The 176180-nt window shown below is 41.7% G+C and carries 170 protein-coding genes, 1 tRNA gene, 1 other RNA gene, 1 pseudogene and 5 other annotated features; of the genes and pseudogenes, 159 read left to right on the forward strand and 14 right to left on the reverse strand.

What is annotated here, in order from left to right; all coding sequences use genetic code 11:
• The first annotated feature begins 119 nt into the window (after window positions 1-119).
• The 3 genes from ACYQY7_RS00005 to ACYQY7_RS00015 are packed head-to-tail and all read left to right on the forward strand — an operon-like array spanning window position 120 to window position 4173.
• The gene (locus ACYQY7_RS00005; protein WP_461200273.1) at window positions 120-2021 is read left to right on the forward strand and encodes a beta-galactosidase; all 1902 of its coding nucleotides are present in this window, start codon (window positions 120-122) and stop codon (window positions 2019-2021) included.
• Between the two features lie 20 nt (window positions 2022-2041).
• Entirely contained in the window at window positions 2042-3061 is a 1020-nt protein-coding gene (locus ACYQY7_RS00010; RefSeq protein WP_461200128.1) for a LacI family DNA-binding transcriptional regulator, read from the forward strand.
• A 59-nt stretch (window positions 3062-3120) separates the two neighbouring features.
• A complete protein-coding gene (locus ACYQY7_RS00015) occupies window positions 3121-4173 on the forward strand; it encodes an aldose epimerase family protein (protein ID WP_461200129.1) in 1053 nt (350 codons plus the stop codon).
• A 37-nt stretch (window positions 4174-4210) separates the two neighbouring features.
• On the opposite strand, the gene sspI is transcribed toward ACYQY7_RS00015, so the two are convergent.
• Complete coding sequence (sspI, locus tag ACYQY7_RS00020; protein WP_461200130.1) at window positions 4211-4420, reverse strand: small acid-soluble spore protein SspI; 210 nt, start codon at window positions 4418-4420, stop codon at window positions 4211-4213.
• A gap of 83 nt (window positions 4421-4503) precedes the next feature.
• On the opposite strand from sspI, the gene msrA reads away from it, so the two are divergent.
• The 14 genes and pseudogenes from msrA to ACYQY7_RS00090 all read left to right on the forward strand — a co-directional run bounded on the left by msrA (window position 4504) and on the right by ACYQY7_RS00090 (window position 19357).
• Entirely contained in the window at window positions 4504-5028 is a 525-nt protein-coding gene (gene msrA / locus ACYQY7_RS00025) for a peptide-methionine (S)-S-oxide reductase MsrA (RefSeq protein ID WP_461200131.1), read from the forward strand.
• A complete protein-coding gene (locus tag ACYQY7_RS00030; protein WP_461200132.1) occupies window positions 5025-5777 on the forward strand; it encodes a TrmH family RNA methyltransferase in 753 nt (250 codons plus the stop codon). Before msrA ends, ACYQY7_RS00030 begins: the two co-directional genes overlap by 4 nt.
• A gap of 70 nt (window positions 5778-5847) precedes the next feature.
• Window positions 5848-6083 (forward strand) — a binding site (T-box leader).
• A gap of 46 nt (window positions 6084-6129) precedes the next feature.
• Window positions 6130-7164: a phenylalanine--tRNA ligase subunit alpha gene (gene pheS / locus ACYQY7_RS00035; RefSeq protein WP_461200133.1), complete on the forward strand. Its 1035-nt coding sequence runs from the start codon at window positions 6130-6132 to the stop codon at window positions 7162-7164.
• 14 nt (window positions 7165-7178) lie between these two features.
• Window positions 7179-9593 carry a phenylalanine--tRNA ligase subunit beta gene (pheT, locus tag ACYQY7_RS00040; RefSeq protein WP_461200134.1) on the forward strand — a complete coding sequence of 805 codons (2415 nt, stop codon included), beginning with the start codon at window positions 7179-7181 and terminating at the stop codon, window positions 9591-9593.
• Window positions 9594-9803: 210 nt separating this feature from the next.
• Window positions 9804-10256: a hypothetical protein gene (locus ACYQY7_RS00045; protein WP_461200135.1), complete on the forward strand. Its 453-nt coding sequence runs from the start codon at window positions 9804-9806 to the stop codon at window positions 10254-10256.
• A gap of 124 nt (window positions 10257-10380) precedes the next feature.
• Entirely contained in the window at window positions 10381-11271 is an 891-nt protein-coding gene (locus ACYQY7_RS00050) for a polyprenyl synthetase family protein (protein ID WP_461200136.1), read from the forward strand.
• A 21-nt stretch (window positions 11272-11292) separates the two neighbouring features.
• Entirely contained in the window at window positions 11293-11448 is a 156-nt protein-coding gene (comX, locus tag ACYQY7_RS00055) for a competence pheromone ComX (RefSeq protein WP_461200274.1), read from the forward strand.
• Between the two features lie 6 nt (window positions 11449-11454).
• On the forward strand, window positions 11455-13713 hold the full coding sequence (locus ACYQY7_RS00060; protein ID WP_461200137.1) for a sensor histidine kinase: 2259 nt from the start codon (window positions 11455-11457) through the stop codon (window positions 13711-13713).
• A gap of 26 nt (window positions 13714-13739) precedes the next feature.
• Window positions 13740-14390, forward strand: coding sequence for a response regulator transcription factor (locus ACYQY7_RS00065; RefSeq protein WP_461200275.1), 651 nt, complete (start codon window positions 13740-13742; stop codon window positions 14388-14390).
• Between the two features lie 171 nt (window positions 14391-14561).
• Window positions 14562-14960 carry a hypothetical protein gene (locus ACYQY7_RS00070; protein ID WP_004889120.1) on the forward strand — a complete coding sequence of 133 codons (399 nt, stop codon included), beginning with the start codon at window positions 14562-14564 and terminating at the stop codon, window positions 14958-14960.
• A gap of 234 nt (window positions 14961-15194) precedes the next feature.
• Window positions 15195-16348 (forward strand): annotated as a pseudogene (locus ACYQY7_RS00075) (IS110 family transposase).
• A 437-nt stretch (window positions 16349-16785) separates the two neighbouring features.
• Window positions 16786-18123: an ABC transporter substrate-binding protein gene (locus ACYQY7_RS00080; RefSeq protein ID WP_041637968.1), complete on the forward strand. Its 1338-nt coding sequence runs from the start codon at window positions 16786-16788 to the stop codon at window positions 18121-18123.
• 168 nt (window positions 18124-18291) lie between these two features.
• Window positions 18292-18774, forward strand: coding sequence for a VanZ family protein (locus tag ACYQY7_RS00085; RefSeq protein WP_231106971.1), 483 nt, complete (start codon window positions 18292-18294; stop codon window positions 18772-18774).
• A 307-nt stretch (window positions 18775-19081) separates the two neighbouring features.
• Window positions 19082-19357 (forward strand): ABC transporter permease, encoded by a 276-nt coding sequence (locus tag ACYQY7_RS00090; RefSeq protein ID WP_461200138.1) that lies wholly within the window; start codon window positions 19082-19084, stop codon window positions 19355-19357.
• 58 nt (window positions 19358-19415) lie between these two features.
• On the opposite strand, the gene ACYQY7_RS00095 is transcribed toward ACYQY7_RS00090, so the two are convergent.
• Window positions 19416-19976, reverse strand: coding sequence for a Uma2 family endonuclease (locus ACYQY7_RS00095; protein ID WP_461200139.1), 561 nt, complete (start codon window positions 19974-19976; stop codon window positions 19416-19418).
• A gap of 124 nt (window positions 19977-20100) precedes the next feature.
• Between ACYQY7_RS00095 and ACYQY7_RS00100 the strand changes: the two genes are divergently transcribed.
• The 24 genes from ACYQY7_RS00100 to uvrC all read left to right on the forward strand — a co-directional run bounded on the left by ACYQY7_RS00100 (window position 20101) and on the right by uvrC (window position 45977).
• The gene (locus ACYQY7_RS00100; RefSeq protein ID WP_461200140.1) at window positions 20101-20547 is read left to right on the forward strand and encodes a MarR family winged helix-turn-helix transcriptional regulator; all 447 of its coding nucleotides are present in this window, start codon (window positions 20101-20103) and stop codon (window positions 20545-20547) included.
• Entirely contained in the window at window positions 20544-23666 is a 3123-nt protein-coding gene (locus ACYQY7_RS00105) for an efflux RND transporter permease subunit (RefSeq protein ID WP_461200141.1), read from the forward strand. The genes ACYQY7_RS00100 and ACYQY7_RS00105 overlap by 4 nt, the downstream gene beginning before the upstream one ends.
• Before the next feature lie 74 nt (window positions 23667-23740).
• Entirely contained in the window at window positions 23741-23962 is a 222-nt protein-coding gene (locus tag ACYQY7_RS00110) for a hypothetical protein (RefSeq protein ID WP_461200276.1), read from the forward strand.
• Window positions 23949-24503: a DUF6036 family nucleotidyltransferase gene (locus tag ACYQY7_RS00115; protein ID WP_461200142.1), complete on the forward strand. Its 555-nt coding sequence runs from the start codon at window positions 23949-23951 to the stop codon at window positions 24501-24503. The genes ACYQY7_RS00110 and ACYQY7_RS00115 overlap by 14 nt, the downstream gene beginning before the upstream one ends.
• Before the next feature lie 122 nt (window positions 24504-24625).
• A complete protein-coding gene (gene zapA / locus ACYQY7_RS00120; protein WP_041637971.1) occupies window positions 24626-24901 on the forward strand; it encodes a cell division protein ZapA in 276 nt (91 codons plus the stop codon).
• Complete coding sequence (locus ACYQY7_RS00125; protein WP_461200143.1) at window positions 24894-25433, forward strand: CvpA family protein; 540 nt, start codon at window positions 24894-24896, stop codon at window positions 25431-25433. The genes zapA and ACYQY7_RS00125 overlap by 8 nt, the downstream gene beginning before the upstream one ends.
• A gap of 49 nt (window positions 25434-25482) precedes the next feature.
• Window positions 25483-27192 carry a DNA polymerase/3'-5' exonuclease PolX gene (gene polX, locus ACYQY7_RS00130; RefSeq protein ID WP_461200144.1) on the forward strand — a complete coding sequence of 570 codons (1710 nt, stop codon included), beginning with the start codon at window positions 25483-25485 and terminating at the stop codon, window positions 27190-27192.
• A 19-nt stretch (window positions 27193-27211) separates the two neighbouring features.
• A complete protein-coding gene (locus ACYQY7_RS00135; protein WP_461200145.1) occupies window positions 27212-29557 on the forward strand; it encodes an endonuclease MutS2 in 2346 nt (781 codons plus the stop codon).
• An 11-nt stretch (window positions 29558-29568) separates the two neighbouring features.
• Window positions 29569-29976 carry a DUF350 domain-containing protein gene (locus ACYQY7_RS00140; protein WP_461200146.1) on the forward strand — a complete coding sequence of 136 codons (408 nt, stop codon included), beginning with the start codon at window positions 29569-29571 and terminating at the stop codon, window positions 29974-29976.
• 193 nt (window positions 29977-30169) lie between these two features.
• Window positions 30170-31846, forward strand: coding sequence for an AMP-binding protein (locus ACYQY7_RS00145; protein WP_461200147.1), 1677 nt, complete (start codon window positions 30170-30172; stop codon window positions 31844-31846).
• A gap of 97 nt (window positions 31847-31943) precedes the next feature.
• Window positions 31944-32525, forward strand: a complete 582-nt coding sequence (locus ACYQY7_RS00150) for a TetR/AcrR family transcriptional regulator (protein ID WP_461200148.1) — start codon at window positions 31944-31946, stop codon at window positions 32523-32525.
• A gap of 39 nt (window positions 32526-32564) precedes the next feature.
• Window positions 32565-33332, forward strand: a complete 768-nt coding sequence (locus tag ACYQY7_RS00155; RefSeq protein ID WP_461200149.1) for an enoyl-CoA hydratase — start codon at window positions 32565-32567, stop codon at window positions 33330-33332.
• 15 nt (window positions 33333-33347) lie between these two features.
• Window positions 33348-34121, forward strand: coding sequence for an electron transfer flavoprotein subunit beta/FixA family protein (locus tag ACYQY7_RS00160; RefSeq protein ID WP_461200150.1), 774 nt, complete (start codon window positions 33348-33350; stop codon window positions 34119-34121).
• A 16-nt stretch (window positions 34122-34137) separates the two neighbouring features.
• On the forward strand, window positions 34138-35115 hold the full coding sequence (locus ACYQY7_RS00165) for an electron transfer flavoprotein subunit alpha/FixB family protein (protein WP_461200151.1): 978 nt from the start codon (window positions 34138-34140) through the stop codon (window positions 35113-35115).
• 146 nt (window positions 35116-35261) lie between these two features.
• A complete protein-coding gene (gene trxA / locus ACYQY7_RS00170) occupies window positions 35262-35576 on the forward strand; it encodes a thioredoxin (RefSeq protein WP_461200152.1) in 315 nt (104 codons plus the stop codon).
• Between the two features lie 128 nt (window positions 35577-35704).
• Window positions 35705-36910, forward strand: coding sequence for a hypothetical protein (locus tag ACYQY7_RS00175; RefSeq protein WP_461200153.1), 1206 nt, complete (start codon window positions 35705-35707; stop codon window positions 36908-36910).
• 77 nt (window positions 36911-36987) lie between these two features.
• Window positions 36988-37935, forward strand: coding sequence for an NAD-dependent epimerase/dehydratase family protein (locus ACYQY7_RS00180; RefSeq protein WP_461200154.1), 948 nt, complete (start codon window positions 36988-36990; stop codon window positions 37933-37935).
• Window positions 37925-38842, forward strand: coding sequence for a lysylphosphatidylglycerol synthase transmembrane domain-containing protein (locus ACYQY7_RS00185; RefSeq protein ID WP_461200155.1), 918 nt, complete (start codon window positions 37925-37927; stop codon window positions 38840-38842). The genes ACYQY7_RS00180 and ACYQY7_RS00185 overlap by 11 nt, the downstream gene beginning before the upstream one ends.
• Window positions 38839-40281 (forward strand): alkaline phosphatase family protein, encoded by a 1443-nt coding sequence (locus tag ACYQY7_RS00190; RefSeq protein WP_461200156.1) that lies wholly within the window; start codon window positions 38839-38841, stop codon window positions 40279-40281. Before ACYQY7_RS00185 ends, ACYQY7_RS00190 begins: the two co-directional genes overlap by 4 nt.
• On the forward strand, window positions 40278-41000 hold the full coding sequence (locus ACYQY7_RS00195) for a glycosyltransferase family 2 protein (RefSeq protein ID WP_461200157.1): 723 nt from the start codon (window positions 40278-40280) through the stop codon (window positions 40998-41000). The genes ACYQY7_RS00190 and ACYQY7_RS00195 overlap by 4 nt, the downstream gene beginning before the upstream one ends.
• A gap of 74 nt (window positions 41001-41074) precedes the next feature.
• Window positions 41075-41821 (forward strand): hypothetical protein, encoded by a 747-nt coding sequence (locus ACYQY7_RS00200; protein WP_461200158.1) that lies wholly within the window; start codon window positions 41075-41077, stop codon window positions 41819-41821.
• Window positions 41822-41840: 19 nt separating this feature from the next.
• A complete protein-coding gene (locus ACYQY7_RS00205) occupies window positions 41841-42755 on the forward strand; it encodes an FTR1 family iron permease (protein WP_461200277.1) in 915 nt (304 codons plus the stop codon).
• 47 nt (window positions 42756-42802) lie between these two features.
• Window positions 42803-44203 carry a nucleoporin-interacting protein gene (locus tag ACYQY7_RS00210; protein ID WP_461200159.1) on the forward strand — a complete coding sequence of 467 codons (1401 nt, stop codon included), beginning with the start codon at window positions 42803-42805 and terminating at the stop codon, window positions 44201-44203.
• Window positions 44196-45977, forward strand: coding sequence for an excinuclease ABC subunit UvrC (gene uvrC / locus ACYQY7_RS00215; RefSeq protein ID WP_461200160.1), 1782 nt, complete (start codon window positions 44196-44198; stop codon window positions 45975-45977). Before ACYQY7_RS00210 ends, uvrC begins: the two co-directional genes overlap by 8 nt.
• A gap of 10 nt (window positions 45978-45987) precedes the next feature.
• On the opposite strand, the gene ACYQY7_RS00220 is transcribed toward uvrC, so the two are convergent.
• Complete coding sequence (locus ACYQY7_RS00220; protein WP_461200161.1) at window positions 45988-46419, reverse strand: YslB family protein; 432 nt, start codon at window positions 46417-46419, stop codon at window positions 45988-45990.
• A gap of 285 nt (window positions 46420-46704) precedes the next feature.
• Here ACYQY7_RS00220 and ACYQY7_RS00225 point away from each other — a divergent pair, with 285 nt between their 5' ends.
• From ACYQY7_RS00225 to yihA, 25 genes are all read left to right on the forward strand, one after another.
• A complete protein-coding gene (locus ACYQY7_RS00225) occupies window positions 46705-47313 on the forward strand; it encodes a succinate dehydrogenase cytochrome b558 subunit (protein WP_461200162.1) in 609 nt (202 codons plus the stop codon).
• Window positions 47314-47340: 27 nt separating this feature from the next.
• The gene (gene sdhA / locus ACYQY7_RS00230; RefSeq protein WP_461200163.1) at window positions 47341-49101 is read left to right on the forward strand and encodes a succinate dehydrogenase flavoprotein subunit; all 1761 of its coding nucleotides are present in this window, start codon (window positions 47341-47343) and stop codon (window positions 49099-49101) included.
• Window positions 49098-49859 (forward strand): succinate dehydrogenase iron-sulfur subunit, encoded by a 762-nt coding sequence (gene sdhB / locus ACYQY7_RS00235; protein WP_003396476.1) that lies wholly within the window; start codon window positions 49098-49100, stop codon window positions 49857-49859. Before sdhA ends, sdhB begins: the two co-directional genes overlap by 4 nt.
• Before the next feature lie 81 nt (window positions 49860-49940).
• Complete coding sequence (locus ACYQY7_RS00240) at window positions 49941-50390, forward strand: acyl-CoA thioesterase (RefSeq protein WP_461200164.1); 450 nt, start codon at window positions 49941-49943, stop codon at window positions 50388-50390.
• A gap of 80 nt (window positions 50391-50470) precedes the next feature.
• Window positions 50471-50686 carry a helix-turn-helix domain-containing protein gene (locus ACYQY7_RS00245; RefSeq protein ID WP_032100525.1) on the forward strand — a complete coding sequence of 72 codons (216 nt, stop codon included), beginning with the start codon at window positions 50471-50473 and terminating at the stop codon, window positions 50684-50686.
• A gap of 110 nt (window positions 50687-50796) precedes the next feature.
• Window positions 50797-51594: a glutamate racemase gene (gene racE / locus ACYQY7_RS00250; RefSeq protein ID WP_461200165.1), complete on the forward strand. Its 798-nt coding sequence runs from the start codon at window positions 50797-50799 to the stop codon at window positions 51592-51594.
• 92 nt (window positions 51595-51686) lie between these two features.
• Entirely contained in the window at window positions 51687-52733 is a 1047-nt protein-coding gene (locus ACYQY7_RS00255; protein WP_461200166.1) for a GerMN domain-containing protein, read from the forward strand.
• A 93-nt stretch (window positions 52734-52826) separates the two neighbouring features.
• A complete protein-coding gene (gene rph / locus ACYQY7_RS00260) occupies window positions 52827-53594 on the forward strand; it encodes a ribonuclease PH (protein WP_461200167.1) in 768 nt (255 codons plus the stop codon).
• Complete coding sequence (locus ACYQY7_RS00265) at window positions 53591-54202, forward strand: XTP/dITP diphosphatase (protein ID WP_461200168.1); 612 nt, start codon at window positions 53591-53593, stop codon at window positions 54200-54202. Before rph ends, ACYQY7_RS00265 begins: the two co-directional genes overlap by 4 nt.
• Window positions 54199-54711 carry a metallophosphoesterase family protein gene (locus ACYQY7_RS00270; protein ID WP_461200169.1) on the forward strand — a complete coding sequence of 171 codons (513 nt, stop codon included), beginning with the start codon at window positions 54199-54201 and terminating at the stop codon, window positions 54709-54711. Before ACYQY7_RS00265 ends, ACYQY7_RS00270 begins: the two co-directional genes overlap by 4 nt.
• 91 nt (window positions 54712-54802) lie before the next feature.
• Window positions 54803-54876: transfer RNA gene (locus ACYQY7_RS00275), tRNA-Arg, on the forward strand.
• Between the two features lie 346 nt (window positions 54877-55222).
• Window positions 55223-56125: a branched-chain-amino-acid transaminase gene (gene ilvE / locus ACYQY7_RS00280; RefSeq protein WP_461200170.1), complete on the forward strand. Its 903-nt coding sequence runs from the start codon at window positions 55223-55225 to the stop codon at window positions 56123-56125.
• Between the two features lie 12 nt (window positions 56126-56137).
• Window positions 56138-56395: a binding site (T-box leader), on the forward strand.
• A 65-nt stretch (window positions 56396-56460) separates the two neighbouring features.
• Entirely contained in the window at window positions 56461-58179 is a 1719-nt protein-coding gene (ilvB, locus tag ACYQY7_RS00285; RefSeq protein ID WP_461200171.1) for an acetolactate synthase large subunit, read from the forward strand.
• Window positions 58176-58694 (forward strand): acetolactate synthase small subunit, encoded by a 519-nt coding sequence (gene ilvN / locus ACYQY7_RS00290; protein WP_461200172.1) that lies wholly within the window; start codon window positions 58176-58178, stop codon window positions 58692-58694. The genes ilvB and ilvN overlap by 4 nt, the downstream gene beginning before the upstream one ends.
• A 20-nt stretch (window positions 58695-58714) precedes the next feature.
• A complete protein-coding gene (gene ilvC / locus ACYQY7_RS00295) occupies window positions 58715-59740 on the forward strand; it encodes a ketol-acid reductoisomerase (RefSeq protein ID WP_009361777.1) in 1026 nt (341 codons plus the stop codon).
• Entirely contained in the window at window positions 59727-61271 is a 1545-nt protein-coding gene (locus tag ACYQY7_RS00300; RefSeq protein ID WP_461200173.1) for a 2-isopropylmalate synthase, read from the forward strand. The genes ilvC and ACYQY7_RS00300 overlap by 14 nt, the downstream gene beginning before the upstream one ends.
• Window positions 61272-61289: 18 nt before the next feature.
• Entirely contained in the window at window positions 61290-62399 is a 1110-nt protein-coding gene (leuB, locus tag ACYQY7_RS00305) for a 3-isopropylmalate dehydrogenase (RefSeq protein ID WP_461200174.1), read from the forward strand.
• Between the two features lie 11 nt (window positions 62400-62410).
• Window positions 62411-63826 (forward strand): 3-isopropylmalate dehydratase large subunit, encoded by a 1416-nt coding sequence (gene leuC / locus ACYQY7_RS00310; protein WP_461200175.1) that lies wholly within the window; start codon window positions 62411-62413, stop codon window positions 63824-63826.
• A 12-nt stretch (window positions 63827-63838) separates the two neighbouring features.
• The gene (gene leuD, locus ACYQY7_RS00315; RefSeq protein ID WP_461200176.1) at window positions 63839-64423 is read left to right on the forward strand and encodes a 3-isopropylmalate dehydratase small subunit; all 585 of its coding nucleotides are present in this window, start codon (window positions 63839-63841) and stop codon (window positions 64421-64423) included.
• A gap of 83 nt (window positions 64424-64506) precedes the next feature.
• On the forward strand, window positions 64507-65424 hold the full coding sequence (locus ACYQY7_RS00320) for a DUF3196 family protein (protein WP_461200177.1): 918 nt from the start codon (window positions 64507-64509) through the stop codon (window positions 65422-65424).
• Window positions 65425-65525: 101 nt separating this feature from the next.
• Window positions 65526-66812: a trigger factor gene (gene tig, locus ACYQY7_RS00325; protein WP_461200178.1), complete on the forward strand. Its 1287-nt coding sequence runs from the start codon at window positions 65526-65528 to the stop codon at window positions 66810-66812.
• 196 nt (window positions 66813-67008) lie between these two features.
• Entirely contained in the window at window positions 67009-68271 is a 1263-nt protein-coding gene (gene clpX, locus ACYQY7_RS00330; RefSeq protein ID WP_461200179.1) for an ATP-dependent protease ATP-binding subunit ClpX, read from the forward strand.
• 106 nt (window positions 68272-68377) lie between these two features.
• Window positions 68378-70036: an ATP-dependent protease LonB gene (lonB, locus tag ACYQY7_RS00335; RefSeq protein WP_461200180.1), complete on the forward strand. Its 1659-nt coding sequence runs from the start codon at window positions 68378-68380 to the stop codon at window positions 70034-70036.
• A 113-nt stretch (window positions 70037-70149) separates the two neighbouring features.
• On the forward strand, window positions 70150-72474 hold the full coding sequence (gene lon, locus ACYQY7_RS00340; RefSeq protein ID WP_461200181.1) for an endopeptidase La: 2325 nt from the start codon (window positions 70150-70152) through the stop codon (window positions 72472-72474).
• Window positions 72471-73052 carry a ribosome biogenesis GTP-binding protein YihA/YsxC gene (gene yihA / locus ACYQY7_RS00345; RefSeq protein ID WP_461200182.1) on the forward strand — a complete coding sequence of 194 codons (582 nt, stop codon included), beginning with the start codon at window positions 72471-72473 and terminating at the stop codon, window positions 73050-73052. Before lon ends, yihA begins: the two co-directional genes overlap by 4 nt.
• Window positions 73053-73092: 40 nt before the next feature.
• On the opposite strand, the gene ACYQY7_RS00350 is transcribed toward yihA, so the two are convergent.
• Window positions 73093-73566 carry a LiaI-LiaF-like domain-containing protein gene (locus tag ACYQY7_RS00350; RefSeq protein WP_461200183.1) on the reverse strand — a complete coding sequence of 158 codons (474 nt, stop codon included), beginning with the start codon at window positions 73564-73566 and terminating at the stop codon, window positions 73093-73095.
• Between the two features lie 176 nt (window positions 73567-73742).
• On the opposite strand from ACYQY7_RS00350, the gene hemA reads away from it, so the two are divergent.
• The 10 genes from hemA to ACYQY7_RS00400 all read left to right on the forward strand — a co-directional run bounded on the left by hemA (window position 73743) and on the right by ACYQY7_RS00400 (window position 84155).
• Window positions 73743-75077: a glutamyl-tRNA reductase gene (gene hemA / locus ACYQY7_RS00355; protein WP_461200184.1), complete on the forward strand. Its 1335-nt coding sequence runs from the start codon at window positions 73743-73745 to the stop codon at window positions 75075-75077.
• Window positions 75078-75089: 12 nt separating this feature from the next.
• Window positions 75090-75905, forward strand: coding sequence for a cytochrome C assembly family protein (locus ACYQY7_RS00360; protein WP_461200185.1), 816 nt, complete (start codon window positions 75090-75092; stop codon window positions 75903-75905).
• A 21-nt stretch (window positions 75906-75926) separates the two neighbouring features.
• Window positions 75927-76853 (forward strand): hydroxymethylbilane synthase, encoded by a 927-nt coding sequence (gene hemC / locus ACYQY7_RS00365; RefSeq protein ID WP_461200186.1) that lies wholly within the window; start codon window positions 75927-75929, stop codon window positions 76851-76853.
• Window positions 76854-77603: a uroporphyrinogen-III synthase gene (locus ACYQY7_RS00370; RefSeq protein WP_461200187.1), complete on the forward strand. Its 750-nt coding sequence runs from the start codon at window positions 76854-76856 to the stop codon at window positions 77601-77603. It abuts the gene before it with no gap.
• A gap of 1 nt (window position 77604) precedes the next feature.
• Window positions 77605-78579 (forward strand): porphobilinogen synthase, encoded by a 975-nt coding sequence (gene hemB / locus ACYQY7_RS00375; protein WP_461200188.1) that lies wholly within the window; start codon window positions 77605-77607, stop codon window positions 78577-78579.
• Window positions 78579-79868, forward strand: coding sequence for a glutamate-1-semialdehyde 2,1-aminomutase (hemL, locus tag ACYQY7_RS00380; protein ID WP_461200189.1), 1290 nt, complete (start codon window positions 78579-78581; stop codon window positions 79866-79868). Before hemB ends, hemL begins: the two co-directional genes overlap by 1 nt.
• A gap of 226 nt (window positions 79869-80094) precedes the next feature.
• A complete protein-coding gene (locus tag ACYQY7_RS00385) occupies window positions 80095-81615 on the forward strand; it encodes a DNA/RNA non-specific endonuclease (protein WP_461200190.1) in 1521 nt (506 codons plus the stop codon).
• A 2-nt stretch (window positions 81616-81617) separates the two neighbouring features.
• On the forward strand, window positions 81618-82028 hold the full coding sequence (locus ACYQY7_RS00390; protein WP_461200191.1) for an immunity protein YezG family protein: 411 nt from the start codon (window positions 81618-81620) through the stop codon (window positions 82026-82028).
• Window positions 82029-82229: 201 nt separating this feature from the next.
• Window positions 82230-83228, forward strand: coding sequence for a stage VI sporulation protein D (gene spoVID / locus ACYQY7_RS00395; RefSeq protein WP_461200192.1), 999 nt, complete (start codon window positions 82230-82232; stop codon window positions 83226-83228).
• Between the two features lie 15 nt (window positions 83229-83243).
• Entirely contained in the window at window positions 83244-84155 is a 912-nt protein-coding gene (locus ACYQY7_RS00400; RefSeq protein ID WP_461200193.1) for an aminoglycoside phosphotransferase, read from the forward strand.
• Here the strand turns inward: ACYQY7_RS00400 and ACYQY7_RS00405 are convergent.
• Entirely contained in the window at window positions 84140-84331 is a 192-nt protein-coding gene (locus ACYQY7_RS00405) for a hypothetical protein (protein WP_183249657.1), read from the reverse strand. The two genes, ACYQY7_RS00400 and ACYQY7_RS00405, sit on opposite strands and share 16 nt — an antisense overlap.
• 134 nt (window positions 84332-84465) lie before the next feature.
• Window positions 84466-84688 (forward strand) — a binding site (T-box leader).
• A 42-nt stretch (window positions 84689-84730) separates the two neighbouring features.
• On the opposite strand from ACYQY7_RS00405, the gene ACYQY7_RS00410 reads away from it, so the two are divergent.
• The 4 genes from ACYQY7_RS00410 (at window position 84731) to ACYQY7_RS00425 (ending at window position 93070) form a co-directional block, all read left to right on the forward strand.
• On the forward strand, window positions 84731-87355 hold the full coding sequence (locus ACYQY7_RS00410; protein ID WP_461200194.1) for a valine--tRNA ligase: 2625 nt from the start codon (window positions 84731-84733) through the stop codon (window positions 87353-87355).
• Between the two features lie 62 nt (window positions 87356-87417).
• Window positions 87418-88722 (forward strand): bifunctional folylpolyglutamate synthase/dihydrofolate synthase, encoded by a 1305-nt coding sequence (locus ACYQY7_RS00415; protein WP_461200195.1) that lies wholly within the window; start codon window positions 87418-87420, stop codon window positions 88720-88722.
• Between the two features lie 58 nt (window positions 88723-88780).
• Window positions 88781-92203 carry a DUF5057 domain-containing protein gene (locus tag ACYQY7_RS00420; RefSeq protein ID WP_461200196.1) on the forward strand — a complete coding sequence of 1141 codons (3423 nt, stop codon included), beginning with the start codon at window positions 88781-88783 and terminating at the stop codon, window positions 92201-92203.
• 18 nt (window positions 92204-92221) lie between these two features.
• Window positions 92222-93070: an ankyrin repeat domain-containing protein gene (locus tag ACYQY7_RS00425; RefSeq protein ID WP_461200197.1), complete on the forward strand. Its 849-nt coding sequence runs from the start codon at window positions 92222-92224 to the stop codon at window positions 93068-93070.
• A gap of 10 nt (window positions 93071-93080) precedes the next feature.
• On the opposite strand, the gene ACYQY7_RS00430 is transcribed toward ACYQY7_RS00425, so the two are convergent.
• The 3 genes from ACYQY7_RS00430 to ACYQY7_RS00440 are packed head-to-tail and all read right to left on the reverse strand — an operon-like array spanning window position 93081 to window position 95874.
• Entirely contained in the window at window positions 93081-94718 is a 1638-nt protein-coding gene (locus ACYQY7_RS00430) for a hypothetical protein (RefSeq protein WP_461200198.1), read from the reverse strand.
• Window positions 94719-94730: 12 nt separating this feature from the next.
• Window positions 94731-95300: a PulJ/GspJ family protein gene (locus ACYQY7_RS00435; protein WP_461200199.1), complete on the reverse strand. Its 570-nt coding sequence runs from the start codon at window positions 95298-95300 to the stop codon at window positions 94731-94733.
• The gene (locus tag ACYQY7_RS00440) at window positions 95284-95874 is read right to left on the reverse strand and encodes a type IV pilus modification PilV family protein (RefSeq protein ID WP_461200200.1); all 591 of its coding nucleotides are present in this window, start codon (window positions 95872-95874) and stop codon (window positions 95284-95286) included. The genes ACYQY7_RS00435 and ACYQY7_RS00440 overlap by 17 nt, the downstream gene beginning before the upstream one ends.
• 88 nt (window positions 95875-95962) lie before the next feature.
• Between ACYQY7_RS00440 and ACYQY7_RS00445 the strand changes: the two genes are divergently transcribed.
• The 29 genes from ACYQY7_RS00445 to pheA all read left to right on the forward strand — a co-directional run bounded on the left by ACYQY7_RS00445 (window position 95963) and on the right by pheA (window position 119527).
• Entirely contained in the window at window positions 95963-97159 is a 1197-nt protein-coding gene (locus ACYQY7_RS00445) for a VIT1/CCC1 transporter family protein (RefSeq protein ID WP_461200201.1), read from the forward strand.
• On the forward strand, window positions 97156-97902 hold the full coding sequence (locus ACYQY7_RS00450) for a PRC-barrel domain-containing protein (RefSeq protein ID WP_461200202.1): 747 nt from the start codon (window positions 97156-97158) through the stop codon (window positions 97900-97902). The genes ACYQY7_RS00445 and ACYQY7_RS00450 overlap by 4 nt, the downstream gene beginning before the upstream one ends.
• A 13-nt stretch (window positions 97903-97915) precedes the next feature.
• Window positions 97916-99184, forward strand: coding sequence for a VanW family protein (locus tag ACYQY7_RS00455; RefSeq protein ID WP_461200203.1), 1269 nt, complete (start codon window positions 97916-97918; stop codon window positions 99182-99184).
• A complete protein-coding gene (locus ACYQY7_RS00460) occupies window positions 99181-100842 on the forward strand; it encodes a GspE/PulE family protein (protein WP_461200204.1) in 1662 nt (553 codons plus the stop codon). The genes ACYQY7_RS00455 and ACYQY7_RS00460 overlap by 4 nt, the downstream gene beginning before the upstream one ends.
• A 10-nt stretch (window positions 100843-100852) precedes the next feature.
• Window positions 100853-101887, forward strand: coding sequence for a type IV pilus twitching motility protein PilT (locus ACYQY7_RS00465; protein WP_461200205.1), 1035 nt, complete (start codon window positions 100853-100855; stop codon window positions 101885-101887).
• A 5-nt stretch (window positions 101888-101892) separates the two neighbouring features.
• Window positions 101893-103104, forward strand: a complete 1212-nt coding sequence (locus tag ACYQY7_RS00470; protein ID WP_461200206.1) for a type II secretion system F family protein — start codon at window positions 101893-101895, stop codon at window positions 103102-103104.
• Between the two features lie 76 nt (window positions 103105-103180).
• Window positions 103181-103720, forward strand: a complete 540-nt coding sequence (locus tag ACYQY7_RS00475) for a prepilin-type N-terminal cleavage/methylation domain-containing protein (RefSeq protein ID WP_461200207.1) — start codon at window positions 103181-103183, stop codon at window positions 103718-103720.
• 54 nt (window positions 103721-103774) lie between these two features.
• Window positions 103775-104524, forward strand: a complete 750-nt coding sequence (locus tag ACYQY7_RS00480) for a prepilin peptidase (protein ID WP_461200208.1) — start codon at window positions 103775-103777, stop codon at window positions 104522-104524.
• Window positions 104525-104536: 12 nt separating this feature from the next.
• Entirely contained in the window at window positions 104537-105505 is a 969-nt protein-coding gene (pilM, locus tag ACYQY7_RS00485; RefSeq protein ID WP_461200209.1) for a type IV pilus biogenesis protein PilM, read from the forward strand.
• Complete coding sequence (locus ACYQY7_RS00490; protein WP_461200210.1) at window positions 105489-106070, forward strand: PilN domain-containing protein; 582 nt, start codon at window positions 105489-105491, stop codon at window positions 106068-106070. Before pilM ends, ACYQY7_RS00490 begins: the two co-directional genes overlap by 17 nt.
• Entirely contained in the window at window positions 106067-106693 is a 627-nt protein-coding gene (locus ACYQY7_RS00495; protein ID WP_461200211.1) for a type 4a pilus biogenesis protein PilO, read from the forward strand. The genes ACYQY7_RS00490 and ACYQY7_RS00495 overlap by 4 nt, the downstream gene beginning before the upstream one ends.
• 13 nt (window positions 106694-106706) lie before the next feature.
• Window positions 106707-107147, forward strand: coding sequence for a type IV pilin protein (locus ACYQY7_RS00500; RefSeq protein ID WP_461200212.1), 441 nt, complete (start codon window positions 106707-106709; stop codon window positions 107145-107147).
• Between the two features lie 104 nt (window positions 107148-107251).
• On the forward strand, window positions 107252-108031 hold the full coding sequence (locus tag ACYQY7_RS00505) for an SPOR domain-containing protein (RefSeq protein WP_461200213.1): 780 nt from the start codon (window positions 107252-107254) through the stop codon (window positions 108029-108031).
• A 114-nt stretch (window positions 108032-108145) separates the two neighbouring features.
• Window positions 108146-108715, forward strand: a complete 570-nt coding sequence (locus ACYQY7_RS00510) for a Maf family protein (protein ID WP_461200214.1) — start codon at window positions 108146-108148, stop codon at window positions 108713-108715.
• A gap of 28 nt (window positions 108716-108743) precedes the next feature.
• Window positions 108744-109418 carry a RadC family protein gene (gene radC, locus ACYQY7_RS00515; protein ID WP_461200215.1) on the forward strand — a complete coding sequence of 225 codons (675 nt, stop codon included), beginning with the start codon at window positions 108744-108746 and terminating at the stop codon, window positions 109416-109418.
• A gap of 84 nt (window positions 109419-109502) precedes the next feature.
• Window positions 109503-110525, forward strand: a complete 1023-nt coding sequence (locus ACYQY7_RS00520) for a rod shape-determining protein (protein WP_461200216.1) — start codon at window positions 109503-109505, stop codon at window positions 110523-110525.
• Between the two features lie 19 nt (window positions 110526-110544).
• Window positions 110545-111405 carry a rod shape-determining protein MreC gene (gene mreC, locus ACYQY7_RS00525; RefSeq protein ID WP_461200217.1) on the forward strand — a complete coding sequence of 287 codons (861 nt, stop codon included), beginning with the start codon at window positions 110545-110547 and terminating at the stop codon, window positions 111403-111405.
• The gene (gene mreD, locus ACYQY7_RS00530) at window positions 111402-111926 is read left to right on the forward strand and encodes a rod shape-determining protein MreD (protein ID WP_461200218.1); all 525 of its coding nucleotides are present in this window, start codon (window positions 111402-111404) and stop codon (window positions 111924-111926) included. Before mreC ends, mreD begins: the two co-directional genes overlap by 4 nt.
• 37 nt (window positions 111927-111963) lie before the next feature.
• Window positions 111964-112656 carry a septum site-determining protein MinC gene (gene minC / locus ACYQY7_RS00535; RefSeq protein WP_461200219.1) on the forward strand — a complete coding sequence of 231 codons (693 nt, stop codon included), beginning with the start codon at window positions 111964-111966 and terminating at the stop codon, window positions 112654-112656.
• 2 nt (window positions 112657-112658) lie between these two features.
• Window positions 112659-113465, forward strand: a complete 807-nt coding sequence (minD, locus tag ACYQY7_RS00540) for a septum site-determining protein MinD (protein ID WP_099668867.1) — start codon at window positions 112659-112661, stop codon at window positions 113463-113465.
• Window positions 113466-113551: 86 nt separating this feature from the next.
• On the forward strand, window positions 113552-114280 hold the full coding sequence (locus tag ACYQY7_RS00545; RefSeq protein ID WP_461200220.1) for a peptidoglycan DD-metalloendopeptidase family protein: 729 nt from the start codon (window positions 113552-113554) through the stop codon (window positions 114278-114280).
• A complete protein-coding gene (locus ACYQY7_RS00550; RefSeq protein ID WP_461200221.1) occupies window positions 114273-115136 on the forward strand; it encodes a site-2 protease family protein in 864 nt (287 codons plus the stop codon). The genes ACYQY7_RS00545 and ACYQY7_RS00550 overlap by 8 nt, the downstream gene beginning before the upstream one ends.
• 44 nt (window positions 115137-115180) lie before the next feature.
• Window positions 115181-115259 (forward strand) — a sequence feature (ribosomal protein L21 leader region).
• A gap of 14 nt (window positions 115260-115273) precedes the next feature.
• Entirely contained in the window at window positions 115274-115582 is a 309-nt protein-coding gene (gene rplU, locus ACYQY7_RS00555) for a 50S ribosomal protein L21 (RefSeq protein ID WP_032100208.1), read from the forward strand.
• 10 nt (window positions 115583-115592) lie between these two features.
• Window positions 115593-115928: a ribosomal-processing cysteine protease Prp gene (locus ACYQY7_RS00560; protein ID WP_461200222.1), complete on the forward strand. Its 336-nt coding sequence runs from the start codon at window positions 115593-115595 to the stop codon at window positions 115926-115928.
• A 13-nt stretch (window positions 115929-115941) separates the two neighbouring features.
• Window positions 115942-116232: a 50S ribosomal protein L27 gene (rpmA, locus tag ACYQY7_RS00565; RefSeq protein ID WP_003396301.1), complete on the forward strand. Its 291-nt coding sequence runs from the start codon at window positions 115942-115944 to the stop codon at window positions 116230-116232.
• 92 nt (window positions 116233-116324) lie between these two features.
• The gene (locus ACYQY7_RS00570; protein WP_461200223.1) at window positions 116325-116867 is read left to right on the forward strand and encodes a Spo0B C-terminal domain-containing protein; all 543 of its coding nucleotides are present in this window, start codon (window positions 116325-116327) and stop codon (window positions 116865-116867) included.
• A 32-nt stretch (window positions 116868-116899) separates the two neighbouring features.
• Window positions 116900-118186 carry a GTPase ObgE gene (obgE, locus tag ACYQY7_RS00575; RefSeq protein WP_461200224.1) on the forward strand — a complete coding sequence of 429 codons (1287 nt, stop codon included), beginning with the start codon at window positions 116900-116902 and terminating at the stop codon, window positions 118184-118186.
• Between the two features lie 22 nt (window positions 118187-118208).
• The gene (locus tag ACYQY7_RS00580) at window positions 118209-118649 is read left to right on the forward strand and encodes an ACT domain-containing protein (protein WP_461200225.1); all 441 of its coding nucleotides are present in this window, start codon (window positions 118209-118211) and stop codon (window positions 118647-118649) included.
• 14 nt (window positions 118650-118663) lie between these two features.
• The gene (pheA, locus tag ACYQY7_RS00585) at window positions 118664-119527 is read left to right on the forward strand and encodes a prephenate dehydratase (RefSeq protein WP_461200226.1); all 864 of its coding nucleotides are present in this window, start codon (window positions 118664-118666) and stop codon (window positions 119525-119527) included.
• An 87-nt stretch (window positions 119528-119614) separates the two neighbouring features.
• Here pheA and ACYQY7_RS00590 read toward each other — a convergent pair whose 3' ends face one another.
• Both ACYQY7_RS00590 and ACYQY7_RS00595 read right to left on the reverse strand, forming a co-directional pair.
• Window positions 119615-120148 (reverse strand): transcription repressor NadR, encoded by a 534-nt coding sequence (locus tag ACYQY7_RS00590; RefSeq protein WP_021093886.1) that lies wholly within the window; start codon window positions 120146-120148, stop codon window positions 119615-119617.
• The gene (locus tag ACYQY7_RS00595) at window positions 120145-121281 is read right to left on the reverse strand and encodes an IscS subfamily cysteine desulfurase (protein WP_461200227.1); all 1137 of its coding nucleotides are present in this window, start codon (window positions 121279-121281) and stop codon (window positions 120145-120147) included. Before ACYQY7_RS00595 ends, ACYQY7_RS00590 begins: the two co-directional genes overlap by 4 nt.
• Window positions 121282-121373: 92 nt before the next feature.
• Here ACYQY7_RS00595 and nadB point away from each other — a divergent pair, with 92 nt between their 5' ends.
• From nadB to yajC, 14 genes are all read left to right on the forward strand, one after another.
• A complete protein-coding gene (gene nadB, locus ACYQY7_RS00600) occupies window positions 121374-122906 on the forward strand; it encodes an L-aspartate oxidase (protein ID WP_461200228.1) in 1533 nt (510 codons plus the stop codon).
• A complete protein-coding gene (nadC, locus tag ACYQY7_RS00605; RefSeq protein ID WP_461200229.1) occupies window positions 122903-123733 on the forward strand; it encodes a carboxylating nicotinate-nucleotide diphosphorylase in 831 nt (276 codons plus the stop codon). The genes nadB and nadC overlap by 4 nt, the downstream gene beginning before the upstream one ends.
• Window positions 123734-123745: 12 nt before the next feature.
• Window positions 123746-124846, forward strand: a complete 1101-nt coding sequence (nadA, locus tag ACYQY7_RS00610) for a quinolinate synthase NadA (protein WP_461200230.1) — start codon at window positions 123746-123748, stop codon at window positions 124844-124846.
• Window positions 124847-124981: 135 nt separating this feature from the next.
• The gene (locus ACYQY7_RS00615) at window positions 124982-125884 is read left to right on the forward strand and encodes a LysM peptidoglycan-binding domain-containing protein (protein ID WP_461200231.1); all 903 of its coding nucleotides are present in this window, start codon (window positions 124982-124984) and stop codon (window positions 125882-125884) included.
• 76 nt (window positions 125885-125960) lie between these two features.
• On the forward strand, window positions 125961-126701 hold the full coding sequence (gene nadE / locus ACYQY7_RS00620) for an NAD(+) synthase (RefSeq protein WP_461200232.1): 741 nt from the start codon (window positions 125961-125963) through the stop codon (window positions 126699-126701).
• Window positions 126702-126779: 78 nt separating this feature from the next.
• Window positions 126780-127472 (forward strand): YhcN/YlaJ family sporulation lipoprotein, encoded by a 693-nt coding sequence (locus ACYQY7_RS00625; protein ID WP_461200233.1) that lies wholly within the window; start codon window positions 126780-126782, stop codon window positions 127470-127472.
• Between the two features lie 85 nt (window positions 127473-127557).
• Window positions 127558-128295 carry a YebC/PmpR family DNA-binding transcriptional regulator gene (locus ACYQY7_RS00630; protein WP_461200234.1) on the forward strand — a complete coding sequence of 246 codons (738 nt, stop codon included), beginning with the start codon at window positions 127558-127560 and terminating at the stop codon, window positions 128293-128295.
• A 65-nt stretch (window positions 128296-128360) separates the two neighbouring features.
• Window positions 128361-128831, forward strand: coding sequence for a BofC C-terminal domain-containing protein (locus ACYQY7_RS00635; RefSeq protein WP_461200235.1), 471 nt, complete (start codon window positions 128361-128363; stop codon window positions 128829-128831).
• Between the two features lie 110 nt (window positions 128832-128941).
• Complete coding sequence (gene ruvA, locus ACYQY7_RS00640; RefSeq protein WP_461200236.1) at window positions 128942-129535, forward strand: Holliday junction branch migration protein RuvA; 594 nt, start codon at window positions 128942-128944, stop codon at window positions 129533-129535.
• Between the two features lie 12 nt (window positions 129536-129547).
• Window positions 129548-130546 (forward strand): Holliday junction branch migration DNA helicase RuvB, encoded by a 999-nt coding sequence (ruvB, locus tag ACYQY7_RS00645; RefSeq protein WP_461200237.1) that lies wholly within the window; start codon window positions 129548-129550, stop codon window positions 130544-130546.
• Entirely contained in the window at window positions 130543-130749 is a 207-nt protein-coding gene (locus ACYQY7_RS00650) for a DUF2905 domain-containing protein (protein WP_461200238.1), read from the forward strand. Before ruvB ends, ACYQY7_RS00650 begins: the two co-directional genes overlap by 4 nt.
• Before the next feature lie 25 nt (window positions 130750-130774).
• On the forward strand, window positions 130775-131806 hold the full coding sequence (gene queA, locus ACYQY7_RS00655) for a tRNA preQ1(34) S-adenosylmethionine ribosyltransferase-isomerase QueA (RefSeq protein WP_461200239.1): 1032 nt from the start codon (window positions 130775-130777) through the stop codon (window positions 131804-131806).
• Window positions 131807-131826: 20 nt separating this feature from the next.
• Window positions 131827-132966 (forward strand): tRNA guanosine(34) transglycosylase Tgt, encoded by a 1140-nt coding sequence (gene tgt, locus ACYQY7_RS00660; protein WP_461200240.1) that lies wholly within the window; start codon window positions 131827-131829, stop codon window positions 132964-132966.
• A gap of 14 nt (window positions 132967-132980) precedes the next feature.
• The gene (gene yajC, locus ACYQY7_RS00665) at window positions 132981-133244 is read left to right on the forward strand and encodes a preprotein translocase subunit YajC (protein ID WP_461200241.1); all 264 of its coding nucleotides are present in this window, start codon (window positions 132981-132983) and stop codon (window positions 133242-133244) included.
• 25 nt (window positions 133245-133269) lie between these two features.
• On the opposite strand, the gene ACYQY7_RS00670 is transcribed toward yajC, so the two are convergent.
• Window positions 133270-133644, reverse strand: coding sequence for a TIGR04086 family membrane protein (locus tag ACYQY7_RS00670; protein ID WP_461200242.1), 375 nt, complete (start codon window positions 133642-133644; stop codon window positions 133270-133272).
• Window positions 133645-133734: 90 nt separating this feature from the next.
• Between ACYQY7_RS00670 and ACYQY7_RS00675 the strand changes: the two genes are divergently transcribed.
• Window positions 133735-134382 carry a DUF421 domain-containing protein gene (locus ACYQY7_RS00675; protein WP_461200243.1) on the forward strand — a complete coding sequence of 216 codons (648 nt, stop codon included), beginning with the start codon at window positions 133735-133737 and terminating at the stop codon, window positions 134380-134382.
• Here the strand turns inward: ACYQY7_RS00675 and spoVB are convergent, their stop codons facing one another.
• Complete coding sequence (gene spoVB, locus ACYQY7_RS00680) at window positions 134383-135906, reverse strand: stage V sporulation protein B (RefSeq protein ID WP_461200244.1); 1524 nt, start codon at window positions 135904-135906, stop codon at window positions 134383-134385.
• 91 nt (window positions 135907-135997) lie between these two features.
• Between spoVB and ACYQY7_RS00685 the strand changes: the two genes are divergently transcribed.
• From ACYQY7_RS00685 to dtd, 7 genes are all read left to right on the forward strand, one after another.
• A complete protein-coding gene (locus ACYQY7_RS00685) occupies window positions 135998-136270 on the forward strand; it encodes a post-transcriptional regulator (RefSeq protein WP_461200245.1) in 273 nt (90 codons plus the stop codon).
• Window positions 136271-136365: 95 nt separating this feature from the next.
• Window positions 136366-138612 carry a protein translocase subunit SecDF gene (gene secDF / locus ACYQY7_RS00690; RefSeq protein ID WP_461200246.1) on the forward strand — a complete coding sequence of 749 codons (2247 nt, stop codon included), beginning with the start codon at window positions 136366-136368 and terminating at the stop codon, window positions 138610-138612.
• An 83-nt stretch (window positions 138613-138695) separates the two neighbouring features.
• Window positions 138696-139586, forward strand: coding sequence for a cation diffusion facilitator family transporter (locus ACYQY7_RS00695; RefSeq protein ID WP_461200247.1), 891 nt, complete (start codon window positions 138696-138698; stop codon window positions 139584-139586).
• Between the two features lie 53 nt (window positions 139587-139639).
• The gene (gene recJ, locus ACYQY7_RS00700) at window positions 139640-142000 is read left to right on the forward strand and encodes a single-stranded-DNA-specific exonuclease RecJ (protein ID WP_461200248.1); all 2361 of its coding nucleotides are present in this window, start codon (window positions 139640-139642) and stop codon (window positions 141998-142000) included.
• Window positions 141966-142478: an adenine phosphoribosyltransferase gene (locus ACYQY7_RS00705; RefSeq protein WP_003396235.1), complete on the forward strand. Its 513-nt coding sequence runs from the start codon at window positions 141966-141968 to the stop codon at window positions 142476-142478. The genes recJ and ACYQY7_RS00705 overlap by 35 nt, the downstream gene beginning before the upstream one ends.
• A 105-nt stretch (window positions 142479-142583) precedes the next feature.
• Window positions 142584-144782 (forward strand): RelA/SpoT family protein, encoded by a 2199-nt coding sequence (locus tag ACYQY7_RS00710; protein WP_461200249.1) that lies wholly within the window; start codon window positions 142584-142586, stop codon window positions 144780-144782.
• Between the two features lie 14 nt (window positions 144783-144796).
• The gene (dtd, locus tag ACYQY7_RS00715; protein ID WP_461200250.1) at window positions 144797-145237 is read left to right on the forward strand and encodes a D-aminoacyl-tRNA deacylase; all 441 of its coding nucleotides are present in this window, start codon (window positions 144797-144799) and stop codon (window positions 145235-145237) included.
• 35 nt (window positions 145238-145272) lie between these two features.
• Here dtd and ACYQY7_RS00720 read toward each other — a convergent pair whose 3' ends face one another.
• Window positions 145273-145446: a hypothetical protein gene (locus tag ACYQY7_RS00720; protein WP_009361696.1), complete on the reverse strand. Its 174-nt coding sequence runs from the start codon at window positions 145444-145446 to the stop codon at window positions 145273-145275.
• A gap of 130 nt (window positions 145447-145576) precedes the next feature.
• Between ACYQY7_RS00720 and ACYQY7_RS00725 the strand changes: the two genes are divergently transcribed.
• The 28 genes from ACYQY7_RS00725 to ACYQY7_RS00860 all read left to right on the forward strand — a co-directional run bounded on the left by ACYQY7_RS00725 (window position 145577) and on the right by ACYQY7_RS00860 (window position 175911).
• A complete protein-coding gene (locus tag ACYQY7_RS00725) occupies window positions 145577-146836 on the forward strand; it encodes an N-acetylmuramoyl-L-alanine amidase (RefSeq protein WP_461200251.1) in 1260 nt (419 codons plus the stop codon).
• A 52-nt stretch (window positions 146837-146888) separates the two neighbouring features.
• Window positions 146889-147118 (forward strand) — a binding site (T-box leader).
• Window positions 147119-147170: 52 nt separating this feature from the next.
• Window positions 147171-148442 carry a histidine--tRNA ligase gene (gene hisS, locus ACYQY7_RS00730; protein ID WP_461200252.1) on the forward strand — a complete coding sequence of 424 codons (1272 nt, stop codon included), beginning with the start codon at window positions 147171-147173 and terminating at the stop codon, window positions 148440-148442.
• 11 nt (window positions 148443-148453) lie between these two features.
• Window positions 148454-150232 carry an aspartate--tRNA ligase gene (aspS, locus tag ACYQY7_RS00735; protein WP_461200253.1) on the forward strand — a complete coding sequence of 593 codons (1779 nt, stop codon included), beginning with the start codon at window positions 148454-148456 and terminating at the stop codon, window positions 150230-150232.
• Window positions 150233-150282: 50 nt separating this feature from the next.
• Window positions 150283-150475, forward strand: a non-coding RNA gene (ssrS, locus tag ACYQY7_RS00740) — 6S RNA.
• 111 nt (window positions 150476-150586) lie between these two features.
• On the forward strand, window positions 150587-151351 hold the full coding sequence (locus tag ACYQY7_RS00745) for a tRNA threonylcarbamoyladenosine dehydratase (RefSeq protein WP_461200254.1): 765 nt from the start codon (window positions 150587-150589) through the stop codon (window positions 151349-151351).
• A gap of 144 nt (window positions 151352-151495) precedes the next feature.
• Window positions 151496-154555, forward strand: a complete 3060-nt coding sequence (locus ACYQY7_RS00750; protein ID WP_461200255.1) for an efflux RND transporter permease subunit — start codon at window positions 151496-151498, stop codon at window positions 154553-154555.
• Window positions 154556-154634: 79 nt separating this feature from the next.
• Window positions 154635-155444, forward strand: a complete 810-nt coding sequence (locus ACYQY7_RS00755) for a TetR/AcrR family transcriptional regulator (RefSeq protein ID WP_461200256.1) — start codon at window positions 154635-154637, stop codon at window positions 155442-155444.
• Between the two features lie 12 nt (window positions 155445-155456).
• Window positions 155457-156737 (forward strand): replication-associated recombination protein A, encoded by a 1281-nt coding sequence (locus ACYQY7_RS00760; protein WP_461200257.1) that lies wholly within the window; start codon window positions 155457-155459, stop codon window positions 156735-156737.
• Between the two features lie 73 nt (window positions 156738-156810).
• Window positions 156811-157227: a cysteine metabolism transcriptional regulator CymR gene (gene cymR, locus ACYQY7_RS00765; RefSeq protein ID WP_009361688.1), complete on the forward strand. Its 417-nt coding sequence runs from the start codon at window positions 156811-156813 to the stop codon at window positions 157225-157227.
• A 15-nt stretch (window positions 157228-157242) separates the two neighbouring features.
• Complete coding sequence (locus ACYQY7_RS00770) at window positions 157243-158388, forward strand: cysteine desulfurase family protein (protein WP_461200258.1); 1146 nt, start codon at window positions 157243-157245, stop codon at window positions 158386-158388.
• Window positions 158389-158402: 14 nt separating this feature from the next.
• A complete protein-coding gene (gene mnmA, locus ACYQY7_RS00775) occupies window positions 158403-159500 on the forward strand; it encodes a tRNA 2-thiouridine(34) synthase MnmA (protein WP_461200259.1) in 1098 nt (365 codons plus the stop codon).
• A 62-nt stretch (window positions 159501-159562) separates the two neighbouring features.
• A complete protein-coding gene (locus ACYQY7_RS00780) occupies window positions 159563-160219 on the forward strand; it encodes a tetratricopeptide repeat protein (protein WP_461200260.1) in 657 nt (218 codons plus the stop codon).
• Between the two features lie 12 nt (window positions 160220-160231).
• On the forward strand, window positions 160232-162586 hold the full coding sequence (gene recD2, locus ACYQY7_RS00785) for an SF1B family DNA helicase RecD2 (protein ID WP_461200261.1): 2355 nt from the start codon (window positions 160232-160234) through the stop codon (window positions 162584-162586).
• A gap of 99 nt (window positions 162587-162685) precedes the next feature.
• The gene (locus ACYQY7_RS00790) at window positions 162686-162877 is read left to right on the forward strand and encodes a hypothetical protein (RefSeq protein ID WP_032100167.1); all 192 of its coding nucleotides are present in this window, start codon (window positions 162686-162688) and stop codon (window positions 162875-162877) included.
• A 10-nt stretch (window positions 162878-162887) separates the two neighbouring features.
• A complete protein-coding gene (locus ACYQY7_RS00795; RefSeq protein WP_080730253.1) occupies window positions 162888-163028 on the forward strand; it encodes a YrzQ family protein in 141 nt (46 codons plus the stop codon).
• A gap of 91 nt (window positions 163029-163119) precedes the next feature.
• Window positions 163120-164178: an AI-2E family transporter gene (locus ACYQY7_RS00800; RefSeq protein WP_461200262.1), complete on the forward strand. Its 1059-nt coding sequence runs from the start codon at window positions 163120-163122 to the stop codon at window positions 164176-164178.
• Window positions 164179-164487: 309 nt separating this feature from the next.
• Complete coding sequence (gene alaS, locus ACYQY7_RS00805) at window positions 164488-167121, forward strand: alanine--tRNA ligase (protein ID WP_461200263.1); 2634 nt, start codon at window positions 164488-164490, stop codon at window positions 167119-167121.
• Between the two features lie 82 nt (window positions 167122-167203).
• Window positions 167204-167470: an IreB family regulatory phosphoprotein gene (locus ACYQY7_RS00810; protein ID WP_461200278.1), complete on the forward strand. Its 267-nt coding sequence runs from the start codon at window positions 167204-167206 to the stop codon at window positions 167468-167470.
• A gap of 4 nt (window positions 167471-167474) precedes the next feature.
• Window positions 167475-167897: a Holliday junction resolvase RuvX gene (gene ruvX, locus ACYQY7_RS00815; protein ID WP_461200264.1), complete on the forward strand. Its 423-nt coding sequence runs from the start codon at window positions 167475-167477 to the stop codon at window positions 167895-167897.
• Between the two features lie 5 nt (window positions 167898-167902).
• Window positions 167903-168196: a DUF1292 domain-containing protein gene (locus ACYQY7_RS00820; protein ID WP_461200265.1), complete on the forward strand. Its 294-nt coding sequence runs from the start codon at window positions 167903-167905 to the stop codon at window positions 168194-168196.
• Between the two features lie 86 nt (window positions 168197-168282).
• Window positions 168283-169365 (forward strand): endolytic transglycosylase MltG, encoded by a 1083-nt coding sequence (mltG, locus tag ACYQY7_RS00825; protein ID WP_461200266.1) that lies wholly within the window; start codon window positions 168283-168285, stop codon window positions 169363-169365.
• Between the two features lie 109 nt (window positions 169366-169474).
• Window positions 169475-170122, forward strand: coding sequence for an O-methyltransferase (locus ACYQY7_RS00830; RefSeq protein WP_461200267.1), 648 nt, complete (start codon window positions 169475-169477; stop codon window positions 170120-170122).
• Window position 170123: 1 nt separating this feature from the next.
• Window positions 170124-171053 (forward strand): peptidase U32 family protein, encoded by a 930-nt coding sequence (locus ACYQY7_RS00835; protein WP_461200268.1) that lies wholly within the window; start codon window positions 170124-170126, stop codon window positions 171051-171053.
• Between the two features lie 17 nt (window positions 171054-171070).
• Window positions 171071-172324 (forward strand): peptidase U32 family protein, encoded by a 1254-nt coding sequence (locus ACYQY7_RS00840; protein ID WP_461200269.1) that lies wholly within the window; start codon window positions 171071-171073, stop codon window positions 172322-172324.
• A 1-nt stretch (window position 172325) separates the two neighbouring features.
• Window positions 172326-172961 carry a uridine kinase gene (gene udk, locus ACYQY7_RS00845; RefSeq protein ID WP_183241097.1) on the forward strand — a complete coding sequence of 212 codons (636 nt, stop codon included), beginning with the start codon at window positions 172326-172328 and terminating at the stop codon, window positions 172959-172961.
• Between the two features lie 93 nt (window positions 172962-173054).
• Entirely contained in the window at window positions 173055-173531 is a 477-nt protein-coding gene (gene greA / locus ACYQY7_RS00850) for a transcription elongation factor GreA (RefSeq protein ID WP_009361671.1), read from the forward strand.
• Window positions 173532-173578: 47 nt separating this feature from the next.
• Complete coding sequence (locus ACYQY7_RS00855; protein WP_461200270.1) at window positions 173579-175324, forward strand: peptidoglycan D,D-transpeptidase FtsI family protein; 1746 nt, start codon at window positions 173579-173581, stop codon at window positions 175322-175324.
• Complete coding sequence (locus ACYQY7_RS00860) at window positions 175321-175911, forward strand: YrrS family protein (protein ID WP_461200271.1); 591 nt, start codon at window positions 175321-175323, stop codon at window positions 175909-175911. Before ACYQY7_RS00855 ends, ACYQY7_RS00860 begins: the two co-directional genes overlap by 4 nt.
• Before the next feature lie 4 nt (window positions 175912-175915).
• Here the strand turns inward: ACYQY7_RS00860 and ACYQY7_RS00865 are convergent, their stop codons facing one another.
• Window positions 175916-176119 (reverse strand): DUF2536 family protein, encoded by a 204-nt coding sequence (locus ACYQY7_RS00865; RefSeq protein WP_461200272.1) that lies wholly within the window; start codon window positions 176117-176119, stop codon window positions 175916-175918.
• Window positions 176120-176180: the final 61 nt, after the last annotated feature.

A 176180-nucleotide genomic window follows, 5' to 3' on the forward strand; every position in this document is an offset into this window, starting at 1 on the left:
TATATAAACTTTAATACCTTCCTTTGGAAATTATATTCCAAAGGCTAGGTGGGGGTTGTTTTTTGCCAAATTTTGTTTTCAGGATAGACAAGAAATACAAAAAATATTCAGCTCACTTTATGATGTGGCTGAATAGTTACCAAGGAATCAAAGAACTAGGGGCTAACATCGTTCGCATCGGGGAATTTTCTTGGCACTTAATGGAACGAACAGAAGGAGATATTGATTTTTCTTTTTTTGATGAAGTAGTGAAAAAGTTGAAAGAGAATGGGCTTTCAATTATGTTTGGTACGCCGACCGCGACATTTCCCGCTTGGTTAGCAAAAAAACATCCAGACATTTTATCTAAAGACGAGTTTGGGCGTATTCGTGTTTTTGGTGGAAGAAGACAATATTGTTTTAATTCAACAACATATCGCTTATATGCGGCAAATATAACGAAGCAGCTTGTGACACATTACAAAGGTGAAGAAGCGATTATTGCTTGGCAAATTGATAATGAATTTGGACATGAAGGAAGTGATATGTGTTATTGTGAACAGTGCCATCGAGAATTTCAACAATTTTTGAAAGAGAAATATAAGCAAATTGATGTGTTGAATGAAGCGTACGGAACAATTTTTTGGGGACAGACATACAACGATTTTTCAGAAATTCCAATGCCAACGAAAACAATTACAACGCATAATCCATCTTTGCAGTTAGATTGGGCTCGTTTTCGTTCATTTTCCGTCAACCGTTTTGCCCATGAAATGACAAACATTGTAAGAAAACATAAAGGTTCCCATCAGCAAGTGACAACAAACGTATCCGGTGGCTTCTTTAACAAATGGTTTGATCATGAGGAAAATGTTCGGCTCATGGACTTCGTGTCTTATGATAACTACCCTGTATGGGGAGGGCTAGACGAGCCGATTTCCCCGGCAGCGATTGCGATGAGCCATGATTTTAACCGCGGATTGCTTGGGAGAAACTATTGGATTGTTGAAGAACTTATGGGAGCGCAAGGGCATGAGATGATTGGATATTTACCGCGGCCGAATCAAGCAAAAATGTGGTCGTATCAGGCGTTCGCCCACGGATGTACGAATATGTTATATTTTAGTTGGCGTGGAATGGATCGAGGAACAGAGCAATTTTGTTATGGAATTGTAGATCATAGCAATATACGCGGAAGAAAGTATAAAGAAGTACAATCTGTTTTTTCGCATATTCCGACATTCGAACATGTGTTACAATCACCCATTCAAGCGGATATTGCTGTTTTATATGACTATGACAACATTTGGTCGTGGCGTTTTCAGCCACAAAGCAAAGCGTTCGATTTTACGACGGAACTTCTTCGGTTATATGAGCCGTTTTATCGTTTAAATGCAAACATCGACGTTATTCCTGTGTCGCGCGATTTCTCAACATATAAAGTACTCGTCATTCCTGTATTACAAATCATTGATGAAACATTAGCCGAAAAATTGAAAACGTTTGCCCGATGCGGTGGGACGATTATATTTTCTTTCCGCACGGGATTGAAAAATAAACAAAACAACATCCATTTTAAACATATATTACCTGCATATGTGAGCGACCTTGTCGGTGCGCATATTCACGAAGTGGAGTCGCTTGCTTATCGTCGTGTTCCAATTGTTGGAGAGGAACGATGGAAAGGTCGAAAAGCGATGTGTTCCGTTTGGCGCGACTTGCTTGAGCCGACAACAGCCAACGTGTTATATCGATATGACGATCCATTTTATCCACTTGCTGCGATAACAGAAAATCAATATGGTGATGGGAACGTGTATTATATTGGCGGTGGAATAGACGCTCATGTGCTCAATGACCTTGCAAAAGAAATTGTACAAAAACATCACATATGGCATGTAGAAAGTGACGAAGGTGTCGAAGTGTATCGACGTGTATGTGATGATGGGGAGTATATGTTCGTCCTAAATCATACAGATCAAGAAAAACAATTTCGTGATTTGATCCTTAAACCGTACGGTAGTAAAATTGTTAAAATTTAGAATAAGAAAGGGATGCATCGATGGCTACATTGAAGGAAATTGCCGAGAAAGCAGGGGTTTCGGTCGCCACTGTTTCGCGTGTGTTAAACTACGATACAACGTTATCCGTCTCGGACGAAACGAGAAAGCGCATTTTTGAAATTGCGCAAGAGCTTAACTATAAAACGCCGAGGGAACGCAACCAGCTACATGCCAAAGATCGACTTCGCTTTGGCGTTGTCAACTGGTACTCGGAATCGCAAGAGCTTGACGATCCATACTATATGGCAATCCGTCTCGGAGTAGAAAAAGAATGTTTTCACCGTCAAATTGAGCTTGTCAAGTTGTTTAAGAAAGATGGTTCGTATGAATCAGAATGGTTAACAAGTTTAGATGGAATTATTGCTGTTGGAAAGTTTGGAAAACGAAATATTGACTTATTCACTTCGGTCACAAAACATATTGTTTTTGTTGATTACTCTCCTAATGAAGATCGCTTTGATTCTGTCGTTGTTGATTTTCGGAAAGCAACTGCTCGTGTTCTTCAATATTTAATGGATCTCGGTCATAAGCATATTGGCTATATTGGAGGACGCGAATATGTCGACGATGGTCAACTGATTCAAGATGAGCGTGAACGTACATTTTATGAATATTTATATTTGCGCGGGATATTCATTCCAGAGTACGTATTCACCGGGCGTTTTATTGCTGAAGATGGATATATGTTAATGAAACAAGCGCTTCAGCTACCAAATCGTCCAACTGCGTTTTTTATCGCAAGCGATTCGATGGCGATTGGAGCGTTGCGAGCGCTACATGAAGCTGGAATTGATGTGCCAAATGAAGTGGCCATCGTAGGCTTTAACGACATTCCAACATCGAAGTTTGTCCAGCCACCGTTATCGACTGTGCAAGTTTATACGGAATTTATGGGCGAGACGGCCGTTGAATTGCTTGTTGAACAAATTCAAACGAAAAGAGAAATACCGAAAAAAATTGTTGTTCCAACGAAACTTGTTGTAAGAGAAAGTAGCTGTGCTCATACAGTAAAGAAATAGCTTCCACTTTGGTGAGAGCTATTTCTTTTATGACATTATCCAAAAAGGAGTACAAAAACATGAAGCTTGTACAAGAGCGACGAACAGAAATCGACGGTCAACCAATCATCGCATTTACGCTTGCAAATGACTATGGAATGGAAATCACTTGTTTAAATTACGGCTGTATAATTACAAGCATAATTGTTCCTGATAAAAATGGAAACTATGAAAATGTCGTTTTGTCATTTGATGACTTTTCTTCTTATTTGACAAACCGTCCATACTTAGGAGCTGTCATCGGGAGGGTAGCGGGAAGAATAAAAAATAGTTGTTTTGAGTTAAATGGGAAAACATATAAGCTATATGCAAATGAAAACAAAAACCATCTACATGGTGGGGAGAAAGGCTTTCATCATGTTATTTGGCAAGCAGCAGGATTCTCAAAAAAAGAAGAAGTCGGTGTACGTTTTTCATATCGAAGTATTGATGGAGAAGAAGGATATCCAGGAAATGTTGATGTACAAGTCACATATACGTTAAATAATCAAAATGAGCTCATCATTTCTTACCATGCCATTTCGGATCAAGACACTCCGCTTACATTAACGAACCATACGTATTTTAATTTAAGCGGCAACGCAAAAAGAGATATTTTGCAACACAGGTTAAAAATCAATAGCGATCGGTTTTTACAGTTGGATCACGAGTTTCTTCCAACTGGCGCATTGCTGGATGTGACAGGCACTCCATTTGATTTGCGCGAAGGAAAAACAATCAAAGAAGGCGTGGAAGCAACTCATCCGCAAATTGTCTTAGTCGGGCAAGGATATGATCATCCATTTGTGTTAAATGCTCATTATGAGGAAGAAATTGTCTTGTTCGACCCGAAAAGCGGACGAACATTAATAGTGGAAACAGACGAACCAGGGGTAGTAGTATACACAGGCAATCAACTTCCAGATGGGATGAAGGTAAACGGGGTGCCATCGCGAAAATATTTGGGCATTTGTTTAGAAACACAAGCGTTACCGGATGCGGTACATCATCCACATTTTCCGCCTTGCATTTTGCGGGCAGGAGAAGTGTATTCATCGACGACAAAATATGCATTTCGTGTGGCACATAAATAGGGGCGACAATGTAAAAAGATAGCCTTCGCATGGAAGGCTATTTTTTTACGGCTTCTTCTAATGTGGCAAGCATCGATTGTTTTTGTTCCTCTGTTGCATGATTCCATAACGCTTCAAATAAAACGCCAAGACCAGGCAAATATTTTTCTTCACCTTGTTGAATCGCATCAACGATCGTATGTTCAAGATGGTCTTTTGAACTGTTTGCGACGTTTGCCATGACGGCACCACGTAAATTAAAGTCCATTGTTTTCACTCCATTCTTTATGTATTGCGTACGTAGTTTTTGCTATAATGATAATTACTATTCATCAAAGAGGAGAGAGGAAAATGGAAAAAGCAACATTTGCTGGAGGTTGTTTTTGGTGCATGGTCACTCCGTTTGAAGAGCTTGATGGTATTTACGGCATCGTTTCTGGATACACAGGCGGTCATGTGGAACATCCGACGTATGAACAAGTGAAAACGGGAACGACAGGGCATTACGAAGCGGTGCAAATTACGTTTGATCCAGATGTGTTTCCGTACGAAAAATTGTTAGAGTTGTATTGGTGTCAAATTGATCCGACGGATGACGGCGGGCAATTTCATGACCGTGGTCCGCAATATCGAACAGCAATTTTTTATCATAATGAACGGCAAAAAGCATTAGCTGAACAATCAAAAAAACAATTAGAAGAAAGCGGACGTTTTTCAAAACCGATTGTGACAAAAATTTTACCTGCGACAACGTTTTATCCAGCAGAAGACTATCATCAAAATTACCATAAAAAAAATCCGAAACATTATAAAGAAGACCGCGCTGCCTCAGGCCGCGATGAATTTATTGCGAAACATTGGGGGAACAACGAGTGAAACGAATTGAATCACCAAAAAATGAGCGAGTGAAGCAATGGAAAAAGCTTTTAACGAAAAAAGAGCGCGACAAAACCGGGTTGTTTCTCATTGAAGGATTTCATTTAGTCGAAGAGGCAATAAAAAGCGGCGTTTATATTGAAGAACTCATCATCGCTGAACATGCGACCATTCCAGCAAGCTGGAACGTTGCGCATATTCCAATGACGATCGTGACAAATGACGTAATGAAAGTAATTAGCGACACGGAAACACCGCAAGGCATCGCAGCGGTATGTAAACAACTGCATTGGAACATTGATGATATACAAACGGCATTGTTCATTGACGCCGTACAAGATCCGGGGAATGTAGGGACGATCATTCGCACCGCAGATGCCGCAGGAGTAGACGTTGTTGTTGTTGGTGAAGGGAGCGCAGATATATACAATGCAAAAGTCATGCGTGCAACGCAAGGTTCGTTGTTTCATTTCCCTGTTATAAAAGGAGATATTGGTCAATGGATCGCTCGCTTCCAAAACAAGCATATCCCCATTTATGGCACATCGCTTCAAAATGGGGTAGACTACCGTTCTGTATCTCCTTCTTCATCGTTTGCATTAATTGTTGGAAATGAAGGAAGTGGAGTAAGCGATAAGTGGCTGCAACAGACGACAACAAACTTATATGTGCCGATTTATGGGAAGGCAGAATCGTTAAACGTAGCCGTTGCAACAGGAATTTTACTTTACCATTTGCAGAAAAAATAAACATATGTTTGTATCGTCACCTTGCACCTTATTGCCTATTTGCTTATAATAAATGAAGAATTTCATCATACAAAAAACGATGATCGAGAAGAGTAGCTTGCCGATCGCCATTCAGGGAGAAAACGCCATAGACTGCGAGCGTTTTTATGGTAGAAGCAAGTGAATTCACCTCGGGAGTTGGCGCTTGGACCATTTTGCACATGCAAAATGTAAAGGCGTTCCGGTGTAGACCGTTATCGCAATGAAGTGAGCTATGCGAACGACATAGCTAACAAGGGTGGTACCGCGAGTGCACTCGTCCCTTACTTAAGGGGCGAGTTTTTTTATTTATATCGATCAGAGGAGGGTTTTTATGAAGGAGCGGTTACAACAACTTCAACAAGAAGCACTTGAAAAAATTGAACAGGCAAACGATTTAAAAGCGCTCAATGACGTGCGCGTCGCATATCTCGGCAAAAAAAGCCCAATTACAGAAGTGCTGCGCGGCATGGGAGCGCTGTCTCCTGAAGAGCGTCCAATTATGGGAGCGCTTGTGAACGAAGTGCGCGAAGTGATTCAAACAGCGCTTGAAGCAAAGCAAGCAACGCTTGAACAAGCAGAAGTCGAGAAAAAACTAGCGGCGGAAGCGATTGACGTGACACTTCCAGGACGTCCGATTAGACGCGGCAATCATCATCCGTTAACGCGCGTCATTGAAGAAATTGAAGATTTATTTATCGGAATGGGCTATACGATTGCTGAAGGACCGGAAGTCGAAAAAGACTATTACAACTTTGAAGCGCTCAATTTGCCAAAAGGTCATCCAGCGCGCGATATGCAAGATTCATTTTATATTACAGAGGAAATTTTATTGCGCACGCATACGTCACCAGTGCAGGCGCGCACAATGGAAAAACATGAAGGGCGCGGTCCTGTAAAAATCATTTGCCCGGGAAAAGTATATCGCCGCGACAACGATGATGCAACACATTCCCATCAATTTACGCAAATTGAAGGACTTGTTGTGGACGAAAACATTCGCATGAGCGACTTAAAAGGAACGTTGCGCGAGTTTGCTCGCAAAATGTTTGGTGAAGATCGCGACATTCGCTTCCGCCCAAGCTTTTTCCCATTTACAGAACCGTCTGTTGAAGTCGATGTTTCATGTGCAAATTGCGGCGGAAACGGTTGCAGCGTATGTAAAGGAACAGGTTGGATTGAAATTTTAGGGGCAGGGATGGTTCATCCGAACGTACTTGAAATGGCAGGATTTGATTCGAAAAAATATACAGGCTTTGCGTTCGGTATGGGTCCGGAGCGTATTGCAATGTTAAAATACGGCATTGATGATATTCGTCATTTTTATCAAAACGACATTCGTTTCTTACAACAATTTAATCGGGTGTAAAAGGAGGTTGCATGATGTTTGTTTCATACAAATGGCTACAACAATATGTTGATTTAACAAGTATTACGGCAAAAGAGTTGGCTGATCGCATCACAAAAGCAGGCATTGAAGTGGAAAGCGTTGAGGTGCGCAATAAAGGGATACAAGGTGTCGTCATCGGACATGTCCTCGAGCGCGAACAACATCCGAACGCCGATAAATTAAGTAAATGTTTCGTCGATATTGGCGAAGGAGAGCCGGTGCAAATTATTTGCGGGGCGCCGAACGTCGCAAAAGGACAAAAGGTCGCTGTTGCTAAAGTTGGTGCCGTATTGCCTGGTAACTTTAAAATTAAACGCGCCAAACTGCGCGGTGAAGAATCGAACGGCATGATTTGTTCGTTGCAAGAACTTGGCGTGGAGTCAAAATTAGTGCCGAAAGAATACGCCGACGGCATTTTCGTTTTCCCAAGCGATGCGCCGGTCGGAGCTGATGCGCTACAACTACTTTACTTGGATGATGAAGTGTTAGAACTTAGTTTAACACCAAACCGTGCCGATTGTTTAAGCATGATTGGCGTTGCTTATGAAGTAGCAGCGATTTTAGGGCGGAGCGTGAAGCTTCCGACAATCGAACTTCACGAAAACAATGAAAACGTTCATGATTATATTTCAGTCCGCGTCGATGCGCCAGAAGACAATCCGCTATATGCGGGGCGCATTGTGAAAAACGTGAAAATTGGTCCATCCCCTCTTTGGATGCAAGCGCGTTTAATGGCGGCCGGCATCCGCCCACATAATAATGTCGTTGATATTACAAACTACATTTTACTTGAATACGGTCAGCCGCTTCATGCGTTTGACTACGACCGGCTCGGTTCAAAAGAAATCGTCGTTCGCCGCGCAAAAGCGGGTGAAACGATCGTGACGCTTGATGATGTAGAGCGCACGCTCACAGAAGATCATCTCGTCATTACAAACGGGAAAGAGCCTGTCGCTTTAGCTGGTGTGATGGGCGGTGCAAACTCGGAAGTATGTGATGAAACAATAAACGTATTTATTGAAGCGGCATATTTTAACGGGGCGACGATTCGCCAAGCGGTCAAAGATCACGGATTGCGCAGTGAGTCGAGCACACGCTTTGAAAAAGGAATTGATCCTGCGCGCACGAAAGAAGCGCTTGATCGTGCAGCGGCGTTGATGGCGGAATATGCTGGCGGGGAAATCGTTGGCGGCGTTGTCGAAGTCAACACGCTGACAAAAAAAGAAGTCGTCGTTACGATTACGTTAGATCGTATCAATCTTGTGCTTGGCACAACAATTACGAAAGAAGAAGTCGCAGGCATTTTAACGAACTTGCAATTTACATTTACAGAACATGACGGTACGTTTACGATTACTGTTCCGTCACGTCGTGCAGATATTACAATTGAAGAAGACATCATCGAAGAAGTGGCGCGTTTATATGGATACGATCATTTGCCAGCGACATTGCCGATCGGCGAGGCGAAGCCAGGGAAACTCACCCCATATCAAGCAAAGCGCCGCCACGTGCGCCGTTATTTAGAAGATGCGGGATTATTCCAAGCGATTACGTACTCGCTCACGAACGAGGCGAAAGCAACGATGTTTACGCTTGAAACGGCGGAACCGATCCGTCTCGCTCTTCCAATGAGTGAAGAACGCAGCGTCTTGCGGCAAAGTTTAGTGCCGCACTTGCTAGAAGCCGCAAGCTACAACCGCGCTCGCCAAGTCGAAAACGTAGCATTATACGAAATCGGCTCGGTATATTTAGCAACGAATGAACACGAGTTGCCAAACGAAAAAGAGCGGTTAGCCGGCGTCTTGACAGGCGTATGGCACGCCCATTTATGGCAAGGAGAGAAAAAAGCAGTTGATTTTTATGTCGCAAAAGGCATTGTAGATGGCTTGGTTGCGTTGCTAGGATTAGAGAGCCGCATCGAATACAAGCAAGCAAAACGCGAGCACCTTCATCCAGGACGTACAGCCGATATGTTGCTAGACGGCAAAACAATCGGCTTTATCGGTCAGCTACATCCGATCGTGCAAAAAGAATTTGATTTAAAAGAAACGTATGTATTTGAGCTAGACCTTGAAGCTTTATTAAAAGCGGAAGTAGATGATATTCGCTATACAGCGATTCCGCGCTTCCCATCCATTACGCGCGATATTGCGCTCGTCGTTGATGAGCATATTGTTGCGGGTGAGTTGCAAAAAGCGATTATCGAAACAGGCGGAGAGCTATTAAAAGAAGTAACGATTTTCGACGTTTACAAAGGCGACCGCCTTCCAGAAGGAAAAAAATCGATCGCCTTCTCGCTTCGCTACTACGACCCAGAGCGGACATTAACAGATGAAGAAGTAACAAACGTCCACGAACAAGTGATCCAAGCGGTCGAACAACAATTCGGCGCCACATTGCGCGCATAAAACGAATCCCCATCTGATGCACGAGCATTGGATGGGGGTTTTTATATGTTGGGAACATCCTCAGAATGGATGAGGGAATTTTTGTCTAGTCCGCCAAAATTGGCGGGCACACCGCCAAAAAAATGGCGGGGTTCGACATCAAGTTGGCGGTGAAGAATAGAAAACAGTGAAGTATAATCAAACTATTAAAACGAAGGAGGAATTTTTAAGATGATTCGTCAATTGATCCGTATAGCAGTAGCGGTAATGCTTGTTGGAGGAATTTTATTTGGCATAGGAAAAGATTCGTTGGCAACTTCGAATCAACAGGGGATTAATTCCTCAAAAGAATCAGGGACGATTACTCCTCAATCGATTGCCTCAAAGACAAAAACAACAACGATCCAAGTTGGACAAACCGTTCAGACTTTGTATGTGACAGGAACTTTTGAAACTCAGTATAGTGATGTTCATAAAAGACAACTGTTTTCGGGAGTTAAATCGATCTCCTCAAAAGCGTCTGGCAGCGGGACGTGGACACAGACAGGATATAATGCGGAATTAATTGATGGTGGTCGCACATACGTCATTACGGTCTCCGGGAAATATTCCTATCATGGTGCAACATATACGATTTCAACAAGTATAGAATTTTATTGTAATGCTAATCGTTCTATTGGGTAGTAAGTGATAACAAAGCAAAAGACTTGTCACAATCTTCGACAAGTCTTTTTATTTTTCAGGAAGGAATTTCATTGGAATTGTCGAATATTCCCTATATATAAATATTTATTCAAGGTGCGATAGGATGAGCGAAAAGGGAAAAATAGCGAAGCAAATGAAAGAAATCGTGAAACAATTGGTGTCGGAACCACAACTGAAAGCACACATGTTGGTCGCAATCGAGCAACATATGAAAGAGAGCGATTTGTTGTTTGGGCGGTTGGCTTATTTGCATTATGACTTGTTTTCGACACAAGGAGATCACTCAACATATATCGCAGCGGCTATTGAATTAATCGTGCTTGCTGGCGATTTACTTGATGACGTAGTCGATCAAGATCGGCTAAAAGATGATGCGATTGCCGTACATACTGCGATTGGGTTTTTGTTATTAGGGCAGCAAGTAATTGCTCATTCAAACATTGCTGATGGAAAGAAATTAAAGGCACTATCATATGTTACGTCTTGCTTGTTGCAAAGTGTACACGGACAACAGACTGATGTGGCGTGTGACGTACAAACAGAAGCAGAATATATAAAAATGGTAGAGAAAAAATCAGGCTCTCTTGTTGCGATGGCTTGTGTCATTGGGGCATTATTAGCAGGAAAAGAGGACATCGCAACGCTTGAAACATATGCTCGCTACATCGGTATTGCAGCACAAATCGACAATGATCTTGATGCATTGTATCGATGGGACGAAAAGAATGATATTCAAACAAAGAAAAAGTCGCTTCCGATTTTGTATATGCTAGAAAGCAAGAACGATAACTTGTGGAAGCAGTATTTCAACAACGATATAGACTACGATCGGATGTATGTCCAAAAAGAAAAAGCGCTTCAGCAAATGGAACAGGAAGGAGCGATTTATTACGCAAAAGTGATGAGCCAAATTTACAAGGAAAAAGCGATGCAAGAAGCCGAAAAACTAGATGCAGATGATGCGTATAAATCTGCGCTGAAAACATTTATTTAAGAATGTTGGAGGGGGATTGTGATGCAACAAATCATTCGCTTTTTAGTAGAACATTCGGAAGTGATCGAAAAATTAAAAAATGGTACGGTGAGCTTCATTGGTTTAAGTGAGTTAGAGTTAAAAGCAGTGATAAAGGTGTTTAGCGAATCGACCAGTCCGCTTAGATATTGGATGTAGATCACGATGAATCGACCAGTTATTGCTATGGTTATTGCTTCGATTGCAGCGCTATATTTAACCATTTTAAATGTTAAGCATCCATTGGTCGGTATGGATGTAGTAGAAAACAAGAATGGGAATATGATTGTTAACGATCTTTACGAGTTTGGCTGGGCAAAAACACATGGGATTCATATTCATGATCAAGTGCTGAAAGTGGATGGAAAGCCCCCGCTCTCCCATTTTACTGTCCGGAAATACAAAACCATCGAACAGGCGAAAACAATCACCATTCAAAGAGGAAATAAAATCCAAACATTTACAGTTGACTATCAATCGCATGGAACGGAACAGTGGTTGTATTATATTATTTTGCCGACGATTTTTTTTCTATTCGCTGTTGGTTTAAGCGTTTTTTTGCTTCGTTTGCGACCAGATAATAACTCGGCGACCGTGCTGATTTACTTGTTGTTATCGACAGGGCTTTGTTATATCAGTGCCAGCTTATCAGCGAAACATGCGCCTTTTGGAAGGCAAATATTCAGCGGTGCATTTTTCATGCTGCCTCCGCTATTTTTGCATTTTGTTTACAACTATTTTGAAAACGAAAAGAAAGTATGGTTTGCGAAAAAAATCGTCTTTTCCCTTTATTGGTTTAACGTTGTGATGTTTATTATTTCACTGATGTCTATACCGTTTCGTTCGATAAGTGAAATGGAAGTGTTATTGACGGCATTTTTTATCAATACGGTTACCATTCTCGCTTTGTTAGGAAAAGGGTTCGTTGATCTAAAAAAAGATGAACAGCAACATACGATAAAAGGATTGTTATTGGCAATTAGTTTATCGACGATCCCATTTCTTTTCTTTTATATTCTCCCTATGCTAGTGATGAAAAAATGGATACTGCCAGCGGAATTAACCGTTAGTTTTCTCTTCGCCTTACCGATCGTTTTCTTTTATTTAATGGCAACAGATCAACTGTTTCAACTGCCATTTTCCATCGAGCGGTTAAAGTATCTTAGTTTGTTCGCATTATTCCCATCTTTTTTTATGATGATTGTGTACAATCAATGGCTCCATCGCTCTAGAAAATGGGCTGAACTTTTTGTTTTATTTTCTATCGTTTACATCATCGTCTTTGCTACTTTGTACGTAAAAGAATGGTTAGACCGCAAATGGCGGACAAAATTACGTATGCAAAAACATTTTTATCAAGAGAGCTTGTATCGCATAAGTGAACAACTGAAAAAACAACGTACAGTAGAAGGAGCCATGTATTGTTTGGAAAAGGAATTGCAAGAAATTTTAAACGTGGAAAAAATAGAGGTGGTGCAGTCCATAAACGAACCGCTTTCTTTCGAGTACAATCAAGCACATTGGGCGAATATCGTCAAAAAAATAAATGGTGCTCCATTTTCTGTCGGACGAGTAATTGAACATCGTTCCTTATTTGTCGTGTTTATCGGTCTATTTCGTCAAACCCCTTTATGGTTAGTGGGACAAAAGAAACACCCTCTTTTATTTCGCGCCGAGCAAAAAGACTGGCTATCTACCGTTGTTTATTATACGAGCATGACGATGGAAAACATGTTAAAAGTGGAGGATCTATTGAAAGAGTTAGATCGCTTAAAAGAAAAAGAACATTCGATTTCATTTGCTCGATTCATGTTTCAATGGTCAGAAAGGGAAAGAAAAAAACTTGCGATCGATTTGCACGATACATTGCTTCAAGATTTAATTTTGTTAAGAAGAAAAGTGGAAAACTTGCTTGTTCAACCTCTGTACGTGGAAGATATACAAAAACAGCTAAACGATATCGACGAGGAGCTCCTCAATGTTATTGATGTAACAAGAGAAATATGCCATGAATTAAGACCGCCGTTTTTGAGTCAGATGGGACTAAAACAAGCCATCACACAGCTTATTGACCGATTTCATTTACGTACGAATATAAAAGTAAAGTGGAATGTTCACATACAAGCTAAATTAGGAGAAGAACAGGAACTGGCGATGTATCGGATCATACAAGAATTGTTAAACAACGCCGTAAAACATTCTCAAGCATCAACGATCCACCTCGTATTGGATGCACAAGATGAGGCTGTTCAACTTCGTTATGTGGACGATGGAGTAGGAATAGAGATGGAAAAATCAAATGATCATCATGGTAATTTAGGATTATTTGGAATAAAAGAGCGTGTGCAAGGATTAGGTGGAACATGCAAAATCGCGTCATCGCATGGATCTGGATTAGAGATAACGGTAACCATTCCATTATAAACGTACGGAAAGGAGAAATTGATGGAATGATTCACATTTTAATCGTCGACGATCATCTCCTTGTTTGCGAAGGTACGAGAAATGTGCTTGAACGTGAAGGAGATTTTCAAGTAGACATTACGACATCTGCGAGCGAAGCAGAACAAATGATCGAGCAACGTGCGTATGATATATGTTTACTTGACTGGTGTATGTCGGATATGAGCGGTATCGAATTGAGTAAACGAATTCTCGAAAAACAGCCAACTGCGAAAATTGTCATCTATACCGGATATGATATTGTTCCTTTTTTTAATTATTTCATTGAATCAGGCATTACAGGCTTTGTCAGTAAAACCGCATCAAGCGAGCAATTGGTGACAGCGATTCGCTGTGCGCTACGAGATGAGGCGGTCATTCCTGTGCATGTATTGCGTCAGCTGTGCCGTTGTGGAGCAAAAGAAAATATGGATGAAAACGGACAACTGGCTGTGCTGAGTTCTCTCGAGCAAGAACTATTAATGGAAGTTGCTAACGGCTTATGTAATAAAGATATTGCAGAAAAACATCACACGAGCCAACGAACGATAGAAAGACATTTATCGCGCATCTTCACAAAGCTGCACGTATCTTCACGAATAGAAGCAGTGGAAAAAGCAAAACAATTAGGGCTCATTCCAGAGCATCATATGTTGTGAATGCCTTCACCGGATCGGTGAGAGCATTTTCTTTTTGAAGTCCGCCATTTCGTGTCGGTATCCGACAAAAAATGGCGGGGTTCGACACCATGTTGGCGGTGAAAGGGGGGGAAAGTGGAGGTATAATCAGGTTGAATAGGAAAAATATTTGTAAGGGAGGAGAAATCCAAGATGAAAAAAGTCAAAAAGTTTTTAGCTGGAGGAGCATTAAGTTGCGCACTCTTAATGGGAAGTGTAAGTCTAGTAGATGCTGCTACTTACAATTATGCCTCTAACTACTTTGATTATGGGGTTTATCTTGGTGGTGGATACGGACAAACATTTGAACTTGATGGCAAAGCAAGATTTATTGGAACTCAAGCTCCGTATTATAGTAACAGTGCTTGCGGAGTCGGTTATCAAATTCGTTCAACAGACGGAACCGTTTTAAAAGTAAGTTGGAAGTATGGGGCTGGTTCTATTGATACAGGAAATGACTTGAATGGTTATAATGGGAAAAAGAAAGCGTATTTAAGAAATGCATATAACGAGAGTACTCCTCAAACAGCCTCTGGAAAGTTTTATTATTAAATATTTTTTGCTTTTGCGGAGCCTATGTTTTATATGAATAGTTTGGAAATAAAGGGGCATGATCTCTGACTAGAAAGATAGATTAAGTACTAGCTACTATGAATTGAGATCATGTCCCTTTCTTTTAGGAGCATTCCTGTTAGAAAGGTTTTCAGGGACTTGAAAGAAAAAAGCCCCTTAATATAAATGTAGGGGTACACCAAACACCAACATCAGACCAAGGAAGACTACGAGATGAATTGTACACAAAATCGCAAAATTGAACAAGTGACAGAACAAATTTTAGTAATTGGAATGGATATTGCCAAACACAAACACTACGCAGCGATGGTGGATGAACGAGGAAGAGAACTGAAAAAGCCGTTTCCTGTGTTCCAATCGCGAATCGGATTCGAACAATTCTACGTGTCGATTGAAGAAGCAAAAGAGAATTTGGCAAGACGGAGATCATCGTCGGTATGGAACCGACCGGGCATAACTGGTTGCACCTCGCCTATTTCCTCGAGGAAAGATCCCATTGGTGATGGTCAACCTGATGCACGTCAAACGGTCGAAAGAGCTCGACGACAACTTACCAAACGAAGCACGATGCCAAAGATGCCCTCGTTATCGCCAGACTAATCAAAGATGGATGCTTTAGCTATCTCCGCATTTTCCAAGAGGTGAAAGTGGAATTACGGACAGGAAGCACGTTTCGAGAGTCGCTGTTCAAGGAACGGAATATCATCTACAATCAAATGATTCATTGGCTCGATCGCTATTTTCCTGAGTTTGTACAGGTGTTCCCGTCGTTTGGCAAAATGGTATTAGCGATATTAGAGAACACGCCATTTCCGGTAGATATCGCTGATCAGACGGTCGAAGGGTTCATGGAGCGGTATCGTCAAAGAGAAGAACTCAAATGTCCGCAAAAACCGAAAATTCAAAAGCTGATAGAGGTTTCACACTATGCGATTGGGATCACGGAAGGAAAACCGATGGCTCGTATCGAAATCGCCACGCTCGTCCGCCGGTATCGCCAATTGGAACAAGAGATCACTGCTTTGACCGAAGAGTTGACGGCCCTTGTGCAAACGACCGTCGAATACGAATGGCTCTAAACGATTCCGGGACTAGGAGAGGCGACGATCATGGAGCTGTTATCGGAAATCGGAAGGACAGAAGCGAATCTCGAAACGAGGACGAAAATGGCTGCGCCCCCTTCTCTTTCGGATGATGATGCCATTGATTTGCTTATAACGAAGCGTTCCGGGCCTCACACCAGTACTATATGATACGCCCCATCAACCCGTTGCGTAAGAAGCAATCGATCGTGGTGTTATGCAGTAAAGCTATGGAAGGTTCTATACGCGGTTTGCGTGAAACAGCAAGTGTTTAATGGGGAATGAATGATGCAAGATATCTTTTCTCCACTCCAAGCCTAGGCAGCCTAGAGCCGCCTCCTTTCGTGAAAAGAACGGTCTGAACAACCGGGTGGATGACACGGAGAAGCTGGCACACGATTTCATATTCGACTTTGAGTCCCTATAGGATCTTAGTCGGCCTCTGCCTGGTGAAGAGACCGAACGAAGGAATGTTGGCGCGTGGATGCCCAGAGACATGGGAGGGTTTGTACTCATCAGAAACGCAGCGATCCAAGGTGTAACGTATACATATAAACCTACAAAATATCTATAAGCGAACACGAAGCGCACCATAGACGGTTAGATATCAACAAAAATGAAAATGTGTGTATGGGTTTTTGTCGGAAAAAATTTTTTTGACACCCCCTGAGACGCCAAGAAACCTTGATATATGAACATTGCTAGAGGGAGTGAGAAAATATATGAGAGTATATTATATTTTCTTAGCATTATTCACGACCTTCTTTCTCGTTTCTTGTTCAAGGCAAGAAGAGCATGTAAAAATGGCAATATTCTTAAAAAGTGATTGGGATAAGTATGAAGTGTTTGCTAAGGAGTTTGAAAAAGCAAAAGGCATCAAAATTCAACTTGATTATATTTGGGATGATACTATTAAACATGATTATAAGCACCTTTGGTCTAAAATACATAGCGCTATTGAAAAAAAACTTAAGGACCAAGAGATTGATTTAATTGCAGGGGTGCCAACCTCTTATTTTGAAAAATTGATTAAAAAAAATCTGTTAGCTGAATTGGATACATTTATGGTTGGACAGAGTGGAATAGATGTTAAAAATTTATACAGTCCGGTTTTAGATATTGCCAAAAAGGCTGGGAATGGACATTACTATTTTCTTTCCCCAACTTTTTCTACAAAGCTATTAGTTGTTAATCTTGACATTTTCAAGACTTTGAAGGTGCCTATTCCAGAAGAAACAGTATCTTGGGAAGAATTGGAATATATAGCTGAAAAAATTAATCGGAAGAACCTAAATCCACATAACAGAAAAATTTATGCTATCTCATTTGGTCCTGGAGGAGAAGAAGGATTATTTATGGACTTTCAACTTCTAACCACTCCACTTGAGCTTCCACTTCAGGAGAAGGAAGAGATCTATAACCATCCGTCTTGGGGGAAATGGTTTAAATGGTTTATAACAATGCATCAAAAATATGGAGTACGTAATATGGCTGAAGACAGAGCTTTTTTTACAGGTAAAGTGGCAATGAGAATCACTTATCCTCACGAACTTCAATGGTTGTATAAAAAAGCAAGGGCAGATCTAGGACTAGGATTTAATCCAGCTAAGTTCGAATTTAGAATTTATCCAGCTCCTTATTATAGTAATAAACCAGAAGTTGCTAGTATTGAAGTTCATAATATCGCATTATCTAATCAATCTGAGAAAAAGAATTTGGCTTGGGAAGTTATAAGATATGCTATGGGAAAGGACTATGCTTTATCAATAATCTATAATGGGGGAAATACATTTGGTGGAAATTTTCCTGCATACTATGATTCAGACACTATTCGTGCCTATGAAAACTTATATCCAGGAATAGATGTAAAAAATGTATTTTATTATGGAAAACAAGGACCTTATATTAAAGAATCAATGACTCTGGAACAACTCTCTATTTTCCACGAACTAGAAAGGGGATATTTTCCTATTATACTAAATAAAAATATTTCAGTCGAAGACGGTTACAAGGAACTAAAAAGGGAATACAAGCAAAGAATAAAGGAGCTGAAGCGGTAAATGATTCGAAAAACCATCACGATTATTCCTTTTGTCATGGTAGCTTGTCTCAAGACTTGGGATCATGTCTATGGAAATTTTCCTGGCATATCGGTTTGGATTGTGTTCATTCATATTTGTCTCAATCTATTGCCCATCTTTGTGTTTGTATGCTGGAGTGTGTCCAAAGTGCGGCAATGGATTGGGTTGAATATGGTGATTCACGCTTGCTTTTATGTTTACTTGTTTTTTGTTTTGTATTATACGGTTTTATATATTCCTTATTGGCGCTTTATGACCCAACCAGTGCTGCCGCCAGAGGAACAGGTGTTTCCCCATTATAATTTAATCCCGTTTAAAACGATTTTGGAAACAAGTATTACTCCTGTGAATATTTGGGGAAACATCTTTCTGTTGCTTCCGTTGGGCATCTTTGTTCCTTTGATTCATCCCTATTTTGCACGTATCAAACCGTTTCTTCTCCTTGCCTTGCTGGTTTCGAGCGGCATTGAATCCGTTCAATTTATGACAGCGTTGATGGATGGAAAATTTGCTGAATACCCTAGTGAAAGAAGCCTCGATGTTGATGATATCATTTTGAACATGAGTGGAGCCGTTATCGGTTTTGGTCTGTACAAATTACGAGGGCGAATGAAAAGCTTGATTTCTTGATCACACTGCTTGCCATCTGACCGTTGATTGCATACATGCAGTCATCAGAAATTCAACGTTGTTTGGGGGATGTCAATGATCACTTTCTTTATAAATGAAGTCAACTGTAGTTGAGTATTTTTTATAATAATAACTGTAGTTGAGCGATTTTTGTTACAATAATTACTATTTAAAAAAGAAACAAACAGGGTACTCCTTATGCCACGTGGAGCTGTTTTTTCACGGTATCAATAGGAATATTTTGTTTCGCTGCACGGTAAATGAACTCCACGAGGCAATGCCCTTTTCGCTTGCGACGTTCGCGTTTATGATTTCCACCGTTTTCTGCAACCAGTCGCTCGCGATTGGCTTGGCGACGTTCTCACTGTTCATCGGTCCACAAATCACCTACTTTTTGTCGCTGAAATTTGACTGGGCGAAATATATATTGTTTGCCAATACGAACTTAGCACAATATATTGACGGCACGCCGTTGGTGAAAGGGATGACGATGCCGTTTTCGCTTGCGGTGCTGCTTGTGTATTTTGTCGTGTTCAATGCGGTGACATGGTGGATGTTCCAAAAACGCGACGTCGCGGCTTAAACGATAAAAAGAAAAAGGCTGCCCAATTAGCTTGTGACTCGGCTATTGGCTGCCTTTTTTATTGAAAAAATAATCGCTTCGCCTCGAGAGAAAAGTTTGTAAATATAAAGGACGTGATTGTGTCGTTTTCTCCAAACGCCTCTCTTTTTTTAAAAAAACCATCTTCCAATCCAAATACTTCAACCGTTTTATATACGGGATCAACAATCCAATATTCTTGCACGTTAAACCGCTCGTATAGCTTAAATTTTTCATTTCGGTCTTTTAAAGCTGTAGATGGAGAAAGAACTTCGACAATGAGTGTTGGTGCTCCTAAACAGCCAGTTGCTGTTAAGTTGTTCCGGTTGCAAATGACGGAAATATCCGGTTGCACAACATGTTTTGCATGCGTGTAGTCATCGTTTTCAGAAAGTCGAACATCAAACGGAGCAATGGCGACATAGCAATTTTTATTTTGAAAGTGCGAACGGAACGCAAACGATAGTTCCATGACGGTAAATTGATGATCCCACGATGGAGAAGGGCTCATGTTGTAAGCTTTCCCGTTAATAAGTTCCCACTGCCCCTCCCATTGAATATAGTCAGCATACGTATACAGTTTAGATGACTCTGGATTCATCGTATCTCCCTCGCTTTTTTCAATATTATACCACACATCACTTCATCATTGACTATTCCGTGTTTCATAGTTATATTGTTAAATAGTTAAACAATTGAACTATTCGGATGGGAGGCATTGATCGGTGGAGAGAAGCATACAACAATTTATTGAGCGCTATTTGTCCGTTTCGTTTCTTGTGAATAAACGAGGGGCGGCGCTGATGAAATGTGAGTTAGATGATGTGACGCACGATCAATATTATGTATTGCGCTACATATATAAGCATAAGGTGTGCACATCAACGGAATTAGCCGACGTGTTTGCGGTGAATAAAAGCGCGATTACCGCGATGACGAATCGTCTTGTTGAAAAAGGAATGATTGCACGTGGCAAAGATGAAGACGATCGTCGCATTATTTCACTTTCACTTACAGAAAAAGGGGAACAATGGCTTGTTGAAACAGAACAAAAAGTATACGAACTTGTTGAGAAGATGATGACAAAGCTTTCGCATGAAGAAATTGAGCAGTTTATTCAAACGTATGAGAAATTAGCGATGATTTTACAAGAAATGGAGGATGGCAAATGAAAACGATTATTCGTGGAAAATGGGTCGTTTTACTCGCGTGGATTGTCGCAGCTGTTGTGCTTGTCATGACCGCTCCGAATATGGGTCAACTTGTGCGCGAAAAAGGGCAAATTACCGTCCCAGATGGTTATTCATCTTCGCTTGCGAGCGAGTTATTAAAAGAAGTACAAAAGCAAGAAAATAAGGAAGGGGAAATGAGTGCCGTCCTCGTCTTTCATCGAAAAGAGAGATTACAAGAAAAAGATTGGAAAGAAATCGAGAAAGCTGTAGAGCAGCTGCAAGGGAAAAAAGAATCGCTCGGTTTAATACAAATCGTTTCGCCGCTTGATGACGGACAGCTAAAAGAAAAACTTATGTCAAAAGACGGGACAACGGTGCTTGTCTCCCTTCAATTAGAACGAAACAAACGTACAGCAAAAGAAATAAGCACAGCCCTTTATGAGGCGATCGAGCATATTGATGTGCCGCACTATTACACAGGTAGTTGGATGATTGACGAAGATGTCGTACAAAGTTCACAAGAAGGATTGAAAAAAACAGAAGGCATTACGGTCGTGTTTATTTTAATTGTTTTATTTCTTGTATTTCGTTCGCTCGTTGCTCCGTTTGTGCCGTTGCTGACGGTTGGATTGACGTATATCGTATCGCAATCTGTTGTTGCTTTTCTTGTCGATCGAGTGGACTTTCCGCTTTCTACGTTTACGCAAACATTTTTAGTTGCCGTTTTGTTCGGCATTGGAACGGATTATTGTATTTTATTGTTAAGCCGCTTTAAAGAAGAATTAGCGAAACGAGAAGACCGAACAGAAGCGATTATCGCCACGTATAAGACGGCTGGAAAGACGGTTATTTTCAGCGGACTCGCGGTCATGATCGGCTTTGCATCAATTGGGCTGTCAACATTTAAACTGTATCAGTCCGCATCAGCTGTAGCAGTTGGTGTCGTCGTGTTGCTTGTTGCCCTTATTACGCTTGTACCATTTTTTATGGCTACACTTGGCGAAAAGCTGTTTTGGCCGATGAAAGGGGCGCTTGAACATAAGCCGAGCAAATTATGGGATATCGCAGGTCGTTTTTCTTTCGCTCGCCCACTATGGGCGCTTGCGATCGTGGCAGTTATGACATTGCCGATTTTATTGACGTATGACGGCAAGCTTTCTTTTAACTCGATGGCGGAAATCGGGGATCGTTACGCGTCTGTTAAAGCATTTAACATCATTTCAGCCCACTTTAGTGAAGGGGAAGCGATGCCGACGAAAATCGTCATGAAAAATGATGAAGCGATGGATGATGAACAATATTACTACTTAATTGAAAAAATTAGTCGCGAAGTGGCAAATATTGATGGCGTGGAAGCTGTTCGTTCAGTAACTCGCCCGCTTGGAGAGCCAATTGATCAATTGTTTGTGACAAAGCAAGCGGAACAGTTAAAAGATGGACTTGGAAAAGGAGCAGACGGCATCGGGCAAATTCGTTCCGGTTTAAGTGAAGCGAGTAACGAAATGGCGAAGTCCGCTCCAAGGCTAGAGCAGGCGACGGGCGGCATTCGTGAACTCGTCAACGGAACGACGAAGTTGAAAACGGGCATGACCGATTTACAGCAAGCGTTAAAGAAATTAGAAGACGGAGTACGAAGCGGAGCGATTGGTGCAGCTGATTTAGAAAAAGGATTGCAGACGATACAAACGAATATGAAAAAGCTGCATGATGGAGCGAATGAGTTGCGAAACGGATATGAGCAAGCAACGGTCGGATTGCGTCAACTAAGCGAACAATATAAACAAATAGAAGCGGGACTTACTGCGATTTCGAAACAACTGCCACTTCTTTCTCAGTCGCTGAACCGTATTGAAGAACGTCATACGGGCTTGCGTGAAGATGCGGAGTATGCATATGTGAAGCAAGCGATTGAACAAATCAGTGTGCAAATGAATACACTCTCTCATGCGTTTGTCCAAGTGAATGATGCGCTACAACGGATTCAGCTCGGTTTGCAGCAAGCAAATGAATCGTTTGCGACAGTAACAAACGGACAGCAAGCGCTTATTACGGGAATGGATCAAGTGATCGTTGGACTTGGAAAGCTTCGTTTCGGATTAGAGCAAGCAGCGGATGGTCAAGGCCAAATCGTGCAACGATTGCCAGAAGTGACAAATGGGCTAGCGAAAGTCAATGACGGTCAACAACAATTGTTGGCAGGTTTTTCACAACTAAATAGCCAAATGGATCAACTCGTCTTAGGATTAAATCAAAGCGTCAATGGACTGCAACAGGTGGAAGATGGGCTACAATCTGCCAAACAGTACGTTTCGGAACTAGCGAATGCGCCAGATGAAGAAATGGCAGGGTGGTATATGCCACCACAATTGTTGACGAGCGAGGAATTTGCGCAGGCGAAGGAAGCGTATATGTCGAAAGACGGAAAAGTAGTGACGTTCGATGTTGTTTTTTCGTCCAATCCGTATGAAACGACGACGATGGAAAAAATCGCACAAGTGAAGGAAGCGATCGCTCGGGCGGTGAATGGCACAAAACTTGAGCATGCGAAAGTAGGTGTTGGTGGCGTGACAAGCATATACTCAGATTTACGCGACATTTCCGCTGACGATTACGCGCGCACGTCATTATTTATGCTCATAGGTATTGCGATGATTTTAATTGTTCTTCTTCGTTCGTTCATTATGCCTGCGTACTTAATGTTATCGCTTATTTTAACATATTATACATCGATGGCGTTTACTGAACTTGTGTTTGTCAATGTGCTCGGATACGAAGGGGTAAACTGGGCTGTTCCGTTTTTCGCATTCGTCATTTTAATGGCGCTCGGTATTGACTACAGCATTTTCTTAATGGACCGCTTTAGCGAATACCGTGACAAAACGGTGCAGGAAGCGATGCTTGAAGCGATGCGCCATATGGGAACAGTAATCATTTCAGCTGCCATCATTTTAGGAGGAACGTTTGCGGCGATGTATCCATCGGGTGTGCTATCGCTCTTGCAAATTGCGACGATTATTTTAACAGGTCTTTTCTTATATGCGCTTATCGTTTTGCCGTTATTTATTCCGGTGATGGTGAAAACGTTTGGACGGGCGAATTGGTGGCCATTTATGAAGTAAGAGCGGGTATCGATGCCTGCTCTTTTGTGATATAATGTAAAAAATAGTTGTTGGAGTGAAACGAAGTGAGAAAAATGAATATGTCTGAACTAAACGATTGGATTTTTTCGCGCAAAGGAAATGTGGAACGAGATATATTAAAAGATGGAAGAGAGCCACATGTACGTTTACGTCCACGGGACAAAGAGGAAATGCGTATATTAGATGAATTATGCATAAAACGATGGAAAAAAGCAGAGCAAGAAGGAAAAATTCGATATTTGAACGAACGAGTGTGGTATTATGAATTCGATTAAAGAGGCGCAAGAAAAACTTCAGTCGCTTCAAACGAAAACATCGTTTGAAAAAATGGTTCAAGTCACAGCCATTTTAACGAAGCTATTGGAGCCGTATCGTATACGTCCAATTATTGTTGGCGGGCTTGCGGTTGAAATATATACGCGCGGTGATTATACGACAGTAGATATCGACTTAATTGTTAGTGATCGCGAAAAAGCAGGGCAATTGCTCACTCAACTTGGTTTCACTCCGTTAGGAAGACATTGGTATCATGATGAATTGTTTGTTAGTGTGGAAATTCCAAATGATATGTTAGAAGATGCTGATGAGAATAAAGTGATTGAGTTAAGGCTAGAAGAAGGGTTGTCTGTTTACGTCATCGGAATTGAAGACATTATATTAGATCGCCTTCGCGCATGTGTACATTGGAAATCGAATTCCGATTGTGAATGGGCAAAAAGAATGTTTCTCCTTCATAAAGAGCGGTTAAATCTCACATACATGAAACAAATGGCGAAAAGAGACGGAACAAACAAACAACTAGAGCAATGGTCATAAATAAGAGCGGGGTTTCATGCCCGCTCTTATTTTCGTATATCTTTTCATATATCTGCAAATCGTGGTAAGATAAAAGGTAGAATTTTGCCGAAACGGGAGATCGGATGAATGGGGGAAATAGTTTGGCCGAGCAGAAAAAAACGCGCATTACGGTAGATATATACGGACAGCAATATTCAATTGTCGGAACAGAAAGTTCAAGTCATATTCGGCTTGTTGCTTCCATTGTTGATGATAAAATGCGTGAAATTAGCGCGAAAAATCCGACGCTTGATACGAGTAAACTTGCTGTATTAACGGCAGTCAATATCGTTCATGAATATATTAAACTAAAAGATGAATACGAACGCCTTTTGCGAAAAATGAATAAAGAAAAGGATGATGACAGCGATGATTGATTTGCTTATTTGTTTCATCCTCCTTATGGGACTGATGATTGGATTGAAACGAGGATTTATTTTGCAATTCATCCATATGACAGGTTTTTTGATTGCATTTATCGTTGCATATAACTATTATGATCAACTAGCACCAAGACTAAAATTATGGGTGCCGTATCCGAGTTTCGGTGATGCCGAAACGATGAAATTGCTCATTGAAAGCACAAATTTAGATGAAGCATACTACCGTGCGATTGCATTTGCTGTTTTATTTTTTGCTGCAAAAATTGTGATGCAAATGATCGGTTCGATGCTAGATTTCGTTGCTCAGCTGCCGCTTTTAAAAAGCATCAACCGTTGGGCAGGTGGAGCGCTTGGATTTATGGAAGTGTATTTGCTTTTATTTGTGCTTTTATACGTGAGTGCACTTGTTCCTGTTGCTGCAATTCAACAACCGCTTCACAACTCATTCATCGCTAGTTTTATCGTCAAACACACACCGATTTTATCAAATTTTGTGAAACATATGCTTGTGCAATATATGGCGTAAAAACTTCTCCGTTTGAGAGAAGTTTTTTCGTCGAAAGGAAGGGAATGAAATGGAGAAAAGTAAAAAAGAAGCGATTCGTTTGCTTGAAACAATCGCTTTATATATGGAAATTAAAGGAGAAAATCCTTTTAAAGTATCCGCCTTTCGTAAAGCAGCTTCAGCGCTAGAACGTGATGAACGTGCCCTAACCGACATTGATGATTTGACGTCCATTGCTGGCATCGGCAAAGGCACAGCTGCGGTTTTACAACAATGGTTGCAGACGGGAACAAGCGATGTGCTTGAACAGCTAAAAAAAGAAATTCCAGCAGGGCTATTCCCGCTTTTAAAATTGCCGGGACTTGGCGGCAAAAAAATTGCTAAACTGTACCATGAGCTAGGCGTGACCGATATCGAAACATTAAAAGAAGCATGTTTAGCTCAACGTGTGCGACAATTAAGCGGCTTCGGTGCAAAAACAGAAGAAAATATTTTAGCCGCACTTGCCCGCATGAATGCACGTCCCGAACGTTTACCGATTGCGTTTATGTTGGAAGTTGCTTCCGACATCGAGCGTCAGCTAGAAAACTTCGCTGGCATTATTCAGTTTTCGCGCGCGGGCAGTTTGCGCCGTGTATGCGAGACGATCAAAGATTTGGATTTTATTATTGCAACAAACGATCATTCGCTTGTTCGTGAGCAATTGTTGCAACTTGAACATATTTATGACGTTGTCGCAAATGGTGAAACGAAAGTATCGTTGCAATTGCAATACGATTATGTTGTCAATGTCGATTTTCGCCTCGTTTCTCCTAAACATTTTGCGACAACGCTTCATCATTTTACCGGTTCAAAAGACCATAACGTCCGCATGCGCCAATTAGGAAAAGAGCGCGGTGAAAAAATTAGCGAGTACGGTGTTGAAAACATACAAACAGGCGAAGTGAAAACGTTTATGACAGAGGAGCAATTTTTTACCCACTTTCATTTGCCGTTCATCCCACCAGAAATGCGTGAAAGTGGAGAAGAAGTCGATGCATATGACGGGACGCCGCTCCTCACTTTATGTGATATACGCGGAGATTTACATATGCATACGACATGGAGCGATGGGGCGTTTTCGATTCAACAAATGGCGGAAGCATGTCGGAAAAAAGGATATCGCTACATCGCAATTACCGATCATTCACAGTTTTTAAAAGTAGCAAATGGATTAACCGTTGAACGACTAAAACGCCAACAAGAAGAAATTGCTCGCTTGAACGAACAATATGATGACTTTGTCATTTTATCTGGCATTGAAATGGATATTTTACCGGATGGAACGTTAGATTTTGCGGATGATGTATTACAAACGGTCGATTTTGTCATTGCGTCGATTCATTCTGCTTTTTCGCAACCGCAAGAAACGATTATGAAACGATTGAAAGAAGCGCTTACGAATCCATACGTTCATATGATTGCTCATCCGACAGGAAGACTAATCGGAGAACGAAGCGGATACGATGTAAATATAGACGAATTGTTGCAGCTTGCGAAAGAAACAAATACAGTGCTTGAGCTAAATGCAAATCCACATCGGCTCGATTTAACGTATACTTATTTACAAAAGGCGCAACAGCTTGGTGTCAAAATTGCGATTAATACGGATGCACACAATATCCATATGCTTGATGATATGGAACTTGGGGTTGCATTTGCACGAAAAGGTTGGATTCGGAAAGAAACGGTCATCAATACATGGGAGATCGAACAACTTATATCTTTTTTGCGAAAGTAAACGGCTGGAGGGTTACCTAGTGTATGGAAAAACATTAAATATTCTTGAATTTGATAAAGTGAAAGCACAACTTGCGGAATATGTATCTTCCTCGTTAGGAAAAGAAAAAGTCGCAGCGCTTACGCCGTCACCATATGTTGAAGAAGTTGTGCGTTGGCAAGAAGAAACGGATGAAGCAGCAACCGTTCTGCGCATGCGCGGTCACGTCCCTCTTGGTGGCATATTTGATGTTCGTCCCCAGACGAAACGCGCAAGCATTGGGGGAATGCTCAGTCCACATGAGCTACTCGATGTTGCAAGTACGATGCGGACGGCAAGGCAGTTGAGAAAATTTTTAGAAGGGACGGAGGCAGAGCTTCCGCATATGATGGCATATGCCGAGCAAATCATCCCTTTAATGGAGCTTGAGCAACATATATATCGTTGTATTGATGAAAGCGGGGAAGTGCTTGATGAAGCAAGCGATCGGCTTCGGTCGTTGCGCCACCAACTGCGTGCGATTGAAGGAAGAGTACGTGATAAATTAGAAAGCATTATTCGCTCATCATCTGCTCAAAAAACATTATCGGATGCGATTATTACGATTCGTAATGATCGGTACGTCATTCCAGTCAAACAAGAATACCGCCATACATACGGCGGCATTGTACATGATCAGTCTTTATCTGGTGCGACGTTATTTATCGAGCCACAATCCGTTGTAGAACTAAACAACGAACTGCAGCAATTGCGTGTGAAAGAAAAACAAGAAATTGAGCGCATTTTAAGTGAATTATCTTCCTCTGTCGGCGAGCAGGCGAAAATAATTACGAAGAACGTCGAATTGCTTGCACAGCTTGACTTTTTATTTGCCAAGGCAAAATACGCGAAAGCGATAAAAGCAACAAAACCGAAAATGAATGAGCGCGGATATATTCGTCTTATGCAAGCGCGGCATCCGCTCATCCCACCTGACCAGGTCGTTCCAAACAATATTGAACTAGGGAACGACTATACGACGATGGTGATTACCGGACCAAATACAGGCGGGAAAACAGTTACGTTAAAAACGATCGGCTTGTTTACGATTATGGCACAAGCAGGATTGCAGGTGCCAGCTTTAGATGGATCGCAACTAGCGGTATTTCGTGCTGTATACGCTGACATTGGCGATGAACAGTCGATTGAACAAAGTTTAAGTACGTTTTCGTCTCATATGGTCAATATTGTTGATATTTTAAAACAAGTGGACGAGCGTAGTCTTGTGTTGTTTGATGAGCTTGGAGCAGGAACGGATCCGCAAGAAGGTGCAGCGTTAGCGATTGCTATTTTAGATGAAGTGCACAACCGTGGTGCGCGTGTTGTAGCAACGACGCATTATCCTGAATTAAAAGCATATGGCTATAATCGTCATGGTGTGATGAATGCTAGTGTCGAATTTGACATTGAAACGTTAAGTCCAACGTATAAACTGTTGATCGGTATTCCAGGTCGGAGCAACGCGCTCGATATTTCTCGTCGCCTCGGATTAGATGAGCGTATTATTGCTCGTGCCCGTACGTACATTAGCGCTGAAAGCAATGAAGTTGAAAATATGATTGCTTCATTAGAGCGAAGTAAAAAGCGGGCCGAAGAAGAGTGGGAGCAAGCAGAAAAACTTCGTCAAGAAGCGGAACAGTTGCGAAACGAATTAGAAAAGCAGTGGAACGAATGGCATGAACAACGTGATCGTTTGCTAGAAAAAGCGAAAGAAGAAGCAGAACTGATTGTGAAAAAAGCGATGAAAACCGCAGAAGAAGTCATTCAAAACCTTCGCGAGATGCAAAAACAACAAGCGGCCGCGATGAAAGAACATGAACTCATCGATGCGCGTAAAAAGCTAGAAGAAGCTATACCACAAATCGACACGAGAAAGAAAAAGCGAGTGCAGAAAGAAAAGCAACCTTTACAACCTGGTGATGAGGTAAAAGTCACCCACCTCAATCAAAAAGGGCAGTTGATTGAGAAAGTATCCGACAAAGAGTGGCTTGTGCAAATCGGTATTTTAAAAATGAAAGTGAATGAAGAAAATTTGCAGTATGTAAGCAGTCCAACGCCAATGGAGACAAAGTCGATTGCGACGGTGAAAGGACGCGATTATCACGTTCCGCTGGAGCTGGATTTGCGAGGCGAGCGATATGAAGATGCATTGCTTCGCGTTGAAAAGTATATTGATGATGCATTGCTTGCTGGTTACCCACGCGTCTCTATTATTCACGGAAAAGGGACAGGAGCGCTTCGGAAAGGGGTACAACAATATTTGCAAAACCATCGCTCAGTAAAAAGCATTCGATTTGGTGAGGTGACTGAAGGGGGAACAGGCGTCACCATCGTCGAATTACAATGACGGGAGGAACTATGAGCGCTTTTTGGGAAAATGAAATGATTCATATTGCTGCCAATTTTAGTGTCGTGATTTTATGTTTAGTTTTATTTTTAGCTATTTTTGAACTTGTGACGAAATATAAAAATTGGGAAGAAATTAAAAAAGGAAATATGGCTGTAGCGATGGCAACAGGTGGAAAAATATTTGGGATCGCTAATATTTTCCGATACTCGATCGATCATCACGATTCACTTTTTACGATGATCGGATGGGGCGTTTACGGCTTCGTTTTATTGTTAATCGGTTATTTTATTTACGAGTTTTTAACTCCAAAGTTTAACATTGACGATGAAATTGCTAGCGATAATCGAGCGGTAGGATTTATTTCCATGGTTATTTCGATCGGATTGTCGTTTGTCATCGGAGCAAGTATACGGTGAGAGGAGAAAAAAATGGAAACATTAGCGAAAGTATTACTCGTATTGTGCGGTGTATTTTTGCTTATTGGTGTCATATATCTCATGTTTTTTGCATAAAAGGATGTCAGTAGGCATCCTTTTATATTTTTTTGATACAAAAATTTCTGAAAATATTATAAAATATAAATAATCTTATAACAAAGGGGGAAATAAAATGGAGAAGCCATGGCTAGCGTTATATCCTCAGCAAGTTCCTCATTCAATTGATTATCCGCGCAAGCCGTTGCAACAATTTTTGCGGGAAGCGGCGGAACAATTTCCGCACAAAACAGCCATTCACTTTTTAGGAAAGGAGCTGACATATAAAGAAATATATGAACAAGCGCTTAAGTTAGCATCGTATGTGCAACAGCTCGGTTTACAAAAAGGGGATCGCGTATCGATTATGTTGCCAAACTGTCCGCAAGCGGTCATTAGCTACTATGCTGTTTTATTTGCAGGTGGTATGGTTGTACAAACAAACCCGTTATATACTGAACGAGAGTTGGAATATCAGTTAAATGATAGTGGTGCGAAAATCATTATCGGTCTTGATTTGCTTTATCCAAGAATCATGAAAGTGAAAGCGCATACAAAAATTGAGCATGTGATCATTACAAGTATAAAAGATTATTTACCGTTTCCGAAAAACGTGTTATATCCGTTTATACAAAAGAAACAAACAGGGATGATTGTACGCGTCAAACATGAAGGGGATTGCCACTTATTTACGAAAGCATTATCGCTTGCGAGCGGGAAAGTAAGAGAGACGAATGTGGATCCGGTGGAGGATGTTGCGCTTCTTCAATATACAGGCGGAACAACTGGATTTCCAAAAGCCGCGATGTTGACACATTATAATTTAACATCCAATACGCTCATGTGTACAAAATGGATGTATAAATGTGAACGCGGGAACGAATCGATTCTCGGAGTGCTTCCGTTTTTCCACGTATATGGGATGACGGCTGTTATGAACTTATCCATTATGGAAGGATATAAAATGATTTTATTGCCAAAGTTTGATGTGGAAACGACGTTAAAAACGATCGAAAAACAGCGGCCAACGCTATTTCCGGGGGCGCCAACGATTTACATTGCGCTACTCAATCATCCGAATTTGAAAAAATATGATTTATCATCAATTAAAATATGTATTAGCGGTTCAGCTCCACTTCCAGTTGAAGTGCAAGAACAATTTGAAACAGTAACAGGTGGAAAAATTATTGAAGGATACGGTTTAACCGAAGCATCCCCTGTGACGCATTCCAATTTCATTTGGGATGGAAAGCGAATCAAAGGAAGTATCGGCGTGCCTTGGCCAGATACAGAGGCGATGATCGTTTCATTAGAAACAGGTGAGCGGGCAAATGTAAATGAAATCGGGGAAATTGTTGTTCGTGGACCACAAGTAATGAAAGGATATTGGAACCGCCCAGAAGAAACGGCTGCAACGCTTCGTGATGGTTGGCTATATACGGGTGATTTAGGGTATATGAATGAAGAAGGCTATTTCTTTGTTGTCGATCGAAAAAAAGATATGATTATTGCGAGCGGTTATAACGTATATCCGCGTGAAGTAGAAGAAGTGTTGTATGAGCATCCGAAAGTGCAAGAAGCTGTTGTGATCGGTGTACCAGACGCTTATCGTGGCGAGACGGTAAAAGCGTTTATTGTCCTTAAAGATGGAGAACAGTGTACAGAAGAAGAACTTGACGAATTTATGAGAAGTAAATTGGCCGCTTATAAAGTGCCACGCATTTATGAATTTAGAAAAGAATTGCCAAAAACAGCAGTCGGTAAAATATTGCGCCGTGCCCTTGTTGAAGAAGAAAAAGAAAAGCAAAAATAACCTTTGTACGTTTTTTCTTGACATGCTTTTTGCCTCTCTTTAAAATAAAAAATATGAATGATTGTTCATTCATATTTTTGAAAGGGAGAATGCAAAGTTGAAACGCGATAAACCGAAGTTTAAACAAATTATTGATGCAGCTGTGATCGTGATCGCTGAAAACGGCTACCATCAAGCGCAAGTATCGAAAATCGCAAAACAAGCGGGTGTAGCTGATGGTACGATCTACTTGTACTTTAAAAATAAGGAAGATATTTTAATCTCATTGTTCCAAGAAAAAATGGGCTATTTTATCGAAAAAATTGAAGAAGAAATAGAAGGAATTTCGAGTCCATCGGAGAAATTGTTTTTGTTGATTCAAAAACATTTTCAAATGTTAGCGGCCGATCCGCATTTAGCAATCGTTACCCAACTGGAACTTCGCCAATCGAATAAATCATTACGTCTGAAAATTAATGAAATTTTAAAAGGATATTTAAAAGTAGTTGATCGCATTGTGCAAGAAGGGATTGACAAAGGGGAATTTCGTTCAGATTTGGATGTACGGCTTGCGCGCCAAATGATTTTCGGGACGATTGACGAAATGGTAACAACATGGGTAATGAATGAGCAAAAATATGATCTCGTTGCATTAGCGAAGCCAGTCCATCAATTGTTAACGAAAGGTTGTTGTGTTTAAAGCACAACAACCTTCCGATATATACGAAGGAGGGGGAACATGTTTTCTGTTCAACAAGAGGGGTATGTGACGATTTTGACACTTCATCGCCCGCCAGCAAACGCTTTGGCATCTTCTGTTTTGAAAGAGCTTTCAGAACGACTTAATGCATTAAAAGAAGATGATGGAGTGCGTGCCATTGTTCTTCATGGAGAAGGGAGATTTTTCTCGGCTGGTGCGGATATTAAAGAGTTTACAGCGATTGAGGCGAGCGAACAAGCAGCTGAACTCGCTCGAGCAGGTCAACAAGTGATGGAACAAATTGAACAGTTCCCAAAACCAATTATTGCAGCCATCCACGGTGCTGCACTTGGCGGAGGGCTTGAGTTGGCGATGAGTTGCCACCTACGTATCGTAGCGGAAAACGCCAAACTTGGCTTGCCAGAGTTGCAACTTGGCATCATCCCGGGATTTGCAGGCACACAACGTTTATTGCGCCATGTCGGTATGGCGAAAGCGCTAGAAATGATGTGGACGAGCGAACCAATCACAGGTGTAGAAGCTGTTCAATGGGGGCTAGCAAACAAAGCCGTTCCAGAAGAACAGTTGCTTCATACAGCAAAGCAGCTTGCACAAAAAATTGCTCAAAAGAGCCCGATTTCCGTTCAAGCAGTATTGCAACTTGCCAATGAAGCACGAACAAAAACATTCCATGAATGTGTCGAAAAAGAGGCGCAACTGTTTGGTGAAGTATTTGTGACGGAAGATGCGAAAGAAGGTATCTCTGCATTCATTGAAAAACGAACACCACAGTTTCAAGGAAAATAAGAGGGGGAGAGAAATATGAACATTTTCGTATTAATGAAACGTACGTTTGATACGGAAGAAAAAATCGTCATTCAAAACGGAAAGGTAAGTGAAGAAGGGGCAGAATTTATCATTAACCCGTACGATGAATATGCGATTGAAGAAGCGATTCGAGTGCGCGATCAGCACGGCGGTGAAGTGACAGTTGTTACGATTGGGAACGAAGATGCAGAAAAAGAGCTTCGTACGGCGCTTGCGATGGGAGCAGATAAAGCAGTGCTTATTAACATTGAAGACGATGTAGAAAATTGCGATCAATATACAACGGCAAGAGTGCTTGCGGAATATTTAAAAGATAAAGAAGCTGATTTGATTTTAGCTGGAAATGTAGCGATTGATGGTGGCTCTGGTCAAGTTGGTCCGCGCGTTGCTGAACTGCTAGGTATTCCTTATGTAACAACAATTACGAAACTAGAAATTGAAGGAACAAACGTGAAAGTTGTTCGCGATGTTGAAGGGGACGAAGAAGTCATTGAAACATCGTTACCTCTACTAGTTACGGCACAACAAGGGTTAAATGAGCCGCGTTATCCGTCATTGCCGGGTATTATGAAAGCGAAAAAGAAACCGCTTGAAGAGTTAGAGCTCGATGATTTAGATTTGGAAGAAGACGACGTAGAAGCGAAAACAAAAACAATTGAAATCTTTTTGCCGCCGAAAAAAGAAGCGGGAAAAATTTTGCAAGGAGATATAGCAGATCAAGTAAAAGAACTCGTTTCACTTCTTCATACAGAAGCAAAAGTTATTTAATAGGGGGATGGGGAGTATGGCAAGAAAAGTATTAACATTAGCAGAAGTACGCGATGGAGCGTTACGCAACGTATCATTTGAAGCCATTGCCGCTGCAAAAACGATTGCTGAAGGCGGGGAGGTTGTTGCTGTCGTTGTCGGAGCGAGCGTTCGCTCATTGGCTAACGAACTTATTGCTTACGGAGCAAATCGCGTTGTTGTTGTGGAACATGAAAAATTAGCAACGTATACGCCAGACGGCTATGCTCAAGCATTGCAAGCTGTTGTCGAACAAGAGAAGCCAGAAGGGATCGTGTTTGGACACACAGCGCTCGGAAAAGATTTATCTCCAAAACTTGCTGCAAGATGGCAATGTGGTCTTGTATCCGATGTTGTTGCGGTTGAAGAGGCAGGTGGAAATATCGTATTTACAAGACCAATTTATTCGGGTAAAGCGTTTGAAAAGAAAATGGTTACAGATGGTCTCATGTTTGTTACAATTCGTCCGAACAACATCGCTCCACTTGAAAAAGATGAAAGTCGTACAGGTGCAGTGGTAGATGTACAAGTCGATATAAAAGATTTGCGTACAATCGTTCGTGACATTGTGCGGAAAACAGCAGAAGGTGTGGATTTATCTGAAGCGAAAGTCATTGTTGCTGGCGGTCGTGGCGTGAAAAGCGCCGAAGGATTTGAGCCGTTGAAAGAGTTAGCGAACGTGCTTGGCGGTGCAGTTGGGGCATCGCGCGGGGCATGCGATGCAGGATATTGCGACTATTCGCTTCAAATTGGTCAAACAGGAAAAGTCGTTACGCCAGATTTATATATTGCGTGCGGTATTTCAGGAGCGATTCAACATTTAGCAGGCATGTCTAACTCAAAAGTCATCGTGGCGATTAATAAAGACCCAGAAGCGAATATTTTCAAAGTAGCAGATTACGGCATCGTTGGTGATATGTTTGAGGTTGTCCCGCTTTTAATTGAGGAATTTAAAAAATTAAAAGTACATTCATAAGGCAGAGCACAATGCTTTGCCTTTTCTTTTCAGCATATTTTTTTGTCACAAGGAAATAGTAGAAGCGAAGCAAAAGATTGGCGTAATGAATACGTTCAATGGTATACTATGTTTATGGAACTGAAATGTTTAAGGAGGAATGAAACATGGCAATTGTAAATGCAACAGATCAAACGTTTGTTCATGATGTGAAAGAAGGAGTTGTGCTCGTTGATTTTTGGGCACCTTGGTGCGGACCTTGCAAAATGATTGCACCTGTATTAGAGGAAGTAGATCGCGAGCTTGGTAACAAAGTGAAAATTGTTAAAGTAAATGTAGATGACAACCCAGAAACAGCCGGAAAATACGGTGTAATGAGCATTCCAACATTATTTGTCTTTAAAAATGGTGAAGTTGTAGACAAAACAGTTGGCTTCCAACCAAAAGAAGCACTTGTTGGTCTGTTAAGCAAACATTTATAATGGATATGCCTCGGATTACATTCCGAGGCATATTTTTTTAAATTTTATATTGACATTGAAAATCGTTCTCCACTATAATAATAACGGTTAATGATAATCGTTATCAAAAAAAGGGGGACACATACGAAATGAAAAAACGCCAATTAAAAGCTGTATTTGCGATGTTTTTATTAGCAGGTGGTGTACTTGCAGGTTGCGGTCAGCAAAAAACAGAAACAACAGAGAAGGAAGAAACAAAAGTAGAAGAACAAAAAGAAGAGCAACAACCTGCTGAAACAGAGCAAGCAGAGGATCAAGTAAACGTTCAAGCATTTATTGATGCTTACAAAGCAATGAAAGCAGAAACAGAAAAAGCAAAAGAAGGACAACCAGTTGATTGGGATGTTGTAGAGAAAATATACACAGAGCAACTACAAAAACCAATTAATGAACTAGATGGTACATTTGCTCAAACAATTGAAGCAGCGATTCAAGGTGGAAAAAGCGGAGAACTAAATGTTCACCCAGCACGTCAAATTGTTGATAAAGTGACACAATCGTATTTTTATCAATTGCAAAAAAAGTTGCAAAAAGATGTTGTAGCTACACTTGAAGCTGGTGATCAACAAAAAGCAACAGCATTGTTTGATCAAATTAAATTGCTTGCAACAGAAATTTTCGTTCCAACGGCAATGAAGCGTGATGAATATTATCAATTAACGGGGGAATCTAGTCTTGAGCAAAGCATTCAAGCTGGTTTAGCAGCGCAAGAAGAAGCGTTAAAAGCAAATAACGTAGATGACTTCAAAGTGTACATTCAATTGACAGATAAATCAATCTATCGAAGCTACTATTTAGCTTCCAAGTCATACGCTGAGAAAATTGAAGCGGGTGTAAAAGAAGGGAAAGCTGAAGATGAACTAAAAGGTCAGCAAGCAGAAGCGTGGGGCTTTTTCCAAGCGATCAAAGGTTCTTTATCTGACGGTGATGAAGCTGCGACAGCACGTTTAGATGAAATTTTATCGTTAAATAACGATTACAAAACGATAAAAGCATCAGAAGTAAGCGCATTATATGCAAAAGCGTTGTTTGGTAAAATGAAAGGCTATCATGAAAAAGCGCCAGCACAATTGGACGAAAATAACATCGTGGAAGCGAAAGTGAAAGCATTAGAAGGAAATATGTTCTTAAAGGCGATTGAGTTAGATGTTAAAGCAAAATTAGGCGATCAAAAAGCAGCGGAAGTATTTGCAATGGCAGAAAAATGGTATAATGCGATTGCTGAAAATAAAAAAGATGAAGCTGCTCAACATAGCAAAGCTGTGCTTGATGCCGTAAGTGCGATCATTCAATAAAAAGAGAGCCGCGCATAACACGCGGCTTTTTTGATGTGATACAATAGTAGCGCATAAACAATGAAGGAGTCAAACAAATGAAAAAAGTATGTATCACAGGCGGAGCAGGATTTATCGGGAGTCATTTAGGGAAAAGATTGCTTAAACTTGGATATGAGCTGATCGTCATCGACAATTTCCACCCATATTATTCAATGATTCGAAAACAATGTCAGCTCCAACAAATAAAAAATGTCGGCTTCTTTCATTTTTACAACGTAGATATTCTTCAATTTGATGCATTAAAGCACATTTTTTTTGAGCATCGACCAAATATTGTTTTTCATTTAGCGGCGTTACCGGGCGTTCAACCATCGTTAACGGAGCCGTTGTCATATATTGATTACGATGTGAAAGCAACAGTAAACGTGTTACAAGCAGCAGGAGAAGCAGGAGTTCAGCACGTGTTATTCGCCTCTTCTTCTTCTGTATATGGCAATCAAGCATTTCAGCCGTTAAAAGAAGAAATGGCAAACGGGCAAGTCATTTCTCCCTATGCAGCGGCGAAATATAGTGCCGAATCGTTTTGCCACGCATATGCGCATATATACGGCTACACGATGACGATTTTTCGTTACTTTACTGTATACGGACCGTGGGGACGACCAGATATGGCGATTAGCAAATTTATTCGTCAGTTACTACGTGATGAGGCGATTACTGTTTACGGAGATCACACAACGCGTGATTATACGTTTATTGATGATATTGTTGATGGAATGATTCAAGCGCTAGAACGAAAAGGAGAAAGTGCTGTGTTTAATCTTGGGGCTGGTCAACCGGTTACGATGAAGCAATTGCTTACGGAGTTGCGTACCCATTTTCCACATATGCGTGTTCATTACGAACCGCCTCGTCTCGGTGATGTTGTTGCCACATGGGCCGATATTACGAAAGCGAAAGTAAAAATTGGATACGAGCCGCGCATATCGTTGCGGGAAGGATTGGCAAAGACGATTGAATGGGCAAAGCAATATGAAAACTAAACAAATAAAAATTTTGATGCGGCTCATTAGCTTGATATGTATTGTAGCGTTTATATGGATGACGATTCACCATTTTGATGCGCAATTGTTGTTTGATCTTATGCACAGCCTTGTTTCGCAACCGTGGCATGCGAGTTATATGTTTATCATGTATGGGCTTGCTTTTGCTTTACGTGCTATCGCATGGAAATGGTATTTGCCTCACGCTCGGTTTCAAACGTGTATCGATGGGCTATTTGCTAGTTTATTTATAAATCACCTATTTCCCATTAAAATCGGCGATGTCGCTCGCATTGGCATATGTGCAAAACAAAATCGCATTCCATTTGCGATTGTTGCCCAGTCTGTCATTGTACTACGTCTTTTTGATTTTATTGTTTTGTTCTTGTTTGCTTTTTTGGGGACAATTGTTTATATGCACACCGCTGCCCGTTCTGTCTTTATTTTTCCGTTCGTTTTTTGTGGTATAGTTGCTTTGTTTTTCGTGCTTCGAAGCATGAACCCGTCATGGCTACAAAAACATAAACAACATTGGGATACGATATGGAAAAGTCGTCGTTTTGTACCGATCGTAATTGTCGTTGTTTTTAGTTGGGTATGTGAAGCCATCGTTTTGTTTGAAATGGCGAAAATGGTCGCCTTTCCCCTTTCGTTTGTTGAAGCTTTATGGGTAAACAGCATGACTGTGGTTGGACAAGTATTTCAAATAACCCCAGGAGGATTAGCCACGTATGAAGCAGTCATGGCGTTTACGTTAACGCGCATTCACTCAGATTGGGAACAAGCATATGCTCTTGCACTAGCGACTCATTTATTTAAATTTTTATTTTCTTATGTCGTCGGGTTATATGTGTGGTGGCGCATCCCGACGTTATGGACATTCGTTCGAAAGGAGAAGATGGCGTGAAAAAAGCATCGAAATTTGAAAAAATAGCAGCAAGGTGTTGGAATCTGTTAAATGAAGGAAAGCCATTTACCCCGATTTTCGTTATAGGAACAATGCTTCTTTTTCATTTGTTAGATGGAATGACGTTGGAAGAAGGGGGAAAAATATTCCGTAGCTTTTTGCTAACAGTTCCTCTTTTTGTTTTGTATTACATATATGACTATCCACTATTTTTACGTAACTATTTATGGATTCCTTATGTCATTTTTTTAATGATTTCGTCGTTCGTTCCGACGATTTTACTTTTGCTTGCGGTTAGTCTTTACTTCTTTTTCACCGTTTTCTTTTGGGGGACGTTTTATTATCATTTACGCATTGGAACGACATGGTTGAATTTCACTCGTTTCTGGAAATTAGTGTTAAAAAACAGTGACTCAACAAGCGGAAATGCACAAGAACAATTGCCGAAAATATTGCTTCTTCTTTCTGTATGGGAATACGGAGTACAACATGATGTACATACTCCGTCATTTATCGCTTTTTACGCCTTTGTTTTTGTATGGTCGTTTATTTTGCATCGTTATTTATTTGATTGGAAACCGAAAATGATTGACCATTATACAAATAACGTGCCGCCAAATGAGAAAGCGTTAAGTGATCGCGTCATCGTTCTCGTTGTTGACGGAATGAGAAAGGATCGTTTTGAACAAGCGAATGCCCCGTTTTTAAAGTCTCTTCGTGCGAATGGAACAGATTTTACACAAATGGAAACGGTATATCCCGCACGGACGGTCGTTTGTTTTACATCGATGCTTACAGGAACGTATCCGTTTGAGCACGGCATTCGTTCAAATATGGTATGGAAGTTAGGTATTCGTGTCGAAAGTGTTTTTGATTCATTGCGAAAAGTAGGGAAAAAAGGAAAAGTGCTCGGCATTGCTCATCTTGTCGATTCCCTAGGAAATGATGTCGAAACGGTTACAGCCGTCATGCATAATGATGTCGCAGATCGTAGCATTATGGAACGCGCAAAACAACTGATGGCTGAGCAAGATTTGCATTTACTTGTCGTTCAATTTATTGGAACGGATCAAACAGGTCATAGCCGTGGTGTACACTATGATGAATATGTGCAAAAAATTGAAGAAGTTGACACATTAATCCAACAATTTATTGAATGGTTGCACGAACAAGGAAAAATGGACAATACAACGTTAATCGTCTGCGCGGATCATGGACAAGCAGATGGAATTGGCGGGCATGGCCATTTAGATGAAGGAGAACGATACGTCCCGTTTTTTATGTACGGTCCAATGATTGAAAAAGGGAAGCGCATTGACGAAAAACATAGCCTCGTTTCTCTTGCTCCAACGATTGCTTATTTGTTAGGAGCACCATATCCGAGCCATAGCCGTGGTCCTGTGTTAGTTGAAGCGCTAAAGAAAGAGGGAGAACGATGAAAGTAATTGTATTTTTACCTGCGCATAATGAAGAGGAAGCAATTGGGGAAGTCATTCGTCGCATTCCAAGACATATTCAACCGAATATAGAAGTGTATGTACTCGTTGTTGACGATGGATCAACGGATCGGACCGTTGATGTAGCTAAACAAGCGGGAGCAGATTTCATTTACAGAAACGAACGAAATCACGGGTTAGGAGCAGCTGTACGTATCGGTTTACAACAATGTGTCGAACTTGATGCAGACATTGGTGTCATGATTGATGCAGATAACGAATATCCACCGGAACAAATTCCCGATCTCATTATGCCTATTTTACATGGAGAAGCAGATTATACGATGGGTTCGCGTTTTTTAGGTACGATTCAAGGGATGAAATGGCATCGACGTATTGGAAATTACTTATTTACATTTATTCAATCCATCTTATTAAAACGATGGATTTACGACGGTCAATCAGGGATGCGAGCATTTTCTCGTCAAGCGATGGAAGAAGCAGAAATTATTCATGACTACAACTATGCTCAAGTATTGACGTTAAATTTAGTGCGCAAAGGATTTCGGTTAGAAGAAGTGCCGATTGTATATCAAGTAAGAACAACAGGTCAATCATTTATTAAATTTACAGCTTACCTTAAACATGTTATTCCGGCTATTGTGAAAGAGATGTGCCGTCCGGTCGAACGAAAGCATATGAGATCTATTCAGCAACGCTAGAGCGATTCTCTAGCATTTTTTCTTGACAACAAGCATGATAATTATTATCATTATCATCGAAGGAGGAGATCGGCTTGAAAAAGATACTATTTTTTTGCTTGTCAATGATATTAATTTTCACTTCAGTTCCTATGTCTTCATTTGCTTATTCATACGGTGATCCGAACGAAGAAACGGTTGCCGAAGCTTACAAAGAAATGGTAGCGAAAGTACAAGAGAAAAAGTTTAACGAAGTAAAAGCGATTTACGAAACAGTTCAAAAAGAAATTGATATGCATATGGGACCTGAACCATCACAACTTATTTTAGAAGCTATTGAAAATGAGGATGACGAAACGATTATTTCAGTCATGCAAAAAGTGCTTGTGCTCAATGTTGCCCGTCGGTTAGAAAATGCGGAGAGAAACTTCGATAATTACGATACGAGCAAACGTTTATTAGCAAAAGCATTTGCTACATATAAAGCGCTCTCCCCAATCGTGCAACAAAAGGATGCGGAACTTGATGAAAAGTTAAAACAACAGTTTGATGTTGCTCTTCAATCGCTTGGAAATCCGGGATTGTTTGGAGTAGGAAAAAAAGAGTCAAACATCGAGCAATTTAAGGAAAGTAAACAAACGATTTTGCAAGCGTTGCAAGATCAATTTGAATTAGAGAGTGTCGAAACAGGTCATTTTACGGAAGAAGATTTAGACCGATTAGCAGCAGCAAAAAAGACAGAGTGGACAGATTTGTCTGATGTGAAAAACTGGATCCCGATCATTGTAATTGTAGGAGTCATTGTTGCTGTTTTGGTGTACGCGATAAGAAAACGAAAGTAAAGAAAGGGGTCGTGTGGCATTGGAAGTTCAAGCGCTGCTCATTACGTTTCGTGAAGCATTAGAAGCATTATTAATTGTTGGGATTATTACATCGTATTTGAAACGCATCGATCAATCGCGCTATGTGAAATATGTTTGGCTCGGTGCAGGATTAGCTGTGTTTGCAAGCGCGATCGTCGCTTTATTATTCCAAGTTGTGCTAACCGGCTTTTCGACGATGGCGAGCGAAATGTATTTAAAGGTGAGCATTATTTTTATTTCTTCCATTCTGTTAACGCAAATGGTATTTTGGATGGCGGAACATAGTAAAGATATAAAAAGCAGTATGGAAGGAAAGATGAGCAAATATGTGTCAAAAGGCGACGTATTTGGTATGGTTATGCATTCATTTTTAGTTGTATTGCGTGAAGGGGTTGAGACCGTCTTTTTCTTTGCTGCGATTACAGGCGGAAATATCGGAGCGGCAGTACAAGGATGGGGAGCAATTACGGGGTTAACGATTGCAGCTATTGTCAGCTATATGTTCTTTAAAGGAACGATGCGTGTACCACTAAAAACGTTTTTTAAAGTGACAGGCGCGTTTATTATTTTAATTGCGGCCGGATTGCTCGTACAAGGTGTTTCGATGTTGCAAGATTTAAAAATTATTGGTAGCGTCATGCCACACGTTTACGATATTACATGGTTTATGCCAGAACATCCGATTGATCATGAACATTTTGTTCGCGATACAGGTCAAGAGCCTATTCTCTCTGGAGATGTTGGCATTTTCCTTAAGGCGCTATTCGGTTATTCATCGATGCCATCACTTGAAGAAGTGTTAGCGTACATTGGTTATTTTGTTGTTATTTATTTACTTGTGAAAACACGTTATAGCGCGAAAGAAGAAAAAAACGAAAAAAATGAAAAGGTGCTTGAACAACAAGTGATGTAAAGTACAAGGAGGAACCTTGTACTTTTTTGCTTAGGAGGGTTTTTATTGTGAGAATCGTTTCCGTCGTTTTGTTGCCCGTCGTCTATATATCTTATATTGTATATGCTAGCCCATTTGCAGCTACATGGGATGAAGTCGACTTTGCATTGGCGCTTGAGCGATATGATTTGCTTGCGATGCAGCCGCATTTTCCGGGATATCCTTACTTTATTTTTGGAGGGATGCTCATTCATTCATTTGTCGACAATCCTGCCAAAGCGCTGGCGATTTGGAACGGTTTGCTTATAATAAGCACCTCTATTCCGATATATTTGCTTGCAAAAACATTTGTGGAAAAAAAGTACGCGTGGGTCGTTACTGCACTCGTTCAATCGCTTAGTTATGTCATGCTTATCGTTTCACAACCGATGTCGGAAGGAAGCGCACTCGCTGTTTTATGGTGGTATGTATGGAGTTTACAACGTGCTCTTCACTCGGATCGTATCGATATGCAGTTGTTGCCGTTATGGCTATTTAGCGTCATGCTCGGCATTCGTTTATCGTACATTCCTTTTGGAATTGGCATTTTATACGTTTGGTGGAAGCGAGCATATCGCTTCAAAAAGCTTCTGTTATATAGTTTCGTAGCGATTGCTTTTCAATTTATTTGGATTATGGCAGTAGCTACAACAGAGGGAGAAGGGTTTTGGCAGTTAGCCCTTTCATTTACGACAGGGCATTTTACACAATGGGGGGGAACGGTGTCGACAGATGAAGCACCGTTTTGGCAACGAGCCGTTGTGCTTATTTTTTATAATATCATTTGGACAGGCATGGCCAAGCAGTCGATATGGCTGCTGAGTTGCTTTGTTATTTTATTAGCTATGACGTGGAAACAAATAGCGATCCCGTCTTTATATCGCTTGCTTTTATTGACATATTTTCTATGGGCATTGTTTGCGCAAAATATTGAAAAGCCAAGACATATATTGCCGATTGTCGTCATTGTTTCATTCTTTTTGTTTGTCAGTGCTCTCCAATCGTCATCACGTCTACGGCTTACTGTGGTATTTGTTTTGCTTCTCTCACAAACGGTGATCGGCACGCAAGCGATAAAGCATCAAGCGACACAGTTGCCAGCGACGTATCAGTTGGCGTATGATTTTGAACAGAAAGAAAAGCCTTTTGTTTTATTTACGTGGGAGGAGACGCGCGTTCTTGAATATTTACGTGTTTCTTTTCCGCATGCACGTGTGTTTTCATTTGATGTTTTTCAGCGTGAAAAAGCGGCGTTTCCACATGCGAAAGTGTATGTCACCGATCATGTGATTAAAGGATTTCAAGCGCAAGGCATAGACGTTCGTCCGTATATTCGTTCCGTTCGAACGTATGAATCGAGTTTATTATCTGACCCTGTGTACGGACGCATCACCGTATATGAATGGCGAGAGGAGGGAGAGCGTGAATGAGCGTTTGAAAGAAAAGTTAGCGATTTTACCCGATCAACCGGGATGTTACTTAATGAAAGACGCCCACGGGACAGTCATTTATGTCGGGAAAGCAAAGGTGTTGAAAAATCGTGTCCGTTCTTATTTTACGGGTACACATGACGGAAAAACACTTCGGTTAGTGAATGAAATTGCTGATTTTGAATATATTGTGACGTCCTCAAATTTAGAAGCACTTATTTTAGAAATGAATTTAATTAAAAAATATGATCCGAAATATAACGTTATGTTAAAAGATGACAAAAGCTATCCGTTTATTAAAATTACTGGAGAAACGCATCCGCGTCTCATCATCACCCGAACGGTGAAAAAAGATAAAGGAAAATATTTTGGACCATATCCGAACGCTCAAGCTGCGCACGAAACGAAAAAACTGCTCGATCGTCTATATCCATTAAGAAAATGTGAGAAGATGCCAAAAAAAGTTTGTTTATATTATCATATGGGACAATGTTTAGGACCGTGCGAACATAAAGTGTCAGAGGAAGAAAATAAACAAATTGTTGAACAAATTACTCGTTTTTTAAACGGCGGATATAAGGAAGTAAAAGAGACATTGACAGAAAAAATGTTGGAAGCGGCCGAACAGTTACAGTTTGAGCGGGCGAAAGAATATCGTGATCAAATTGCGTATATCGAAACGTTAATGGAAAAACAAAAAATGATTTTGCATGATTTTGTTGATCGCGACATTTTTGGATATGCGTACGATAAAGGGTGGATGTGCGTACAAGTATTTTTTATTCGCCAAGGAAAGCTCATCGAACGAAATGTATCGATGTTTCCGTTATATCAAGAGCCAGAGGAAGAGTTTTTAACGTTTTTAGGGCAGTTTTACAGTAAAGAATATCATTTAAAGCCACGCGAAGTTGTATTGCCGCGCGACATCGATGGCGAGATGGCGACAAATTTGCTTCAAGTAAACGTCACACAGCCGAAAAGTGGCAAAAAGAAAGAGCTCGTTGATTTAGCTTGTAAAAACGCACAAATTGCTTTGCAAGAAAAATTCTTTTTAATTGAACGTGATGAAGAACGGACGATTCGTGCGGTCGAACGATTAGGTGAAGCAATGGGGATTCAACCTCCTCGTCGTATCGAAGCGTTTGACAATTCAAATATCCAGGGGGCAGACGCTGTCGCCGCGATGGTCGTATTTATTGATGGGAAGCCGGAAAAAAAAGAATACCGTAAATATAAAATAAAAACAGTGCAAGGGGCAGATGATTACGAGTCGATGCGCGAAGTCATTCGCCGACGCTATACTCGTGTATTACGCGAGCGTTTACCGCTCCCTCATCTCATTGTTGTCGATGGGGGAAAGGGGCAAATACAAGCCGCAAAAGAAGTGTTGGAATGCGAACTTGGGTTATCAATTCCGATCGCTGGGTTAGTGAAAGACGAGAAACATCGGACGTCCCATTTCCTTTTTGGTGATCCACCAAGCATCGTTTCATTAGAGAAAAATAGTCAAGAGTTTTATTTGCTGCAGCGCATTCAAGAAGAAGTGCATCGTTTTGCGATTACATTTCACCGTCAAGTTCGTTCAAAATCTACATTTCATTCCATTCTCGATCAAATTCCAGGGGTTGGTACAAAAAGAAAACAAGCGTTATTGCAACATTTCGGATCGATAAAAAAAATGAAAGAAGCAACAGTCGAACAGCTACAAGAAGCAAACGTTCCAAAACATGTCGCCCAAAAAATTTACGAAGCGCTCCGAACGTATGAAAGCTGACCGACGATGGTCAGCTTTCATCTTTGCGATCCCATTTGACAGTGAACAAAACAGTTTTTGCACGTCGTTTTTGTTGTTCAAACGCTTCTGCAACGTATCCTTTTTGTTGTTCGAACTGTTGAGCAAGAAAGCCCGCTTCAAGTTGAAACGTGCACTCCCCGCCATAATTGAACCGCATAGCGACAAGCGATCCATTTAATTGAAGATCGCATTGATCTTTTTTCTCCTCCAGTAGCGATAAATTCCCCCAACCAGCTTGTTCAAAAAAAGCAACGATATCATCGATCGTAGCTAGCGGGTACTTTCTCGCTAATTCTTTTCCTGCCCAATATAAAATAAATGGAGTTTCTTTTCCAAACAAATTTGGTAGCAGTTCTTGCCGAAATAAAAAGTCGCTAAAAGCAGAAATGTTCGTTTGTTTCCATTGTTCGTATCCGCTCACGATCAAATCCCCTCTCTATTTTTCATTATAGCGAACAACAATGTGAAAAACAGTATTGACTTTTCTCTTATTTCGGACTTCACTAGAAGTGTAGTTATTTTAAAATTTGAAATGATTGAACATTTCGTGAACACCTTTTCTTGACGCTCCTACATTCTGGGAGTACAATGAATGTGACAATGATCAATGGAAATGGAAGTGTTTACACCTCTGTTGATCATAGTCTAGTAGGTGTGGATGGGAGCGCATAGAAAAGGAAGATGACAAATTTAAGGGGGGTTATGTATGGCACAAAATCGCGAATTTTTTTACCGTCGACTCCATTCATTGCTTGGAGTCATTCCAGTTGGGCTGTTTTTAACGCAGCATTTAATTGTTAACCATTTTGCAACAAGAGGAGCAGAATCGTTCAACAAAGCGGCAGCATTTATGGAGCAATTACCGTTTCGGTACTTTTTAGAAATTTTCGTTATTTTTCTTCCGCTATTGTTCCATGCCATCTACGGACTGTATATTGCGTTTACAGCGCAAAACAATGTAAGTCGCTACGGGTATTTCCGTAACTGGATGTTTATGTTGCAACGCTTAACGGGTATTATTACGCTCATTTTCGTCGTCTGGCACGTATGGGAGACGCGCGTTCAAGCGGCGTTTGGTGCAGAAGTGAACTATGACATGATGGCGAACATTGTGGCAAATCCGTTTATGCTTGCATTTTATATTGTCGGAATCGTTTCTGCAGTATTTCATTTTGCGAACGGGCTATGGTCGTTTTTCGTTAGCTGGGGTATTACAGTAACTCCTCGTTCACAACAAATTTCTACATACGTGACAATGGGGATTTTTGTCGCGCTTTCGATCGTTGGTATACGCGCGATTTTAGCATTCGTTTAATCCACAACATTGGAGGAGTGAGGAGACATGAGTAAAGGAAAAATTATTGTCGTTGGTGGAGGTCTTGCCGGCTTAATGGCAACGATTAAAATTGCTGAAGCAGGCGTAAAAGTAGATTTATTTTCATTGGTTCCTGTGAAGCGATCTCACTCTGTTTGTGCACAAGGTGGCATTAACGGTGCGGTCAACACAAAAGGGGAAGGAGACTCTCCGTGGGAGCATTTCGATGATACAGTATACGGCGGAGACTTTTTAGCTGACCAACCTCCGGTAAAAGCGATGTGCGAAGCTGCCCCGGGCATTATTCATTTGCTTGATCGCATGGGCGTCATGTTTAACCGTACGCCAGAGGGATTGCTCGATTTCCGACGTTTTGGAGGAACACAGCATCACCGTACAGCATATGCAGGAGCAACAACAGGACAACAGCTTCTTTACGCGCTTGATGAACAAGTGCGTCGTCATGAAGTGGCGGGTCTTGTAACAAAATATGAAGGATGGGAATTTTTAGGTGCAGTTTTAGATGATGAACAAGTATGTCGCGGGATTGTCGCGCAAAACTTGACAACGATGGAGATGAAAGCATTCCCTGCTGATGCAGTCATCATGGCAACAGGCGGCCCGGGGATCATTTTCGGTAAGTCAACAAACTCTATCATTAATACAGGTTCAGCAGCATCGATTGTTTATCAACAAGGGGCGTATTATGCAAACGGAGAGTTTATCCAAATTCATCCGACAGCTATTCCGGGCGATGATAAGCTTCGTTTAATGAGTGAATCAGCTCGTGGAGAAGGTGGACGAGTTTGGACGTATAAAGATGGAAAACCTTGGTATTTCTTAGAAGAAAAATATCCAGCTTACGGAAACCTCGTTCCACGCGACATTGCGACGCGTGAAATTTTCCATGTTTGTGTAGACTTAAAGCTCGGTATTAACGGCGAAAACATGGTTTATTTAGATTTGTCCCATAAAGATCCGAAAGAGTTGGATATTAAGTTAGGTGGCATTATTGAAATTTATGAGAAATTTATGGGTGAAGATCCAAGAAAAGTGCCAATGAAAATCTTCCCAGCGGTTCACTACTCCATGGGTGGATTATGGGTGGACTATGATCAAATGACAAATATTAAAGGATTGTTTGCGGCGGGTGAGTGCGACTTCTCGATGCACGGTGCCAACCGTCTTGGTGCTAACTCGTTGTTATCCGCAATTTACGGTGGAATGGTAGCGGGACCAAAAGCAGTTGAATATATGAAGGGACTTGAAAAATCAGCGGATGCGATGCCATCTTCTTTATATGATCGCTATTTAAAACAAGAAGAAGAAAAATGGGCGCAAATTATGGCGATGGATGGCACAGAAAACGCATACGTCTTGCATAAAGAGCTTGGTGAATGGATGACTGATAACGTCACAGTCGTTCGTTATAATGATAAACTATTAAAAACAGATGAGAAAATTCAAGAATTGCTTGAGCGTTATAAAAATATTAACATTAACGACACAGCGAAATGGAGCAACCAAGGTGCGTCGTTTACACGTCAGCTTTATAACATGTTGCAGCTAGCTCGCGTCATTACACTCGGTGCTTACAACCGTAACGAAAGCCGTGGAGCGCATTATAAGCCAGAGTTTCCTGAGCGAAACGATGAGGAATGGTTAAAAACAACGATGGCAAGCTTCACGCCAGATGGTCCATCATTCCATTATCGCGAAGTGGATACGTCACTTATTAAACCGCGCAAACGTGACTACACGAAAAAGAAAGGGGAAGTGAAATCATGAGCGAAAATAAAACGATTCGGATTATTGTCACAAGACAAGATCGTCCGGATACAGCCCCTTACGAAGAAGAGTTTGTTATTCCGTATCGTCCGAATATGAACATTATTTCGGCGCTCATGGAAATTCGGCGCAATCCGGTCAATGCGAAAGGGGAAAAAACGACGCCTGTTGCTTGGGAAATGAACTGTTTAGAAGAAGTGTGCGGCGCTTGTTCGATGGTGATTAACGGCAAGCCGCGCCAATCGTGTACTGCGCTTATTGATCAGCTTGAGCAGCCGATTCGTTTAGAACCGATGCGCACATTTCCTGTTATTCGCGACTTGCAAGTGGATCGTAGTCGCATGTTTGATTCGTTGAAAAAAGTAAAAGCATGGATTCCAATCGACGGAACGTATGATTTAGGTCCAGGACCGCGCATGCCAGAGCGCAAACGGCAATGGGCATATGAGCTATCAAAATGTATGACGTGCGGTGTATGTTTAGAAGCTTGTCCAAACGTCAATAGTAAGTCAAACTTTATCGGTCCAGCGCCGCTTTCGCAAGTACGTTTATTTAACGCGCATCCAACAGGAGCGATGCATAAAGCGGAGCGCCTTGAAGCGATTATGGGTGATGGTGGATTAGCGAACTGCGGAAATTCACAAAACTGCGTGCAATCTTGTCCGAAAGGCATTCCGCTTACAACATCGATTGCGGCATTGAACCGCGCAGCAACCATTCAAATGTTCCGCAATTTCTTCGGTAGCGATGAAGTGTAACAACAAGGTCGACTCTTCAAGAGTCGGCCTTACGTTTCATATATAGATGCTAGGTCGCTTTTATAGAGAGGGAGAGGGAAAATGAAAATATCTTATATTGATGACATAAAAGAGTGGGAACAACGTTTTTCTTTTTTTCATTCGGTGCGTGTCCGCTTTTCAGAAACGGATATGTTTGGTCATTTAAACAATACGGTGCCCTTTGTATATTTTGAAGAAGCGCGCATTGCATTTTTTGAACATCTCGGCTTTATGAACGATTGGTTAGGAAAAGAACATGATGCGATTCCGGTCGTTGCGAATTTACAATGCGACTTTTTACAACAAGTGTATTTTGGTGAACAGTTGCAAATCGGTGTAAAAGTCGCACACATCGGAAACTCTTCTGTTGATTTACATTACGTTGGGAAAAAACAAAATGGAGCGATTGCGTTTACAGGGCGCGGAACGATGGTTCAAATGTCAAAAACGACAGGAAAAGGAGTTTCTTGGGACGAAGAAGCGCGTGCACGATTAATAGAAAACATGTAACCGTTATTTCCCTTCTTGCATACGATATGTTGACTAAATATATACCCATCCGTTTCGGTCTGGTAAAAGCAAGGAGGGTTATCCACTTGAATCAGAAGCCGCTGCTCACCAAAAGGGAACGAGAAGTATTTGAACTGTTGCTGCAAGACAAGACAACGAAAGAGATTGCTAGTGAACTATTCATTAGCGAAAAAACAGTTCGCAACCACATTTCGAATGCAATGCAAAAGCTTGGGGTAAAGGGGCGCTCACAAGCTGTTGTTGAATTGCTTCGAATGGGAGAACTTGAACTATAACGAGAACCGGCTCGCCTTTTCAGTTTAGGCAAGCCGGTTTTCTATTGATTTGATGTGTGTTATAATGAAAAATGTTTTGTCATACATCAACAAAGAATGAGGCGAATACATTGGAAAGACCAATTGGAGTGATTGATTCAGGTGTTGGTGGATTAACGGTTGCAAGGGAAATTATGCGCCAGCTACCAAAAGAACAAATTGTATACTTAGGAGATACGGCACGCTGTCCATACGGACCAAGACCCCAGGGAGAAATTCGACAGTTTACGTGGGAAATGACGAACTATTTACTCGGTTATGATATGAAAATGCTTGTCATTGCATGTAACACCGCTACAGCTGTCGCTTTAGAAGAAATTCGGGATGCGCTCAATATTCCGGTGATTGGTGTCGTTCATCCCGGCGCTCGCACCGCATTAAAAATTACAAAAAATTATCATATCGGTGTCATCGGCACGATCGGAACAGTAAAAAGCGGGGCGTACGAACAAGCATTGAAATCCATTAATAGCAATGTGATCGTGGAAAGTTTAGCTTGCCCAAAGTTCGTCCCTTTAGTCGAAAGTGGACAATTTGAGGGAGAAGAAGCAAAACAAATTGTTGCTGAGTCTCTTGAACCATTAAAAGACCGACCGATTGATACGCTTATTTTAGGGTGTACGCATTATCCACTCTTAAGCCCGCTAATTCAACAATACATGGGAGAGCACGTGAAGCTCATTTGTTCTGGTGATGAAACGGCGCGCGAAGTGAGCACGATTTTGCATCATAGCGATTTGCTTTATACGGGGAATAAACGTCGCGAACATATATTTTTAACGACTGGATCGAAAGAAACGTTTCAACAAATTGCGTCCAAATGGTTTGGTCATCCTATTGAACATGTCGAAACGATTCAATTATCTTAAAATCCTTCGCATTAGTCGGAGGATTTTTTTTGTTCTATTTTTTTGGACGGCTCGTATACATAGTAGTACAAACCGTATGAGGAGGGGAGTCCATGCGTCGCGTATGGGTTATTGCCACAATGTTTATATTTATTCTTTCAGGATGTGGTCTGTTTGGAGGTGAAAAAGCGACGAAAGAAATTGATCCGCCAAAAGATGTAACATATGTAGAAGATGAGCAGTCGGTGCAAGAAAAAGAAACAGCAGAAAAAGAAAAAGCGACAGAAACGGTGCAACGCGAACTATATTTAATTGATAAAAATGGCTTCGTCGTTCCACAAACGTTTGCCTTACCAAAGACGAACGCAGCTGCCAAACAAGTACTTGAATATTTAGTAGAAAACGGCCCGGTTTCAGAGTTGCTTCCGAACGGATTTCGTGCTGTGCTTCCTGCTGATACACAAGTATTAAGCGTTAACTTAAAACAAGACGGCACGCTTGTCATTGATTTTTCGAAAGAATTTGCGAATTATCGTCCAGAAGATGAAAAACGTATTTTACAAGCAATTACATGGACGGTTACACAATTTGACAATGTAAAACGGGTGAAAATTCGTATGAATGGACATGATCAAAACGTTATGCCGGTTAACGGAACACCGATTAGCAATGAACTAAGTAGAGACGATGGAATTAATATTGAAACGAATGGCGTTGTCGATATTACGAATACGCATCCCGTCATCGTCTACTTTTTAGCACAAGACGGAAAACAGACGTATTATGTGCCGGTAACAAGACGCGTGCCGAATAGCGAGCAAGATGAACTCGCTGCAGTTGTAAAGGAACTTATTAAAGGACCGAGCTACGGTTCTGGATTGTTAAGCGATTTTCAAGCAGATGCAAAATTGTTAGAGGCGCCAAAATATGAAAACGGGAAAGTGACGTTAAACTTTAACGAAGCGATTTACGGTAGCATGGAGAAAAATGTTGTATCTACGCATGTGCTCAATTGTTTAGTCTTATCTTTAACAGAACAGCCGGGGGTAGAGAGCGTCGCCATTACAGTCAACGGAAAAGCAGAATTGGTCGATGAAAGTGGAAAACCGCTATCAGAACCTGTCACAAGACCGCAAAATGTGAACACGGGTAGTTTTTGAAACCAATTTTTTGCTATACTATATAAAGATTCATCGTCGAGAGGCAGTGTTCCTGCCTCTTATTTCGTGAACATACATTGAGGAGGATTTTGTGTGAGAGTAGATGGTAGAAAAAATGACGAACTTCGTCCCGTACATATTGAACCGAACTATTTAAAACATCCGGAAGGGTCTGTGCTTATTTCGATTGGCGATACGAAAGTCATTTGTACAGCAAGCATCGAAGATAAGGTTCCACCATTTATGCGTGGAGGTGGAAAAGGTTGGATTACTGCCGAGTATGCGATGATTCCGCGTGCGACAGAGCAACGAAATATTCGTGAAGCAAGTAAAGGGAAGTTGTCAGGGCGAACGATGGAAATTCAACGATTAATTGGTCGTGTGCTTCGTTCTGTCGTTGATTTACAAAAATTAGGAGAAAAAACAATTTGGATTGATTGTGATGTCATTCAAGCGGATGGTGGAACACGTACAGCATCAATTACAGGAGCGTTTGTTGCCATGACGTTGGCGCTCGGAAAGATGGTTGAAGAAAAGAAATTGTCGGCACTTCCGATTACAGATTTTTTAGCTGCTACATCTGTCGGAATTGATGAAGAACATGGAATCATTCTAGATTTAAACTATATTGAAGATTCAAAAGCACAAGTTGATATGAACATTGTGATGACAGGATCGGGACGATTTGTTGAAATTCAAGGAACGGGGGAAGAAGCAACGTTTTCATATGAGCAATTGCTCGATTTATTAACGGTTGCTGAAAAGGGCATTCATGAGCTTATTGTCCTTCAAAAAGAAGCGCTTGGCCCGACCGCTGAACAGATTATGCAACATCGTTCGGAAGGGGAGGAGACGAAGTGAAACGAATGATCATTGCTACAAAAAACAAAGGGAAAGTAGCGGAGTTTCGGCAGTTATTTACAAAAAAAGGAATCGAAGTTCTCTCTCTTCTTGACTATCATGACATACCAGATGTTGAAGAAACGGGAACAACGTTTGCAGAAAATGCTATATTAAAAGCAACGACGATCGCCAATATGCTTCATGAAACGGTTATTGCAGATGATTCTGGATTAATCGTTGATGCGTTAAACGGTGAGCCGGGCGTATACTCGGCTCGCTACGCCGGCGAAGGAAAAAACGATCAAGCAAATATTGAAAAAGTGCTTGTAAAGCTGCAAGGCGTACCTTTTGAACAACGGACGGCTCGTTTTCATTGTACGCTCGCCGTTGCCAAACCAAACGGAGATGTGATAACAGTAGATGGCGTATGTGAAGGATATATAACAGAAAAACCGATAGGGGAAAACGGTTTTGGATACGATCCGATTTTTTTTGTTCCTGAAAAACAACGAACAATGGCTCAATTAACAAAAGGGGAGAAAAACGAGATCAGCCATCGGGCAAAAGCGTTGCAGCATCTTTTTTATATATGGGACAAGCTGTTTGAAAAGGGGAATGAGTCGTGAACGTATTAATTTTAAGCGATAGCCACGGATTGACAAACGAATTACAAACGATTGTTTCACGCCATAAACAACACGTCGATGCAGTTATTCATTGCGGTGACTCCGAGTTAACGAGCGACCATGCAGCGTTGCAAAGCATGCTTGTTGTGCGAGGAAACTGCGACTACGAGCATCGTTTCCCAACAGATCTTGTTGAAGAAATCAAAGGCGTTCGCTTTTTCGTTACACACGGTCATTTATATAACGTCAAAATGACGCTTATGAACGTATATTATAAAGCGAAAGAAGTCGGAGCGAGCATTGTCTGCTTCGGTCACTCACACATTGCAGGATGCGAACAAATCGATGACGTCCTTTTCATCAATCCCGGAAGCATTTATTTGCCGCGCATGCGCCGTGAAAAAACATACGCCATGCTTCACATAGATGAAAAAAACATCACCGTGCACTTTTACAATATCGACGGCAACCCGCTTTATGATTTAACAACGACATACACAATACAATAGGGGCAAGAAAATTCCACTGCCCCTATTGACTTTTTTCGTAAACATCATTACAATAACAATTGTCCAAACCATGATGATATGTCTATGATATGTCCCAGTAGCTCAGCTGGATAGAGCAACGGCCTTCTAAGCCGTCGGTCGGGAGTTCGAATCTCTCCTGGGACGTTAACAGTCCTCTTGCATAAGCAGGAGGATTTTTATTTTGCTCATCCCATATTGCTCAGCTGGATACAGCACGTTACACATACGCTAATAAACCTCTTGCATAAGCAAGGGGGATTTTTTTGGTCAAAAAATGTTCAAAAATTTTTACACCTTTTCTTTTCCTTGATATATCAATTATGTAAGCGGATACATAACATTTAAACTAATCTAAATAATCAAAAAATTCAATGAAATAGTATTGACTGTTTTGGTAAATGAGCGTATGATAATTTTCAAATAAATCTAACAAAAGTCGTAATCGATATAAGAAGCAAGAGACGGCGAACAGGGGAAGAGGGGAAAAACATTGAGTGAACAGTGGATTTTTCTAAACGATGAATTTGTCACAAAAGAAAATGCAAAAATCTCTGTATACGATCACGGTTTTCTTTATGGAGATGGAGTGTTCGAAGGTATTCGTGTTTACAGCGGCAACGTGTTTCGCATGAAAGAACATATTGACCGTTTATACAATTCAGCCAAATCCATTTTATTAAACATCCCGTACACAAAAGAAGAATTAACAAATATTATCGTTCAAACGGTACAAAAAAACGGCTTTGAGGATGCATACATTCGCGTCGTTGTGTCACGCGGAGTTGGCGACCTAGGACTTGATCCGTACAAATGCAAAAAGCCGCAAGTTGTCGTCATCGTTGAACCGTTAGCAATCTTCCCAAAACATTTATATGAAACGGGCATCGAAGTAGTCACTGTAGCAACAAGACGAAACCGACCAGATGTATTAAGCCCGAAAGTAAAATCATTAAACTACTTAAACAACGTGTTAGTGCGAATTGAAGCACATTTAGCAAACGTTAGCGAAGCGCTTATGCTCAACGACCAAGGTTATGTCGCTGAAGGGTCTGCTGATAACGTATTTATCGTCAAAAATGGCGTATTATATACACCGCCAGGATATGTCGGGGCGCTTGAGGGAATTACGCGCGATGCGATTATCGACATCGCCAAAGAACTCGGCTACATCGTCAAAGAAGAGCCGTTTACTCGTCACGACGTGTATACAGCAGATGAAGTATTTTTAACAGGAACCGCAGCAGAAGTCATTGCGGTCGTCAAAGTCGATGGTCGTGTCATTGGCGACGGTGTACCGGGCGAACATACAAAACGATTGTTAGAACAGTTTCGCAAACGGGTCATTTCAGAAGGCGTAAAAGTGTATGCTACACAAAATGTGAATGCAGGATGACAAGTAAATAAGAAAAAAGCGTTGAAGAGGATAAGTAGCGAACGGGTTAGACATCTACAGAGAGCCGGGGGAGCTGGGAGCCGGTGATGTCTCCGTTCGTGAACTCCCCTCGGAGCGCCGTCTTGAACGATACAATCCAGTAGGGACGGACGGGTGCACGTCACTCGTTACTAAAACGAGCGCTGCGACAATAGTTGCACGCTCCTGAGGTGGCTTTGCCACGAAGAAGGGTGGTACCGCGGGAAGGATGCAAGCCTTTTCGCCCCTTTGGTCCACATGGACTGATGGAGGGGTGAGGAGGCTTTTCTTATTTCACATTTTTTAGGGGTGAAAAAATGGCAGCGAATATGAAAGTGAAGGAAAGAGTGGCAAAAAAGCAAACGTTATGTGGAGCGCTTATGTTGATTGAAGCGCTCAAAGCAGAAAACGTAAAAGTCATTTTTGGTTATCCAGGTGGGGCTGTACTACCGATTTACGACAAGCTGTATGAGTCAGGCGTGTTTCATGTGCTCACACGTCATGAACAAGGTGCCATTCATGCAGCGGAAGGATATGCGCGCATTTCTGGAAAACCTGGTGTCGTCATTGCCACATCGGGACCAGGTGCGACAAATATCGTGACAGGTTTAACGGACGCGATGATGGACTCTATTCCGCTTGTCGTCTTTACAGGGCAAGTCGCATCGAATGTCATCGGTTCAGATGCCTTTCAAGAGGCGGATGTATTAGGAATTACGATGCCAATTACGAAGCATAGTTACCAAGTACGCGATGTACACGAGCTGCCAAAAGTTATTAAAGAAGCGTTTCATATTGCAACGACTGGACGTCCAGGTCCTGTATTAATCGATATTCCAAAAGATATGTCTGTCGCAGAAGCGGAGTTTGATTATGAACAAGAAGTCCTGTTGCCAGGTTATCAGCCGACAACAAAACCGAATCATTTACAAATCCGCAAGCTTGTCGAGGCAGTTAGCCAAGCGAAACGGCCGGTCATTTTAGCTGGAGCAGGTGTTCTTCATGCGAATGCTCATGAACAGTTAAAACAATATGCTGAACAACAACATATTCCGGTGATCCATACGCTTTTAGGACTTGGCGGATTTCCTGCCGATCATCCGCTATTTCTCGGAATGGCAGGAATGCATGGAACGTACACCGCAAACATGGCGCTGTATGAATGCGATTTGCTCATTAATATTGGTGCACGATTCGATGATCGGGTGACTGGAAATTTGGCTCATTTTGCACCAAAAGCGACAGTCGCTCATATCGACATTGATCCAGCAGAAATTGGAAAAAATGTACCGACAAAAATTCCGATCGTCGGCGATGCAAAAGAAGCGCTTATTCAATTAATTGAACAAAACGGAAAGCGGCCAGATGTATCAGAGTGGCTGAACAAGTTAAATGAATGGAAAAGAGAATATCCGCTTATGTACAAACGTGAACCGGGCGTACTAAAACCGCAACGACTCATTGAAATGATTTATGAATATACGAACGGTAAGGCGGTCGTCACGACAGATGTAGGTCAACATCAAATGTGGGTCGCTCAATATTATAAATTTAAGCAGCCGCATCGTTGGGTCACATCTGGTGGACTAGGAACGATGGGATTCGGCTTGCCGGCAGCGATCGGTGCCCAATTGGCGCAACCAGAAGCAACGGTTGTATCGATCGTTGGTGACGGTGGATTCCAAATGACGTTGCAAGAGCTATCTGTTATTCAGGAGTTGAATTTGCCGATTAAAATCGTCATCGTCAACAATCAAGCGCTCGGTATGGTGCGTCAATGGCAAGAAATTTTTTATGAAAAACGATATTCTCATTCACTCATTCCGAATCAACCTGATTTTGTCCGTTTAGCGGAAGCATACGGCATAAAAGCGATGCGTGCGACGACGGAAGAAGAAGCAGAATACGTATTGAAAGAAGCGCTTGCGACGAATGCACCAGTTTTACTCGATTTTCATGTTCATCCAGGGGAAAACGTATATCCAATGGTTGCGCCAGGAAAAGGATTACATGAGATGGTGGGGGTGAAATGGTGAAGCGAATTATTACAATGACAGTAAACAACCGCCCAGGTGTATTAAACCGCATTACAGGCTTATTTACGAAGCGGCATTACAACATTGAAAGCATTACAGTTGGGCATACGGAAACAGAAGGCATTTCGCGCATGACGTTTGTCGTCAATGTAGATGATGAACGCATTGCCGAACAAATTACAAAACAGTTAAATAAACAAATTGATGTGTTAAAAGTTGTCGATATTACCGATCAAGCAATTATCGTTCGGGAGCTGGCCTTAATTAAAGTGACGGTCACGCCGGCAACGCGCGGAGAAATTTATACGCTTATTGAACCGTTTCGTGCCGCAATTGTCGACGTGGCACGAGATAGTCTCGTCGTTCAAGTAACAGGTGAGCCAGAAAAAATTGATGCGCTCATCGACTTATTAAAGCCATACGGATTAAAGGAAGTTGCAAGAACAGGAACAACAGCGTTTCCGCGCGGTTCACAACGCGCATCATCAACAAATAAATCACTATTCATCATTTAAATTAAGGAGAGGATTTTATTATGGTAAAAGTATATTACAATGGCGATGCAAACGAAGCTTACATTCAAGGGAAGAAAGTAGCGATTATCGGATACGGATCTCAAGGTCATGCCCATGCGCAAAACCTTCGCGATAGCGGCGTTGATGTCATCATTGGATTAAGAAAAGGGAAATCGTGGGAAAAAGCAGAACAAGATGGATTTGTCGTCTTGCCAGTAGATGAAGCGACAAAGCAAGCGGATATTGTAATGATTTTACTTCCAGACGAACATCAGCCGAAAGTATACAAAGAAGAAATTGCACCCAACTTACAGCCGGGCAATGCGCTTGTGTTTGCACACGGGTTTAATATTCATTTTAACCAAATTGTCCCACCGAGCGATGTGGATGTCTTTTTAGTTGCACCAAAGGGACCAGGTCATTTAGTTCGTCGCACATATACAGAAGGAGCAGGTGTACCAGCGTTAATTGCTGTATATCAAAATGTAAGCGGCGAAGCGAAGGAAACAGCGCTTGCGTATGCAAAAGCGATCGGTTCGGCTCGAGCAGGCGTTATTGAAACGACATTCAAAGAAGAAACAGAAACAGATTTATTTGGTGAACAAGCGGTTCTTTGCGGCGGGTTGACTGCTCTTGTCAAAGCAGGATTTGAAACGCTCGTTGAAGCCGGATATCAACCAGAAATTGCATATTTCGAATGTTTACATGAGTTAAAACTCATCGTTGATTTAATGTACGAAGGCGGTTTGGCAGGCATGCGTTATTCTATTTCTGATACAGCACAATGGGGTGACTTTGTTACAGGTCCACGCATCATTAACGACGCGGTAAAAGCAGAAATGAAAAAAGTGCTTGAAGATATTCAAACAGGGAAGTTTGCAAAAGGTTGGATTTTAGAAAATCAAGCGAATCGTCCGGAGTTTAACGCGATTAACCGCCGCGAAAACGAGCATTTAATTGAAGTCGTTGGCCGCGAGTTACGTAAAATGATGCCGTTTGTCAACGCTAAACAGAAAGATGTGGTGACGGTCGGTGCGAAAAATTAACATTTTTGATACGACGTTGCGTGACGGAGAGCAGTCTGCAGGCGTCAATTTAAACTTGCATGAAAAACTAGAAATTGCTCGGCAGTTAGAACGCCTCGGTGTAGATATCATCGAGGCGGGATTCCCTGCCGCATCAAAAGGCGATTTCCATGCCGTTCAAGCGATCGCTCAAACCGTTCGCAACTGTTCGGTTACAGGTCTTTCTCGCTCTGTTCAAGCCGACATCGATGCAGCGTGGGAGGCGTTAAAAGACGGAGCGGAACCACGATTACACGTATTTATCGCAACGTCACCTATTCATATGCAATATAAATTGCGCATGACACCAGAACAAGTGATTGAAACAGCCGTTGAGTCTGTTCGTTATGCGAAAAAATATTTTCCGATTGTACAATGGTCAGCAGAAGATGCATGTCGAAGCGATCTTCCGTTTCTTGCGACGATTATCGAACGAGTGATCGAAGCAGGAGCGAACGTCATTAATATTCCAGATACAGTCGGCTATATTACTCCGAAACAATATGGCGACATATTCTCTTTTTTAAAGAAAAATGTTCTGAATATTGAAAAAATTAGCTTGTCCGCTCATTGTCACGATGATTTAGGAATGGCTGTCGCCAACTCGCTTGCTGCTATTGAAGCAGGAGCGACGCAAATTGAAGGAACGATTAACGGCATTGGTGAACGGGCAGGAAACGCTGCAATCGAAGAAGTGGCGGTGGCGCTTTATATTCGAAAAGATTACTATCAAGCAGAGACGCGCCTAAACTTGCAAGAGATTAAACGAACGAGCAACCTCGTAAGCAAGCTAACAGGAATGATTGTTCCACCAAATAAGGCGATTGTCGGTAAAAACGCTTTTGCACATGAATCAGGCATTCACCAAGACGGAGTATTAAAAGAAAAAACAACGTATGAAATTATATCTCCGCAACTTGTTGGTGTGCAATCGAATTCGATGGTGCTCGGAAAACATTCGGGACGCCATGCGTTTCGCACGCGCATTCAAGAGCTTGGTTATGCGTTAACAGAAGAAGAAGTGAATCGTTTATTCGTTCGCTTTAAAGATTTAGCAGATAAAAAGAAAGACATTACCGACGATGATTTAATTGCACTCATTTTAGATGAAAAGCTAGATACGTATAAAAATTTTTATCAATTATGTTCGATTCAAGTGCAGTACGGGACAAATCAAATTCCAACAGCCGTTGTTGTACTGAAAGATGGGGAAGGAAACGACATTCAAGAAGCGGCAACGGGAGCTGGTAGTGTCGAGGCGCTATATAACGCTTTAGAAAAAGCGTTGCAATTGCCTGTGACGTTACTTGACTATCGCATTGAATCCGTCGGAAGCGGACGAGATGCGTTAGCACAAGTATATGTGAAAGTATCGCTTGATGGCAAAGAAGCGAGCGGACGTGGGACGGCACAAGATGTGCTAGAAGCATCAGCAAAAGCATATATTCATGCAGTCAATCGCATGTTTGTCATCGAAAAAATGAGAGAGGAACAAGCGCTCGCTGCGCAATAACAAAGGGGGATGTTTTTTATGTATCGTATCGCTGTATTGCAAGGGGATGGCATTGGAAAAGAAGTGACAAAAGGAGCGGTAAATATTTTACAGGCGATTGCTGATCGTTTCGGGCATACGTTTCATTTTTCATACGGCTTGATTGGTGGAGAAGCGATTGACCGTGAAGGGACGCCGCTACCAGAACAAACGCTTCAAATGTGCAAGCAAAGCGATGCGGTATTGCTTGGCGCAGTCGGGGGACCGAAATGGGACAATCATCCACCGCACCTTCGTCCAGAAAAAGGACTATTGCAAATTCGGAAAGAAATGAATTTGTTTGCCAATATTCGTCCTGTTACGTTTTATGAGAGTTTAGCCGCTTCTTCTCCGCTGAAACCACATGTCATTGAAGGAGCAGATTTTGTCATCGTGCGCGAGTTAACCGGAGGCTTATATTTTGGGAAACCGAGTGAGCGACGCATAGAAAAAGGTGAAGAAGCTGTTGTTGATACGTTGTTTTATAAACGAGCAGAAATCGAACGCATCATCACGTTTGCTTTTGCACTTGCACAAAATCGGAAGAAAAAAGTAACTTCTGTTGATAAAGCGAATGTGTTAGAGTCAAGTCGGATGTGGAGAGAAGTGGCTGAGCAAGTCGCTAAACGTTTTCCAGACGTTCAACTTGAACATATGCTTGTCGATAATGCCGCCATGCAGCTCGTTCGTTCTCCCAAACAGTTTGACGTCATTGTCACAGAAAATATGTTTGGCGATATTTTAAGCGATGAAGCATCGATGTTAACAGGATCGCTCGGCATGCTTCCGTCGGCAAGCTTGTCTGTTGACGGACCGGCATTATACGAACCGATTCACGGTTCGGCCCCAGATATTGCAGGACAAAACAAAGCAAATCCGCTCGCAACGATTTTATCAGCAGCGATGATGCTTCGTTTATCGTTCGGACTGACAGAAGAGGCGGATATCGTTGAACGAGCAGTCAAACAAGTGTTAGATGCTGGATATCGCACAGCTGACATCGCTCAACATGGCGATTGTGTATTATCAACGACAGAAATGGTCGAAAAAGTAAAAGATGCGATTTTAGATGATGTAGCGATTGAACGAATTATGCAAGTGTACGTGTAGGAGGGATGATGGTGGCGCCAAAGACGATTATTGAAAAAATTTGGGATGAGCACGTTGTATACTGTGAAGATGGAAAACCGGATCTATTATATATTGACTTACATCTCGTTCATGAAGTGACATCGCCGCAAGCGTTTGAAGGATTGCGTCAAAAAGGAAGAAAAGTGCGCCGCCCAGATTTAACGTTTGCGACGATGGATCATAACGTGCCAACAATCAATCGGTTTGTCGTGGAAGACGAAGTGGCGAAAAATCAAATGACGGCATTAGAGCGGAACTGTCGCGAGTTCGGTGTTCCGCTTGCCGATTTAAATAGCCCCGAACAAGGCATCGTTCACGTTATCGGTCCGGAGCTGGGATTGACGCAGCCGGGGAAAATAATTGTGTGTGGAGATAGCCACACGTCTACACATGGTGCTTTTGGGGCATTGGCGTTCGGTATCGGAACGAGCGAAGTCGAGCACGTATTAGCGACGCAAACATTATGGCAACACCGTCCAAAAACGATGCAAGTGAACGTCACAGGCACATTGGCACCAGGTGTATCAGCAAAAGACGTCATTTTAGCGATTATCGGAAAGTTTGGCGTTGATTTCGGAACGGGGTATGTGCTTGAGTTTACGGGTGATGTCATTCGTCGTTTGTCGATGGAGGAGCGGATGACGATTTGCAACATGTCGATTGAAGCGGGCGCGCGTGCGGGGTTAATTGCTCCAGATGATGTGACGTTTGCATATTTGCGCGGGCGAAAATATGCTCCAAAAGGAGAAGCGTTTGAACGGGCAGTTGAAAAGTGGAAACAATTACGTACAGATGAAGGAGCGGTATATGATCGTGTCGTTCATATTGACGGAAGTGAAATTGCTCCAACAGTGACGTGGGGAACAACGCCAGCAATGAGCTCACCAGTTGATGGAACGGTTCCTTATCCAGAACAGTTTGCGACCGAAACGGAGAGAAAGGCAGTTCAGTTAGCGTTGGAATATATGGGGTTAAAACCTGGAACGAAAATGACAGATATTGCGGTGCAACATGTGTTTATCGGGTCATGTACAAACTCGCGCATAAGCGATTTACGGGAAGCGGCGCAAATTATAAAAGGAAAAAAAGTCGCACCGGGCGTGAGGGCGCTCGTCGTTCCGGGCTCGCAACAAGTGAAAAAGCAAGCGGAAGAAGAAGGAATTGCGCAAATTTTTATTGATGCAGGTTTTGAATGGCGTGATTCTGGCTGTAGCATGTGTCTTGGCATGAATCCAGATACTGTGCCAGCAGGTGAGCATTGTGCTTCAACGTCAAACCGAAATTTCGAAGGACGGCAAGGAAAAGGGGCGCGTACGCATCTTGTGAGTCCAGCAATGGCAGCTGCGGCTGCGATTTACGGACATTTTGTCGACGTGCGCACGTTATATAAAGAAGCGGTACGATAGGAGGGGAAAAAGTTGGAACCATTTGTCGTTCATAAAGGAAAAGTAGCTGGCTTAGATCGAGCGAACGTAGATACCGACCAAATTATTCCGAAACAATTTTTAAAACGAATTGAACGCACCGGATTTGGTCGATTTCTTTTTTATGATTGGCGTTATTTGCCGGACGGAACACCAAACCCGCATTTTGAGTTAAACCGTCCTGAAAACGAAGGAGCAACCATTTTAGTCGCAAACGAAAATTTCGGATGTGGTTCATCGCGCGAACACGCCCCTTGGGCACTTGCGGATTATGGGTTTCGCGCCGTTATTGCTCCTTCATTTGCCGATATTTTTTATAATAACTGTTTAAAAAATAGTTTACTTCCTATTAAACTGCCAAAAGAAGACGTCGCTTATTTGTTAAAACAAGCGATGCGGTCAGATTACGAACTGACGATTTCACTTGAACAACAAGTTGTTTTTGATGACGAGGGATTTACAAGCTCATTCGACATCGATCCGTATCGAAAACAGCTCCTTTTAAGAGGGTGGGACGAAATTGATTTAACATTTGTGTATGAGCCATATATTATCGCCTACGAAAAAGCACGCTCTTGACGACTCGTCGGGAGCGTTTTTCGTTGAGCTTGTCGACAAACATTGTTAAACTTAAAGGCAAATGTAAGCGAAGGTGAATGAATATGAAAAATCGAAAAATCGTTCCGCATCCTCATTTAAGAGAGCGGTTGTTGACGGAAGGGATGGAGGCGTTAAAAGGAAAGCGATATAAAGAAGCGTATACGTATTTCGTACAGTTAGAACAACTCGAATTACATGATGATATACAAATGGCGCTTGTCGTTTGCTTATTTGAAATGGGACAAGTAGAAGAAGCGAAAGAGAGATGTGAACGGCTGTTAGCTCGTGGCATAGGAGACTGGGCAGTATATATTTCTATGCTTGTTCATTTACAGCAATACGATGAAGTCGTCGCAGTCATTCGTAAGTTAAAGCAACAAGGCACAGACTGTACACCGTTTTTACCGCTTTTACAGTTTAGCGAAAAAATGATCCGTTCTCAGCACGAACAGGAGAAAAAACGATACGAAGCGATTTTTCAAACCGGTCAATGGCCGAAACAACTTCGCGCGCTTCATCAGCTTAATTCATATCTTGTTCCGCATCTTGTCTCAATGTTTGCCCGTTATTTGCATGATGAAACGAAACACCCGATTGTGAAAACGACAATGTTACACATACTAAGGAAAGAACAAGTGATAGAGCCGATGACCGTAAAAAAATTTGGTCAAACGATGACCGTTATTCCAGCCGAGCTCGATGAGCGAAAACAAAAACAATGGACGGAGCAAGTGCTTGACATTGTTGAACAAACGTGGGTGAAACAAAATCCGACAATGTATGAATGGTGTGAACAAATATGGCTTCGTTACATGTTTGTGATGTATCCATTTCTTCCAACAGAGTCGGCACAACAATGGGCGAATGCATTATACGCATATGTTGAGCAATGTGAAACGGGACAAACGATATGTACAAATTCGCTTGTTTCCAAACTTTACGAAACAGAAAAATTGTGGCTCTCTGTTGAAAGTATATAATTGTATGGTATAATATAGTGGTTGTATTACACATAAAACCGTGTATGCCTACATATATGTAGTTCATTTACATGAATTTTTGAAGTTGGAGGGAAAGAAGCATGTCGGCGAAATGGGAAAAACTCGAAGGCAACCAAGGCGTTCTTACAGTAGAAGTAGACGCTGAAAAAGTGAAGGAAGGATTAGATGAAGCGTTTAAAAAAGTAGTGAAAAAAGTACAAATTCCAGGATTCCGTAAAGGCAAAATTCCTCGCTCTTTATTTGAAAAACGTTTCGGTGTCGAGTCATTATACGCAGATGCGTTAGATATTTTATTGCCAGAGGCATACGCAAAAGCTGTTGAAGAAACAGGTATTGAGCCAGTTGATCGTCCAGAAATCGACGTCGAGCAAATGGAAAAAGGAAAAAGCTTAATTTTCACTGCGAAAGTCACTGTGAAGCCAGAAGTAACACTTGGCCAATATAAAGGGCTTGAAGTTGAAAAATTAGACGATACTGTAACAGATGAAGACGTAGAACAAGAATTAAAACGCTTGCAAGAGCGTCATGCTGAGCTTGTTGTGAAAGAAGAAGGAACAGTGGAAAACGGTGATACAGTTGTCATCGATTTCGAAGGATTCGTCGACGGTGAGGCGTTTGAAGGCGGAAAAGCGGAAAACTATTCACTTGTCATCGGTTCAGGCACATTCATCCCAGGATTTGAAGAACAATTAATTGGCATGGCTGCTGGAGAAGAAAAAGATATTGAAGTGACATTCCCAGAAGAATATCATGCAGAACAATTAGCTGGTAAACCAGCGGTATTCAAAATTAAGTTACATGAAATTAAAACAAAACAACTTCCTGCGCTTGATGATGAGTTTGCAAAAGATGTAGATGAAGAAGTCGAAACATTAGATGCGCTAAAAGAAAAAATGAAAGAGCGCTTAACAAAAGAGAAAAAAGAAGAAGCCGAAGCAGCACTTCGTGATGCGGTTGTTCAAAAAGCGACAGAAAACGCACAAATGGACATTCCAGAAGTGATGGTGAAAAATGAAACAGACCGCATGATTCGCGAGTTTGAACAACGTTTACAAATGCAAGGGTTAAACCTTGACTTATACTATCAATTCTCTGGACAAGATGAAGCGGCACTTCGCGAACAAATGAAAGAAGAAGCAGAAAAACGTGTTCGCGTAACATTGACGCTTGAAGCGATCGTGAAAGCAGAAAATATCGACGTTACAGAAGAAGAAGTCGAAAAAGAATTACAAGAAATGGCGAACCTATACAGCTTATCTGTTGATAAGTTAAAAGAGCTTTTAGGCACAGTTGATGCCTTAAAAGAAGATTTAAAAATGCGTAAAGCGATCGATTTCCTTGTTGAGAACAGCAAAGTTGTTGCATAATGAGAAGAGAAAGAACAAGGTGCATCATGTGCCTTGTTCTTTCCACATATAGTTGTAATAATGGAAGTTTTCTAACTTTTCGCGCACATTTACGTTTTTATTGGCATACTTTTAAAAATTTATGATAAAATGACGAATACATAACGTTTTTTCATTTTTATGTACATATGATCGTAAAGAAATAAGGGGTGAAATCATGTTTAAGTTTAATGATGAAAAGGGGCAGTTGAAATGCTCGTTTTGTGGCAAAACGCAAGAACAAGTGCGCAAACTTGTTGCTGGCCCGGGTGTATACATATGCGATGAGTGTATTGAATTGTGCACAGAAATTGTGCAAGAAGAGCTTGGATCGGAAGAAGAAGTAGAGTTCAAAGACGTACCGAAGCCAAAGGAAATTCGCGAAATTTTAGACGAGTATGTCATCGGACAAGACGAGGCGAAAAAAGCGCTTTCTGTAGCGGTATACAACCATTACAAGCGCATTAATTCAAACAGCAAAATTGATGATGTCGAGTTAGCGAAAAGTAATATTTTAATGATCGGACCGACAGGAAGCGGAAAAACGCTGCTCGCCCAAACGCTTGCACGCATTTTAAACGTACCGTTTGCGATTGCTGATGCGACATCGTTGACAGAAGCAGGGTATGTCGGTGAAGACGTCGAAAACATTTTATTAAAGCTCATTCAAGCAGCCGATTACGACATTGAACGAGCAGAAAAAGGAATTATTTACATTGATGAAATTGATAAAATTGCGCGCAAATCAGAAAACCCTTCCATTACGCGTGACGTATCAGGTGAAGGGGTACAGCAAGCATTATTAAAAATTTTAGAAGGAACAATTGCAAGCGTGCCACCACAAGGAGGACGAAAACATCCGCATCAAGAATTCATTCAAATTGATACAACAAACATTTTATTCATTTGTGGTGGAGCTTTTGACGGATTAGAGCCGATTATTAAGCGCCGTCTCGGTAAAAAAGTGATCGGCTTTAGCTCGGATGTGCAAGCAGAAGTGGAAGAAAAAGATTTATTGTCCAAAGTGTTGCCGGAAGACTTATTAAAATTTGGATTAATTCCGGAGTTTGTTGGACGTCTTCCTGTGATTACGAGCTTACAGCCACTTGATGAAGACGCACTTATCGACATTTTAGTCAAACCGAAAAATGCGCTCGTGAAGCAATATGAAAAAATGCTCGAACTTGACGATGTCGAGCTTGAATTTGAAGAAGAAGCGCTTCGTGAAATTGCGAAACGTGCGATTGAGCGAAAAACAGGGGCGCGCGGTTTACGTTCAATTATTGAAGGCATTATGCTGGATGTCATGTTTGAGTTGCCGTCGCGTGAAGATGTGCAAAAATGCGTGATTACAGCAGAGACGGTACGCGGAGAAAAAGCACCGCTGCTTATTTTACAAGATGGAACAATTGTCGAGTACGAACGAAAAACATCTGCGTAAATGGAAAAAGATCGATTTTCCGAATCGGAAAGTCGATCTTTTTTTGTTTATTTCCTCATTTGCTCGGAGATACTATGCGTACAATACATATGCAGGAGGAACGGTCATGAACTGGACAAACATTGCGCTACTTATTCAGTTGTTTTTTGGCATTATTATCGGCTTATATTTTTTGAACCTGTTAAAAAGCCAACGAACGCAAAAAATTTCAATAGATAAAGAAGCGAGAAAAGAGATGGAACAGCTTAGGAAAATGCGCTCAATTTCACTTACAGAGCCGCTTGCTGAAAAAGTGCGTCCAAAAACGTTTGATGATATTGTTGGTCAAGAAGATGGCATAAAAGCATTAAAAGCGGCATTGTGTGGACCGAATCCCCAACATGTCATCATTTACGGACCACCAGGTGTTGGGAAAACAGCGGCCGCTCGTCTCGTATTAGAAGAAGCGAAAAAAAATCCGTTATCTCCATTTCGAAAAGATGCTGTTTTTATTGAATTAGATGCAACAACAGCACGTTTCGATGAACGAGGCATTGCTGACCCATTGATCGGTTCTGTACACGATCCAATTTATCAAGGAGCGGGCGCGATGGGACAAGCTGGCATCCCACAACCGAAACAAGGAGCGGTGACAAACGCGCACGGTGGCATATTATTTATTGACGAAATTGGTGAATTGCATCCGATTCAAATGAACAAGTTGTTAAAAGTGTTAGAAGACCGAAAAGTATTTTTTGAAAGCGCATATTATAGCGAAGAAAATCCGAACATTCCAAACCACATTCATGACATTTTTCAAAACGGATTGCCTGCTGATTTTCGGCTCGTCGGCGCAACAACGCGAACGCCAAACGAAATACCGCCAGCGATTCGTTCACGCTGTATGGAAGTCTTTTTCAGAGAGTTAGAACGGGAAGAAATTGCTAAAATTGTGGAAAAAGCAGCAGGAAAAGTAAACCTTCCGATTGAAGAACAAGCTGTTCATGAGCTCGCGATGTATGCTCGGAATGGACGTGAAGCGGTCAATACGCTACAAATCGCAGCTGGCATTGTCATTTCAGAGAAACGATCTAAAATTTTACGTCAAGACATCGAATGGGTCATTCAATCGAGCCAATTATCGCCACGTTATGAGAAAAAAGTGGGGCAGGAAGCAAAAGTGGGATTAGTAAACGGATTAGCGGTTTACGGTCCAAATAGTGGAGCGTTGTTAGAAATTGAAGTTGTAGCATTGCCGACAAAAGAAAAAGGGTCGATTAATATGACTGGCATTGTCGAAGAGGAACAAATCGGCGGACAAGGTAAGTCAATTCGTCGAAAAAGTATGGCGCGCGGTTCGATTGAAAACGTCATTACCGTTTTGCGTACACTTGGTGTGCCTGCAGATCAATATGATATTCATGTAAACTTTCCAGGTGGTGTCCCGATTGATGGCCCTTCTGCTGGTGTGGCGATGGCGATTGGTATTTACTCTGCCATTTATCATTTACCGATTGATCCAACAATAGCGATGACAGGGGAAATTGGTGTACATGGGAACGTGAAGCCGGTTGGCGGCATTTTTCCGAAAGTGAAGGCAGCAAAACAAGCTGGAGCGAAAACGGTTATTATTCCGCGCGAAAATATGCAGTCGATTTTAAGACAAGTGACAGGCATTGAAATTGTTCCAGTCGATCACATTGGCGATGTTCTTTCTTTTTTATTTCACGAACATGTTCGTTCTATCCCAATGCGTCATCATTTACCGAAAACAGAGCTCATGTAAAGGCAATCGGCTTCAACCGAGCGTTGAAGTCGATTTTTTACGATGAAAGATTTTACAAACGCCATAATGTACTATACAATAGGGCAATAGAAGTATGATGGAGGTGCGGGGTTGTGGCGAGAAAGAAAAATAAAGTCATTCCACTCTTGCCGTTAAGAGGATTACTTGTGTTTCCGACGACAGTATTGCACTTAGACGTTGGGCGGGAAAAATCCGTACAAGCGTTAGAAAAAGCAATGGTTGAAGAAAATCTTGTGTTGTTAACATCGCAAAAAGATGTACAAATTGATGAGCCAGAACTTGAAGATGTATATGAAATGGGCACCATTGCCCGTGTGAAGCAGTTGTTAAAGCTGCCGAACGGAACGTTTCGTGTGCTCGTTGAAGGGATCTCGCGCGGAAAAGTAGTGAAATGGGTGAGCGAAGAGCCATGCTATGTTGTGCAAGTGGAACAGTTTATCGATAACGAAAAAGAAGATATGGAATTTGAGGCGTTGCGTCGGACAATGCTTGAATATTTTGAGCAATACATAAAGCTATCGAAAAAATTATCTGCAGATATTTATACATCTGTCATGGACATTCAGCAAGCGGGACGAATGGCCGATATTATCGCTTCCCATTTGCCGTTAAAGCTTGAAGAAAAACAACGGTTGCTTGAAGCGGTCGATGTAAAAGAACGCGTCCAACAAATCATTCAAATTCTTCATAATGAAAAAGAAATTTTACATTTAGAAAAACGAATTAGCCAGCGTGTGAAGCAATCGATGGAGCGAACGCAAAAAGAATATTATTTGCGCGAACAAATGAAGGCGATTCAAAAAGAGCTCGGGGAAAAGGAAGGAAAAGCAGGCGAAATCGATTTGTTGCGCGAAAAAATTGAACAAGCAGGCATGCCAGAACATGTGAAAGCAACCGCACTAAAAGAATTAGAGCGTTATGAAAAAGTGCCAGCCGCCTCTGCTGAAAGCGGGGTGATTCGCAACTATTTAGATTGGTTGCTTGCGTTGCCATGGACGAAACAAACAGAAGATATTCACGATATTCATCGCGCGGAAAAAATTTTAAATGAGGAGCATTACGGGCTTGAGACGGTAAAAGAGCGCGTGTTGGAATATTTAGCTGTTCAACAATTAACAAATTCGTTACGTGGGCCGATTCTTTGTTTAGTAGGTCCTCCTGGTGTTGGAAAAACATCACTTGCTCGTTCCGTTGCAAAAACGTTAAATCGACATTTCGTTCGTATTTCGCTCGGTGGGGTGCGAGATGAATCAGAAATTCGTGGTCATCGCCGCACGTATGTTGGTGCTTTGCCAGGACGTATTATTCAAGGAATGAAAAAAGCAGGAACGATTAACCCTGTATTTTTACTTGATGAAATTGATAAAATGTCGAGCGACTTCCGTGGTGATCCGTCTGCAGCGTTATTGGAAGTGTTGGACCCAGAACAAAACCATTCGTTTAGCGATCATTACATTGAGGAGCCATACGATTTATCAAAAGTGATGTTTATTGCGACAGCAAATACGCTCGCGACAATTCCGCGACCGTTGCTTGATCGTATGGAAGTCATCACCATTCCAAGCTATACAGAAATTGAAAAGTTGCATATCGCAAAAGAACATTTATTGCCAAAACAAATGGAAGCACACGGCTTACAAAAACGAATGCTCCATATGCGCGATGAGGCGATGATGCAAGTTATTCGCTATTATACGCGTGAAGCGGGTGTGCGCAACTTAGAACGCCAGCTTGCTTCCATTTGCCGTAAAGCAGCGAAAACGATCGTATCAGAAGGACGAAAGCGCATCGTTGTAACTGAAAAAAACGTGAGCGAATTTTTAGGAAAGCCAAAATATCACTATGGTCAAGCAGAAAGTGAAGACCAAGTTGGGGTAGCAACAGGTTTAGCGTACACAGCAGCCGGTGGTGATACGTTAGCCATTGAAGTGTCGATTGCTCCTGGAAAAGGAAAATTGACACTTACAGGTCAATTGGGGGATGTGATGAAAGAATCTGCTCAAGCAGCGTTTACATACATTCGCTCGAAATCAAAAGAGTTTGGGATTGATCCTGAATTTCATGAAAAACTTGATATCCACATTCACGTGCCAGAAGGGGCTGTACCAAAAGATGGTCCATCCGCAGGGATTACGATGGTCACTGCGCTTATTTCCGCATTGACAGGGAAACCGATCAGCCGTTTTGTTGGTATGACGGGAGAAATTACGTTGCGCGGTCGTGTGCTCGCCATTGGTGGGGTGAAAGAAAAAGTATTAAGCGCTCATCGCGCAGGGTTAAAGAAGGTCATTTTGCCGAAAGAAAATGAAAAAGATTTAGAAGATATTCCTGAAGTTGTAAAAAAACAATTACAATTTGTTCTCGTTTCACATATTGATGATGTACTTGAACATGCTTTGGTAGGTGGAAAAAAATGAAGATTACAAACGTAGAAATGGTCATTAGTGCCGTGAAGCCAGAACAATACCCAGCAGGACAACTCCCAGAGTTTGCGCTTGCTGGGCGCTCAAATGTTGGAAAATCATCATTTATTAACAAAATGATTAATCGAAAAAACTTTGCCCGTACATCATCAAAACCGGGAAAAACACAAACGTTAAACTTTTACCGCATTAATGATGCTTTTTATTTCGTTGATGTACCGGGATATGGCTTTGCGAAAGTATCAAAGGCAGAGCGCGAAGCATGGGGAAAAATGATTGAAACGTATTTTACGACGCGCCAACAATTGAAAGCGGCATTGTTGATCGTTGATTTGCGTCATCCTCCAACAAAAGACGATGTGATGATGTATGATTTTTTAAAGCATTATAACATTCCGACGCTCGTCATTGCGACGAAAGCGGATAAAATTCCGCGCGGGAAGTGGCAACAACATGCGAAAGTAGCAAAAGAAACATTGCGTCTCATCCCAGACGATGAGCTCATTATTTTTTCAGCGGAAACAGGACAAGGAAAAGATGAGGCATGGGGTGCACTACAAAAATGGATATAAAGAAAAAATGTGGGTGAAATTGCCCACATTTTTTGTATAATTATCCTTTTTTCACGAACAATAAGTACAATCCAAGTAAAATGAATGCTAACGGCCAAATGTGGATGAGTGAATCAAACGTTACGGATGTAAATGCTTGTTGTAGCCGATGCGAAAATAAAAAAATGAATGATAAAGCAAAAAGTAAAATGGTAGGGAGCAACGCTTGTTTCGTTTTTACGTATTGCAAGAGCAAGCCAAGCGCCATAATTAACGTCAATACGCTTATATCATCTGGCCACGACGAAAGGCGAGAAGAAAGATGAAAATGAACGCCAACCCCTGTAAACACAACACCGGATAAAATGGCGGAATAATCTTTGCCGACATACGCCTGACCTAAAAAAGCGATGCCAATAATAAACAGCAATGTGGACCACGTATGAAAAGATGGAAAAAGCAAAAAGCGTTCAATTAAAAAGTACGTCCCAAAACCAATTAAAATGATGCCGGAAAAAATACCACGTTTTTTCATTGAAATTCCCCCAATTCCGTGCGACACTTAAAACAGCATCTGTTCACTAGTTTACTAAATGAACAGCATTTAAGAAAGATCGAAAGTTGTCAAATTGTATTCACACTTTATAAGGAAAAAACAAAATAGACGTGCTATAATGAAATGAGATGACTTTAAAATTCGGGGTGATGGGAATGTATGTCGTCGTTGTCAGCGTAAACTATCGTACAGCCCCTGTCGAAATTCGTGAGAAGTTGACGTTTAATCAAACGGAACTTGCTGAAGCGATGAAAGCGCTACAAAAGCAAAAAAGTATGTTAGAAAACGTCATCGTATCGACATGTAACCGCACGGAAATTTACGCGGTTGTTGATCAGCTGAACACAGGGCGTTATTATATAAAAACATTTTTAGCGGATTGGTTTGGGATCGATAAAGAACAAATCGTTCCATATTTGCACATTTATGAAGAGCGTGAAGCAATTGAGCATTTGTTCCGCGTCGCTTGCGGTCTTGATTCAATGATTTTAGGAGAAACGCAAATTCTTGGGCAAGTGCGCACAAGTTTTCTTTTAGCACAGCAAGAAAACACAATAGGCACGGTGTTTAAACAGCTATTTAAACAAGCGATTACGTTAGCGAAGCGCGCACATGCGGAAACTGAAATTGGTGCAAATGCGGTATCTGTTAGCTATGCAGCTGTTGAGCTTGCGAAAAAAATTTTTGGCGATTTGAAAAATAAACACGTGCTCGTGTTAGGCGCTGGAAAAATGGGGGAATTGGCGCTGCAAAACTTGTACGGAAGCGGCGTCAAACGCGTCACAGTGGTGAATCGCACATTTGAAAAAGCAAAGCAGCTTGCCGAACGATTTAACGGAGATGCTAAGCCGTTATCACAACTGCAATGTGCGCTGTTAGAAGCAGATATTTTAATTAGTTCGACGGGCGCAAACCAATACGTTATTACAAAGGAAACGATGGCAGTCATTGAAAAAATGCGTAAAGGTCGTCCATTTTTTATGATTGATATTGCGGTACCACGCGATTTAGATCCTGCACTTGCGGAGTTAGATAGCGTCTTTTTATATGATATTGACGATCTGCAAGATATTGTTCAAGCGAACTTGACGGAACGGAAAAAAGTGGCGGAGCAAATTGAGCTCATGATTGCTGAGGAAATGGACGAGTTTCAACAATGGTTGCATATGCTTGGTGTCGTACCAATTATCGCAGCTTTGCGCGAGAAGGCGATGCTCATTCAAGAAGAAACGATGAAAAGTTTAGAACGAAAATTGCCACATTTATCAGAACGGGATAAAAAAGTATTAAACAAACATACAAAAAGTATCGTCAACCAGTTGTTGCGCGATCCGATTTTGCGCGTGAAAGAATTGGCTGCAGAGGACAATGCGGAAGAAGCGCTTCAGTTGTTTATGAAAATTTTCAATATTGAGCAACAAGTGAAGCAGCAACAAAAAGAGATGAGCTGCGTTCACGAGCGAGCAGCAGAACCATCTTTTCAATCGTAAGGAAGATCATATATGTTTGACATGACGAGATGGTACGAACTCTCGCTTCTTTTACATGCATCGTCCGTTTTGTTTTATTTTATCGATTTTCTTCATCACAACCGGAAGGCAAATCGCATTGCTTTCGGGTTGCTTTCTATTGTTTGGGGGATGCAAACATTTTTCTTTTTTGCGAGAATGGTGGAGACAGAAAGATTTCCTGTTTTAACGCTCGCGGAGGGGCTGTCGTTTTATGCGTGGCTGCTTATTACGTTATCGCTTGCAATTAACGGATGGCTGCGCGTTGATTTTCTCGTCTTCTTCACAAACGTATTAGCGTTTTTTATTCTTTCATTGCATACGTTCGCACCGACGCCGTACACCGTTGGCATTGCTGAACAACTCATGTCAGAGCTATTGTTTATCCATATTACGATGGCCATTTTATCGTACGGAGCATTTTCGATTTCATTTATGTTTTCGCTTTTATATTTGCTTCAATATGAGCTATTAAAGAAAAAAAAATGGGGAAAACGGTTATGGCGACTCGGCGACTTAGCGAAGCTTGACGATCTTTCCTATGTGTTAAACGGCGTCGGTGTGCCAGTTTTATTATTAAGTTTAATTTTAGGTATTGTTTGGGCATACATGAAAGTAGATCATTTCGTTTTATATGACGCAAAAGTGCTCGGTTCGTTTACTGTATTTGCAACATACAGTTTTTATTTATATAAGCGAGCTGTCAAAGGGATACAGGGAAAAGAAATGGCGCTTTGGAATATCGGATCGTTTCTTATTTTGCTTATTAATTTCTTTTTGTTTGGCACGCTATCGCAATTTCACTTTTAACGACTGTTGGAGGAAAGAAAAATGAGGAAAATTATTGTCGGTTCTCGCCGAAGCAAGTTGGCGCTAACTCAGACAAATTGGGTGATTGAACAACTGAAACAACTCGGCGCCCCATTTGAATTTGAAGTAAAAGAAATTGTCACAAAAGGCGATCAAATTTTACATGTGACGTTATCGAAAGTCGGAGGCAAAGGGCTGTTTGTAAAAGAAATTGAACAGGCGATGCTAGATGGCGAAATCGATTTTGCGGTTCATAGTATGAAAGATATGCCGGCCGTTTTACCTGACGGGTTAACGATCGGATGTATACCGAAGCGTGAAGATCATCGCGATGTGCTTATTTCGAAAGGGCATATTCCGTTTAAACAATTGCCAAGTGGAGCGATTGTTGGAACGAGCAGTTTGCGCCGCTCGGCACAACTGTTAGCTGTCCGCCCAGACTTGAAAATTCAATGGATTCGCGGCAACATCGATACTCGTTTAGCAAAGCTACAAACAGATGAGTATGATGCGATTATATTAGCAGCTGCTGGTTTGCATCGCATGGGCTGGGCGAAAGAAGTAGTGACACAATATTTGCCGACTGACATATGTGTTCCGGCCGTTGGACAAGGGGCGTTGGCTATTGAATGTCGAGAAAGTGATGAGGAATTATTGCATTGGTTAAATAAGTTAACCGATGAACAAACGGAACGCGCTGTTCGTGCAGAACGTGCATTTTTACAGCGCATTGAAGGCGGTTGCCAAGTTCCTGTGGCTGGGTATGCATACGTTGATGGGGAGATCGTCGTGCTTACAGCGCTTGTTGCGACGCCGAATGGAACAGACGTGTTAAAAGAAATTGTGCGCGGAACAGAACCAGAAGAAGTAGGCATGGAAGCGGCACAGCGATTAATCGAACGAGGAGCGAAACAGCTCATTGAACGTGTGTTAAAGGAGCTGGGGTAAATGCTTCGTGGGAAACGGGTGCTTGTGACGCGCGAGAAAGCGCAAGCAAAAGCGTTATCGCAAACGTTAGAGCGATACGGTGCGATTCCTGTGGAACTGCCGTTAATTCGCATCGTACGAGCGGAACAGACGAATCAGGAATTGTTGCACAAGTGGCATACGTTTGATTGGATCGTATTTACGAGTCAAAACGGCGTCAAATACTTTTTCGAGCACATTGGCGAAATGAAGCCACCCACATGGCCAAAAGTGGCAGTGGTAGGAGAAAAAACAGCAAAAGCATTACAAAAACGAAACGTCGTTGTTGATTTAATTCCAAATGAGTTTGTTGCTGAAAGTTTGGCCGAAGCGTTAAAGCCGTTGCTTTCAGCGAATGCGCGCATTTTGCTTGTGAAAGGAAACTTAGCGCGCGACACGTTGCGCGAGCAATTAAGCAACATAGCGAACGTGACCGATTGGATTGTATACGAAACGACATACAATGAAGAAGCGAAGCCACAACTCATTCATTTGCTTCAGCGACGAATGATTGATGCGATCACGTTTACAAGTTCATCGACGGTACATAGTTTTGTACAAGCGGTCTCAGGGGAAAACGTTGACTTGTCTTTCGTCACAATCGCATGTATCGGTCCGATTACGAAACAAACTGCACTTCAGCTTGGACTTCCTGTTCACGTTTGTCCACATACATATACAATCGACGAGATGGTTGAACAACTTCATCAATATTTTACAAGGAGTGAATAATATGCAATTTGCACGTCATCGCCGTTTGCGCCAAACGGCCAATTTGCGAGCTATGGTACGTGAAACACATCTTCATATGGAAGATTTCATTTATCCGATTTTTGTCGTCGAAGGGAAAAAAATAAAAAATGAAGTACCTTCGATGCCCGGCGTGTATCAACAGTCGCTTGATTATGCGCTTGAGGACGTGCGTGAAGCGGTTCAATTAGGTGTACGTTCTATTATTGTATTTGGTGTACCAAACGAGAAAAACGAGATCGCTTCACAAGCATATTGTGAACACGGCATCGTTCAACGTGCTATTCGTGCGATAAAAGATGCGTTTCCTGAACTTGTTGTTATTGCCGATACGTGCTTATGCCATTATACAAGCCATGGCCATTGTGGTATCGTAGAAAACGGGACGATTATTAATGACGATACGCTCGAATTGTTAGCGAAAACAGCAGTAAGTCAAGTAAAAGCCGGAGCGGACATCATCGCACCGTCCAATATGATGGATGGATTTGTCGCAGCCATTCGCCAAGCGTTAGATGAAGAAGGATTTACATATGTCCCGATTATGTCTTATGCGGTGAAATACGCCTCAGCATTTTACGGACCGTTTCGAGATGCAGCTCATAGCGCCCCGCAGTTTGGCGATCGAAAAACGTATCAAATGGATCCAGCTAATCGCCTAGAAGCGTTTCGTGAAGCGCAAGCAGATGTGGATCAAGGAGCCGACTTTTTAATGGTGAAACCAGCGCTAGCGTATTTAGATATTATTCGGGATTTGAAAAACCATTTCCATTTGCCGATCGTCGCTTATAACGTAAGCGGAGAGTATGCGATGGTGAAAGCAGCGGCACAAAACGGTTGGATCGATGAAAAAGCGGTTGTACTTGAAATGTTAACGAGCATGAAACGAGCAGGAACGGATTTAATTTTAACGTATTTCGCAAAAGATGTAGCTCGTTGGTTAAAGGAGGAAAAATAATGCGCAGCTATGAACGTTCAAAAGCGGCGTATGCCGAAGCAGTAAAGCTTATGCCTGGCGGTGTAAACAGTCCAGTGCGCGCATTTAAGGCGGTAAAAATGGCTCCAATTTTTATGGCCCATGGAAAAGGATCAAAAATTTATGACATTGACGGCAATGAATATATTGATTACGTTTTATCTTGGGGACCGCTTATTTTAGGCCACGCAAACGATCAAGTCGTTGAGGCGCTAAAACGAGTAGCAGAAACAGGGACAAGCTTCGGAGCTCCAACGTTAATCGAAAATGAACTCGCTAAACTCGTGATGGAGCGCATGCCGTCCATTGAAATCATTCGCATGGTTAGCTCAGGAACGGAAGCGACGATGAGCGCTCTTCGCCTAGCGCGTGGCTATACAGGACGAAATAAAATTGTAAAGTTTGAAGGCTGTTATCATGGACATGGCGATTCACTTTTGATTAAAGCGGGATCAGGTGTCGCGACGCTCGGCTTGCCAGATAGCCCGGGGGTGCCAGAAACGGTTGCGCAACATACGATTACTGTACCGTACAACGACCTACAAAGCGTGCGATATGCGTTTGAAAAGTTCGGTGAAGATATCGCGGCAGTTATTGTCGAACCTGTTGCTGGAAACATGGGAGTCGTTCCGCCAGAGCCAGGCTTCTTACAAGGGTTACGGGATGTGACAAATGAATACGGTGCGCTTCTTATTTTTGATGAAGTAATGACCGGTTTCCGTGTCGACTACTATAGCGGTCAAGGATATTACGGTGTCACGCCTGATTTAACATGTCTTGGAAAAGTCATCGGTGGTGGGCTTCCTGTCGGGGCGTATGGTGGTCGTGCTGAGATTATGGAGAAAATTGCGCCAAGCGGTCCAATTTACCAAGCGGGCACGTTATCGGGAAATCCGATGGCGATGACAGCAGGTTATGAAACGTTGCGTCAATTGACGCCAGAAACGTACGAGCAGTTTAAGAAAAAAGCGAATCGTTTAGCGGAAGGATTAAGCGGAGCGGCAAAAGCGTACGGCATTCCACACACGATTAACCAAGCTGGTTCGATGATCGGCATGTTTTTTACGAATGAGCGCGTTACAAACTACGAAACGGCAAAAACGTCCGATTTAAATTTATTTGCTCGTTATTATCAAGAAATGGCGAATGAAGGAATTTTCTTGCCACCATCGCAGTTTGAAGGCATGTTTTTATCGACTGCACATACCGATGAAGATATCGAAAAAACAATTGAAGCAGCGCGCCGTGCGTTTGCGAAACTAATGTCTTAAAAGGGAAGCAAATGTTTACAAGAAGCAGAGAGCGTAAGTAGCTCTCTGTTTTTTATCAAAAATATAGAAGGATAGAACAAAATTTTTATTGACAGAATTGATGTTTTTTTTTTTTATTATTCAATCATCATTCGATTACATGCGAAAGGAGTGGTTTTTTTCATCGAGCATGGCTTATCAACGAACGTTGTTTTAACAAAAGGACAGAGTCAAAGGAGCGGGAGAGATGTCTTTTTGGAGTTCATTAAGCAAATTAGGACATTTTGTCGAGAAAAAGGTAGAACAGACGGTAAAGCATGTAGCAAATGACGTCAAAAAAGTAGAGAAGACCATTCAGCAAACCGCTCAGCAAGTAGAAAAGAAAGTCGAGCCAGTGGTGAAACAGGTCGTAAAAGATACGGTACACATTAGCCAAAAGGCAAAGGAAGCTTTTCATCAAGCGGAAAAGAAAGCGGAACAAGCGGTAAAGCACGTTGTCCACGAGGTGAAACAAGCGGAGAAAGCGGCTCAAAAGATCGAAAAGAAAGTGGAACGTTCCGCGAAACAAGCAGTGAAAGATACGGTACATATTAGTGAGAAGGCACAAAAAGCGTTTCACGAGGCGGAAAAGAAGTCGGAGCAAGCGGCAAAGCACGTCGTTCACGATGTGAAAAAAGCTGTGTCCGAAGTGGTTCATCCGATCGGACATAAGATAAAGCAAGAGATCAAAGATACGGAGAAAACGATCGAACGCGGTGCATATCAACTAGAAAAGAAAGCAGAGCATGCCTCTAAGCAGGCGGTTCATGGTATAATCAATGCGGGACAAAACGCCGAGCGAACGGTTCGGCAAGTGGGAAAAAACATCGAAAAATCCATCCACGAGTTTTCAAAACACCCGATCGACAGCACGATAGAGTTTGTTAGAGGCGCAGGCGATGCGGCGTTGGCGGATGTAACATTTAATGCTGTGCAACAAAGATTTTACGATAGCAAACACCCCGTCGCATACGAAGCAGGTCAGATGGTAGGGCATGCGGTATGGACGATAGGTGGGATGAAAGTAACCGAGATATCCTCTGTGATCGGAGCAGGTGGAGCAGTAGTTAGTTTGAGCGGAGGTGGAGCGTTTGCTGGGGTTCCTGCAATGGCTGCTGGTGCTGCAGGAATGACTGTTGGAGGGGGGATGATGAAAACAGGAATCACAAACTTCTCCAAAAGTGCAAGCGATTTGTCCCAGCAACTAAGTCGGAATGAAGGTGTTTCAGAGAAAGCTTTCAAGGGAATAGAGAATATTAAATATGGTGAACAATACACAAGGATCAATCGTAAAAAGACGTTAAAGTCAAATGTAGAGTACGCAACAAAAGAAGGATATCGATATACTACGGATGATAGGGGGCGTATTTCTAGCGTTGAAGCTAAATTAGAGTTAGGAAAAGCTGGCCGAAATTCATACGCTCAAAAAGTAGTAGGAAGGGAAGATAGATTGCCAAACGATGAGGGTGGTCATTTAATAGCAAGTATATTTAAAGGGTCTGGCGATATTGATAACTTAGTACCAATGAATGCTACGCTAAATAGGAGTGAGTATAAATCATTAGAAAACACATGGAAAAAGGCGTTAGAAGAGGGGAAAACGGTCGAAGTAAAAATTGAACCTATTTATAAGGGGGATGCTTCGCGCCCTGCTAAATTCGAAGTGGAATACAGGATTGACGGAAAGAAATACGAAGTTACCTTAACTAATTATGCAGGAGGTAAATAGATTTGGAAACTAAACAAATGGAAGTATTATACCAAAAAATTGCGAATATCTTAATTGATATGATTCAAGAAGACTGGGAAAAAATATTGCTGTACGCTGAAGTTAGGGAAGGATTTTCTCAAGTATATTTTTATTACTATCCAGTAAATAGAGCAGAGCCTGTATATAGCTTAGATATCCCGGATATTTTTCAAGTAGACAAACGTTTTTATAAAGAGTTAAAGCGAGAGCTCTATGAATGTTTTGAAGAGCTCTGGAATGAGTTCAGAGTGCAAAACCAAGAACCATGGACAAATTTAACTTACATTTTGGATAACACAGGTCGAATGAGAATCAACTATGGATATGACGATCTTTCAGAAATGAGTCCTGTAGAAAAACAAAAAAAGTGGGAAAATGAATATTTAAATTAAAGAACATGGTAGGATACATTCCTGTCACTGTTGACGAGCATACGGATGAAGACATCGAAAAAAAAATCGAAGCAGCGCGCCGTGCGTTTGCGAAAATGAGCGATCGCCTCTAGGGCATCGCTTTTTTTTATGCATACTTCTTTTTTCCACTTCATAATCATAGTAATGTGAAATGACTTGGACGTTGAAGGAGAGATGAGCATGTTGCGTTTTTCAATTGAAGAAGCGATTGCCTTTCGACGTGAACATCACGTTGATCAATTATTATCGATTTCGCTACAACCGACGATTACGATCGAGGAGCAAGAAGATTATGTGTATATTCGCGGGATGTTGGAACTGTCAGGGGAGTATGCGAAACGAGAAGAAGATGGAGAGGACGATCCATCGGTTGAGGCCGTTCGCTACGTTGAGCATGTCCGTATAAACGATGAACAAATTGGTGAATTTTTGCATCAATTTCCGATTGACGTCACTGTACCGAAAGAGCGAATTGCCGACCTCGAACAAGTATACGTATTGATTGAATCATTTGATTATGATTTAAGGCAACATGAATTGCGTCTCATTGCGGAAGTAGCTATTCACGGCATTCAAATGGACGATGATCGTGAAGATGACGAATGGGAGCCATACAATGTAGACGATTTCGAACCGTTTGAAGTGGTCGCAAGAGAAGAAGTATATCAACAAGGAGAAATGGAAGAGGATCAAGGAAGTATCGTCAACGTTCCGCCGTTTTATATGTTTCATGAAGAAAGTGAACAAGTGGAAGAAGATCAATTATATAGTGCTCAAAAAGAACAGCGAATAGAAACAATAGAAAGTAAGGAAATAAAGGCTCAACATGAAGTGAAACAAATTGAAGACATACATGATGGACGAGGGGAAGAAAACAAAGAAGTATGTGAACAACTAAAAGAGGAAAAACAAACCTTTCAACTTGAAATGAAAGGGAGAGATACAAGCGAAAAACGAAATGAAAACGCCTTATATTTAACAAAGTTATTCGAAAAAAATGAAGAACAGGCGTTTGCTCGTTTAAAAATTTGTATCGTCCAACAAGGTGATTCGTTGGACAAGATTGCCGAGCGATACGACGTATCTGTCCAACAGTTGTTGCGTACAAATCATTTAGAAAGCGGTGCGGATATACACGAAGGGCAGTTGCTATACATTCCAACGCCAAGTAAAGTGTAAAAGGGTTGTACGATGATGAAAACGGTGCAATTACAACATGAGCGTATACAAAAATGGGAAATGGCAAATAGAACATATGCGCTCAAACGAATCGATTCATTGGCACATTGGCAGGCGGTTGAACAAGCCCATCGCTTACGTATACCGCTTGCCATTCCGATTTACGAAACGAAAAAGCGAGATGGGCAATGGTATTATATGATGCCTTGGTTAAAAGAAAAAACGGATCCAACATCGTCATTTTTTCACGATTTAGCACGATGGCATAAACATTCGTTAAAGGAAATACAAACGATGGAAACGGAAATCGAGTCATATTATAAGGAACGAAAAATCTCACTTGAAAAAACAAAACAAACATTAACTCAATATATTGAACAATGTGAAAAACAATGGTATATGTCGCCGTTTCAACTGCAATGTTGCACCCATTTTTTCGACATTATGCGCGCCATTTCGTTTTCTGAACATACGTTAAATGAGTGGCGTGAGCGAATGCGAGAAAAAAAGACGGTGCGCATTTGCTATATTCATGGTCGCCCGTCGTTTCACCATTATGTCGAACGAAATGATGGTACATCGTATTTTATTAGTTTTGAACAAGCGCGTTGGGCTCCTCCATTTCACGATTTACTTTTCTTTTTTCGCCAATATTTGCATACGTATCCGATTGTATGTGATGAAGCAGTACAATGGCTTTTACAGTATGAACAAACATTAGCGCTTGAAGAAGATGAGCGGTTATTATTTTTTCATTTACTTGTCGATCCGCATCGGTTTGTTCGTCTCATTCATCAGTACGAACAACAACGTCATGAGCAACAATTCACCGCTACTTGGCAACGGGCATATTGGCAAATGAAAAATATCGAATATGTCATCGGAAAATGGGAAGAAGAAAAACAAACGAATCAAATCCAATCGTAATGTAACGCGAATGAAAGAAAAATAAAAATAGCGAGTAAAATAACGTCGATTGTTGTTGGAAATAAAATGGTGCGAATCGCTTGAACAACGGTAATCGGGATGATGCATTGTTCAGCAATAAAGCGCAGCTTCCTTAGCCACGGCGGCCAAGCGTACGGATTGAAACGTTTACGCATATGTTCACTTCCTTTTCAAATGGTTAGCTCCATATGTTGGAGCTTTTCTTTTTATCATATGTATAAAGGAGTGAAAATGTGGCAAACCTTATTGACGATTTATATGATTTTTATATAGTATTATGTATGAATAGAAAAAAGCGAAGATAGGGAAGAGTACGGCGCAACCCGCCTTGCAGAGAGGGAAATCAGTAGCTGCGAGATTTCCTAGGTTTGTGGTCGTCGGAAGGTCGCCCTGGAGCTGCTTCTTCGAACGAAAGTAGAAGAAGCCGGTGCATCGCCGTTATCGATTTGAGTGCTTAAGCATCGCTTAAGAAAAAAGGTGGTACCGCGAAAGAGTCTCCTTTCGTCCTTTTCGGATGAAAGGAGTTTTTTATTTTAGTGAAGGAGGGATTTTTTATGTTACCGCCAAAATATGACCACCGTGCTGTCGAGGCAAACCGTTATGAATGGTGGCTAAAAGGAAAGTTTTTTGAGGCAACAAGCGATGAAACGAAAAAACCGTTTACGATCGTCATTCCACCGCCAAATGTGACAGGTAAGCTTCATTTAGGACATGCGTGGGATACGACGTTACAAGACATTATTACGCGCATGAAGCGCATGCAAGGATATGACGTCTTATGGCTTCCAGGCATGGATCATGCGGGAATTGCGACGCAAGCAAAAGTAGAAGAAAAGCTCCGCAACGAAGGAAAAACACGCTACGATTTAGGGCGTGAAAAATTTGTCGAAGAGACGTGGAAATGGAAAGAGGAATATGCAGGGCATATTCGCTCTCAATGGGCGAAGCTTGGACTTGGGCTCGATTATACGCGGGAGCGCTTTACGCTTGATGAAGGATTATCAAAAGCAGTGCGGGAAGTATTTGTATCGTTATATAAAAAAGGGCTTATTTATCGTGGCGAGTACATTATTAACTGGGATCCAGTAACAAAAACAGCATTATCGGACATTGAAGTCGTGTACAAAGATGTGCAAGGTGCGCTATATCATATGCGCTATCCGCTTGCAGACGGTTCTGGCTATATCGAAGTGGCAACGACTCGTCCAGAGACGATGCTTGGTGATACAGCGGTTGCCGTTCATCCAGAAGATGAGCGCTACAAACACTTGATCGGAAAAACAGTCATTTTACCGATCGTCGGTCGTGAAATTCCGATTATTGGTGATGAGTATGTCGATATGTCGTTCGGTTCCGGGGCGGTGAAAATTACACCAGCACATGATCCAAACGACTTTGAAATTGGAAACCGTCATAACTTGCCGCGCATTCTTGTCATGAACGAAGACGGCACAATGAACGACAATGCGCTTCAATATAAGGGACTTGATCGTTTCGAATGCCGTAAACAAATCGTGAAAGATTTACAAGAACAAGGCGTGCTATTTAAAATCGAAGAACATATGCATGCAGTCGGTCATAGCGAGCGTAGCGGTGCCGTCGTAGAACCGTATTTGTCGACGCAATGGTTTGTGAAAATGAAGCCGCTCGCTGAAGCTGCGATTGAACTACAAAAAACAGAAGGAAAAGTAAATTTCGTTCCAGAACGATTTGAAAAAACGTATTTACATTGGATGGAAAACATCCGCGACTGGTGTATTTCTCGCCAACTTTGGTGGGGACATCGCATTCCAGCATGGTATCATAAAGAAACAGGCGAAGTGTATGTAGACCATGAGCCACCAGCAGATATCGAGAATTGGGAACAAGATCCAGATGTATTAGATACGTGGTTTAGCTCTGCGCTCTGGCCGTTTTCGACAATGGGCTGGCCAGATGAAACATCGGCAGACTATAACCGTTATTATCCAACAGATGTGCTTGTTACAGGTTACGATATTATTTTCTTCTGGGTATCGCGCATGATTTTCCAAGCGCTTGAATTCACTGGAAAACGTCCGTTCAAAGATGTCCTTATTCACGGACTCGTGCGCGATGCACAAGGACGGAAAATGAGTAAATCGCTTGGCAATGGCGTCGATCCGATGGATGTCATCGATCAGTACGGTGCGGATTCGCTTCGCTACTTTTTAGCGACAGGAAGCGCGCCAGGTCAAGATTTGCGCTTTAGCACAGAAAAAGTTGAAGCGACATGGAACTTCGTCAATAAAATTTGGAATGCGTCTCGTTTTGCGCTTATGAACATGGAAGGATTCACGTATGAAGACATCGACTTACATGGCGGAAAATCGGTTGCCGATCATTGGATTTTAACACGCCTAAACGAAACAATTGAGACGGTAACAAAACTCGCAAATAAATACGAGTTTGGTGAAGTCGGTCGCGTGTTATATAACTTCATTTGGGACGACTTATGCGACTGGTATATCGAAATGGCAAAATTGCCACTATACGGTGACGACGAACAAGCGAAAAAGACGACGCGCTCAGTGCTTGCTTATGTGCTTGATCAAACGATGCGCCTCCTTCATCCGTTTATGCCGTTTGTGACTGAAGAAATTTGGCAACAACTTCCGCATGAAGGAGAGTCGATTACAGTTGCTCCATGGCCGGAAGTTCGTCCTGAACTAAGCAATCATGAAGCGGCTGAACAAATGCGTTTACTTGTTGATATGATTCGTGCGGTGCGCAACATTCGCGCAGAAGTGAATACGCCGCTAAGCAAGCCAATTACGCTGTACATTAAAGCGAAAGACGAGCAAATTGCGAATACCCTTCAGAAAAACCGCTCATATATTGAGCGTTTCTGCAATCCGAGTGAACTTGTGATTGGCACAGCGATTCCAACTGTTGAAAAAGCGATGACGGCTGTTGTGACAGGTGCGGAACTAAGCTTGCCGCTTGAAGGATTAATTAATATTGAAGAAGAAGTGAAACGCCTTGAAAAAGAGTTGCAAAAACTCGATCAAGAAGTCGAGCGTGTGCAAAAGAAATTAAGCAATGCAGGCTTTTTAGCGAAAGCGCCAGCGCACGTTGTGGAAGAGGAGCGGAAAAAAGAGCGGGACTATATAGAAAAACGTGAAGCTGTTCGCGCCCGTCTTGCACAATTAAAGCAATAGTTTTATGATGAAGACGAATCCACTTTGGGTTCGTCTTTCATTTTGTAGAGGAGGGATTTTTCATGGTTTTTACATATAAAGAAGCAGTCGATTGGATTCATAGCCGTCTATCACTAGGAGTGAAGCCGGGGCTTAAACGAATGGAATGGATGATGGAAAAGCTCGATCATCCAGAGCGCCGCATCAAAGCGATTCATGTCGGTGGGACGAACGGAAAAGGATCGACCGTTTGCTTTTTACGTCATATATTACAAGAAGCGGGATATCGTGTTGGAACATTTACATCGCCGTACGTTGAACAGTTTAATGAACGCATTAGCATAAACGGACAACCGATTAGCGATGTCGATCTGATCAAACTTGTGCAAATCATTCAGCCTTTAGCAGAACAGTTAGAACAGACGGAATTAGGTGGGCCGACGGAGTTTGAAGTCATTACCGCCATGGCGCTTTATTATTTCGGTAAAATGAACGTGCAAGACGTCGTCATTTTTGAAGTTGGACTTGGTGGTCGTTTAGATTCAACGAACATCATTTATCCGCTTTTATCGGTGATTACAAATGTCGGCTACGATCATATACATATATTAGGGGATACACTCGAACAAATCGCATTTGAAAAAGCGGGCATTATAAAGGCTGGCGTCCCTTTGATTACTGCGATCGAACAGCCTGAAGCGCTGCGTGTCGTAGAAGAAAAAGCAGCATCTGTGCGGGCAAAAGTATACGTCATTGACCGTGATTTTACTGCTTTTGCTCATGAGCCAACTGCGGATGGAGAACGTTTTTCACTGCAAACACCTTTCGCTTCATATGACGATGTAACAACAACAATGCTCGGTGCGCATCAAGTGAAAAACGCCGCACTTGCCCTTATGGCAGCCGATTATTTACGAACGTACTATTCGTTTCTTATCGAGCGCGAACATATGTATAATGGGGTTCGGCAAGCACAATGGATCGGACGATTTGAAAAGATGAACGATCGCCCACTTATTATTATTGATGGGGCGCATAACGAAGAAGGAATCGCTAGCCTTGTGGCGACGATGAACGCTCACTATCCGAACCATCGTGTGCATGTCCTTTTTACAGCGTTAGGCGATAAACCGGTCACAGCGATGATTCGAAAACTAGAAACGATTGCTGAAACGATGACGTTTACGACGTTTGATTTTCCACGTGTCCTTTCCGCCGAACAACTTGCGGAACAAGCGACGCATCCAAACGTGCAATGGACAAACGATTGGAAACAATGGTTAAAAGAAAAACGGAAACAAGTTGCCAAAGATGATATTATTTTAATTACAGGTTCACTTTATTTCATTTCAAACGTACGAAATTTTATAAAAAATAAATATAAGTAAGACGAAAATTGATGGTATAATAGATAAAAAGTAGGAGTTTTGAAAGGGGGAGAGGTAGGTGAAAAGGGCTGTTTCAGTAGTTTTAACGCTTCTTTTGCTCATTCCATTATTCATTCCTGTCATCACTGTACGTGCTAACAACAATATCACATACAATGTTCTTGAAATTGTTAGTCATGCCAATCAATTATCTTCATCACCGTTAAAACAAGAATTAGGAAGTACGTCGAATATCAATGTGACAACGATGACGATGAAACGTTTTGTCGCTTTGCGCGATGAATTAGACGGTAAATATGATGCGATTGTGATTTCGAGTGGCGATTATAATCCAACAAAACTAGGCATGACAACGAGCAGCAATAGAAGTGCATCGCATAATACAACGAATATTTTAAACGATGTGACAGATTTGAAAGCTGGACAAATAAAACAATTTTATATTGACAAAGGATTGCCTGTTTTTCTTCATGACAGTAGCGTGAAAAAGTATCCAACAAGTAAATTGTATAGTTACTCTCAATCCAATGCATGGAAATCAAAAACAAACGTCATTTTCTTTACAACGAATACGAACATGAAAAACTATTTTGCAACAAATGGCACGAAACGTCCTCGTTTGGTGTTAACACATATCCCATCTTCTACACAAACGTATAAAAAAGGGGACACATTGTCGTTCGTATACCAAATCACCAATTATGCGCAATTTCAAAATAAATTACTGACTGTCAACTTATATATTGACTCTGATTTTAACGACAAATATACGAGCGAAGAAATTGTTGCATCAAAACAAGTGCAAGGGGCAACAGGAACGATTTCATACACCCTTCCAGCAGGCTATTCTGGACCACGTTATTGGAAAGTAGAAATTGTTGATGAAACGAGTGCATTAAAAGATTATGAAAAAGGGTTTGTGAAGTTTCAAGATGTTGCAGCAAATATTAAAGTGTTACAAATTCGTAAAGGGAACGATGCAAGTTCTTTATTAAATACAAAAAATATGAATCCGAGCTTTTTAAGTCGTACAAATGAATATCATATTAGTATTGACGTAACAACATTAGCAGATTTTCAAAAAAGCAAGGCGTACGAGCCAAATTATTCACATGAAGTCATTAATGGTAAATATGATATGATTATTTTCGGTTTTGCAGATTGTTATAACGGATGTGGTTCTGTTATTTCTTTAAACCAAAATACAGTTCAATCCGTTAAAAACTTTATTCAGTCTGGTCAAAGCGTTATGTTTACACATGATGTGATGTTTGGAGCAAATAATGTATGGGTAAATGAGTTCGGTCCGATTGTGCAACAAATTCAACCGCAAACGGATTTAGGAAACGGTGCACCAAATCCATCGACAAGTACAAAACAAGTAAATAGCGGTTTAATGACAAACTATCCATTTGCATTAGGCGACAGCATTACAATCGCAACAACGCACAATCAATATTATACACTGAATTTAGAAAATGAGGATGTAATCCCTTGGTACAATATTAATGGATCTCCTCGTGATGTACACGATAGCTGGAACCATTATTATACGTATTCCAATGGAAACGTCACATACTCAGGAACAGGGCATGTAGGGACAACATCAGCATTCCCAGAAGATGAACAAAAATTATTTGTCAATACAATGTATCGTGCGTTTTTCGGTTCGAACCATGCACCGCAATTGACGGTCATTACGCCACAAGAAAATGAAAAAATTCCTAGCAATCAGCCAATTGAGCTATCGTATAAAGTGGAAGATTTAGATTTAGTCGATCGAACGTTTTCTACGAAAGTATGGTTAAACGATCAAGAAGTGTATGCGCAAAACAACGTACCAAACGGCACAACAATTATCCAATCGCTTCCGCACAATATGCCAAACGGTGGAACAGCGAAAATAAAAATTGAAGCAACCGACGCAAGGGGAGCGAAAGTAACGAAAGAATTTCAAGTCGTCATTGAAAAAGTATCGGCAAATATTGAAGTCAGTCGAACGATTTCAAAAACGCTCATCCCAGTTAATGAGGCGATGACGATACAATACACACTTACACCAAAACCATTATCGTTATTAACGAACACGTTGTTAAAAGTGACAAACGTTGCATTTGAAGAAAAATTGCCAGCAGGCATTGAAGTCGTTTCGTTGCCGAGTGGATTTACAAAACAAGGAACAATTACAGAAGGATATACAATTAAAGGGGTATTGCCAGACATTTCGTTTATCAAATCAGGAACGACGTATATCGCTGAATCACAAACGTTCGCGATTCAAGTGAAACCGACAACAAAAGGAACGTTTTCGTTATTGCAAGCAAAACTGACGTATAAAGATGTAAATGCACAACTTGTCAATCTATCATTTAACGCTTTATCGTTTGTTTCCAATTACAAAATTACAGATGTTACGCTGCCGAGTACCATTTTCGTAAACCGCGGCGTGCCGAAAAATGCGCAATTATTGCTAAACGTCTTGCCGCAAGAAGCAACGATCGCCTCAGTAGAATGGAGTGAAAATAGCAACGGACAAATCATTTCTATTGACCAAAACGGCGTCATTACCGCAATACAAGAAGGAACTGCACAAGTGACAGTAAAAGTAAAAGATATGTTTGGTAACGTAAAAACAACAACGATGACGGTTATTGTACGCATCCCCGTTGATTCGATCACAATAAACGATTTTACTGTTCACGTTGGTGAAACGATTCCAATTCCAATTACCGTATCACCAGCAGACGCGAAAAAAGCGGTCTCTTATTCACTAGGAAATAGTTTGTATGCGGAAGTGAATGGAACAAACGGAACAATTACTGGATTAAAAGAAGGGGTTACAACGTTAACTGTTCAAGCATTTAACAGAAACGATGAACTCATTCAAAAAACGGTTACTGTCACCGTTCAAGCGATCCCAGTAACTGCCGTTGTCGTATCGCCAACTGTTGTCAATATGAACATCGGTGAAACAGCTACTCTCACAGCAACAGTTGCACCAAACGATGCAACGTATAAGACAATTACATGGCGATCATCGAATCCGAATATCGCTTCGGTTGATGACAATGGAAAGGTTACAGGTGTGAGCACAGGGCAAGTGACAATTACCGCGCAAGCGCATAACGGTGTCATTGGTACAGCGATCGTTCATGTCGGTTCACCGTTAACAGGTATTTCACTTCCATCAACGCTCGTTGTGCAAAAAGGAAAAACAATCAATGTATTACCGTACATTTCACCAATTCCAGCAAATGCGACGACAAAAATTGTGAGCCGTTCATTTACGATCGGTAATAGTTATTATGCGGTTGTTGATTCGAATGGAGAAGTGACTGCGAAACGTCTCGGTGAAACGCCATTAACGGTAAAATTGATCGATGAAAATGGAAAAACGTGGACGGCATCAACGGTCATTCGTATCGTAGAACATGCGACAGATCCAATGAAAGGCGGAAATAAAAACGGCTGGTTGTACTAATAAAGGGTGTGGATACGTATGAAAAAAGTGGTGATGCTATTTGTCATCATCAGCTTGCTAAGCGGGTGCTTTCCGTCGCAAGAGGAAAAACAACAAAAATTTATTCGGGCGATTGAGCAAGGAAACGTTGAAGCAGTGCGTGACTATATGAAAAAAGAAAAAAATATTAATTTCAAAATAAAAAATGAAACACCGCTTGATGTGGCGATGCGTACCGGTCAGCGCGACATTGCGGTGAAACTATTAAAAGCTGGAGGAAAGTCGGCTGTCATGCCGCTTCCTCCCCTTCATTTTGCGCTCGCTTCTTCCTTAGCTCAAGGTGATGAAGAAAATATTGAAATGGTGAAACAAATAGTGAATGAAGAGACGGTTCGAGAGAAAGACAAAGAAAATAATACTCCCTTGCATATTGCGGCAGGGAGTGGGGACGTTTCCCTCGTTCAACTCGTTTGTCAATACGACGTTGATGTCAATGCAGAAAATAAACAAGGTGAAACGCCATTATTGCTTGCGGTGCAGGCTGGAAATATCGATGTTGTTCGTTTTTTATATGAGCGCGGAGCAAATATGGAAATCGCCAATAAAGATGGTGAAACCCCGCTATATAAAGCAGTGGAACGAAATTTTATTGATGTGGCAACATATTTACTAGAGAAGGGTGCGAATGTAGACGCGAAAACAAACATCGGAAAAACCCCGTTAATGGTCGCAGCCGAGTATGGTTATGATGAATTAGTGGCGCTCTTGCTTCGCTACGGAGCCGATGTGCATGTGAAAGACAAAATCGGCAACACCGCACTTTCTCTTGCGCAATATTGGAAACACGAAAACATTATAAAACAGCTAAAGGAAAAAGGAGCCAAATAGCTCCTTTTTTTCATTGTACCCGTATTTCATCGACAATAACGGCAAGCTGCTTAACAAGCGGTAAACCAAGTCCGCGGTTAATAAACACATCTCTATTATGTTTCACGACAAAACGAGCATATTGTTTTTGTTCTTCTTCTGATGAGATAGGCGTTTGAAATGAAAGATTTGTTCCGTTATCATTCGTTTCACCACGATACGTATTCACAATCAACCCGTTTTCATCTGTGTACGGAATAATGGAGCTATTGCCGCGAGCAAATAGCCCACCTTCAATATTTATATATGATCCGACAGCATAAATCACGGCATTGCTGTCTGTATAGAAAAATCCTTTTAAGTTTGGTGTTGTGAATGAAAAATGGTTTGTAAATTCATTGACACGAGCAATTTCGAGTTCCCCTTTTGTTAATAACACAACTTCTTTCCCATTTAAGCCGCTAATTGTCGTATTGTAAATGGACGTATTTCCATTGACGTATACGGTAGAATCGAATGCCACTTGTCCTGTAATCGTTAAATTGCCGAGTACAATCATGTTTCCTTTTATTTGTAAAGAGGAACTTCCTGCATTTTCTAAAGTCAAATCGCCGTTTACAATGAGCCATTGCTCATCATTTAAAGTTAACGACGTAATATCGACATACGGAACGGTACTTGTATCAAGGAAAATAGATTTTCCGCTAGCAATCGCACCTTCTAATGCGGTTGGTAAATCGCTTGAGTCATTCACAACAACAGTCACAAATGACGATTTTATTTGTTCGACAAGCTCGGATAATGATAAAGAAATAAGACTTTGATATTGAGCTTGTTTGCTCGGATCAAATCCATCAATACCAGCCGCTGATAGTAATTTATCTTTTAATGTCAAATCAAAATTTACATCAATAAAGTCATCTTGTTCTTTTTGAACGCTTGGTCCTTGGTATTGAAACAACAGTGAACCCGATGTAAAATCGTTCATGTTTTTTGTAAATGCAGTTGATACGGTGTAACAACTTCTCGCTCCATTTCCATGATCGCACGCATAACGATTGCCTTCAACAAACAATATACTTTTTTCACTAGTCGTCGGAAAGCTCGTTTGTACGGAATAAAGCGTTGAGTTGTAAATATAGTTAGCAACGTTTGTGACGTATATATCTTTTTCTGTGTATATGTTGCCGTCAATATATGCTCCACCATTTAACGTAACGTTTTCACGCGAACCAAGGGCATATTTTAAAAAGCTCGGCGCGTTCGTAATAATCACTTCACGTGTGACCATTTTGTTTCCGTATGGGGCGGATATACGAAAAACGCGTGTAAATAGTTTATTGCGCATTATCCCTTTTGCATCGGTGATATCTTCAATTGTGACGTTATGGCGATTCATAAGTTCGTTTAAAAAGCCAGCTTGTGCATTTCCTAAATCGAGATCAAGCTGCATCGGAGTTAATAACGACAATTGTTCAACTTTTACTTTTAATTCAGCTACCGTTTCCTCTACCGCTTTTACAGCATCGTGAAGCGATGTGACATCTTCTACGCGTATTTGCGTAAATTTTGCTTGATATATGCTGACGGATAAAATCGTAAGTCCAATAATAAAAAAGATAGTGACTGTTAACATAACGAGTACAAGGCTATATCCTTTCTCGTTCATCCCTCTCCCCCCTTAAAACCCGAATTGTGATTGCAATGTAAACGGTTCAATATATAACGGATCGTTTGGGTTGCGATGATCATTGTCTTGAACAGATAAACGAATGGAAATGACGCCGCTTTTACATACGTTTTTTTGTTCTTGTACGCACGTATAAGTGAACGTTGATTGTTCAGGAACGATACGTAAATTACTTGATGTGATTTGTTTATCATTTATTTGTAATGTTCCCGTTGCTTCATCTATCTTGATTTGCAACATTTGACCTTCTTTTTCTTTTTCTTCGACAAGACCTGTATTTGTATCAATTTCCTTTTTTATGTTATTGACGAACGTCAATGTATGCTCGTTTGATTCATTTTTGTTTAAACCGTCTGGCGCAAGGGCATATAGTTCGTTAAAAATCGTTGTCATCAATATATCTGCTTCACTTCGCAATTGACTTTCAATGCCAATCCTTTTATACGCCTTCGTTCCTGCTGTAAATACGCCATATGCAGAAGCGGCAATGATCGATGTGATCGCTAAGCCGACAAGTAGTTCAATAAGTGTTAGTCCTTGTTCATTAGCGAATACTTTCATTGGCGATCACCCCTTTTAAAACGATTGTTTCGTTGTTTAAACGGACGGTAACATATAAACGAAGTAAATAGTTGCTTACATTTTCTTTTATATCTTTCTCGTTTTGAATCGTTTGTTTTAAAGAGTTAGGAAACTCGTTTGGCGGGTTTGTTTTTATGTTTGACCATATCGTTTGATCGTATGGAATTAACCAAGCTTGTACGTCTTCTTCATCATACGTTACGTTGTTAACTGTCGGTGCAAAAACAGCTTGACATACGTCTTCATTAGGAAATAACGATGTATTGGAACATGACGAAGCATCGAAACGTATAAACGGTGTTTGTTCTGTCATATGGTCATGGACATAGGCATTGATCGTTTGGAAATCGAGACGTTCCATATAATGAATAACCCCACGAGCGATATTGACGGCAACGGTTTTTGATTGGCTATACGCTGTGTATGTCATCGCATGAGTGAAAAACATGAACATGCCGCTCACTACAAATGATAAGATAACAATCGACAATAGTACTTCAATTAACGTGAAGCCACGTTTGTTATAAAAAATATTTATTTTCTTTTGACACATTTTCCTTCCCCTTCTTTTAAAATACATAACTTTATTATACAATATGTTAGAGTTAGGTGTTGTATCATTTGCGAATGGGGGGAGCGATTTGCCGTATTTATTTTTTGCGATCTTTTTTCTCATCTTAATCCCCATCTATATGCGTTTGCCTTTTGGATGGACAAAAAAAGGGATTACTCTTTTATTAACAGTAGCTTGTTTATTAAGCGTCTTTGGCATAGTTGCACTTGAGCAATTTCCACTTTGGCAGGCGGCATTATTTCTTTTACTTTTAGTGATTGCTAGCACATATTTACTTGAACAAAAGCTCGGTCATTTATTTTATGCACGCATTTATGAGCACGATTTGATTGTCGAAGATGACGGAGAAGATGAGCGAAAGGATGAACAGCCGCTTATTAGGAAAGAAGCAGTGGAAGAAAATCCGAAAAATGAGTTGCAACAAGTAGATGACATAGATGTCGAATGGAGTGAGGGTGATTGGCAGGAAGTCGAGCAACCCGTTGTGATCGAGCCGTTAAAAGATGAATATAATGATACGATTGAACCGATCGCGGATATGGACGATGTCATTGAACCGTTACAAAACGATGACATAGATGTAGACGAAGCGTTTATCATGCAAGAACGGTGGGATGATTTGCTTAGCGAAACAAGTAATGAAACGTCACGCGATGAAGCATTTGAGAGTGAAACAAAAGAAGGGTTTGATATAGAAACGCTCGCTATCGTAGAACAACCGATCGAACAAATGGCTAACGAACGACATGAAAGCGAAACGACGTTACAGAGTTTTGTCGTACATACAGTTGGCGAGCAAGAAATGGATATTATTCCGAGTATCGATCATGCTTTACACGAGCAAGACGAAGGGACAAACATTCCGATAATTGAAGAAGTGGTTGTTTATGAAGAACAAACGTTCCAGAGCGTATATGACGAGAAGGAAACAACCGCGGGAGAAAACACAAATGAACCTTTACGTATACTTCCAAAACCTTTGCTAAAAAATTTACTTGCTTCTTTATACGCGATGCGCCCGTCGTTATCGGACGCGGAATACGAACAGCTTATTCATAAACATTTACATCCTCGCTTACACGAACAAGATTATTATACATTTGCAAATGTATTAATGGAGCATTATGTCGCTTCAAAACAATATGAAAAGCTACATCTTTTTGCAAAACAATTGTATGCTCAATATGGGTCTTATCCAATGATTCAACAACAATTAACACATATGATACATTACGCTGAACAAAAAATGGGGTGGAAAAAATGAAAAGTAGCACACAAGTTATTGGTCTTCCAGTCATTAGTATTCAAAACGGAGTTCAACTTGGACAAGTAAAGTCACTTGTTGTAAATCCAGAAAAAGGAACAGTCGATTTTTTAATTGTTGACCAAGAAAATTGGGAAATTAGTATGAAAGCAATTCCGTTTCGAAATGTGATCGGAATTGGGGAGTTTGCGGTAACGGTTGAAGAAGAACGAGCTGTTCTTGACTTAAACGTTATTCCCATTGCGAATGAGCTTGTCAATAAAAAAATTGCGATTAAACAAGCAAAAGTGATGACAAGAAAAGGTCAACTGCTTGGAGAAGCAACAGAATTTTATATAGATGAAGAAACAGGACAAATTACAGGCATTGAAGTGCAAATCGGAAACGACTGTCGCGTCGTTCGTGCTGATCACGTCATTACGTATGGAAAAGAGCTATTAATCGTTCATGAAGATGCACAGCAAACAGTTGTTTCGGACGTGAGTGAATTGTTGTCACTAAAAGGGACGCAAGTAGAGCCCCTTATTGAACAAATTGCTCCAAAAACAGTTGAAACTGAACTTGATGAGTTGCGTCGAAAACAAATTGATATGTTAACAGGAAAACGAGTGTTAAAAGATATTGTGGATGCAAACGGTCAAATATTCATCTCGAAAGATACAATTTTAACGAAAGAAGACGTCATGCGTGCGCAAGAAGAAGGACCAGATGTTGTTATTGAACTGTCGATGAATGTCGAGTAAGGGGGCGTATGCCGTGCGCCAAATCGTTTCATTCAAGCTATTTTTTACGTTACTTGTCACCGTTTCATATTTACTTGCTAGTACAAAATTGGCAACGTGGGCGTACGAATCGTTTGTCAGCGGAGACAAATTTGCCGAAGGAACGATGATCGGACCGATTGACGTATCTAATCGTTCATATGAAGAAGCGCGTGAACAAATGAGTCAAAAAGTGAACGAGTGGAAGCAATCGGCAACGATGACGCTTATGCTAGAAGGAAAAGAGATAACGGTACAAACGAATCATTTTACGTTTCATATTGAGGAGAGCATAAAACAAGCGGTGAGCGGGAAGCACGCCCCTCTCCTCGTTTCTATTGATGCCAAAGCATTGCAAGATGCCATTTCTTCTATCGGTGCATCAAACGACTGGATTGATATAGAAAAGGTAAAAACCCAATTGGAACAAGCAGCTGCCTCACTTACATCCACTCAACTATCGCTTGTTCAATATGTTCGGGAAGACATGCAACAACAAACAATATTGTCGCAAGCTGTTATTCCTTTACATGAAGAGCTTCGAACAATTTCGACAACAACAATTGTTATTGAGCCGAAGCAAATATTTTCTGTTTTGGACTTTTTCAAAAAACAAGGAATAAGTTTATCAAAAGAAGCAATGACGTTATTTGCGTCAGCTTTATATGAAGCGATTGTACCGACGAACTTTGAGATTGTTGAACGACATACGAGCACCGTATTGCCAAACGGAGTCAAGGCAGGATTTGAAGCAGCTGTTGAACAAGACAAAAGAGATTTTATTTTCTTTAATCCAAACGATCAAGCATACACTTTTGAGTTAGTGATCGAAGGGAATGACATGCGAGCGTCTTTGATCGGTGCGCCATTTATATATCAATACGTATTAAAAACAGATCCTATTGAGTATTATGATCCGAAAACAATTGTGCAATATAGTGCGTTGCTGAAGCCGAACGAAAAGCGGGTAAAAGAAGAAGGAAAAAAAGGAATGCTTATTCGCTTATATAAAGAAGTGTACGATCGAAACCGCACATTAGTTGAGACCGTGCTCGTTTCGGAAGATTTTTATCCACCGATTCATCGCGTCGAGGTGCGTGGATTACGGTCTGAGACAAGTGGGACACCAACACCAAACGAATCACCAGCACCTAATGAATCATTAACACCAAGCGAAACACCTTCAACCGAAGGAACAGAGCAAGACGATATATGGGGAAATGAAAACGAGCAAATCAAGGGAAATGAGGGTGGGACCTCATGAAAAAGCAAGAACGAAAACGATTAGGTGATTTGTTAATTGAAGCAGGACTTATTACAAAAGAACAGCTTGAAGAGACGTTAAAAGAAAAGGCGCCTGGGCAAAAATTAGGCGATGCGTTATTGCAACGCGGCTATATTACCGAACAACAATTAATTGAAGTATTAGAGTTTCAACTCGGCATCCCACACGTCAGTTTATATCGGTATCCGATTGATCCGAAACTAACGAACCTTGTACCGAAAGAATTTGCAAAACGTAATATGCTCATTCCTTTAAAGCAAGAAGGGGATCGGCTATTTGTCGCCATGGCAGACCCGATGGACTTTTTTGCAATTGACGATTTGCGTCTATCGACCGGTTTTCATATTGAGGTGGCGATTGCATCAAAAGACGATATTTTACGGGCAATTAATAAGTATTACGATATTGATGATTCGGTTGAAGAATTTTTAAACATTGCGCCGGTACAAGAGCCTCGCGAACAGGAGAAGCTGATTGAAGAGGATTCACCGATTGTTCGGCTCGTTAATCAAATTTTACAAATGGCAGTAGAACAGCGAGCAAGCGATATTCATATCGACCCACAGGAGACGAAAGTTGTCATTCGTTACCGAATTGACGGGATTTTACGTACAGAACGAGCGTTGCCGAAACATATGCAAGGGATGTTAACAGCACGTATAAAAATTTTAGCCAATATGGATATTACAGAACATCGCGTTCCACAAGATGGGCGTATTAAAATGAATATTGATTTTCATCCGATTGATTTGCGTGTATCGACGTTGCCGACAATTTACGGCGAAAAAATTGTTATGCGCGTGCTTGATTTAGGTGCGGCATTGAATGATTTAAATAAACTGGGATTTAATAAAGTCAACTTGCAACGGTTTATTCAGCTCATTGAACAGCCGACGGGCATCGTGTTAATTACGGGACCGACGGGTTCAGGAAAATCATCGACACTTTATGCAGCGTTAAATCGGTTAAACGGTGAACATGTGAACATTATTACAATTGAAGACCCTGTCGAATATCAGCTTGAAGGGGTTAACCAAATTCAAGTGAATCCAAATGTCGGGATGACATTTGCAGAAGGGTTGCGCTCTATTTTACGGCAAGACCCGAACATTATTATGGTCGGGGAGATTCGTGATCGCGAAACGGCGGAAGTCGCGATTCGTGCATCTTTAACGGGGCATCTTGTGTTAAGTACGTTGCACACAAACGACGCATTAAGCACCGTGGCTCGTTTAATTGATATGGGCGTCGAGCCGTTTTTAGTTGCAACATCACTTTCAGGAGTGGTTTCACAACGTCTCGTTCGTCGTGTTTGCCGCGATTGTCAAGCAGAACACGAACCGACGAAGCGAGAAATCGAAATTTTCTCTCGTCGTGGTTTGAAAATTGAAAAAGTGATGCGCGGTCGAGGCTGTCCGACGTGCAATATGACAGGATATAAAGGACGTATTGCGCTACATGAGTTAATGGTCATGTCTGATGACATGAGAAAAGTCATTTTAAATGGGGAACCGCTTTCGAAATTACGTGAAATCGCAATAAAAAATAAAATGATTTTTCTAATTGATGATGGTCTATTAAAAGTAAAGCAAGGGCTGACGACAACAGAAGAAGTGTTGCGCGTAAGTATTGTCTAGGGTGATGAAGATGAAACAAAAAGTAGATGCGATGTTGCGTGCTGCATTTGAGTTAAAAGCATCTGATATTCATTTGACGGTCGGTATTCCTCCTATTTTTCGTATTAATGGGGATTTGAAGCGATATGGGCAAGACGTATTGTCACCAACTGATACGGAACAAATGGCAAAAGCGATCGTTCCAGAAAAGATGTGGTCTTATTTTGAAGAAAACGGGGAGCTAGATTTGTCGTATAGCCTCGCGGGCGTTTCACGCTTTCGTGTAAACGTGTTTAAACAGCGTGGTTGCATATCGCTTGCTATTCGCATTGTGCCGACAAAAATTCCGACGCTTGACGAATTGCAACTGCCAGATGTATTGAAAAAGTTAGTGACAAAACCTCAAGGACTCATTCTCGTAACAGGACCAACGGGAAGCGGAAAGTCGACGACGTTAGCCGCAATGATTGACTATATGAATAAAACGATGCGTAAACATATTATTACGCTTGAAGATCCGATTGAATATGTGCATAAACACGGAGGATGTGTCATTGATCAACGCGAAGTTGGGACCGATACGAACAATTTCGCAAACGGTTTGCGGGCAGCACTTCGGCAAGATCCGGACGTCATTTTAGTCGGCGAAATGCGCGATTTAGAAACGATTCAAACAGCCATTACCGCCGCAGAAACAGGACATCTCGTATTCGGTACACTTCATACGTCGAGTGCGCCCGCAACGATTGATCGAATTATTGACGTGTTTCAACCAGAACAGCAAGCACAAATTCGCATTCAATTAGCGACCGTTTTAGTTGCGATCATTTCGCAACGATTATTCCCGCGCGCCCAAAACAACGGGCGAATTGCCGCGACGGAAATTTTAATCAATAATGCAGCTGTTGCGAATTTAATTCGCAACGGGAAAATTCATCAAATTCCGAGCATCATGCAAACGAATCGTACGCTTGGTATGCATACGCTTGAGGCAAGCATGAAAGAGCTTATGCAGCAAGGATTGATCGCAAAAGAATCGGTCGAGCCGTACTTGCAGAAAGGATGATAAACATGGCGCAATTTCGCTATGAAGCGCGCGACGTGCGCGGGCGAGTGAAAAAAGGAACGATTGTTGCTTCATCGCGCCGAGATGTCATGATGAAACTGCGCGAACAACGATTAAAAGTCATTGATGTTCGTGAAATGCCGCAGACGTTATTAACGAAAGAAATTACGTTCGGCAACCCTGTGAAGCTGCAGCATTTCGTCATTTATTTGCGTCAATTTGCAACGCTTTTAAAGGCAGGAGTAACGATTGTCGACGCCACTCGCATTTTAGCGGAACAAACGGAAAGCAAAGCGTTAAAAAAAGCGCTTGTTCACATTGAAGAACAATTAAGGAGCGGTCAACCGTTATCTACAGCGATGACCGATCACCCAAATATTTTTCCTCCGCTCGTCATTAATATGATTCGGGCTGGGGAAGCGAGCGGAAGTATGGAAGAAACGCTTGAGAGGCTTGCCGATCATTTTGAAAAAGTGCATCGTACAAGGCAAAAAATTGTTTCCGCTTTGGCGTATCCTGTTGTTGTTGGAATCATTGCGGTCATCGTTGTCATCTTTTTGCTTGTTAGTGTTGTTCCGACATTTGTTTCGATGTTTGCGGATTTCGGGGCGGAGTTGCCAGCGATCACAAAGTTTGTGCTACGTGCAAGTGAAGTGATGCAAACGTACTGGTGGGGCGTTATTTTACTCATGTTTAGCCTATACGGATTACTTTTTTTATTAAAAAGACAAAAAGTGACGAAATATTATTTAGATGTCATTGTGTTGCGCATGCCGATTTTTGGGAGCATGATGCAAAAAGCAGTACTTGCTCGCATGACGCGCACATTAAGTTCCCTTTTTTCAAGCGCTGTTCCGATTTTACAAGCGCTGGCGATTGTTGAAGCGGTCGTTGAAAATGAAGTCGTCGCTCGCGTCATTCGTACATCGCGTGATGCGCTTGAGCGCGGAGAATCGTTAACAGAACCAATGAAGCGACATTGGGCATTTCCTCCGCTTGTGACGCAAATGATTGCGATTGGAGAACAAACAGGTTCATTAGATGCGATGCTTGCGAAAGTGGCTGACTTTTACGAAGCGGAAGTCGAAGCGGCTACCGATCGTTTAAAATCGCTTATTGAACCGCTTATGATCGTCTTGCTTGCCGGCGTTGTCGGGACGATCGTCACATCTATTTTAGTACCGATGTTTGATATATTTAATCATATTCAACAATAAAACTAGTACTTTTCAACTAGATAGTTGATCGTGTAAAATAATTAAAGGAAACAAAAAAATGCAAAGGAGAGGAATTATGTTAAAGAAATTGATTCGCAACGAAAAAGGTTTAACATTAATTGAGTTGTTAGCAGTTATCGTTATTTTAGGAATTATTGCCGCTATTGCGATTCCGAGCATTGGGGGATTAATCGACAACTCGAAAAAAGATGCGCACGTAGCAAACGCACAACAAATGATTAACGCAGCAAAAATTGCTGTAACGGCGGATAAAGATTTGATTCCGGCTAATAGTAAATATACAGTTCTTCCACTCGCTTATTTAGAAAACAAGGGCTATTTAGAGACAGTAAAAGATCCAGACGGGGATGCTGGAACATATAAAAAAGGACCTGATCAATATGATGGCAAACCAATTACCAATCAATCTGAAGATCCAAAAGCAGCGTATTCTTATGTACTTATAAAAAATGAAGACACCAAATTAAAATATTATGCAAAACTAATTAATAGCTCACGTGGTGTATTCGGAACAGGTGGAGTTGCTGTAGAAGAAAAAGACTTAAAACGTGATGCAGTAAACGCAATTCAGCAACAACAGCAGCCACAGCAATAAATAATCATTAAGAATAAATAAAGAAATTGAAATTTACAATTAGAGTGATCGCATATGTTGTTTTTTATTTCCTTCCTCCTCGGTCTTCTTCTCGGCTCGTTTTATAATGTTGTTGGGTTAAGGGTGCCGAAAGGGGAGTCGATTGTTGCGCCGCGTTCGCATTGTCCATCTTGTAAGCGAACGTTGACAGCGTTAGAGTTAATTCCGGTCGTTTCGTATATGTTGCAAAAAGGGAAATGTCGCGCGTGTTGTGCGCGCATTTCCTTTGTTTATCCGTTCGTTGAGCTGTCCACGGCTATATTGTTTACGCTCGCCCCATTTCTTGTCGGTTGGTCAGCGGAAGTAGCCGTTAGTTGGACGCTCATTTCTCTGTTCGTTATTATTTTCGTTTCTGATGTGCATTATATGATTATTCCAAATCGTGTTTTATTATTTTTCGCTCCGCTTCTTTTCATTGAGCGCATATGGCTTGTGCCGCTTACTCCTTGGTGGGATAGTTTGCTCGGCAGTTTTGTTGGGTTTATAATGTTATTTATTATTGCGCTCGTTAGTAAAGGTGGAATGGGCGGTGGAGATATTAAACTGTTTGCGGTGATCGGTTTGGCGCTTGGAGTAAAACTGACGATTTTAGCGTTCTTTTTATCGACGCTCGTTGGAACGATGTTTGGTCTGATTGGCATGGCAATAGGGCGTGTGAAGCGTGGCGAACCGATGCCATTTGGACCAGCGATTGCCGTTGGAACGCTTATTGCTTATTTTTTTGGGGAAGCGATGATCGATACGTATGTAAAGGTTATGATGTAAGGAGAGCAAACTATGCGGCTTTTTTCGATGAAAAATAAAGTGGGCAACATTGTCATAAAAGATCACGTCATTCGCTATGTCGAGTTGAAACAACAACAACCGCTCATATTGCATACATGCGAGGAATGGCCGCTTCCAGAAGGAATTGTACGAGACGGGAAAATTGCCGATGGAGAGCAACTCGCTCACATTATGGAGCAATGTGTCAGCACATGGAAAATGAAGCATCGCCGCATCCGCTTTCTTGTTCCTGATCCGCTTATCGTCATTCGTAAAATTCCATTACCGAAAGAAATCGAGCATGAAGATATACGCAGTTATTTATTTATGGAAATTGGTGCGACCATTCCACTTCCGTTTGAAGATGCTGTATTTGACTATGCGGTGCTTGAAAAAACGAAAGAAGCGCTTCACGTTTTATTGTTCGCAGCTCCAGAAACGAACGTCATGCAATATGCGGAGCTGTTTGAAGCAGTTAAGTTAAAACCGATTGTGGCAGATATTTCTCCGCTTAGTTTATATCGCTTATTTTACACGTTTAATTTAGCGAACGACATCGATCACTTTTTATTTGTTCAATTTGATTTATCGTCGTTAAATGTCAGCGTCTTTCATCAGCATCGTCCGATATTTACTCGTCAGCTAGCATTTGATTCCCAATGGACATATTGGGAGAAAACGAATGAAGGATGGAAGTGGTTAAAAGAAGGACAACCCGAGCTTCAGCTTGAAGATGTATACAAAGAGTTAGAGCGCGTCATGAACTTTTATCGTTTTTCACTGCAAAAAGGCGAGGCGCAAATTACGCGCATCGTTATAACTGGCGATCATCCGCTCGTTTATACATTTTCCCTTTTGTTACAAGAGCGTCTTGATGTGGCGGTGGAAACGTTAACGTTGCCGCTTTCGATCGACCCTGCTTACTACTTACCAATTGGACTCGGATTAAAAGAGGGTAATGCACATGTTAGTAGAAATTAACTTACTCCCAAAACGAGAACGGAAATCGCGCTTCATCCCGCTTTTATCAATTGTGGTGGCGGTCTTATTCATTGTTAGTGCAACAACATTTTATTTCGTTGTACAGCGCATGGAGCAGCAAATTGAGCAATTGAAAACGGAGCTCGATCAAACGAAAGCGTTGCGCATCGCTGAAGAAGAAAAACAAAAAACAGCAACGAACGCATCTGTCGGAGTTCAATTACAAGAAGCGATTCAATGGGCGGAACAATATCCGATTCATACGGTCGCGCTGTTGCATGAATTCATTGAACGGTTGCCTGAGCGCGGCTTTTTAATGAACGTTTCATATGCCCGTGATGGTGCCATTCAATTGACAGCTCAATTTGATACAACACGTGAAAGCGCCGCCTATTTACAAGCGTTAAAAGATGCATCGTTTATCGCTGATGTGAAACTGACAAGCTTAACTGCAACAGAAGGAAAGGCAGAAGAAGAAGGAACAATGCCGCGATATATTGGACAATTTTCTGTTCAACTCAATATGGAAGAATGGAAAAAACAGCAACAAGGAGGGGGAAAATGAGAAAAGGACTTATTGTGGCGGTCTCTCTCTTGTTGTTTTTGTTACTATCATTTGTCCTTTATATGTATGTATATAAACCGCTCGATGATCGCAGAGAGCAATTACAAACAGAATTACAAATGGAAAAAAAGTTGTTACAAACGTTACAAAGTAAACAAACGTCGGGCGAATTGCGCACGAGCATCGTCGAACTACAAAAACGTATTCCTGTTCAACCGTTTGTTGAACAATTTTTATTAGACATTGAAAAAGCAGAAGTCGTCTCAAATAGTGAGGTATTATCGCTTTCGTTTCAAGAAGGAGAAAACGTTGAGGGACCTCCAACGCCGATTCAAAAATTGACAGTCAGTCTATCTGTTCGTTCTCCTTCCTATTTTGCACTCGAACAATTTATTGATGTGTTAGAGCGATCAAAGCGCATCTTTTCAGTTGATTCATTATCGTTTACAGGATATGAAGAATGGACGACAGTCATGGATGAAGTGCCAGAAATGTCTTATTCCCTTACCGTTTCAACGTTTTATGCGCCAGAATTGCGCCAATGGATTGAGCAATTGCCACCGCTTGATTTACCGCAACCGAGCGAAAAGCGAAATCCGTTTCCTTCATTAACGGAACAATAAAGGGGTCGGTCGGATGCAAGATGAACGGGGAATGACGCTAATCGAACTGTTAGCTGTCATCGTCATTTTAAGTATTTTAGTCATGATTGCGACAGTGTCTGTCGTTGAGGTCATTAAAAAGTCGCGTGATCGAGCGTTTGTTGCGACAGCGTATACGCTCTATGAAGCGGCACGGCTTCATGTTGGTGCGCAAAAAGTAGAATTTTTAACGCCAAATGAAAGTGAAACGTTGACGTACAAGCAATTAGTTGATGATGGGGTTCTTGAAGAAATTATGGATCCATACACATCAAAACGTTTGCCACCAAATGATGATTCGTATGTCATTGTGACAAAACAAAGTGACGGTACGATCACATATGCCGTTTGTTTAAAAGGGGAAACGAAGCAAATTTGTCAAGAAAACGGCATACCAGTTGACCAATTGTCGGTAAATGATATTCAAGAGCGATAGTGCGAAATTTGACGAAAACCTTCCACGACGAGACGACAAATGTCTCGTTTTTTTTTTCTTTTTTTATGTTACGATGATCGAAGATGGCAGCGGGAGGGAAAAAAATGGACAAGCCAGCGAAAAAAGCGATCGTTATTAAAGTGAACGGAAAAGAGCAACCATACACGTCAGTGACGAATACATTGCCCCAATGGTCGAACGAGGAAAGTAATGAACAAAATGAAAAACAAGATGAGTTCATATCATTTGAAATGAGTAAACGATATACGAAACGATCACCTTGGCGCTCCTTTGTATTAGCGATCGCTTTAGCGGTCGTTCTTGGGACAAGCTTCGGCTTACTTGTATTAACGATCATCCCGACAATCGAAAAAACACCAGCAACAGAGACGTTCCAGCAAGAACAAAAGGAAGAAGCACCGATTGCCCAAAGAACAGAAACCGTTTTTGTTGTTCAAGGGGGGGTGTTTCAAGATAGCCAAGCGGCAAATGCGTATGTGCAAAAAATAAAAGGTCAACAACGCCCGAGTGTTACGGTTGGGGAAAATCGTGTTTACGTGTTTTTAGGGATGGCATTAACAAAAGAAGAGGCAAAAAAAATAGCGAGCTTATATGATCCACTCGGAATTGACACATACGTAAAACCGTGGAATGTATCCATCGATGAAAAAGAAAAAGAAGCGTTTTTTACGATCGTTTCTTTTATTAGCAAGTTGCTAGCTGGGCAACAACTTGTTAATGAACAGTGGAAACAGCTACAGTCGTATTCGTTTCATAACGAACATATGAAAAAAGCGTATGAAGCGCTTCAAACTTTTCAACAAACAAACGATGACGCACAACTATGGAAAGCACAACAATATATATTAAACGTTTTACAATAAGAAGCGATTTGCTTCTTTTTTTCTTTGTCGAACCGTTGTATATTGTGTATAAATTTGGTACGATACAAGTGTATCTTCCTTGAAACAAACGCTCATGACAGAAAGGTGATGACGATGCAACTTGTGTTAGCTTCTAGTTCTCCTCGTCGCAAACAACTTCTTCGTATGCTTGGACTTCCGTTTGACATCCTCGTCAGCGATGTCGATGAATCATTTGATGCGAACTTATCCCCAAATGAAATTGTACAACAGCTCGCGTATAAAAAAGCAAATGCGGTATGGCAACAAGCAAGTGATGCGTGCGTCATCGGTGCTGATACGATTGTCGTATGTGAAGGAGAAGTGCTTGGAAAGCCAACAAGTGAACAAGACGCCTTTCGGATGTTAAAACGTTTATCAGGAACGACACATGAAGTGTGGACAGGGGTAGCGATTTGTGCGAAAAAAGAATGCGTCACATTTGCTGAAAAAACGAACGTTACATTTTGGCCGCTTTCAGATGAAGACATTTGGGCGTATATTGCGACAAAAGAGCCGCTCGATAAAGCGGGCGCGTACGGCATTCAACAGCGCGGAGCACTTTTTGTTCAAAAAATTGACGGTGACTATTTTTCTGTTGTTGGTTTGCCGATCGCGAAACTCGCTCGCGAATTAAAAAAATTCGGATTTTACCCATTTCGTTAAAAAAAGGTTAAAATAGAGGGGGGAACGTATGCTTATTCGTCATGTTCCGCCCGATGAACGCCCGCGTGAACGCTTGCTTTCTGAAGGACCGCAAAGCTTATCAAATCAAGAATTGTTAGCTATTTTGCTTCGCACGGGGACGAAACAATATTCCGTTCTCACGCTCGCACAACATTTACTCACCCATTTTGAAGGACTTCGTCAGTTAAAAGATGCGACCATTGAAGAAATGACAAGCATTAAAGGCATTGGAAAAACAAAAGCAATTCAAATTATTGCAGCACTTGAACTCGGCCGGCGTGTGCATCAACTTCAATATGACGAGCGTTACGTCATTCGTTCTCCAGAAGACGGTGCACGATACGTCATGGAAGACATGCGTTTTTTGAGCCAAGAGCACTTCGTTGTGTTATATTTAAATACGAAAAACCAAGTGATGCATAAAAAGACTGTATTTATCGGTAGTTTAAATGCATCAATTGTCCATCCGCGCGAAGTGTATAAAGAAGCAATTAAACGCTCGGCAGCGTCCATTATTTGTATTCACAATCATCCGTCAGGAGACCCAACACCGAGCCGTGAAGATATTGAAGTGACGCGCAGGCTCGTGGAGTGCGGTCGTCTCGTCGGCATTGAGTTGCTTGACCATTTGATTATTGGCGACAAAACATATGTAAGCTTAAAAGAAAAAGGATATGTGTAAATCATTCTCTTTTCACTGCAATTACGTTATAATAAATGTCATGAGTTTTTGAAAGTATTTTGTTTCAGAAAGGAAGATACGAATATGTTTGGCATTGGATCAAGAGATCTCGGAATAGATTTGGGCACTGCAAATACGCTTGTATATGTCAAAGGAAAAGGAATTGTTTTGCGCGAACCTTCTGTCGTCGCGCTTCAAAAAGATACGAAACAAATTGTAGCGGTTGGAAATGAAGCAAAACAAATGATTGGACGTACGCCAGGAAATGTTGTTGCACTTCGTCCGATGAAGGATGGGGTCATTGCAGATTACGAAACGACAGCCATTATGATGAAATACTACATTAGACAAGCAACAAAAAATAGCGGACTGTTTGCTGGAAAGCCATACGTCATGGTGTGCGTACCGTCAGGAATTACGGCAGTAGAAGAGCGCGCAGTCATCGACGCAACGAGACAAGCAGGGGCTCGCGATGCTTATACGATCGAAGAACCGTTTGCAGCGGCAATCGGAGCAAACTTACCTGTATGGGAACCGACAGGAAGCATGGTCGTCGACATCGGGGGTGGCACAACGGAAGTCGCTGTTATTTCTTTAGGTGGCATTGTGACAAGCCAGTCGATTCGCGTTGCTGGTGATGAAATGGATGAAGCAATTATCCAATATATTCGCAAAACGTACAACTTAATGATCGGAGAGCGTACAGCGGAAGCAATTAAAGTTGAAATTGGTTCAGCAGGAAATCCAGAAGGAATCGGAAGCATGGAAATTCGCGGTCGTGACTTATTAACTGGCTTGCCAAAAACGATTGAAATTCATGCGGAAGAAATTGCTGAAGCGTTGCGTGATACCGTATATGCGATTGTTGATTCCGTGAAAAATACGCTAGAAAAAACGCCGCCGGAGCTTGCTGCCGACATTATGGATCGCGGAATCGTTTTGACCGGTGGAGGAGCGTTGTTACGGAATTTAGATAAAGTCATTAGCCAAGAAACGAACATGCCAGTCATTATTGCTGAAAATCCGCTTGATTGCGTCGCAATCGGTACAGGAAAAGCGCTTGATCATATTCATTTATTTAAAAATAAAGCGCGAGACCATCGCTAATGTGTAAGAAGGTGTTCTCATGCCGAAGTTTTTCTTAAATAAACGGCTCATTATATTGCTTGTCAGCATCATGGTTCTCGTTGCCTTGATCGGCTTTTCATTGAAAGAGCGAAACGAATTAAGTTGGATGGAAAAATTCGTGAAAGACACCGTTGTTTTTATGCAATCGATCGTGCATAAGCCCGCACAGTTTGTTGCGGGCTTCTTTGAAAATGTGAATGATTTGCGCCATACATACGAAGAAAACAAGCGTTTAAAAGAACATTTAGAGCAATACGTTCTTTTGCAATCAGAAGTGGAGTCGCTAAAAAAAGAAAACGAACGTTTGCGTGAGCTTTTGAATAAAAAAGAAAGTTTACGTGATTTTGTCGCTATTCAAGCGACAGTCATTGGGCGCAATCCAGATCGTTGGGAAGAAACGTTAATTGTTAATAAAGGGTCGCAGCATGGGGTTCAAAAAAATATGGCTGTCATTACGCCACAAGGATTAATTGGCAAAGTGCGCAGCGTATCGCCATTTAGCGCAACGGTGCAACTGCTGAGCGCAAAAGATCGACAAAACCGCATTTCCGCGTTTATCCAAGGAGATGAAAACGTATTCGGTTTAATAGAAGGATACGATGAAGAAAGGGAAGCATTGCTGCTAAAGCGCATTCCATATGATGCGAAAATAGAAAAAGGCCAGCGTGTATTTACATCAGGACTTGGTGGGATTTTTCCAAAAGGATTGTTTATCGGAGAAGTTGAAGAAGTCGTTGCGGATGAGTACGGTCTTACCCAAATTGCCTACATCAAGCCAGCAGCGAATTTTTATGACATTGATGACGTAATAATCGTGAAACGAAAAATTGAAATGTCGCAAGAGGAGGAAGGACAATGAGCCGCTTGTTTCTTCCTTCCCTTGTGACCGTTATGTTTTTATTAGAAAGCATTATTGTTCAATTGCTTTCACAGCCATTATTTGATGTTTATTTGCTCGTGCCGCGTATATTGCTTGTTTTAATCGTGTTTATTACGATTTTTATCGGACAAACAGAAGGAATGACGTACGGATTCATCTTCGGTCTATTATATGATGTAGCATATACGGAACTATTAGGTGCTTATACCTTTGCCTTCTCGCTCATTGCTTATTTAATTGCAAAAGCGATGAACGTTTTGCATAAAAACGCATGGACAGCTTCTTTTTTTGCCATTGTGGCGATCGCATGTGTGGAGTGGTACGCATACGCCATACAACTCGTTATTGGTGGAACGACCATGTCTGTTCAAACGTTTTTTCAGGCACGCTTTTTGCCAACGTTATTTATTCATACAATTGTCATTTTGATCATCGCCTATCCGCTAAAGCAAACGTTGTTAAAGTGGCATGAGAAGCGGGATGAATCGTCGCCAGTGTGAAGGAATATAAAAAAAATGCGGAGAAATATTTATTGAGGTGAAAGTCGTGGCTGGCAAGGAGAAAAAAGCATATGTGTCGATGAAAGGGACGAAAGAAGGGTTGACGTTGCAACTTGATGATACGTGCGCCTATGACGAACTATTAGAACAAGTGAATGAATTGTTGACGGGAACAACTCGGGACGAGGAAGGTCCGCTTGTTGCGGTGCACGTGCATGTTGGCAACCGATATTTGACGCGTGAACAAGAAGAAAGATTGCGCGATGTCATTCGAATGAAAAAAAATTTAATTGTTCACTCGATTGTAAGCAATGTCATGACGAAACAAGAGGCGTTGGAGTGGAAAAAGAAAAATGAAATTGTGTCTGTTGCGAAAATCGTTCGTTCTGGACAAGTGCTACATATCGATGGGGACTTGCTTTTAATCGGTGATGTGAATCCCGGCGGAACCGTCATTGCGACAGGAAATATTTTTATATTAGGGGCGTTGCGAGGCATTGCTCATGCAGGGTATGATGGAAATCGTCAAGCGATCATTGCTGCTTCAGTCATGAAGCCAACACAGTTGCGCATTAGCGATGTGATGAACCGAGCACCAGACTATCGTACCGATGAAGGAAATGAAATGGAGTGCGCTTATATTGACGAACATGATCAAATTGTTGTCGATCGACTCCAACTATTAATGCATTTACGTCCGCATTTAACTCGGTTAGAAGGGAGTTTTTGACAGTGGGAGAAGCGATTGTTATTACTTCTGGCAAAGGTGGCGTTGGCAAAACGACAACGACAGCAAATCTTGGAACGGCGCTAGCACTGTTAGGGAAGCGTGTCTGTCTCGTTGACACCGATATCGGTTTGCGCAATCTTGACGTCATTATGGGGTTAGAAAATCGCATCATTTATGATCTTGTCGACGTCATCGAAGGACGTTGCACCGTTCAAAAAGCGCTCGTGAAGGATAAGCGGTTTGAAGATCGTCTATATTTATTACCAGCTGCCCAAACGAGCGACAAGTCTGCAGTTACGCCAGAACAAATGAAACAGCTCATTGACGATTTAAGACAAGATTACGATTATATTTTAATAGATTGTCCTGCGGGTATTGAGCAAGGATATAAAAATGCTGTTGCAGGAGCGGATGAAGCGATTGTTGTGACGACGCCAGACATTTCGGCTGTTCGCGATGCCGACCGAATTATCGGTCTGCTTGAAAAAGAAGAGCATATGAGACGCCCGCGTTTAATTATTAATCGCATTCGTAGCCATATGTTAAAAAATCACGATATGTTAGATATTGATGAAATTGTCATGCACTTATCTATCGATTTACTTGGCATTATTGTTGATGACGAACACGTTATTAAAGCGTCAAACAATGGTGAGCCGATTGTTCTCGATCCGAATAGCAAAGCCTCATTAGCATATCGCAACATCGCTCGGCGCCTTCTCGGCGAATCAGTGCCGCTCATGTCGCTCGATGATGAAGAACAAAAAGGCTTTTTCTCGAAAATTAAAAAACTGTTTAGCGCTCGCTAGCACTTCCGATTGGAGGTGCTTTTTTCATTCATATCTTCCCGATTTCCCCATACATATAATACAAATAGGACGAGAGGGGTGGGAGTGTGAGCGATCGAATTGAACATATTCGAAAACGAATTGCCAAGCGGAAAAAGGAACGTGAACGTTACGTTCAAACGATGTTGACAAATTGGAGTGAAGAAGAAAAGTATGGAAATCCAACGGTTGTGACGTATGATGGCGAGCGTGAACCGCCACTTTTTCGCAAAGATATATTTTTATTTAAAAGCTTCCTAGCGGCACTATTATTTTTTAGTGTTGCCATTTTGTTTCAATATGATTCTCCGAAAATAGAAGGAGCTCGTACGTTTGTCAAACAAGTGATGGAAAAAGATTTTCAGTTTGCGACCGTTGCTCAATGGTATGAAAAAACATTCGGCAAGCCGCTTGCATTTTTTCCAGCAAAAAAACAACAAGAAACAACGACAGCATATGCCTTTCCTGCTTCAGCGCGCGTTGTAGAAACGTTTGAACATAATGGACAAGGTGTTGTCATTGAAACTGATGAAACGATTAAAGCAGTCGAAGAAGGGATTGTCGTATTTGCAGGAGTGAAAGAACCGCATGGGAAAACGGTCATTATTCAACATGCAGACGGAAGTGAAACGTGGTATGGAAAATTATCGTCTATTTCTGTAAAGCTATATGATTTTATTGAGGCTGGAAAAGAAGTAGGCAAGGCGGAGGAGAATGATCAAAAACGTATCTTTTATTTTGCTGTTAAACGAGGAGATCATTTTATTGATCCGGTTCAGGTGATTTCCTTTGAATAAATGGCTATCTATTTTCATGAACATTCATATCCATCCGCTTTTTTGGTTCATTGCGCTCATGGCGATTATGACTGCTCAATTTCAGACGCTTCTTTTGTTGTTTTGGATTGTTCTTTTGCACGAACTTGGACACGTTATAGCGGCGCATTTGTTTTCGTGGCGTGTGAAACGCATCTTGCTTTTGCCGTTTGGTGGGGTAGCTGAGATGGATGAGCATGGGAATCGTCCGTTCCATGAAGAATTAATCGTCATACTGGCAGGTCCATTCCAGCATATTGTTATTTTTTTAATTGCATATATAGCACATAGCGCCAACATGTTATCGGATGAGTGGTATAAGCAACTGCTTGAGTACAATTTATCCATTCTACTTATTAACTTATTACCGATTTGGCCGCTTGATGGAGGAAAGTTGTTGTTCCTTTACCGCACAATGCGTACATCGTTTCGACGGGCGCATGAACAAACGCTTTATGCCTCATTCTTGTTTTTAATCGTATGTTTTATTGCTTTATTTATTTTTGCACCGATGCAAATAAATTTATGGATCATCGGTCTTTTTTTAGCACACGCCATTTGGTTTGAATGGAAGCAGCGAACGTACGTATGGATCCGTTTTTTACTTGAACGTTACTACGGAAAACGAATCGAATATCGGGCGTTAAAGCGTCTTGTCGTCGATGCAAATGATCCGTTATTTCGCGTTCTTCTTTTGTTTCATCGCGGGAAAAAACATGCGATACTCGTAAAGAAAAATGAAATGGAAATGGAACTTGATGAAAATGAATTGTTGCATGCTTATTTTCATGAGAAACGAACGAATGAACCGATCGGTTATTTCATTTATACGTATTGACAATTGTTTTCTTTTTATGCTATCATCTTCTATGTTGTGTAGCACCCGTGCTACAACCGCTCAGCTAAGGCTATTTAAGCGTTCGCTTGAACCGCCTCGCAGCTGGCGAGTCTGAGTCTAATTTAGGAGGTGCAAATATGTACGCGATTATTGAAACTGGTGGAAAACAAATTAAAGTGCAAGAAGGCCAAGCGATTTACATCGAGAAAATTGATGTAGCGGAAGGCGAAACAGTAACATTTGACAAAGTGTTATTTGTAGGTGGCGAAAACGTAAAAGTTGGTAATCCTACAGTTGCTGGCGCAACAGTAACGGCGAAAGTTGAAAAACATGGTCGTCAAAAGAAGATCATCGTTTTCAAATATAAGCCAAAGAAAAACTATCGTCGTAAACAAGGTCATCGCCAACCATATACAAAAGTTGTCATCGAAAAAATTAACGCATAAGGCGTAAGCGATGATTTGTATAACGATTAATCGAACGGCAGAAGGGACGATTCGTTCCTTTACGATTAGCGGACACGCTCAGTTTGCGAAGCGTGGACAAGATATTGTATGTGCAGGTGTATCAGCTGTTTCGTTTGGTGCGGTCAATGCAATCGTCGCCTTGACGAATGTGAAACCGATCATTCAACAAGGAAAAGACGGCTATCTTCATTGCGAACTTCCGACAATTGGAGATGCGAAAGTGCTAGCCGATGTGCAACTTCTTCTTGAAGGAATGATCGTGTCGCTCCAAACGATTGAGCGTGATTACGGTAAATACGTAAAAATAACAACGAAAACGTTGTAGGAGGTGACACGACATGTTGCGTTTAGATCTTCAGTTTTTCGCGTCGAAAAAAGGGGTAGGTTCAACAAAGAACGGTCGTGATTCGATCGCAAAACGTCTTGGCGCGAAGCGTGCAGACGGTCAATTCGTCACAGGCGGTTCGATTCTTTACCGTCAACGCGGAACAAAAATTTACCCAGGATTAAACGTAGGACGCGGTGGTGACGACACGCTTTACGCGAAAGTTGACGGCATCGTTCGTTTTGAACGCATGGGTCGCGATCGTAAAAAAGTGAGCGTATATCCTGTTGTGAAAGAAGCATAAAGAAGTGGAAAACTCTAACCGACTTGGTTAGGGTTTTCTTTTTGTTAACGTATGTTATAATTATAGTCAAACTGTTTATGGGAGAATGAATGATGGAGAAGCGGTGGACGATTGTGGAGGCATTGCGTCATTCTAGGCACGATTGGCTCAATAAAATTCAGTTAATTAAAGGAAATTTATCTTTACAGCGGATTGATCGCGTGAATGAAATCATTCAACAAATTATCATTGAGGCAGAAAATGAAGCGAAGCTAACGAATTTACAAATGGAGCGGTTCACTGAATTGCTTATGACGTACCATTGGCAAGCACGTCATATTCAACTAGAGTATGAAGTATTAGGAGAACCGCGTTCATTACATGCATATGATCATATGCTCGTTACATGGTGTCAAACATTTTTACATATGCTTGAGGAATGTTCTTCTCCACATGTTGAAAACTATGTAACGATTACGATCGATTTAACAGAGCGAGATGTGCGCCTCTTTTTTGATTATCGTGGTATGCTTCAAAAACTAGAGACGGTAAAAACATGGATTCAAGACTATAAGCAATATGGTGCACTCACACTTTGTGATTGCGTCATTCAAGAACATGAACTAACGATATGTGCAACTATTTCATCTTTTTAAATAAAAGGTGAAAAGATCGGAGGAGAAAAACGATGTTTGTTGACCAAGTGAAAATATATGTGAAAGGTGGCGACGGTGGAAACGGAATGGTCGCGTTTCGGCGCGAAAAATACGTTCCAAAAGGCGGTCCAGCGGGGGGAGACGGCGGAAAAGGTGGCGACGTCGTATTTGTTGTTGATGAAGGGTTGCGAACGTTAATGGATTTCCGCTATCAACGCCATTTTAAAGCGCCACGCGGTGAACATGGCATGTCGAAAAATCAACATGGAAAAAACGCCGAAGATTTAATTGTTAAAGTACCACCAGGAACGGTTGTTATTGATGATGAAACGAAAGAAGTGATTGCTGATTTAACAGAACATGGACAACGATTTGTCGTAGCAAAAGGTGGTCGCGGTGGACGGGGAAATACTCGATTTGCGACCGCATCGAATCCGGCGCCAGAAATTGCTGAAAACGGTGAGCCGGGACAAGAACGATACGTGACGTTAGAATTAAAACTACTTGCTGATGTTGGGCTTGTTGGTTTCCCAAGCGTTGGTAAATCGACGTTATTGTCCGTCGTTTCGGCAGCGAAACCGAAAATTGCAGACTATCATTTTACGACGATCGTTCCAAATTTAGGTGTCGTGGAAACAGAAGACGGCCGTAGTTTTGTTATGGCTGATTTACCAGGTCTTATTGAAGGTGCTCATCAAGGAGTTGGATTAGGGCATCAATTTTTACGTCATATTGAGCGAACACGTGTCATTGTGCATGTCATTGATATGGCTGCCATTGAAGGACGAGATCCGTACGAAGATTATGTAGTGATTAACGAAGAATTAAAACAATATAATTTACGCCTAACAGAGCGACCACAAATTATTGTAGCGAATAAAATGGATATGCCAAATGCAAAGGAACATTTGCAACAGTTTAAAGAAAAATTAAACGAAGATGTGCCGATTTTCCCAATTTCAGCAGTCACTCGTCAAGGGGTTCGTGAACTGTTATTTGCTATTGCTGATTTGCTTGAGACGACGCCAGAATTTCCTCTTTATCCACAAGAAGAAGAAGCGATTCATCGCGTTGTTTACAAGCTTGAAAAAGAAGAAGCTCCGTTTCATATTACGCGCGATGATGATGGAACGTTTATTTTATCAGGGGAAAAGATTGAAAAACTATTCAAAATGACCGATTTTTCACGAGAAGAGTCCGTGCGTCGTTTTGCGCGTCAGTTGCGCTCACTTGGGGTGGACGATGCACTGCGCGCTCGCGGGGCGAAAGATGGAGATATTGTGAAGCTGTTGAATTACGAATTTGAATTTGTTGATTAACGCGAAAGGGGGCGCTTGTGCGGTGGATAAAAAGTTTTACTTAGTGCGTGAAGATGTGTTGCCTGAGGCGATGAAAAAAGTATTGGCCGCAAAAGAATTAATCGAGCGAAAAAAAGTCGATTCCGTCGCTGATGCTGTGCAGCTTGTCGATGTCAGCCGAAGCGTTTTTTATAAATATCGCGACGCCGTTTTTCCATTTCATACGATGGTTCGTGAAAAAATTATTACGCTTTTTTTCCATTTAGAAGACCGCTCAGGTACCCTTTCAAAGCTATTAAGCGTTGTTGCAGCGGCCAACTGTAACGTACTTACAATCCATCAAACGATTCCGCTTCAAGGGCGTGCAAACGTGACGCTATCGATTAGTACAAGCGAGATGACGCTGACGATGGATGAGTTACTTTCGCAATTAAAACAGCTGCCTTTTGTTGAAAAAGTAGAGATTCTTGGATCAGGGGCGTAGAGAGGAGAAGACATGTGAAAATCGGATATTTAGGACCAAAAGGGACGTTCACGCATGCGGCTGTTGAAGCTGTTTTCCCTCATATCCCGAACGTTTCATATCATACGATTCCGCAATGTATGGACGCTGTGCGTGACGGCGAAGTAGAGTTAGCCGTCGTTCCGTTAGAAAATGCGCTTGAAGGTTCCGTCAATTTGACGATTGATTATTTAATTCATGAATGCAATTTGCCAATTGTAGGGGAAATTATCGCGCCCATTGAGCAACATTTGCTCGTTCATCCATCCCAATTGGAACATTGGATGCATGTTGAATGTATTTATTCACACTCGCATGCGATTGCTCAATGCCATAAGTTTTTACATCGCCATTTAAAGCATGCTACGTACGAATACGTCACTTCAACAAGTGCAGCGGCTAAGTATGTGAGCGAGCACCCGAATGAAAAAATTGCAGCGATTGGCAATCGTCTTGCCGCAAAACAATACGGTTTAGCGATTGCGAAAGAAAACATTCATGATTATGACTACAACCATACGCGTTTTATTGTTTTGCATCGTGAATGTTGTTTGTTGCCTGTAAAAGATCAAGAAGACGGATTTAAAACAACGTTGATGATTATGTTGCCGAAAGATCAAGCAGGAGCGCTTCATCAAGTGTTATCGGCGTTTGCGTGGCGAAAGCTTAACTTAACAAAAATTGAATCCCGCCCAGCGAAAACAGGGCTCGGAAACTACTTTTTTATCATCGATATCGATCAAAAAATGGACGACGTTTTAATTCCAGGAGCAATTGCAGAATTGGAAGCACTTGGCTGTACGGTGCAACTATTAGGAAGCTATCCGTATTATACGGTGAAAAAAACATCCCTCGTGTAAAAGGGATGTTTTTTCTGTGAAAATAAACAATCTATAGTCGGTTATTTTCATGCTTGGTGGCGAGCAAAACTTACTCATGGATGTTTTTTACTCAATCAAAAACCGTGCTTGTTTTAATGCAGCGCATGCTTCATCAAGTTTTTCTATGGAATCTGCTTCGAGTGTATGCAGATGGACGCCATCGGTCAGTTGAGATAAATAGGCGGATTTTGTTTCGTTAATTTTTTGAATAAATTCATCCACTTCTAACCGATTGCTCACCATAATAGATGCTGTTAAGTCACCATATACTGGATGTTCAATTTTGACGTCCTTAACCGTCACGCCATGATCGACAATCGTATATAATTCGTCTTTCGTCTGTTCTGGCGTGTGGCAGCAAGCGATGACGCGCGTATACATATGAGTAGAAGAAGGAGATAAATATAAGTACCCTTGGCTTGTTGCAATAATCGGTTCGTTTTTTGCTTTTAATAGCGAAATATCTTGAACGATCACTTGGCGACTCACGTTCGTTTTATTAGCCAACTCCGTTCCTGTCATCGGGCGTTTCGTTTCTTTTAACCATTGCAAAATGAGCGTTCGACGTTCTTCCCCTAGTAGTTTTCTCTCTTTTTTCATCGTGACATCCTTTCTTTTTGAAGCTGTTCAAGTACAGAAACAACCGTTTCTATATCATTTTTTGTTGTACGTACACCAAACGATAGACGAATGAACTGCTTCGCTTCATCTTCCTCCTTGCCGATTGCGATCATCGTTTTTGAAGATGCTTGCTTTCCGACTTGACATGCGCTGCCAGTAGAGATCGCAATCCCGTGACGATTGCAGTGCAACATGACATATTGCCCTTCAAAGCCGTGAACGATACAGCCAACGATTTGTGGCAATTGGTCAGTTGGATGCTCAAAAACGGTTATCGGCAGTTGTTTTCGGGCGATTTGTTCAACAAAATAGCGACGCAATTCATTCATATGTTGTTGAACTGTGTTTCGCTTTTTTTCAGCTTCAAGCGCGGCGGTTGTAAAGGAAGCGATGCCTGGCACGTTGACTGTCCCTGGACGAAATCCGCCTTCATGTGTCGTGTTTGGCAGCGACATGTGCCAAGATACACGTGGGTTCATGTAAACAGCGCCAACCCCTTTTGGACCATAAATTTTATGGCTAGAGATGGATATGCTATCAAGATGGAATTGTTTCACATCTATCGGTATTTTACCAAAAGTTTGTACACAATCGCTATGAAAGATAATTTGTTTTTTCTTTAATAACTCTCCAATTTGTTTTAACGGCTGAATCGTGCCGATTTCGGAATTTGCATGTTGAATAGACACAAGAATCGTTTCCTCTGTCAATGCCCGTTCAAGCGCTTTCACATCAACTTGCCCGAAATGATCAACGGGCACGTACGTAACAGTAAATCCTTCTTGTTCAAGCTGAGCGTATACAGAGTGGACAGAAGCATGTTCAACGCTTGATGTAATAATATGTTTCCCTTTATGACGATGGGCATAGGCGAGCGAACGAATGGCGAGGACGTTTGCTTCTGTTCCTCCGCTTGTAAAATATATTCCTTTTTCTTCACCGCTAACGAGTTGAGCGATTTGTTTTCGGCAAATGGTAAGCAGCTCATTTGCCGCTGTTCCGATGTCATGAAGACTGCTTGCATTTCCAAAATATTTTTTCGCACTTTCTACATAAACAGCTAACGCTTCTTCACTCATCGGTGTGGTTGCTGCGTAATCTAAATAAATCATCTCATTCACCAACTTCCAAAACAAAAGTCTTGTCATCAGTTTAAATATATGTCAATATAGGTGTCAAGACAGTATGAAATGGAGGAACATCCATGCATAAGGCGGATGTGATTATTGTTGGTAGCGGCCTTGCAGCGTTAATGGTTGCCTACCATTTATGTGAGTATAAAAATGTGATTATTTTCACGAAGTCAAATAAAGAAATAAGTAATTCTTGGCTTGCTCAAGGGGGAGTGGCTGCTGCCATTCATCCGAATGATCATTGGCTATCTCACTATGAAGATACGATTATCGCAGGGTGTGAGCATAATGACGACGAGGCGGTACGCATTTTAGTTCAAGAAGGACGTGAGGCGATTCAACATTTTATGAACATCGGTTTTTTATTTGATGTAGACGAACGTGGACAGCTCCTTTTTGGACAGGAAGGTGCGCATCGCATGAAGCGTATTTTACATGCTGGAGGAGATGCGACTGGGAAAAATATGGTTTCCTTCTTATTTGAGAAGCTTTCTGGACGCGTCACGTTTATTGAAAACGATCCTGTCATTGATTTACTTGTTTCCGATGGACATTGTGTGGGCGTACAGACGAAACATAGAACGTATACCGCCGATGCAACGGTTATTGCAACAGGTGGAATTGGACAGTTGTACACGTTTACATCGAACGCTGAAACGGCAACAGGTGATGGAATTGCGATGGCGTATCGTGCAGGTGCAGCTGTTACGGATATGGAGTTTGTACAGTTTCATCCGACAATGCTTGATGTGAATGGAAAGGCGGTCGGTCTCATTTCCGAAGCGGTGCGTGGGGAAGGAGCCATTTTAGTGACCGATGACGGTCGTCAAGTGATGGATGGAGTGCATCCACAAAAAGATTTAGCCCCACGTGACGTCGTATCCCGAGCGATTGACAACGAAATTAAAAACGGTCATCGCGTATTTTTAAATATTTCTATGATCCCACACTTCCCATCCCGTTTTCCGACGATCACTTCCCTTTGTGAGCGCTATCACATCGATTGGCGTAGCGGACTCATCCCTGTTGTTCCGGGAGCCCATTTTTTAATGGGAGGGATCGTTGTAAATATGCATGGAGAAACGACGTTACCCGGATTGTATGCGGTTGGAGAGGCGGCATGTACAGGTGTACATGGTGCAAACCGTTTAGCGAGCAATTCGCTGCTTGAAGCGCTTGTCTTTAGTAGAAGATTAGCTTTTCACTTATTGCAAAAAACGAGGCAACATCGGATGTTAAAGAAAAGTGAAAGAAAAGAAAATGACTTACGTATCGTGTTACCAACAAGAGACGAAATTCAGCATGTAATGACGCAATATGTCGGCATTGTTCGCGATTATGACAACTTGTTTCAAGCAAAACAATGGTTTGAACAATATTCCATTCATGAACTCGTCACCACGGCACCTGAGGAGGATGATGAGAAACGGACGATCATATATATGTTAATCGTTGGATGGCTTATCACGACTTCCGCTTTGCAAAGAAAAGAAAGCCGCGGTGCTCACTATCGAAGCGATCAACCGTTTGAACGCGAGTATTGGGAAAAACGGCGCATCGTTCGCACGAAAACAGAACATCTCATAAAGGAGGGCTTCCGTTGAATGAGCTAAAGTTAAAAGAGCTGCTGAAGCAGTTTTTTTTAGAAGATATTGGTGAACGCGATATGACGAGCGAAACGATTTTTTCACCGATGGATGAAGGAAGGGCGATATTTGTTGCCAAAGAAGATGGAATCATCGCAGGTGTATCGATCATTGAAATCGGGTATAAGTTATTACACTCATCGATCGCATGTCAATTATATAAACGAGATGGAGAACGTGTAAAAAAAGGGGAACCGATTGCTGTCGTTTCCGGTCCAATGATTTCGCTTTTATCAGGTGAGCGCGTCATTTTAAACTTACTTCAGCGCATGAGTGGTATTGCCACGTTAACCAACCAAGCCGTTCGGGCACTTAACAGCAATCATACACGTATTTGTGATACGCGAAAGACAACACCAGGGCTTCGCATGTTAGAAAAATATGCGGTGACATGCGGTGGTGGATATAATCATCGCTCCGGTTTATATGATGGAGTGATGATTAAAGATAATCATATTGCGTTTTGCGGATCGATTAAAAAAGCAGTAGAACGTGTTCGTTCCCAACTTGGTCATATGGTAAAAATTGAAGTAGAAACGGAAACGAAACAACAAGTCATCGAAGCGGTTGAAGCAGGGGCGGATATTATTATGTTTGATAACCGTACACCGGAAGAAATTCGCGAATGTGTCCAACTCGTCCCATCGTCCATCATTACAGAAGCTTCAGGCGGAATTACGCTTGAAAATATTGCACAATATCGCGATACAGGGGTTGACTACATTTCGTTAGGAATGTTAACGCATTCAGCGAAGGCGCTAGACATTAGTTTAAACGTGCAGTAGGAGGAATGAGTGATGAACGTATTACAACTCATGCAACAAGATGCGATGCCAGAAACGTATAAACAGTTGTCAGTCGAAGAAATGGAACAGCGCGTAGCTCGTGTCAAACGAGAGCTTGGTACGCGTTTATTTATTCCAGGTCACCATTATCAAAAAGACGAAGTCATTCAATTTGCAGATGCGACAGGCGATTCATTGCAATTGGCGCAAGTGGCAGCAAAAAATAAAGAAGCTGAATATATTGTATTTTGCGGCGTGCATTTTATGGCGGAAACAGCTGATATTTTAACAAGCGATGAGCAAGTCGTCATTTTACCAGATATGCGCGCAGGCTGTTCGATGGCTGATATGGCGGAAATTGAACAAGTGGAGCGAGCATGGCCCATATTACAACAAATGTTTGGAGATACGATTTTACCGTTAACGTACGTCAACTCTACAGCTGCGATTAAAGCGTTTGTCGGCTTACACGGCGGAGCAACGGTGACATCATCAAACGCGAAAAAAATGGTCGCATGGGCGTTTACACAAAAAGAACGTATTTTCTTTTTGCCTGATCAACATTTAGGAAGAAATACAGCATACGATCTCGGCGTTCCGTTAGAACAAATGGCTGTATGGGACCCGGCTACAAATACATTGCAATATGAGGGAAATGTTCAAAAGATTAAAGTAATCTTGTGGAAGGGTCATTGTTCTGTTCATGAAAACTTTACCGTAAAACATATTGAACATATTCGAAAAACAAAGCCAGATATGAAAATTATCGTTCATCCAGAATGTAGCTGGGAAGTGGTGCAACAAGCGGATGATGCGGGATCGACGAAATACATTATCGAAACGATTGCTAATTCACCAGCAGGAAGCAAATGGGCAATCGGAACAGAAATGAATTTAGTGAATCGCATCATTCAACAACATCCAGATAAAGAAATCGTGTCGTTAAATCCGTATATGTGTCCATGTTTAACGATGAACCGCATTGATTTACCGCATTTACTTTGGGCGCTTGAATCGCTTCATGAAGGGAAAGTTGTCAATCGCATTACCGTGCCAAAAGATGTAGCAGAAGGGGCGATGTTAGCACTTGAGCGCATGTTAGCCCGTGCGTAAGATCGGCATTTTTTTGCCGATCTTTTTTATTTTTATCATAAAAAAACCTTTCCGTTCATAAGTTATGTTGAAGCCTAGTAGCGACAAGCTGAACATGACATACACGTCACGTCTGAACATAGGAGGGGGAAACACGTGAAAATTCATATCGTTCAAAAAGGAGATACCCTTTGGAAAATTGCGGAGAAATACGGGGTTGATTTTGAAGAGCTAAAAAAAATGAACGCTCATTTAAGTGATCCGAATTACATTATGCCAGGTATGAAAATTAAAGTACCGACGCCAGCAGCTCCAGTAAAACCTGTCAAAAAGGAAACACCGAAAGTTTCAGTTGATGTTGATATTCATGTAAACAAAAAAGAGCAACCGTTACAACAACCGCAAAACGTTGAACCGATAGCAAAAGAAATTCCAACTGCAAAGGCATCGAAGAAAAAAGAACAACCGAAACAAGAGATGCCGCTTTTGCCACCAAAGCCACCAAATATTATGCCAAATATGATGGAACATGACGAAGATATGCAAATGCCACCATTTCCAGATATTCCACCGATTCCACCAACACAAGCGCCAATGATGGAGGAGCAACCACAACAACCGATGCAGCCGCAGCCTGTTCCGATGCCGTTGCCAATGCCGATGCCTTGCATTCCTATTTCACCAATAATGCCAGGATACGGTTTTTACCCATGGATTCCACCGATGTATCCTGTCATGCCATGGGCATATCCGCAAGGAACGATGAATACCGATGATTGCGGATGCGGTGAACCACAATCGACGCCATATATGCCACAAATGCCAAGCGGCATGAACGAATATTCGCAGCAGCCACAACAAGCACCGGCTCCGAATCAAATGTATCCATCACAAATGCCGTATGGCGAAAATATGCCAATGGCACAGCAGCCGATGTATATGCCGCAACAAGCAATGCCGTACGGTTCATACGGATGGCAGCCAACGTGGCCAGTACAGCCATACGGAGTAAATCCATATTTTTCTGTTCCTTATCGTGAGGAAGAAGAGGGGCAATAATGTCGCCTCTTTTTCTTTTTGTTTTTTGTGTGATAAAATGAACATGATCATGTTGCAAAGAAAGGGATGTACATACATGGAACAAAAAATTGAAAAATTAATTGCATGGCTTCGTGAACGCGTACAAGAAGCGGGGATGAACGGAGCCATTGTCGGCATTAGCGGTGGTATTGACTCAGCGGTCGTTGCTCATTTAATTAAGCGAGCGTTTCCTAATCACTCATTAGGGCTCATTATGCCATGTAAAAGCAATCCAAAAGATCAAGAAGATGCATTAAAAGTTGTAGAAAGTTGTGGCATTGACCATCATGTCATCGACTTAACAGAAACGCATCGCGTATTATTTGGCGAAATTGAGAAGCAATTAAAAGAAAAAGGACAATGGAACGAGCAAGCTGCTCGGCTTGGTGATGCGAATACGCGCGCACGGTTGCGCATGACAACGTTGTATGCTGTCGCTAACAATTACGGTTATCTCGTTGTCGGAACGGACAATGCGGCGGAATGGCATACCGGCTATTTTACAAAATACGGTGACGGTGGCGTTGATTTAGTGCCACTCGTCCATTTCACAAAAGGCGAAGTGCGCGAAATGGCTCGTATTCTCGGTGTACCTGAAGAAATTATTACAAAAGCGCCTAGCGCAGGTCTTTGGGAAGGACAGACAGATGAAAACGAAATGGGTACAACATATGACATGATTGACAAATATTTAAAAGGTGAGCCAATTCCAGAACGCGACCGTGCCATTATTGAACGGCTTCATGAACGTTCACATCATAAGCGGCAATTAGCCATTGCTCCACCAAAATTTTAACAGCGATAAAACCCCTTTTTTGCGCCAAGCTAATGATGTAGACGCATCGTCTACAAAAGCGAAAAGGGGGTTTTTCCTTTGCGGAAGCGAATCGTTGCTTTAGGAGCAGTTCTTGCGCTTAGCGGGTTAGTTGCTTGTAATAACCAGGCGCTTGATACACGTTATACCGATCGCACACGTCCGATCGGATATTACTCAAATGAAAACGATATGACTGGGTTTCAATATGGTCGCTACGGTACAGAGCGTTTAAACGGAAACGTTCGTCAAGTGCGTGACAACGACGGACCGATTACAGAAATGCTTGATCGTGGCATGGATCGAACGATGCGGACACCGCAAGTGGATCGCAATTTTAGCCGCGCTGATCGCAACTATCACGGGCATTTAAATACGATGGATGAACGTACGCGCCCATCGTATTACCGTAACTATAACGGAGCGTTAGCTGAAAAAATTGCGAAGCGTGCTGCAAGCGTCGCCAACGTAAAAGACGCCCGTGCTGTTGTTTCAGGGGAACGTGTCGTCGTTGCAGTATCAACGACAGAGAAAAATACAACGCGTATTGAACGTCTCGTTCGTCAAGCGATCGCCCCATATACAGCGGGCAAAACCGTTCGCGTGGTTGCAAATGAAAGCATGTACAACCGTATTCGTACGCTAGACAACGATATTCGCGACGGTGGTCCGATGGATCAACTAGAGCGTGATATTCGCGACATATTTAACGATATGGGTGATATGATCGAACGCCCATTTATGAATCGCTAAAAGAACAGGGGCTCCCCCCTGTTCTTTTTTATGCATTTTTGTTATAGTTTTTATGGACATTTTTCACATATGAGAGGGGATCCGAATGGCAGGACATTCTAAATGGAAAAATATTCAACGTCGCAAAAACGCACAAGATGCGAAACGTGGAAAACTGTTTATGAAATTGGCGAAGGAAATTTACGTGGCGGCAAAAATGGGCGGTGGCGATCCAACAACAAACGCTACGTTGCGTCTTGCGATTGAAAAAGCAAAATCGGCTAACATGCCGAACGAAAATATTGAACGTGCCATTAAAAAAGCAACAGGAAATCAAGAGCATACACATTATGAAGAAATTCGTTACGAAGGATATGGACCAGGCGGCGTAGCAGTCATGGTTATTTGTTTAACAGATAATAAAAACCGTACCGCATCTAACGTTCGTGTCGCGTTTTCAAAAAACGGTGGGAACTTAGGAGAAACGGGATGTGTTTCGTACTTATTTGATCGAAAGGGATTAATAGTCATCGCACGTGAAGGATTAGATATAGATGAAGATGAGATGTTGTTACAAGCCATTGAAGCCGGCGCAGATGAAATGGAGACGACGGAAGATTCATTTGAAATTTATACATCCCCAGAACAGTTCGAGCAAGTAAAAAATACGTTAGCTGCGCAAGGATTTTCGTTTGCGACAGCTGAAATCACAATGATCCCGCAAACGTATACAACATTAACGGGCGACGATTTAACGAAAATGTTAAAGCTTATTGATATGCTTGAAGATGATGATGATGTGCAAGAAATTTACCACAATTTAGATGAATCGATGTTAGAATAATAGATGTTAGAATAAACGGTCTTGTGATGTCAAGACCGTTTAATTTTGGAGAAAATGGTCAACATATGAATGAGGTGAGAACGATGAATATTGTACTAACACTATTGTTTAGTTTATTTTTTGCACAGAGCGCATCCTCTGTACACATGACAGTCATTTTAGAAACCGTATATATGGATGGGGAAGTGAGCGAGGAAATAAAGGAAGAAACGGTAACATCGATGAAAGACATTTGGAACAAATATAAAGATTGGTATCTGGTCAATATGGATGACGAGCAAATTGTTTTCCAACGATATGTTGACGATCTTTCCCCATTAACGAAAGCAGGATATTTTGGTCTTACTAAAGATGGAACACTTTCTATTTTTGAAGGGAAGCCGAGTGAATCATCTCGCGTGATCCAATCGTTTTTTCAAATTGATGTAAAAAAACTTGAAAGCTATGAACGGGAGAAATTAGAAAAAGGCATTTCTGTTCGTTCGAAAAGAAATTACAAACGTGTCATTGAAGCGTATGAGCCGTTTGAAAAATAAGCCCGTACATCAAGCGGGCTTTCTATATGTTTAATCGTGTCTTGTCTTGCGCTTTCCGCTTTTCTCATCTTATGTTAAAATGAAAGGCGTGAGAAAAGGAGGACGAGCCGTTGATTGAATTTATTCGTGGATACGTTGATTACGTTTGTCCGGAATATATCATCATTGAAAATAATGGAATAGGCTATCAAATTTTTACCCCAAATCCGTTTTCGTTTCACATTAACAAACAGGAACAAATCATCGTATATACATATCATTACGTACGTGAAGATGTGCTTGCGCTTTACGGATTTCACACTCGCCAAGAGCGAACGCTATTTGCTAAACTATTGCAAGTATCAGGCATCGGACCGAAAGGGGCGCTCGCCATTTTAGCGGCTGGCCAGCTTGAGCAACTCGTTGAAGCGATTGAGGCAGAAGATGATAAGTTTTTATGTAAGTTTCCAGGCGTCGGGAAGAAAACAGCACGGCAAATGATTTTAGATTTAAAAGGAAAACTGCAAGCGATCGTGCCTGATGCTTTCCCAAATTTATTTACAGAGCCGTTTGAAGCGATACACTCGCTTTCTGAAGCGCTTGAGGCGTTAAAGGCGCTCGGTTATTCGGATAAAGAAATTCAAAAAGTCGTACCGATTTTAAAGCAAGAGCGGTTATCGACAGAAGGATATATTAAGCTCGCTTTACAAAAACTATTGAAGTAAGGGGGATGCATGATGGAAGAGCGTCTCATTTCGAGCGCAGCTGACTATGATGATGTATCGCTTGAATACAGTCTTCGCCCAAAACAGTTGCGGGAATATATTGGACAGCAAAAAGTAAAAGAAAACTTAACCGTATTTATTGAAGCGGCGAAAATGCGCGGAGAGACGCTTGATCATGTATTACTGTATGGACCACCAGGACTTGGAAAAACGACGCTTGCCGCTATTATTGCAAATGAAATGGGTGTACAATTGCGTACGACAGCCGGACCAGCGATTGAGCGCCCAGGGGATCTAGCTGCCATTTTAACAACGCTTGAGCCTGGTGATGTACTATTTATTGATGAAATACATCGTTTGCCGCGTGCGGTGGAAGAAGTGTTATATCCAGCAATGGAAGATTTTTGTTTAGATATTGTCATCGGCAAAGGACCTGCTGCTCGCTCGGTTCGACTCGATTTACCGCCGTTTACGCTTGTCGGAGCAACGACAAGATCAGGCGCACTCTCTGCTCCACTTCGTGATCGTTTTGGTGTGTTAAGTCGCTTAGAATATTATGCCACTGAAGAGCTCGCTCATATTGTAAAGCGAACGGCGCACATTTTTGCAGTAGAAATCGAGGAAGAAGCAGCGTTTGAAATTGCACGTCGCTCGCGAGGAACACCGCGTATTGCGAACCGATTGTTGCGACGTGTACGCGATTTTGCTCAAGTGCGCGGTGATGGAACGATTACGTTTCTTTTAGCGAATGAGGCGCTCGAGCAATTGCAAGTGGACCGTTTAGGATTAGACCATCTTGACCATAAACTACTAAAAAGCATGATGGAAAAATTCCGCGGCGGACCAGTCGGATTAGAAACGATTGCAGCAACGATTGGGGAAGAGGCACAAACGATTGAAGACGTATATGAACCGTATTTATTACAAATCGGCTTTTTACAACGCACACCGCGTGGACGAATCGTTACACCGCTTGCATACAACCATTTCGGTTTGGAGGTGCCACGATGATGAATGTGCCAAAAACAATCATGCTTCTTGGTGTCGTTCTTATTATTGTCGGTTTTTTGATGCAATTTATTAAACTTGGGCGTTTGCCAGGAGATATCGTTATAAAAAAAGAAAATGCAACATTTTATTTCCCGATCATGACATCCATTATTTTAAGTGTCGTTTTATCGCTTATTTTTTATATTATCGGTCGTTTTCGTTAATGGAATAAAGAAAGGAAACTTGGATATGAAAGTCGATTTATTTGATTTTTATTTACCGGAAGAACTTATAGCTCAAACCCCGCTTCCAAATCGAGAAGCGTCACGTCTCATGGTGCTCGATAAAAGAACAGGAGAAGTGACACATGAACCAACATTTCGTTCCATTTTATCTTACTTGAAAGAAGGCGATTGCCTTGTTTTAAACGATACGCGTGTATTGCCAGCTCGTCTGTATGGAGAAAAAGAAGGAACAGGAGCGCATATTGAAGTGCTTTTATTAAAACAGCTCGATGGCGATCAATGGGAGACGCTTGTTAAGCCAGCGAAGCGCGTGAGAGTAGGAACAACAATTTCCTTTGGTGATGGTCGTTTACGTGCAACATGTGTTGCTGAGCTTGAGCATGGGGGGCGCATTCTTTCGTTTTCATATGATGGCATTTTTCTTGAAGTGCTTGAGTCACTTGGCGAAATGCCGCTTCCTCCGTACATTAAAGCACAACTTCATGACCGCGAACGATATCAAACTGTTTATGCACGTGAAGCAGGCTCAGCTGCGGCTCCGACAGCAGGATTACATTTTACACAACAACTTCTTGAAGATGTACGGCAAAAAGGGGTGCATCTTGCCTTTATTACGTTGCACGTCGGATTAGGAACGTTTCGTCCTGTGAACGTAGAAAACATTGAAGAACACGATATGCATGCAGAGTTTTATCAAATGTCAGAAGGCACAGCGCAATTGTTGAACGATGTAAAGGCAAAAGGCGGACGTATTATTGCCGTTGGAACGACATCGACACGTACGCTTGAAACGATTGCATCTCGTCACGATGGAACGTTTGTTGCTGAAAGCGGTTGGACGGACATTTTTATTTATCCGGGCTATACGTTTCGTGCCATTAACGGAATGATTACAAATTTCCACTTGCCAAAGTCGACGCTCATTATGCTTGTTAGTGCGTTAGCAGGTCGAGAGCATGTATTGCGCGCTTACAAAGAAGCAGTAAAAGAGCGTTACCGATTTTTTAGCTTTGGTGATGCGATGCTCATTATATAGATTGAGAAAGGGGACTATATGTGACACCAATTCGTTACGAACTTATTAAAACATGTAAACAAACGGGCGCGCGTCTTGGCATTCTTCATACGCCGCACGGCTCGTTTGAAACACCGATGTTTATGCCTGTCGGTACACTTGCGACTGTAAAGACGCTTTCGCCTGAAGAATTAAAAGAAATGGGAGCAGGCGTCATTTTAAGCAACACGTATCATTTATGGCTTCGACCAGGGCATGACATCGTCAAAGAAGCCGGTGGCCTCCACTCATTTATGAACTGGGATCGTGGCATCTTAACGGACTCTGGCGGGTTTCAAGTGTTTAGTTTAAGCGAATTTCGCCGCATTGAAGAAGAAGGCGTATATTTCCGAAATCATTTAAACGGCGATAAATTATTTTTATCGCCAGAAAAAGCGATGGAAATTCAAAATGCGCTCGGGTCTGATATTATGATGGCGTTTGATGAATGCCCACCATATCCTGCAACGTATGAATATATGAAGCGGTCAGTTGAGCGAACGAGCCGTTGGGCAGAGCGGTGCTTACAAGCGCATCAACGTCCGAATGAGCAAGGACTATTCGGCATCGTGCAAGGTGGAGAGTTTGAAGATTTGCGTAAACAAAGCGCCGAAGATTTAGTGTCGCTTGATTTTCCAGGATATGCGGTCGGTGGCTTGTCCGTCGGTGAGCCGAAAGAAGTGATGAATCGCGTATTAGAATTTACAACGCCATTACTGCCAGCAAATAAACCACGTTATTTAATGGGTGTAGGCTCTCCTGATTCACTTATTGATGGAGCGATTCGCGGCATTGATATGTTTGACTGTGTGTTGCCGACGCGCATTGGTCGCAACGGAACGGTCATGACAAGCGAAGGTCGCGTCGTCATTAAAAACGCCAAGTATGCACGCGATTTCACGCCGCTTGATCCGAACTGTGATTGTTATACGTGCCGTAATTATACGCGTGCATATATTCGTCATCTAATTAAATGCGATGAAACGTTTGGTATCCGCCTTACATCTTACCATAATGTGTACTTTTTGATAAAATTAATGGAGCAAGTGCGACAAGCCATTCGCGAAGATCGCCTTGGCGATTTCCGTGAACAATTTTTTGAACAATACGGCTTTCATAAGCCGAATGCGAAAAACTTTTAGAAAGGGGTGAAAATATGGAGACATTAGTAAGTTTGCTGCCGCTTATTTTATTCTTTGCGATTTTTTACTTTTTGCTCATTCGCCCGCAACAAAAACGCCAAAAGGCTGTTCAACAAATGCAGGCGAACTTGCAAAAAGGAGACAAAGTCATTACGATTGGCGGATTGCACGGCATCATCGATTCGCTCGATGAAAATACAGTCGTTATTCGCGCTGGTGACGGTTCGCGTCTTACATACGATCGTGCCGCTATTCGCGAAGTCGTGAATGAAAAATAAGACAGGTTTGTTGCCTGTCTTATTTTTATGCGCTTCGTGAACGAGATGTCGCTACGTTGACACCGATCATCCCGCCAATGATGGCTGTGACAAGAAATGCTGCATGGTATCCCCATTGTTCGATTGAAAACGTTTGATCCATGCCGAGAAATTGAAATAAAAAGATAATAATTGTAAAAATCGCGCCCGTCGCCCCGCCAAGCATCCAACCCCGCGCTTTTCCTTTCCCACCTGCAATAAATCCACCAAAAAACAATGATAAAAATGCGAGACCGTTCATGACCCATTGTAATGATGTTTCATCGTAGTTGGTTAGCTTCAACAAAAGAGCAAATATAAAGCTACATAGGACAGCGCTTATAAAAATCGTTATGACCCCATGAAAAATAGCACGAATCATTCGTAACCCTCCTTCCTGCATTTAGTACAAACATATTCGGTCGTCCATTTGTTTAGAATAAAAACGTGGAACAAATGAGGGGGGATTAATGTGGAGTACGTAACGATTATTTTACGAACGTTATTGTTGTATGGGGTTATTTTATTTATTTTTCGCATTATGGGGAAAAGAGAAATTGGCGAGTTAAGCATTTTAGATTTAGTTGTTTTTATCATGATTGGTGAAATGGCAGTCATTGCGATTGAACAGCCGAAAGACTCGATTTTTCACACGATCGTGCCGATGATTGTATTAACGATCGCCCAAATTGCTTTTGCATATTTTTCTTTAAAAAGCGAAATGTTTCGGCGTCTCATTGATGGGTCACCGACGATCATCATTAACAACGGAAAAATTGATGAAAAAGCGATGCGAAAACAACGATACAACTTTGACGATTTACTTATTCAATTGCGTGAAAAAAATATTAAAAACATTGCGGATGTCGAGTTTGCCATTTTAGAGCCATCTGGAAAACTGTCTGTATTTGAAAAAGAAAAAGGAAAAAAGAAAACACCGTCTTTAGCGTTACCGCTTATTAAAGACGGTGTCATTCAAGAAGAACATTTAGCGCTCATCAACCGAACGAGCGCTTGGTTAATCAAGCAACTAAAAAAGCGCGGATATGAACGAATGGACGACATTTCGTATTGTACATATGAAAATGGGACGTTCTATATTGACGAAAAAGATGAGTGACTATCGAAACAATTGGCGAAACTCATCTTTTTCAATTAGACGAAACGCTTGAGCGAGAGCGAGGTATATGAACGTCATAGTTGCGATGACGACAATTGTTTTGATAAGCAATGAAAATGGCAAAAGCGGAACGATCCAATGTCCAATTGTCGCGACAGAAACTATGACGATGAGATGGGCAATGTATGATCTTACGTGCAAAGAAAGCGAAATGGCTTTCATAATCGTCGCTGCATGTAACAATGTAACAATCATTATGCCAGCTGTGATGGCTAGCGCAGCCCCCATAATGCCGAGCGACGGTTGTGAAGCGAGCCAAAAAATAAGCGCTGTTTTAACAATAGCACCGATGAGACTATTTGTCATTGCTTCTTTTGCTAAATCAAGTGCCTGTAAAACAGCTTGTAGTGGACCTTGCAAGTAATAAAAGATGAAAAACGGCGCCATCACTTTGACAAAGATTGCTGCTTGATTGGCGCCATACATAAGATACATCAGCTCCTCCGCCAACACGTACAGCACAACAATAGATAGTCCTCCCGCCAGAAGTGATAATCGTACAGCTTGATGTAAGCGATATTCGATTAAGCGATATTGTTTTTGGGCAGCCGCTTCACTAATGGCTGGAACGAGTGAAGTGGCGAGCGCGTATGTAATAAATGACGGCAGCATTAAAAGGGGAAGCGCATATCCGGTAAGCTCCCCGTATTGTTTTGTCGCATGGATGGCAGTAATACCGGCAAGCGCCAAACTTTGTGCAACGACAATCGGTTCAAAAAACCATGCAATTGACCCAATCATTCGGCTTCCGAGCGTGGGCACAGCAATGCGCATGAGTGAAACGAACGTATCCTTTCCTTCTTTTACGTAAGCGAAAAAGCGATAACGAATGCGAATCGGCTTTTTTCGTTTAAATGTAATAAACAAATAAATAAGGGAGACAAGCTCGCCAACGACGGCAGAAATCATCGCGCCCGCTGCGGCATATTCGATCCCGTACGGCAAAAAAGCGGTTGTAAAAGTAGCGATAAGTGTGATGCGTACCGCCTGTTCAAGCAATTGAGAATACGCATATGGTTTCATTTGCTGTCTTCCTTGAAAGTATCCACGCAAAACGGAAGACACAGCGACAATGGGGACGACTGGTGCAATGGCGACAAGCGGATAATAAACGCGCGCATCTGTAAATAACGATTTAGAAATCATTGGAGCTGTGGCGAGTAAGGCTGGGAAAAAGATCATACTTAAAACGATCGTAATGGATAAGGATACAACTAATATTTTTTTTATTTTTCGTCTGTCGCCCACTGCTTCCGCTTCAGCGACAAGCTTTGAAATAGCGACAGGGAGGCCGAACTGTGTAATCGTAATGGCTAATACAAGTGTCGGCACCGCCATCATATATAAACCTACACCTTCTTCGCCAATGAGACGAGCAACGACAATGCGATTAATAAAGCCAAGTATGCGTGTCAACAATCCTGCAACAATTAAAATGATCGTTCCTTTCAAAAATTTGGACATGTTCCTCCCTACCTTCTCAAATGAGGTCATCTTTTATACAATGAAATATATGCACATGTTGTCCAAGCATGACAAAATGGGAGAGATGAATATGAACCGTAAACAATTAATGCCAGCGCTACAAAGTAAAGTGGATGAGTTGAAATTGCTCGGCTATGAGCAGGCGACGATTGAAGATGTATGGAATTGTTTAATGGTTAAAAAATGGAAAAAAAACAAAGAAGAAAAACGGTTGTTTGAGCTTGTAAATGACGTTTTATCGTTGCGTGCAAGCGATTATATGGCGTATGTTGTCCAAAAGGAGCAAAAGCACGACCGTTGGTTTACGGAAGAAGGTCTTTCGGAATTAGAACAATTGTTTTAATTGTTCATTTGGAAATTGACAGAAAGTGTACTGTCATTCATAATTTGTTTTGTTGGTAAAAATTCTGGCAGACGCCAGAATAGAGGAGGATTTTTATGGTAAAACGTAGTCGCATCATTGCTTTTTTCCTTCTTGTCGTTTTACTAGGCGGCATGATGGGAACAACAGCAGAGAAAATCGTAAAAAATATTAAACTCGGTTTAGACTTGCAAGGTGGCTTTGAAATTTTATACGAAGTGAAGCCGACAAAAGAAGGAGAAAAAATTACGAAAGATGTGTTGCTTAGCACGGTAAGCGCATTAAATAAACGCATTAACGTGCTCGGTGTGAGCGAACCGCGCATTGATGTAGAGGGGAACGATCGTATTCGCGTTCAATTAGCAGGAGTGAAGGATCAAAATAAAGCGCGTGAAATTTTATCTACAGAAGCGAAGTTAACGTTTCGCGACGTACATGACAACGTATTGATGGATGGGAGCGACCTTGTTGAGGGAGGCGCGAAACAAACGTTTGATGATAAAGGAAAACCAAGTGTTGCAATTAAATTAAAAGATGCCAATAAGTTTAAAGAAGTCACACAAAAAGTATTAAGTATGGCACCAAACAACGTGCTCGTCATTTGGCTTGATTTCGACGAAGGTGTTGACTCGTACGCGAAAGAAGTAGGAAAAGGGCATCCGAAGTTTATTTCGGCAGCACAAGTTAACGAAGTGTTCAACCAGACAGATGTTTCGATCGTTGGAAATTTCACTGTTGAAGAAGCAAAACAATTAGCTGATTTATTAAACGCAGGCGCGCTCCCTGTTGAGTTAAAAGAAATTTATTCCACATCGGTCGGTGCGCAGTTTGGTGAACAAGCGTTACAAAAAACGATTTTTGCTGGCGTCATCGGCATTGCGCTTGTCTTTTTGTTTATGCTTATTTTTTATCGTTTGCCGGGAATTGTCGCTGTTGTTACATTAAGTGTATATATTTATCTCATCTTGCTTGTCTTTGATTGGATGAACGGTGTATTGACGTTGCCGGGAATTGCAGCACTCATTCTCGGGGTCGGTATGGCAGTCGATGCCAACATTATTACGTACGAGCGCATTAAAGATGAGTTAAAGCTTGGCAAATCGCTCATGTCAGCATATCGCATCGGAAATCGCGGTTCTTTCGGCACCATTTTAGATGCAAACATTACAACGATGATTGCTGGTGTTGTTTTATTTGTATACGGGACGAGCTCTGTTAAAGGGTTTGCGACAATGCTCATTATCAGTATTTTAGTGAGCTTTATTACAGCGGTATATGGGACGCGTGTATTGCTCGGTTTGCTTGTGAAAAGTCGCTTATTTGATAAAAAACTACATTATTTTGGCGTTAATCCAAAAGACGTGTTAGACATTGCGAAAGTGACAGATGATACGGATGTGCCGACGAAGTTTGCACGTCTCGATTTTGTGAAACGAAGTAAGCTATTTTTTATCGTTTCAGGGGCAATGTTCGCCATCGGACTTGTATTATTGCTAACTGCGAAATTAAATTTAGGTATTGATTTCTCTAGCGGTACGCGCGTTGATTTGATGAGCGAAAAACCACTGACAACTGAAGAAGTGAAGCAAGAGTTAAAACAATTACAGCTCGAACCGAAAGACGTCGTACTGTCAGGCAATAACAACGAAATGGCGATCGTACGTTTTCTCGGGGTACTTGACCAAAAAGAAATTTCACAACTAAAATCACATTTTAAAGAAAAATATGGAATAGAGCCGAACGTAAGCACCGTATCGCCGACAGTCGGAAAAGAATTGGCGCGCAATGCGTTTATTTCTGTACTGATTGCTTCTATCGGCATCATCATTTATGTAACGATTCGCTTTGAAATATATATGGCGCTTGCTGCTATTGTTGCACTATTGCATGATGCATTTTTCATCATCGCTTTCTTTAGTTTAACTCGTTTAGAAGTTGATTTGACGTTTATTGCGGCTGTGTTAACGATCGTTGGTTATTCAATTAACGATACGATCGTCACGTTTGACCGCATTCGTTATTTAATGAAAAAGCGGAAAGTAAAAACGGTCGACGATTTAAAAGATGTTGTCAACAAAGCATTACAACAAACGTTCGGTCGCTCGATCAATACGGTATTAACAGTCGTCTTTACAGTCATCGTGCTTTTATTATTCGGTAGTGAAGCCATTCGCAATTTCTCATTTGCGTTGCTTGCTGGTTTAATTTCCGGCACATATTCTTCGCTATTTATTGCCGCGCAATTATGGCTCATTTGGAAAGCAAAGCAATTGAAAAAAGGAAAACAAAAACGAGACCAATGGGAAGCAGAACCGGAAGTATAAACGTCGTGGCGCATGCCGCGACGTTTTTTCATAGCGTGAATAGGATACACTAAGAAAAACAAAAGAGAAAGGAAGCGAATGGGGTGAATGAACAAGCGCGTTTTCGACAAGCTCAATTTGCCGCAATGGTTGGCGTTGTCGGCAACGTTGTTTTAGCAGTAATCAAAGGATGGATTGGGATGATTGCAAACAGTAAGGCGTTGCTTGCTGATGCGGTACATTCTGCTTCTGACGTAGCAGGATCGCTTGCTGTATGGATCGGGTTGCGTGTCGCAAAACAACCACCCGATGATGACCACCCTTATGGACATGGGAAGGCGGAATCGATCGCTGCGATTATTGTGGCAGTTTTACTTTTTCTTGTCGGAGTAGAAATTGGTACTTCTTCTTTTTCTTCTTTTTTTCAACCCATTGAACCACCGAAAATGCTTGCTGTCTATGCTGTCGTTTTGTCAATTGTTGTGAAAGAGGCTATGTTTCGCTACAAATATGCTTTAGGAAAGAAAATTAAAAGCGACGCCATTATTGTGAATGCGTATGAGCATCGTTCGGATGTTTTTTCTTCAATTGCGGCATGCATTGGCATTATTGCTGCGATGTTAGGCGAAACCTTACAAACACCATGGCTCGTTTATGCCGATCCCGTTGCAGGGCTATTCGTTTCCCTGCTCGTTTTAAAAATGGCGTGGAAACTAGGAGCAGAGTCGATTCATCATGCACTTGATCATGTGTGGCACGAAGAAGAAACGGTACATTTGCGCGAAGCCGTTCTTTCGTTTCCAGAAGTCAAGCGTATCGATTCCCTTTTTGCACGCCAACATGGTCATTACGTCATCGTTGATTTGAAAATTGCTGTTGCACCACATTTAACCGTTTCACAGGCACATGAAATTGGGAAGAGGGTAAAAGAAAAGCTTTTATCGCTTCCACAAGTGCATAATGTGATGGTGCATATGAATCCATACGATGAATAAATTGCCCCTTAGCGTATTGTTTTGTATAATAAAAAGGTTGAGGGGTGAATGACATGTTAGCATCGAAAACCCGCTGGAACATCAAACAAGTAAACGAACAACAAGTACAAATGATTGCGCAAGCGTTACATATAGCTCCGCTCGTTGCTTCATTGCTCGTCAGCCGCGGCTATCATACCGTTGAAGCCGCTCGTTCTTTTTTTGAGCGAAAGCAATCGTTTCACTCGCCATTTTTGTTAAACGACATGGAAAAAGCGGTCGAGCGAATAGAGAAAGCGATTACAAACGGCGAACGTATTCTTGTTTTCGGTGATTATGACGCTGATGGCGTAAGCAGTACTGTTGTGATGGTCAGCGCATTACGAGAAAAAGGAGCGAATGTGTCCTTTTACATTCCGAATCGCTTTTCCGAGGGGTACGGGCCAAATGAACAAGCATTCAAATTTGCGAAGGAACAAGGGGTATCGTTAATTATTACAGTTGATACAGGTATTTCTGCTTTACATGAAGCCGACGTAGCCAAACAGCTCGGTATCGATTTAATTATTACAGACCATCACGAGCCTGGTCCGGTGTTACCGGAAGCATACGCAACGATTCATCCGAAAATAAGTCCAAACTATCCGTTCAAACATTTAGCAGGTGTCGGGGTAGCATTTAAGCTTGCTCATGCGCTCACCGGGCGCGTGCCATATGAATGGCTGGACGTTGTCGCGATTGGAACGATTGCCGATCTCGTTCCGCTTCAAGACGAAAATCATTTACTTGCTCGGTTAGGGATTGAACAATTTCGCCAAACGAAACGCCTCGGTTTACAAGCGCTTTGTAAACAATGTGGCGTATCCTATACAGCTGTGACGGAAGATACGATTGCGTTTATGATTGGTCCGCGCATTAATGCCGCTGGTCGTCTCGATTGTGCTGATCCTGCTGTGCAGCTGTTGTTGACGACAGATGGAAATGAAGCAGACATGCTCGCTGAACAAATTGATGCGATGAATCGCGAACGTCAGCAACTCGTCAACGAGATAACGGAAGAAGCGATTCAACTTGTCGAGCAGCATTATAGAGATGATCGCGTGTTAGTTGTAGCGAAAGAAGGCTGGAATGTCGGTGTCATTGGCATTGTGGCGTCTCGTTTAGTCGAAAGGTTTTATCGTCCAACGATTGTGTTAAGCATTGATCAAGAAAAAGGAATAGCAAAAGGATCAGCGCGAAGTATTGAAGGATTTGACTTATTTGCGAATTTATCAAACTGTCGCGAGATTTTACCTCATTTCGGTGGACATCCGATGGCTGCGGGTATGACACTCTCTTTTCATGATGTAGATGAATTACGTCGTCGCCTAAATGAAGCAGCGAAGCAACAACTGACAGCAGAACATTTTATTCCTGTTACGCATGTCGATTTGCGTTGTTCGATTGGTGATGTGTCATTGGAATTAATTGAACAAATGAATCGGCTTGCACCGTTTGGAATGGGAAATCCGAAACCGCGTGTCCTTTTCCAACATGTGCAACTAGATACGTTACGAAAAATCGGAACGGATCAAAACCACTTAAAATTGTTGTTGACGGAAGATGGAAAAACGTTAGAAGCGATCGGATTTGGCTTCGGACATATTGGGGATGAAATTGCGCCGAACGCTCGTCTCTCGATCGTAGGAGAGCTGGCCATTAACGAATGGAATAACTTTCGAAAGCCACAGTTAATGATTCAGGATGTAGCTGTGGACGAGTGGCAATTGTTTGATATGCGCCACATTCGCCATCCAAGTAAGTTCATGGCATCGCTTCCAAAAGAAAAACGGTTATTTATCGCTTTCCATCGCGATACAGCAGATGTGCTACAATTGGCGGCATATGCCGACGAAATTGTATATGTACTAAGCGAACAAGAAGCGACGATCGATGTGAGTGGAAAATATGTCGTTTTCCTTGATTTACCTCCGTCACAGCAAATCGTCAAAGTTTTATTAAGTTGTAGTTTACCTGAACGCATTTATGCGTTATTCTATCAAAGGGATAGTCACTTCTTCAGCGTGTTGCCAACGCGTGAACATTTTAAGTGGCTGTATTCTTTTTTGCATAAGCGTAGCCCGTTTGATGTGCGGCGTTACGCAGACGATTTAGCTCGCTCGCGCGGATGGACGAAAGAAACGATTTTATTTATGATTCAAGTGTTTAGAGAGCTTGGTTTCATTACAGTAGAAAACGGGATCGTTTCTTTAGCACGTGATGTACAAAAGCGGGATTTAATGGAATCACCGTCTTACCGGCTGAAACAAGCGCAAGCAGAGCTTGAACATATGTTTTTATATTCATCTTATGCCCAACTAAAACGTTGGTTTGATTCATTGTATGAGGAGGAAAAAGTCAATGGATTTAAAACAATACGTCACGATTGTTCCTGATTTCCCAAAACCAGGTATTCAATTTAAAGATATTACAACGATTATGGATAAAGGGGAAGTGTACAAATACGCAACAGATCAAATCGTCAATTATGCGCGTGAAAAGAAAATTGATGTTGTTGTTGGACCAGAAGCTCGTGGTTTTATTATCGGTTGTCCAGTTGCTTACGCGCTCGGTGTTGGGTTTGTTCCTGTTCGGAAAGAAGGAAAACTACCTCGCGAAGTCATTCGCGTGGAATATGGGTTAGAGTACGGCAAGGACGTATTAACGATGCATAAAGACGCGATTAAGCCAGGGCAACGTGTTCTCATTACTGACGATTTATTAGCAACCGGTGGCACGATCGAGGCAACGATTAAGCTTGTTGAACAGCTCGGTGGCGTTGTTGCAGGCATTGCATTTTTAATTGAATTAACGTATTTAGAAGGTCGCGAAAAATTAAAAGGATACGATATTTTAACGTTAATGCAATTTTAGTGAAGGAGGGGCACAACGCTCCTCTTTTTCGCATGTTGCTCTTTACATTTGAAAAAATTTTCATGATAATATTGTCAATACGTTTAAAATAAAAAAGGTGATTGCATGGCAAATGAACAAGTATTAACGGCAGAACAAGTCATTGAAAAGGCGAGCCGTTATTTGTCGGAAGACGACGTACAGTTTATCGAGCGGGCATATAAGTTTGCGAAAGAAGCACATCGTGAACAATATCGGAAGTCAGGGGAACCGTATATTATTCATCCGATTCAAGTAGCAGGTATTTTAGTCGACTTAGAAATGGATCCTGCGACAATTGCAGCTGGATTTTTGCATGATGTCGTTGAAGATACACATGTGACGAAAGACGATTTAGAAAGAGAATTTGGAAAAGAAGTGGCGATGCTCGTTGATGGTGTAACGAAGCTAGGAAAAATTAAATATAAATCACATGAAGAACAACAAGCAGAAAATCATCGCAAAATGTTTTTAGCGATGGCGCAAGATATACGGGTGATTTTAATTAAGTTGGCGGATCGTTTGCACAATATGCGCACGTTAAAACATTTGCCGATTGAAAAGCAACGTCGCATTGCGAATGAAACGCTTGAAATTTTCGCTCCACTCGCGCATCGACTTGGAATTTCAAAAATTAAATGGGAGCTTGAAGATACAGCCCTTCGTTATTTAAACCCGCAACAATATTATCGAATCGTCAATTTAATGAAAAAAAAGCGGGCGGAACGTGAGCAATATTTAGAGGAAGTCATTCAAGAAATGCGTGCACGGTTACATGAAGTTGGTATTCAAGCTGAAATTTCTGGACGTCCGAAGCATATTTATAGCATTTATCGCAAAATGGTTTTGCAAAATAAACAATTTAACGAAATTTATGATTTGCTTGCTGTACGCATTATCGTTGAAAGCATTAAAGACTGTTATGCGGTACTTGGCATTATCCATACATGTTGGAAGCCGATGCCTGGGCGTTTTAAAGATTATATTGCCATGCCGAAGCCGAATATGTATCAATCGCTTCATACGACTGTTGTCGGTCCAAAAGGCGAGCCGCTTGAAGTGCAAATTCGGACGTTCGAAATGCATCATATCGCAGAATTTGGAATTGCTGCCCACTGGGCATATAAAGAAGGAAAAACGATTCGTCCGAATACGTTTGAAGAAAAACTATCATGGTTTCGTGAAATTGTAGAATGGCAAAACGAAACGAACAACGCGGAAGAGTTTGTCGAAACATTAAAAATGGATTTATTTTCCGATATGGTGTTTGTTTTTACACCAAAAGGTGATGTCATCGAGCTTCCAGCCGGTTCGGTGCCGATTGATTTTGCGTATCGCATTCACTCAGAAATCGGAAATAAAACGATTGGGGCAAAAGTAAATGGAAAAATGGTTCCGCTCGATCACCCGCTACAAACCGGAGATATTGTTGAAATTTTAACGTCCAATCATTCATACGGTCCGAGTCAAGATTGGTTAAAAATTGCACAAACATCGCATGCGAAAAATAAAATTCGCCAATTTTTCAAAAAGCAACGCCGTGAAGAAAATGTAGAAAAAGGGAAAGAACTTGTTGAAAAAGAAATTCGCAATATGGGCTTTGATGTAAAAGAAGTGCTCACCGCTGAAAATATGAAGCGGGTGGCAGAAAAATTTAACTTTGCGAATGAAGAAGATATGTATGCTGCTGTTGGCTATAACGGCATTACAGCTGCCCAAGTCGCGCATCGTTTAACAGAAAAGTGGCGGAAACAACGCGACTTAGAAGAACAGGCGAAACGTTTGTCTGACATGTTGCAAGAAGCAAAAACGATCACACCGATGAAAAAGCGCGATTTTGGGGTATGCGTCGAAGGTGTGGATAATTTACTTATACGTTTGTCGCGTTGCTGTAATCCAGTTCCAGGCGATGAAATTATCGGTTTTATTACAAAAGGACGTGGCGTTTCGGTTCATCGTGCCGATTGCCCGAATGTACTCGCAGAAGAAGCAAAAGAGCGGCTCATTCCTGTTCAATGGGAGAGTAGTGCAAATTGTCAACGAGAATATACAGTTGATATTGAAATTACTGGCTATGATCGACGTGGCTTGCTTAATGAAGTACTGCAAGCCGTAAATGAAACGAAAACGAATATTTCCGCTGTATCTGGAAGAACAGATCATCGCAACAAAATGGCGACGATTCACATGACCATTTTTATTCATAATGTGAGCCATCTTCAAAAAGTGGTAGAACGCATTAAACAAATTCCAGATATTTATTCAGTGAGACGGATAATGAACTAGAAAGGGTTGTCGGAATGAGAGTTGTCGTTCAGCGCGCAAAAGATGCAAAAGTCACAGTAGCTGGCGAAGTGGTCGGAGAAATTGATTTTGGGCTTGTGCTGCTAGTTGGTATTACTCATGATGATACAAAGGAAGATGCGGCGTTTGTTGCAGACAAAATTGCTCATTTGCGCATATTTGAAGATGAGCATGGAAAAATGAACCTTTCCCTTTTAGATGTAGGGGGATCGATTTTATCGATTTCACAATTTACGTTGTATGGAGACTGCCGCAAAGGACGAAGACCAAATTTTATGGATGCCGCAAAACCGGAACAAGCAAAACATATTTATGAGCTGTTTAATGAGCAATTGCGCCAAAAAGGAATTCGCGTAGAAACAGGTGTATTTGGAGCGATGATGGATGTAGAATTGACAAACGCCGGACCGGTGACATTAATCGTCGAAAGCAAATAAAAACCGCGCTCGCATATGGACGAGCTCGGTTTTTCTTATCCTCGCGCTAAATGTTTTTTTAGTTTTTGTACATCACGAAGAGTAAGCCCAAATTCAGAAGCGAGTTCAAACGATGTGAGCTCGTTTTCTTTTTGAATAAATGAGTGAAAATCAACGTGCATAAGCGGGGATTGTGAATGAATAAATTCTCCTTTTTCACTATGGCGCATCATTAAGCTCCTTTCGCGTCAAATATCATTCGTATTATTCCCAATTTTTCTACCTTTTCATTCAAAGAAGGATTTTTTTTGGTTGTGAAGAAATAAAGTAGCGATTATTGACAACGTAGGGGGGGGCAACATGAAAAAATCGTTCATGACGTCACTGTTCGTTTTTTGTTGCTTGCTGCTGATCGTACAAACGGCGGAAGCAACGATAAATGTGCGCATAGCTGTTAATCAACTCAATGTCCGTACCGGTCCAGGATTTACGTTTGCGGTACAAGAAAAAGTAGCAAAAGGAAAGCAATATACGGTCGTTCAAAAGCGAGGAGAATGGCTACAAATCCGACTCGCCTCAAATCGAACAGGTTGGGTGCATGGCAAATACGTTCAAATACAAAATGAAGCGATTGAAATAAAAAAACAAATACAACAGTCGGTCGTATGTCAAGTAGATGGTTTACGTATTCGTAAAGGACCAGGAACGACATATGCGGTCATCGGGTATGTCAACCGCAGCGAGAAAGGAACGGCGACGATGGCACAAAATGATTGGATATACGTACGTTGGGAAGGAAAAGAAGGATGGGTAAATCGGGCGTATGTAGCAAACGCTGAACAAAATAGTGAACAAATGACATACGATACATATGTTCAAATGTTATACGACAATACAAATATTCGTTCTGCCCCTTCTACGCAATCGCCTGTGATTTCGAAAGCAAAACGCGGTGATCAGTTCGGAGTCATTCGGAAAGAAGGACAATGGTATGTCATTCAAGTGGATGCTCAAACGATTGGATATGTAGCCGAATGGGTCGTTCAAGTGGCCCAACCATTCGCTCCTTCCGAAAATCAAACAATAGTAGGAAAAACAATTGTCATTGATGCAGGACACGGCGGAAAAGATTACGGTACAACGGGTGTCAATGGGACAATTGAAAAAATGTTAACGTTACAAACCGTGCTGTTGTTAAGCGAAAAACTGAAGCAAATGGGGGCTAACGTCATTTTAACGCGGTCAGATGATCGATTTTTATCGTTAAGTGAACGAGTACAAATAGCTGCGAACAATAAAGCAGATGCATTCATTAGCATTCATTACGATAGCGCGTTAAATCGCACAGCGAGCGGTTTAACAGTATATTACTATAAACGAATTGATCAGCCGCTTGCAGATGCGCTTTTTGATCCCCTCAGTCGCTTAACAGGCATTCAGCAACGTGGAGTTCGTGTAGGAAACTATCATGTGTTGCGCGAAAATAGCCGTCCTTCTGTGTTGCTTGAGCTTGGCTATTTAAGCAATCCGAATGAGGAGATGTTCGTCGTATCACAAGCATATCAACAAGCGGCGACAGAAGCAATTTGTCAAGGATTGCTTCGTTACTTCGCAAAATAAAGGTCATCTTGACAAATGATTTGTTCGTACGTAATATAAAAGAAAATTCAACATCACGCCGATGATGGAGAAAAGTAGTTAAGAGTACACATGGCCAGAGAGGAAATGCCGCAGGCTGGAAGCATTTCTCCATGATGACTTAACGAACGAACACTCCGTAGGTTTCTCTTTGAACGCGTCATCGTTAGTAGGAGAGAACGCTTTCCGAGCGTTATCGGATGAAAGTGGAAGCATGCGCTTCAACTAGGGTGGCACCACGGGAATTCGTCTCTCGTCCCTAATTTATTAGGGGTGGGAGATTTTTGTTTGCATAAAAACTAAAGGAGGGAAACATATGTCATTTCAAATTCCGCGCGGGACGCAAGACATTTTGCCAGAACAAGCAGCAAAATGGCAATATATTGAACAAATTGCGCGCGAACTTTGTCGCCGTTACAATTATCAAGAAATTCGCACGCCAATTTTTGAACATACGGAACTATTTTTACGCGGTGTCGGCGATACAACGGATATCGTTCAAAAAGAAATGTACACGTTTGAAGATCGTGGCGGTCGGAGTTTAACGCTTCGTCCAGAAGGAACAGCAGCAGTCGTCCGTTCATTTGTTGAAAATAAAATGTACGGATATCCGAATCAACCGGTGAAACTGTATTATATGGGGCCGATGTTTCGTTACGAACGTCCGCAAGCAGGTCGTTTTCGTCAATTCGTCCAATTTGGTGTCGAAGCGCTCGGAAGTAACGATCCAGCGATTGACGCTGAAGTCATTGCTTTAGCAATGGATATATATCGCTCGCTCGGACTAAAAAAACTGAAGCTTGTTATCAATAGTTTAGGCGATAGCGAAAGTAGAAAAGCGCACCGTCAAGCGCTCATTGACCATTTTCAACCTCGCATTCATGAGTTTTGTGACGATTGCCAAGCGCGGTTACATAAAAATCCGATGCGTATTTTAGACTGTAAAAAAGATCGTGATCATGAGTTCATGCGCACGGCTCCATCGATTCTTGATTACTTAAATGAACAGTCGCGCACATATTTTGAAAAAGTGCAAATGTATTTACAAAAGCTTGGCATCGCATTTGAAGTCGATTCGCGGCTTGTGCGAGGTTTAGATTATTACAATCATACGGCGTTTGAAATCATGAGCGAGGCAGAAGGATTTGGCGCCATTACGACATTATGCGGCGGTGGACGTTATAACGGTCTTGTTCAAGAAATTGGCGGACCTGAAACGCCTGGTATCGGATTTGCCCTAAGCATTGAACGCTTGCTTGCTGCATTAGAGGCTGAGAGTATTTCGTTACCGATTTCAGAAGGAATTGACTGTTATGTTGTGGCATTAGGAGAACAAGCAAAAGAAGAAGCGGTTGCTCTCGTCGCTGCCCTTCGTCAAGAAGGTGTTTCGGCAGAAAAAGACTATCAAGACCGTAAAGTGAAGGCTCAACTTAAAGCAGCTGACCGTTTACATGCGACATACGTTGCTATTTTAGGAGAAGATGAACTGCAAAAAGGTGTCATTAACGTCAAACATATGGCAACAGGGGAACAGCAAGAAGTACCTCTTGACATGTTTGTTTCACATATGAAAAACGCATTGCAATAGGAGGGGAAAGTATGTTCGGAAGGACGCATTATTGTGGAGAAGTAACAGATACAGCGATTGGTCAAACGGTGCGCTTAAAAGGATGGGTGCAAAAGCGTCGCGATCTAGGAGGGCTTATTTTCATTGATTTGCGCGACCGCACAGGCATCGTTCAAATTGTATTTAGTCCAGATGTATCGAAAGAGGCGTTGCAAGTAGCGGAAACGATTCGTAGCGAATACGTGTTAGACGTAGAAGGCACAGTCGTTCAACGTGAAGAAGGGCAAGTGAACCGAAATTTACCGACTGGAACAGTTGAAGTACATGCGATACATGTGACGATTTTAAGTGAAGCGAAAACACCGCCGTTTCCGATTTCAGATAAAACGGACGTATCAGAAGATGTTCGCTTAAAATATCGTTATTTAGATTTACGTCGCCCTGTGATGTTCCAAACGTTTCAAATGCGCCATCAAGTGACGAAAGCGATTCGCGACTTTTTAGATGAGGAAGGTTTTTTAGAAGTAGAAACGCCAATTTTAACGAAAAGTACGCCAGAAGGGGCGCGCGATTACTTAGTGCCAAGCCGAGTGCACCCAGGCGAGTTTTATGCGTTGCCACAGTCGCCACAAATTTTTAAACAATTATTAATGGTCGCTGGCTTCGAACGGTATTATCAAATTGCTCGTTGTTTCCGAGATGAAGATTTACGTGCTGACCGTCAGCCCGAATTTACACAAGTCGATATTGAAACATCATTTATGAGTCAAGACGATATTTTAGCAATGGTCGAGCGCATGATGGCGCGCGTCATGAAAGTCGCAAAAGGGATTGACATTCCTATTCCATTCCCGCGCATGTCATATGATGAAGCGATCGCTCGCTTCGGCTCGGACAAGCCAGATACTCGCTTTGGACTTGAGCTTGTCGATTTATCTGAGCAAGTGAGAGAATGTGGCTTTAAAGTGTTCGCCAGCGCAGTACAAAACGGTGGACAAGTGAAGGCGATCAACGTCAAAGGGGCAGCCGACAAATATTCCCGCAAAGATATTGATGCGTTGACGGAATATGTCGCCCGTTACGGAGCAAAAGGATTAGCTTGGTTGAAAGTTGAAGTAGACGGTCTGAAAGGTCCAATTGCTAAGTTTTTTAATGAAGATGAGCAAAAGCAAATGATGCAAACGCTTGAGACAGAAACAGGCGATTTGCTATTATTTGTTGCTGATAAAAAATCAGTCGTGGCAGATGCGCTCGGTGCGTTGCGCTTAAAATTAGGAAAAGATTTGAAGTTGATTGACGAATCAGTATTCCATTTCTTATGGATTACAGACTGGCCACTTTTTGAGTACGATGAAGAAGAAGGTCGCTATTATGCAGCACATCATCCGTTTACAATGCCTGTTCGTGAAGATGTGCCAAAATTTGAAACAGATCCAGCAAGCGTCCGTGCGCAAGCGTATGATCTTGTGTTAAACGGGTATGAGTTAGGTGGGGGATCGCTCCGTATTTTCGAGCGCAATATACAAGAAAAAATGTTTAAAACGCTCGGTTTTACTGAAGAACAAGCGCGCGAACAGTTCGGTTTCTTACTTGAAGCGTTTGAATACGGTACACCTCCGCACGGTGGAATTGCTCTCGGATTAGACCGTCTTGTCATGTTGCTTGCGGGTCGTTCGAATTTGCGCGATACGATTGCCTTCCCGAAAACAGCGAGCGCAAGCTGCTTGCTAACGGAAGCGCCGAGTGCAGTAAGCGAGGCACAATTAGACGAATTGCATTTGTTAGTAAAGGACGTTCAAAAAGTAGACTAAATTTGTAACGTTGCAAATGTATGCGAAGTATGCTAACATACAAGTAACAGCAAGTCCTGATGTGTTTGTCGTATCACCTATTGTTTTGACCGAACAATGTGTGATACGGGAGCTCGGGTTTTCAAGTAGCGTGCATGCCTCATTTACATACCGAGGACGTACATAAGCTTGAAACAGGGCACCCACCTGTGAGAGAGCGGGTTCAAAACAAAGGCCATCAGCGACGGCACGATTGGGACTAAGCAACAAAAACGAATAAAGCCTTGACGTAAAGAACATGCTTTACGTTAAGGCTTTTTTTGTGCCATAATGCATGTATATCCGATTGAAATACTTACATATGGGAGGAACAACATGTTACATCAATTTTCTCGTAACGAATTAGCAATCGGGAAAGAAGGGTTGAAACGATTAAGCGAAAGTACGGTGGCGATTCTCGGCATTGGCGGTGTCGGATCGTTTGCAGTAGAAGCGCTAGCTCGTTCAGGCGTCGGGCGCCTCATTTTAATCGATAAAGACGATATTGACATTACAAATGTCAATCGGCAAATTCATGCCTTATTGTCAACTGTTGGACGTCCGAAAGTGGAAGTGATGAAAGAGCGCATTGCTGATATTAATCCAGCATGTGAAGTCATTGCGTTAAAAATGTTTTACACGGAAGAAACGTATGAGCAAATTTTTTCGTATGACATTGACTATGTCATTGATGCATCGGATACAATTTCGTATAAAATTCATTTAATGAAACAATGTTTAGAACGCAATATTCCAATCATTTCAAGCATGGGAGCAGCAAATAAAATGGATCCAACTCGCTTTCGCATCGCTGATATTTCAAAAACGCATACGGATCCGATTGCAAAAGTCATTCGCACAAGATTGCGAAAAGAAGGAATTAGAAAAGGTATTACCGTTGTTTTCTCAGATGAAAGCCCAATCGTTATTCGCGAAGATGTTCGCAAAGAAGTAGGAAACGATGAAGCAACGATTCGCAAGGCGAAAATGCCGCCGTCATCGAATGCGTTCGTTCCATCTGTCGCTGGTCTCATTATGGCGGCCCATGTCGTGCAACAATTATTAAAAGACATTCCGATTCAACGTGTTGATCAACAATAAGCGCAAAGGGAGCCCCTTTGCGCTTTCTTTATCGCACATTATTAGTTGCAAAGGAAAAGAATTTGAATTATAGTGAAGATGTGACTATGTGGTCGTAACAAAACGACCATTCGGTCATATTTTGAGAAAGAAAGGAAGAGCGGGATGAACTTTTTAACGAGGTTTAGTTTAAAAAATGCGGTCGCCGTATTTATTATTTCATTTCTACTCATATTAGGCGGGCTATATTCATTTTCTTCTTTAAAAGTGGATTTGCTTCCAAATATTGAGTTTCCACAATTGTCTGTGGAAGTCATTTATCCGGGTGCTTCACCGGAAGATATGAGCGAGCAAGTGACGGCGAAGTTAGAAGAAAAATTTAAAGCAATTGAAGGAGTAAAGAAGATTCAAAGTTCGTCATTTGAAAGTATCGCCATCGTAAATTTAGAATTTCCATTTAACACAGATATGGAAGAAGTTGAACGACAAGTTGAATCGCTAATGAAAGAAGCAAATTTACCAGAAAATGTGCAGACGAAAGTGAATCGTTTCTCGTTTGGTACGTTCCCGATTTATAACATTTCTGTATTTGCTAAAGGAGATACGAATGCACAGCAGCTTTTAGATGAGACAATTATTCCAGAACTTAAAAAAATTAACGGAATTAACTCCATTTCCGTCGGTGGAATGGAAGAAAAATTAATTCAAATTACAGTAGACAAACAAAAAGCGTTGCAATACGGCTTAAGCTTAACGCAAATTAAAGAACAAATTAACGAAAAGTTTTTAGCATTCCCAGCTGGAAACGTTCAAACAGAAACGGTACAAATTCCGATTCGCGTTCAACAAAAAATTGAAACGATAAAACAGCTTGAAAATTTACCATTATCTTCTCCGATCATGAATGCATCACCAGGTGCGCCGGCAAGCGGGCAAGAAGCACCGACAACGATTACATTAAAAGATGTCGCGACGATTGAACCTGTCACAGAACAAGGAGAAATCACGCGCTACAATTTAAACGCTGCACTGTCGATGGCCATTACAAAAAAGCAAGATGCCAATACGGTTGAAGTGGCAGAAAAAGTGCTAAACGTGCTTGACAAATATAAAGACAAAATCGATTATGCAATCGGATTTGATTCAGCAGAGGGAATTAAAAAGTCAGTTGAAACGCTCGTGCGTGAAGGATTGCTCGGAGCATTGTTTGCATCCATTGCAGTGCTTATCTTTTTACGCAACGTTCGTGCAACAATTATCGCAATTATTTCTATTCCTCTATCTTTATTAGTTGCATCGATTTTCCTGCAACGAATGGATATTTCTTTAAACATTATGACGCTAGGTGGAATGGCTGTTGCGGTCGGGCGCGTAGTTGACGATAGCATCGTTGTCATCGAAAACATTTTCCGACGCGTGCGCAAATCGAAAACGGGGATGACAGATGAACTTGTCGAAGATTCAACAAAAGAAATTTTAAAGGCAATCACTTCTTCGACCATTACAACAGTCGTTGTCTTTTTACCGCTCGGTCTTGTTGGCGGCGTAACAGGTGAGTTTTTCCTACCATTTGCGTTAACGATCGTATTTTCACTTTTAATGTCGCTCGTTGTTGCCATTACGATCGTTCCGATTTTAGCAAAATTCTCGTTTAAAAAGGTGCCGCTAGAAGAAAAAGAAGGGGCATTGCAGCGAGTTTACGGGAAAACGATCGAATGGGCGTTGAATCATAAAAAAACTGTCTTGTTTTTGTCCGTTTTATTGCTCGGAAGTTCATTCGCCATTGTACCGAAATTAGGCTTTACATTTATTCCAAACGAAGAACAAAAATCATTAATCGCTGCCGTCGAACTTCCATCGTCTACGCCATTAGAAAAAACGAACGATGTATCGTTGAAAATCGAAAATATGTTTGCTTCGATGAAGGAGATTGAAGAAGTTACTGCAGGAATTGGTACGCGCGACTTCCGAAGCGGATTAAAACGGAAAAACCAGGCTAACTATTTTATTACGTTGAAAGAAGACACAAACGTGAGCGCATTTATTAAAAAGTTAGAAAAAGAAATGGAAACGATCGCCCAAACAGAAGTAAAAGGTGCAAAAGTCGGCGTCCAAGAATTGCAAACAGGCGGACCGCCGTCTAACAATAACGTGAACATTGACTTATACTCGACAAACTTAACAGCGTTACAACAAGCAGCGAAAGATGTAGAGCTTTATTTGAAAAAGCGTTACGATTTAAAATATGTCACAAACAACTTTACAGATAAACAAAAGCAAGTCGTCGTTAACATTGATACGAACAAAGCAATGGAATATGGCGTATCAGGATTCCAAATTCTCGGTACAATCGCCGATCAAACTCGTCCGGTGCAAGTCGGTACGTTGACGTTAGACGATGAAGAACGGACGGTACAATTGTCATATGATAAACAAATAGCATCGATAGAGGAGTTAGAAAACACGCTTATTTTCACAAAGTTTGGTCCAGTGCCAGTAAAACAATTGGCAGATGTCAAAGAAGTCGATACATTTACATCGATTCAAAAACTAGATGGAAAAGTGTTTGCTCGCGTTTCTGCCCAAATCGTAGGCGATAACATTCAAAAAGTCACACAAGACGTCATCAATGGCGTGAAACAAGACGTACAGTTACCAAAAGACGTCTCACTTGAAGGCGGCGGTGGAAGCGATGAAACGGTAGAAACGTTCCAACAGCTCGGTTTAGCGATGGTTGTAGCCATTGGGCTTGTGTATATTACGATGCTTATTACGTTCGGAAAAGCGCGTATTCCGTTCATCATTTTATCGTCGCTCATATTCGTCCCAATTGGTTCTTTGCTCGGTTTATTTATTGCGAATGAACCGATGTCCGTCAGCGTTATGATCGGTTTATTAATGCTCATTGGAATTGTCACAACGAATGCGATCGTTCTCGTTGACCGCATCGGCCAAAATCGTGAGCAAAAAGGAATGACGATTCGTCACGCGCTTATTGAAGCAGGAAAAACGCGGCTACGCCCAATTTTAATGACAGCTTTTGCGACGGTTGCTGCACTCATTCCGCTTGCGCTTACGAAATCATCAGGGACGCTCATTTCTAAAGGATTAGCGATTACGGTCATCGGCGGATTGACATCGTCAACATTGTTGACGTTAATTCTCGTTCCTGTTGTGTATGAACTATTTTTCTTCCGTCAAGCGAAAAAAGAACGACAAGCATAATTGGTGACAGGCTGACTGAAAACTGGTCAGCCTGTTGTGTTATAATAAAACGAGAAATGAACAATAAGGATGAGGCCGAGTGAGCAGAAAAGAGCAAATTATTGAAGTGGCGATGAAATTATTTGCGGAAAAAGGGTATCATGCAACATCAATGCAAGAAATCGCCGAACATAGTCAGTTAGCAAAAGGCTCGCTATACAACTACTTTAAATCAAAAGAAGAAATTGTTTTATCCATTTTTCAATATCATTACGATCAGTTGTTTCAACAATTTGCGCATGTCGCTTCAGATCGTTCGTTGACGGCGCGTGAAAAATTTTTAAAACAACTTTCTTTGCAAATTGAAGCGTTTGAACGACATAAAGAAATTGTGCAAATGCATATGGGCGATCATGCACAAAAAGTAAGTGAAGATGTTCATGCACTTGTTTTACGTATTCGTTCCCATTTATTTGACTGGTACGTTCAATCACTCATAGATGTATACGGGGAACGTATTCGTCCGTATGTGCTTGATTGTGCCATTATGTTAAATGGCATGTTAAAGGAATATTTATTTTTCGCTTTGTTTGAAAAACAATCGCTTCCTTTTCACAGATTAGCTCCTTTTTTAATGGAGCGGATTGACGCCCTTGTCGACAGTTTACAGCACGACATGCCGCTCCTTAGTCACGATGCCCAAGCGGAAAAAACACGTGCACTTGTGCTCATTGAGGAGATGATCGAAGAAGCGAACGATCATCATATGATGGAGTTGCTGAAACAATTGAAAGAGGAAATGGAGCGAGATGAACCGCGAAAAGCGATTATTGAAGCGTTTCTTTTATATTTACAACAAAGTAACATGCGCCAGTTTGTTCCTGCCTTACGTGCAGCGCTAGCATTGTGAGGTGAGAAAATGATGTTGTTTACTCAAGAGCCGCTTGCTTATCGTATGCGTCCACGCACGATCGATGAAGTCATCGGACAAGACGATGTCATTGGTTCACATACAGCATTATATCGAATGATTAAAAACGGCTATGTGCCATCGCTGTTGCTTTACGGACCGCCTGGCGTCGGCAAAACATCGCTCGCTTATGCGATTGCTGGAACGATGCAACGACCGTTTTATATGCTAAATGCGACAACGGCGGGAAAAAAAGAAATCGAACAAATTGTGGCAGATGCTCGCTTGGAAGGCAACGTCATTTTATTTATTGATGAAATTCATCGTTTTACGAAAGCGCAGCAAGATTATTTATTGCCACATGTCGAAAACGGTCTTATTACGCTTATTGGGGCGACGACGGAAAATCCGTTTCATTCGATTAATCCAGCTGTTCGAAGTCGTTTAGGACAAATTAAACAGTTGCAACCATTGACAAAAGAGAAGACGATGGAGTTGTTACGACGCGCTTTAGTTGATCGCGAACGAGGATTTGGTCATTGGCATATTGAAATTAGCGATGAGGCGCTTTCGATGATTGCTGAAGGAGCAAACGGCGATGCGCGCACGGCGTTAACTTTGTTGGAGGAAGCGGTATATGCAACGAAGCAAGATGGTCAACGCGCTGTTGTGGATCTTCGTACCGTTTTGTTTTGTGTAGAAAAAAAGGCATTGACGTATGATAAACAAGGAGATACGTACTATTCTTTACTCTCCGCTTTTCAAAAAAGCATTCGTGGTAGCGATGTTGATGCTGCGCTTCATTATTTGGCACGACTGCTTGAAGGTGGAGACCTTACCGCTGTTTGTCGTCGTCTTGCAGTCATCGCTTATGAAGATATTGGATTAGCGAATCCACTGATCGGAGTGAAAGTGATGAGTGCAATCGAAGCAGCTGAACGTCTCGGTATGCCAGAAGCGCGCATTCCGCTTTCGGTCGTGACGATTGACATGTGTTTATCACCGAAATCAAATAGCGCATATAAGGCAATTGATCAAGCACTTATGGATGTGCGAAACGGAAAAGGACAGTCGATTCCGCTTCATCTGCAAGACGCTCACTATGCGGGAGCGAAACATCTTGGACGCGGAATAGGGTATAAATATCCACACGATTATCCGTATAGTTGGGTGGCACAACAATACTTGCCTGATGATTTAATCAGGGTGCAGTATTATGAACCGAAACAAAACGGAGAAGAAAAACAACTCGCCCATGTGTATGAGCGACTAAACGAGCGAAAAAAACAGTAACGTTCCTTTGTTTCGCATTTTTATGTTATAATGGCTTGTGTTTCTTTTGACAGTTGATGAGGGGATGATTCGTTTGAAAATATCTACAAAAGGTCGATACGGTTTAACGATTATGATCGAATTGGCTAAACGGTATGGAGAGGGACCAATTTCATTAAAGTCGATTGCTCAAATGAACAATTTATCGGAACATTATTTAGAACAACTCATTTCCCCATTGCGAAATGCTGGTTTAGTAAAAAGTATTCGCGGCGCGTATGGAGGCTACATTTTAGCAAATGAACCGTCGAAAATTACAGCAGGTGATGTCATTCGTGTATTAGAAGGGCCGTTGCAAGTCGTTGAAGAACTAGAAGATGAAGAACCGGCGAAGCGTGAATTATGGATGCGCATTCGCGATGCGGTAAAAGAAGTGTTAGATAGCACGACGCTTGAAGACTTAGCAAGCCATACGGACGACCATGGTGACGCATATATGTTTTACATTTAAGAAAGGAGAATGTATTTGGAGCGCATTTATTTCGATCACGCAGCAACGTCCCCTGTTCATCCGCAAGTCATAGAGGCAATGATTCCGTATATGACGATATATTTTGGGAATCCATCAAGCATTCATTCGTTCGGCCGTGAAAGTCGACGCGCGCTTGATGAAGCGAGGGAGACAATCGCGAAAACAATTGGGGCAAAAGCAAACGAAATTATTTTTACAAGCGGAGGAACAGAAGCGGATAATTTAGCGTTGGTGGGCGTAGCGATGGCGAATCGCGAAAAAGGTCGTCATATGATTACAACGTCCGTCGAACATCACGCTGTATTAAACACGTGCAAATATTTACAAAAACAAGGATTTGATGTGACGTATTTACCTGTTGATGAACATGGGATTATTTCGGTTGAACAGCTAAAAAGCGCTTTGCGTGATGATACGATTATCGTATCTGTGATGTTTGGCAACAATGAAACCGGCGTGTTGCAACCGATTCATGACATCGGTCAATTGCTTCGTGACCATGATGCTTATTTCCATACAGATGCGGTGCAAGCATATGGCCTCGTTTCGATTGATGTGCATGAACTGGGTATTGATTTACTTTCCGTATCTAGCCATAAAATTAACGGACCAAAGGGAGTCGGCTTTTTATATGCACGCGAAGGCGTTCGTCTTGCTCCGCACATATACGGAGGAGAACAAGAACGAAAACGGCGTGCGGGAACAGAAAACGTACCCGGTATTGTCGGATTGCAAAAAGCAGCTGAACTTGCGCAACAAATGATGCCTGAAAAAAGAGCATTGTATGAGCAATTTCAACGTACTATGCTTGCGACATTTGAACGGGAAGGCATTCATTACGCGGTAAACGGTCATGAAACAAATCGCTTGCCGCATGTATTGAATGTGGCGTTTTTTGGAACAAATGTAGAAGCATTGCTTGTCAATTTAGATTTAGCAGGTATTGCTGCATCAAGCGGATCAGCATGTACGGCTGGCTCCATTGATCCGTCCCATGTGTTAGTGGCGATGTACGGAAATGACTCGGAGCGTATTCGTTCTTCTGTTCGTTTTAGCTTTGGGTATGGCAATACGATTGAACAAGTGAAACGTGCCGCATATGATATTGCAAAAATTGTGAAGCGACTAACAAAAGCGTGAAAGGAGGGAAAACGATGGCAAGAGTAGTCGTAGGCATGTCCGGTGGAGTTGACTCATCGGTCGCGGCATTATTGTTAAAACAACAAGGATATGATGTCATCGGCATTTTTATGAAAAACTGGGACGATACCGATGAAAACGGGGTATGTACGGCAACGGAAGATTATGAAGATGTTGTGCGTGTTTGCAATCAAATGGGTATCCCGTATTATGCAGTTAATTTTGAAAAGCAATATTGGGAAAAAGTATTTACGTATTTTTTAGATGAATATAAAGCAGGGCGCACGCCAAATCCAGATGTGATGTGCAATAAAGAAATTAAATTTAAAGCGTTTTTAGAACATGCGATGGCGCTTGGTGCTGACTATTTAGCAACAGGTCATTATGCGCGCGTTGCCTATCGCGATGGTGAATATCAATTGTTGCGCGGATTAGATGCAAACAAAGATCAAACGTACTTTTTAAATCAACTCGGACAAGCGCAATTGTCGAAAGTGCTGTTTCCGATCGGGGAATTGCAAAAATCGCAAGTGCGCGAAATTGCAAAAGAAACAGGGCTTGCGACAGCAGGAAAAAAAGATAGCACAGGCATTTGTTTCATCGGCGAGCGCAATTTCAAGCAGTTTTTAAGCAATTATTTACCTGCGCAACCGGGCGAGATGCAAACGCTCGATGGACAAGTGAAAGGCACGCACGATGGGTTAATGTATTATACGATCGGACAGCGACACGGACTTGGTATCGGTGGTAGCGGAGAGCCTTGGTTTGTCGTCGGGAAAAACGTAAAAGAAAACATTTTATATGTGGCGCAAGGATTTGATAATGAATTACTTTATTCTGATGCAATTATTGCAACGAATGTGAATTGGGTCAGCGACCGAAAGCCAAGTGAACCGATTTCATGTACAGCGAAATTCCGTTATCGCCAACCAGATGTGCCGGTAACAGTAGAAATGATCGATGGGACGGTCGCGCGTGTGTCATTCAGTCAACGGGTGCGCGCAGTAACTCCAGGTCAAGCGGTCGTGTTCTACAACGGTGAACAATGTCTAGGTGGCGGAACGATCGATCAAGTCTTTCGCGATGGAGAAAAACTCACATACGTTGGTTAACCTTCAACTCAACAGACGAGTTGAAGGCTTTTTTGTTATAATATTGATATGAGGTGATAGCAATGGATTACAATGCGCAAGGCATTCAATATATGCAGCAAGGAAAATATGAAGAAGCGGTCAAATGCTTTCATGAAGCAATTGAACAACGACCGAATGACCCTGTTGGCTACATTAATTTCGGGAACGTATTAGCAGCGGTCGGGGAAGAAGAAAAGGCGATACGTTTTTTTCACAAAGCGATTGAACTTGATGAAAAAGCCGCAACCGCATATTACGGACTCGGATCGATTTATTACAATCGCCAACAGTTCGAACTTGCAAAACAACAATTTGAACGGGCGATTCAAGCTGGATTAACGGACGGCGATGTGTTTTTTATGCTTGGCATGTCGCTCATGTATTTAGAGCAGCCTCGTTTAGCGATGCCGTATTTTCAGCGGGCAGTAGAATTAAACAAGCGCGATGTGGAAGCGACGTTTCAGCTTGGACTTTGCTTAGCTCAATTGCAGTTTGTCGATGAGGCGATGACGTATTTTAAACGGACGATTCATTTAAACGATCAACATGCGGATGCGTACTACAATTTAGGTGTGGCCTATGCATACAAAGACGATCCGAAAACTGCACATGCGATGTTTGAAAAGGCGCTTATCATTCAGCCGGATCATTTGTTAGCAGGTCATGGGAAAAAGCTAATGGAGCAAGCATTACAGTAAAAAAAGGGGGGGATGGCGTTGCAACAACAGTTAGACTTAGACGGACGATCATTTATTAAAGGCGTCCATGTCGGTACAATTTTTCATAACGAAGACAATTTATATTCGGTCATTCGTGTGCGTGTGGAAGAAACAAATGAAGCGCATATAGAAAAAGATGTTGTTGTGACAGGCTATTTCCCTTTGCTCGGCGAGCATGATACATATACGTTTTTCGGCTCATTTAAAGAACATCCGCGCTTTGGGAAACAATATGTTGCCGATCATTTTCGAAAAGAGTTTCCTGAGACGAAAGAAGGAGTCATTCAATATTTAGCGGGAGGCATGTTTAAAGGAATCGGCAAAAAAACAGCAACCGCCATCGTAGAAACTTTAGGCGAGAGAGCCATTTCTAAAATATTAGAAGACCCCGATGTGCTCGCGAACGTACCGAAACTGACAAAAGCAAAAGCGAAGCAACTGTATGAAACGTTGCGCGAACATGAAGGATTAGAACAAATCATGATCGCTTTATCGCAATTTGGCTTCGGACCGCAATTATCGATGAAGATTTACCAAGTGTACAAAGATGAAACGTTACAAATCATTCGCACAAATCCGTATCAACTTGTGGAAGATGTTGAAGGGATCGGATTCGGCCGTGCAGACGATCTCGGCTTGCAACTCGGCATTTCTGGGAATCATCCTGATCGCATTCGCGCAGGTTGTTTATATGTCATTGAACAACATTGCATGCAAGAAGGACATGTGTATATGACGTATGAACAACTGCTTACAGAAGTAAAACAGCTGTTAGAAGCAAAACGTCAAGAACTTGTTGATGTCTCTTGCATTTCTCGTGAAATGGTTCATTTATCTGAAGAAGGGAAGTTAATCGTTGAAGAAGATCGTTTTTATATCCCTTCGTTATATTTTGCGGAAAAAGGCATTGCGTCAAACGTTAGGCGACTACTCGAACAATGTGATATGTCGACATTTTCCGAAGCGGAATTTTTGCTTGCGCTTGGTGAATGGGAAGAAGAAGCAAATATCCAATATTCGCAAAAACAAAAAGAGGCGATTCAACAAGCGCTTTGTTCCCCGTTGTTCATTTTAACGGGCGGACCAGGCACAGGGAAAACAACGGTCATTAACGGCATCGTTCATTTATTCGCCAAATTACATGGATTATCGCTTGATCCTGCGACCTATGATGCAGACGAGCCGTTTCCCATTTTACTTGCGGCTCCAACCGGACGAGCGGCGAAGCGCATGACGGAATCGACAAGTTTGCCGGCGATGACGATTCATCGTTTGCTCGGCTGGAGTGGTGACGGGTTTCAACGCGGGGAAGACGAACCGATTGACGGAAAGTTGTTAATTGTTGACGAAATGTCTATGGTCGATACGTGGCTAGCAAATCAGTTGTTAAAGTCTGTTCCATCATCGATGCAAGTCATTTTCGTGGGCGATGAGGATCAACTACCGTCGGTCGGACCAGGACAAGTATTAAAAGACTTACTTCGTGCAAACGTCATTCCGACCGTTCGACTAACAGACATTTATCGTCAGGCGGAAGGTTCGTCGATCATTTCGCTTGCTCATGCGATTAAAGATGGAAACATTCCTCATGATTTGACGATTCCACAAAAAGATCGCTCGTTTATTCGTTGCACGAGTGCACAAGTCGTTGACGTTGTAAAAAAAGTAGCTGAAAACGCGAAACAAAAAGGATATCGGGCGAAAGACGTTCAAGTGCTCGCACCGATGTATCGCGGTCATGCGGGAATTAATCGACTCAATGAGACGTTACAACAATTATTCAACCCAAAACATGACAACAAGCGAGAGCTTACTTTTGGTGATGTCGTTTACCGTGTAGGGGATAAAGTGTTGCAACTTGTCAATCAGCCGGATGAAAACGTATTTAATGGAGACATCGGTGAGATCGTTGCTATTTTTTATGCGAATGAAAATGTCGAAAAACAAGATCTCGTTGTCGTTTCGTTTGATGGAAATGAAGTGACGTATCCGAAACAAGAATTGCATCACATTACGCACGCATATTGTTGTTCGATTCATAAATCGCAAGGAAGTGAATTCCCGATCGTCATTTTGCCTGTTGTGAAAAGTTATTATCGCATGCTGCGACGCAATTTATTATACACAGCCATTACGCGCAGTAAGCAATATTTAATTTTATGCGGTGAAGAAGAAGCGTTCCAACTCGGGGTTGTGCGAACAGATGACGGAACGAGACAAACGACGTTATATGAAAAATTAATAGCTGCCATTTCACCTAAGCAACAACTGCTCCCGATGGAAGATGCAAACATCGGGATGGAAGGTGTTACCCCGTATGACTTTATGGAAAATGACGTAACATAACAATGGACACACATATCGGCACGCTTCTTTTTCAATGATGTATGTTTACGTAAAAAAATGACAAAGATAGAAGAAAAAATGAAAAGGAGCGTGCCTTTTATGTTAAAGTGTCCGAACTGTCAAAGTAAAGATTTAGGGAAAATTGGCGTCAACCAGTATTATTGCTGGAATTGCTTTATTGAGCTAACCGTTCAAAAAGGAATGATTTATACGCATCAAGTCGAAGAAGATGGAACGCTTAGCTCGCTTGACGATTTATTCAGCGAACATGAACGAACTTTGTTTTCGTAATGAAAGGAGAATGACGATGAATCGAACAATTGCTTCTTTAATTGCGATCGGTGCTGGAGTGGCAGCGTACCAATTAGCGCAACGAAACGGTGGCATGAACATGCGCAACATGCGAAAAGTCGGCAAACAAATGTTACGTCCATTTATGTAGCGAAAAACGGCAATCTCATTTGAGGTTGCCGTTTTTTTTGTATAACATCTTCTATTTGTCCCCACACTATAGAAGTAAAGGAGGGGTCAGTTTGGAACATCCACATCTTCATTTTTTCGTTCGCTTAACGAAAATGTTATTAGTTTTAATTTTTATTTACTTCGTTGTGAAACTCAAATCCGTATGGCTGCCATTTTTACATATGTTTATTAAAATTATAACCCCTTTTCTTATGGCTGCGTTCATTACATACTTATTGCATCCTGTCGTAGAGTATGTTCATCAACGTGGGATGCCGAGAGCGCTCGCTATTCTTTCCATTTATGCGTTATTTTTTGGTGGAATCGGTTTTGCGGTTTATAAAGGCACACCATTATTTATTGCCCAGCTTGAAGATTTAAATAAAAGTTTACCGATATTTGTCCGCACGTATGAACAATGGACGAATTATATTCATGAAGAAACAGCCACATGGCCCTACGATGTTCATAAACGAATTGAAGCGATGATTACAGAAGCAGAAACGTTTATTAGCGGGGCGGTTACAGGAACAATTATCGGATTGAAACAGCTAATTAATCGAGTCATCGTCTTTTTTATTATTCCGTTTATCGCATTTTACATGTTAAAAGATGTGGAGCTTATCAAAAAAGTGGCATGGGAATGGACTCCGAAAAAATGGCGAAATAAAGGCGTTCAATTTTTGCGCGATGTCGATCGCACACTCGGTGGGTATATTCGTGGACAATTGTTTGTTTGCCTATTGATTGGAACAGCTGCTGCGCTTTCGTTTTGGCTTATTGATATGAAATACCCTCTTTTGCTTGGCATTATCGTTGGCATAACAAACGTCATTCCGTATTTCGGACCAATTATCGGCGCCATTCCAGCAGCGATTATTGCCGCAACCATATCGGTAAACAAATTACTTCTTACTGTCGGCATCGTCTTTTTATTGCAGTTTATTGAAGGAAACATTTTATCTCCACTTATTGTAGGGAAAAGCTTACATTTACATCCGCTAATCATTATGTTTTCCCTATTTGTTGGCGGGGAAATCGGTGGTATCATCGGTTTAATTATTGCTGTTCCGATCGTTGCGATTGGTAAGGCGACATTTGTGCATATTCGTTCATTGAAAACAAATTGACAAAAAAAAGGGGCTTGTCTATAATTTTCACAAGAGTAATACATACAAAAACGATGACGGATCGAGTATGTTACAGTCCATCTTAAAGCGCATTTTGGCGCACAGAGAGGAATTTCCGCGGCTGAAAGAAATTCCAGATGAAGGGTAACAGAACGCTAATCCTGAGTGCAGGCAAATCCTGCCGACGAAGCCACGTTACGGCGGTTGAGGTGATGGACGTTTGTCCATAAACAGGGTGGTACCGCGAGCAAGCTCTCGTCCCTGAGCAGGGATGGGAGTTTTTTATATTTTATGAGGGAGGAAGGAAACGTGAAAAAGCTAACATCTGCTCAAGTTCGTCAAATGTTTTTAGACTTTTTCAAAGAAAAAGGTCACGCCGTTGAGCCGAGCGCATCGCTCATTCCAATTGACGATCCATCGTTGTTATGGATTAATAGCGGTGTAGCCACATTAAAAAAATATTTTGATGGTCGTGTCATTCCAGATAATCCACGCATTTGTAATGCGCAAAAATCGATTCGCACAAACGATATTGAAAATGTCGGAAAAACAGCGCGCCATCATACGTTTTTTGAAATGCTCGGGAACTTCTCAATCGGTGATTATTTTAAACGAGAAGCGATTCATTGGGCATGGGAGTTTTTAACGAGCGAAAAATGGATCGGCTTTGATCCAAATCGTCTTTCTGTCACGATCCATCCAGAAGATGAAGAAGCGTTCGACATTTGGCATAACGAAATCGGGTTGCCAGAAGAACGCATTATTCGGCTAGAAGGAAACTTCTGGGATATCGGGGAAGGTCCAAGTGGCCCAAATACAGAAATTTTTTATGACCGCGGGGAACAATTTGGTAACGACCCGAACGATCCGGAATTATATCCGGGGGGAGAAAACGAACGTTATTTAGAAGTATGGAACCTCGTCTTTTCGCAATTTAACCATAATCCTGACGGTACGTACACGCCGCTTCCGAAGAAAAACATTGATACAGGCATGGGATTAGAGCGAATGTGCTCAATTTTACAAGATGTGCCAACAAACTTTGATACCGACTTATTTATGCCGATCATTCGCGCAACAGAACAAATTTCAGGTGAAGCATATCGTACAAATGCCGAAAAAGACGTGGCATTTAAAGTGATCGCGGATCATATTCGTACCGTAACGTTTGCGATTGGAGACGGTGCCCTTCCATCAAACGAAGGACGCGGTTATGTGTTGCGCCGCTTATTGCGCCGTGCAGTTCGTTATGCGAAACAATTAAACATTCAACGTCCGTTTATGTATGAACTCGTTCCAGTTGTCGGCGAAATTATGGTCGACTATTATCCGGAAGTGAAAGAAAAAGCACAATTTATTCAAAAAGTCATTAAAAACGAAGAAGAGCGCTTCCACGAAACGTTAAGCGAAGGACTTGCGATTTTAGCAAGCGTCATTGAAAAAGAAAAACAACGTGGTAGCGATACAATCAGCGGTGAGGATGTATTCCGCTTGTACGATACATACGGCTTCCCTATTGAATTAACGGAAGAGTATGCGGAAGAAGAAGGAATGAAAGTCGACCATGATGGTTTTGAGCGTGAAATGGAGCGCCAACGTGAACGAGCGCGTGCTGCACGTCAAGATGTCGATTCGATGCAAGTACAAGGTGGCGTATTAGGCGACATTAAAGTAGAAAGCACGTTTGTCGGCTACGATCAACTTTCTGTTTCGTCTGTTGTCGAAGTGATCGTAAAAGACGGTCAACTTGTGAACGAAGTGAGCGAAGGGCAAGAAGCGCAAATAATTTTACGTGAAACGCCGTTTTATGCAGAAAGTGGTGGACAAATTGCGGATCGTGGCTGGATCGAAGGAGAAACAGGAAAAGCGTACGTCAAAGATGTCCAAAAAGCACCGAACGGTCAACATTTACACCATATCGTTGTCGAACATGGGGTCATTCAAACAAATGGCACATACATTGCGCATGTCGATGAAGCAGCGCGCATTAATATCGTGAAAAACCATACAGCGACACATTTGTTGCATCAAGCGTTAAAAGATGTGCTTGGCGTACATGTCAATCAAGCCGGTTCGCTTGTTGCGCCTGACCGTTTACGTTTTGACTTTACGCATTTCGGTCAAGTGAAGCAAGAAGAGCTTGAGCAAATTGAAGCGATTGTGAACGAGCAAATTTGGCGCAACATCCCTGTTGTGATCGACTATAAACCTCTTGATGAAGCAAAAGCGATGGGAGCGATGGCGCTATTTGGCGAAAAATATGGCGACATCGTGCGCGTTGTGCAAGTAGGCGACTATAGCCTAGAGCTTTGCGGTGGTTGCCATGTCACAAATACGGCGGAAATCGGCTTGTTTAAAATCGTTTCTGAATCAGGCATTGGGGCAGGTACACGCCGTATTGAAGCGGTCACAGGAAAAGCTGCGTATCGTTTAATGAACGATCAAATTGCACTGTTAAAAGAAGTAGCGGAAAAATTAAAAACAAATCCGAAAGATGTGGTAACGCGCATCGATACGCTCATGAACGATATACGTGAATTGCAGCGTGAAAATGAATCGCTTTCTGCCCGTTTAAGTCATATGGAAGCGGAAAGCTTAGTAAACCGAGTGAAAGAAGTAAACGGTGTTCAACTTGTCACAAGCAAAGTTAATAACGCCGATATGAACAGCTTGCGTGCGATGGTCGACGATTTAAAACAAAAATTAGGATCAGCAATCATTGTGCTTGCTTCTGTACAACAAAATAAAGTAAACTTAATTGCTGGTGTAACAAACGATTTAGTCGACCGCGGCTATCATGCAGGGAAACTCATTAAAGAAGTAGCGGCGCGCTGCGGCGGTGGCGGCGGTGGCCGAGCAGATTTAGCACAAGCGGGCGGAAAAGATGCGAATAAAGTAGACGAAGCGCTTAAATTTGTCGAACAGTGGGTAAAATCTGTTTAATAAATGGTGGAAATCGTGTACAATGGATGTAAGGATGGATATGCCAGATTTCGTGGAACGTGAGAGTGGGGTGCAAAAGACGGTGAGTTCGTTTGATAATACAATGCAATTTAACTTCTCGGAAGAACCGATGGATGCCGATGTTCGGGAAGTGTTGCTTACCGTATACGACGCATTACAAGAAAAAGGGTATAACCCAATTAACCAAATAGTCGGCTACTTATTATCTGGTGATCCAGCTTACATCCCTCGCCATAAAGATGCCAGAAACTTAATTCGTAAAGTCGATCGCGACGAATTAATTGAAGAATTAGTGAAATTCTATTTACGAACACATCGCGAGGAATAGCCACATGCGTATTTTAGGATTAGACGTCGGAACGAAAACGCTCGGCGTTGCTGTAAGCGACGAGTTAGGATGGACGGCTCAAGGCATCGAGACGATTCGTATCGATGAAGAAAACGGTGAATATGGTTTTGACCGTTTGCGACAATTAATTGAGCAATACGCGGTCGAGGAAATCGTGGTCGGATTTCCAAAAAACATGAACGGCACGATCGGACCGCGTGGTGAGGCGACAAAACGCTTTGCAGAACAAGTGAAACAAACGTTTTCACTTCCTGTCGTGCTGTGGGATGAAAGATTGTCCACGATGGCTGCAGAGCGCATGTTGATCGCTGCGGATGTTAGTCGAAAAAAGCGAAAACAAGTGATCGACAAAATGGCCGCAGTGATGATTTTACAATCGTATTTGGATCATAAACAATTGAGGTGAACATGATGGAACACGGTGAAAAACACATTACAGTCGTTGATGAAGACGGCAACGAGCAACTTTGCGAAGTATTATTTACATTTGAATCTGAAGAATTCGGAAAATCTTACGTTCTGTACTACCCAATCGGCGCGGAAGAAGATGACAACGAAGAAATCGAAATCCACGCATCTTCCTTTACTCCTGGAGAAGATGGGCGAGCAGGAGAATTGCAGCCGATCGAAACAGAAGAAGAATGGGATATGATCGAAGAAATGTTAAACACATTCCTCGGTGAAGAGGAAGAAGCAGAAGAATAAGAGGCTGGCTATACGTCAGCTTCTTTTTTTATTTATGTCATGTCATTATTTGTAGTATAATGTCAAAAGTGAGGGGAGGATGACGCATGTTACAAGAACACGAAGCGCAAACGGTGCGGAAAATTGTCTTATATATTACAGCACCTTTATTATTGCTTATGATTGCTGTATGCATTGGCTTGTTTGTATATATTCGTTCTGCCTTGCAGCCGGTTGATCCGAACGACAAAACGCCAATTCAAGTAGAAATTCCAATCGGTTCATCGGTGTATACGATTGCGAATGTATTAGAAAAAAACGGTGTGATTAAAAATGCGACCATTTTTCGTTATTATGTGAAATTTAAAAACCACGCCGACTTTCAAGCAGGCAATTATACGTTTACAAAAGCCATGACGTTAGATCAAATTGTTGACAAGTTAAAAACAGGAAAAGTCGTCAAAGAAGCGAAATTAAAAATAACGATTCCAGAAGGAAAACAGCTGACGCAAATTGCGACAATTATTTCGCAAAAAACAAGCTATTCATCAGAAGACATTATGGCGAAATTAACGAATCGTGCCTATATTGATGAGCTTATAAAAAAATACCCTTCTGTTTTAACAACGGATATTTTAAATAAAAACATCCGTTATGCGCTTGAAGGATATTTATTTCCAGCGACATATTCGTTTACAGAAGAAAAACCTTCGCTTGAAGAAATCATTGAAACGATGATCACCAAAACAGAAGAAGTGTTGGCGAAATATACAGAAGATATGGAAGCGCGTGGCATGACGGTTCATCAACTGTTAACGATGGCATCACTCATTGAAGAAGAAGCAACGGAAAAGGCAGATCGTGAAAAAATTGCAAGCGTGTTTTACAATCGATTAGAAAAAGGAATGCCGCTCCAAACTGATCCAACTGTTTTATATGCGCTCGGCAAACATAAACAACGTGTATATTACAAAGACTTGGAAGTAAACTCACCGTACAATACGTATATGTATAAAGGACTTCCGCCAGGGCCGATTGCGAATGCAGGGGAAATGTCGCTTCACGCTGCTCTTCATCCAGCGGAGACAGATTACTTTTACTTTTTAGCTACACCGGCAGGAGAAGTGATTTTTACAAAAACACTTGACGAACATAATCGCGAAAAGGCAAAATATATCGGAAAGCAATAAAACGTTCGCATTTTGTTTTGATTTATGGTAGTATATATAAAGTTATGGATCGTGACGAAACAAGAGTTCAACTCGTTTGAACTCTTGTTTTTACGAGGAGGACGGTTTGTTGGTAAATCAGGAAATTATTCAATATGTGGAATCATTACTTCCTAAAAAAGAAGAAGCAATCGTAGCGATGGAACAATATGCGCGTGAACACGGTGTTCCAATTATGGATGCGCTCAGCATCGAAACGATGTTGCACATATTAAAACTCATCCATCCGATGCGCATTTTAGAAATTGGCACAGCGATTGGCTACTCTGCTATTCGGATGGCGAAAGCGTTGCCGAATGCGAAAATTGTGACGATCGAACGAGATGAAGAACGCTACAAACAAGCGCTTATGTACACGGAGCAAACGAATACGAAAGAGCAAATGACGCTACTGTTTGGTGATGCCCTTGACATAAACAATGAAGTAAAAAAATATGCTCCGTTTGACGTCTTGTTTATTGATGCGGCAAAAGGACAATATCGCCGCTTTTTTGAGTTGTACGAGCCTCTTTTAAGTGAAAAGGGGATTATTATAACAGATAACGTATTGTTTAAAGGACTTGTCGCCACAAATGAACCGATTGAACAAAAACGCATTCGTCAGCTCATGAAAAAAATTCAAGCGTATAACGAATGGTTGATGGCGCATCCGCGCTATGAAACGATCATCATTCCGATCGGTGACGGAATGGCGATATCGAGAAAACGAGGTGAGTAAAATGAAAAAACCAGAATTGCTTGTTACGCCAACGAGCGTTGCCCATATCGAACAACTCGCCCAAGCAGGAGCAAATGCGGTCATCATTGGTGAACAACGATACGGCTTACGTTTAGCAGGCGAATTTTCACGGCAAGATGTGGCAGATGCGATGCAAGTTGCTCGCAAGTACGGTGTGCGCGTATATGTTGCGATGAACGCGCTTTTTCATAACGATAAAGTCGATGAACTAGGTGATTACGTCCGTTTTTTAGCAGAAGAACAAGTGGATGCAATCGTATTTGGCGACCCAGCGGTTCTAATGACGGTACGAGAAGTGGCACCGCATATGAAACTTCATTGGAATACGGAAACGACAGCAACAAACTGGTATGCGTGCAACTATTGGGGACGAAAAGGAGCGAAACGTGCTGTTCTTGCCCGAGAATTAAATATGGAAGAAATTATTGATATTAAAAATCATGCGGAAGTGGAAGTTGAAGTGCAAGTGCATGGCATGACGTGCATGTTCCAATCGAAACGTTCCCTCATTGGCAACTATTTTGAATATCAAGGAAAGTTTATGGAAGTACAACAAATGAAATATGCAAAAGGGCTCTTTTTATACGATAAAGAGCGCGATAACAAATACCCAATTTTTGAAGATGAAAACGGTACGCATATTATGAGCCCAAACGATATTTGCATTATTGACGAACTAGAAGACATGATTGACGCAGAAATCGATAGCTTTAAAATTGATGGCGTCCTTCATGACTCGAGTTATATTACAGAAGTAACGAAACTGTATCGACGCGCCATTGATTTATGCGTAGAAAACCGCAGGCAATACGAAGAAGAAAAAGGCGAGTTGTTTGCGCGCATTGAAGCGATTCAACCGAAACATCGTCCGTTAGACACCGGCTTTTTCTTTAAAGAAACAGTATATTAAAAAAAGGAGGGAGACATATGAGCATATCACAAATCATCGATGGCAAGCGTGTCATTGTGAAAAAACCAGAGCTGCTCGCTCCAGCCGGCAACTTAGAAAAGCTAAAAGTAGCGGTTCATTACGGGGCAGACGCTGTGTTTATCGGTGGACAAGAATACGGTCTCCGCTCAAATGCCGATAACTTTACCCTTGAAGAAATGGCGGAAGGTGTGCAATTTGCAAGTAAATATGGGGCGAAAATTTACGTGACGACAAACATTTACGCCCATAACGAAAACATTCCTGGTCTTGAAGATTATTTACGCGGTTTAGAGCGCGTAGGTGTGCACGGCATTATCGTTGCTGACCCGCTTATTATTGAAACCGCACGCCGCGTTGCACCAAAACTTGAAGTACATTTAAGCACTCAACAGTCGCTCACGAATTGGAAAGCAGTACAATTTTGGAAAGAAGAAGGACTTGAGCGCGTCGTTTTAGCCCGTGAAACTAGCGCAGAAGAAATTCGTGAAATAAAAGAAAAAGTCGATATTGAAATCGAAACGTTTATTCACGGTGCGATGTGTATTGCGTATTCGGGTCGATGTGTATTAAGCAATCATATGACCGCGCGTGATTCTAACCGCGGTGGCTGTTGTCAATCGTGTCGCTGGGATTACGATTTGTACAAGCTCGAAGGAGATGAAGCGCTGGCGTTATTTGACGAAACGGACGATCCATTTGCGATGAGCCCGAAAGATTTAAACTTAATCCAATCTATCCCGAAAATGATTGAACTTGGTATTGATAGTTTAAAAATCGAAGGGCGCATGAAGTCGATTCACTATGTGGCAACGGTCGTTAGTGTGTATCGAAAAGTCATTGATGCCTACTGCGCAGATCCTGACAATTTCGTCATTCGAAAAGAGTGGCTAGATGAGCTCGATAAATGTGCGAACCGCGATACAGCACCAGCCTTTTTTGAAGGTGTTCCGGGCTATAAAGAGCAAATGTTTGGCGTCCATAGCAAAAAAACGACGTACGATTTCGTCGGTCTTGTGCTTGATTATGACAAACAAACAGGCATCGTGACGTTGCAACAGCGCAACTTCTTTAAACCGGGTGATGAAGTTGAATTTTTCGGACCTGAAATTGAAAACTTTACACAAGTTATTGAAAAAATTTGGGATGAAGAAGGAAACGAGCTCGATGCTGCACGTCATCCGCTTCAAATTGTTCGTTTTAAAGTCGATCGAGAAGTTTTCCCATACAACATGATGAGAAAGGGGCACTAACATGAGGAAGAAACCGGTTGTCATCGGAGTTGCAGGAGGCTCCGGTTCGGGGAAAACGACCGTTACAAAAGCGATTTATGAACATTTTCAAGGACATTCTATTTTAATGCTTGAACAAGATTTTTATTATAAAGATCAAAGCCATTTACCTTTTGAAGAACGATTAAAAACAAACTACGATCATCCACTCGCTTTTGACAATGACTTGCTTATTGAACATATTAATAAACTGTTGAATTACGAGCCAATTGATAAGCCTGTATACGACTATACGCTTCATACGCGCTCAAACGAAGTCATTCGCGTCGAGCCGAAAGATGTTATTATTTTGGAAGGCATTCTTGTATTAGAAGATGAACGATTGCGCAACTTAATGGATATTAAAGTGTACGTCGATACAGATGCGGACATTCGCATCATTCGTCGCTTATTGCGCGACATTAAAGAACGTGGACGCACGCTTGAGTCCGTCATTGAACAATATGTGAACGTCGTGCGTCCGATGCACAATCAATTTATCGAGCCGACGAAACGGTATGCCGATATCATTATCCCAGAAGGCGGCCATAATCATGTTGCCATCGACTTAATGGTTACAAAAATTCAAACGATTCTTGAACAAAATTCTATTTTGTAATACCATAGCATAGATAATATGTAAACTTTTTGTCTTTTGTACGAACAGCTCGTTCGTACATTTTCCATACATAAATAAAAAGGAGTGAATGACATGTCAATGGAAAAAGAATACCCAATGACGAAAGCTGGGAAGGAGAAACTCGAGCAAGAACTTGAATATTTAAAAACGGTGAAGCGAAAAGAAGTGGTAGAGCGCATTCAAATTGCGCGCAGTTTCGGTGATTTATCCGAAAACTCGGAGTACGATGCAGCAAAAGATGAGCAAGCGTTCGTTGAATCACGCATCCAAATGCTTGAAAATATGATTCGCAATGCGAAAATTATTGAAGAAGATTTAGAAAGCACAGACGTCGTATCGCTCGGAAGAACAGTGACATTTATCGAGCTTCCAGATGGGGAAGAAGAATCGTATACGATCGTCGGTAGTGCAGAAGCGGATCCGTTTGAAGGAAAAATTTCAAACGATTCCCCGATTGCTAAATCGCTTATCGGCCGCCGTGTTGGTGAAGAAGTGACAGTTCATACGCCTGGCGGAGACATGGTTGTAAAAATCGTTGCGGTAAAATAGGTTTTAAAATGTAACACCTCGTCGACAATAAAGACGAGGTGTTTTTTATGATAAAAAAACGGATGTTCATCATATTAACAATCATTCAACTAGCCATATTCAGTTTGATCGGTCGGCTCGTTCAACTACAACTTGTAAGCACCGAGTCGTTTCATGGGATCAATTTAATTGAAGCGAGCGTCGCTCAACGAACGGAACAGCTTATTATCGATGATGGGCGCGGGATGTTCGTCGATCGCTATGGTCAGCCGCTTACGTATGAGTATATTCCAACGCTCGTCTTATTTCCGTTTTTAAAAAAAATGGACTGGCCGATCGATCAAATTGCAGCGATCGTTTCCATGCCAAAAGAGACGATCAAACGACAGCTTGAAGAGGCGAGGGATCCAATCATCTTGCATAATGGACAACGACCCATTCAGCTTCAACCGTGGCAAATGGAACGGATTAACGAGCTGCATATTCCCGGTGTCATCGCTGTTCATAAACAATACGAGCTAAAGGAAAAATACGCTCAACATGTGATCGGTTTACTCGGTGAAAATGAGAAATTGCTCATGGAACGCTACGGCGATAGAAAATTATCAGCAAAAAAAATAGGTATATCTGGATTACAAAGTTCATTTGACGAGTTTTTAATTCCTGATGGAGAAACGAAGCTACTGTATCACGTAGATGCGCGCGGTGAACCGCTATTTGGCATGGATGTGAAATATACAGAGCAAGCAAATCCATTTTATCCGATTACGGTACAAACGACGATTGATCGTACCCTGCAACAGCGTGTTGAACAAATTGTAGCGCAACATGGCATGCAAAAGGGGGCTGTCGTCTTACTTGATGTCAAAACAAATGACGTGCTTGCTTTAGCGAGCGCTCCGACAATTGATGAACGAAATCCGTATAAAGACGAAGCGGCACAAAACAAAGCGCTCCTTCCTCAAGTGCCGGGTTCTGTGTTTAAAGTAGTCGTTGCAGCAGCAGCACTTGAAAACGGACTTATTCACGGACAAACGTTTAACTGCGATCGAAAAATTAACGGTGAGCCAGAAGAAAAAAAGAAAGGCATGCGCACGTTTGAAGAGAGTTTTGCGATCAGTTGTAACAGGACGTTTGGAGAGTTAGGAAAACAGTTGATTGCGATAGATAAAAATGTGTTTGAGACATATGCTCAAAAACTTGGATTGTTGCCGCGCGTTGGTTGGGAGGGAGATGTATATCACTTTCCATCGTTTCGCCCGCTTCATGAAGAGAAAAAAGGGAAGATTTGGGGAGATGAACGTGATAAACATATTCCGCTTGCCGTCGCGCAAACGTCCATTGGACAAAAAGATGTGCGCGTTTCACCGCTTGCGGTAGCGAATATGATGGCAACGATTGCTCGGGGCGGTGAAGCAAAACAAGTACGAATCGTTCAAAAAATGATGTATAAAAACGGTACAACGTTTTTCACTTTTGATGAAAAGCGATTAACAACCGATTCTTTGCACAAAGAGACGATCGGTAAATTACAAGAGCTGTTACAACTTGTTGTGACACATCGAGAAGGTACAGGTCATGCGTTTCAATCATTGCCTTATGCCGTAGCAGGAAAGTCAGGAACAGCAGAAACGGGGAAAGAAAAACTCGTAAACAAATGGTTCGCAGGTTATTTTCCCGCTGACCGTCCAAAATATGCGCTCGTTGTGGTACAATTAGAAACAGCATCAGCTGCCTCTGTCACGAACGCCATTTTTACCGATATCGTTCGTGCAACATATGAGTTGGAACAGAAAGGGATGAACGAAGAGTGAGCAGCCGTTTTGCGAAACGTTCAAAACAAAGAAGAGTAAATCGTATATTGAACACGTTCATTGCGGTCGTATTTGCGCTTATTTTATTTTTCGGATGGAAATGGTTGTTTGCTAACGACCGTTCGGTAAAAGAAACAAACACATCTCCGCAACCAGTTGAAGTCGAAACAAACGAAAGAGAAACGAATGAACAACCATCAGAACAACCATCAAAACAACAAGAAAACAATGAGCAAGCAGAAGAAACCGTTGTCGATGATCCAAATTCCAATGTCGTTCGTGAAATCGTCAATCCGTCATGGCAGCCGATCGGTACAACACAATCGGAACCGCATGTAACAACGTACGATAAAAACTCGGTTGATTGGAAAGAAATGATTGATGCGATTAGTTATGCGACACGCATTTCTTCTTCTGATTTGATCGTTTGGTTTATCGGAAATGGGGGAAGCCCGAATCATGCTGTTGCTACTGTTTCTAAAAAAGATAAAACGGAACATTATAAAGTGTTTATCGAATGGGTGACAAATGAAGGGTGGAAACCAACAAAAGTGCAACAATTAAAAGAAATAGAGCGTCGTCCGTGACGCTCTATTTTTTCGCTTTAAAATGCACCATCGCGCTATAAAGGAGCTGTCCGTTTTCTAATCGTTGCATTTGATATGATACGTGATGTACTTCAAGTAAAATCGCTTTATTATGTTCAATTTGTTCATTGATTTTTTTCTCTAACGTCGCTAAATCGGTCGCCTCAAAACATTCTACTTTATCTTGGATTAAATCAAACGTGATCATCGTCCTCCGTTACAGAAAACTTACAAAACTTTATAAATAATCTATTCATTATTTATAAAGT

The organism is Anoxybacillus sp. TBDG-1 (assembly GCF_054815885.1).

Excerpts from the sequence above, each read along its gene's own strand:
- ACYQY7_RS00005 (WP_461200273.1), top strand. The coding sequence starts at position 120 with ATGATGTGGCTGAATAGTTACCAAGGAATCAAAGAACTAGGGGCTAAC.
- ACYQY7_RS00010 (WP_461200128.1), top strand. The coding sequence starts at position 2,042 with ATGGCTACATTGAAGGAAATTGCCGAGAAAGCAGGGGTTTCGGTCGCC.
- ACYQY7_RS00015 (WP_461200129.1), top strand. The coding sequence starts at position 3,121 with ATGAAGCTTGTACAAGAGCGACGAACAGAAATCGACGGTCAACCAATC.
- sspI (WP_461200130.1), bottom strand. The coding sequence starts at position 4,420 with ATGGACTTTAATTTACGTGGTGCCGTCATGGCAAACGTCGCAAACAGT.
- msrA (WP_461200131.1), top strand. The coding sequence starts at position 4,504 with ATGGAAAAAGCAACATTTGCTGGAGGTTGTTTTTGGTGCATGGTCACT.
- pheS (WP_461200133.1), top strand. The coding sequence starts at position 6,130 with ATGAAGGAGCGGTTACAACAACTTCAACAAGAAGCACTTGAAAAAATT.
- pheT (WP_461200134.1), top strand. The coding sequence starts at position 7,179 with ATGTTTGTTTCATACAAATGGCTACAACAATATGTTGATTTAACAAGT.
- ACYQY7_RS00045 (WP_461200135.1), top strand. The coding sequence starts at position 9,804 with ATGATTCGTCAATTGATCCGTATAGCAGTAGCGGTAATGCTTGTTGGA.
- ACYQY7_RS00050 (WP_461200136.1), top strand. The coding sequence starts at position 10,381 with ATGAGCGAAAAGGGAAAAATAGCGAAGCAAATGAAAGAAATCGTGAAA.
- comX (WP_461200274.1), top strand. The coding sequence starts at position 11,293 with ATGCAACAAATCATTCGCTTTTTAGTAGAACATTCGGAAGTGATCGAA.
- ACYQY7_RS00060 (WP_461200137.1), top strand. The coding sequence starts at position 11,455 with ATGAATCGACCAGTTATTGCTATGGTTATTGCTTCGATTGCAGCGCTA.
- ACYQY7_RS00065 (WP_461200275.1), top strand. The coding sequence starts at position 13,740 with ATGATTCACATTTTAATCGTCGACGATCATCTCCTTGTTTGCGAAGGT.
- ACYQY7_RS00070 (WP_004889120.1), top strand. The coding sequence starts at position 14,562 with ATGAAAAAAGTCAAAAAGTTTTTAGCTGGAGGAGCATTAAGTTGCGCA.
- ACYQY7_RS00080 (WP_041637968.1), top strand. The coding sequence starts at position 16,786 with ATGAGAGTATATTATATTTTCTTAGCATTATTCACGACCTTCTTTCTC.
- ACYQY7_RS00090 (WP_461200138.1), top strand. The coding sequence starts at position 19,082 with ATGATTTCCACCGTTTTCTGCAACCAGTCGCTCGCGATTGGCTTGGCG.
- ACYQY7_RS00095 (WP_461200139.1), bottom strand. The coding sequence starts at position 19,976 with ATGAATCCAGAGTCATCTAAACTGTATACGTATGCTGACTATATTCAA.
- ACYQY7_RS00105 (WP_461200141.1), top strand. The coding sequence starts at position 20,544 with ATGAAAACGATTATTCGTGGAAAATGGGTCGTTTTACTCGCGTGGATT.
- ACYQY7_RS00110 (WP_461200276.1), top strand. The coding sequence starts at position 23,741 with ATGAATATGTCTGAACTAAACGATTGGATTTTTTCGCGCAAAGGAAAT.
- ACYQY7_RS00115 (WP_461200142.1), top strand. The coding sequence starts at position 23,949 with ATGAATTCGATTAAAGAGGCGCAAGAAAAACTTCAGTCGCTTCAAACG.
- ACYQY7_RS00125 (WP_461200143.1), top strand. The coding sequence starts at position 24,894 with ATGATTGATTTGCTTATTTGTTTCATCCTCCTTATGGGACTGATGATT.
- polX (WP_461200144.1), top strand. The coding sequence starts at position 25,483 with ATGGAGAAAAGTAAAAAAGAAGCGATTCGTTTGCTTGAAACAATCGCT.
- ACYQY7_RS00140 (WP_461200146.1), top strand. The coding sequence starts at position 29,569 with ATGAGCGCTTTTTGGGAAAATGAAATGATTCATATTGCTGCCAATTTT.
- ACYQY7_RS00145 (WP_461200147.1), top strand. The coding sequence starts at position 30,170 with ATGGAGAAGCCATGGCTAGCGTTATATCCTCAGCAAGTTCCTCATTCA.
- ACYQY7_RS00155 (WP_461200149.1), top strand. The coding sequence starts at position 32,565 with ATGTTTTCTGTTCAACAAGAGGGGTATGTGACGATTTTGACACTTCAT.
- ACYQY7_RS00160 (WP_461200150.1), top strand. The coding sequence starts at position 33,348 with ATGAACATTTTCGTATTAATGAAACGTACGTTTGATACGGAAGAAAAA.
- ACYQY7_RS00165 (WP_461200151.1), top strand. The coding sequence starts at position 34,138 with ATGGCAAGAAAAGTATTAACATTAGCAGAAGTACGCGATGGAGCGTTA.
- trxA (WP_461200152.1), top strand. The coding sequence starts at position 35,262 with ATGGCAATTGTAAATGCAACAGATCAAACGTTTGTTCATGATGTGAAA.
- ACYQY7_RS00175 (WP_461200153.1), top strand. The coding sequence starts at position 35,705 with ATGAAAAAACGCCAATTAAAAGCTGTATTTGCGATGTTTTTATTAGCA.
- ACYQY7_RS00180 (WP_461200154.1), top strand. The coding sequence starts at position 36,988 with ATGAAAAAAGTATGTATCACAGGCGGAGCAGGATTTATCGGGAGTCAT.
- ACYQY7_RS00185 (WP_461200155.1), top strand. The coding sequence starts at position 37,925 with ATGAAAACTAAACAAATAAAAATTTTGATGCGGCTCATTAGCTTGATA.
- ACYQY7_RS00195 (WP_461200157.1), top strand. The coding sequence starts at position 40,278 with ATGAAAGTAATTGTATTTTTACCTGCGCATAATGAAGAGGAAGCAATT.
- ACYQY7_RS00225 (WP_461200162.1), top strand. The coding sequence starts at position 46,705 with ATGGCACAAAATCGCGAATTTTTTTACCGTCGACTCCATTCATTGCTT.
- sdhA (WP_461200163.1), top strand. The coding sequence starts at position 47,341 with ATGAGTAAAGGAAAAATTATTGTCGTTGGTGGAGGTCTTGCCGGCTTA.
- sdhB (WP_003396476.1), top strand. The coding sequence starts at position 49,098 with ATGAGCGAAAATAAAACGATTCGGATTATTGTCACAAGACAAGATCGT.
- ACYQY7_RS00240 (WP_461200164.1), top strand. The coding sequence starts at position 49,941 with ATGAAAATATCTTATATTGATGACATAAAAGAGTGGGAACAACGTTTT.
- ACYQY7_RS00255 (WP_461200166.1), top strand. The coding sequence starts at position 51,687 with ATGCGTCGCGTATGGGTTATTGCCACAATGTTTATATTTATTCTTTCA.
- ilvB (WP_461200171.1), top strand. The coding sequence starts at position 56,461 with ATGGCAGCGAATATGAAAGTGAAGGAAAGAGTGGCAAAAAAGCAAACG.
- ilvC (WP_009361777.1), top strand. The coding sequence starts at position 58,715 with ATGGTAAAAGTATATTACAATGGCGATGCAAACGAAGCTTACATTCAA.
- leuB (WP_461200174.1), top strand. The coding sequence starts at position 61,290 with ATGTATCGTATCGCTGTATTGCAAGGGGATGGCATTGGAAAAGAAGTG.
- ACYQY7_RS00320 (WP_461200177.1), top strand. The coding sequence starts at position 64,507 with ATGAAAAATCGAAAAATCGTTCCGCATCCTCATTTAAGAGAGCGGTTG.
- tig (WP_461200178.1), top strand. The coding sequence starts at position 65,526 with ATGTCGGCGAAATGGGAAAAACTCGAAGGCAACCAAGGCGTTCTTACA.
- clpX (WP_461200179.1), top strand. The coding sequence starts at position 67,009 with ATGTTTAAGTTTAATGATGAAAAGGGGCAGTTGAAATGCTCGTTTTGT.
- lonB (WP_461200180.1), top strand. The coding sequence starts at position 68,378 with ATGAACTGGACAAACATTGCGCTACTTATTCAGTTGTTTTTTGGCATT.
- yihA (WP_461200182.1), top strand. The coding sequence starts at position 72,471 with ATGAAGATTACAAACGTAGAAATGGTCATTAGTGCCGTGAAGCCAGAA.
- ACYQY7_RS00350 (WP_461200183.1), bottom strand. The coding sequence starts at position 73,566 with ATGAAAAAACGTGGTATTTTTTCCGGCATCATTTTAATTGGTTTTGGG.
- hemA (WP_461200184.1), top strand. The coding sequence starts at position 73,743 with ATGTATGTCGTCGTTGTCAGCGTAAACTATCGTACAGCCCCTGTCGAA.
- ACYQY7_RS00360 (WP_461200185.1), top strand. The coding sequence starts at position 75,090 with ATGTTTGACATGACGAGATGGTACGAACTCTCGCTTCTTTTACATGCA.
- hemC (WP_461200186.1), top strand. The coding sequence starts at position 75,927 with ATGAGGAAAATTATTGTCGGTTCTCGCCGAAGCAAGTTGGCGCTAACT.
- ACYQY7_RS00370 (WP_461200187.1), top strand. The coding sequence starts at position 76,854 with ATGCTTCGTGGGAAACGGGTGCTTGTGACGCGCGAGAAAGCGCAAGCA.
- hemB (WP_461200188.1), top strand. The coding sequence starts at position 77,605 with ATGCAATTTGCACGTCATCGCCGTTTGCGCCAAACGGCCAATTTGCGA.
- hemL (WP_461200189.1), top strand. The coding sequence starts at position 78,579 with ATGCGCAGCTATGAACGTTCAAAAGCGGCGTATGCCGAAGCAGTAAAG.
- ACYQY7_RS00385 (WP_461200190.1), top strand. The coding sequence starts at position 80,095 with ATGTCTTTTTGGAGTTCATTAAGCAAATTAGGACATTTTGTCGAGAAA.
- spoVID (WP_461200192.1), top strand. The coding sequence starts at position 82,230 with ATGTTGCGTTTTTCAATTGAAGAAGCGATTGCCTTTCGACGTGAACAT.
- ACYQY7_RS00400 (WP_461200193.1), top strand. The coding sequence starts at position 83,244 with ATGAAAACGGTGCAATTACAACATGAGCGTATACAAAAATGGGAAATG.
- ACYQY7_RS00405 (WP_183249657.1), bottom strand. The coding sequence starts at position 84,331 with ATGCGTAAACGTTTCAATCCGTACGCTTGGCCGCCGTGGCTAAGGAAG.
- ACYQY7_RS00410 (WP_461200194.1), top strand. The coding sequence starts at position 84,731 with ATGTTACCGCCAAAATATGACCACCGTGCTGTCGAGGCAAACCGTTAT.
- ACYQY7_RS00415 (WP_461200195.1), top strand. The coding sequence starts at position 87,418 with ATGGTTTTTACATATAAAGAAGCAGTCGATTGGATTCATAGCCGTCTA.
- ACYQY7_RS00425 (WP_461200197.1), top strand. The coding sequence starts at position 92,222 with ATGAAAAAAGTGGTGATGCTATTTGTCATCATCAGCTTGCTAAGCGGG.
- ACYQY7_RS00430 (WP_461200198.1), bottom strand. The coding sequence starts at position 94,718 with ATGAACGAGAAAGGATATAGCCTTGTACTCGTTATGTTAACAGTCACT.
- ACYQY7_RS00435 (WP_461200199.1), bottom strand. The coding sequence starts at position 95,300 with ATGAAAGTATTCGCTAATGAACAAGGACTAACACTTATTGAACTACTT.
- ACYQY7_RS00440 (WP_461200200.1), bottom strand. The coding sequence starts at position 95,874 with ATGTGTCAAAAGAAAATAAATATTTTTTATAACAAACGTGGCTTCACG.
- ACYQY7_RS00450 (WP_461200202.1), top strand. The coding sequence starts at position 97,156 with ATGAAAAGTAGCACACAAGTTATTGGTCTTCCAGTCATTAGTATTCAA.
- ACYQY7_RS00460 (WP_461200204.1), top strand. The coding sequence starts at position 99,181 with ATGAAAAAGCAAGAACGAAAACGATTAGGTGATTTGTTAATTGAAGCA.
- ACYQY7_RS00465 (WP_461200205.1), top strand. The coding sequence starts at position 100,853 with ATGAAACAAAAAGTAGATGCGATGTTGCGTGCTGCATTTGAGTTAAAA.
- ACYQY7_RS00470 (WP_461200206.1), top strand. The coding sequence starts at position 101,893 with ATGGCGCAATTTCGCTATGAAGCGCGCGACGTGCGCGGGCGAGTGAAA.
- ACYQY7_RS00475 (WP_461200207.1), top strand. The coding sequence starts at position 103,181 with ATGTTAAAGAAATTGATTCGCAACGAAAAAGGTTTAACATTAATTGAG.
- ACYQY7_RS00480 (WP_461200208.1), top strand. The coding sequence starts at position 103,775 with ATGTTGTTTTTTATTTCCTTCCTCCTCGGTCTTCTTCTCGGCTCGTTT.
- pilM (WP_461200209.1), top strand. The coding sequence starts at position 104,537 with ATGCGGCTTTTTTCGATGAAAAATAAAGTGGGCAACATTGTCATAAAA.
- ACYQY7_RS00490 (WP_461200210.1), top strand. The coding sequence starts at position 105,489 with ATGTTAGTAGAAATTAACTTACTCCCAAAACGAGAACGGAAATCGCGC.
- ACYQY7_RS00495 (WP_461200211.1), top strand. The coding sequence starts at position 106,067 with ATGAGAAAAGGACTTATTGTGGCGGTCTCTCTCTTGTTGTTTTTGTTA.
- ACYQY7_RS00500 (WP_461200212.1), top strand. The coding sequence starts at position 106,707 with ATGCAAGATGAACGGGGAATGACGCTAATCGAACTGTTAGCTGTCATC.
- ACYQY7_RS00505 (WP_461200213.1), top strand. The coding sequence starts at position 107,252 with ATGGACAAGCCAGCGAAAAAAGCGATCGTTATTAAAGTGAACGGAAAA.
- ACYQY7_RS00510 (WP_461200214.1), top strand. The coding sequence starts at position 108,146 with ATGCAACTTGTGTTAGCTTCTAGTTCTCCTCGTCGCAAACAACTTCTT.
- radC (WP_461200215.1), top strand. The coding sequence starts at position 108,744 with ATGCTTATTCGTCATGTTCCGCCCGATGAACGCCCGCGTGAACGCTTG.
- ACYQY7_RS00520 (WP_461200216.1), top strand. The coding sequence starts at position 109,503 with ATGTTTGGCATTGGATCAAGAGATCTCGGAATAGATTTGGGCACTGCA.
- mreC (WP_461200217.1), top strand. The coding sequence starts at position 110,545 with ATGCCGAAGTTTTTCTTAAATAAACGGCTCATTATATTGCTTGTCAGC.
- mreD (WP_461200218.1), top strand. The coding sequence starts at position 111,402 with ATGAGCCGCTTGTTTCTTCCTTCCCTTGTGACCGTTATGTTTTTATTA.
- rplU (WP_032100208.1), top strand. The coding sequence starts at position 115,274 with ATGTACGCGATTATTGAAACTGGTGGAAAACAAATTAAAGTGCAAGAA.
- ACYQY7_RS00560 (WP_461200222.1), top strand. The coding sequence starts at position 115,593 with ATGATTTGTATAACGATTAATCGAACGGCAGAAGGGACGATTCGTTCC.
- rpmA (WP_003396301.1), top strand. The coding sequence starts at position 115,942 with ATGTTGCGTTTAGATCTTCAGTTTTTCGCGTCGAAAAAAGGGGTAGGT.
- ACYQY7_RS00570 (WP_461200223.1), top strand. The coding sequence starts at position 116,325 with ATGGAGAAGCGGTGGACGATTGTGGAGGCATTGCGTCATTCTAGGCAC.
- obgE (WP_461200224.1), top strand. The coding sequence starts at position 116,900 with ATGTTTGTTGACCAAGTGAAAATATATGTGAAAGGTGGCGACGGTGGA.
- ACYQY7_RS00590 (WP_021093886.1), bottom strand. The coding sequence starts at position 120,148 with ATGAAAAAAGAGAGAAAACTACTAGGGGAAGAACGTCGAACGCTCATT.
- ACYQY7_RS00595 (WP_461200227.1), bottom strand. The coding sequence starts at position 121,281 with ATGATTTATTTAGATTACGCAGCAACCACACCGATGAGTGAAGAAGCG.
- nadB (WP_461200228.1), top strand. The coding sequence starts at position 121,374 with ATGCATAAGGCGGATGTGATTATTGTTGGTAGCGGCCTTGCAGCGTTA.
- nadA (WP_461200230.1), top strand. The coding sequence starts at position 123,746 with ATGAACGTATTACAACTCATGCAACAAGATGCGATGCCAGAAACGTAT.
- nadE (WP_461200232.1), top strand. The coding sequence starts at position 125,961 with ATGGAACAAAAAATTGAAAAATTAATTGCATGGCTTCGTGAACGCGTA.
- ACYQY7_RS00630 (WP_461200234.1), top strand. The coding sequence starts at position 127,558 with ATGGCAGGACATTCTAAATGGAAAAATATTCAACGTCGCAAAAACGCA.
- ACYQY7_RS00635 (WP_461200235.1), top strand. The coding sequence starts at position 128,361 with ATGAATGAGGTGAGAACGATGAATATTGTACTAACACTATTGTTTAGT.
- ruvB (WP_461200237.1), top strand. The coding sequence starts at position 129,548 with ATGGAAGAGCGTCTCATTTCGAGCGCAGCTGACTATGATGATGTATCG.
- ACYQY7_RS00650 (WP_461200238.1), top strand. The coding sequence starts at position 130,543 with ATGATGAATGTGCCAAAAACAATCATGCTTCTTGGTGTCGTTCTTATT.
- queA (WP_461200239.1), top strand. The coding sequence starts at position 130,775 with ATGAAAGTCGATTTATTTGATTTTTATTTACCGGAAGAACTTATAGCT.
- yajC (WP_461200241.1), top strand. The coding sequence starts at position 132,981 with ATGGAGACATTAGTAAGTTTGCTGCCGCTTATTTTATTCTTTGCGATT.
- ACYQY7_RS00670 (WP_461200242.1), bottom strand. The coding sequence starts at position 133,644 with ATGATTCGTGCTATTTTTCATGGGGTCATAACGATTTTTATAAGCGCT.
- spoVB (WP_461200244.1), bottom strand. The coding sequence starts at position 135,906 with ATGTCCAAATTTTTGAAAGGAACGATCATTTTAATTGTTGCAGGATTG.
- ACYQY7_RS00685 (WP_461200245.1), top strand. The coding sequence starts at position 135,998 with ATGAACCGTAAACAATTAATGCCAGCGCTACAAAGTAAAGTGGATGAG.
- secDF (WP_461200246.1), top strand. The coding sequence starts at position 136,366 with ATGGTAAAACGTAGTCGCATCATTGCTTTTTTCCTTCTTGTCGTTTTA.
- recJ (WP_461200248.1), top strand. The coding sequence starts at position 139,640 with ATGTTAGCATCGAAAACCCGCTGGAACATCAAACAAGTAAACGAACAA.
- ACYQY7_RS00705 (WP_003396235.1), top strand. The coding sequence starts at position 141,966 with ATGGATTTAAAACAATACGTCACGATTGTTCCTGATTTCCCAAAACCA.
- ACYQY7_RS00710 (WP_461200249.1), top strand. The coding sequence starts at position 142,584 with ATGGCAAATGAACAAGTATTAACGGCAGAACAAGTCATTGAAAAGGCG.
- dtd (WP_461200250.1), top strand. The coding sequence starts at position 144,797 with ATGAGAGTTGTCGTTCAGCGCGCAAAAGATGCAAAAGTCACAGTAGCT.
- ACYQY7_RS00720 (WP_009361696.1), bottom strand. The coding sequence starts at position 145,446 with ATGCGCCATAGTGAAAAAGGAGAATTTATTCATTCACAATCCCCGCTT.
- ACYQY7_RS00725 (WP_461200251.1), top strand. The coding sequence starts at position 145,577 with ATGAAAAAATCGTTCATGACGTCACTGTTCGTTTTTTGTTGCTTGCTG.
- hisS (WP_461200252.1), top strand. The coding sequence starts at position 147,171 with ATGTCATTTCAAATTCCGCGCGGGACGCAAGACATTTTGCCAGAACAA.
- aspS (WP_461200253.1), top strand. The coding sequence starts at position 148,454 with ATGTTCGGAAGGACGCATTATTGTGGAGAAGTAACAGATACAGCGATT.
- ACYQY7_RS00745 (WP_461200254.1), top strand. The coding sequence starts at position 150,587 with ATGTTACATCAATTTTCTCGTAACGAATTAGCAATCGGGAAAGAAGGG.
- ACYQY7_RS00750 (WP_461200255.1), top strand. The coding sequence starts at position 151,496 with ATGAACTTTTTAACGAGGTTTAGTTTAAAAAATGCGGTCGCCGTATTT.
- ACYQY7_RS00760 (WP_461200257.1), top strand. The coding sequence starts at position 155,457 with ATGTTGTTTACTCAAGAGCCGCTTGCTTATCGTATGCGTCCACGCACG.
- mnmA (WP_461200259.1), top strand. The coding sequence starts at position 158,403 with ATGGCAAGAGTAGTCGTAGGCATGTCCGGTGGAGTTGACTCATCGGTC.
- ACYQY7_RS00780 (WP_461200260.1), top strand. The coding sequence starts at position 159,563 with ATGGATTACAATGCGCAAGGCATTCAATATATGCAGCAAGGAAAATAT.
- recD2 (WP_461200261.1), top strand. The coding sequence starts at position 160,232 with ATGGCGTTGCAACAACAGTTAGACTTAGACGGACGATCATTTATTAAA.
- ACYQY7_RS00790 (WP_032100167.1), top strand. The coding sequence starts at position 162,686 with ATGTTAAAGTGTCCGAACTGTCAAAGTAAAGATTTAGGGAAAATTGGC.
- ACYQY7_RS00795 (WP_080730253.1), top strand. The coding sequence starts at position 162,888 with ATGACGATGAATCGAACAATTGCTTCTTTAATTGCGATCGGTGCTGGA.
- ruvX (WP_461200264.1), top strand. The coding sequence starts at position 167,475 with ATGCGTATTTTAGGATTAGACGTCGGAACGAAAACGCTCGGCGTTGCT.
- ACYQY7_RS00820 (WP_461200265.1), top strand. The coding sequence starts at position 167,903 with ATGGAACACGGTGAAAAACACATTACAGTCGTTGATGAAGACGGCAAC.
- mltG (WP_461200266.1), top strand. The coding sequence starts at position 168,283 with ATGTTACAAGAACACGAAGCGCAAACGGTGCGGAAAATTGTCTTATAT.
- ACYQY7_RS00835 (WP_461200268.1), top strand. The coding sequence starts at position 170,124 with ATGAAAAAACCAGAATTGCTTGTTACGCCAACGAGCGTTGCCCATATC.
- ACYQY7_RS00840 (WP_461200269.1), top strand. The coding sequence starts at position 171,071 with ATGAGCATATCACAAATCATCGATGGCAAGCGTGTCATTGTGAAAAAA.
- udk (WP_183241097.1), top strand. The coding sequence starts at position 172,326 with ATGAGGAAGAAACCGGTTGTCATCGGAGTTGCAGGAGGCTCCGGTTCG.
- greA (WP_009361671.1), top strand. The coding sequence starts at position 173,055 with ATGTCAATGGAAAAAGAATACCCAATGACGAAAGCTGGGAAGGAGAAA.
- ACYQY7_RS00855 (WP_461200270.1), top strand. The coding sequence starts at position 173,579 with ATGATAAAAAAACGGATGTTCATCATATTAACAATCATTCAACTAGCC.
- ACYQY7_RS00865 (WP_461200272.1), bottom strand. The coding sequence starts at position 176,119 with ATGATCACGTTTGATTTAATCCAAGATAAAGTAGAATGTTTTGAGGCG.